The organism is uncultured Microbulbifer sp. (assembly GCF_947498635.1).
Lineage (GTDB): Bacteria > Pseudomonadota > Gammaproteobacteria > Pseudomonadales > Cellvibrionaceae > Microbulbifer > Microbulbifer echini.
Map to the genome: position 1 here is coordinate 1 of NZ_CANMKV010000003.1, position 179,784 is coordinate 179,784.

The window sequence follows — 179,784 nt, forward strand, 5'->3', positions numbered from 1 at the left end:
GTGGAAGCTTACTAGCCTACAGCCAGCTGACCTCTCTCGCTATTGCCAAGTGTGTCGGTTGTTATGGGAATCTAGGCTCTTTAAGAAGCAGTAAATTATTAAAGTAAGTTCTGCATATAAAAATCAATACACTGAAAGTTTGATATATTTTACCCATCCCTAAATAATTACATAAAATCGAACACATTTTATGTATTCGTGCGTCGGCATATTCGCAGGTAAGAACTATCTTAACTGTGACTTCTGATCTTAGCTTTAATGCGAAAAAAAACGCCACTACTGCCATCAAAGTAGCTGCCCAAAATTCCGCAAAAAGCTTTCCAAAACAAAGAAATGTCCCTTTCTCATTAGGACAGTCTCGCAAGTAATAAAAGTTAGGGGTGGTTATATCGCGCATAAATTCCAGTAGGATTTAGTAACGCTGCTCCAGATCGATACAGAATCCGAGTTTCAGGGCACGGTCGAACTGGATGGGGACCACCGAGCTGAATTGGCTGGAGGTGCCTATGTTTTAAGCAGCGATTACGGTATCTCGTTATCCCAAACATCTGAGTACCCATTATTACCACAATGGATGTGCAAGGTTGTGTATATTCTTTCCAGAATATACTCTAGATCTTTATCTTCAATTGTTTCGTCAACTATTTTCCAGTAGAACTTTGCCAAAGCCGCTGCTTCTAATTCGCTACTGACACCAGACTCAATGATATTTAGAATATTTGTGTCTCCAAACTCATTTGCATAATGAACTAAAAGTTCTTTCTCTTTTATGTTTCTAAATTCAATCATAACGTATCCTGTGCATCTCGAATTACAGACATTCTATCTGCGACCCACTCTAATTTTGAACGGAGTTCTGAAACAGTCATTTTTTTTGTGGCGGCAAGAAGGTAGTGGTGCTTCTTTTTATCTGTTGGGTCTACGATGAACTCTAAACCTTCGGGAATATCAGCCTTTTCCAATACCCAATACCCAATATACATGAATTCTTTGTCCCGGATTTCTTTTAGACTTCATCCGGTGGATACCCTTTAAGTGCTGCCAGTGGCCAGAAAATGAGAGCCCGTGCTCTGCTGAAGGGATAATCCAGTTGCCACACCCAGAGAAAACGTAATCGTCTCTTTGGATACCATTTACGACTTCCCGATTAGTGCTGTTTGGGTTGATATGCAGTGTTGGGTGCTCACCCTCGACAATTGGCCTTGCAAACCATTTGCTTAGCCTTTTGATCGAGTCCCTTAAGTCTTCCGTTGTTTTAAACTGCTCCACTCTATTTCCTTATATGACTCTAACAACTTCAAATATTTATATCTGATTAAAGTGCCCAGAGCTGACCATATGCCTGGCTCCATTTGCCCCAAGGCAAGACAAAGTTCATCCTTTCGGAAGGTTATAGGTTTTCAACCAAATGGCAACCAGAGATACTGAGCTGTTACTGATCTATCAAACCTCGCTTCTCAAAATGAGCCCTCAAGTGGCAGATGAAAACAACGCCGCCACCGCCAACAAAGTAGCCACCCAAATCCCACAAAGAATCTTCCAAAATAAAGAGGCATCCCCTTTCTCAGTAGGATCTTCCCTTAGGTAATCCGGGTTGGGATTGGCGAGGTCGCGCATAAACTCTGTAAGCGTGGAATAGCGCTGTTCCAGGTCGATACTGCATCCGCGCTCCAGGGCGCGGTCGAACCAGATGGGGACTACTGGATTAAACTGACTGGCGCTGCGGTAGCGCAGGCGTTCGAAGTCGGCGTGGGAGCGGCAGCTTTCTATTTCCTCGCCGTAGGGCAGTTCGCCGGTAAACATTTCGTAGGCAATAGTGGCGAGGGCATAGATATCGCCGCGAATACCGCTGTTATGCCCGAGGATATAGTGGGGGTCGGAGTAGCTGGCGGTGCCCAGCGCTTCCGGGTGCTCCAGAGGGCGGAAAATCTCGGCACTGCCGGCGACATAGACTGAGCCGAAGTCGATAATTTTCACCCGCCCGTCGCCGTCAATCATGATATTGGCCGGGCGCAAATCCTGGTGAATGGTTTCCTGATCGTGGAAGGCCTGTAGGCCGGTGGCGATCTCCTTGATGATACGAAACGCCTCCGCCGGTTTGGGGAAGGGATTAACGGTGATCCACTGCTCCAGGGTGCTGCCCTGTACATACTCCATCAGGTAATAGAGCGCGGTGCGCGGGCGAGTCTGGCGGTGCAGGCGCACTACCTGGGGGCTGCGAATACGCAGGCCTATCCACTCTTCCTGAATAAAGCGGTCGATATAGTGGATATCGTCCTCGTAATTGACCGAGGGGGTTTTCATCACCAGGATTTCCCCGGTGGCACTGTCGCGCACCAGGTACAGCTGGCTGCGCTGGGAGGAGAACAGCTCCCGCTCCACCTGATAGCCATCCAATACCATGCCCGGTTCCAATTCCGGCGGGAAGGGCAGGCGGGTAAGCTGGCGGCTGTAGTCGTCCAGGGTGGTTTGTGGCAGTGCCTGTACCTTTACCACTAATGCGGAGAGGTTATCGTCACTGCCGTTTTCCTCGGCGAGGCGCACCAGGGTTTCCGCTGTTTCCTGTTCGCTAGTTTGTGTATCGGCCAGCAATTCGCGCAGCAAATCCTGTTGGATAAAGTCGTGCACGCCGTCGCTGGTAATCAGCAATACATCGTTATCGGCCAGGCTGAGCTGGCCGTAATCCACTTGCAGGCCGGTATCCATGCCCAGTGCGCGGGACAGCATCTGCTGGTGGTGTGCCAGGGTAATACTGTGATCACGGGTCAGGCATTTAAGGGTATCGCCGCGCAGGTGGTAGATGCGGCTATCGCCGATATGAAAGTAGTGGGCGGTGCGGGATTTAAAGACCAGGGCAGAGAAGGTGCAGAGGAAGCCCTTTTCCTGTTGGGGGAAGTCGTGGCTCTTGCGGTATAGCTTGCTGTTAATGGAGGCGAGGATTTTCTGTCCGGCGTGGGCCACAGACCAGGTATCCGGCACTTTGTAGTAGTCCCGCACAAATTGTTCGGTGGCGGTGTGGCTGGCCTGGGCACCGGCTTCGGCGGAGCTGACGCCGTCTGCCAGCGCGGCGACTGCGCCCAGGTATTCCTGCAAATGTGGGCTTTCTGGCCAGTGATAGAGTGCGGCGTCTTCGTTCTGCGGTTTGATACCGGCACGGGTGCAGAGGCCGTGGCTCAATTGTGGTGCTTGGGCTTCAAGGTTGGCAGTATCTTCTGCTTGGAGCCCGGAATGGGTTTCGCTCACAGCGCTCTCCTCTCTTCTATCGTCCCCTCTGGCAAACAGCGAAAAAGAGGGCCAGTGGCCCTCTATTACGGGTGTTACTTGGTCAGTGCTATCCGATCACTCCACGCTGATCAACTGCACGGTACCATCTGGCAGCACTTCGGCAATATTGCCTTTGGGCTCTTCCAGGAACAAGCAGGCGAAGAAGATCACCGCTGCGGCGCCACAGATAATCAGGAAGAACTGGCTGTAGCTGACATAAGACAAGGCGGTGAGGAAGGTTACCGCACCGACGTTGCCGTAAGCTCCGGCCATACCGGCGATCTGCCCGGTCATGCGGCGTTTTACCAGGGGCACGATGGCGAACACAGCACCTTCACCGGCCTGCACAAAGAAAGAGCAGCACATGGTGGCAACTACCGCAGCGGGAATCCACCAGCTGCCGTCGATCTGGCTCAGTACAAAGTAACCCACGGCCAGGCCGCCAATCAGGAACATCAGGCTGCGGCGGCGTCCCAGTTTGTCGGAGAAGTAACCACCGGTTGGGCGGGCCACCAGGTTCATAAAGGCGAAGCCAGAGGCGAGCAGGCCGGCCTTCACCGGGCTCAAGCCATCAAAGGTTTCCAGGAAGAACAGGGGCAGCATAGAAACCACGGCCAGCTCTGAGCCGAAGGTAACGAAGTAGGCCAGGTCCAGGATGGCTACCTGCTTGAAGTTGTATTTCTCCAGCTCGGGTACGCCTTCGCGCAGGTGCTCTTTGTTTACATTCCAGATCATACGGGTTTGGAAAGCGAACAGTGCTACCAGCAGTCCCCACATCACGTAGGTGGCATTCTGGCTCAGCAGGGCTACGCCGCTGGGAGACAGTTTGTAAGCCAGCGCTGCCAGTGCCAGGTACATGGGCACATTCATCAGCAGGTAGAAATAGAAATCGCGCTTGCTGGTGACTTCCAGGCCGCCGCTCTTTTTGGGCTTGAAGTAGGTGGAACCCTTAGGCGTGTTGCGGGCAACACGGTAGTAGAGGATGCCGTACAGGCCGGCGATGATGCCGGTGAGGCCCAGGGCATAGCGCCAGCCGTCTTCACCGCCGAACAGCAGGGCGAGGGTGGGCAGGGTCATGGCACCGGCGGCAGAACCGAAATTCCCCCAGCCGCCGTAAATACCTTCCGCCAGGCCTACCTGCTTGGCTGGGAACCATTCACCCACCATGCGGATACCAATCACAAAACCGGCACCGACAAAACCCAGCAGGAAGCGGAACAGGGCCAGGGATTCGTAGCTGTCTGCGGTGGCGAAGCCCAAACAGATTAAAGATGAGGTCATCAGCAGTCCGCTGTACACCAGGCGCGGCCCGAATTTATCCACCAGCATACCGATAATGATACGCGCGGGGATGGTCAGTGCCACATTGAGGATTAACAGGGCTTTTACCTGTTGGCTGCTGAGGTCGAACGCTTCCTTGATAAAGACCATTAGCGGAGCATGGGAGAACCACACCACGAAAGTCAGGAAAAACGCAAACCAAGTAACGTGCAGCGTCTTTATTTTGGGATCGCCCCAATGAAATAAATTGAGGCCGCTGGATTGACTCATGACTATTTTCTCCGGCTTCTCAGAAATTTTTACAGGTGGATAGGGATATGGTCGATAGTATTTGAGCAGCGTCACAGGAAAAGTGCGCAAAGGGGGTAGTCCGTGGCGGAATCCACGCAATAGCAGCGTGAGTTAATCCTTTTGGATTAGCACTGTGTCAGGTGCGGTGCAGCCTCTAGAGCAATGCTTACCCCATGGTGAGTAGAGGCAAGAAATTGTCTTATCAGGCATTGGTTTTTGGGAGTAATTGTCGGGCTAGGGGTTTTTAGGCATCTTGCAGGTAAGCGCCCGGATACGCTTTGGTAACTCGCCTCGGTGGCAATGTTTCTTCTGACCGAGCGGAAACTCAGAGGTCGCATTGTCCGCTTGAAGGGCAAAAAATTTATCTGAATGTTGAACAAGTGGAGATAGCCTGTCGTGCAATATACACAGCAACTTGCCGGGCGCGCACTGATGTTTGCCTCGGCCATGTTTGCCGCTAATTTTTCGGTATGGACGCTGTATGCCGTGCTTGGGGTGGAGATACGCGAGCAGCTGAATCTTTCCGCTACCGAGTACGGCATCTTACTCGCGGCGCCCATCCTGAGCGGGGCACTGTTGCGTTTCCCCGCGGGGCTGTTGGTGGAATACGTTTCGGCGAAAAAACTCATTCTTTTGCAAATGTTATTGCTGCTGCCGGTGTTATTTCTGTTGCCCTATATCGACAGCTATGGAGCCCACCTGCTGGCCGGCCTGTGGCTGGGTGTTTCCGGTGTGGCCTTCGTGTTGGGGATTCGCTATATCAGCCCGTGGTTCGAAAGGAGGCAGCAGGGCACAGCGATGGGCATTTTTGGTGCAGGCAATGCCGGAGCCGCGATTACCCTGGCTTTGGCACCGGCTATCCAGAACTGGTTTGGGCGAGAATGGATTGGGCCGGTATACGGTTTCGGCATAGTACTTATGCTGGTGCTATTCGAATGTTTTGCACCGGAAGAAACCCGCTACATGCGCAGCCGGGGCAAGGTGAATATTCATCACCATCTACGTCCACTGATGCAGATCAAGGTGTGGCGCTATGGACTCTATTACTATTTTGTTTTCGGCAGCTTTCTTGCACTTTTATTGTGGTTGCCCAATTACTACCTGGCGGTCTACGGAGTCAGTACGCCGGCGGCGATGGCACTGACGCTGCTGTTTGTGGCGCTATCCAGTTCGCTGCGCGCCCTGGGTGGTTGGTTTGCGGATCGCTATGGTGCACGCACGGTAAATTGGAGTGTTTTCTGGACTTGCCTGGTATGCCTTTTTTTCCTCAGTTACCCCCCGACCAGTATGACGATTCACGGGGTGGAACGGGATGTGCATTTAAATATCGAGGTGGGTATTGAGCTGTTTACCCTGTTGTTATTGGTGATCGGTATTGCTCAGGGTTTTGGTCGCGCCTCTGTGTACAAAACGCTGCACGATAATTTTCCGGCACATATGGGTAGCGTCGGTGGTACTGTGGCCACGATTGGTGCGTTGGGTGGTTTTACCCTGCCTGTGATGTTTGGAATCGCACAGGATTTGGTTGGTATTCACAGTGCGGCGTTTATGTTGCTCTACGGTGTGCTCGCAATTTGTATGTTGGCTATGTATTTGGCTATCCGGAGGGAAGGTTATCAACAGCGTTTGGCTTTCGCCCGTGAAAATAATTTTTTGCAGGAAGAAAGCACGGATTCTGTGGCCTTACCGGATAGGTAGTGCCCACTACCAAATTGGAATTACCTGTGGGTAAGACATGAGAGTCAGGAAGATTTCTGTCGGAAAAAAATGTGGTTTCAACCACACCTGAAAAATTGTAATTTGTCACTGTTAAATTTGTTGTTGCAAAGGAAAAGCGTAATGACCATTTCCAAATTTTCCAAACTGTTTGGTGCTTTACTGCTGGGGGCCTGCAGCACTGTTGCACTACAGGCTGCTGCGCAGGATGGTGAAAATGCCACACTTGCCGACGCGCTTAAATCCGGTGAGGTCGGATTGAATCTGCGTTATCGCGTGGAGATTGTCGACCAGGAAGATTATGACCAGGACGGCATTAATGGAGACGCAACCGCTTCTACGCTGAGAACCCGCCTTAACTGGCGCAGCGGCAGCTACAACGGTTTTACCAGCTTTCTTGAGATGGATGATGTTACTTCCGTCGGCAACGATAATTACAACTCCACCGTAAATGGTAAAGACAATTACCCGGTAGTTGCCGATCCGGATGGTACCGAAGTTAACCAAGCTTATATCCGTTATAGCGGTGAAAATTCCGTAATTACCGCTGGCCGCCAGCGTATTAACCTGGACGGGCAACGCTTTGTCGGCGGCGTCGGCTGGAGACAGAACGAGCAGACTTACGATGGCGTACGCTACCAGTACGGCAGTGCTGACAGCCTGCAGTTGGACTACAGCTACGTGTACAACGTAAACCGCATTTTTGGTGAAGATAGCGCCGGTGCTGAATTTGAAGGCAATATCCAGCTATTCCATGCCAGCTACCCAGTGGCTGAAAACCACAAAGTCAGCGGTTTCGTTTACAACCTGGATTTAGAAAATTTCGTTGAAAATGCCAGCCGCACCTATGGGGTAGATTACAAAGGGAATTTCGGACCGATAAACGCCAACCTGAGCTACGCACGTCAGGGGGATACCGGTGACAACACGCAAAACTACAGCGCCGATTACTATCTGGCGGAAGTGGGCGCCGATCTGGGTCCGGTCACAGCAAAACTCGGTTACGAGGTACTGGGCTCCGATAACGATGTCGGTTTTAAAACCCCACTGGCCACCCTGCACAAATTCCAGGGTTTTGCCGACCAATTCCTGTCAACACCTGACGACGGTGTCGAAGATCTGTATATCAGCGGTGCAATGAAAATTGCCGGTGGCAAGCTGAATATGGCCTATCACAATTTCGATGCGAATAAAGGTTCTGCAAATTATGGCCACGAGTGGAATGTCAGTTATGGGCACAAGCTCACTGAAGATATTTCTGCACTGGTGAAATACGCTTCCTACCAAGCCGACGACCACAGGCTGGATACCGATAAGTTCTGGCTGATGGTGACCGCCAATTTCTAAATTGGCTTTCATCACCCGATAGACAGACCCCGGCTTAGGCCGGGGTTTTACTCTGCAGCGGTCGGTTAATTTCTATAAAAAATTCTCCGGTTTTAGTCCGCTCTGCCCACAGAATTTCCGCTTTTTGCTAGGTTCCCACAAGGCGATCGGCATCACCAAGAGCACCGAGGGAGTACCACCTTTGACCCAAGCATAAATTAACCAACTTGATACACTGACATCAGTTTAAACACCGAGTCCCGCTACCTAAACAGCGCAGTTTTTCTTAATCGCTGCAGGGTGCCGGGACCGTGGCCGTAACGGCCACCAGGGTCTAACAGGAAACTGCGAGGCCTCCCGACATTGGAAAGGCGTTTAATGTTACAAGATAATTTTGGCCGCAGGTTTTACTACCTGCGCCTGTCCGTGACGGACATCTGCAATTACCGCTGCAACTACTGCCTTCCCGAGGGTATTGGCTGCGGTCGCTCCCTTGAGGGGGAAAATCCACTGTCAGTCGCTGAGGTGGGCACCCTAGTGCGTGCTTTCGCTTCTCTGGGCACAGAAAAGGTGCGCCTGACCGGCGGTGAGCCCTCCTTGCGCAAGGACCTGGTACCAATGCTCGAAGCGGTGCGTGCCAGCGACAAGATTCGTCGCCTGGCCATTACCACCAACGGCTATCGCCTGCCCAGCCAGATCGACGACTGGCACCGCGCTGGACTGGATCAGGTCAATGTCAGTATCGACAGTCTCGACCCAGCCCAATTCCACCATATCACCGGCCACGACCGCCTCGATAAAGCCCTTGCGGGATTGGACCGCGCCCTGGCGCTGGGTATCGATACCAAGGTCAACGCCGTGTTGATGCGCAAGTACAACCTGGCCGAACTGGATAACTTCCTCGCCTGGATTCGTGAGACCCCGGTGACTCTGCGTTTTATCGAATTAATGCGCACTGGCGACAACCGCGATTTTTTTGTCAGCAATCATGTGTCCGGTGACGATATTGAAACTCTGTTGTTGCGCGAGGGTTGGGAGCAAGTGATCCGCACCCGAGATGCCGGCCCGGCGCGGGAGTATTTCCACGCGGATTATGCCGGGCGCATCGGCCTGATCACCCCCTATGGCAAAGATTTTTGTGCGAGCTGCAACCGCCTGCGGATATCCGCCCAGGGCAAGCTGCATTTGTGTCTGTTTGCCGATCAGGGCTTCGATATGCGCGAAATAATTGCCGCCGGCGACAGCGAGGCCCTGACGGCGCATATCCGCGAGTTGATTGTCGATAAGACGGCCGGCCATCAGTTACACGAGGGGTTCACCGGTGCCACCCGCAACCTGGCAATGCTCGGGGGCTAGGGGTATGGCCAAGGTGAATCCCAACGGATCGACCATCGGCGTGGTGCTCGCCGGTGGCCGCTCCAGCCGCATGGGCCGCGATAAGGCCCTGCTGGCACACCCTGAGCGAGGCAGCTTCCTGCAACATGCCGAGGGGCTTTTGCGGGCATTGCCTCTAACCCAAGTGGTGACCAGCGGTACACGTCCCGGCGGTATCGAAGATCTGGTACCGGAACAGGGGCCCTTGGGTGGACTCTATTCGGTGGTCCAAGCGACCGGTGCCGATGCCGCCTTGGTGATCCCGGTGGATATGCCATTACTGGGTCGGGACCTCCTCGCCGAATTATTGGCTGAGGGGCAGAGAAGCGGCCGTCCCTGTTATTTTGACCACTTTTTTTTCCCGCTGTGGTTACCTCTCAACGCTAAGTGCCTGGATTATTTGCGCGGTGCTATCGAGGGCCGCAGGCGCAATTCCGTCGGCGCACTGCTGCGTCACCTGGAAGCCAACTCCATTCCTATAAAAAATGCTGGCGATTGGTCTCGCAACATCAATACGCCGGCGGATTATCTTGGCCTGACGATGCCGGATAAAATATCCGAAAACCGTTTTTTAAGAGAACACTGACTATGTCCGCACACGCCAGTAAAGAATTTGTACCGCTCAATATTGCGGTGCTTACCGTGTCCGATACGCGTAACGAGCAGACCGATACTTCCGGCCAGTATCTGGTGGAAGCCCTGACTTCTGCCGGTCACCAGCTGGCGGATAAACGCATTACCCCAGACGATGTTTACCAGATGCGCGCGGTGGCCTCCGCCTGGATTGCCGACCCCAAAGTACAGGTAGTGTTGGTCACCGGCGGCACTGGCTTTACCGAGCGCGACTCCACCCCCGAGGCCCTGACGCCGCTGTTCGATAAAACCGTCGACGGCTTCGGCGAGCTGTTCCGCCATATTTCTTTAGGGGATATCGGCAGCTCCACGGTGCAGTCCCGCGCATTGGCTGGCCTCGCCAATCGCACCCTGGTGTGCTGCATGCCCGGCTCCACTGGTGCCTGCCGCACGGCCTGGGAGGGTATATTGCTCGAGCAGCTGGATGCCCGCCATAAGCCCTGTAACTTTATCCCCCATGTGCGCTTTACCAGCGCGCCCTGTGAGAGCCGGGGGTAATCCGTGAGCCAGTTAACCCACTTAAACCAGCGCGGCGAAGCCAGCATGGTGGATGTTACCGAGAAGGACATTACCGACCGCAGCGCCCTAGCAGAAAGCGGCATTCGCATGAGTGCGGAGGCTTTTGCACTGCTGAGCCAGGGCGCTCACAAGAAAGGCGACGTCTTATCTGTAGCTCGCATCGCCGGTATCCAGGCTGCGAAGAAAACCTCGGATTTAATTCCCCTGTGCCACCCACTGGCGCTGACCAAGGTCGCAGTGGATTTTGAATTACAGCCAGAAAAACACAGCGTGTATATCACCGCTTTCTGCCGCTTGGCTGGGCGCACCGGCGTAGAGATGGAAGCTTTAACCGCAGCCTCCATGGCGGCGCTAACCATTTACGATATGTGCAAAGCCGTGGACCCGGCGATGGAAATCGGCCCCACTCGATTGTTGCAGAAAAGCGGCGGCAAGCGCGGCGACTGGCGCGGTGATGCGCCTGCAGGCGCTTGAGAATTTAAGAGGTAAAACGAGATGGTAAAGGTTTTATTTTTTGCGCGCCTGCGCCAGCAATTGGGTACGGGCGAAATTTCACTGGCGGATTTTTCTGGCAGCCTCAGTGCTTTGCGTGAAGTCTTGTGTGAGCAACACCCGGATTGGAGCGCACACCTGCAGCGTGACGATATCCGTATGGCTCTGAATCAGGAGTTGGCGGAGTCCGAGGCGGTGGTAAATGCCGGGGATGAAGTTGCATTTTTCCCGCCGGTCACCGGCGGCTAGAGGTGTCGGGATGAAAGCTGTTGATCGTATCGAAGTGCGCGAAACACCGCTCGATGTAGCCGCTGAATATTCGGCCCTGCAGGGCAACAGTGGCGATGGAGCCTGCACCCTGTTTGTAGGCACAGTGCGCGACTTCAATGCCGGCAGCGATGTCTGTGGCCTGGCCCTGGAGCACTATCCGGGTATGACCGAAAAAAGCCTGCAACGCATTACCTGCGATGCCCGCGACCGCTGGTCCCTGGGGCGTGTGACCATCGTTCATCGGGTGGGGCCGATGCAGATCAACGATGAGATTGTGTTTGTGGGGGTTACCAGCCCCCATCGCCAAGCGGCATTTGCCGCCTGCCAGTACATTATGGATCGGCTCAAGACCGAGGCGCCTTTCTGGAAGCGCGAAGCCGTTGCAGATCAAACCGGCAGTGCCGCTGAACGCTGGGTTGAAGCCCGCGAAAGCGATGCTGCGGAGATGGAAAAGTGGTCCGCCGGCTGACTCTGCTGCTATCCGCTTTACTGGTAGTGATTGCGCTGCCGGTAAAGGCCGAGCGCTGTGCCTTGCGAGTGGCGGTAGCAGCCAGCTTCCGCCCTGCGCTGGAGCAGGTGCTGCCGGAATTTGAGCGCAGTCACCACTGTTCGGTACAGCTCAGTAGTGGTAGTTCCGGTGTGCTCTACCAGCAAGTAGTACACCGCGCCCCCTTCGATTTATTCCTCTCCGCCGATCGCGAGCGCCCCGAGCTGCTGGAAAAGCGGGGCGGCGCGCTGGCCGACAGCCGCCACACCTACGCCTTGGGATTACTGGCGCTCTGGCACCCAGATTCCGAAGTGAATATCGAACAGTTATTACAAATCTGGCCGGAGAAAATTGTCCTCGCCGATCCCAAGGTTGCGCCCTTTGGTCGCGCCGCCCAGCAGGCCCTGCAAAGTCTGGGGATGTGGAGTAAGAAACAACTTCAGTTAGCCCGCGCCCACAATGCCGGACAAGCCTATTTAATGCTGGATTCTGGCAATGCCCGGGTGGGCTTTGTCGCAGCCAGCCAGATGCAAGCAGCGGGTCGGGACAACTTTTGGTTGTTGCCGCAGCGCCTGTATAGGCCCATCGAACAGCAGCTGGTGATTCCCACTCAAAGTCGCCGACCTGAAAAAGCGAGGGCTCTCGCCGACTATTTGCGCTCAGCTGAAGTACAGGCGCAATTGCAGCAGTTGGGTTACGGGTTGTTACCGGCACAGTCCGGAGGAGGTGAGTTGTGAATATCGCCGCTGCCGACTGGCAGGCCCTGTGGTTGACCCTGAAACTGGCCGGCTTAACCACTTTACTGCTGTTTATCATCGGCGTACCCCTGGCCTGGAAGTTGAGCCAGTGGCAGAGTCGCTGGCGTCACGGGGTTGAAGTTTTAATCACCCTGCCGCTGGTGCTGCCTCCCACGGTATTGGGCTTCTATCTGCTATTGCTGTTTTCTCCCAATTACGCCCCCGGCCAGTGGCTGTCACAACTGTTTGGCAGCCCTTTGGTTTTCTCTTTTACAGGCTTGGTTTTTGCCTCGGTACTTTATTCCCTACCGTTTATGGTACAACCGCTGCTAGCCGCCTTTAGTGCCAATGGCCAGCGCCTCACCCAGGCCGCTGCCGCGCTGGGTATCCCACCTTGGGCGGCGCTACTGAAAGTACTGTTACCGGCGAGTCGCGCCGCTATTGTGAGCGCCTGTGCACTGACTTTTGCCCACACCCTGGGAGAGTTCGGCGTTGTGCTGATGATCGGTGGCGCCATTCCCGGTGAGACCCAGGTAGTCTCGATTGCGCTGTTCCAGCATGTGGAGGCAATGGAGTACGGTGCCGCGCACCGATTGGCGCTGATGCTGATGGGGATAACGACGGTTATGTTGTTAATGGCTCGATGGCTGGGACATTTACTGTCTCCACGGGGCTCACACAAAGAGGGGGTTAAGCCTGTGATGGGGGTGTTGGGTTAATGGACATTACTTTACCCCTGTTCGGCACTGCTACTACCACTTCTGGCTCTAGCGGACTTCACGTGGAAGGGTTGGTAACTTCGCTTAATACAGCAACCCCCTGGCAATTGAGCTTGCCGGCTACAGGTGTTTTTGGACTTACCGGCCCTTCCGGTAGCGGTAAGAGCACACTGCTGGCGGCCCTGGCCGGCCTGCGCCGTTGCCGTGGCGATATCGCTTTTGCCAATACGGTCTGGCAGCGCGGGCGCCGCGCTCTGGCCACCCACAAAAGGGCTGCCTCTTTAGGCTTTCAGGACAGCCGCTTGTTTGCCGGGCAATCGGTGGCGGACAACCTGGCCCTGGCTCGTAAATACAGTCACAGGCCATTACCCGCTGAGGAGTGTGAGCAGCTGCTGAAGGCTTTTGGTATTGCTCCGCTTCTACACCAACCGGTAGAGCTGCTGTCCGGCGGTGAGGCGCAGCGGGTGGCCCTGCTGCGCCAACTTTTTCACAATGCACCACTACAGCTGTTTGATGAGCCGCTCTCTGCGGTGGATCGCGCTCAGGTTCTGCGGAACTTATTGCCGACCCTGCGGGATTTCTGGGCCCGCTACCCGGCGCTGGTGCTCTGGACCAGCCACGACTTCGATGAGGTTCAACTGTTGGCCCAGCGCTGCCTGTGGATGCAGTCTGCAGATTTATCGGCTCCGCTCCCTCTCTTCGAGGTTGCTAAGTACTTGGATTCTAAGGCTGTGGGCGATAGCTGCCGCAGTCGGATTGAGGCGCGAGTGGAATCTCTGCGTGGTGGCTTGCTCACCTTGGAATTGGGGGGCGTTTCCATCTATGCAGATAGAGTGGCCGGTGATTATCGCAAAGGCGATACCGCTGTTTTTTTATTGGAGGCTGGAGATATCAGCCTCAGCGTAGAAAAACCGGGCCTGTCCAGTATTCTCAATTGCCTGCCGGTCACCCTGACCGGTAAAAAGCACCTTGCCGATGGCCGCACGCGCTTGCAACTCACGCTGACTGAGCAAGTGATTTACGCCGATATCTCCCAGCTCTCCTGTGAGCGTTTGCAACTGCGTGAGGGTTCTACCTACTTTGCCCAGTTTAAGGCAGGTAGCCCCGCCGGTTTATGATGGTTTTTTCGATCCCGCAATAATCCCCCACGCCAAAGTACACGTGTAAAAAAGTTATAGAAGGTGCGTGTGTGCCATAAAAAAGGGGAGGTAAAAACCTCCCCGAAGCAACGGTGTCCTGTGAGTGAAAACGAATTACGGGTTATAGAATTCGCCGTTTTTACGCAAGTAGAACCAATAATTCACCACTAAACAGACCGCATAGAAGATGGCGATACCCGTCAGTGCGTATTCCGGAGTGGTGGCTTTGATCTGCTCACCGAAAACCTTGGGAATATAGAAGGCACCGTAGGCGGCGACCGCAGAAGTCCACCCCAATACCGGACCGGCCTGTTCCTTCGGAAATACCATGGCGATGGTGCGGAAGGTAGAGCCGTTGCCAATACCAGTAGCGGCAAACAGCAGCAGGAAGAGCAGGAAGAAGGGGAGGAAAAACTCTTCCGGGGCGGCCGAGGCGTAAGCGGCCTTCATGTAATACGCCACACCCAGGGCGCTACCCACCATGACGACCGCACAGATCTGGGTAACCAGCGCACCGCCGATACGGTCGGAAATCCAGCCACCGACTGGGCGAATCAGGGCGCCGATAAAGGGGCCCATCCAAGCGTACATCAGGGCACTGGGACCATTGCTGTTGATGGTGTCGTGGGTCATAACGCCATCCACCATCACGTGGCTGTAACCGAAGATGACCTTGATCGCTAGGGGGAAGGCGGCGGCGAAGCCGATAAAGCTGCCGAAGGTCATGGTGTAAATCACACTCATCACCCAGGTATGCTTGTTATTGAAGATGCGATATTGGCGCTGCAGACTGGTTCCGATCTCGCCGGGCAGCAACTTCAGACCAAATACGGTGGCGGTGATGACCAGTACCAGCACGATCTCTTTGGGCACGCCCCAGCCAGAGCCGTTGGCGGCTTCGGGCAATAAAAGCCAGAGACCGACTACGGCCGTAATCAGGCCGATGCCCAGCATTAAGGTCATCTTGATGACGGCGCCCAGGGTACTGCCCACATCCGGAGTAATTTCTTCGGTGCGCAGGTTGTTCATACCGAACCAGCCGATAAAGGCCAGCGGTATTAAAAACAACAGCCACACAAAACCGGCATTTTGAATCCAGGCCTCTGAGCCGGCGGGTACCTTACCAATCAGAGAGCCTGAGCTGCTTACGAGTGTCATGGGATCGCCGCCGACAGCACCGAAAGCACCAACGGTCATAAACAGCGGAACCAGAATCTGCATGGTGGTAACACCGAAATTACCCAGACCCGCATTCAGACCCAGAGCTAAACCCTGCTTCTCCTTGGGAAAAAAGAAGCTGATATTGGACATGGAGGAGGCGAAGTTACCGCCGCCAATACCAGACAACAGTGCCAGCAGCTGGAAGACCCACAGTGGGGTTTCCTTGCTCTGCAGTGCGATACCGGTACCGAGGGCGGGGATCATCAATAATGCGGTGGTAAATACAATGGTGTTGCGACCACCGAACAGCCGGATAAAGAAACTACTGGGGATACGCAGAGTGGCCCCGGTAAGACCGGCGATGGCCATTAAAGTAAATAGGTCGGCTTTGGCAAAGGGAAAGCCGAGATTAAGCATTTGAACGGTAATGATGCCCCAGTAAAGCCACACGGCGAAGCCGCACAGTAAACTGGGAATGGATATCCACAAATTGCGGTTTGCTATTTTCTTGCCCTTGGACTGCCAGAATTTGCTGTCCTCCGGGGCCCACTCGTAAATGTCAGACACGGCGGCCACTCCTTCTCGAAACGATTCGTCCAGCCACTATGGGCCGGTGGATGAGCCTACTCAATTACCAACAGTAAGTAACCCCTTTGTGCTCGTCGAATGGCTACCTCTTTGGGAGTAAGCGCAGCCGCCGGACGCTATGGTAAAGTCACTGTTCAGATTTAAACCAATTTCACCAATGAAGCAGGATATCCAATGACTTCTTCTGCCACGGTAATGATGGTCGATGACCACCCGCTGTTCCGCAAAGGTCTCAAGCAATTATTTGCCATGGAGCCCGGTTTGGAATTGGTGGCCGAGGCCAGTAGCGGCGAGGAAGCCCTGGAACTGGCCAAACAATATGAGCCAGACCTTATCCTGCTGGATTTGAATATGCGCGGTATGGATGGGCTGGATACCCTGCGTGCGATGCGTGCCGCCGATGTGGCCTCGCGTATCGTGATACTCACGGTTTCCGATAACAATGCCGACGTAGTGTCCTGCATTCGCGCCGGTGCCGATGGCTACCTGCTCAAGGATATGGAGCCCGAGGATATTCTCGACCAGGTGATCCAAGCCACCCACGGCAAGCTCGCCATCAGCCAACGCCTTACCGAGATCCTCGCCTCGGCCCTGCGCAAACCGGATAATTCTGGTGCGGATACCCTCTCCACGCTCACCAGTCGTGAATATCAGATCTTGCAATTGATCGCCGATGGCCTCAGTAACAAGTTAATCGCCCGTGAACTGGACATCAGTGATGCCACGGTAAAGGTTCACGTGAAACATTTACTGAAAAAGTTGGGCATGCGTTCCCGCGTGGAAGCTGCCGTGTGGATGGTCAATCAAAAGCGCCCGGAATCGCAAAACCGAGGCCACTGACGCGTTTCGCCCCACTGCAAAGGAATGAAGTAAGAGAAATATCCCTATGCCCACCACCGATTGCTGTAGTCAGCCGGGCCTGATGCCCATAGAGAATGCCCGCGAAAAACTGTTGCAGGCGCTGAGCCCTGTTCATGGTACCGAGACCCTACCGCTGGTCCAGGCGGCCGGTCGAGTACTCGCCGAAGAGGTTTCGTCGAGTGTGAATCTGCCGCCTTGCGATAATTCCGCTATGGATGGCTACGCCCTGCGCTTTGAAGACCTGGCCAGTGGCCTGCCGCTGGAACTGATCGGTAAGTCTTTTGCGGGAGCGCCCTTCGACGGTGTGGTTAATCCGGGTACTTGCGTGCGCATTATGACGGGTGCCGCTCTCCCCGCCGGGGCCGATACCGTGGTGATGCAGGAAAATGTCGCTGCCCAGGACGAATCCATTCGTATTACCTGCGAAGTCCGTCCCGGCGACCATATTCGCCGCTGTGGCGAGGATGTCCCTGAAGGCTCCATCCTATTGAAGGCCGGAGCGCGCATCAGTGTTGCCCATATCGCCCTGCTTGCCGCCGCCGGAGCCGGTACGGTTACCGTGTTGCGCAAACCGGTAATTGCGCTCTTCTCCACCGGCGACGAACTACGCCAGCCGGGTGAAGCTCTGGCAAAAGGGGATATTTACGATAGCAATCGCATTGCTCTATTGGCGGCCCTCGCCCAAATGGATCTGCAAGTGTTGGACCTGGGTATTTTGCCGGACAGTAAACAGGCCATCACCGATGCCTTACGGCGCGCGGCCCAAGAGGCCGATGCCATTATTACCTCTGGTGGCGTCTCCGTCGGTGAGGCGGATTACACGCGGGAAGTGTTGGAAGAGCTGGGCGATATCGGTTTCTGGAAAGTGGCGATGAAGCCCGGCAAACCCTTCGCTTTCGGTTTCCTGCAAGGAACCCCATTCTTCGGTCTGCCGGGTAACCCGGTTTCTGCACTGGTGACGTTTTATCAGCTCGCCGTACCCGCCTTGCACGTCATGCAAGGCGATCAATGGAATGGCGGCCCGCATACATTGCAGGCCAAGCTGTTACAACCACTAAAGAAAAAGCCTGGCCGTACCGATTTCCAACGGGGTGTTTACCACACCGATGACAATGGCGTGCTGGTGGTAGAGCCGGTTGGCACCCAGGGGAGTCACATTCTTACCGGCCTGGCTACGGCTAACTGCTTTATTGTTTTGGCGCAGGAGAGTGGCAGTGTGGAGGCTGGGGAGCAGGTAGTGATTGAGCCGTTGGGGGTGCCGTTGGGGTAGCCGCACTTTTCATGGTAAGGATTAGCTTCGCCCTTTGGGCTCGTTGCTCTGCGGCAGCTTTACTGCCTTCGGGTCGAACCCGAGTTCGAACGAAGCCTGGGAGTGAGCCATATACAAGAAAGCCCGCATAAGCGGGCTTTCTTGTATATGGCCCGCCCGAGAGGATTCGAACCTCTGACCTTCGCCTCCGGAGGGCGACGCTCTATCCAGCTGAGCTACGGGCGGATTTGGCTATCTGTGCCAATGGGAGGCGGATTATACAGAAGGGGAGGGGCGTGCGAAAGGACTTATGGCGGGGTTACGTAAGCTTTGGCAGGGGGCGACGCAGTGCTTATAATGCGCGGCGTAGAAGTTTGCGGCAGTAAATCGATAGTCTACGGGCCATTTCACTTCGGTCCTTTGGGGGAATTGCATGAAGAGTATTTTAGGTATTGTGGCGGTACTGGCCGTCAGTGCGGCTGCGGCAGTGGCCCAGCAGTCTGTGAATGAGGAAATTGCGGAGCGCATCGCTCCGGCGGGTGAAACCTGCATGAAAGGTGAGGAGTGCGCGGCGGCTGTAGCGGCGGCTCCGGAAGCCGCGAGCGGCGGTGCTCGCAGCGGTGAGGATATCTACAACAAGAGCTGTACCACTTGCCACGCGGCAGGTATCGCGAACGCACCCAAGTTTGGTGATGCCGCTGCCTGGGCTCCGCGTATCGCTAAAGGTATGGATACTCTCTATACCAATGCCATCAATGGTATCAATGCCATGCCACCTAAGGGTCTGTGTATGGATTGCAGCGATGACGAAGTGAAGGCTGCCGTGAACTATATGGTAGACAATAGTAAGTAAGCCGTTTATTCGCTATCGAAAAGGCCGCTTATTGAGCGGCCTTTTTTTGTTTCTCTCCTAAGCAAAACTCACCTTCCTCTTATCGGCTTTTTCTTTCGGTCATTTCCAGCTAACACCTGGACCTTCAAATAAGCTTATCGAATGTCGTATAAAGCAAAATGATATAATTTTTCTTAAATGACTATAAGAAAATTCAGTGTCAGATAGGCTGCAACAGTAACTGTAATAAGCCGTAATTAGGCGTTTAATCCCTACTAACGTAATAACTCTGTATTATCCGCGCCTGCCTGTAAGTTAGATGTATACAACAACACAAGGAAATTACGCATGAAGCTGGGGAAATTCTTCTCTTTTGCTGCTCTATCGTTTGTATTGGCCGCTTGTAGCGGCGGAGGTGGGAGTGAGGGCGATAGCGCTAATGGCGAATTACCGGAAACTTCTGGTGGATCGCCGGAAACATCCGGAGGAAGTGGTTCACAGCAATCCCAGATCATTGTTCAAGGTCTAATTGGAGAAAAGGTTGACGGCGTTGCTTCAGTGAAAGTAAAGGTAGGTGACATTGATTACGATGCAATCGTTGATGGAAAAATTTTTTCTGCGAAAATTAAAAATACAATAAATGATGAATTAATCAGTGTAGTTGTCCGCTATCCCGCCACCGAAAAGCGTAAAGAAGTGATCCTCAAGTCTTATGTGGGGGATTTTTCACAGATTGCGGTGCGAGAGGATGAAGGCTCTGTTTCTGTTGATGAACTGCCAACACTTTATGTCAATGCTTTTTCTACTGCTACGGCTGCTTTTCTGGAAAAAGTGAATGAAGGCGAAATTACTACATCTACTGAATTATTAAGTGCGTCACAGGTTTTACCGCAGGAAATATTATTAGAGAGTGCTGTTGGACTTCGTTATATTATTGGCGGTGGTGAGTCATCGTTATTTTCGCATGAAAATACTTATGACTTTATTCAGGATTATCCCGTGGCTGCAAAAGTAGCGCTGGAGTTAAAAAATACATCTTCTTTAGATGTTAAAAAATATGAACAAATTTTTGAGCAATTTGTGAATGATAAAGAGCAGGTTATACCTGTTGAGAATTACTCTGGAGAGGACTTGCTATTTGTTTCGGTAGATCCTGGTTTCGAGCGTATATATGGGTTTGCTATAAATCTAACCGGGGATGAGTCAGGTTCTGGGTATTTTGCTAATAAGAATTATTCTGACCAGTTAAATAATTCTGTGAGTTATACAAAAAATGACAATTTGATAACTTTGGAAATGTCTGGCTCAGATCGAGTAAATTTTTACTTTAGTGAGTGTTTGTTAGAAAGTGGTAATTCTGGAGCCAAGCTGAATAGTGTTCGGTTGAAAAAATATTACGATGCTGCATTTTATTCGGTATATAAAGTTGACTTTGATTATGCTTGTCGAAAGTCAGATGGAGGCGAAGTACCCGCTGATTCTTTTGTGGTGAGTAGTTTCGCTCAAGTGAATAGCAAGAGAACAGGGAGTTTAGAAGAGATATCGTCAGCTGCGTTTTCTATTGCAGGCTTCAGAGATAGATCGGATGATGATAGCCTTTCAAGGGCCCGCTTCTGGGAACCGTCCATTATTGATCCAAATACAAAGGGCACAATTAACCAAAGATTTGATCATCGCTCTGGATATGTAGATGAAGGAGTGCTGTCGTTTAATGATGCTGGGAATTTGGTTATCGAAAGTAGTCGGGGGAGTAAAGTAGAGTATTATACTTTTGGTACCGACGGTGTTGCCATACGGACCCTTGGTATTTTGCGGCGGGCAGATGGCTCGCTGGCTTCGGTTGGAGGCCACTATGCTACGCCGGTTATGCGCAGTACGGAAATTCCTGTCGGTTCAGATATTTTCAATTACGCTGGAGTCTTCGATTTACTCGATCCGGAATTTCTCAATTATTATGAACAATTTGGATTTAGGTACTATGCGGATGGTAGTGGTTATCAAGTGTATAAAGGGACAGACTACATAACTGAGGATGAATGGAGTCGTTTTGGTTGGTCTGATACAAATATTATGCGGGAACATCGATATTTTGTAGACCTTATTACTCATGAAACCTATAGTCGTTGTCCTGAAGGCAATATGACTTGTGTTGAGTGGCGTTATCGAGAAGTTGAGCCACTATTTTTTGATGGTACCTTTTATTATTTTCGTGTTTATCAGGAAGTTGATAGTTGTAAATTGAATGGCACAGGCTCTTGTGTGGAGGCCTCGGGTTATATTGATCGCTGGGAGGCGTCTGCAATACAATAATTTGTTAACGTTTCTAGCTGTTAAAGTCAAATGGCAGGCTTAGAGAAATTTATACAAGTGTATGTAAGACATTGGTGGCAATATGAAATAGAGATTTCTAGCCAACTGATCATCTGAAGTAAAAAGGCCGCTCATTAAGCGGCCTTTTTGTAGAGTTGATTGAGTGGTCTAATTCCCCTAATCAAACATACTCAACAAAGACCCCAGAGTTTCCTCTCCCTTGGCCTGATTCTGCTCCGGCGTCGCCTTACCAAATCCTTCTAACAACACATCCTCTTCCGGCAATTCGTCAATAAAGCGGCTGGGTGTGGTGTCCTGGGTTTCGCCGAACTGTTTGCGCTTGCCCGCCAGGGTCATGGTGAGGGTGCGTTGGGCGCGGGTAATGCCCACGTAGGTGAGGCGGCGCTCTTCTTCGATATTGTCGTCTTCAATACTGTTGCGGTGCGGCAGCAAGTTTTCTTCCATGCCGATCATAAATACGTGGGGGAACTCGAGGCCCTTGGCGGCGTGCAGGGTCATCAGGCTGACCTTATCGGTGGCTTCCTCTTCCTCCTGGCGCTCCAGCATATCTCGCAGGATCAGTTTGGAGATGGCCTGCTCCAGGCGAATGTCCTGCTCCAGCTCATCGTCGGTGCCCTCCATAATCTTGTTGAGGCTTTCCAGCAGCCAGTACACATTTTCCATACGCTTCTCGGCCACCTTTTCACTACTGGCGTTTTGCGAGAGCCAGCCGGCGTAGTCGATATCCTCCAGCATCTCACGCAAGGCGCCATTGGCGGTGGTATCACGACAGTTGCGCTGCACCCCTTCGAGCCACAGGGCAAAGCGATTCAGGCGCTCGTAGCCCTGCTCGTTGATGTGCTCCTTAAAGCCCAGCTCCGAGCAGGCTTTGAACATGGAGACCTCGCGGCCTTTGGCATAGTTGCCCAGAGCCTCCAGGCTGCTGGTGCCGATCTGGCGGCGTGGGGTGTTGATAATACGCAGGAAGGCATTGTCATCGTCAGGGTTTACCAGCAGGCGCAGATAGGCCATCACGTCCTTGATCTCGGCGCGGGCGAAGAAGGAGGTGCCTCCGGACATCTGGTAGGGAACCTGATGCTCTTGCAGCTTCATCTCAAGAAGGCGCGCCTGGTGGTTGCCGCGATAGAGCACGGCAAAATCCATAAACTTGCAGCCGCGGCGGCTCTTTTGCAGGAAGACTTCGTTAGCAACCCGCTCCGCTTCCTCAGTTTCATTGGCCACCTTGAGCACGCGAATCTCCTCACCCAGGCCGCGATCGGACCACAGCGCTTTATCGAAGTCGTGTGGGTTATGGGCGATCAGGTGGTTGGCTACTTTGAGGATGCGGCTGGTGGAACGATAGTTCTGCTCCAGCTTGATCAGGCGCAGGTTGGGGAAGTCGGTGTTGAGCGCACTCATATTCTCCGGGCGCGCACCGCGCCAGGCGTAGATAGACTGGTCGTCGTCGCCCACCACGGTGAGGCCACCGCGTCCACCCACCAACAGTTTTACCAGCAGGTACTGGGAATTGTTGGTGTCCTGGTATTCATCCACCAGTAGGTAACGGATCTTTTTACGCCAGCGTTGCAGCAACTCCGGATCCTTGTCGAACAGCTGTACCGGCAGCAGGATCAGGTCGTCAAAGTCGACCGCATTGTAGGCTTTGAGGGCTACGCAGTAGCGGTCATAGGCGATGGCGATGGCCTGTTCACCAGGGCTCTGCGCCTGTTCCAGGGCGCGGCGCGGGGTGAGCATGTCGTTCTTCCAGTTGGAAATCTGGTTCTGCACCCGGTCGAGCAGGTCGGTATCCAGGTCGCCATCGCGCAGCATCAACTCCTTGATTAGGGCGCGGGCATCCTCGGCATCGAAGATGGAGAAGCCGGGTTTAAAGCCGGCGGCACGGTGCTCTTTGCGCAGGATGTTCAGACCCAGGTTGTGGAAGGTGGATACGGTGAGGCCGTGACTCGCCTTGGAGCGCTTGCCATCGGGGCCCGCCAGCAGTTTGCTCACCCGCTCTTTCATCTCCCGCGCGGCCTTATTGGTGAAAGTGAGGGCCGCGATATTGCGTGCGGCGTAGCCACACTGCTCGATCAGGTAGGCGATCTTGCGGGTGATCACGCTGGTCTTGCCGGAGCCGGCACCGGCCAGCACCAGGCAGGGACCATCGACATACTTCACGGCTTCAGACTGGCGGGGGTTGAGCTGGGTCATAGATGGGGTTGCATCTTTGCGTGACGAGAAAGCGGGGGATTCTATCAGCCTTGACTCAAATCCTCCCAGCATCAGTGCGAACGCCCGGCCACAGATGTACTTTGCCGGTGGAATTGACTATAACTGCGCCTTATTCACTGAATCTTTCGTTCCATGCAGCAACCCATCGCCGGCTATCACCTGGATGAAGAAGACCACTGGGTAGCCGAACTTGCCTGTGACCATTTCCAGCATGTGCGCCACAATCCGCCCTGGACCAGCAGGCCCTGGGTGATTACCGGAAAGGGGCGAGATTCCATGCTGGGCTATCCACTGAACTGCAAGAAGTGCGATGAGGGCGCGCCGCCCGACATAATCCGTAAGGCTGTACAACCATGACAAAAATCTGGGTCGATGCCGATGCCTGCCCGGTAGTCATCAAGGAAATTCTGTTCCGCGCTGCCGAGCGCACCGCCACAGAAATGACCTTGGTGGCAAACCAATCGGTAAAGGTACCACCATCTCGCTATATACGTTCCCTACAGGTTACCGCCGGCTTCGATGTGGCCGATAACGAAATCGTACAACGCTGCAATGCGGGAGATCTGATTATCACCAGTGATATCCCACTGGCGTCGGAAGTGATCGACAAAGGCGCCGAGGCCCTCAATCCACGGGGTGAGCGTTACACTAAAGCCAATATCCGCGCGCGCCTAAATATGCGGGATTTTATGGATACCCTGCGCTCCAGTGGTGTACATACTGGCGGCCCACCGGCACTGAACCAGGCGGACCGCAAAGCCTTTGCCGACCAGTTGGATCGGTGGCTAGCTAAGAGTCGCAAGTAAGTCTAAGGAGAATTGCCGTGGAGAGTTTAAGCCTGAAGCCCATAGAGGAGTGGCAATTCCCAACATTGATGTCCTGGCTACCGGATAGAGAGCAGTGCCAACAGTGGGGCGGCCCTAAGTTCCGTTTCCCTTTGGAGAGGGCGTCTTTCCTTGAGGATTGCCGCTGGCCGGAGCTGCCCAGTTATACGCTTCAGGACAGCAGCGGCGATGCACTGGCTTTCGGCCAGTATTATCAACACTTGGGACGATGCCATCTGAGCCGCTTAATTGTCACTCCGAATCATCGTGGGGCCGGAATAGGGCGAGCCCTGATAATACGGCTTGCACAAACCGGTGCTAGAACTCTGGATGCAACCGAGTGCTCCCTATTTGTCCTGCGTACTAATTTTGCGGCACGCAATCTTTACGAGAAATTGGGCTTTGTAGCGGCTGCATATCCAGGGCAACGTGAATGGCTGGAGCAGTGTGATTTTATGGTCGCACCGTCTAAAGTTTTCCTGCAGAAAGAAAAAACGAAATAGTAATTTTCCAATGCCTGAATTAATACAACCTATCACCGAACGTTTGCAATTGCGTCAGTGGCGTGAGGAAGATAAACCTGCATTTGCCGAACTGAATGCCGATCCCAGGGTGATGGAGTTTTTTCCCGCACTGCTGACGCGACAGGAGAGTGATGCCGGTGTCGATCGCTGCAAGGTCCATATTGAAAAATATGGCTGGGGTTTCTGGGCGTTGGCGCTTAGAGAAACTGGCAAATTTATCGGCTTTGTCGGTATCAAAAACGTGACCGATGACCTGCCCTTCGCCCCGGCGGTAGAGATTGGCTGGCGATTAGCGCACCCTTTTTGGGGTAAGGGATATGCCAGTGAAGCCGCGCGCGCATCCCTGGAAGTAGCATTTAATACCCTGCACCTCACGGAAGTGGTTTCCTTTACGTCTCTGCAAAATATTCGCTCCCAAAGGGTAATGGAACGCTTGGGTATGCGACGGGATTCTCTGGTCTTTGCACATCCACAGGTCCCAGCGGAAAGCCCCCTTTTGCAACATTGTTTGTACCGAATAAGCGCGAATGCGTGGGAAAAGATGTGCGCTACTAAATAATTCCACAGCGGTAATTTGTATTTCGACAAGCCTGGGAACCATTGTATTTTGATGGGTTCGGAGATGGGGGCGGCTTTTCTCTGTCGCTCCTCTTTCCAAGACATCAATTAACAATGTCCTCGTCATAGTCTTATGGCGGGGCGCAAGGAGTTCTCGCTATGGAACGGTGGTTTTCTGCAAGGTCAGGCTTGGTTTCAGCGATCGGTTTGCTCTTAGTAAGTATTGCGATTCATAGTTCTGCTGAACCTATTCAGAAAGTCAGCAAGCGTCCGGATGGCTCATTGCTTCACTGGTCGGTAGAGAGACCATCGCGTAGCGGGCAGCAGGGTATGTTTCTGATCGCTCAGGGCTCGGGTTGTCTTCCGGCTATTAAAAATTCAACAATTCAGCAAGCCAAGGAAATAGCTCCGGGTTATGCCATATTGCTGGTGGAAAAATATGGCGTTAGCCATGCCGATAGCCCTACGGATCAATTTAAAGAATGCTCCCAGGATTACATAGCCAACCACACGGTTGAGCAGCGTGCGTTAGATGTAGTCCAGGTGGTTGATGAGTTACGGGGAGACGATTGGTGGAATGGCAAGCTGGTGCTTTTCGGTGGCTCCGAGGGTGGTGATCTGGTTGCCCGACTGGCGCCCAGATTGAATCCCGATGCCGCGGTGGTCTTTTCCAGTGGTCTGGGGGAATCATTTGCGAAAGTGCTAAAGAGCTTGGTTCCTCCCCATGTGGCTAAAGAGGTGGATGCCAAGCTCAACTTTGCCCGAGCCAACCCCAAAAGCGCAGAAGTTTGGGGCGGAAACTCTATGCGCTGGTGGGCCGATGTTGTCGATCGGGTGCCAGTCAATGATTTACTCAAGAGTCACTCCCCCGTTTTGTTAATCCAGGGCACAGAAGACAAGTCTTCACCGGTCAGTTCTGGTCGTGCGGCGCGTGATGCGTACACTTCAGCGGGGCGCTGTGAACTCACCTATTGGGAATATCCGGGCTACGACCACTATATGACGGATACCGACGGTGTAAATCACCGGAATCAAGTATTTGAGCGTATAGCTGGGTGGTTGGCGATTACTGTCCGCGATGGAGCACCCGGGTGTACTCCAGATACCGCCGAATAATATACTTATTGGAATAATAAGAGAAAAATAGATGGCCCTCACAGATAAAATAGCGGCTCTGGTGCTGGGAATATTTTCTAGTATTACCACTGCGGAGGATTTTTCGGTACTGCCGCAACTGGAAACCTATAAAGTGCCGGAGTCCTGGCGCCAGCCGGTAGCGCCTTTAAAGATTGCAGACAAAACATGGCAAATAGGTACTCAGGGAATTACCTCATTGCTATTAAAAACCAAAGAAGGCGCGATTCTAATAGATGGTGGCATGGAACAGAGTGCTGAACATTTATTGGAGAATATGCGCGGGTTGGGAGTCGCACCCGCCGATTTGAAATTAATTTTGCACAGTCATGCCCACGCAGATCATATAGGCTCTTTAGCTGAGTTAAAGCGCGTTACTGGGGCTCAAATAGTGACAAATGCGGAATCTGCTGTATTGATGGCGCGCGGTGGCGCCAATGATATTCATTTTGCCGATAAAATTTTATATCCGTCCTTAAAGGCGGATCGTATCCTGCTTAATGGCGAGCAAGTTGTTCTCGGGGGTTTGCGCCTCCGCGTACACTTTATCCCAGGCCATACTCCAGGCAGTATGGCCTGGACCTGGGAGGATAGTGTTGAGGGTAAGGTCACTGATATTGCCTATGTGGATAGTCTTACGGCTCCGGGTTACCAGTTGATTGATAATCTTCGCTACCCCAATATCGTAGAAGATTTCCGTGCCAGTTATGCCCGTGTACGCGATTTACCCTGTGACTTACTACTGACCCCTCACGCAACTGCCAGTGGCTGGGAGTTTAAAGACACAGCTGCTCAGAAAACACCAGTGAGCTGTCGTCAATATGCCGAGAATGCGGAAGAAAAATTAAATCAACAGCTGGCGGCTGAAAAATTACGGTTAATTAGCAATTGGTATTAACGGTATTGGCCTGGCTGAATTACCAGCGGGCCAAAAACTGATGTACCTTTGGCACAAGATAAAAATACATTAAAGGTACCAGAATTGCAGTCATTATCAGGGCTTTGAAGCCGACTGCAATTTGTAGTCCCAGTGCCTGTATCGCCAGTAGTAATAGAGTGACAATTGGGTAGACCAGTGCCCATATACACAGGGCGTGCAGTATTGGTTTCTTCATTGTTTTAGATCCTTCATAAAACTGGATATTGTCTGGAAGTATCCTGGCAATATTTGCTTTAAAAATTTCTTCCCGTCTTTACTGATAGCTACACATTTAGCCCGGGCATCACTGGAATCTGCTTCCATGGTAATAAGCCCATCCTCTAGCATACTTTTCAGGGTGCGTGTCATCACCGGCCGGGAAACATCGATACGCTCCGCAATCTCAGAAGCCAGTAAACTATCCCTTTCTGGCTCCCGGTCGATAACGATCATTACCAGGAAACGCAGCTGGGAAGTGCCGTGCTCGGTAAAATAGCTCTCAAGCAACCGAAGTAACAGGCTCGCATCTCGCATCATGGTCAGGGCATTCTGAACGGTGTTGGGGTCCTTTACAGAGAACGTCTTTGCGTACCCCGCGACCATCTGTTGTGTGGGTAACTCTTTAAGAAAAAACATAGGGGAGCTACACCAGTTTCTGTAATTTGTTGACCTCTACAGGCCCTATTAGCCATTCTTTATAGGCTTCGAAGATCGGTGTGATATAGGGCATAGCATAATGCTTGTCGAGATCCTCCTGACTGCGCCACTCCTCGTATAAAAACAGGCGTTCCCCGTCCTCATGCACAGCAAACTGCAGGCATCCTTCTTCCTCCAACGTATGAGCCACTATGGATAGGATGGCCTGCTTGGCTTGCGTAATAAACTCCGCCTTAGGAGAAATCTTGGCAATTATGAATAGATGCTTGTTCATACATAGTGCCCTCACATGAAAGTAATTATCATGATAACCATGTAAATGGTTATGTCAACTGATCGTCACGTCAATAATTTTAATAACTAATACTAATTAAGGCGGGAATTTTTAAGCAAGCTGGGTTTATATAATACTCAAATTATCAGAAGGGAAATAGCAAGGGAAATCAAAAATGCAGTAGAGCCTCACTGTAGGATTAAGGCCAAATATCCATGTACGTGTAATCGGAAGCAAAATGGTCAATAAAGTGAGTTTATAATAATTTTGCGGATAACGACCAAAGCTTTTAATAAATTAGGTGAAAAATATGCCTTTCCAGATGAATCGAACTGCAAGAGATACTCGCAGAATTATAGGAAAAGTTATCTTTGGAGCAGGATCGGAGTTGTAATAGTATTGTTGGGTCTTAGTCTCGGATAATAAGTACAATTGGTAAGGGAGGGCTTAGCTGAAAGAGTCAGCACCTCTCCCGACCAAGAGGAAGGTAATGATGAGCTACTGCCAACTGAGCGAGAACGAACGATACCAGATTTACAGCCTAAGAAAAGCCGGGTGCTCTCAAAAAGCAATAGAAAAATTGTTAGAGTGGCATCCCTCGACGATCAGCCGAGAGCTACTAGGTAATATAGGCTTGCGAGGATATCGCCCAGGGTAAGCACATAAGCTTGCAGAGCTAAGACACCAGCAAGCGTATAAGACAAAGAAAGTGGCTGATGGCGTGTGGCAAAAAATAGACACTTTAATTCGGAAAGAATTGAGCCCTCAACAGACGGCCAACTATTTAAAGAGACATACGGGTGTATCGTTACATCATGAGACGATCTGCCAACTATTTTATTTAGATCAAACAAATGGTGAAAACTTATACAAGCATCTTAGGGCTGCATCAAAGCCCTATCGCAAGTGCTACGGTGAGTATGATCGGCACGAAAAGATCAGAAACAGAGTCAGCATAGATAAGCGGCCAGCGATTGTTGACCGAATGAATCGAATAGGTGACTGGGAAGGTGATACCGTTATAGGCAAGGGGCGAAGCGGAGGATTGCTGACTAAGGTCGAACGTAAGACGTTATTTTCTGTCATTATTGGTTTGACAGGAAAACGATCTGACTTGTTGGCAGAGGCAGCAATAAGCCATTTGGTGAGCTTCAAAGATAAAATCAAGAACATTACCATTCGACAATGGTCTAGTATTCTCTGGTTAAGAAACGATTGCAGAAGGCTTAGAAACCGATATTTATTTTGCCCACCCATATTCATCCTGGAAAAGAGGGGACAACGGAAAACTAATGGCATAATTCTACAGCACTTCTCAAAGGATACTGACTTTAATAAAGTTACAGGCGAGCAGGTTCAATTTTTAATGGATCGCCTAAGTAGTGGACTTAGACCGAGCCGAAGTGGAAGGTCACCGAATGAGTTCTTTATGAGAATGCAAGATAATCTACTTGTGAAATAAGGGAATTGTAGTTGTTAATTGAAGCCACGTTTTACATTTTCAGGTATTATATTAATTATATCCGAGAGACTGATTTTCTCAGTATTTGTCCATGCTACCTATCCATTTCGATTATTAAAACTGTACTAAGTACAGTTAAAGGTAAGTTTGCTAATTAGAATTAAATGAATATCTGTAAATGAAGAAGAGTTTTACTGCAGGTGTGTCTAGAAAAGGCAACTGTGTTAGCGCAGTTGCCTTTGAATGGAAGATGAGGCTGGCAGGTTGTTGCTGATTGGTAGAATTGTTTTTCTTAAACCTCATATAGGACGAATTTGGATGTCACCTAATTCCAACTTCTAGTTATGTATATTGGGAATTAATATAAGAAATAAGCCTTTGCACAGGACTATCGACAGAAATGTTGGGTGGCCATACAGCGTAGGCGGGTAGCGGTGGTAACTGCCACTCGGGTAAAATTTCTTCAACACCGTCAGAAGAATTAAACAGAAACCTTGGAGGTGCAGCCAAGCCGAGTCCACACATTGCCATCCGATAGGATGCTTCGACGTTATCCACTATGGCGACTGGGTTGTAACAGATCTTGAAATGGCCATGATCACGATGAATAAAAGTGCGGCTGCTTGGGCGCATAGTGAGACCGATCCAGGGAGCGTCCTGTAAATCTCGGGGGTGTTCGAAGAGACCATGGCGGCGCACGAAATCGGTACTGGCCACTAATACCCGATCCAACATAAAAATCTTACGTGCCTTTAGACCGCTATCGGGCATATCACCAAGACGGATTGCGAGGTCAATACCCTCACCAATGAGGTCGTTGTGAAGATCACTGCATAAGAGGTGTAGATGTAAATCAGGTTCCCGGGAGGCAAAGGATGAAATCTCGCTTACCAGCCGACTATTTATCAGAATAGCTGGAATGGCAACTCGTAACTTACTACCCCCACGCCTGCTGACATTCCTGTAATCACGAAGATTATCAGAATATAGCTCCAATATTTTTTTCGCAACTCCGAAAATGGCTTTGCCATCTTGAGTCAGCGAAAGCTTACGCGTATTACGGTACAAGAGGGCAACGCCGAGGCTTTCTTCTAGCTTGGAAACATACTGGCTGGCACTGGATATTGACATATCCAGTGCATGCGCAGCAGAGCGGAATGATCCACCCTCAACTACTTTTGCGAATACGATTAAATAGCGTACATCCTTTAACACGTATATAACTCCATTTATATGATTAGTCGATCTAAAATAAGTTGAAATAAGCGAAAAGTATATTTTAATTTTTTGTGGATAATCAATTAGGCGTTTTTGGGATAAAGTCATTAGATCGGTGAGCACTACCACAATATAAGAAAATTTTAAGATAAGCATTACATTGTGCATGTGATCGAAAATGGTGCGTTAGGGCTTTCATTCAATTTGCTTTTCTTAACCGGCTAACATTTCTGTGGTTAGTCAGTCAATAGATTAGAGGCTGGAGGGCATTGTCATGTCTGATAGAAAGTTTGTATTGATTTTAGATGAGAGTTTGCCACCTGGTGTTTTGGCGAATACAGCGGCCGTACTGGCGATGAGCGTTGGCAAGTTGTGCCCGGAAATTGTTGGCAGGGATCTATTTGACAGTACTGGGAATGTACGACGTGGAATCACAACTATGGCTTTGCCGGCACTAAAAGGTAATGGTGAGTTATTGCGAGAACTGAGGATGAAGTTACAAGAATACGAGCCGGGCCTTATTGTGGTGGACCTTATCGGGGCTACTCGTACAACAAAATCCTATGAAGAGTACGCTGAGGTTCTCTCAGAAACACCAGAAGAAGAGCAGCAGTATATGGGCATTGCCTTGTACGGTGATAAAAAAATTGTAAATAAATTTAGCGGAAACTTACCTCTATTAAGGTAGTTAACTTAATAAGTTGCGCTTGGTGATAGATCAATAAACAAGGAGAGTTCTGTGAAAACATTAGATGTAGCTGAAGCCAGTACTGTTGGTAGTGACGTAGCAGATCGCGAGGTGAGGTACTTGATTCCTGAGAGCGTTTACGATTACGACCACCCGGAAGTTATTTACTGGACAAAATATTTCCAGGAAGAGGCGGCAAAACACAACGTATTTGTCAATATTAATGCCACTATAACAAGTAAACGTAGTATTACCGCGGCTGAAAGTATGGCTACCGCATGGTACGACTTCACTCGCTATGTTCCCGTATTTCTCTGCAAGGCGGTCGCTCTCACCACCGATCCGGAGCGCCAACACCACCTTATCCAGATCGCCTACGATGAACTCGGAGGAAGGGATAAGGATTTCATCCATTCCAACCTGTTCCTGGAAGCGATTAAGGATGCGGGAATCGAACTGATCAGTGAATCTGCCGCCTCCATAAAGGAAGTGCTTTCCGGTCTGGACAGAACGCTGGTTGGCATCAAGAGCCAGTTTGGGATTGTCGGCCTGCTTCTCAGCTTCGAGATCATCGCAGAGGAAAACATCGAGACTTTGTTCAACTGCCTCTGCCATGACCAGAAGTGTGAAAGGCCGCTGTCAGACAGCCCCTTCTTCAAGATCCACAGAGCGGACGAGACAGAGCATATCAGGCACTCGGTTGCCAACTATCTGCGTTTTTGCAAAACAGATACTCAGAAGCGCGAATTCAAGGAGTCCTTCGATGCCGGAATCGATTTCTGGCAGCGCTTTTGGGACCAGAATGCCCGCATCATCAATATGGAAACCGATCTGAGAGCGACAGCGTAAGGGGGCAGCGCCGATGACTACGGTCGTGTTTATTGAAACGAATTTCAGTGGCTTGGATGCCATCCTGTACTGCAAATCGAAGGGTTACAAGTCTGTGCTGGTGAGCGACAGCCACGAGCGCTTCAAGAAATGGTTCCCAAAATCCTGCATGTACAAACTGGATCAGGTGGATCAGCTGATTCAAGTTGGGAATTCAAACGACATCTCCGAGGTCAAGCAGGCGCTGCAGGACAACCTGGACCGGGTCGACGCCGTGCTCACGTTTGCGGAAATACGCACGGAGATGACGGCGCGACTCGCGCGAGATCTGGAGCTCAGGGGGCCGGACCCGGAATCGATCCGGATCGCACAGGACAAATACTGCTTCCGCGAGGTGTTGTCTGAAAAGGGCGCAGATGATGTCGGCTGTATCAAGGTGGATACGGCCGAACAGCTGGCTGCTGCAAAGAATGATATCGCCTATCCCTGCTTCATCAAGCCGGTTCAGGGGCACTCCAGTATCGGCGCCGTGGTTTGTCGGGGAGTGGATGACATGGAGGCCCTGGCCGGAAAACTCTCAGGCATCGATGAAGACTGGATTTCCAAGGCCTTTGTAGTCGAGGACTACCTGCAGGGAAAGCTGGTCAGTGTGGAAATCCTTACCCTCGGTGAAGGGGTCCATCAGGTCGTCGGCATCGCAGACCGGGACCTCATCAATGACTGTGTGGAGGTTGGTGCCTCTTTTCCCCTGCAGAACCCGTTGGCGGAACAGATCGAGAAGAAGGCCTGCGCCGCCCTGGATGCCATCGGCTATCACCACGGTCCCAGCCATGTAGAGATGATGATCACCGAGGCAGGCCCACACCTGGTGGAAATCAATACAAGGGTCGGCGGTAGCGGTCACTCCATTATGCAGGACCTGGCGACAGGTCGGTCGATTGTTGGCGACTGTGTGGAACTCTGCCTGGGCAACCTGGATGCCGGAGAACGTCTCTACGAACACCGGAAGGGCGCCGCCTGGAAGTGTCTGGTATCCAGTGAGAGCGGTGTTCTCGAGGCGCTGCCAACGGAGGAGGAGATTGCCGAGTTGCCGGGTGTCGAGCACGTCTGGTTGCACAAGGGGGCCGGTGAAAAAATCGAAGCTGCGAGCTCCAACTATCACTGGATACTCCAGGTAATGTGCTCTGGTAAATATCAGGCGCAAGCCAAGAAAAATGCGGACAACGCGATTGGGCGGGCCGCAGAACTTACCCGTATCCGCAAGGCATAAGGCAGGTATCGCCCTGCCAGCCAGGCGGAGCTTTCTCCCAGGGGTGGGGCGGGTATCGTAGATTCGGACAGCTTCGGTAATTGTCCGCATTGCAATCACGCATTTCGTATTTGAATGAGCCTCAGGGCTTTTTCTGTCCTATTTTGGTACAGATTATTATGAGTACACTGAATGATGCCGCGGATTTCCGCGGAAGGCTGAACCTTGCCCTCGGTGCGGCTGCATTCACCATATCTTCGGCAGGGTCTGTGCTCTTGCACATTGTTCTCGCGCTTGCCATTTATGGTGAAACAGGGTCCGGTCTGGTTACCGCCATATTTGTTTCCCTGCAATGGCTGCCCGTATTTATCGTTATCCTGTACAGGAGCGATTGGGACTTTGGCATGGAGCCGCGCAAGCGCTGGTATCTTCTTGATATCACCAGCGCCCTACTGACACTGTTAATCATCCCGTTCGTCTGGGAGAGCAACTACATAGCAATTGTTCTCCTGCTGTTGCTGCGCGGCCTGTTTGACCATGTAAGCAGAATCACCAAAACAGTTATCGCGCCCTATATATTTCCCAGGGAAAAATTGAGCTATTACGCCTCGTTTATGCAGAGCGGTTACCATGTGGGGATTGCCGTGGCTGCAGTTGCAGGTGTGTTTTTGGTTTCGTCGGTAAGCCTGGAAATCGCCATTCTGTTCGATGCCGTAACCTTTCTAGTCTCTGCGGCCCTGGTCTATCTGATTCGCAATGTCAGCGAAGAGAAGTTCCCGGAATCTGGCAGAAGAAACCCAATTGGGCAGAGGTGTATCGATTATTTCTCTAGCCTTAAGGAAGATCCGAGGCTCTTCTTCTGCTGCATGCTACCGCCGCTGACAGCGGCCTTCTTTCAGGGCACCTACAGTGTGCTGCAGCCAATATACCCGGGCGAGCAGTTTGCGTTGGACTCATCGGCAGTGTCGGCGTCCTATGTAATGGCGAGTGTGGCGATAGTCCTGGGTTCTTCCGCTTTTGCGCTCTTCTGTAAGTATTCGAGAATCTTTGAGCGGGATTTCTCCGCCGTCATCCTGGTCGCTCTAATGGGGTCACTGCTTGCTTGCGGAAGTTATATGGCATCCGTTTACACCGGGTCGGTAGTCGCAAGCGCGATATTTTTCACTGTGATGGTGTTCCTGTTTGAGTTCGTATGGATGCTTGGATATAGCGGTATTGTCACGCTTTCACCGAAGAACCGCGTTGGATCAGTATTTGCGATTACTTTCGCCATAGGCTGTTTCCTGGGCAGTGTCACAGCGCTTGTGACCGGTGGCTTACTGGACCTGTTCAACAATAACTTTGTTTATACCGTCGGTATATTCATGGCCGTATACAGCCTGTTGATCCTGGCGAGTTACGCGCTTTACCGGCGATGGTCCTATTCCGTTGGCAGCGCACAGCTTTCCGGGGCTTCCGCAGGTTAGTGAGTAAGCAGAAAAAAATGGAGTGGAAAATGGGAAACTGGATATCTAGTGAGTTGCATGACCTGACGCCTGAAAATATGAATCTGCTGCTGGAGCAGAAGATTCCGGCTATCAGGGTAAAGGACTTTGTCGACCGGGAAACCTGTGATGTGGTCGCTTCGCGACTGCTGGAGATGCGCTTTGCCAACTATGACCATCTGAAAGACATTCCGGTCCATCAGGTTGGCCTGTGCCACAACCAGTGGGCACATGATGATAAAAATGTTTACTTCGGGAAATGCCAGGAGGCCGGGGAAGTTATCGAGGAGATCTACAAGGGCCTGGATATAGACCCAGTACAGATGGTGATTCAGTCGATCCGGGACAATGCTGGGCGGGAGGCGTCCGTCTTCCATGAGGAAGGCTATGGTGACTACTTTGCCGGCGCCTTTCGCAGCTTCAAGGGGCATGGAAAGCTGCACGCGGACCATGCGCCCAGCCATATCAACGCGCCCTGGGCTGTTACGAAAATTAGCAAGCAGCTTACCTGGAATGTCTATTACTGTGCGGAGTCGAATTCCGGCGAGCTGGTCATCTACGACACCATTCACACAGCGGAAAACGACAAGATGAAAGTCGAGGGGGATTACTACTTCCCCTACGAAGTTCTGGAAAGGGAAGACTGCGTGAGAGTCATCCCGAAGGTGGGTGACCTCATTATTTTCAATACACAAAACTTCCATGAAATTCTCGGCACCCCGGAGGGGAACAGGATTTCGCAGACATCGTTTGTCGGTTTGCGCGAGGATGGCAGCCTCGGACTCTGGTCTTAGGCGAGAGCATGGCAGAAATGGCATTGGCAACACCGTGTCATTCCTTAGGTTAAGTTAAGGACCAATACCTCGGTATAAATCATGAAAAAAATATTCGCATTATTGACGCTTTGTTCGGCAGCGGTGGTATCGATTCCAGCCTTTTCCGCGAGCAGCCTGGTTTACTGTTCCGAAGGCAGCCCTGAATCCTTCAACCCGCAGATCACCCTGTCCGGAACGGCGAGAAACGCCACGGCGCCAACGCTGTACAACCGTTTGCTGGATTTCGAGCCCGGCACGACCAAGCTGGTCCCTTCGCTGGCAAAGCGCTGGGAAATCTCCCCCGATAACCGCAGCTACACCTTTGAGCTGCGCGATGATGTGTCCTTTCACCGTACCGCCTACTTCACGCCAAGCCGTACTATGAATGCGGACGACGTGCTCTTCTCGTTCAACCGACAGCTGGACAAGGAACATCCATACCACCTGGTGGGCGGCGGCACCTATCAGTACTTCCAGGGTATGGGTATGGACAAGTTGATCACCAAGGTCGAGAAGCTGGGAGACTACAGGGTGAGAATCGAGCTGTCACAGCCCGAGGCTCCGTTTTTATCCAATCTTGCGATGCCGTTCATGTCCATTCTTTCCAAGGAGTACGGCGAGCAACTGCAGAGGGATAATCGCAAGGCAGACATCGATGTGCTGCCGGTGGGCACCGGGCCGTTTAAGTTCCGCCGTTACCTGAAAGGCACCAGCATCCGCTACAAGGCAAATGAGGCCTACTGGCAGGGGCGGCCGGCGATAGACAACCTGGTCTTCGCCATCACCCCGGACCCCAGTGTGCGCTATATGAAACTGAAAAAGGGCGAGTGTGACCTGGTTGTCTACCCCTCTCCCAGTGACATTGCGCAGATCAAGTCGCAGTCTGGCATGGTGCTTGCGGAGGAGGACGGTCTCAATATCGGCTACCTGGCCATGAATACGGAAAAGCCTCCCTTCGACAATGTCCAGGTGCGCCGCGCCATTGCCCACGCACTCAACAAGCAGGCGTATATCAATGCCGTCTACCTCGGCAATGCGGAACCGGCGATCAACCCCTATCCGCCGAGTATGTGGTCCTATAACGAGGAGGTTGCACAGTACGAGTACGACCCGGCAAAAGCCAGGAAACTGCTTGAGCAAGCGGGCCACGCCGATGGCTTTAAAGTCACACTCTGGACCTTGCCTGTTAGCCGCCCCTACAACCCCAATGGCCGGAAAATGGGCGAAATGATGCAGCAGGACCTGGCTAGGATCGGTGTCGAGGTCGAGCTTGTCAGTTACGACTGGGGTACCTATCTGGACAAGGTCAAGCGCGGCGAGCACGATATGGTGCAGCTCGGCTGGGCCGGCGACAACGGCGATCCGGACAACTTCCTGTATACCCTGTTCAGCTGCGATTCGGTACAGCGCGGCTCGAATAACTCCCGCTACTGCCGGCCGGCGTTTGAATCCCTGATCAAGCAGGCGCGGCGCGAGAGCGACTTCGCCACTCGCGAGAAGCTGTACCGTGAAGCGCTGAGGGTATTCAGCGAAGACGTGCCGGTGATTCCGATCGCCCACTCGAAGGTCTTTCGCGCGCTGAGTCCGCGGGTTGAGGGCTACGTCATGGATCCCTTCGATGTGGACAACTTCTATCCCCTGTCCGTTTCGAGCAAGCGCTAGCAGTGAACAGGCTTCGGACCATAGGGTTAAGGCGGCCGCTAGAGATGGCCACGACACTACTGGGGGTTACACTGCTGGCGTTCTTCCTGATTCGCGTGGCCCCAGGAGATCCCGTCCTGTTGTTGATCGGAGAGCGCGGATCAGACCCTGAACAATATCGTGAAATGGTCGTGCGCCTCGGTTTGGATAATTCGCTGATCGTACAGTATCTGCAATTCGTCGTCAGTGCGCTGCAGGGCGACCTCGGTGTTTCCGTAGTTTCCCAGCAGAGTGTTATCGGGGAGTTGCTAGCGCGCTGGCCAGCCACCATCGAACTGGGGGTCAGTGCGCTGCTGATCGCCTGCCTATTGGGAGTTCCCGCCGGTGTGATTGCGGCAGTCTATCGCAACAGTGTGGCGGATTTCCTAATTATGTCGGTTTCTATATTCGGCTACTCGATACCGGTGTTCTGGTGGGGCCTTGTACTGATCATGTGTTTTTCGATTGGGCTGGACATCACGCCGGTGGCCGGGCGCATCGACATCCTCTACGACATACCGCCAGTGACGGGCTTCATGCTGATGGACACGCTGGCACCACAGGTAGTGCAAGAATACGGATTTTCCGCCTTCGGCAGCGCGCTGGGGCACCTGGTCCTACCGGCCCTGACCATGGCCACGATACCGCTGGCCGTGTTTGCCAGGACTACGCGTTCGAGCATGCTCGAAGTGTTGTCGGAGGACTATGTTCGAACCGCGCGCGCCAAGGGATTGAGTGAATTTAGGGTCATCTGGCGTCACGCTTTCCGCAATGCGCTGATTCCCATTGTTACAGTGGGCGGTGTGCTGTTTGTCACAACGGTGATCACTGGTGCCATCCTGACGGAAACCATCTTCGCCTGGCCCGGCGTTGGCCGCTATATCGTCAACAGTGTCTACGCACGCGACTACCCGGTAATCCAGGCCAGCATTCTGCTGATTGGCATTTTTGTGGTGCTGGTAAATGGGCTGATTGATTACCTCTACGGAGCGATTAACCCCGCAGTCGGGAGGAGGGACAGTGCAAGCTAGGATTGCAATTGGTTTTCGCCTGATGCCGGGCGGCTGGGGGAACATCGGCTTTCTTGTGCTGGTGTCCCTGCTGCTATTGGGGTTTATCGCCCCGCTGCTGCTGGATCTGTCGCCCTACCGGATCAGTGCCGAGCTGCTGGCGCCGCCGAGCTGGAATCCGCTATCGGTGCCGGTACTGGGCACGGACGACCTGGGGCGGGACATGTTTGCGCGGCTCGTTTACGGCGCGCGCTGTTCTCTCGGCATCGGTTTTGTGGTGGTGGCGGTATCGCTGGTGATAGGTGTCGGGCTCGGGTTGCTGGCGGGCGTCTACGGCGGTTGGCTGGACGCCCTGATTATGCGGCTGGTGGACCTGCTAATGTGCCTGCCCAGTATCCTGCTGGCCATTGTCATTGTCGCGGTGCTCGGTTCCGGGCTCGGCAACGCCATTGTCGCGGTGACCATTATAGGTATTCCGCGGTTTGTGCGCGTGGTTCGCTCGATGACCATCCAGGAAATGCAGAAGACCTATGTGATGGCGGCCTTTGCCAGCGGCAGCTCCCGCCTCCGGGTACTCTGGTCCGAGGTTCTGCCGAACTGTGTGCCGCCGGTGATAGTGCAGGCCGCCCTCGGTTTCAGCGATGCGATTCTGGAAATTGCCGCGCTCGGATTTCTCGGGCTGGGCGCCAAGCCCCCGGTGGCAGAGTGGGGCGCCATGCTCGCGGACGCGCGCCCGTTTATCGAGTCCCACCCCCTGCTGGTTGTGATGCCCGGGGCCTGCATCCTGCTTACGGTACTGAGTTTCAACCTGGTGGGAGATGCGCTGCGCGACCGCCTCGATCCGAAGTTGGCAAGGCTATGATTCTATCGGTCAAAAACCTGAGTATTGAAATCGACGGGAAACCGGCGGTGCGCGGCCTGACATTTTACGTCGCGGCCGGAGAAGTTCTCGGGGTGGTCGGCGAATCCGGCTGTGGAAAAAGCATGGTCAACATGGCCTTGATGGGACTGCTGCCGGACGGCGTGAACGCATCTGCCGAGCAAATGGAGGCTTGCAGCGTCGATCTGCTGCGGGCTGGGCCCCGCGACTGGCGGGCGCTACGCGGCGGCAAAATGGCAATGATATTCCAGAACCCCATGAGCGCTCTGAATCCTTGCCTGACGGTTGAGCGCCAGTTGAAGGAATCGGTGTTGCAAGCGCGCACCGGTATGAGCCGCGCTTCTGCGCGCGCCGAAGCATTGCGCCTGCTGGACCGGGTCGGAATCGCCCATGCCGGCGCGCGCCTGAAGAGCTATCCGCACGAGCTGTCGGGTGGCATGGCGCAGCGGATCATGATCGCCATGGCGGTGGCCTCCGCGCCGCAGCTGATGATAGCGGACGAGCCGACCACCGCACTTGATGTCACGGTCCAGGCGCAGATACTGCAGTTGCTAGAGGAAATCCGTCGGGATACCGGTATGGCCCTGATTCTGGTGTCCCACGATATCGGTGTTATCGAGCAGTGTGCGCACCGGGTACAGGTGATGTATTCCGGGCAGATAGTGGAGAGTGGCGATGTTGGCGAGGTCATCGCCTCACCCTGCCACCCCTACACCCGGGGCCTGGTGGCGGCCCAGCCCGGCCGCAGCGGCCTGCCACCCAAGAGCAGACTGACCACGATTGATGGCAGCGTGATACCGATTACCGAAGAGGTAGAGGGATGCCGCTTCCGGCTCCGTTGCAGCCGTACCGACCATCGCTGCGAGCAGCCACAGCGGATGCGGCGCGCGGCGGCGAATTCGTACAGGGAGAGCCGATGTCATTGGTAAATATGCCCGGCGCCGGGGCCAACGAAGTGGTGCTGCGCGTCGAAAACCTCTGCAAGGTGTTTCGCCTTCCGGGGGCTCACGGCCAGGCTTTTAAAGCGCTCAACCAACTCAATCTCGCCGTGACCCGCGGGCGTACCCTGGCGGTAGTGGGTGAGTCGGGCAGTGGCAAGAGCACCATGGCCCAGCTGGTGATGAAGTTACAGCGGCCGAGTGCCGGCCGGGTCAGCCTGCGCCTGGACAGCGGAATGCGCGATATCGCCGATCTGCCCGCGCGGGAGCTGTACCGCAAGATCCAAATGGTGTTCCAGGACCCCTACGCCTCGCTTAATCCACGCCAGAGAATCTGGCGCATAGTGTCGGCCCCGCTCTGCAACTACGAGCGCCTGAGCCGCGACGAGCGCCAGCAGCACGCGCTGCATTACCTACAACAGGTGGGGCTGGGGGAGGCGCAGTTGCATGCCTTTCCCCATATGCTGAGCGGCGGTCAGCGCCAAAGGGTGAATATTGCTCGCGCACTGGCCACGAAGCCGGAGATTCTGATACTGGATGAGCCGCTGTCTGCGCTGGATGTTTCGGTGCAGGCGCAGATCATCAATCTGCTGCTGGACCTGCAGCGGGACCTGGGTCTTACATACATTTTTATATCCCACGACCTGGCGGTGGTGCGCCACTTTGCGGACCAGGTGCTGGTGATGAAGTCCGGCGATATGGTCGAGTGGGGCGATGTGGACCAGGTGCTCGAAAATCCGGCCCACGTCTACACCCGGCAGCTGTTGCAGAGCGTGCCGGGCAGGTTGATCGATTTGCCGGTGCGAACACAATCGGCAAGTGTGGTGGCCGACGGTTGATCGTTGCGGGATTGCCGGGAAGCGGGCAGTTCCGTTTGAAGGTCGGGTTAGGAATAGATCGGGGGGAAACATGGAAGCTGAGGCACTGTTAAGCGATCGTGAGGCAGAGGATGATCTCGTCCGCCTGCGGGTCACTATCAACGGCCGCAGACACGAGGGAGAGGGAAGCAAGAAACTGACGATCCTTGAGAACATCGAAAAAATGAGGCTGCCAATTCGCAGCTCCTGCCGCAGGGGGCGCTGTGGGTCTTGCCGAGTCAGGGTGCTCTCTGGAGAGCTGCGTGATAACGGCGTTCGCCTCAATGAAGATGTACTGTCCTGTTCGTCTTATCTGGCTGGAGATGGGGACATCCTATTGCCTTACTGAACACTTTTCTAAGGCTCTATTTTGTATGTGATATTTCGAAGGAGGCGTTTCTTTGTGACGCGACACTCCATCATGTCCATATATTGTGAAACAAGAGGCATAAGATAATATGTCAGCGTTGATTGAAAGTATCCTTACAAGGAAGTCTCAGCCGGTCATCGATAATTATATCGCGCTGTTAGATATCGAACGTATAGTCCAGTGTGCGCTCACTGCGCCCGATCACCGCGCATTGAAGCCCTGGCGATTTATTCTCTGCTCCAGGGAGGATTGCGAAAAACTGATAAGGCGAGTGGAATTGGTAGCTCTGGCACAGGAAGCTAGTACCGCCTCTGTTGAGGAGGTCTCTGAGGCATTGCAGCGACTGTTTACCACGGCGCCCCAGGTTATGATCTGTGTGCTGAATGTCGATCAAAGTGGTCGGGTGCCTAAAATCGAACAGGTACTATCCGCCGGCGCTGCTATCCAGAATATGATTATAGCTGCGGAAGCAATGGGTCACAGTGGTTACTGGCGGACCGGCAAGCTGGCCTATAGTCCGCTTTTGATAGCGGCTCTGGGGCTGGAGGAAAATGCATTGATCTGCGGCCTGTTGTGTTTGGGACATTTACACAAGCGGTCGCCGCTGCAGGCCCCACAGCGCCCGGAGCTAGACCGTCATTTTTTTACTTTAGAGTCTCTTATGTGCGGTGAGTGTATCTAAAAAATTATGGGTAGAATGACTAGCCGCCTAAAGGGGTATAGCTTGTGAGCTGGCCATAAATATGCCCTACAGCCAGATAACCACAATAAATTCAGGAATTGGCTATGTCACTTTTTTTTGCAATGTTCAGTTTTTCCCTAGTTATGTCGATTACGCCTGGGCCGGTTAATATGGTCATAGTGTCCTCTGGAGTTAGCCACGGGTTTGGGCGTACTATGCCGTTTGTTTCTGGAGCAACTATTGGATTCACCCTATTATTGGCGGCTATTGGTTTCGGCTTCTATCAGCTCTTGGAAGTTTATCCTTTGTTCCTCAAGTATTTGGCCCTGGTCGGCTCGGCCTATGTTATTTTCATTGGTTGCAAGATCGCACAAGCATCGGGGTCTATCGATATTTCTGAGAGGGCTAGGCCGCGTTTCCATGAGGGCTTTCTGTTACAGTGGCTTAACCCCAAAGCGTGGGTGGCTTGCGTATCTGGTGTCGCACTTTTTTCCAACCCAAATAGCCACGTCAGTCTGGTTACCTTCGTGTCGATTTATTTTCTAGTATGCTACTCATCGTTAGCAGTGTGGGCTCTGGTTGGGGATAGAGTACGGCTATTGCTAGGTACGGAATTGCGAGTACGTATTTTCAATATAGTTATGGGGAGTTTGTTGATTGGTTGTGCCCTATATTTGCTTTACCTACAATTCTTTGGCAGTTAGCAATCACTGCGGATAGAAAACTAATAAAAAATGCGAAGGCCTGGATAACGCATTAGCGCCGAGTATTTAAGTAGTTATAATTCAAAATTTATCTGGTACAAACTGGGGCAGGCCCTTACTAACGGTGAATGGCTTTAGCAATTCACCTTAGAGGGTGGGGATAGCGGCCTGGCGTCTGTCGAGATTGCGGTAGGCCAAAGCCTCGGCTATCTGCGCGGTGCCAATCTTTTCCAATTTGGCTAGGTCCGCGAGGGTGCGTGCCACTTTGAGTACCCGGTGGTAGCTGCGTGCGGAGAGCCCTAGCTTTTCTGCGGATTGCCGTAGAAGAAGTTTTTCCCTGTCGCCTAGTACACAGTATTTCTCAAGTTCGACGCCTTTAAGCAGGCTATTGATTGTGCCCTGTCTTTGCATCTGTTGTTGCCGGGCGCCGCAGACTCTCTCTCTTACGCACTCGGATGATTCGCCGGCAGGCGTGTCCTGCAGTTGCACCGCGCTCATTGCGCCAACTTCCACCTGCATATCGATGCGGTCTAATAATGGTCCGGACAACTTGTTGCGATAGCGGTCTATCTGATCCGGTGTGCAGCGACAGCGTGGTTCTCCCAGATAGCCACAGGGGCAGGGGTTCATAGCGGCCACCAGTTGGAAGCGAGCGGGGAAGGTGACCTGGGCGCGTGCGCGGGAAATGCGCACTTCGCCATTTTCTAAAGGCTCACGCAATATTTCCAGGGCGTGACGTGGAAACTCAGGCATCTCATCCAGGAATAATACGCCGCGGTGGGCCAGCGAGATTTCTCCGGGGCGGGGGGTGCTGCCGCCGCCGACCAAGGCGGTCGGGGAGGCGCTGTGATGCGGGGCGCGGAATGGCCTTTGACGCTGGTGGGGCAAACCGGCACTGGAGTAGACTGCGGCAACTTCTATCGATTCGCTGGTGGTTAGTGCCGGCAAGATGCCGGGCAGGCGGCTCGCCAGCATAGTCTTTCCCGTTCCCGGCGGGCCGTAAAATAACAGGTTGTGGCCACCCGCGGCAGCCACTTCTAGGGCGCGTCTCGCCTTGAGTTGACCGCGCACATCTGCAAGGTCTGCACAGTAAGTGATCGCTTGCTCGGCCTGTTGTTCGGCGCGGGGCAGTTTTTCTCTGCCGTGCAATTCTGCGCATACCTCCAGTAGTGATCTGGCACTACCGACTTCGCTGCCGGCCAGTGCGGCCTCGCTGCCGTTCTCTCTGGGGACAACTAATTTACGCTTTGCAGCAGCGCTGGCGATGGCTGCGGGAAGTGCACCACTGACTTGGCGCAGTGCACCGGTAAGTGCCAGTTCCCCAAGAAACTCATAGCGATCCAGAGGGCCAGTAGGAACCTGTCCAGAGGCCGTTAGTATGCCAATGGCGATAGCGAGATCGTAGCGCCCCCCCTCCTTGGGCAAGTCGGCGGGTGCGAGATTGACGGTGATACGGCGCTGGGGGAATTCAAAGTGGCTGTTGACCAGGGCGCTGCGCACCCTGTCGCGGCTCTCGCGGACGGCGGCCTCTGGCAGGCCGACGATATGAAAGGCAGGTAGCCCATTGGCCAGGTGGGTCTCAACGGTGACCAGTGGGGCACTGACACCGAGTTGCGCGCGTGTATAGGTAACTGAAAGGCTCACATTGTCATCCTTGATGTGGCGGCTTCAGGGCAATTAGTCTTCGGACTTGCGCTCCCTTTGTGCGAGTGCCTGCTCGAGTATTTCCACCTTGTCCTCCAAACGTGCCAGCTTCTCCCTGGTGCGTCTGAGAATCTCCACCTGAGTGTCAAATTCTCGCTGGGAGACCAGGGGTAATTTGTCCAGGGACACCTCTAGTGCACTGCGCAGGTCGTTAGTGACCACCGTGCCCTGTTGTTGCAGCTCTTTTAGCAGCTGTTGCAATTTGTCCGCAGCCACGGGCAACTCCTTACTATAAAAATATTATCTATTGGCATCAGATTGTAACCCACCCCATTTGGTCGCAAAAGATAACTCTTTGTGCACTATTCTGATCTTTGCCTCTGCAGGGATTCCCCACTTCTGTGCATGTGAAGATAAATAGTTCCATCTTGGTGCGTGAGACATTACGGGTGCCTTGTTCGTATTTATTCCGGTTTTCTTACTCCTTAATAACGTATTGATTTTACTAAGTATTGCCGTTTTGGCATCAACCCTGCAGTGAAAGGGGAGGTGTGCCATTAACGATCACTGGGAGTCTGGGAAAGTAGCGGTTCACAAGACGCAAGAGACCCTCTGTCATACCCGACAGTGCAGGACCGATTGCAGGCGGCGCCATAGCTCTTGAAATAAAGCCTATAGAAATTTAGGAGAAATAAGGTGGAAGTTAAAAAGCATAAAATTGCCACTGTTTTCGCTGGCGCTTTACTGGCGTTGGGTACTGCCAATCTATCAATCGCCGAAGAAAATACCTCTGCCAGCAGTGCAGAAAAGACGGATATCAGCTTCAGCGCTAATTTGGGTATGGTTTCCGATTACCGATTTCGGGGAATCTCCCAAAAGGATAGAAACCCCGCTATTCAAGGTGGTATAGATCTGGATTTTGGCAATGGCTTTTACGTTGGTACCTGGGCCTCACAAGTGGATTTTGCTTACGGTAAAGATGAAACCGATTACGAGCAGGATTTTTATGGTGGCTACACGGCAGAAATCAATGACTCCATTAGCTATGACGTGGGATATATCTATTATGCCTATCACGGTAGCAATCAGGATGAGGACTACTGGGAACTCTACGGTAGCCTCAGTATTTCCGACCTGACGCTTGGATTCGCTTATGCCAAGGATTACTGGGCACAAAGTGGACAATTTTATTACCCCTATGCGGATTACAGTTTTTCTCTGCCCGCGGCTATCAGTTTGGATTTACATGTTGGTTTCAATTATTTCGAAGAATATAACGAATTCTTGCACGAAGATGATGCTTATGTTGATTACTCCGCAACCCTACACAGAGACTTTGGTGGTTTAAATCTCAGTGCTGCATTTGTTGGCACGGATGTGAGTAAAGAGGAGTGCTTTGATACCGACTGGTGTGAGCCCACTTTATTAGTCGGTGCTACTTACACTTGGTAATGAATACGCCCGCGATAATTCGCGGGCATTTTTTTGGGGGAGCCATGAAATTAATCACCGCAATTATCAAGCCTTTTAAATTAGATGCTGTACGTGATGCCCTGCGGGAAGTGGGGGTGAGTGGTGTTACCGTCACAGAAGTCAAAGGATTTGGTCGGCAGAAAGGGCATACCGAGCTGTATCGAGGCGCTGAATATGTAGTGGACTTCCTGCCGAAAACCATGCTGCAAATTGCTGTGGAAGATGGGCAAGTGGATACCGTTTTGGAATCACTGGGTGCCAGTGCGCACAGTGGAAAAATTGGCGATGGAAAAATATTTGTCGCGAACCTAGAACAAGTGGTGCGTATACGCACGGGTGAAACCGGCAGTGATGCGCTCTGAATAAATCGTAAACCAATATAATTTTAAAAATATTCTGACCGAACGGAGAGAAAAATGGAAAACCAGATATTTCAATTGCAATATGCAATTGATACCTTTTATTTCCTGATGTGCGGTGCGCTGGTGATGTGGATGGCTGCGGGTTTCGCCATGCTGGAAGCCGGTCTGGTGCGCTCTAAAAACACCACAGAAATCCTTACAAAAAATGTTGCGCTGTTTGCCATCGCGAGCATTATGTATCTCTTCACCGGCTACGCCATTATGTACGATGGCAGCTGGATGTTATCCGGTATCGAGGCATTTAGCCTTGACGGTGTCCTGGCAGATTCCAGCAAAAATGGTTTCGATGGTGATTCCGTATATTCTGGAGCCTCAGACTTTTTCTTCCAAGTGGTGTTTGTGGCCACCGCTATGTCTATTGTATCCGGTGCCGTGGCTGAGCGTATGAAGCTGTGGAGCTTCCTGGCATTTGCCGTTGTGCTCACCGGTTTTATCTATCCGCTGGAAGGCTCTTGGACCTGGGGTGGCAAAGAAGTTTTCGGGCTGTATAACTTGGGTGATCTCGGTTTCTCTGACTTTGCCGGTTCCGGCATTGTGCATATGGCCGGTGCCGCCGCCGCCCTGGCGGGTGTGCTGCTGCTGGGTGCGCGTAAAGGTAAATACGGTAACAATGGCCAGGTTTATGCGATTCCCGGCGCCAACCTGCCACTGGCAACCCTCGGCACGTTTATCCTGTGGATGGGTTGGTTCGGTTTTAACGGCGGTTCAGTCTTGAAGTTGGGCGATGCGGCCAGTGCGCATTCTGTGGCTATGGTGTTTGTGAATACCAATGCCGCTGCAGCCGGTGGTGCTATCGCCGCATTGGTCACCGCGCGTTTACTGTTTGGCAAAGCCGACCTCACTATGTTGTTAAATGGTGCCCTGGCCGGATTGGTGGCAATCACTGCTGAGCCCTCTACGCCCACCGCGCTGCAAGCTACGGTATTTGGAATGTTTGCCGGCGTCCTGGTGGTCTTCTCCATCATCACTCTCGACAAACTCAAAATCGATGACCCGGTTGGTGCCATCTCCGTGCACGGAGTGGTCGGCTTGCTTGGCCTGCTGTTGGTGCCTCTTACCAATGAGGAATCCAGCCTTGTGGGTCAGTTGGTTGGTGCGCTGACAATCTTCCTCTGGGTTTTTGTAAGCTCCCTGGCGGTTTGGTATCTGCTTAAGCTGGTCACCGGTATCCGCGTCAGTGAGGACGAAGAGATGGAGGGTGTTGACTTGGCCGAGTGTGGAATGGAAGCTTACCCGGAATTTATGAGCAAGTAACCGCTCTGCAATGGCGCTGCCCCGCAAGGGGCGGTCGCTCGATTGAGGTTCCCGCAAAGAAGATAAATCAGGGGAAAGATACAAGATGAAATTAATAACGGCCGTAGTGAAGCCCTTCAAACTGGATGATGTGCGCACCGCCCTCTCCGAGGTCGGGGTTCAGGGGATGACGGTGACAGAAGTGAAAGGCTTTGGTCGCCAGAAGGGTCATACCGAGCTCTATCGCGGCGCTGAGTATGTGGTGGATTTCCTGCCTAAGGTCAAACTGGAATTGGCCGTCGATGACGACATGGTAGATGCCGCGGTGGAGGCGATCACCAAGGCGGCACAGACCGGCAAAATCGGCGATGGCAAAATCTTTATTACCGCTCTGGAGGAAGTGATCCGTATTCGCACCGGGGAAACCGGCAGCGAGGCGGTTTAATCTTTACCCGAAAGCATTGGTGCCAATATATTTGATATCCATCGCGTGCTAAGGCCTCTTGAGGGGCCTTAGCTTCCACCAGCCCTTATACTTTTCTTGCCCTTTGTTTCCTACGGGAAATGCCTAATCCCCGGCTGTCGCGGAACTCGCCATAACAAACCGCAATATTCCCTCGATTTCTATCCACAAAAAACTCTACTGGCTTCGGTGCCTGCTGCTGGCAGCCCAGATGGGAAGTGCCTATATATTAATCGCCGCTTTTGATGCGGTAGGAGATTGCCACCCCGGTGGCTTTCAATTTCATTGACGCTGCGGGAAGGGGCGGCACAGAGGTACTCCCTCTGTAACAGGAGTAAGGGTTACAGGGTTTTGCTATGAAAGATGGTTATGAAGATCAGGGTAAGAACGCTCGCAGCAAGGACTCCGAGGAATTTGCCGAAGAGCGCTCTATCACCTCTCGCGAGCGTGCCAGGAGCCAACTGAGCACTGAAGTAGAGGAATTTCTCGCCAGTGGTGGGGCGATTAATGAAGTTGATCCAGAGATCACTGCCGACCCCCCACGCAAGCCACAGCCTAAATACGGCAGCCGCCCTATTTAGTACTGTACAGAACTGTGCCGCCCCTGTTGTCAGGCTGGCGGCAAATTTTTCTTTGGGAACCTATACCTGTCCGTCGATGCGCACACAAAAGGCGCCGGCTGGTTTCAGCTATCCAGTAGTTTGGGTAATAAGCGTTCTAGTACCTCACCGATGTAGGAAAGGAATAGAGTGCCTAGGCTGGATCGGTAATATTGTGGATCTGAGGAACCAACCGCGAGCATACCGAGCTGATTGCCGAGGGGAATGATGGCTGCTGAAGCGACATCCTGCCAGTGGTTCCCAAAAAGATATTCTTTTTCACCAGGGCGTAAAACACCACATATCGGGCGCCCATTGCGCAGTATGGCGCCAATGGCGGTCTCCGCAGTGGAGAGCGTGCTGGTATGTACTTCGCCGAGGCTGCCGGCCGAACTCGGAAAGGGGCCGAACAGGGTCAGGCGAGTGAACTCCACGTTAAAGTGGTCACTAAAGCTTGTGTACAGCGCCGCAGCGGCTTCCCCCACTGTCTGTGCCTCCAGCAACGCCAGGAACAGACGGCGGCTGTTGAGAAACAACTGGTCGTTGTCGCGGGCGTTGTGTAGCAGCTGGTCGAGACGCTGGCGCATCTCGATATTGCGTTCGCGCAGCAGGTTGGTGTGGTGTGTCATCAGAGACACGGTCTTGCCGTTTTCCCGTGGCAGTTTGATGGTTTCGAGCAGGTCCATGCGCTCGATAAAAAAATCCGGATTCTGCATCAGATAGCGGGCCACCTGGCGCGCGAGTAGTTTGTTATCGCGCTGGGTTTCCCTGTGGCTGCCGGCGACAATCTCTTCGCAATTGTGATTGGCGTCTGTGTGTTCCATCTTGTTCTGTTCACATTGGCGCAGGTGCGCGGTGAATCTTTTGTTCCGTCGGTGAGAGACCCGGCGCCATTGAACGCGCTTGGACCTTTCAGAAGGGCAAAACGCTGCCCGCCCGCGAAATGGTTCAAATAATGATTTGCCCGTGGAAAACCGTCATGGCGGGCCCCGTCATAGTAACTGGCTGACCCGGCCCACTCCAGTGGATTGTCAGGGCGCCGCCGGGCAGGTGTATTTCTACCTGATTATCTACCAAGCCGCGCAGATGGGCATAGACCATGGCCGCGCAGGCGCCGGTACCACAGGCGAGGGTTTCTCCCACTCCGCGCTCGAACACCCGCAATTGTGCCTGACTGCGGGAGTCGATTTGCAGGAAGCCCACATTAACCTTCTGTGGAAAGCGTGGATGGGTCTCAATAGAGGATCCGATGCTTGTTACCGGTGCGGTCTGGACATCGTCGACCAAAAGTACAGCGTGGGGGTTGCCCATGGAGACGGCGCCAATGGTGTAAGTCTCGTCATGGACTTCCAGAGGATAGCTTTCGGCGCGGCGGTCGGCGCCAAAAGGGATTTGCTCCGGCTCTAAAACAGGGGCTCCCATATCCACACTGACTTGGTCATTCTCGAGTACGTTGAGCTGCAACATGCCTGCAGCGGTTTCCACGTTGAGGCGTTTTTTACCGGTCAGGCGGCGCTCGCGCACGAAGCGGGCAAAACAGCGCGCGCCGTTGCCGCAGTTCTCTACCTCACCACCATCGGCGTTGAAGATTCGATACCGAAAGTCCGCGTCAGGTTCGCGCGGTGGCTCGACAAGTAATACCTGATCGCAGCCGATACCAATACGGCGGTCGGCGATACGGCGAATTTTATCCGGGGACAATTTGAGCCTTTGGCTGATGCCATCGAGCATTACAAAGTCATTGCCGAGCCCATGCATCTTGCTGAATTTAACGCGCATTCCATTTCTCTATAGATTTTTATGGAGTGGGCCATCCGAGGGTTGTACCCCGCTGTTGGCCCGGTCTGCAACCGAAGCAGATAGGTCAATCTGCGGACGGCAAGGTCCTTGTGTGGAGGTTAAATAGAACAGGCGCCAAGCCTCGCACAAACAATCAGACTTTTTCCGGCACCGGGGTCTCACCCCGAACTAGATCGTCGAAAGTTTCCCGGGTGCGCACCAAGTAGGTGTTCTCCCCATCCACCAGCACCTCCGCTGCGCGCGGGCGGCTATTGTAATTGGAGCTCATGGTGAAGCCGTAGGCGCCAACGGAGAGCATGGCCAGTAATTGTCCCTCGCGCAGGGTCAGAGCGCGATTTTTGCCGAGGAAATCGCCGGTTTCACAAACCGGTCCAACGATATCCCAAAGTGTGTCTTCGCCGTCGTCCGGTGTAACCGGAACTATATCCTGCCAGGCTTGATAAAGGGCCGGGCGCAGATTGTCATTCATGGCGGCATCGACAATGGCGAAGTTATGTCCTTCGGTGCGTTTTAGGTATTCAACACGCGTCAGGAGAACACCGCCATTGGCGGCGATGGAGCGGCCCGGCTCCAGTATTAGGCCGAGCGAACGCTCGCCGATGCGCTCCAGCACCGCTTTCAGGTAGTCCGCCACGACCGGCGGCTCTTCACCCCGGTAGCGCACACCGAGACCACCGCCGAGGTCGAGGTGTTCCAGCTGGATACCCTCGGCGTTCAAGGTATCCACCAAAGCTAACAATCGGTCCAGGGCATCGAGGAAAGGCGCCACTTCAGTGAGCTGGGAGCCGATATGACAATCCACACCAGTGATTCTTAAGTGTGGCGAGTTCGCCGCGTAGGAATAGACTTCCAGGGCGTTATCGATGGCGATACCGAATTTGTTTTCTTTGAGGCCGGTGGAAATATAGGGGTGGGTTTGTGCGTCCACATCGGGATTGACCCGCAGGGAGATCGGGGCAACGGTCTCGCACTCTGCGGCCACACACTCGACACGGCGCATTTCCGCTTCGGATTCGATATTGAAACAGTGCACCCCAACTTCCAGGCCGCGGCGGATCTCCTCCGCCGTTTTACCCACGCCGGAGAATACGATGCGGGCGGGGTCTCCTCCGGCCAGCAGCACCCTCTCCAGTTCGCCAGCGGAGACGATGTCAAAGCCGGCGCCGAGCTGGGCCAGCAGGGACAGGATACCCAGATTGCTGTTGGCCTTGACCGCGTAACAGATCAGGCCCGGATGATCGCCGAGTGCCTCGGCATAGGCCCGATATTGGCGCTCAAAATGGGCGCGGCTGTACACGTAAGTGGGGGTTCCGAAGCGCTCGGCGACTTCTTCCAATGGCACCTGCTCCGCCCATAGGCTGCCTTGGCGATAGCTATATTCGCTCATTTCTCCGGTACTTGCTCCTCTGGGTAGCCCTCTTCCGGGTAGTCTTCTGGTTCTGAATAATCTGGTGGTTCTGAGTAATCCTGTGGCTCGGAATAACCCTCAGGTGCCACGACCTCTCCAACAGGTGCAAGCTCCGGCTCATCGGGTTCCACCGCGGTACTGCTGGTGGGCACTGTAGAAAGCGGGCCCGTGGTGATGCTCGGCGCGGGTTCGGCCGGCGCCTGGGGCAGGTACAGCGGCCCCTTCTGGCCGCAGCCCACCACTAGTGCTGTTGCACTGAGCAGGGCAAAAAAGGGAGGGAGCATTTTTTTCGGCATGGGTGAAATCCTGCACTCGGGCTTTCAGAGCGGTGTTCGGCAAAAGGCTGATAGTATAGCGAGCCAATAGATCGAACACAGTAAACGGTAACAGAAGTAATAAAAGATGAGCCAAACGGAATATGAAGCGGCTATTGAGCAAACCCTGATGGTGATTGAAGATGCCCTGGACGATTGCGACTGGGATATCGACTACGAGCGCAGCGGCGCCGTACTCACTTTGACCCTTGAGGACAATGGCAGTCAGGTGATCCTCTCACGTCAGTTAGCCAATAGCGAACTCTGGGTAGCGGCCAAATCCGGCGGTTACCATCTTTCTTTTACCGCGCCCGGCTGGAAATGCAGCACCACGGGAGAGGACCTGCCCACGCTGCTCGATCGGGTATTGAGTGAGCAGCAGGGTGAGCGGGTCAAGCTGGGACTGCCACAATAACTCTATGTTGTTAGGGCGATCTCACCGGCCGATCTTCTCGGCAGCCCTTGATGTCCTGGTGTAGGTCCGGAGCGTCGAATACCCCATTATCAGTGGAATCGCCGTTAGTGGCTGTGCCTGAGTCCTTTTTCCTCGATACCCGCGATGGCCTGCGTCTGCAGGGGCAGCGCTATTGCGCTGGCAGGGTGCGGGCAGTACTGTGCCTGGTTCACGGTTTAGGCGAACATCAGGGGCGCTACGGAGCGCTCGTACGAGCCCTGCAGGGAGCGGATCTTGGGGTGTACACCTTCGATTTGCGAGGCCACGGCTTGTCGCAGGGGAGGCGCGGGCATATCCCAGGCCTCGAGTATGTGCTGGAGGATATCCAGGGGGTTTTGGCTCTGATCCACAGCGAGTGGCGGGGCCTCCCCCTATTTCTCTATGGGCATAGTATGGGCGGCAATTTTGCTCTGAATTATGTGCTGAGGAAGGGGGGCACGGGTTTGAACGGCCTGATTCTCAATGCGCTGGCCCTGCGCTTCTACCGGCCAATTCCCAAACTGGTCATTACTGCGATTGGCCTGCTCCGCAAATTCTACCCGGCTTTTCCTCTCAATAGTGGCGTAACACCGCAGCAACTCAGCCATCTCGGGGCGGTGGAGGATAACTACCGCCGCGATCCTCTCGTACATGGGGTCATCAGTGCGCAGATGCTGATTTCATGTTATCGCGCGGGCCTCTGGGCTCTTGGCCATGGTGGCGAATTGCGGCTGCCGACCTTGCTCCTGCAGGGGCAGTGCGATTCTCTGGTCTCTATCGAGGCCAACCGCGCGTTCGCCGCCAGTAACCCCACCTTTATTCACTGGCAGCTTCTGTCGCACAGTAAACATGAGGCCCACAACGATGTGGAGCGCGAGCGGGTATTCCACATCATTTGCCAGTGGATCGAGGGATGTTTGCAAGCGCATTAGCCCGGTGATAAGGCGGCCGGCCGGGCTTCTCGGTGCGGTGTCAGTAGATTCAAGCGCGCTGGGCTATCTGCTCCCGCGCCTGGATACAGGCGGCGCGTACCTGGTTTGGTGCGGCGCCACCGATATGATCGCGGGCGGCCACTGAGCCTTCTAGGGTGAGTACTTCAAAGACATCCTCGCCAATTTCAGAGGAGAATTGCTGTAATTGCTCCAGGCTCAGTTCGGACAGGTCTTTGTCCTGCTCAATGGCAAAGGATACCGACTGGCCGACGATCTCGTGGGCATCGCGGAAGGCGATGCCTTTGCGCACCAGGTAATCCGCCAGATCCGTGGCGGTGGAAAAGCCCTTGGCAGCCGCCGACAACATATTGTCCTTTTTCGCCTTGAGCGCCGGCACCATATCGGCAAAGGCGCGCAGGCAATCCAGGGCGGTGTCGGCGGCATCGAACAATGGCTCTTTATCTTCCTGGTTGTCCTTGTTGTAGGCCAGCGGTTGGCTCTTCATCAGTGTGAGCAGGGCGATCAAATGGCCGTTGACGCGGCCGGTTTTACCGCGCACCAGCTCGGGCACGTCGGGGTTCTTTTTTTGCGGCATGATCGAGGAGCCGGTGCAGAAGCGATCCGGCAGGTCGATAAAATCAAACTGGCTTGAAGCCCAGAGCACCAGTTCCTCACTGGCGCGGGACAGGTGGGTGAGCAGCAGGGCGGCGAAGGCACAAAACTCAATAGCGAAATCCCGGTCGCTCACAGAGTCCAGGGAATTTTCCGTGGGCGCGTCAAAACCCAGTAATTCCGCCGTGCGCTCGCGATCGATCGGGTAGCTGGTGCCGGCCAGGGCGGCGGCGCCCAGAGGTGAGCGGTTAACGCGCTTGCGGCAGTCCATCAGGCGCTCGTAATCCCTGGTGAGCATGGCGTTCCAAGCCAACAGGTGGTGACCAAAGGTGACCGGCTGTGCGCTCTGTAAGTGGGTGAAGCCGGGCATGATGGTATCGGCCTCGCGCTCCGCCAGCTGCACCAGGCCCGACTGCAGGCGAGTTAGTTCGGCGCCGATGCGGTCGATGCGAGCGCGCAACCACAGGCGAATATCGGTCGCCACTTGGTCGTTGCGGGAGCGGCCGGTGTGCAGTTTCTTGCCGGTGGCACCGATGCGCTGGGTCAGACGCGCCTCGATATTCATGTGCACATCTTCCAATTGCACCGACCAGGGAAACTCTCCGTTTTGAATCTCTTCTGCGATCTCTTTCAGGCCGTCGGCGATTCTGTGATATTCGTCGGTGCTCAGTACGCCCACTTCCGACAGCATCTGTGCATGGGCGAGGGACCCCTGGATATCCTCTAATGCCATGCGCTGATCGAAGTTAACTGAGGCGGTAAATCGCTCTACGAACGCATCGGTGGCTTCGCTGAATCGGCCACCCCAGAGTTTGGCGGCCGGGTTGCTGGTGGATTCAGTTGGGGCTTTGTCGTTGCTCATGGTTTTCCTGGCTGCAGTGAGGTGAAAGGCCGGGGAGCTTGGTGGTATCTTGCGCTTCACATTTAGGGACAATCAAGAATAACAACTGCATGTCACTACCCAGGCCGCCGGGCATTATATCGCAGAAAATTCGAAAATCTGACTCCAATAGCAAGGAATCTGCGCTTCCAGCGCAGCTGGCCTTCCTTCCCGACCTGTGCAGTGTTACGGCCCTGGCGGCGTTGGTGTTAATGGGGGAGCTATTGGCGCTGGTATTGGTACTCGCTTTGGATGGATTGCGAGAATTTAGCTGGCAGCGTTTGGGGCTGGTGTCCCTGGTGATCCAGTGGGTGATTTTGCCCTGCGCCGCTGTGTTGTGCCGATTGCGTCCCTATTTGGCGCAGCTGCCGCACAAATTTGCCGGTGCCATCAGTTTTATTGTTGTGCTGGTGGTGTTGGGAGTAGTGATGGGCATCCAGCGCTATCTGCGTGCCCTGTTATTGCAGAGCGGTTTCGATTGGTGGGGCCTGGCGAGCGATTGCCTGCTGGGGGCTATCTGCGCCGGGGTTGTATTGCGCTACGCCTATCTGCAACAGCAGCTGTACAACCAACAGCAGGCCGAGTTGGGAGCGCGTATTGAGGCACTGCAGTCGCGTATCCGCCCACATTTTCTATTTAATAGCATGAACAGTCTGGCCAGCCTGATCGCCGTGGACCCGCATCGCGCCGAGCGCCTGGTGGAGGATTTATGTGTGCTGTTTAGGGCCAGTCTCGCCGATTCAAAGCTGGTGCCCCTTCTGCAAGAGGTAAAGCTGGCGCAGCGCTACCTGGAAATCGAGGCGCTGCGCCTGGGGGAGCGTCTCAGGCAGCGTTGGCAGTTGGCGGGTTCACTTGAGGAGATCTATGTACCCAGTATGTTGCTGCAGCCCCTGCTTGAGAATGCTGTGCTGCACGGCGTGGCACAACTGCGAGAAGGGGGGGAAATCACAGTGCGCCTCGCTGTTGAGGGTGGTGCTCTGAGAATTATTATCGATAATCCCCTGCCGCAGGAAAATGTGCGCCCCGGCAGGGAAAGTAATGGTATGGCCGTAGAGAATATCCGCCAGCGCCTCGCTGCCTATTACGGTGATCGCTTCAAATTTACCGCCTGTCGGGAGGCCGACCACTACCGGGTGGTCCTGCAGCTACCCTTATCTCCCCAGGAGCTGACCCAACGGCCAACACAAACGGCTGTGAATTCCAATAGACACACTGAGGTGATGGAGTGACCCAGTTACGAGTTCTGATTGTCGACGATGAACCCCTAGCCCGCGCGCGACTGCAGCGGCAGTTGTCCTCGATCGATTATTGCACTCCGGTGGGTGAGGCCGCGGATAGCGATTCTGCGCTGCTGCAGGTACAGATATTGGATCCGGACCTGGTGTTGCTCGATATAGAAATGCCCGGAGGCAGTGGCCTGGAGCTGGCGCAACGACTCTCCGCCCGCGAGTGTCCGCCGGCAATTATTTTCTGCACCGCCCACGATGAGTTCGCCCTGCCGGCTTTCGCTACGGCGGCGATTGGCTACCTGCTAAAGCCAGTCAGTGTCGAACAGCTGAGCCAGGCCCTGGCCAAAGTGCAGCGTCTCAACAAACCCCAGCAGAAGTTGGTGAATGGTGGCGGGGAGCCCTGTGGTCGCAGTCGTATTAAAGCGGTGAGCCGCATGGGCGTGGAATTACTGGAAGTGGATGCCATCCGCTGCCTGGTTGCCGATAGTAAATATGTGGTGGCCCACCACCTTGCTGGTGAGACGATCCTGGACGAATCCCTAAAAGAGCTGGAAAGTGAATTCGGTGAGCGTTTTGTACGTGTACACCGTAGCGCTCTGGTAGCAGCGGAGCATATTATCGGGCTACGCAGGGATGGTGGTCATTACCGGATAGAGTTGGAGGGTGTGGCAGAAGCGCCGCTGGTAAGCCGGCGCATGCTGCCTTCCGTAAAAGCACTAATTACAGAGATATGCTGAGTATTCAGTTTTTTAACGCAGAAAAACAAACAGTACTGCAGCTACCATCAATAGGGCAAAGCTCACCCTGATCACTCTCGCCTGTTTTGGTTTGTGGAATAGTGGCCGTAGACTGCCACCCAGACATAGCCAGGTAAAATCCACCACGGCAGCGACTACTAAGCAGACCAACCCTGTGGCGACATAGCTGAAACCACTCTCCTCAATAGGTAACAGAAACTGGGAAAAGATCGCTAAAAAAGCGGCATAGGCTTTTGGGTTGAGCAGATTAAAAATAAATCCATCCAGAAGGGATGGTGGTCGGGCAGCTGTCGATTGGCCTCGATCCAATACCGGGGCTGTGGCAATTTTGATGGCGATGTAACCAATATAAAGCGCGCCACATATCTGCACTGCCAAACGGGCCTCGGGCCAGGCAGAATACAGCGCCGCTACCCCGGCAGTGGCACCGACAATCGCTACGCACAGCCCGAGTAGAATACCAACAAGAAAACCGGTGCTCTTTTTCACTCCAAAGGTCGCTCCCGAAGCTGCCAGTGCAAGTGGCGCAGGACCGGGAGAGCCGAGTAACAGACCCGTGGCTGCAATCAGGGAAAACAGTGCTTCAAACATAAATCTCTATCCTATTTCCCACCTGCAACATCAATAAATGAGCCGGTAGTGAATGCCGATTCATGACTCAGTAACCGGGCTACTGCTGCAGCGGCCTCTTCTGGCTGATCGCCTCGGCCGAGGGGAATTGCCGATTTTAATCGCTCCACCCTGTCTGGCTCCCCGCCATCCTTATGCATTTCTGTATAGATAAAATCTGGACGTACCCCATTTACCCGGATTCCCTCGTGGGCAAGCTCCTGGCTTAGGCCAATAGTCAGGGTGTCTACGGCCCCTTTACTCGCTGCGTAGTCAATATATTCGTTGGGTGCCCCCCAGCGGCTGGCGGCAGATGAGATATTGACAATGACTCCGCCACCGCCGCCATGTTTGGTCGACATTCTTTTTATAGCTTCGTGGCAGCAGAGAATCGTACCGGTGACATTTGTGCGAAGAACCTGGTTGATTCGCTCCGCCTCCATTGCCTCAACGCGCATTTGTGGTTTAAGGATTGCGGCATTGTTCACCAGATATTGCAGGGGGCCGAGTTGCCGATCTACTTCATTAAATAAATGCGTGATATCGGTTTCTGAGGAAATATCAGCGCGTACAGCGATCGCCTTATGACCTAAGGCTTTGAGTTCATTCAGCAGACTTTCGGCCGAGTCTTTTCTCTCCCGATAACTGATAGCGATGTGGTATCCCTGCTGAGCAAGTAATCGCGCCGTTGCGACACCGATTCCACGGCTTCCGCCGGTGACTAGAGCAATATTATTTTTAACGGGCACTTTTTAACTCCTGAAGGGGAAAACTATCGGGAACAGAGGGGATATATAGGGTTTTGCTGATGTTATTGAAGAATGGGGGTGTTTTTCGAAAAATGCGGAAGGGCACTGGCAGCACTAGCGCTGCCAGTGCCCTTAAATGAGACTGGACTTAATGGGCTTTAATACAGCTGCGGCCCACCATCCCCGTACTCCGAATCGTTCTGCAAGCTCAACTCGCCGGCAGCGCTATTTAGGTATTCCGCATCGGACTCAGATTTGAGCTTGATCATCAGGCGCAGGTCGTTGGCGGAGTCGGCGTGGGCGAGGGCGTCCTCGTAAGTGATTTCGCCGCGATCGTAGAGTTCGTACAGGGCTTGATCGAAGGTCTGCATGCCCTGTTCGCCGGAGCGTTTCATCAGCTCCTTCATCTGGTGAACCTGCCCTTTGCGCACCAGATCCGACATCAGTGGGGTGTTGATCATTACTTCCAGACAGGCGCGACGGCCATCGCCATCCGGTGTGGGTACCAGCTGCTGGGCGACCATGGCCTTGAGGTTCAGCGACAGGTCCATAAACAGCTGTTGATGGCGGTCGGCTGGGAAGAAGTGAATGATACGGTCGATAGCCTGGTTGGCGTTGTTGGCGTGCAGAGTGCACAGACACAAATGGCCGGTTTCGGCAAAGGCGATGGCGTGTTCCATCGTTTCACGGGAGCGCACCTCACCGATCAGAATCACGTCCGGTGCCTGGCGCAGGGTATTTTTCAGGGCGATCTCGAAGGAGTCGGTATCCAGGCCAACCTCGCGCTGAGTCACAATACAGCCGCGGTGCTGGTGGATAAATTCGATCGGGTCCTCGATAGTAATGATGTGGCCCTTGGTATTTTCGTTGCGGTGCCCAATCATAGATGCCAGCGAGGTGGACTTACCGGTACCGGTAGCACCTACAAAAATAATCAGCCCGCGCTTGGTCATAGCCAGGTCTTTGAGCACATCCGGTAGGCCGAGGCCGTCGATGGTGGGAATTTTAGTTTCGATACGGCGCAATACCATGCCCACCAGGTTGCGCTGGAAAAAAGCGGATACCCGAAAGCGCCCGACATTGCGCACAGCTATGGCGAAGTTCAGTTCTTTTTTTTCAGCGAACTCGCGGCGCTGTTTCTCGTTCATGGTGCCCACCACCAGCTCGCGCGCCTTGTCCGGGCTGAGGGCCGTACTGCTGCAAGGCACAACGCGGCCGTGCAATTTGATCGAAGGCGGTACGCCGGCGGTGATAAACAGATCCGAAGCGCCTTTCTCTACAACCAGCTGTAGAAGTCTTTCAATTTCCATGGTGTTTACCGCGTATTATTTTTGACAGGGGTGGGCCCGCTTGTGAGCCCGCGAGCTGTGACGCTTAAAAATTATCCGGCATCTTGGCTTTTTCCCGCGCGACTTCGCGGCTGATGATACGTCGGGCGACCAGGTCTTCCAGGCACTGGTCCATGGTCTGCATGCCGACGCTGGCGCCGGTCTGGATGGCCGAGTACATCTGCGCGATCTTGTCTTCGCGAATCAGGTTACGGATCGCCGGGGTACCGCGCATAATCTCGTGTGCGGCGATCCGGCCGCCGCCATTTTTCTTCATCAGGGTCTGGGAGACCACCGCCTGCAGGGATTCCGATAGCATGGAGCGCACCATCGCTTTCTCTTGTGCCGGGAATACGTCTACCACCCGGTCGATGGTCTTGGCGGCGGAGGTGGTGTGTAGGGTGCCGAATACCAAGTGACCGGTTTCCGCAGCGGTCAGTGCCAGGCGAATGGTCTCCAGATCGCGCATCTCACCCACCAGGATAATATCCGGGTCTTCACGCAGAGCCGAGCGCAATGCCTCGGCAAAGCCATGGGTATCCCGATGCACCTCACGCTGGTTCACCAGGCATTTTTTTGATTCGTGTACGAATTCGATGGGGTCCTCAATGGTGAGGATATGCTCGTACTTGTTGTCGTTGATGTAGTCCATCATCGCGGCGAGGGTGGTGGACTTACCGGAGCCGGTGGGCCCGGTTACCAGTACCAGGCCGCGCGGGGTATCGGAAATCTGCTTAAAGACCTGACCCATACCCAGGTCTTCCATGGTGAGCACCTTGGAGGGAATGGTCCGGAACACCGCACCGGCGCCGCGGTTGTGGTTGAAGGCATTGACACGAAAACGCGCCACACCGGGTACTTCGAAAGAGAAGTCGGTTTCGAGAAACTCTTCGTAATCCTTGCGCTGTTTGTCGTTCATGATCTCGTAGATCAGGCCGTGCACCTGCTTGTGTTCCATGGAGGGCAGGTTGATGCGGCGCACGTCGCCATCTACCCGGATCATGGGGGGGAGGCCGGCGGAAAGGTGCAAATCCGAGGCGTTTTGTTTGGCGCTGAAGGCGAGGAGTTCAGTGATATCCATACTGCTACCTTATGGTTCTTGTTTGGGCTCAGGTAAAATCGCCGCTCATTTCGGTAAGGGCCTCAGTATATGCGCAAAGAGACAATCGTCGAAAACCTGAATGCAGTAGGTGAGCGGATTGTGACCTGCTGCAACAACTGCGATCGCGATCCCGCAGAAATCACCCTGCTGGCGGTTTCCAAAACTCGTCCCGCTGAGGATTTACGCAGCGCTTATACGGCCGGCCAGCGTCACTTCGGTGAAAACTATCTGCAGGAGGCCCTGGAAAAACAGGACGTGCTGAGCGATCTGGATATTCGCTGGCATTTTATCGGGCCGCTACAGTCGAATAAAAGCCGCGCGGTGGCAGAGCGATTTCAGTGGATACATACGGTGGACCGCCTAAAAATTGCCCAGCGCCTATCATCCCAGCGCCCGGATACCTTGGCTCCCCTCAATATTTGTTTGCAGGTGAATATCGATAATGAGCAGAGCAAGTCTGGCATAGCTCCACAAGAATTGGAGGGGTTGGCGCGTGAAGTTGTACAATTGCCGGGGTTGCGCCTGCGGGGTCTGATGGCGATTCCTGCGGCGCGGCCGAATAGGCAGGCGCAGCGTAAACCTTTTATCGAACTGGCGCGACTGCTGCAGTCCCTGCGCGAGGCATTTCCTGAGGAGCAGTTGGATACTCTCTCTATGGGGATGTCTGCGGATATGGAGGCGGCTATTACCTGCGGTGCCACCATTGTGCGCATTGGCACAGATATTTTTGGCGTGCGCAATTACCCTGAGTGAAACGGTAGATCGTTGACCCGATGTTGATGGGGAAGGGATAAATGAAACGGTCGGGGATTCTCGAGGTGATATTACTGGGATTGACGCTATGCGCGGTGATATCTCTTTCTATAGCGCACAGCTTGATGGTTACCTGGATAGCGCTGGAGTGGTTGGCTTTTCTCTGTGCGCTTTCTTTCGTGCTTCCCAAGGCATCTCTGATTACCAATTTTTTAAGCCGCACGGTTTCCCAGGCGTTGTGGCCGGAGAGCCGCTACTGGCTTTGGGTACTGGCCATAGCTTTCAACCTGATTGCGATTGCAGAGACACTGAGACTCAAGCCGCTTTAGTTTTACAGTCGCCGCGAGAAAATATAAACGGCCCGTGAGGACCGTTTATATTTGTTTGAAGTTAAGTAGCATTTCTTGCTACTGCGCAATTGAGGTCAGTTTTTCTTTCTGTGTTTCGCCGAGCAGGTGTTCGGCGAAAAAGAGTGCGGTCGCTTGGGTGAAGACATCGCTGTTTTCTTTCTTGCGATAACCGTGTCCCTCGTTCAATGCATTCATATACCAAACCCGGTTGCCGTTCTCACGCAAAGCCGCGACGATCTGTTCGGCTTCAGTGACAGGGACACGGGGATCGTTTTGCCCCTGAACCACAAACATGGGTACCTGGATGTCCTCGACATTGTTACTGGGGCTGATGTTCTCTAGAAAGGCGCGCATTTCTGGGTCGCGCTCATCGCCGTATTCCACCCGGCGCAGGTCGCGGCGATAGCTCTTGGTGTTGGTGAGAAAAGTCACAAAATTGGAGATGCCCACAATATCCACGGCCGCCTTAAGGCGGTCGGAATAGTGAACGCTGCTGGCCAGCACCATATAGCCGCCATAGCTGCCTCCGAACACCGCGACACGTTCAGCGTCCAAGTCTGGCTGGGTGGCAATCCAGTCCAGTAAGGCCCCGATATCCTTCACCGAGTCCTCGCGTTTATAACCGTTATCCATGGCCAGATAGCTTTTGCCATAACCGGCCGAGCCGCGCACATTTGGGGCGATCACCGCTGCCCCCAGCTTCTGCAGCCACAGCTGGTATTGGCTGGAAAACGTCGGGCGATATTGACCTTCGGGGCCACCGTGGATGGAAATGATTACTGGAGCGGGCCCCTTGGTATTACGAGGTTTGTAGACAAAGGCGGGGATTTTGCGCGGCTCGTCCTCCACCTTGTCGAAAGTGGGGTAGTGCACTAGTTCCGGCTCGATAAACTGCTCGGTATTCAGGCCTCCCACTTCGCTGAAGGTCCAGCGGTTGAGGTTGTTACTTGATAGTGGGCGCCGACCTAATGCCAACACAAAGGTGTCGGTTGGAGTTCTTGGGGTGTTCAGCGACATTGCCAGCTTGTCACCGCGGGGGTTGAACTGCATTCCACCGATGCCGCCGTTACTACCAATAACCCCAATAGGCAGTGAATCCTCCCTGCGGTAGCGGTCGCTGCGTGGGTCGTAGAGATAAAGGGCCGATACCCCATTTTCGTTAGCCACGAAGGCGCCTCGTCGGCCGTCGTCACTGAGAGTAAAGTTGCTGATATCCCAGGGAATATCGGTAGTGATCACCTTTTCATCACCGCTGGCAAGGTCTTTGCGAATCAGGCGAGTGAACTCATTCCCCTTGTCGCTCACCAAAAATACAGAGCGGTCGTCGTAACTGAAGCCGGCAGGGAAGTTGCGCGAATCTTCTTCACCGTCTCCTGCGAGTAAAGTTACCTCACCGCTATCCAGATCCAGTAGGTGTACCTTGGATCGGGTAGAGGAAACGTATTGCAGGACCAGCAACTGGCTGCCGGACTGGGAGAAGCTAATCGGCCCCCACCAGCTGCCATCTTCCGACTTCAGGATCAGTCGGTCCGTTTTTTTATTGCCGACAAAGGTGGTCAGCCAGATGTCGTTGGCTCTGCCGTCGCGGCGGGTGCTCTGGTAGGCCAGTGCGGAGCCTTGCTTGTTCCAGGTGAGAACGCTGTTGCGGGACTTGCCGTCGCTGAGCCTCTCACTTTTGCCGCTGACACGGTCGAACAAGAAAACCTGTGCGTATTCGTTGCCGCCGGCGTCCATGGTGTAGGCCAGCTGCCGGTGTTGTGGGCGGGTGGCGACCTCATTGATGGGCTCTTCAAAAAAAGTGAGCTGACGGCGAACGCCACCGGCGTGCTCTACTTTGTGCAGTTGCTCGACTTCGCCGAAACGGGTGCTGATGTACATGCCCGTGCCATCCATATCCCAGCCGCGAAAGCTGGCCGAGCGCACATTTTGGTAGCGGTTGAGTTCTTCGACCAAGTTTTGCGGAATAGGAGGAATGTCCTCCAACAGCAGCTGGCCGTTATTTTCGGTACGGGTCTCTACCGCGCTGGCAACAGCCGCAGTCCCTATGAATATTACGCTTAGTAAGTGATGCCACTTCTTCATATTATTCTCCTTGGCTACGGCGCAGGGGCGCGCCTCTCTTGTTATTGGAATATGCCGACCACATATTACCGGTATTCCCGAGAGGGCAGAGTAGCAAGTCAGATCCACATCAGGTGGGCCGAGGTAATACGTGTGAATACAACAGATCCGAATATCGTATTTATTGGTGGGGCCGGCAATATGGCCGGCGCAGTTATCGGGGGGCTACTGGCGTCGGGTTACCCTACCAGTCAGATAGTGGCGACTGGGCGCGATCCGCTCAAGCTCGAGGCCTTTGCCAAGCGCCACGGTGTGGTAGCGCATGACGATAATATCGCTGCTATTAATGAAGCCGATGTGATTGTGTTGTCTGTTAAACCGCAGATGATGCGTGCTTTGTGTATGGATTTGCGTCCACATCTGGCAGAGCGCGCGCCGCTGATTATTACCCTGGCTGCGGGTATTCCCCTGGCTGCCTACCAGCGCTGGTTGGGCGAGTACCTGCCCATCGTTCGCGCCATGCCCAACACACCAGCCCTGGTGCGCGCCGGGGTAACCGGGCTCTATGCGGACGAGGCAGTAACGGCAGAACACCGCACGATCACCGAACGCATAGTGAACGCAGTGGGTATCTCCCTGTGGGTGGAGCAGGAGGAGGGCATAGATCAAGTGATCGCCGTGGCCGGGTCGGCGCCGGCGTATTTCTTCCAGTTTATGGAGGCGATGATCGACGCATCCACAGCCAGTGGCTTTGCCCGCGCCGATGCCGAGCGCCTCGTATTGCAAACTGCCCTGGGCGCCGCCAAACTGGCCATGGCCAGCGATGTGGACGTGGCTCAGTTGAAGCGCAATGTAATGTCCCCAGGAGGGACTACCGAACGCGCAGTAAAGCGCTTTGAGCAGGGCGGACTGCCGCAACTGGTCGCCGATGCCATGCGCGACTGCGCCGAGCGCGCTGCGGAGATGGCCCGCGAACTGGACCGTTAAACAACTCGACAAAAACGATGGTGCAGGCTGCGCCGCGAGCTAATCACTCTTTAGGGTTTTTCAATGACAAGTACCTTTAGCAATATCGGCGTTTTCCTGGTGGCTACCCTGGGCATCCTGTTTCTGTTTGCGGTCTTGATGCGCTTTTTACTGCAGTTGGCCCGGGCCGATTTTTACAATCCGATTTCCCAGGGCATCGTAAAAGTTACTAACCCGTTGCTGCTGCCACTGCGCAAAGCGGTGCCAGGGCTTTTCGGCCTGGATATGGCCTCTGTGGTATTGGCCCTGCTCGTTGGATTGGTGATGATCCTGGCTTGTGGACTACTTGCCGGTTTTGGCCTGTTTAACCCGCTGAGTGCGCTGCTCTGGTCCCTGATTGGCTGCGTCGCCACGGTGATCGCGGTAGTGTTTGTGGGCATGCTGATCTCTATTGTGTTTAGCTGGATCGCCCCACAGAGCAGCCACCCGGCACTGATGTTGCTGCGCCAGTTACTGGAACCTTTTTGCGCGCCGATTCGCCGTTTGATTCCGCCACTGGGGGTGATCGATATCAGTCCGATCTTTGTATTTATCTTGCTTACCGTGGCCGATAAATTAGTGCTCGGGTTTGCCGGTATGGCGAATATGCCGCCCTTCGTCTACAGCCTTTTTTGGCATATTCCCGGTTTTTGAATCCTTTCTCTACAGATTTTCCGCCACGCGTACTGGATCGCATCTGGCGCGGTGTTAGACTTTTATACTAACGGCTGTCGGCCAAACCCAATGTAAAGGGGCTTGGCCGGTAATTGCAGAGTATAAATAACAAGAACACTGTGAAATGGAAGACGCACTTTTACGCCAGCACATTGCCGAGTACGACCGTTGGAAGAAGAACCTGGACCGGCAGTTTGCCCGTTTCAGCCAGTGGTTACAGCAACACTTCCCCAACTCCGCCGGTGCCTGCCAGGTTGTCCAGCAGGCCCGAGCGCTTCTCACCGATGATCAGTTCACACTGGTATTTGTCGGTGAGTTTTCCCGCGGTAAGACAGAACTGATCAACGCTCTTCTGGCGCAGACCTATGGCCAGCGACTGTTACCCTCGAAACCTGGGCGCACTACCATGTGTCCAACGGAGATTTTCAGTGATGGCGGTGAACGCGCCAGCCTGCGTCTGTTGCCTATTGAGACTTTGGCAACCAATACCAGCCTGGAGAGTTTCCGGAGGATTCCGCAAAAGTGGGTCACCCACGAATTCGATGCAAATGACCCCGAGGCCACCCGTGAGGCCCTGCTGAAAGTCGCCGCGACTAAATCGGTATTACCCGAGGAGGCGGCGCGCTACGGTTTTGACCGCCGCCACCTGGATGACAAGGGTAACTTGGTGGAAATCCCCGCTTGGCGTTATGCGCTGATTTGTCTGCCACATCCCCTCTTAGATCAGGGCTTGCGTATTATCGATACACCGGGACTGAACGCTCTCGGTAATGAGCCGGAGCTCACCCTGAGTACCCTACCCGGTGCCCAGGCGGTGGCGTTTTTGCTGGCCGCAGATGCCGGTGTCAGCGGCACCGATATGAATATGTGGGAGACCCACCTGGCTCCCCTGCGCGATCATCGTGGCACCTCAGTTATGGCGCTGCTCAATAAAGTGGATGTTCTCTGGGACGATCCCGATGAGGATGCGCAGCAGCTGCTGCGACGTATGCGTGCACAGGTTGCCAAGCTGCTTTCTCTACCGCTGGAAAGCGTCGCAGGAGTTTCGGCCAAAATGGCCCTGTTGGCGCGCCAGCAACAAGACGCAGAGCTATTGCGCAACAGCCGCTTCACCGATTTTGAAAAGCTGCTGGTCCAGCGTCTGCTGGAGCATCGCCAGAAAGTAGCGGAGCACCGCTCACTGCATCAAGCCCTCACTTTAATGGCGGACACCCGCGATTTGCTCAAGCGCCGTCTCAATAGCGGGCGTGCAGCGTTGGTGCACCTACAGCGCAACAGTGGCAGCACCGAGGAACAACTGACCGAGCTGGGCCAGTTGCAGCAAACCGTGCGCGAGCAGCACAAGCTGTGCCACCAGGAGTTGCTCACGCTGAAATCCAGTCAGCGCATGCTTATGCGGCAGAGCACCTCCTTGTTGGCACCAATTACCATGCAGCAGCTGCAATTGTTGATCGATGAAACCAGTAAGGCATTACATAAGCGCTGGACTCCTATGGGGCTCGCCAAGGCGATCGATGCTTTTATGGAGGGGGTCGACGGCCAGCTCGCCAACCTGGAGCGCGAAGTCGATCAGGCGAATCGACTGCTGGATGCAATTTTTGAGCGCTCCAGCCTGAAGAAGGTGGAGGATGCCGAGCAGTACTTCACCATTCGCAAATACCGCCTCACTTTGCGCGGTTTGCATCGCCAGGCGGCTCAGCTGCGGCGCTCTCCACAACTTCTGCTGGCGAGGCGCAATCGCCTCAGCGAGCGCTTTGTCACCACTCTGGCCAGTGAGGTTGGGCGCCTGTACACCCAGATGAGCGGCGCTGCAGAAAACTGGTTGGAACAAGCGTTGGAACCACTGAAACAGCATACTCAGTATCAAAAACACCTGTTAAACCGCCACCTGATCAAACTCACTGAGCTGAAGCAGAAAACGCAGAGTCAGCATACGGATTTACGCACATTGGAAGATGAAGTGCTGCGCAATGATCGGGCTTTGTCGGGACTGGAAGAGTTGTTGCGCCACAGTGCCTCGGCACCACAGCCTCTGGCTCCCGCGCCGCGCGCGCACAATGTCACCCCGTTGAAGCCGGCCCTAAATACTTGAGGTACCCAGCGGCGGTTGGCAATTGTCAGAAGTTACAGCACTCTCGTACACTTGCTGCTCTGGCAATCGCCAACCGCTAAATAACCCGACAGATATTATTACTTTGTCCACGGAAAATCCCAGCGCCTCCCATGAGGCAACGAGCTCCGCCGAGGCGAGCTCAGTAGGCCTCGTTGCCGCGAAGAGCCACAAGTTTTGCGAAGCACTGCCGTTGGCCTGTGGTCGTGTTTTACAGGACTACACCCTGGTCTATGAGACCTATGGCGAGTTGAATGCCGATAAAAGCAATGCGGTGTTAATTTGCCATGCATTATCCGGCCATCATCACGCCGCCGGCCGGCACAGCCCTGAGGACAAGCACCCGGGGTGGTGGGATCACTACATTGGCCCCGGCAAACCCATTGATACCAATACATTTTTCGTGGTGGCCCTGAATAACCTGGGCGGTTGCCATGGTTCTACCGGGCCAGCCGCCATTAATCCAGCTACCGACAAACCTTGGGGACCGGACTTTCCCGCTCTAAGGGTGCGCGACTGGGTGCACAGCCAGGCGCGCCTGGCGGATGTGTTGGGTATTGAGCAGTGGGCCGCCGTGATTGGCGGTAGTCTGGGAGGCATGCAGGCCATGCGTTGGTCACTGGAGTACCCGGAGCGACTGCGTCACTGTGTGGTTATTGCTTCGGCGCTGAAACTTTCGGCGCAAAATATCGCTTTTAATGAAACGGCGCGCCAGGCGATTATTTCAGATCCGGATTTCTGCGGGGGGCGCTACTTGGAGGAGGGGAAGTTACCACGCGGCGGCCTAGCGGTGGCTCGGATGATCGGCCATATCACCTATCTTTCCGATGATGGTTTGGCGCACAAGTTTGGCCGGGAGTTGCGCTCCGGCAGTTTCCAGCAAGGTACTGGCGAAGAGGTAGAGTTTCAAATCCAGAGCTACTTGCGCTATCAGGGCGATCGTTTTTCCAGTAGTTTCGACCCAAATACCTACATCCTTATGACTCGCGCACTGGATTACTTTGATCTTGCGCGGGAATACGAGGACGATCCGGTGGCGGCTTTCACTCATGCGCGCTGTCGCTTTCTATTGATTTCCTTTACTTCCGATTGGCGCTTTGCCCCCGGACGCTCGCGGGAAATCGCCGATGCGCTGATTCACGCCAACCAATCGGTCAGTTATGCCGAAATTGAGTCCGCTATGGGGCACGACGCCTTCCTGCTGCCGAACAGGCGCTACGAAGGTGTTTTCCGCGCTTACATGCAGAGAGTAGCGGCCGAACAGGCAGCGGGGCTGCACCGATGAGGATAGACCTCAATGCAATCCAGGCGTGGATCGCCCCAGGCAGCCGTGTGTTGGACCTGGGTTGTGGCGATGGCGAACTGTTGGAGCAGCTGGGTAAGAAAAAAGGGGTTACCGGTTACGGCCTGGAAATAGATCCAGAGCAGATTACCCGCTGTGTACAGCGTGGCGTCAATGTGGTGGAGCAAAATCTGGATACGGGACTCACCAATTTTGCCGATGCGAGCTTTGATACGGTGGTGATGACCCAGGCGCTGCAAACATTGAGGCACCCGCACCTTGTGGTACGGGAAATGCTCAGGGTGGGACGCGATTGCATCATTACATTCCCCAACTTTGGGCAGTGGAAGGCCCGCTGGCACTTGACATTTTCCGGGCAAATGCCGGTTTCCGATTTATTACCTTTTGAATGGTATGACACACCCAATATTCACTTTTGTACTTTCCGTGACTTCGAAGTACTGTGCCGGCAGAACGATTGGACTATTTTGCACCGGGAGGTAGTATCCGAGTCGAAATTGGGGGTAACCCTCAAAGACTTTTTGCCAAATTTATTTGGTGAGACCGCGATCTACCATCTAACTCGCTAAACTAATATCTGCGCCAAGTTTTGTTTCAGCACTTTGGGGTAAATCGCAGGTTTGCGTGGTTGCCACTTTGAGGTCAGCCACTGGGAAAGACGCGATTCTCCGGGTGAATCGCGCTCATAACAATTGGAGGTGACCCGTGAGACGTATTTTTGCTGCAGCTGCCACTTTGGCCCTGCTCTTCCTCGCCGCCGGCGCAGTTGCGCAACAGGCCCGCATTATTAAGAATTATGAGGATTTCGGTGATTATCGGGTTGTTTATTCTGTATTCAACAGTGATTTTATCCAGCCGGATATCGCGCAAAAATACCAATTGGTGCGCGCCAAAGACCGGGCTTACGTCAATGTTGCTGTTGTAAAAAAAGTTGGCGGCGCCAAAGGGCTCAGCGCCGAGATGTCGGGTAATGCGACCAATCTGATTCAACAGTCGCGACCGCTAAAATTTACCGAAATCCGCGAGGGTGACGCGGTTTACTACCTGGCACCACTGCGCTTTGAGAATGAAGAGACTCTCACTTTCAATGTGGATGTGACTCTGCCCAATGGCAAGAAAGAGACGGTTACTTTCCGCCGCAAGCTCTAGGGGTTTTGGTTGACTGTCTGGGTGAGTGATTTCCCTCTAGTTAATATGGCTTTCGGCCGTTTTGTAGCAGAGAGCAGTCCCTTTTAAACTGAATCTATTGCGGGCCCAGTGCCCGTTTTTTATTTGATACCGCATGTTAAAAAAAATTGTTCTGGCCAGCGGCAACGCCGGCAAATTGCGCGAGTTTTCTCAGCTTTTTAACAGCTGGGATATCGAGGTCCTGCCCCAATCGGAGTTCGGAGTTACCGATGCCGAGGAGACCGGGCTGAGCTTTATTGAAAATGCCTTGATCAAGGCGCGACACGCGAGTCAGGTCAGTGGCCTCTCTGCGCTGGCGGATGATTCCGGCTTGGCGGTGGATGCCCTTGGGGGCGCACCGGGCATTTACTCGGCGCGATATTCCGGAGATGGTGCCACGGATAAGCGTAACAACATCAAACTGCTTGAGGCCCTCGAAGGCGTCGAAGAAATACGACGCAGCGCCAGTTTTCACTGTGCCCTGGCCTTCGTGCGCAGTTTCGACGACCCCGTGCCCCTGGTGTGCAACGCTCAGTGGCGCGGCCGCATACTCAGTGAACCTGTGGGAGAGCAAGGGTTTGGCTACGACCCCCTGTTTTATGTGGCCTCTGAGGGGATGACCTCTGCTCAGCTGCCGCGCGAAGTAAAAAATCGTCTCAGCCACCGCGCCCAGGCTGTGGCTCAATTTGAGGTGATGTGGCGAGAAAATATGCGGGGTATCGACCTTGCTGGCCAGTAAGCACGGCCTGCAGTTACCGCCGCTCAGTCTCTACGTGCATATCCCATGGTGTGTGCGCAAATGCCCCTATTGTGACTTCAATTCCCACCAGGCGGCCAGGGACCATACGGATACAGAGTATGCGTTACCCCAGGCAGATTACGTGGCGCAGTTGCGCCTCGACTTAATCAGCCAGCTCTCCTGGGTGCAGGGGCGCAAGCTGCAGTCGATTTTCTTTGGTGGTGGCACCCCGAGCCTTTTCTCCCCCGAGGCCATCGGGCAAATTCTGGTTATGGCCGAGGAACTTGTGGGGTTCAGCGAGAGTATTGAGATTACCCTGGAGGCAAACCCAGGAACCTTTGAGCAGGAAAAATTTACTGGTTATCGCGCCGCAGGGGTCAATCGCCTCTCGATCGGTGTGCAGAGTTTCAGCAGCACTCAGCTGCATAACTTGGGCCGTATCCACAGTGGTGAGGAGGCCAGCAGGGCCCTGGACATGGCTCGCCGCGCAGGCTTCGATAATATTAATCTCGACCTTATGCACGGTCTGCCCGGACAGACTGAGGCCGAGGCGTTGGAAGACCTGCATCGCGCCGTTGCCCTGGCCCCAGAGCATATCTCTTGGTACCAGCTCACCATAGAGCCGAATACGGCCTTCTACAGCGCACCACCCTCTACGCCGGGATCGCAGCTTATTGCCAGTATGCAGAGCGGTGGCCGTGACTTTCTCGCCTCGGAAGGGTATTTGCGTTACGAGGTCTCCGCCTACAGCGGCAAGGGCCTGGAATCCCGTCATAATCTCAATTATTGGGGGTTTGGCGATTACCTGGGAATCGGTGCCGGTGCTCACGGCAAGGTCACTCTTCCGGAGGAAGGACAGATACTTCGCAGTCGCCGTACACGTACACCCAGAGACTATTTGGCAATAACACCCGATACCAGAGCGCTGTTGCACCGCGCACTATCCGAACCCCATAGCGATCCGATTGAGGCCGAGGATTTGTCCTTGGAGTTCCTGATGAATGCACTGCGCCTAATGGAAGGGGTGCCTCTGGATACTTTTGAGCGCTATACCGGCCTGCCTATAGAGGTTTTACAGCGCCATTGGTCTGGCCTGATGGCGATGGATCTCGTACAGCCACTGGAGCAGTGCATCGCTGCCACCGCTTTTGGCTTCGACTATCTTGATGAGATTCTTCAGCGCTTCCTAGAGCAAGCGTGATGTTGGCTTGGGCTTGAAAACTGAATTAACGCCCCAATCTACGGGCTAACCGGCGTAGTCCAGCTGTATCCCACAGCCGGCATCGCGAGATGCTACGCCTGCGGAGGCCCCGCATCGAGTAACTAAAGAACAGGAAAGCAATATGAGCGAGCACGCAATCATCAACGTAACCGACGCTGAGTTCGAAGCTGAGGTTCTCAAAGCTGAAGGTCCGGTGTTGGTGGACTTCTGGGCTCAATGGTGCGGCCCGTGCAAAATGATCGCTCCGGTCCTGGAAGACCTGGCAGGTCACTATGGCGAAAAGCTAAAGATCGTTAAGGTTGACGTGGATGCCAATAAGGAAACACCGGCCAAGTACAATGTTCGCGGTATACCTACCCTATTGCTGTTTAAAGGTGGCAATGTGGAAGGTACCAAGGTTGGGGCACTGTCTCGCGCTCAATTAACTGAGTTCATTGACAGCCAGCTTTAATCTCGGCCAATTCATCCTGCAGAGGGCAAATTTCTTTGCAGGATGAGAAACAGCCGTTATACTGGCTGTAATTCTGTAATAGTTCAGTCAGCTGTGGGATCGGTAACGACCAGCTGAAGAAAACGCCCCCCCATAGGTCCTTGACCATTCCCGGCGTATTTATTCCTCGAGTTGAGCTTAATTGAGATAGCTTTTCCTGTAGAGTAGGAGAGCTAAAGCCCAATGAGTATTACGCTTTTGATAGGCATGGAGTCCTGGTGTACCGGGCAAAATTGACGAGCAAATCTCTGATTTTCAAACCCCTCCCCAAATTATTCCGGCGTGTCCGCGCCAATGACAACAGAAACCTTAATAAGCAATTGGTATGAATCTCTCCGAATTAAAAACTAAACCCATTGAAGAGTTGATTGAAATAGCCAAAGGCATGGGCCTGGAAAATCTGGCTCGGTCACGCAAACAGGATATTATTTTCAATATTCTCAAACGCCACGCGAAAAGCGGTGAAGATATCTATGGCGACGGCGTATTGGAAATCCTTCAGGATGGTTTCGGGTTTTTGCGTTCCGCTGATTCCTCTTATCTCGCAGGGCCGGACGATATTTATGTCTCCCCTAGTCAGATTCGCCGATTTAATTTGCGTACGGGCGATTCAATTTCCGGGAAAATTCGCCCACCCAAAGAGGGTGAGAGATATTTCGCTTTATTAAAAGTTAACGAGATTAATTTTGATAAACCGGAAAATGCCCGAAATAAGATTCTTTTCGAAAACCTTACCCCGCTTTTCCCTAATGATCGTCTGACTTTGGAATGTGGCAATGGCTCTTCTGAAGACCTGATCGGCCGCATTATCGATTTAGTGGCCCCCATCGGAAAGGGTCAGCGGGGCTTGATCGTGGCGCCGCCCAAGGCCGGTAAAACTATTATGTTGCAGAATATGGCCCAGGCCATTACACGCAATAATCCAGAGTGCCACCTCATTGTTTTGCTGATTGATGAGCGTCCGGAAGAAGTGACCGAGATGCAGCGTTCGGTGCGTGGAGAGGTGGTTGCTTCTACCTTCGATGAGCCGCCCGCACGCCACGTTCAGGTCGCTGAAATGGTTATCGAAAAGGCTAAACGCCTGGTAGAACACAAAAAAGACGTGGTAATTCTACTCGATTCCATCACTCGTCTGGCGCGCGCTTATAACACCACGGTACCGAGTTCTGGCAAGGTCCTAACGGGTGGTGTGGATGCCCATGCCCTCGAGCGCCCCAAACGCTTTTTCGGTGCTGCGCGTAACATTGAAGAGGGCGGAAGTCTGTCTATTATTGCTACTGCACTGATCGATACCGGCTCGAAGATGGACGAAGTGATTTTCGAAGAATTCAAAGGCACCGGCAATATGGAGCTGCAGTTGGATCGCAAGATTGCTGAAAAACGTGTATACCCGGCAATTAACGTGCGCCGTTCTGGGACGCGTCGCGAAGAGCTGTTGATGCCTGAGGGTGAACTCCAGCGTGTATGGATCCTGCGCAAATTGCTACACGATATGGAAGATGTAGCATCAACGGAGTTCCTAGTGGACAAGTTGAAGGATTTCAAGAGTAATGACGAATTCTTCCTATCCATGAAACGGAAATAATTTTTATATATAAAAGGCGCCTATACCGGCGCCTTTTATATTCTGGATCGCACAAAGTGATTATTTGCGCGAATTAATGTTGAAAAGGCGAGCTATAAGGCATATAAAGTTCCACATCGTGGCGCTGGGTATGAAATTTATAGCGAGGCGCCCGACCGAATTGGCCCAGGATTTACTCCGTAAAAGGGTCAATCTCAAATGGATAATCTGGTGGAGCTGGTTATTCATTTGTGACTGCACGACAGCCCACACATCTAGTGAGAACCTTTTGTGAATATCTATATTGGAAATCTGGCCTACGCGGTAACCTCTGACGACCTGCACGAAGCTTTCGGCGCATTCGGAGAGATCTCTCGGGCTACTGTAATTACTGACCGTGAGACTGGCCGCTCTAAGGGCTTCGGTTTCGTAGAAATGCCCAACGACGACGAAGCACGTAAAGCCATCGAAGAGATGAACGACCAGCCTATGTCTGGCCGTAACATCCGCGTTAACGAAGCTAAGCCTCGCGAAGATCGTCCGCGTCGCCCCCGCTTCTAAGCTTAGGCAAGCTTAAGATTTTTTCGGCCCGCAGCTTAAACGCTTGCGGGCCGCTTCTAGCCCCTCTGTTAAGCACCCTTCATCCGGGCGCCATTCCCCATTTTGTAATTTCTGTTTTACACTGCGTTCTGGTTTCTTCTTCACGACCGGCAATGCATGAAATATAAAGACCTACGCGACTTTATCCAGTTGTTGGAAAAGCGTGGCCTGCTAAAACGAATTCAATATCCTGTAGACCCCAAACTGGAAATGACAGAAATCTCTGATCGCGTATTGCGCTCAGGGGGACCTGCTTTGCTGTTTGAAAATCCCGTAGGATTCGATACTCCAGTATTGGCTAACCTATTTGGCACTACTGAGAGAGTGGCATTGGGAATGGGGCGCGAGTGTATTGGTGAGCTGCGCGAGGTTGGCCAACTGCTCGCTTTTCTCAAAGAGCCACAGCCACCCGAGAATCTGCGCGATGCCTGGGAGAAATTACCTGTCTTTAAGCAAGTGCTTAATATGGGACCAAAGGTGGTTAAGAGCGCCGCCTGCCAACAGGTTGTGTTGGATAAATCTCAGGTGGACCTCCATGCATTGCCCATTCAGACCTGTTGGCCTGGGGATGCCGCGCCACTGGTGACTTGGCCGCTGGTGATTACCCGGGGACCCGAGAAGCAGCGTCAGAATCTGGGTATTTACCGAATGCAGTTAATTGGTAAAAACCGTCTGATTATGCGCTGGCTCAGCCACAGAGGGGGCGCGTTGGATTACCGTGACTGGTGCAAGAAAAACCCTGGAAAGCCCTACCCGGTGGCGGTGGCCTTGGGTGCGGACCCAGCCACGATACTTGGAGCGGTTACTCCGGTACCGGACACCCTGTCCGAATACGCCTTTGCCGGCTTGCTGCGCGGCGCTAAAACGGAAGTAGCAGGCGCGTTGCTTAGTGATTTACAGGTGCCGGCCAGCGCTGAGTATGTATTGGAAGGGTTTATCTATCCCGATGATATGGCCGATGAAGGTCCCTATGGAGATCATACCGGTTACTACAATGAGGTCGATCGCTTTCCAGTATTTACTGTGGAGAAAATAACCCACCGTAAAGATCCTATTTATCACAGCACTTATACCGGAAGGCCACCAGATGAACCTGCGATTTTAGGTGAGGCACTCAATGAGGTCTTCGTACCAATTTTGCAGAAGCAATTTCCTGAAATAGTCGATTTCTACCTGCCACCAGAGGGGTGTTCTTACCGTCTTGCGGTAGTGACCATGAAGAAACAGTATGCGGGTCACGCCAAACGGGTGATGATGGGGGTTTGGTCTTTCCTGCGACAGTTTATGTATACCAAATTTGTGATTGTCACCGATGACGACGTTAACGCGCGGGATTGGAATGATGTAATTTGGGCTATGACCACTCGTATGGACCCGGCACGGGATACGGTAATGGTGGAAAATACCCCGATTGATTATCTGGATTTTGCCTCGCCGGTATCTGGCTTGGGCTCCAAGATGGGTTTCGATGCCACGAACAAGTGGCAGGGAGAAACCAACAGGGAGTGGGGCAATCCTATTGAGAAAGACCCACAGGTGGTCCAGAAGGTGGATGAAATCTGGTCCAAGCTAGGTCTTTAAGCATAATCCAGACATCTGATTTTTTATTCATTTGTAGAGCGTCTATAGAGGCGCTCTAATTAATGGTTTCATAGTAATTATTCTAAATTTTCCCAAGCTTACATCTATATGGATGTAGCTGAGGACGTTGAATCCCGGTATCGGTTTATTTGCCGCCTTTGATGAATTGTGGGGGGTATTTAAATGAGAATACTTTATGCAGTCGGCTTAATGGCTGTTGGTATTTTCGAAAATTGGACAATGCCACCAAGTGAGCAGAAGAAAAGCACAGAGATTGCCAATATAGAAGATTTTATGACGGCGGTTATGTGAGAGGCTGTCATTCCTGTTATAGCCTTATCAAGAATAAAAGGGGTAAACTTCTCTTTCAGTAAGTATATGGATTGGCTGGCGAAGAGCTTGGTAAGCCACTCTTCAGCGACTGCAGATTACTATAGCTACACCATTTACTCGGCAAATCGTCATCCCTAAATTAGTCTGGAGCAACACCTCCGTTCTCTCCTTAATGAGGAAGGTAGTCTGTACAATAATGAGGCTCATTATTTGAAGGCTATGCCGGAGTGCGTCGTCAGTACAGAAATTTGCCTGCAGGTTTAGCGGGCTTATTAGTGTAGTCAGCAACTGGCCAATCCCTTGTAAACTATAGCAAGGAAACGCTTTTTTGTAGCTTTGAAAGGGAGTGCGCAAGTTGGAAGCTTAACGAGATGGATCTAGGTTCCCTAGTAGTGCCCTATAAGATGGAGCAATGCATACCACTTTTAGGTCTTTGCACTGATAGTGAATCAAGCAGAATAAATTATTTGATGGGAAGATACATCAACCCACCTTTCGAGTACAAAGAAAGCCACAGTGCCCCGATGGTGGTATTCGCATCAGTATTGACGACCTTAGTGATTTTTCACTGGCAATTACCAAGATCCGTTTCAGATTCGCAAGGCTCCTTTTGGCAAGATTCCGATGGATTTGTGGGATATCTGGGGTCGGATACTAGGAGTATTTACGGCAATGTATTTTGACCCTAATCGTAAGGGTGGCTTTATTATCCTGATGAACCGTGATGTGGATGGTAACTCTGCCGATGCAATGAGGCGTATTGCTAGTCGCTTAATATAAATGTAAAAATGAGTGATGAGAGAGTCCAGTACAGAGAATGTCTGGGAGCTTTTAAAAGTCTTCTAAAGATTTCTGAATTTTGATTTCTATAATTTGGTAACTTATTACTAAAATAATATATTCTTGACTGGTAGGTTGTGGGGGATAAGGAGAATCCATTATGATTAGAAAAATACAATCTGTTACTAAATGTTTTTTAGTTGCTATATGTTTTTTGTCGCTGACAATCAATGCAGAGAAGGTTGATTTGAAAAGTTCGGATGTATTCGAACGAATGAAATTGCTTCAAGGAGATTGGAAGAAGGAGGGAGATACAGCCGGAAATTTCCATATTAAATTTTCTCAGACCGCCGCAGATTCTGTTTTGGTGGAGAATTGGTTGTATAAAAGGAAATCGCATTCGCTCACTATCTACCACATAGATAATAGCAATTTATTGGCAACCCACTATTGTCCTCAGGGAAACCAGCCACGTTTGCAGCTCACCTCAAGTGTTGAAAGCAGGCCGATTGAGTTTTCCTTTAAGGATGCTGGGGTTTAGAGGCAAACCATCAGCACAGCTTGGCTTTTGAATGGTTAGAGAATGGCAAGGTCATCCGCACAGAGAGCTATATGGAAAATGGAGAGCTAAGGCCCTCAAGTATACGGCTAGTGCGCAAATAAACTGCCAAATCTCCATTTTCTGTATATAAATCTATTCTACTCTTAATCAAAGCTGACAATGATTATCCTGTCAGCTTTTTTGTATGCCTAACTCAACGAGATACAGCTTAGGTAGTATGATGCAATGTCTTCTATACTTCGTTGCTATATTGCAGGTTAATTATGCAAGCAGCTACAGGATTTACCATTTGGTGACATTTCTATCTGGCCCTAAACGGCTGATATGCATTCTGCATCATGATGGCCTTGGGGATTAGGCCAAATAACTACAATATGAGGGAGGGGTGAAACATGGAGTTGATTCTTTTTGTAATCATTATGGTAGCGGTTTTGGTTCTGCCATTAAAGATGGCTGCTGCCATGATGGGAGCGAGAAATACCGGGGTTTTTCATTGTCTTTTTGCACTTTTACTGGCGCTGATTGTACAGAGAATTGTGGGTGGTATGCTACCGGGTGTAAGTGACAGTGCCGGGATTCTTTTGACTATTCCATTGGCAGCAATTGCTTATATGTTGGTTTTAGGTACAGGATTTTTGAAGGCGATCATTATCGCAATACTACAGGGAATTATTACTTTTTTGGCCATGCTACTTTTTGCCGGTATGTTTGCAAATATCTAATCTTCCCGATCGATGATGTTCTGATTTACCCGGATCAGGTACTGCTCAGTGATTTCTGTTCGAAAGCTCTTTCGGTATCTGGTCCAAGTCAAACGTCGCTCCTATTGAGGTCTTTCTGTAAACTTTTCCCCTCTGTTTCTCAGGCGCAGGTCTAACCATAAGAGCAGGGCGTCATTTCTACAGACCTAAAGAAAACTCTTTGCGCAGAGAATTTGGTAGCAGTTTTTGGAAATATTATTTGGCCAGAATGCCTGTTTGGGCGGGGCCTGATTAATATCTAGCCTGCTAATCGGAAACCTGCTGGGTTTCCTCCTTGAGGAACTCGCTTAGGGCCTTGAAATAATCGCTGAAGGTTTCGAACTGTGGCAAGTGCCCGACACCATCGAATTCTATTAGCTGCGCACCTGGAATTACGGAGGCGGTTTTTTTGCCTAATAGATCGTAACGTCCCAATGTCTTTCTGATGGGTTCAGCAGCGCGGGTACGGCCAATCGCGGTGCGATCCCGAGTGCCGATAATCAGGAGGGTGGGTACTTGGAGATCTGCGAACTCATACAAAACCGGTTGAGTAAACACCATTTCTGAGGTGAGGGCATCAATCTTGGCTATATGCTGGGAGTCTGGTCCCAGTGTCCAGCCGGCTTGGATATCTAGTAGGGAGTTGTAGGATTCCCGCCATTTTCCATCGAAATAGGCACTCAACATATAGTTCTTAATACCCTCCGGTGTTTGTGCCTGCTCTCTGAGTATGGCTTGCTCCAAAGGCTCATAGGGGACGAAGCGCTTCCAATCCTCCAGACCGATAGGGTTGATCAAAGCCAGCTTCTCCACCATTTCTGGGTACATAAGAGAGAAGCGCGTCGCCAGCATACCTCCCATGGAATGGCCAACCACAGATACTCGATTCACTTTAAGTGTGTTGAGCAGAGCCTCGGTATCTGCAGCCATACCGTGCAGGTTGTACGGCATTAATGGTTTGTCCGATTTGCCGAAGCCGATTTGGTCCGGGGCAATGACCCGGTAACCTTGTTCCGTGAGCGCGGCGATGCTGTCTGCCCAGTAGGCAGCGGAAAAATTTTTGCCATGCAGTAGTAATACCGTACCTCTGGCAGGTGCAGCTGTGCTTGAGGGGACATCCATATAGGCCATGGAAGCAGGTTGTCCTAATTTGGACAGCTCTAACGTTTTAACCGGATAGGGATAGTTGTAGCCACTCAGTAACATATCCTGTGGTTGGGTGGAGGGAACAGAAGCGAGCGTAAAATTCGATAGGAGAATCAAAAATAGTAAGGTGAGAGCGGAAAGGCATTGTTGCGGTAGTCTCATGAGCAAGCTTCAAAAAAGATGCGGAAGCCCACTATGGGCCAAAGAGTGTTACGGGGAAAGGGCCCAGATAATCTGGGCCACTAGGGTGGTCGTTAGGCGTGGATACCGAGTAGGGGTTTGTCTTGACTGGGCATGGGCACCGGCGGCAGGTCTGGAACTGCCTGCAACAATCCCTCCTCAAAAAGGCGGGCGGCCTTATCTTTTTCCCCGAGGGCCTGAAGTAAGCGCGCCAGTTCTGCGGAGGTGGCCGGGTCATGGCGCAGCAGCAGGCTTTTCTCAAAATATTGCTGTGCTTTGCCCCACAGCTCGTTGCGCATGCTTAAACGCCCGAGACAGGTGAGCAGATCGGCACTTTCACCGTACTCTTTGAGCCAGCCCTCCGCGGCAGAGAGCTGTGTTGTGGCATTGGCACCGGTGAGACAGCCATACAGCTTGGCCAGCTTAGGGGTCCACTCCCGATTTAGTAACCAGCGCAGGTGTTTTTCTGCTTCGGTATCATCGCCAATCCGATGTAGCAGGTTTGCAAAGAGACTGCGTAGCTCTACATTGCGCTGCCAGCGCCCATTTAGGCTGTGCCAGATGTCGTGTAGCCTCTCCTTGTCATTGCGATTCGCGGCCTCGCCAAGCTGATGCTCGTAAACCTCCCGCTCTAATTTTTGCAGGTCTTCTTCAGGCATATTGGCATGCTTTTCCAGCTCTGGAAGTAGCTCCTGCAAGCTACTCCAATCGCCCAAGGAGTAGTAGGCTTGTCGGAGAAGTTGCAGTAGGGCCGGGTGTTTGGGCTCCAGTTGCTTAGCCCGTTTGAGGCTGGCAATACACTGCTCGTAATGCTTGTCTTGCAGCTGCATGCGCGCCTGACTCAGTGCCACCGCCAAGCGTGTGTCTTCGCCGCAGGCCTCGGCCTTCGCCAACAGTTCATTGGCTTCCTCGCGGAACCCCAGTTCATGGGCACTGCGCGCGGCCGCTAGATAATTGATTAACGGCGCCTCGGAGCGTGGGGCGCTTTTTAAGAGCTGGCGCCTTGCACGAGACCAGTTGCCCTCCATAAACTCCACCAGGCCGCTGGTGAGGCGTCGTCGGGCCACCCGCTGGCGGCCGAAGCGCAGGCGGTCGACACTGCCGCGCACCGCACGAAACAGGCTGCGGGTTAACCAAGCGAGAAACAGTAGAGCGATTAGTAGGGCTACGAGTGCGACGATGGCAAACCAGAGATTCATCTCATAGCCCTTGTTCAACTCGCCACCGAAGCCAATCACCAGATATCCCGGATAGTTCTGGTTAATCTGTGGTAGCAGAGCGCCAAGTAAAAGTAGGGCTACGGTAGCAAAAAGGACTTTTCTCACGGGTTGCCTCCCCCGGGTGTGTCGGCACCATGCCCTGAGGTTTTGTGCAGAAGCTCAATGTAATTGTACAAGGCCACCTGTGAGGCATTCAGGTCCGGCATCTGGGCTTGAATGGGTTTTTCGCTGAGTTCGGCCAGTTGCTGGGCCAGGGCGTTGCGCTGGGTGTTGGCGGTGCCATAAGTTAGCAGAAGTTCGCGGGCGCTGTTCAGTGCGTCTTTGTACACGGTGGAATCACCGCGCAATAGGGCCAACTGTGCCTGCTCCATATTAAGGCGCAAGGTCTGGCGAAAACGTGTCTCACTCTGCGGGGAGAGCATGACGGGATTGATATCGCCGTCAATGGGCCGGACAGAGTCGCGCAGGAAGGTGGTAAAGCGCCTCCAACTACGCTGCCACGGCGTCTGCCCTTCTTGTGCAGGTTCCTCTTGCGTCTTCTGCGCCTGGGAATGGGCAATATCAAACTCTGGTTGGATCCGCGCGCGTATCAGTTGCTCCTCCAGAGCACGCAGACGCAGATAAAGCCCCTCACGGTCGATATTTTCCACCAATTTAAGCGCGGTGATATCGCGGGCCAGTTGTTGGCGTACCCCGTAGAGATCCGGCAGGTTCACCTGGCGCAGAATAGTGTCGACCTTTTCCACTAGCCCCAGGGCAGCGCTGCTGTTGTCCTCCAGCATCAGGCGTTGATTGGCCATGCGCAAGAGGTAATCGGCCTCTGCCAGTTGCCAGTCTTCCCGGCTCACATTCCCCAGTTCGCTGAGGCGGTTGCCCTGAGCTGTCATGCTGCGCTGCATTCCGGCGAGCTGTTGTTGCAGTTGCGCAATGGTACGGGCTTGCAGCTGTATCTGATTGCGCAGGGTGGTATCGGCCTGCTGAAGTTGGTCGAGTTGCTGATTCAGCAGGGAAGTGGTCGTTTCTACTGAGGGGTGCGGTGGCTGCGCCTCAGATGGCGCCGAGTCGGAGGAGGGCTCGGCGTTCGATACCGGTTCAGCGGGAGTGGTATCTACTGGGGGTTGAGCGGTCGTATTAGGTGCGGACGATTCCCCTTGACGATCCGTTTCCCGAGGGGACGCTGTTTGTTTAAACGCGGGGAAGTCGAACTGGGCGATGCGATTGCGCAGCTGCGGCCAACTGTGCCAGGCGAATGCGATCAGGGCAATAAGTAGCAGAATAAAGACCAGCCACCACCAACGACCGCCGCTTTTTCCACTGAGAGTGGCATCTTGAGGTGGCTTATCTTTCTTTTTGCCCTGTGTCGCCTTGGCAAAATTGCTCTTGCTCTCCTGCTTAGCCAGCGTATCTGCGGTGAGGTCACCCGCTGGTGTGGAGGCATTGTCCTTGGATTTTTCGTTGGTCATGGGCTTGGGGCGCAGCTGTAAATTGTCGTCGAATTATAGCGAGTGGCGCAGACCTTAATAGCGGAGCTGGCGCCGTTTTGAGACTTTTAACCCTACAGGGCGGGTAATTCGATAGCAATTCAAACTAGCGCCTGGGAGAGTGCCTCCAGCATAGCGCTGTCGCCGGCATTCAGTGCGGTGTGGATCTCGGTAAAACCCAGTGCGCGCGCTTGCTTGGCGACTCGCGCGCTGGGGCCGACTAGGGGGGGGTGTAGCAGCCGTTCACATCCGGACTGTTCAATACATCGGTGCAAGTTCGCCAGGGTTTCGCCGCTGTGGACCGTGATGGCATCCGGGGTAAAAGCGTAGTCTTGCAATTGATCTGCGGCACCCGTCGGCAGAGATCTCTGGTAGAGCTCGCAGTACTTTACCTGCGCACCGCGTTCGAGCAGTGTGTCGCCGATCAACGTGCGCCCTCCGGCGCCGCGAAAAATCAGAACATGCTGCCCCGCGACTTGCCGCAGTGAAGGCAGGGCGAGCAGGTCTTCGGAGTTCATAGACTCGCCGCTGCGTTCACAGGGAATGCCCCGCGCCAGCAGAGCCTTAGCTGTGGCTGCGCCAATGGCGTAGTAACGCGGTCCCAGGGGCAACTGTGGCCAATAGGCCTCCAGCCAGTCCACGCCGTAGCGTACCGCATTCTGTGAGACAAAAATCGCAATATCTGTCTGGTCGAAGTCGAGGATGCGATTTTTAATCGCCTGCAGTGCCGATACCTCTACAAGGGGGTTGATCGCCAGCATGGGTATACAGTCGACTTCGGCGCCGGCTGTGCGCAACAGTGCGCTCCAGGTGTCGGCGTGCATCGTTGGGCGCGTAGTTAGTATGCGTTTGCCTCGCAAATACTCAGCCATGTTGAAGTGTTCTCAGATGGCGGCTAGAACTTCGTCGGCGCCCTGTGCTAGCAATTGCTCTGCGAGCTGAGTTCCCAGCGCTTCGCCATCTTCTGCCGCGCCGCGGATTTCCGCGCGAATCATGGTGGAGCCATCGGGGCTGCCCACCAAGCCGCGCAACCACAGGGCGTTATCCTCCAATTCGGCGTAGCAACCGATGGGGACCTGACAGCTGCCGTTAAGGCGCTTTACCAGGGCGCGTTCGGCAGATAAACGAGCGGCGGTTTTGCTGCAGTGCAAAGGGCGCAGCAGAGCCTCCAGTTCGCGGTCATTGCGGGCCTCGATACCGACAGCGCCCTGGCCACCAGCGGGCAGTAAGACGGTGGAGGGTAGGAAGCTCCGAATGCGCTCGCGCATTTCGAGACGCAACAGGCCGGCGGCGGCGAGAATAATGGCGTCGTATTCCCCTGCATCGAGCTTGGCCAGGCGAGTATTGACATTACCGCGGAGGAATTTGATCTGTAGATCGGGGCGGTGTGCAAGCAGTTGGCACTGGCGGCGCAGACTCGAAGTACCTACCACGGCGCCCTGGGGTAGCTCCGCAATGCCGGCGAAGTTATTGCTGACAAAAGCGTCGCGTGGGTCCTCACGCTCACAGATAACCGGCAGGTAGAGTCCCTCGGGAAATTCCATGGGCACATCCTTCATGGAGTGCACGGCGATATCCGCGCGCCCTTCCAACATGGCCACTTCCAGCTCTTTCACAAAGAGCCCCTTGCCGCCGATTTTGGCCAGGGGAATATCCAGTACCCGGTCGCCTCGGCTGGTCATCGGCAGCAGCTGCACATCCAGCGTTGGGTGCTCCTGCTTCAGGCGGTCCTTGACGAAATTGGCCTGCCATAGGGCCAGGGCGCTCTCGCGTGTGGCGATGCGGATGCGGTTAATGGGCATAGGGTTCGATCACTCGCTTGTATGGGGAGGCAATTCTAACAGAGGGCTGTTGCCTGTGGCTCTGCCCGGCGCTCGGCTCAGTAAACTGTTACGATCCGCCGCGCGCGCGCAACCAGTCTTCGAGAATGATGCGCGCGGCGATTGAGTCCACGGGGTCCTGCGCGAAGTTGCCGCGATGGCCGCGCTCTGCCGCCTCTTCCTTGGCCGCGCGCGTACTGAGGCGCTCATCAATCATTTCCACCGGCAGCCCGCTGCGCCCGTGCAGGCGTTGGCCAAATTTGCGTGCGCGAGCACCGAATTCACTCTCGCTGCCGTCCATATTCAGTGGCAGTCCCACCAGCAAATAGTGGGGCCGCCACTCGTCGATAAGTTGCTGTACCTTATCCCAATCCGGCTTGCCGTCCTTTGCCGGCAGGGGTGCAAGCTCTCTGGCGCTGGCTGTTAGGCTCTGGCCAAATGCGAGACCGATGGAGCGGGTGCCAAAGTCGAAGGCGAGGGCTGTAATGGGTTTACTCATGGGGGAAAGATCCGGTTTCACGGGGAATAAGACTTGCGAGGGATGATAACCGGGGCGAGTTAAGCGTGCCCAGCCTGGGAGCCGAGGCCGGAGAGATCAATACCGTGGCGGGCGGCAGCATTTTGCCAGCGTTTGTCCACCGGAGTGGCAAATAGAATTTCAGGCTCTGCCGGCAGTGTCAGCCAGGCGTTCTCCGCCAGTTCCTGTTCCAGTTGCCCGGCTCCCCAACCGGCATAGCCCAGGGCCAGCAATACATCGTCCGGGCCGTGTCCGGAGGCAAGGGACTCGAGAATATCCCTGGAGGCGGTGAGGCTGATTTCTCGATTGATTTCGGTGGTTGAGTCAAACTGCACGCCGGCACCATGAAGTACAAAGCCCTGCTCCGTGGAGATGGGTCCGCCCAAGAGAACAGTCTCATCGCCACGTTGGCTGGAGTCCTGCAGCGAGAGCTGTTCGAAAATTTCCTTCCAGTGCACCTTACTGGGGGCATTGATCACTATGCCCATGGCGCCCTCCTCGCTGTGCTCGACGATTAGGGCGATGCTGTGCTTGAAGCGCGGATCCTCCATGCCGGGCATGGCCAGTAGGAACTGGCCGCGCAGGCTGCCGTGGGTCAAATCACTGTCGATGTTCGGTGTAGGCATAGTTTGATTCTAGGTCGCCTGAATGAAACGCAAGTTTAGCCACGCTCGGGCGGCTCACCTGCAGAGGTTGAAAGCCCGGTCAATTCGAAATTCCAGGTGCGGATAATTTCCAGGCGGTCGGCCTCTTTGCGGATTTCTGCCGGGAAGGGTGCGAAGGGGGCTGCCTGCCGCACAATCTGCTGGGCAGCGTCGTCCAGGATACGCTCACCTGAGGAGTGTGTGATCTTTACCTCCTCTACTGCGCCATTGGGCAGCAGGCGCACTTTCATACGCAGGCTACCGGTGATTTTTTGTTGGAGGACTTCCGCTGGGAAGTTGCCATTACCCACGTCCTCTATTTTCTGGCGCCATTCGTGCAAGTAGGCGGCATCTGCGGAGGCCTTGGTGGCCACCGAAGTGAGTCGAAGCACGCGTGGGCGCTGAGCGATGGTCTGACTGATCTTATCTTTGCGAGCCATCAGGCTGGCATATTCCTGCTTGATTAAAGCCAGGTCATTGGGCGCGTCGCCGCGCTTCTTTTCGGAAAACGTATCTTCGGCGGGTAGTTCCGGCGCCTGGCGGGGGCTGTCGCCAATGGTGGTGATTAGTTGGCGGCGCTGGTCTGTCGGGTGCGCGGCCTGCTGTTGCGGCAATGGGGTCACGTCGTGAATTTGCGTGTCGGCAAATTCGGCGCGACGTTTACTGGAGAGCTCCCGTGGGCTGTCCGCGGTGCCACTGGCCTGCTGGTTGTGCTGGGCCAGATAATCGGCATCCTCTGGTGCTTGTGCAGACTGATGCTGAGAGAGAGTCACCTCCAGGGTGGGTGGCGCTTGCCTGCCTTCGGAGTCGGGGAAGGATACGTAAAGTAACAGAACATGGAGGGCGCCAGCGAGAAACAGGGAGAACACAAAACGCTCGCGTTGGGCTGCATCAAATGGCGTTGTGTTAGCGATGGAATTCATTATGTATTTTCGGTTACTACTTTTTTGCACCGAGCACGACGTTCGGCATTTCTACCAGAGCCATTTATTGGTAAACAGCCCTGGGATTCACTCAAATTGAAGTGCGCAGTTTAGCGCTTTTGCGCCAAGCGATGTGTGATGGCGCTCATTAGTCGCGCACCGATATAGGTATCGTAAGCCGCGTCAATCTCGCGCACGCAGGTTGGGCTTGTGACATTGATCTCGGTGAGATAATCCCCGATGACATCCAAGCCAACAAACAGCAATCCTTTTTCTTTCAGGGTGGGAGCGACCTGTTCCACGATCCATCGATCGCGATCATTGAGAGGGCGCGCTTCGCCGCGTCCACCTGCGGCCAGGTTGCCGCGTGTTTCGCCAGCTTCAGGTATTCTCGCCAGGCAGTAAGGTACCGCTACACCGTCGACGACCAGAATGCGTTTATCGCCATTTTTAATTTCGGGGATGTAGCGCTGCGCCATAATTTGCTGGCGCCCATGCTCTGTGAGCATTTCCAGGATTGCGCCCAAATTGGCGCCATCGGGTTTGCAGTGGAAAATACCGGCACCCCCCATACCATCTAATGGTTTGAAGATGACATCCTGGTGGGTTTTATGGAATGTGCGCAGGCGCTGCATATCCCGACTGACCAATACCGGGGGACAACATTGCGGAAAGCTAGTGGCGAATATTTTTTCGTTACAGTCGCGCAGCGATTGCGGCTTGTTAACCACTAGCGCACCTTCGCGCTCTGCCGCTTCGAGAATGTAGGTGGAGTAAATGTACTCATTATCGAAGGGTGGGTCGATGCGCATCAGGATAGCATCGAGATCGCCCAGAGGCATCTCTCTGGGTTCCTCTAGGGAAAACCAGCGTTCAGCATCATCAAAAACCTGCAGCGCTCTACCTCTACCAATAGCGCGGCCATTGTCCAGGTACAGGTCGCTCTGCTCAAAATAAAACAACTGAAAACCGCTGTCTTGTGCGGCCTGTAACAGTGCGAGTGTCGTATCTTTCTTAAAATTGATTTGGGCGATGGGGTCCATCACCACACCGAGGGAATAATTCATCTGGGCTTCCGTAGTTGAAGGGATATTTAATCCCGCGCCGCGGTGGTTGTGGCTAGCTGTCTTTTTGGCACTGCCAACTTGTTGGGTGGATAAGGTAAGAGTAGCTTCGCCGAGGTGCAACTTTTTAACAAGCTCCGCTGAGTTTGGGTGTAAAGTGGCGATAATTTGAACCGCAAGGTCGCCAGCGCTTAGCTGCAGGTAGATTCACCAGGGGTTCTGTGATAAAAGTTCCACCCAGTGTGTGATCTTGGCTAAGTGAGACACCCAGGCCCCATAAGTGGCTCAAAAAAAGGGTGCAGATAAAATTTTTCGCGTGCCCGAAAATAAGTAAACAGGGGATTCAAAAAAGACTATGGAGCTTAACTGGGAAAGTCTGACTGTGATGGTGATTGACGACAGTAAGACAATTCGCCGCACCGCCGAGACATTGCTGCAAAAAGCAGGTTGCACGGTTGTCACCGCAACAGATGGCTTTGATGCGCTGGCGAAAATCGCGGACTCCCGTCCCGATGTTATTTTTGTCGATATCATGATGCCGCGCTTGGATGGCTATCAGACCTGTGCACTGATTAAGAACAACAGCGAATTTCGCTCCACTCCGGTTGTTATGTTGTCGAGCAAAGATGGTTTGTTCGATAAGGCAAAAGGCCGCGTCGTTGGTTGCGATCAATATTTAACAAAGCCATTCAGTAAAAGCGAGCTTCTCGGGGCTATTTCTGCCCACGCAAAGCCGCACCATGCAGCCTGAGTGGCCACTAACAAAAAAACAAAGTGCTCTTTAAGGGCCTGCATCCCCACTGTTTAGTGGGATTGATAATTTAACAGACGTACAGTTCTCCCCACCTGCCTGGGGCGTGAGGTTCTGTAGTCGGGCAGTGCATTGGCAGTAAGTGCAGACTTGGCACGCGCTATCAACGATAAATACAACAAGCCGCCAAGCACTGTCATTTATAGAGCAGTTGCCAAAATTAGAAGAAGTCATGGGGGAAATGATGGCAAGAGTACTAATAGTTGATGACTCTCCTACCGAAACACATAAGCTGACCACAATTCTTGAGAAAAATGGCCACGCGGTAATTACCGCGCCCAATGGTGAAAATGGTGTGGATGTGGCGCGTACTCAGCGTCCGGATCTTATCCTGATGGACATTGTGATGCCTGGACTGAATGGTTTTCAGGCCACGCGCCAGTTGAGCAAAGATGGCAGTACTGCCGGGATTCCAATCATTATCGTGACTACTAAGGATCAGGACACCGACCGAGTGTGGGGCATGCGGCAGGGGGCCAAGGCCTACCTCACTAAGCCCGTTGATGAGGGCAAATTGTTGAAGGCAATCGAGGAGGTGTTGGCCTGACGGCCAGCTGCTGAGCGTGCAGTCACAAACACCTTATCTAGCACTTGTCGATATCGCGCGGCGCGCTAAAGCGCAGGCCACTGGATTGCCCGGGCGTCGCGAAATCAAACCTTATTGGACCGGAATCGGTTTTTCTCTACTCGATCACAATTTCGTCGCTTCTATGGACGATGTTGTGGAACTGCTCGAAGTGCCGCAGCACACTTTTATCCCCGGCGTTCAGCCCTGGGTGAAAGGCGTTGCCAATGTGCGCGGCCGCCTGTTACCCCTCATTGACCTTGCCGCTTTTTATGGTGGCCACCTTACTGGCCCGCGCCAACAGCGCCGGGTTCTGGTATTGGAGCGGGACAAAACCTACGTGGGGTTGATTGTCGACAGGTTGCACGGAATGCAGCATCTGGCATTTGAATATGCCCGTGAAGCGCCAACAGATTTAATTGAGCCGTTTGCCCCTATGGTGCACGGCCAGTTTATTTTGCAGAAGGACCGATGGCTGGTGTTCGACATGCGGGCTCTACTCAAAGACCCTCATTTTATGGACGCCGCCACTCACTAAAGGTCCAACTGGACTTTTCGTCATCTCACAATTTGTTGAGATGTTGGGGGGACCTATAGGCGGTGCAGGGATGTCCGCACTGGCTGAGGGCCATTGTTATTAAAGCGTTAAATATTTAGTGGTTTTAAACCGGCCTCATGCTTGGGCCCGCTAGGAGTAAACTATGAAAACAGGCTCCCAGAGTTCCTTTTCCGCGTTTCGCAGTAACCCTGCCGCGCTGGGTTTGGGTCTGCTGGTACTCGCCGTACTGGCGGGACTGATTGTCAGTATCTATTTGGTACAGACCCGCAGTGACCGCGATAAAGAGTACCTACAACAAGTGGCGGAGCTGCGCGCACTTTCCTATCAGTTGGTTTCCTACGCACCGGCGGCGACCTCCGGTGATGATGAGGCCTTTGCCGAATTAGAGAAAGTTTCAGGGCAAATGGCGAACGCCTGGAACCAACTGCAGGGGATGGATAAGGGAAGCCGTAGAGCGCTCGATGCCGAGCTCGCTACTTACGGTACCGTTTGGCGCAAGCTGCGTGAGCAGGTCGATACGATTCTCGGCAACCAAGATACCATCGTATTCCTTAACGATATCGCCTCTACGCTGAGCGACTCCCTCCCGGAACTCCAGGCGGAGCACAACAATATTGTGGAAATCCTCCTGGCGAACAACGCCCCGGCGAACCAGGTAGAGCAGGCACAGCTGCAGGTCTGGCGTGCGGAGCGAATCGGCCGAAATATCGATAAGATGCTTCAGGGCGGTGATGATGCCGAAGCTGCCGCCGACCAGTTCAATACCGATGCCAGCCTTTTCGGTAAAGTAGTGGACGGCATGAAGAGCGGCGACGTGGTGATGGGTATTTCCCGTATCACCGATGAGGAAGCGCGTCGCTCACTCGATGAAATTACCGAACTGTTCGGATTCGTAAGTACCTCTGTACGGGATATCTTCGAAGCGACCCCGGCACTGTTTGCCTCGCGCCAGGCCTCCGACGGTATTATCGCCTCGTCGCCGCAGTTGCTAGAGGCCCTGAGTACCCTGAACGACCGCATCGTTAACCTGGCCGATGAGCGTCAGCCAAACAACATGACGATTTCCATTTTGGCTGCGGCATTTGTGCTGTTGATTTTTGCCATGATGGGGATGGCCTTCTCCGGTACTCGTCGCAGCCTGATGGAGGAAGCGGATACCAACGAGCGTAACCAGCAGGCCATTATGCAGCTGCTGGATGAGCTGGCGGATCTCGCCGATGGTGACTTGACGACCTCGGCAACAGTTACCGAAGCCTTCACCGGTGCGATTGCGGACTCCATCAACTTCACTATCGACCAGCTGCGTGTACTGGTATCGCGAATCAATGGCACAGCGCAGGAAGTATCCGGCCTGTCCCAGGAAACCCAGCAGACCGCCCTGCATCTGGCGGAGGCCTCGGAGCACCAGGCCCAGGAAATTGCCGGGGCTTCGGCCGCGGTGAATGAGATGGCGGTCACCATTGACCAGGTATCTGCCAACGCCTCCGAATCCGCCCAGGTAGCCGAGCGCTCGGTACAGATCGCCAGCAACGGCTCCAAGGTGGTACAGAACACCATCAAGGGCATGGACAATATCCGCGAGCAGATTCAAGACACCTCCAAGCGAATCAAGCGACTGGGTGAGTCTTCCCAGGAGATTGGCGATATCGTGAGCTTGATTAACGACATTGCTGACCAGACCAACATCCTCGCGCTGAATGCCGCAATTCAGGCGAGCATGGCCGGTGATGCCGGCCGCGGCTTCGCCGTGGTTGCGGATGAGGTACAGCGCCTGGCGGAACGTTCCGCCGCTGCAACCAAGCAGATTGAAGGACTGGTAAAAGCGATTCAGTCCGACACTAACGAAGCGGTAATCTCCATGGAGCAGACCACCACTGAGGTGGTGCGCGGTGCTCGACTGGCACAGGACGCCGGTGTTGCCCTGGAGGAGATCGAGAATGTATCCAGCAACCTGGCATCCTTGATTCAAAACATCTCCAATGCCGCACGCCAGCAAGCCTCCTCTGCAGGTCACATTTCCAACACGATGAACGTGATTCAGGAAATTACCTCGCAGACCTCTGCCGGTACCCAGGCGACAGCTCAATCTATTGGTAACCTGGCGCAAACCGCCAGCGCCCTGCGTGAGTCTGTTGCCGGCTTCAAGTTACCGCAGGAGGAGGGCGTGGATACCAACAGTGACATATACGATGTGGAGTTGCCGGAGATGGATGCGGAAACGTTCACGATCGAAGGTGAAGAGACCGATTCCTTGGAGTCCCGCGAAGACCGGGCTCTGGCCTAACCCACAAAAATAATGTCCGGCACCATTGATGGTTGCCGGGCGGAGAGGGCGCACGGAAACACTTTCCGCAAAGTCGCGAACCTAGGTTCGCACCGGGGTAGAGCGCCTGCATAGAGAATGAAATATTGGGGACTTGGCGTGAGTCACGACAATCCGAACTTCATGGCCCTGGATTGGCTGATAGGCGAAATTAACGAGACCCTGGCGCAGGCGCGCCAGTTTCTCGAGACTTTCGCTACGAATCCGGAAGCGGGGACAACGCTGCTGCAAAACAGCCTGTCACTGGTGCACCAAGTACACGGCAGCCTGCATATGGCGCAGCTCGACGGCGCAGCAATGCTGGCTGAAGAAATGGAGCAATTGCTCCAGTCACTTGCCGGCGGCTCGGTTGAAAATACCGATGAAACGCGCGAATTCCTGATGCGGGCTTTGTTGGAGCTGCCTCTCTACCTGGAGAAAGTGTCGTTCCAGCGCCGGGATAACGCGGTGCTGTTATTACCCCTTCTCAACGATTTGCGCGCTGTACGTCGCGAGCGCCTGGTCACCGAAGGCGCACTCTTTTCCCCAGACCTCTCCACGCTGGGCCGTATAATCGGCAAGCGCCAGCCATTGACGGCGGACAATACACGTCTGCAGGAACTGGTCGGCAAGTTGCGCAAGATGTATCACGTCGCGGCAGCGGGGCTTATCCGCGATGTAAATAGCGGCGAGAGCCTCTCCTACCTAGTGAAAATCGTCGAAAAGCTGCAGTTGCTCTATAGCGGCAGCGTTCGTCAATCCCTGTGGGTAGTACTACTGGGTGTTTTGGAGGCGCTCGGCGAGCACCGTATTAATGTGCAGCCGGCATTGCGTCACCTGTTGCGCAGAATCGATGTGGAATTCCGCCTGTTGCAGGGTCGCGGTGCCAGTCTGTTGGGTGCCGAGCTGGATACTGGTTTCCTGTGCAACCTGCTGTTTTATGTCTACCTGGCTGGCCCGAACGGCACGCGCTGTGGGGATCTCTATCAGCGCTTCGCCCTGGATAAGGCGGTTCCCGGTACACCCAGACCTGACACCGAAGATGTGCTGGCGATGGGTCCTGAGGCCCTGGGAACCGCAATCACTGCCCTGCGTGAGGAATTGCAACTGGTGCGTGAAGCACTGGAGCCCAGTGGCGCTTCCACGGAGCGGCCGCCCTTGAGTGAAACTGCAGCCGTGGCCAAGCGCGTTGCAGATACCCTCGGCGTACTCGGACTCGAGGCGCCGCGAACTCGCGCTCGCGGTATCTATGAATACCTGCGCGACGCCTCCCGTGGTACCGACGTTGAGGAGTACCTGATGCGTGCCGCCGGTGAGCTGGTGCAACTCGACTCAGCCCTGGCGGCCACTGTCGATCGCAACAAGCGCGGCGATGACGAACAGCCGATGATGGGTGATGCCACAGACTCGGTCCTGCGCGAGGCGCGCCTGGGTCTGGAGGCGGTGAAAGAAGCGGTCATGGAGTATGTGGCCAGCCACTGGGATATCAGTTATCTGAGTCGAGTGCCCCAGCGCTTACAGGAAGTTTGCGGCGGCCTGGATATGGTCGGTTATCAGCGCGCAAGTAAAATCATTGCCGCCTGTAACCAATATATCGGCGCCTCTCTTATTGAGCGCACAGAGCAGCCAGAGTGGCACATGCTCGATACCCTGGCCGACGCCATTACAAGTGTCGAATACTACTTGGAGCGTCGGGTCGAGGGACTGGACGATACCGAAATGCTTCTGGCTCTGGCCGAGGATAGTGTCGCCAATCTGGGTATCACCTTCAATGAAGTGGAACCCGAAACTCCACTTGAAGAAGAAACGAAAGTCACCACCGCAACCGCTTCGGTCGAAGATGATAGCGAAGCTTTCGAACTGATTGATCCGGAGTTTATAAAGTCTGCGGACACCTTGCCGGAAACCCAGGAAGAGCAAGTTCCACCAATAGCCAAGGCTCTAGAGACCGAGGCGCTGAGCGATACTTTGTCAGTGGCTGAGCCGCTTCCCCGCGATCATACGGGTAGTGACACGGCCCTGGATACGCGCGGTGAAGAGTTGCGATCGACTGAGGTTTTGGCTGGGGAAAGTGACCCCGCTGCAGTAACCGACAGTGGAGAAGAGCCCGGTGAAGAGGAGCACAGCTGGTTCCTCCCAGAGGAAGAGACCACTGAAGCCGAAACTCCCCCCGAGACCCCATCTGCAAGCGCAACGGAACATGCCCCGGATGTACCAGTGGTTGAGAGCAGCGATACCCTGCCCAGTATTGAGGTACCGAGTGATGAGGGGGTTGGCTCCGCCACAGAAACTGCCGAAACCGAGCAGGAGCTTGTCGAGGACAGCGAGAGTCTGATCGATGATGAGATCATCGAGATTTTCCTCGAAGAGGCCAGTGAGGTACTCACCCATATCGGCAATTACTTCCCAGAGTGGGCGGCAAACTTTGATAACACCGACGCTTTGGTGGAGTTCCGCCGCGGCTTCCATACCCTAAAGGGCTCCGGCCGAATGGTGGAAGCCCTGGATATCGGCGAGCTGGCCTGGGCTGTGGAAAATATGCTGAACCGGGTGATCGACGACAGCATTAAGCCCCAGCGTGCCCACGTGAACCTGATCGATGGGGTTTATCAGAAGCTGCCCTCAATGATCGAGGCGTTTCGTCTTCGTCAGGGTGATCCGGACAAGTCGCTTACCCTGCAGCTACAGGCCTGGGCGGAGCAGCTCAGTCAGGGGCATATCCCCGCTGAACTGGAGGCCCAGGATACGAATGCGATACCCGAGCCAGATTTTGCCGAAGAAGATAGCAGCGATGATCGGGTACAGCTGTGGGAAATATTTGCTCAGGAAGCTGAAACCCATTTGGGGGTTGTCGATGACTTCCTTGCGGATATGCGCGCCGAAGCCCCGGTTTACGGTGTGCCTAGCGACCCTCTGCACCGGGCACTGCACACCCTGAAGGGTTCCGCGCATATGGCAGAGGTCAAGGTGGTTGCCGAGATGATGGCACCTCTGGAACGCTTTGCCAAAGAGCTGCGCATATACCAGGTGCCAATTGATGCGGATATCTTCGAACTGATCGGCGATAGCGCCAGCTATGTGCGCCAAGTATTGGCACAGATTCGCGCGGCAGAGCCACTTGTGGTGGAGCGAGCCGAACAATTCCTCGCTCGTGTTACAGAGCTGCAGGAGCGTTCCGTTGGGCACTTGATCCGTGAGCGCGAGGCGAATGAGCCCAGGGCGGTGGATCCTCAGCTCCTCGCCGTACTGATGGCGGATGGTATGCGTGTCCTACTGGATGCGGACCAGATGCTGAACCGGTGGCGGGTAAACCCGTCCGATAAATCCCAGGTCAGTGAAGTTGCTGAAGAGCTCCAGGTGCTGCAGGAAGCCGCCAGTCGTGCGCAGTTACCGACTCTGGCGGAGCTGGCGCAACTATTACTGGATGTTTACCGCAAAGTATTGACGGGCCAGCTTGAGGAGGAGCCCGCTTTATGGGCTTCCCTGGAGCAGGGGCACAATGAGCTGTTGGATCTGGTGGATGCCGTTGCCGCCGCTCAGGATTTGCCGGAGGTAAGTGAAGCCGTAGAGGAAGCATTGCGCTACCTGGCCGAGGGCGAAGCGAGCGAAGAGGCGTCCGAGGAAGACTACGACCTGAGCGAACTGGGCATAGAGGCACAGGCACTCGATCCAGTAGATGCCGATGGAGACCCGGATTCCAGCGGTGAGCTTCCAGCTCCAGTACAAGACGCTGCCCGCGATTTGGCGGAAATATTTGAGCCTGTCCCTGAAACCCTAGCCGAAGCTGAACGGGAACTCGCGTTGCCCATCAAGGGCGAAAGTGCCGATATTCCTGTGGCAGAGGCAGAGGCAGAGGCAGAGGCAGAGGCAGAGGTATCCGCGCAAAATGTACTCGAGCCCGTCCTGGATGACTTATACGACGCATTGTTTGAATCGGCAGAGCCGGTTGTTGAAGATACCGCTGAACATATTGTGCAAGCACCGCTCAGCACAGAATCCATCGCGACGGATGTGGAGTGCACCTCCTTAGAGACTCGCGAAGCTGTAACGTCTGAGCAGGATTCACAGGATGTTGCTGCTCAGCAGCAGCTTCTGCTGGCGGACATCGATCCCGATGTGGTCGATGTCTTTATGGAGGAAGCTGGCGACCTTATCGACGAGCTGGAGGAGTTGATCCAGGGTTGGGAGGAAGCACCGGAAAATATTCAGCAAGCCGAGGCGCTCAAGCGGGTGCTGCACACCTTTAAAGGCGGTGCACGTATGGCCGGCTTAATGGGGCTCGGGGAAGTCGCACACCGTTTTGAAACTGCGATTGAAGGCATGCGCGATATTGTTAGACCTTCAGCGCAGTTTTTTGTCGATGCACATTTGACCCACGATCGAATTGCCGATGGCGTGGAAACCGTGCAGGCATGGATGGCTGGGGAACAGCTGGAAGCTTTCCTCCAGTTAGTCAACACAGACTGGGCGGATAGCCATGTAGTTATTAATCGCACGGCTGAAGTCGGTGGTAATGAGTTGCCGCAAGTCGAATCCACAAGTGCTGCTGCACTGCCTGCGGCCCCCTCTGACGAAGTCCAGCATGCAGTTAACGAGCAGGGTGCGTTGCCTTCCGTTGAGGCCGAAAGCTCCGTGACGGAGCTGCCGACAGAACCCACTGATTCCCTGCCAGAAACGACAAATTTGCCGGAAGCCGGCAATATCCTGCCATTTATCCGCAAGCCAGAAGGGGCGAAAAGTGAAATGGCCGCGCCCCCCAGAAACCAGCCGCAGGAAATGGTTCGCGTCGCCGCGGAGCTGCTGGAAGAACTGGTGAACCTCGCTGGTGAGACCGCTATCTCCCGCGGTCGTCTCGAAGAGCAGATGAGTGAGTTTGGTCTGGCTCTCGATGAGATGGATTCGACGCTATTGCGTCTCAATGAGCAGTTGCGCCGCCTGGATCGGGAAACCGAGGCTCAGATTCTGTTCCGTCAGGAGCAGTTGGCAGAGCAGGACGGGGACTTTGATCCACTGGAAATGGACCGCTACTCCTCCATTCAGCAGCTGTCCCGTTCCCTGCTGGAGTCCACGTCTGACTTGATGGAGCTGCGCTCCACACTGGATAACAAGGCGCGCGATACCGAAACACTGCTGCTGCAGCAATCTCGCGTAAACACCGAGCTGCAGGAAGGCCTGATGCGCAGTCGCATGGTGCCCTTCTCGCGCTTGGTACCCAGATTGCGTCGCATCGTACGCCAGGTAAGTGCGGAGCTGGGCAAGCAGGTGGAGTTGGTGTTCTCCAACGTGGAGGGCGAACTGGACAGATCCATGCTCGAACGCATGGTGGCGCCACTGGAGCATATGCTGCGCAATGCGGTGGACCACGGTATTGAAATGCCCGACGAGCGTCTCACGGCCGGCAAGGCCGAGCGTGGGCGTATCGACGTGGCCCTGGCGCGTGAGGGCAGCGAGGTGGTGCTGACTATCCGCGATGACGGCGCGGGTGTGAATTTAATCCGTGTGCGTGAAAAGGCGGTAGAAAACGGCCTGATGCGTCCCGATGCGGAGCTATCCAACAGCGAAATTTTGCAGTTTATCCTGCAGGCGGGATTCACCACTGCTGAGAAAGTGACCCAGATCTCCGGTCGCGGTGTGGGTATGGATGTGGTCTCCGCCGAACTCAAGCAGATCGGCGGTAGTGTTCATATCAATTCCGAGGCGGGCGCTGGAACTGAGTTTGTAGTACGCCTGCCGTTCACGGTATCGGTTAACCGCGCCCTGATGGTGAAGATTGGTGATGACCTGTTTGCGCTGCCGCTTAACACGATCGAAGGTATTGTGCGCCTCAGTCCTTTTGAGCTCGAGCATTACTACCGTTCCAGTGAGGCGCGTTTCGAATACGCCGGTGAGTTCTATGAGGTGAACTATTTTGGCACTTTGTTGAAATCCGGTGCCCAGCCGAAACTCAGTGTCGACGATATGCAGCTGCCGGTGCTGTTGGTGCGCTCCGAGGGACACGCCATGGCACTGCAGGTGGATGCTATACGCGGCAGTCGTGAAATCGTGGTGAAGAGCCTGGGGCCACAGTTTGCCGGAGTGCAGGGTGTATCGGGCGCTACAGTGACGGGTGATGGCAGCGTAGTAGTCATTCTGGATGCCCACGCCTTACTGCGCCGCCAGGCAACCCAGTTGGCGCGTCCGGATATCGCGCAGCTACAGTTGCAAACAGAGCCGCAGCCGGAGCCCGAAGAGCGGCAGCAAACCGTTATGGTAGTGGACGATTCGGTAACGGTGCGCAAGGTGACTACGCGCTTCCTGGAGCGTGAGGGATACCTGGTGAGCACAGCGAAGGATGGTCAGGATGCGGTGATTCAGCTGCAGGATAAAGTTCCGGATCTGATCCTGCTGGATATTGAGATGCCGCGTATGGACGGTTTCGAGGTGGCGCGTCATATCCGTTCCAGTAGCCGTTTACGGGATATCCCCATTGTGATGATTACTTCGAGAACTGGGAGCAAGCACCGCGAGCACGCTATGTCTCTGGGGGTTAATCACTACCTGGGCAAGCCCTATCAGGAAGATGTTTTGCTCGAAGCAATTCGCGAATACGCCGGAGCCACTGCAGTTGGCGGCTGAAGTAGGTGCCTGAAGTGGGCCGGTGTATCGGATGAAAGATTACAGACAAGAGATAGGCGATGAGTGAAGTTGAAGCACTGTCGATAGATGTTCCACAGGAGGTGAGTAGCTTGCTATTACCTCTGCAACAGGGGCAGATGCTGGTGCCGGTAGAGACCCTTTCCGAGGTGATCGCCATGCAGGTACCTATATCGGTACATGATGCCCCCGAATGGTACCTCGGAGACCTCGTCTGGCGTGAGCAGCGGCTGCCGCTTTTGTCTTTTGATGTGATGCGTGGTGAAGCGCTGGACGGCATCTCTGAGGACGGTCGTATTGCTGTACTCAGTACCGGTAATCCCGATGGTGACCTGCCCTATTTTGCCCTTGTGCTGCAGGGCACACCGCGCCTAGTGCGGGTGACACCTGAGGAGTTGGCCCTGCGCGAGCATAACCTAAACCCAGGGGAGTTGATGCATGTGGCACTCTCTGGTGAGGCGGCGGTTATCCCCGATCTGCAGGGGTTGGAGAGGACTTGTCTCAGGTATCGGGAGCCCGGTTAGCACATCTCTGGGTTATTGCGCGTAAAAGATGGATAAACGAAAAGGGGCCAGAGGCCCCTTTTCTTATTTGTAGCTTCGCCCTCTTCGAAGGGTTATTGCACGGCTTAAAACAGCTCTTCCGGCGGGGGCTCGCTCCGCTGTTCCCGGCCGGGCATATCCCTATCCTCGTCCGTATAACGGGAGCGATAGGGGTTGTAGACCTCACGGCCGGGCACCCGGTTAGTGCGGAAAATCTCAAACATGCCCCCGTAGGAGGTGCGCAAGCCGTTCTTAGGGTTAATGCGCACGGTCACTATACCGTCGGGCTGGGGCAGGTGGCGCTCCGGCAACCCCTCCAGGGCTTCGGTCATAAATTCAACCCAGATTGGCAGTGCTGCAGAGCCGCCGTACTCATTTTTGCCCAGCTCCCCATAAGAGTCGAAGCCTACCCAGGCACTGGTGGCTAAGTAGGGGCTGTAGCCAGAGAACCAGGCATCGCGGGGTCCGTTGGTGGTTCCGGTTTTACCGGCAATATCACCGCGTTTCATGGCGCGAGCGCGGCGGCCGGTGCCTTTCTTAATGACGTCTTTCAGGATGGAATCCATGATGTAAGCCGTCTCTGGGGACATGGCACGTGGTGCAAGGGGGCGCGCCTGGGACTTGGACGGGTCCAGGGGACCGACAGGAAGCTCTTGCAGGTCGGCGGGTTCACTGCCCTGGTCCGGCCCCCCCTCCTCCTGTTGCAGGGCTGACAGGTCCACCGGTTCTTCATGCCCCCCCTCGGGTTCACTGCCGGGCTCCGGGCAATCGTTACAGACTGTGAGGGGCAGGGCCTGGTAGAGGATCTCACCGTTCACGTCTAAAACCCGGTCCACCAAGTAGGGTTCTACCCGGTAACCACCATTGGCGAAGGCGGCATATCCACGCACCATATCCAGCGGTGTGAGGGCGGAGCTGCCCAGAGCAATGGTCAGGTTGCGGGCTAGCTTGCTGCGGTCAAAGCCGAAACCCTCGACAAAACCCAGGGCGTAGTCGAGCCCAAGGGCCTGTAGCAAGCGAATGGAGACCATGTTGCGAGACTTGTATAAGGCCATGCGCAAGCGGGTTGGGCCGAGGAAAGTACCGCCATCATTCTCCGGGCGCCACACATCCTGCAGGTTGGTTTCCTCGAAGATAATCGGCGCATCGTTGATCATACTCGCGGCGGTATAGCCGCGCTCAATGGCCGAGGCATAGATAAACGGCTTGAAGCTAGAACCCGGCTGGCGGGCGGCCTGAGTCACCCGGTTAAAGTGACTTTGGCGGAAGTCGTAACCGCCGACCAGAGCGCGAATGGCCCCATCTTTGGGGTCGATGGAAACCAGGGCGCCCTGGGCGGAGGGTACCTGGGCCAGTTCCCACTCTTCGGTGACTTGGGGTTCCTGAGGGGTGGCAACCTGTTCTTTCGGTTCTGCAAATGGATCGGGCTGGGAGGCGTCCTCTACTGGATTGGTTTCCGGGGCAGAATCCGGACTGCCAACAACTTCGGTATGGGAGATTTCGATACGGCGCAGGCGCACCACATCGCCGGGCGCAAACATTTTGTCCGCGGACTGCAAGCGCGGGCCCCGGGCGCTCTCAGAAACATATGGGCGAATAGAATCCAGACCGTTCTCCCAAGGGATTTCCACAACCTGACGGTTGCGAAGTTGTACCTGTAAAAGCTTTGGCTCCACGGCGGTAACGACACCGGGCTCCAAGCCGCCAAGCACGGGAATTTCATGGAGAAGGTCGACTAATTGGTCGCTGTCGTGCAGTAACTCTGGCGGTAGGCGCTGTTCCGGGCCGCGGTAACCGTGGCGGGCATCGTAGGTCTCGAGACCGTTTTGGAGCGCCTTGCGCGCCTCATCCTGGAGGCGGCTGTTAACCGTGGTGATCACCTGATAGCCGTCGGTATAGGCACTGTCGCCAAATAGCTCTACAGCTTCTTTACGAGCCATTTCCGCAATGTAGGGGGCGTCTAGGTCCAGGTCGCGGCTGTGGTAGCTGGCGGTTACCGGGGCGGTCATAGAGTGCTTGTATTCATCCTGGTCGATATAACCTAGATCCAGCATGCGCTTCAGGATCCAGTTACGGCGCACAAGCGCTCGGGTGGGGTTGGCGATAGGATTGAACGTGGAGGGTGCCTTTGGCAGGCCGGCCATCATGGCCCACTGTGCCAAGCTGAGATCCTTGATGTCTCGACCGTAGTAGACATGAGCGGCGGCCTGGAAACCATAGGCGCGGTTACCGAGGAAAATTTTGTTGATATAGAGCTGCAAAATCTCGTCTTTACTGAGCTCGCGTTCAATCTGCAGCGATAAGAGAATCTCGTTGAATTTGCGAATGAAGCGCTGCTCACGACTCAGGAAAAAGTTGCGTGCAACCTGCATGGTTAGTGTGCTGCCACCCGACTGGATCGAACCGGTTTGCACCAATTGCGAGGCCGCCCGCATCAGGCCCCGGATCGATACCCCGTTGTGGGAGTAGAAGCTCGCGTCTTCAGCCGCGAGAATCGCCTTGATAAACGGCTCTGGGGTCTGCTCGATAGTAATGGGGTTGCGCCGCTTCTCACCGAACTCACCGATCAGTTTCATATCCTGTGAGTAAACCCGCAGTGGCGTCTGCAGGCGAATATCGCGCAGGCTCTCGACGGAGGGCAGTCCCGGCTTCAGGAAGAGATAGATGCTGGCGAAAACCATGGCTGCGCCGGCTGCTCCGGCGAGACTGAGCCAGAGCAGTGCTAATAGACGATTTCGAGCTTTTACGGTCATGAAACTGCTTCTGTGTACTTCATCTGAGTGATTCGGTGAATAATTATACGAATATTGTGCGCTATTACCTATGCAAATGCCGGTTGAAGCGGTAATTTAAAGTGCTATAACATCAAACTTTCATAACCCACGGAAAAGATAAGAAAAATGGGGATTTTCCCTTTTTTGGATAAAGGCCCGAAGGCCATGTTGGGACTCGATATTAGCTCGACCGCAGTCAAGTTGCTGGAGCTAAGTCGCAATGGCGATAAATATCGAGTCGAAAGTTACGCCGTGGAACCCCTGCCGCCGAACGCAGTGGTGGACAAAAACATCAATGATGTCGGCGCCACAGCGGAGGCGATCCGCAAGGTGGTGCGCCGCTCCAAAACCCGTCTGCGCCGGGCCGCTGTGGCCGTATCAGGCTCGGCAGTAATCACCAAGACCTTGGACATGCCCGCAGATCTTTCCGAAGAGGATCTGGAAGCGCGTATAGCACTGGAGGCCGATCAATACATTCCCTATCCCCTTGAGGAAGTCAGTCTTGACTTTGAAGTGCAGGGGCCGTCCGACAAAGGGGAGGACCAGGTCGAAGTACTGCTTGCGGCCTGCCGCAGCGAGAACATCGAACAGCGGGTTTCCGCCCTAACAGAGGCCGAGCTGGAGACGGGAGTGGTCGATGTGGAAGCCTATGCCATTGAGCGCACTTACACCCTGCTTGAGGATCAGTTTCCCCCTCAAGAGCAGTTGGTGGTTGCGGTAGTGGATATCGGTGCGACTATGAGCGCCCTGTCGGTGCTCGTCGATGGTAAGACGGTTTATACCCGTGAGCAGCTCTTCGGTGGACGCCAGCTGACAGACGAGATTCAGCGGCGCTATGGTCTCTCAGCCGAGGAGGCTACCCTGGCCAAGCATCAGGGTGGCAGCGGATTACCCGACGACTACTATGCCGAGGTTTTGGAACCATTTCGGGATGCGGTTATTCAGCAAGTGACCCGTGCGCTGCAATTCTTTTATTCATCGACCTCGTATAGCGATGTGGATTACATATTGCTCAGCGGTGGTGTTGCCGCGATGGAAGGCTTGTCTGACTTGGTTGGAGAAAAACTAGGTAAACCCACTGTGGTCGCCAATCCATTCTTTGAAATGGGCTCGTCCTCACGAGTGAATCAGAAGGCGCTGACTAAAGAGGCTCCTGGTCTGATGATTGCGGCAGGGCTCGCCATGCGGGAGAAGGAGTACTGATATGGCCAAGATTAACCTACTCCCGTGGCGCCAGGAATATCGTGCGCAGAAACAAAAAGAGTTCCAGCAAGTACTGGCTCTGGTGGTTATTGCTGCGGCCGTTGCAGTATTTTTGTGGATCAAGACTGTAGATGGGCAAGTCGCCCTTCAAGATGAACGCAATCAAATGCTACAAGTCAAAATTAATGCTTTGAATAAGCAAGTGCGGGAAATTCAGGACCTGAAGAAGCGCCGTCAGGAATTGATCGACCGCATGCGTGTAATTCAGGAGCTTCAGGGTAACCGCCCCCTGGCAGTGCGTTATTTTGATGAGTTGGTTCAGGCTACCCCGGAGGGGCTCTGGTTGACCACTCTTGAGCGCAAGGGTAACAACCTAAGCGTATCCGGGATTGCAGAGTCAAATAATCGCGTTTCATCTTTTATGCGTAATCTGGATCAGTCTGATTGGTATGAGTCACCCAACCTTAATGATGTTACCGCAAGCCCGGCTTTTGGTGAGCAGGCCAGTGCATTTCAGCTCTCAGTGAATATGAGCGGGCGTAAAAGTAATAATGAAGACCAAGGCGTGGCCAACTAAAGGGAAATAAGCATGGCATTGGCAGATACGCTTAAGCAGATTCAAGAACTTGATATTAATGATATTGATTTTAGTCGTGTAGGGGTTTGGCCTTTACTGGGGCGTGTTACTCTCCTTGCCATCATAGTCTCAGTAATCATTTTGATAGGTTATTACCTCTGGGTTGGCGATTTATATGGTCGGTTAGAAATTGCTGCGAAAAAGGAGCAAGAATTATTTTCTCAGTTTGAAAAGAAGCAGTTTGAGGCTGCAAACTTGGACACCTATCGTGTCCAATTGATGGAAATGGAGGAAACTTTTGGTGCTTTATTAAAGCAGCTGCCAAAAGATACAGAGGTTCCTGGACTGCTTGAAGATATTGATGAGTATGGTCGCGGTAGTGGCTTAACGATTGAAAAGGTTGCCCTGGAGAGTGAGTTAGTTGGGGAGTTTTATGTGGAACTCCCAATCCGTATCCAAGTACAAGGCGGATATCATGAATTTGGATCTTTTATCAGTGGTATTGCTGGTATGCCGCGTATTGTAACCTTACATGATTTTAATATATCAACCAGTCGTGATAGCGCTGGTCTCTTGGGAATGGTTATTAATGCCAAAACTTATCGCTATAAGGATCAGGAGGATCAAGAGTGATTAGGTTTTTCTCCCTTTGTACCATCATGATAACTATGGCGGGCTGCAGCCTAAAGAATGATCATTCTGATTTGTATGAAAGGATGGCAGAAATTGAAAGCAGACCTAAAGGGCAGATTGAGCCTATTCCAACTTTTACTCCATATAGCCCTTATGTTTATAGCGCAACAGCGCTGCGAAGCCCCTTTACACGCCCTGTGTTGGCATCCGATCAGCGTTTAGTTGGTCGTAAATTAGATATAGCGCCAGATATGAGCCGGCAGCGAGAGCTGCTTGAAAGGTATAATTTTGATGCCCTTTCGATGGTTGGCACCTTGTCTCGTGAAGGGCAGCTTTGGGCTTTGATTGATGATGGTGCCGGAGGTATTCATAGAATAACTGTTGGTAATTATGTGGGAAAAAATCATGGGCGTGTAGTTAGTGCTACAGCTGCCCAACTAGACGTATTAGAAATTGTGCCTGATGGTACTGGCAGTTGGATTGAGAGGCCACGCGCATTAGCGTTGGAAGAGAAGGACAACGGGTAATGATTCATAAAAAGCTTGCCAGAAATTTGGCTACGATTCGGTTAGTAGTGCTTGCGGTACTAATGGTGCCGGCGATTTTACAAGCACAGGTAAACCAGTTAAATGATATACAGTTTTCTGAACTGCCTGGCAGTCGAGTGCAATTGCGTTTGTCTTTTAGCGATGCCGCTCCAGAGCCCACAGGCTACACGATTGAACAACCGGCACGAATTGTGATTGACTTTCCTGGAGTTGAAAGCGCCTTGCCCCAAAAGAAGTATTCTTTAGGAATAGGTGGGGCCAGGAGTGCAGTAGTTGTATCTAATGATGATCGCACTCGCCTAATTGTGAATTTGGACCAATTACCGGTGTACTCTACTGAGCGCAAGGGTAATCAATTAGTCATGGAGATTGGAGCAAACTCTGCTTCTGTTGCCACTGTAGGGAACTCAGGGAGCCAGGACTCCCAAAGTGCTGGCTTGGGTTTCGGTGGAAATAATGATTTTCATGCGACAGATTCGATAGCGGTAAAGAATGTTGATTTTCGTCGTGGCGAAGATGGGGAAGGCAAGGTAATTGTCAGTCTGTCTGATCCAGGAGTTAATATTGATGTTGAACGGGCTAAAGGAAAAATTTATTTAACGTTTCTGGGCGCCGATCTTCCAGAATCATTACGTCAACGTCTTGATGTGACGGATTTTGCAACACCAGTAAATTCAATAACTGTAGATTATGATGGTCGCAATACAGTTATTGCTGTTGATCCAACGAATATAGATTATGACTATCTAGCTTATCAGACAGATAATGAATATGTACTTAGCGTAAAGCCCCTGACAGAAGCTGAAATTCGTGAGAAAGAAAAAGAATTCCAGTTTGTCGGGAAAAAGCTATCCTTAAATTTTCAGGATATTGAGGTTCGCTCTGTCCTTCAGGTAATTGCGGATTTTACAGGCTTAAATCTTGTAGCTAGTGACACAGTGCAAGGGCGCATTACCTTACGCCTTGATGGCGTTCCCTGGGATCAGGCCTTGGCATTAATACTAAAGGCCAAAGGGTTAGATAAGCGGCAGGAAGGCAGCGTTATTATGGTGGCTCCTGCAGCAGAAATCGCTGAAAGGGAGCGGCAAGAGCTGGAGACTCGGAAGCAGTTACAAGAATTAGCCCCCCTGCGTACTGAATATATACATGTCCGATATGCTGATGCCGGCGAAATTTTCACATTGTTCTCCGGTAAGGATAGTGGGAGTTCTGGTCAGGGTGGCTTTACAGGAGGTAATAGCCGGGATGCAAATAAAGGCAGTATATTATCCCCGCGCGGCAGCGCAATTGTAGATGAGCGTACAAATACAATCATCCTCACTGATACAGAGGATAAAATAGCCCAGTTTCGTGAATTGATTGAGGTTATTGATGTTCCAATTCGGCAGGTCATGATAGAAGCTCGTATAGTGACGGCGAATAGTGACTTTTCTAAAGAGCTAGGTGTGCAATGGAACTACACAGGAACTCATGACGTTAATGATGATACGATAGCTATTGGCTCTGGCGGACAAAATAGTTCCACGGTTATTGGGAGCGGATCAGGGGGAAGTGTCTCTTCACCTATTAGTTTTCATGAACCTTTGATGGTAGATTTGGGTGTTGGTTCACCGGCTGGAAGTCTAGCTTATGCGATTTTGAAAGAGAGTTTTTATTTAGGCTTGGAATTATCTGCCTTGGAGGATGTGGGAATGGCTGAGATTGTCTCTCAGCCCAAAGTTGTCACAGGAGATAAGCAAGAGGCAAGTATACAGTCTGGTGTGGAAATTCCATATCTCGAGGCTACATCCTCCGGTGCGGCAGCAGTAACATTCCGTGAGGCAGTATTGGAACTTAATGTGCTTCCTCAAATCACACCCGATAATAATATTATCATGACTTTAAATATTGAACAGAACACGGTTGGCCAACTGTTTAGTGTGTCAAGCTTTGCTGCGGTGCCTTCAATTAATGTAAATACCTTAGAGACGAAAGTTCTTGTTCGTGATGGTGAGACTATAGTATTGGGTGGGGTTTTTGAAAGCGTGGCAATTGAAACTGAATCCAAAGTCCCTTTACTGGGAGATATTCCATATCTTGGTAGATTGTTCAAAAAAACCATTCGCGAAGATAACAAGCGGGAGCTTTTAATGTTCATTACCCCGCGAATAATGGATGATGAGAATTTTTACGCCAAGTGATTAACCGCTCTATCTTTCTTGTCGGCCCCATGGGGGCCGGCAAATCCACGATCGGCAAGTTGCTGGCGGCGCAGTTGCAGCTACCTTTTGCCGATACCGATAAGGTGCTGGAAGAGCGCACAGGGGCGGATATTCCCTGGATTTTTGATGTGGAAGGAGAGGTGGGATTTCGCCGCCGGGAGAGTGAAGTACTTGAAGATCTCTGCCGGGGTGATTGCCAAGTAATAGGCACCGGTGGTGGTATTGTTCTGTTGGAGGAGAACAGGAGGCTGCTGCAGAAATTTGGCCATGTAGTCTATCTGCAGGCCAGTGTGGAGCAGTTGCTAGAGCGCACTTCCAAGAACAGTAACCGCCCGCTTTTACGCGTGCCAAATCCACGCCTGCGTATTGAAGAAATTTTGCAGGAGCGGGACCCTCTCTATCGTGAAGTGGCGGATGTGATCTGCGATACCGACCACCTCACCCCCAAACAGGCATCGACTCTAGTCGCAGAACGCCTACAGGCAAGTCTCTCCCAGTAACCTCTAAATACACTGTGCTAAAGTGCGTCTCATTGACTCAAATCGTTGCATAGAGACGTTAGTGGGAAGAGGAGCACCATGCATTCATTCAATGTAGAGCTGGGGGAGCGCAGTTACCCCATTGTTATCGGGTCCAAGCTACTCGGCGATTCACAATACTTGCTGCCCTATATTCGTGGACGCCAGGTGTGTGTGGTTACCAATGAGACTGTGGCCCCCCTGTATCTGGCCCAGCTCCTCGATGGACTTTCCGACTTCGATAAGGTTGATGTTGTTGAGCTACCTGACGGGGAGGCTTTTAAAACCCTGGAAACGCTCAATCGTATTTTTGACACCTTACTGGAGCAGCGCCACAACCGATCCACTACCCTGATTGCTCTGGGTGGAGGAGTTGTGGGAGATATGTGCGGCTTTGCCGCCGCCTGTTACCAGCGGGGCGTCGACTTTATCCAAGTGCCCACCACCCTTCTCGCTCAAGTGGATTCCTCTGTGGGGGGAAAGACTGGCGTGAATCACCCCTTGGGCAAAAATATGATCGGGGCTTTTTACCAGCCCCGATTGGTGCTTGCGGATATGGATACCCTGGGCACTCTGCCAGAGCGAGAGTTCTCTGCCGGCATTGCCGAGGTAATCAAATACGGCTTGATCTGCGATGCGCCATTTTTCCACTGGATAGAATCCAATATCGATGCACTACTGATACGAGACCCGCGGGCCCTGGCTTATGCGGTTGATCGCTGCTGCCGGGATAAGGCCGAGGTCGTCGCCAGTGACGAGCGTGAGGGAGGCCGGCGTGCCATATTGAACTTTGGTCATACTTTTGGGCACGCCATTGAGGCGGTGCAAGGCTACGGACGCTGGCTACACGGTGAGGCGGTTGCAGCAGGTATGGTAATGGCGCTGGAGTTGTCGCGACTGCAAGGGGGTGTGGACAGCGAGCTGCTCGAGCGTGTGTGTAATCTGTTGCAAAGGGCCCAGCTGCCTCAGCGGTCACCTGAGGACATGCGTGTCGATGATTTTTTGCGGGTGATGCAGGTCGACAAAAAAGTCATCGATGGCAAATTGCGTCTCATTTTGCTGAGGGCGTTGGGCGATGCAAAAGTTGTCGACGACACACCAATGGAAAAAGTTATGGAAGCGCTAAGGAACTGTGGTGCCAGGTGACAGAGGCTTCGCAAATCCAGGTCATTAGAGTCGATGGTTACGTATAACCCCTCATATAGGAAATACGTCTGTCTTAATTTTGTTTGGCAGATAAAAAAACTGCAAAATATTGAAAATGTAGTGATGAGAAAGTAATATTGCGCGCCCCCCGGAGATAATGGCGGGGCCAGATGACCGCCAAAAGAACAATAAAAAAGCCCCAGATGAGGGCTTTTTTTATCTCGGGATCTTTTACCTAGGGACCGCAGGAGAGCGTAGCGCGAGCGTTAAGCCATTTTTGCCCATAGCAGGCCGCTAACTGGCAATGCCTGTGGTCCCCCAATCGATAGTGACGAGGAATTCTATGGGTAGCAGTCTGTATCAGTTGGATGAGTTTAAGGACAATTGCGGTTTTGGTCTGATCGCTCATTTACACGGTGTGGCGAGCCATAAGTTGGTACAGACGGCCATCGAGTCCCTCACCTGTATGACCCACCGAGGCGGTATTGCTGCAGATGGCAAGACTGGCGATGGTTGTGGTTTACTGCTGCAGAAGCCCGATTCCTTCCTGCGCGAGGAGGCTCGCCAGCTTTTTGGGGCGGAGCTTTCTGAGACCTATGCGGTGGGCTCCGTGATGCTGCCGCTGGACGAAGGAGAAGCGCAAGGCGCCCGTCAGATTCTCGAGCGTGAGCTGCAGGGGCAGGGGATGCGCATCGTTGGTTGGCGTACGGTTCCCACCAACCCAGAATGCCTCGGTCCCATCGCCAGGGACTGTCAGCCGCGTTTCGAGCAGCTCCTTATCAATGACGCCGAAAATGCTCAGGGTGAGGCCCGCTTTAATGCGCGCTTGTATGTGGCTAGGCGCAAAGCCGAATTGCAGCTCAGTGGTGATGTCTATATCGCCAGCCTTTCCACCAGTGTGCTCTCTTACAAGGGATTGATGATCCCGGCGGACCTGCCCAAGTTCTTCCCCGAACTGGCCGACCCCCGCCTGGAGACCGCAATTTGTGTTTTCCACCAGCGATTTTCCACCAATACTATGCCCCGCTGGCCCCTGGCACAGCCATTCCGCCTATTGGCACACAATGGCGAAATCAACACCATCACCGGCAACCGCAATTGGTCCGTGGCGCGCACCAACAAGTTTGTCACCGAGCTGATTCCCGAGTTGAATGAGCTGGTGCCGTTGGTGAACCGCGAGGGCTCCGATTCCTCCAGCCTGGATAATATGCTGGAAATGTTGGTGGCGGGCGGAATGGAACTGCACCGCGCGGTGCGTATGCTAGTCCCACCAGCCTGGCAGAATGTCGAGGGTATGGACGCGGATCTGCGTGCTTTTTACGAATATATCTCCATGCATATGGAGCCCTGGGATGGTCCCGCCGGCCTGGTGATGACGGATGGTCGTCACGCCGTATGTACCCTCGACCGCAATGGTTTACGTCCATCCCGCTGGGTGATTACCAAGGACGATATCATCACTGTCGCCTCGGAAGTCGGCGTATACGACTATGCGCCGGAAGATGTGGTCGCCAAGGGGCGACTGGGACCTGGGCAGATGCTCTCTGTGGATACTGTGGAAGGTAAGCTTTACCACACCACCGATATTGACAATATGCTCAAGCGCACCCAGCCCTATAAACGCTGGTTGAAAGACAAGGCGCGCCGTATTCGCTCCACCTTGGTAACGGCCCCTGTCGATAACAACTTTTCTCACCAGCAGTTCAAGGTTTACCAGAAACTGTTCAGCTCTTCCCTGGAAGAGCGCGATAAAGTCGTGCGCCCCATGGCGGAAGCCGGCCAGGAAGCGGTGGGTTCCATGGGGGATGACACGCCGATGGCGGTGTTGTCCCGTTACAACCGTTCTCTCTACGACTACTTCCGCCAGCAGTTTGCCCAGGTGACCAACCCGCCTATTGACCCCCTGCGGGAGACGGTGGTGATGTCCCTAGAAACTTGTTTGGGGCGTGAGAAGTCTGTCTTCGAGGAAACCCCGGAGCACGCCGATCGGGTGATTTTGTCCTCCCCGGTGTTGTCCCATATGAAATACACCGCACTGCTGTCGCTGGATCGCCCGGGCTTCGATGCGGAGATTTTCGACCTGAATTTCGACCCGGTTGAATTGGGTTTACAAGGCGCCATTGAGCGGTTGTGCGCCAAAGTCGAGGCCTCGGTGCGCGCCGGCACCGTGATCGTGGTGCTCTCTGATCGGGATATCCGCCAGGGGCACCTACCGATAGATGCGCTGCTCGCCACCGGAGCTGTGCACCACCACCTTGTGCATGCCGGCCTACGCTGTGACTCCAACGTGGTTGTGGATACGGCCAGTGCGCGGGATGCTCACCAGCTGGCCTGCCTGGTCGGTGTGGGCGCTACCGCAGTGCACCCCTACTTCTCCTACAGCATCATCAATCACCTGATCGATACTGGTGAACTTCTGCTGGATGCGGCAGAGGCGCAAAAGAATTATCGCAACGGCATTATCAAAGGCCTGCTGAAAATTCTGTCAAAAATGGGAATTTCCACGGTGGCTTCCTACCGCGGTGCACTGCTCTTTGAATTGGTTGGCCTCTCCAAAGAAGTGGTTAACCTGTGCTTCCCCGGTGCTCCCACTCGTATCGAGGGCGCGGGCTTTACTGAATTACAGGCGGATATGGCCTCGCGCGCCGATATTGCCTGGAAGGCGCGCAAGCCGGTGTCCCCTGGAGGCTTGCACAAGTATGTGCACGGTACCGAATACCATACCTTTAACCCGGATGTGGTGACGGCCTTGCGCCGTGCCGCCAGCACCGGGGATTATTCCGCCTGGCGTGATTATGCACAGCTGGTCAATCAGCGTCCGGTAGCGACTCTGCGGGATATGCTCGATTTCAAGGAAAACCTCGAACCGGTCGCTCTCGAGGACGTTGAGCCGGTCGAGCAGATTGTGCGCCGCTTTGATTCTGCCGCCATGTCCCTGGGGGCCCTCTCTCCAGAGGCACATGAATCCCTGGCTCAGGCGATGAACCGTCTGGGCGGCCGCTCCAACAGTGGAGAGGGTGGCGAGGACCCGGCGCGTTTTGGTACCGACAAGGTTTCAAAGATCAAGCAGATCGCCTCGGGGCGTTTTGGTGTCACGCCCCATTATCTGGTGAATGCCGAAGTCCTGCAGATCAAGGTGGCTCAGGGCGCCAAGCCCGGTGAGGGCGGGCAGTTGCCCGGCGGCAAGGTAAATGACCTGATCGCGCGGCTGCGCTACTCGGTGCCTGGTGTCACTCTGATTTCACCGCCACCGCACCACGATATCTATTCCATTGAGGATTTGGCCCAGCTGATCTTCGATCTGAAACAGGTCAACCCCGATGCCCTGGTCTCGGTCAAACTGGTGTCCCGCCCCGGTGTCGGCACCATTGCTGCCGGCGTGGCTAAGGCCTATGCCGATCTGATCACCATCTCCGGCTACGACGGCGGCACCGCCGCCAGCCCTATTACTTCCATTCGTTACGCCGGTTCCCCCTGGGAATTGGGTCTGGCGGAGACGCATCAGACCCTGCGCGCCAATGACTTGCGCGGCAAAGTGCGGGTGCAGACCGATGGTGGCCTCAAGACGGGGCTGGATGTGGTGAAAGCGGCGATTCTCGGTGCGGAGAGCTTTGGCTTTGGTACCGCGCCCATGGTAGCGATCGGCTGTAAATACCTACGTATCTGTCACCTGAATAATTGCGCCACAGGCATTGCCACTCAGCGCAAAAATTTGCGCGACGAGCACTATATCGGTACCGCCGAGATGGCGATGAACTTCTTCCGTTTTGTCGCCGAGGAAACCCGCGAGTGGATGGCGCGCCTCGGGGTGCGCACTATGGAAGAGCTGGTCGGTCGCGTTGATTTGTTGCGCGTCCTGGAAGGTGAAACCGATAAGCAGAAGAGATTGGATCTGTCGCCGCTGTTGCACACTGACGCATTGCTCGACAGCAAACCGCAGACGTGCCAGCAGGCCAAGAACGCACCCTGGGATAAGGGGGAGTTGGCCGAGCGTATGGTGGAAGAGATTCTGCCCGCCATAGAAAACCTAAGTGGTGGCGACTTCAGTTATGACGTGACCAACTGCGATCGTTCCCTGGGTGCGCGCCTGTCAGGTGAAATCGCCAAACGCCACGGTAACCAGGGCATGGTCGAGGCCCCGATCAAGCTCCATCTCAAAGGGGTCGCCGGGCAGTCCTTTGGCGTATGGAATGCCGGTGGCCTGGAGATGTACCTCGAGGGGGATGCCAACGATTATGTCGGTAAGGGCATGGCCGGTGGCAAGCTGGTTATTCGCCCGCCACAAGGCAGCGAGTTTGCCTCCCAGGACACCAGTATCGTCGGCAACACCTGCCTGTATGGTGCCACCGGCGGCAAGCTGTTCGCTGCGGGCCGCGCCGGTGAGCGCTTTGCCGTGCGCAACTCCGGCGCCTTCGCCGTGGTCGAGGGGGCCGGCGATCACTGTTGTGAATATATGACCGGCGGTATGGTCGCGGTACTGGGGCGCACAGGCTTCAACTTTGGTGCCGGCATGACCGGCGGTTTTGCCTATGTACTGGATTTGGAGCGCGATTTCTTTGACCGTTGCAATCACGAGCTCATCGAGTTGCGCCGTATCAGCAGCGAGATTTTAGAGCCGCACCAGAGCCACCTGCGCGAGGTGATCGAGGCCTACGCCACGGAGACCGGCAGTGCCTGGGGCGCGGAGCTACTGGATAATTTCGATGATTACCTGAGCCGTTTCTGGCTGGTTAAACCCAAGGCGGCAAGCCTTGCGGATCTTCTTTCTGACGTGCGCAAGCGCGGCGAATAAGGCTGGGGTGGAGAAACAGTATGAAAGACAGACTGAACAACGATTTCCAGTTTATCGATGTGTCCCGTATCGATCCGCCGAAGAAAGACATCATCACGCGCACCAACGAGTTTGTGGAGATCTACCAACCTTTCAGCGAAAACCAGGTAGCGAGCCAAGCGCACCGTTGCTTGGACTGTGGCAATCCCTATTGTGAGTGGAAATGCCCGGTGCACAATTATATTCCCAACTGGCTCAAGTTGATCAGCGAGGGGAACGTGATTGAGGCGGCGGAACTCTGCCATGAAACCAATACGCTGCCGGAAGTCTGCGGGCGCGTGTGTCCCCAGGACCGCCTGTGCGAGGGCGCCTGCACTCTCAATGATGGCTTTGGCGCAGTGACTATAGGCAATGCGGAAAAGTACATTACCGATACGGCTTTTGCCCTGGGCTGGCGCCCGGATCTCAGCCATGTGGAAAAAACCGGTAAAAAGGTCGCTATTGTGGGCGCCGGTCCCGCAGGGTTGGGTTGTGCCGATATTTTGGTGCGCAATGGCGTACAGCCGGTGGTTTTCGACAAGCACCCAGAGATCGGCGGCCTGATCACCTTCGGTATCCCCGAGTTCAAGCTGGAAAAATCGGTGATGGAAAAGCGCCGCGAGGTGTTTGTCGAGATGGGAGTGGAGTTCTGTCTCAATACTGAGGTGGGCAAGGACATCAGTTTTGAGCAGCTGCTCAACGACTACGATGCCGTATTCCTGGGAATGGGCACTTACAACTATATGAAAGGCGGCTTTCCTGGCGAGGACCTGCCCGGCGTCCACGACGCCCTGCCGTTCCTGGTGGCCAACGTCAATCGCAATATGGGTTGGGAAAAGGACCCCGCTGAATTTGTATCGGTGGAGGGGAAGCGCGTAGTGGTACTCGGTGGTGGTGATACCGCCATGGACTGTAATCGCAGCTCTGTCCGCCTGGGGGCGAAAAGCGTGACCTGCGCCTATCGTCGCGACGAGGAAAATATGCCCGGCTCCCGCCGCGAGGTGGTCAACGCCAAAGAAGAGGGCGTGCAATTTCTGTTTAACCGTCAGCCGGTGGAGATTGTCGGCGATGGCAAGGTTTCTGGGGTTAAGGTGGTCACTACACAGCTGGGCGAGCCCGACGAGAACGGCCGCCGCCGCCCGCAAGTGGTACCGGAATCCGAAGAGGTGATCCCGGCGGATATTGTGTTGGTTGCATTCGGTTTTCGTCCAAGCCCGGCGGAGTGGTTTGCCGAGCACAAAATTGAGGTGGCGGACTGGGGCGGCGTGGTTGCCCCGGAAGAGCAGAAATACAAATTCCAGACCTCCAACGAGAAGGTCTTTGCCGGTGGCGATATGGTGCGCGGATCCGACTTGGTGGTGACGGCCATCTGGGAGGGGCGGCAGGCCGGCGAGGGTATTTTGGATTATTTGGATATCTGATCGGCTAAATCATGAATGGGAGGCTTTAAGCCTCCCGTTTTTTTCTTCGTGCGAGTTTGAGTTCGTATCAATGATATTTTTGTCGCTCTGTTTATAGTGGCCCCGCCCCCTGTACAATAGCCGTTTTTTTAGCCCGCTCGGTGTACCCATGTCTGATACCAAACCGTCCGAATTGAAAAACGACCGCTTTCTTCGCGCCCTTTTGCGTCAGCCCGTGGATCGAACGCCTGTGTGGATGATGCGCCAAGCGGGTCGCTATTTACCCGAGTACCGCGCCAGTCGCGCGGAGGCGGGCAGTTTTATGGACTTGTGCCGCAATACTGAACTGGCGTGCGAGGTCACTTTGCAGCCGCTAGAACGCTACCCGCTGGATGCGGCGATCCTGTTCTCGGATATCCTCACAATTCCAGATGCCATGGGATTGGGGCTCTATTTTGCGGAGGGCGAGGGGCCCAAATTCCACAAGCCGCTGCGCAGTGCCGCCGATATTGAGGCCCTGGAAGTGGTCAACAGCGAGCGCGACCTCGACTACGTTATGAACGCCGTTTCCACTATTCGCCGGGAACTGAATGGGCGTGTGCCGTTGATTGGCTTTTCCGGCAGCCCCTGGACTCTGGCTACTTATATGATCGAGGGTGGCTCGAGCAAGGACTTTGCCCGTTGTAAGGAGATGCTCTACAACCGCCCGGAATTGATGCACCAGCTGCTAACGGTGCTGGCCGACTCGGTGACCGATTACCTGAATGCGCAGATTCGCGCCGGCGCTCAAGCGGTACAGATCTTTGATACCTGGGGTGGCGCTTTGAGCCACAGCGCCTATCGCGAGTTCTCCCTGCAGTATATGCAGCGTATTCTCGGCGGTCTGATCAAGGAGGCCGATGGCCGTCGGGTACCCGCGATCCTGTTCACGAAAGGTGGTGGCCAATGGCTGGAAGCTATGGCGGATACCGGTGCCGATGCCCTGGGGCTCGACTGGACCACCGATATCGGCAGCGCCCGCGCACGAGTAGGGGACCGCGTCGCCCTGCAGGGTAACCTGGATCCCTCTGTGCTCTACGCCAGCCCGAAGCGTATTCGCGAGGAAGTAGAGGCGATTTTGAAGTCCTTTGGCCAGGGTAACGGCCACATATTCAACCTCGGTCACGGTATCACCCCGAAAGTCGATCCAGCCCACGCTGGCGCCATGATCGAGGCTGTTGTGGAGCTTTCCGCAAAATATCACGCTTAATTGTGGTGTTTAGTGTCTAAGTCTGTGAATACAGTCGCAGTTTGTCAGGGTGCTCGCCAATATCTGTCCGTGATATAAAGGTGCGCCTGTCTGAGGGGCCCCGGTCGCTGTGCCGGGGCCCGCACTCAGGACGGTCTTCAGGCAATCATCACACTGGTCGGCATCTCTCCAAGTGGCAATCGAACAAGTAAAAATCTCCGTCGGTGATCTACAGCGCGGCATGTTTGTATCCCGGCTCGACAGGCCCTGGACGCGCACCCCATTCGCGTTACAGGGTTTTTATGTTCGCGATTTGGAAGAGATTCGCCAGCTGCAGAAGTATTGCCGTTACGTTTACGTGGATGTACATAAAACGGTGGGCAGCGCCGGTGCCACATTGCGCCGCCTGATTGGCAGTGGCGCGAGCGCCAAGGGGCAGGGACGCACTGTCTCCCGTGTCACCATTCCCTGTCGTCCTGTCGCGGTTACTCATAAGGCCTACCCACCCCCGCAGCCGGCTCAGCGCGAGGCGGGCAATGCGCGCAAGCTACACGGGCAGATACTGCGTGGGATGGGCGAGGTGATGGGGCTGGTAGCGAGTAACCGCCCCCTGCCAGTACAGCCAATGAATCGGGTAGTGGAGGATTTGGTCGAGAGCGTGTTGCGCAGTCCCGATGCTTTTGCCTGGCTGGCTCGGGTGCGCGATAGAGATGAGCACACCTACAGCCACTCGGTGCGCGCCAGTATTTGGGCCGTGTTGTTTGGTCGACATATTGGCCTGGCGCGGCACGAGTTAGTGCAATTGGGGGTGGCCACACTCCTCAAGGACGTGGGGAAACTGGCAATCCCGGCCGAGGTACTGCAAGTGAAGCAGCGCGATCCGCGCGCTGAACTGGAGTACCGCAAGTTTGTACAGCACAGTGTGCAGATGTTGTCCGCAGATGCGCAGGTCGACCCCCAGGTGATCAATATTGTGCGTGGTCACCGCGAGCGCCACGACGGTGGTGGCTATCCCGATGGCTTGCGCGGCGACAAAATTCCTGTGCTGGCACGCATGTGCGGGATAGTGACCTTTTACGATGAGGCGACTAATCCCCGTGGAGCCAGCCAGCCCATTGCTCCCTCCAGGGCAGTTGCGGATCTCTATGACCTTCGCGGCATCGCCTACCAGGAGCAGCTGGTGGTCGAATTTATTCAGGCCATAGGGCTTTACCCCACGGGCACCCAGGTAGAACTTTCCAGTGGAGAGGTGGGGGTTGTGGTGGAACAGACTTATGACCGCCGCCTGCGCCCCAAGGTGATGATCGTGCTCGATGCGCACAAGCGCCAGTTGAGTAAACCGCGCCTATTTGACTTGGCCGCGGCCGAAGATCGCGCTGAAAAGCTGATCCAGAGCGGTAAGATGCGCCCCGAGGAAAAAGTCAGCATTGTGCGGGATATAGAGCCGGGAGCCTATCCCGAGGTCAATACCACAGCCGTGCGGGACAATTATCTATTCAAGAGTGGTGGGCAGCTGTCCCGTTTCTTCTCGCGCCTAGCCAGGTAGGCGGCTTACTGTCTTGAAACAGGGAGCGCCTGGACGAGTGGAAGCGGCGCATTTAGGCCGCTTCCCCAAGAGACTAGCCTTTATCGGCAATTTTATTGCCAAAGTGCTCCCCCATTTGCACAGGGGATTCCGCTTCCAGGCTATCCAGCCAGCGCACTTGGTCAGCACCGAACAGCATGATCACCGTGGAACCTAGTTTAAAGCGCCCCATTTCTTCGCCTTTACGCAAATAGACCGACGCTTTTTCTTGGTAGTCCGTGGTGCGCACTGTGCGAGTGTGCGGGGTCACCTGACCAGCCCATACGGTTTCTATTCCGGCGACGATCATGGCACCGACCAAAATCATGGCCATGGGACCGGCGGCCGTATCGAACACGCATACCAGGCGTTCGTTACGGGCAAAGAGGCGCGGCACATTTTCTGCAGTGACGGTGTTGACCGAAAACAGCTGGCCCGGTACATAGGTCATGCTGCGCAGGGTACCGTCGATCGGCATATGCACCCGGTGATAATCCTTGGGTGACAGGTAAACCGTGGCGAAATGGCCGTCGTTAAACTGCGCCGCTAACTCGGGGTTGCCACCGACCAGCTCCAACAGGCTGTAATCGTGACCTTTGGCCTGGAACACGCGTCCGTTGTGGATTCCGCCCAGCTGGCTGATTGCGCCATCGGCAGGGCAGGCGAGGCTCTGTTCTCCGCTGACAACCGGTCGTACACCTTCCTTAAGCTCGCGGGTAAAAAAATCGTTGAAGGTGCGGTAGGCAGTATAGTCGGTTTCTTTGGCCTCCTGCATATCGACGCCATACTTATCGACAAACCAGCGGGTGAAAGGGTCTTTGATCGACTTGATCGGCGTATTCGCCAGCCAACCGGCTGCGCGGGATAGCGCATGCTGTGGGGTCAGGTATTGCAGTGTGGTAAAGAGTTTCGGGTTCATACAAGTACAACGTTTCTGCTAATGCTTACTGTTCAACGGGCGTACCGGGCAGATTGCCCCATTCGCTCCAGGAGCCGGGATAGGGGCGGATATCAAAGCCCAGGGATTTGCCCACCAGCCAGGTAAAACCGGAACGGTGGTGGCTCTGGCAGTGGGTGACGATTTTGTGCTCACCATCAATGCCCAGTTTGGCCAGAATCTCCCGCGCATCGGTGCGGATACGCAGGTCGCGTTGTGGGTCCATCAGCTGGGTCCACTCGCAGTTAATGGCACCGGGAATATGGCCACCCTTCATCGCCAATACTCGTTCACCACAATATTCCTGGGGGGAACGGGCATCCCAGATGAGGAAATCGGGGTTGCCCAATTGCTCCTGAATCTGCTGGGCATTCATGGCGGCATTGGTATCGATGGAGATTTCAATCTCACTTGGAGTGGCCCGTGACTCTTCAGTGGTCACTGGCAGGCCGGCACCGCGCCAGGCGTGCATACCGCCGTTCAGGTAGCTGTAGTTGCGGTGGCCAATACTCTCTAAGGTCCACAGGAAACGCCCGGCCCAGCCACCGCCCTCATCATCGCAGGCCACCACATGGGTTTCCGCATGCAAACCAATAGCGCGAAAGACACGAGTGAGCTGTTCCAGATCTGGCAGTTTACCCGGTGCCGGTGAGGTACCCGCCATCAGTGCCTGAAAAGGCAGGTGCAGAGCGCCGGGAATATGGCCATTGAGGTAGTTTTGGCTGGAGCTGAGGTCGATAACCAGTAGTTCCTCGTGCTCCAGCTCGGCGGCGAGTTCTTCCGCCTCGATAATCAGGTTCAAAATTTGTTCTCCGATTCCAGGCTGTTGCGCAGGTGCAGAAAGCTGTTCATGCGGCGCTCACTGATGTCGCCATTGGCCAGTGCCTCGTGAATGGCACAGCCGGGCTCGCCCTGGTGGCGGCAGTCGCGAAAGCGGCAGTGGCCGATAAAAGGGCGAAACTCCACGAATCCCTCCAAAAGCGCGGCCTCCTCCATGTGCCAAAGGCCAAACTCACGGATGCCGGGGGAGTCTATCAGATCACCGCCACTGGGCAGGTGAAACAGTTCCGCCGCGGTGGTGGTGTGGGTGCCTTTGAGCGTCGCCTCGGATAGGGCGCCTGTACGCGCCCCGGCGCTGGGCAGCAGGGCGTTTACCAGAGATGACTTGCCCACGCCGGACTGCCCCACAAAAACGCTACTGCCTTTTGCTAGGGTTTGGAGCAGATGCGGCAGGCCCTCACCGGTTTTGGTGGAGAGGCGCAGCACCGGGTAGCCGAGATCGGGATAGGGCGTGAGTAGCGCCTCGAGCGCTTCGCGGTTGCCGTCGTCGATCAGGTCGATTTTGTTCAGTAGCAGGATCGGCGCTATGCCGGTGGTTTCAGCGGCGACCAGATAGCGGTCGATAGCATTGGCGAAGGGCTCCGGGTAGGGTGCAATAACGATGACGATACGATCGATATTGGCCGCGACAGTTTTCAGGTCTCCGTAGCGGTCCGGGCGCTGTAGTTCCGAGCTGCGCGGCAAACGCGCTCCCACAACCCCGTAGCCACCATCGCTGTCACTGGTGGCCGGGTGCCAGGCGACACGGTCACCTGTCACCAGGGTGTCTATATTGGCGCGCAGGTGGCAGCGCTGGCGCAAGGAGGCATCACTCTCACTCTCTACCAGAATTTGGGTGCCGTAATTGGCAATGACCAAACCGGTCTGCTCCTGACCCAGCTGGCCATCGTCGAGAACCTGCTCTGCGGACTCTTCGCGTTTGCGTGCTCGCGCCTCGCGCTCCTGCTGGATTTTGGTCACTCGCCACTGCTGGCGGCGGTTCAATTTGCGTTTACTCATGCACAGACACCTGGAGATTAGCGGCGGATTATAGCCATTGCCGGGTAGTTGCGGTAACTTGCGCGGAAAGTTTGAGGAGACCCGCTGTGGATCAGAACAACCTGATCTGGATTGATCTGGAAATGACCGGCCTCGATCCAGAAAAAGAGCGCATTATCGAGATTGCGACAGTCGTGACCGATTCCCGGCTCAATATCCTCGCTGAGGGCCCGGCCTTGGTGGTGCATCAGAGTAATGAGTTGCTCGATGCCATGGATGACTGGAACACCGAACAGCACGGTGGTTCGGGTCTGGTCGCAAAAGTGAAGGAATCGGTCATCTCTGAGCGGGAGGCGGAGCGGGAGACTCTGGAGTTTTTGCGCCATTGGGTACCCGAAGGGGCCTCGCCGATGTGCGGTAACTCTATCGGTCAGGACCGCCGTTTCCTAGTCAAATATATGCCGTACCTGGAAGCCTACTTTCACTATCGCAATCTGGATGTGAGCTCGGTAAAGGAATTGGCCAGGCGCTGGCGACCGGATGTATTGGATGGAGTGAAAAAGCACAGTAGCCATCTGGCCCTCGACGATATTCGCGATTCCATCGAAGAACTGCGCCACTATCGTGAGACCTTTTTTCGCCTCAGTTGAGGGCCCGATTCCTCCTCTGCTGGTGAGGGGCTACTGGGTTGCACGCTTGATTTTACGCTTGCGTTTGCGTCCACTGCGCAGTCTCGCCAGGGCCCAGTCGATGTGCTCCTGCACCAGAGGTGTTGCCGTTTGCCGTGCCTGCTCCAGGGTTTCGAAAACCTTGGCGCCGGCCTCGCCGTTGCCGAGGCCTACTGCCAGATTGCGCTGCCAGCGCTCGTAGCCGATGCGGCGAATGGGCGAGCCCTCAGTCTTGCGCAGAAACTCTTCCTCGCTCCAATGAAACAGCGCTAGCAGATCGCCGCTATCGAGGCCATGGCGCGGGTGGAAATCCTGCTCAGCGGTAGGTTTGGCAAATTTATTCCAGGGACAGATTGTCTGACAGTCGTCGCAGCCGAATACGCGGTTTCCGATGGGCTCGCGGAACTCCTCTGGAATGGGCCCCTTGTTTTCGATGGTCAGGTAGGAAATACAGCGGCCCGCATCCAGGGTGCGCGGGCCGATAAAGGCATCGGTCGGGCAGACTTTGAGGCAGGCCACACAGTCGCCACACTCGTCGGCAAAATCACCCTTGTCCACCGGTAGAGCCAGGTTGGTGTATATCTCACCGAGAAAAAAGAAGGAGCCGGCCTTGGAATTGATCAGCAGGCAGTTTTTGCCCACCCAGCCCAGGCCGGCCTTGCGCGCCAGGGCACGCTCCATTACCGGAGCGCTGTCGGTGAAGGCGCGCCCCTTGGATTCGATACCGCGCTCTGCACAGAAAGCGTCAATTTTCTTGGCCAGGGCGGCTAGGCGCTTACGGATTAACTTGTGGTAATCGCGCCCATTGGCGTAGCGTGAGACATAGGCTTTGCTGGAATCTTTAAGTATTTTGATCGGCTGGGTGTCCGGTGGCAGGTAGTCGAGGCGTACGCTGATGGCGCGCAGGGTGCCTTCTTCCAGCAGCTCCGGCCGCCAGCGCTTTGCCCCGTGAGCCCCCATCCACTCCATGTCTGCGTGGTAGCCTTTATCGATCCAGGCGCGCAGGCGCTCGCCGTCCTCCTCCAGCTGGCAGTCGGTGATCCCGACCTGCTGAAAACCCAGTTCTCGCCCCCAGAGTTTGATCAGGTCAGCTAATTCGGCGAGCAGTGATTCGGTCATAGATAAAGCGGCTCGATATCCCATGCAAGCACATTGACTGGCCGGGGCGGTATACTTTGCCGTCAGCAAGTGATGGCGATGCAATCGTCCATTTTGCCACAGATGACATCTTCACCATATTGCGGGAGCCGCATGGATACGCCACAACCTTTGTACAGTGCCGAATCGGTACGGGAACTCGACCGACAAACCATCGCAGCACTGGGAATTCCCTCTATTCAGTTGATGAAGCGCGCCGCCCGTGCGGCCTTTGCGCACCTGCACAGGCGCTGGGGCGATATCGGTCGCATCCAGGTTTTTTGTGGTGGTGGCAATAATGGCGGCGACGGCTATGTAATCGCGGCCCTGGCTGCGCAGAAGAAAATCCCCGTCACGGTTTTTGCCTGTGTCGACCCAGTGCAGTTGAAGGGCGATGCGCGTGAGGCCCATGCGTACGCGTGCCGGGAAGGGGTACAGGTGCTGAACTCTCTCACCGAGCTGGACAGTGCGGATGGGGACACCCTGATCGTGGATGCGCTGCTGGGAACGGGATTTAGCGGTGAGCTGCGCCCGGATGTAGGTCATGCTATTGAACGAATTCGGAAAAGCCCCGGTCCCGTTTTCTCTGTGGATATTCCCTCGGGCTTGAATGCCGATAGTGGCTGTGCCGAGCTGGCGGTTCAGGCGGACATGACGGTGACTTTTATCGGGCGCAAGCTGGGGCTCTATTGTGGGCGCGGCCCGGCCCTTTGCGGTGAGGTGATTTTTGCAGATTTGGGTGCGCCGGTATCAGTTCAGCAGGCACTGCAGCCTCTGGCGCAGCGTTATTCGGCTACCAGTATTAAGCGCCTGTCAGCCCGTCCTGTGGACAGTTTCAAAAATCTATTCGGGCATATCCTGGTCGTGGGCGGCGATAACGGCTTTGGTGGCGCGGTGTTAATGGCTGCGCAATCTTCCGCGCGCTGTGGCGCCGGCTTGATATCTCTGGCAACCCGTCCTGAGCACCTCACCGCTGCTCTGACCCGCTGCCCGGAAGTAATGGCACACTCGGTGATTTCCGGTCAGGAGCTGGAACCGCTGCTCGAGGGACCGGATGTCATTGCGGTGGGCCCAGGCCTGGGGCGTTCCCCTTGGAGCGAGCAGTTGTTGGCTCGGGCCGGTCGCGCGCAGGTGCCGCTGGTGGTGGATGCCGATGCGCTGAATATCCTCGCCGGTGGGCGGGTGCTCGCAGGAGTAAAGCGTGATGACTGGGTACTGACCCCACATGTGGGCGAGGCAGCGCGCCTGCTTGGTTGCGACACTAAGGAAGTGCTGTCCGATCCCCGCGCCGCGGCGATGGCAGTTCAGCAGAAATTCAGTGGGGTGGTGATACTTAAAGGCGCGGGTACCCTGGTTGCCCACGATGGCGGTGTCGACCTGATTAACAGCGGCAATCCGGGTATGGCGTCCGGGGGTATGGGCGACCTGCTTACCGGGATAGTTGCGGCGCTGATCGGTCAGCACTTGCCACTGGTGGAAGCCGCGCGCCTAGCGGTTTGGCTGCACGGCGAAGCGGGGAATCGCGCCGCGGAAGAGGGGCTGCGCGGTTTGTTGGCTACTGATTTATTGCCCTGGATTCGACGATTGGTGGACTGATGGCGAGTGAACTGAAACTGTATTTAAGGGACGAAGAAGCGACGGTGGCCAGCGGTGAAGCGCTGGGTCGCGCCTGCCTGGCCAGTGGCCTACAACGGGGCCTAACCCTCTACTTGAATGGCCAGCTGGGTGCCGGCAAGACTACGTTTTGTCGGGGTGTGTTAAGGGCTTTTGGGCACCAGGGTGCGGTGAAGAGTCCCACTTACACACTGGTGGAACCCTACGAGCTCGGTACGCAACGGGTTTATCATTTTGACCTCTACCGCCTAGGCGATGCCGAGGAATTGGAATTTATGGGGGTGCGGGATTATTTTGCCGCGCACAGCCTGAGCCTGGTGGAGTGGCCCGAGCGAGGCGTCGGCGTATTGCCAGAGCCAGATCTGCAGTTGGATTTGGGCGTCCCGGATAGCGGTCGCCAGCTTTTGCTGGAAGCGCACTCCAAACAGGGCAGTGCGGTGATCCACACGCTGGTAAAGATGTTGCAAAAGTAGCGGATAGACCTGAATTCAGGGAAGCGGGATAAAAAAGTGAAAGGGTTGGGAAGTGATGAGTAGGATGTGGTGCTCGCTGGTGGCCTGGGGGTTCGGGCTGGCAATCATACTGCCCCTGAAGGCGGCGGAAGTGGAGGGGGTGCGCCTGTGGCGTGCACCAGACCACACGCGCTTGGTTTTTGACTTGAGTGGTCCGGCGGAGCACAAACTGTTTACCCTGAGCAGCCCGCACCGGGTTGTGGTGGATATTGCCGATACCAAGTTGCAAGCACAGCTGAGCGAACTGGACCTTAAGGATACGCCTATTGCCCAGGTGCGCCACGCCCGCCACAACAAGAAAGACCTGCGAGTGGTGCTCGACCTCAAACAGCAAATCAATCCGCGCAGTTTCGCCTTGCGCCGCCACGAGCTGCTGCCGGACCGCCTTGTGCTCGACCTCTATGACAAGACTGAGAGCAAGGAGAAAACCCTACAGGAGGTGAGCACCGAGCGGGATATCGTGATCGCTGTAAATGCTGGTCACGGCGGGGAAGACCCGGGGGCCCTGGGCCCCGGGGGACTGCGGGAGAAGGATGTCGTACTGGCGATTGCGCGCAAACTGCAAAGGGCGCTTGAGCGCGAGCGGGGCTTCAGCGCGAAGCTCGTGAGAACTGGCGATTACTTCATTCCCCTACGGCAGAGGGTAAAGAAAGGGCGCAAAATGCGTGCGGATCTGTATGTTTCGGTTCACGCCGATGCCTTTACGCGCAAGGAAGCTCGCGGGGCCGGTGTCTATGCGGTTTCCTCCCGCGGCGCCACCAGTGAAACTGCGCGCTTTTTGGCTCAGCGGGAAAACGAGTCTGACCTGATCGGCGGTGTCGGAGATCTGAGCTTGGATGACAAGGACGACACCCTCGCCGGGGTACTTCTGGATCTATCGATGACCGCCACGATGAATGCCAGCCTGGATATTGGTGCCAGTGTATTAAGCTCGCTGGGGAGTTTTACCCACCTGCATAAAAAGAAAGTGGAGCAGGCTAACTTCTCGGAGCTGCGCAACCCGGATGTGCCCTCAATTCTGGTGGAGACTGGCTTTATCACCAACCCCTACGAATCCCGACGGTTGAGCGACCCCAAATTTCAGCAACGTATGGCAGAAAAACTCAGCGAAGGTATAGTGGCCTACTTCAGCAGCCGCCCCCCTGCGGGTACCTGGCTGGCGGCCAATCAGCACACCAAGTCGCGGCGCCATGTGATCGCCCGTGGTGAGACCCTGTCCGGGATCGCCGCGCGGTATAATATCTCCGTGGCAGCCTTGATGAGCGCCAACGGGATTAAAAACTCTGTCATTCGAGTGGGTCAGACCCTAAGCATCCCCTCGGGATAACCCTCAAGTTTTACTGCCTTCCAGGCCGGTCATATCAGCGTTAACAGGCCAGAATCATGCACGAACGTATCCAGCAATTATCGCCCCGTCTCGCCAACCAGATTGCCGCCGGTGAGGTGGTCGAACGGCCTGCCTCGGTTGTCAAGGAGTTGCTGGAAAACAGTCTCGATGCTGGTGCTACGCGCCTGGAAGTGGATATCGACAACGGCGGTATCAAGCGCATGAAGGTGCACGATAACGGCAAGGGAATCGAGCGCGAAGATCTACCAATGGCCCTGGCACGCCATGCCACCTCCAAAATACACGCGCTGGAAGATCTGGAGGCGGTGGCCACTCTAGGATTTCGCGGCGAGGCGTTGGCCAGTATTTCCTCGGTGGCGCGCCTGTCTCTTACAAGTAGCCGCGATGAGAGTGGCAAGGGCTGGCAGGTGAGTGCCGAGGGCCGCGATATGCAGGCGCAGTTGGCCCCGGCCGCCCATCCCCGCGGCACCACCGTGGATGTGCGCGACCTCTTCTTTAACACGCCCGCAAGGCGCAAATTCCTGCGCACCGAAAAGACCGAATTTAACCGTATCGACGACACCATTAAACGTCTGGCACTGTCTAGATTCGATGTCTCCATCAGCCTGCGCCACAATGGCAAGGGGGTGCACAACCTGCGTGCGGGCAGCGGTCGTGTAGAGATGGAGCGCCGCGTGGCCCAGGTATGCGGTCCGGCGTTTATGCAAAATGCCCTGCATATTGATGTGGAGCGCAGCGGATTGCGTCTGTGGGGCTGGGTGGCTGAGCCGGCATTCTCGCGCTCCCAGGCCGACTTACAGTTTTTCTATGTCAATGGCCGTGCCATTCGCGACAAGGTCGTGAGCCACGCGGTGCGTCGCGCCTATGCCGATGTGTTGTATCACGGCCGCCATCCGGCGTTTGTTCTTTACCTGGAGCTGGACCCGGCGTCTGTGGATGTGAATGTGCACCCCACCAAGCACGAGGTGCGCTTCCGCGATGGCCGTCTGGTGCACGACTTCTTGTTTGGCAGTTTGCACCGTGCTCTGGCGGACGTGCGCCCAGGGCAGCGGGAAGAGGGCACCTCGGAGGTAGATACAGGAGAGGCTGAGACGGGAGAGCGGGCAAGTGGTATTCAGACGGGTGAGTTTGCCGGCCAACACAAAATGCCGCTCAGCAACCGCCCCTCCCCGGCGAACCTTCAGCAGCAGATGAATACTTACGGCGCTCTTCACCAGCCCTACCGTGAACCGGCGGGGATTGCCGAGCCCACCGGATCGCTGGTTGAGGCCTATGTTGCGGCTCCAGTTGCCCCTTCAATGCCCGCAGCCAGCGGGGAAGACATACCGCCGCTGGGTTTCGCTATGGCCCAACTACACGGTATTTATATCCTCGCGCAAAATGCGCTGGGCATGATTGTAGTGGACATGCACGCGGCCCATGAGCGCATTGTTTATGAACAGATGAAGGTGGCTCATGCCGCCGGTGGTATTCAGGCTCAGCCCCTTTTAGTGCCGGTAAGCCTGGCCGTGAGTCAGCGCGAAGCGGACTGTTTTGAAGAGCGCAGCGAGGTGTTTACTGCGCTCGGCTTTGTGCTGCAGCGCGCGGGGCCGGAAACCCTACTGGTGCGCCAGGTGCCCACTATGTTGCACGGCGCTCAGGTGGAGCAGCTGGTGCGCGATGTGCTGTCGGACCTGCTCGGACAGGGTGATAGTGAGCGTATCGGTGAGCGTATCAACGAAGTGCTCGGCACCATGGCCTGTCACGGTTCAGTCCGAGCCAACCGCCGCCTGACGGTGCCGGAAATGAATGCGCTGCTGCGGGATATGGAGCGCACCGAACGCAGCGGCCAGTGCAATCATGGCCGCCCGACCTGGACCCAGGTTAAACTGGCGGATATGGATAAGTGGTTTATGCGCGGCCAGTAACCGCGCCGTGGAAGTAGGTGGTGATTTGAGCGAGAGCACGCCGGGCGGCAAACCCCGCGCAATTTTTCTGATGGGCCCCACGGCATCGGGTAAAACAGATTTGGCCATGGCGCTGGCGGATCGTCTGCCGGTGGAGTTGATCAGCGTAGATTCGGCTCTGGTCTACCGCGGCCTCGATCTGGGATCGGCCAAACCGAGTGCGCAGGAGTTGGCCCGTTATCCTCACCGGCTGATCGATATTTGCGACCCCAGTGAGTTTTATTCCGCCGGTCGTTTTCGCAAAGAGGCCCTGGCGGCTATGGACGAAATCAGCGCAAACGGTAAGATCCCTTTACTGGTTGGCGGAACTATGTTGTATTTCCGCTCTCTCCTGGAGGGAATGGCAAAATTGCCAGCGGCCGATGCACAGCTACGCGCCGATATCGAGGCGCGTGCCGAGCGCGAGGGCTGGCCCGCCCTGCACGCGGAGCTGTCACAGGTGGATCCGGAGTTGGCGGCGGAGCTGCATCCCAATCACTCGGTGCGTATCGAGCGGGGGCTGGAGGTCTACCGGCTGACTGGTGTGCCTCTGTCGCAGTTGCGGCGCGAGCAGGCTGGGGGCGGGGTACAGGAACGCTATCAGCTAAATCAGTTTGCGATAATGCCCCAGGATAGATCACTGCTGCACCAGCGTATTGAGCTGCGTTTCCAGCGTATGCTCGAGGCCGGGTTTGTACAGGAGGTACGCGGTTTGTACGAACGTGGAGACCTGCATGAAGACCTGCCGGCGATCCGCGCGGTGGGCTATCGTCAAGTCTGGCAGTACCTGGATGGGCGCTGTCACTATGATGAGATGGTTGCCGCGGGCATTGCCGCGACACGACAGCTGGCCAAGCGGCAGCTGACGTGGTTGCGGCGCTGGCCGGAGCTGGAAATTTTGCACACTCAGGACAGTGCGGGCGGGGTGCGGGAGAATGACGAAATATTGGCGGAAGCCTTGAAATTTCTCGCTTGAGCATCCATAACGTGGTTGGGCTAAAAAACGACAAGCTCAGTCAGTCAGTTTACATAGGGTCGGCCTTTCCCGGCTCGCTACTACACTACTTATACGCGTATTCGACCTCAGTCGTTCTTTGATCCGCGCACTTCGCGGATACGATTGCGGCCTGCATACCGCATTCAGCTTTTTGACAAGGAGAAAAAAGATGTCAAAAGGGCATAGCTTACAAGACCCTTACCTCAATGTACTGCGCAAAGAGCGTATCCCTGTTTCTATTTATTTGGTAAACGGCATCAAGCTCCAAGGGCAAATTGAATCTTTCGACCAATTTGTGGTGTTACTCAAAAATACCGTCAGTCAAATGGTTTATAAGCACGCTATTTCCACTGTTGTTCCTTCTCGCGCTGTGCGTGTTCCGCTGCTGAATCCGGCCGCGCAACCGGGTGGCGAAGGCAATGGCGAAGGTGGTGAGCGCGAATCTTTCAGCTGATTGAGTCGCGCTACCGAGACTCGCGCCCCAATTCCGGGGCGCTAGCAGCCGAGTGAACCCGATCCGGGTTTTCGGCTGCCACTTCAATCTGGGAGCCGGGTGGGCGCCCGTTTCCTCATATAGAGATTTCCCATTGTTTTTCGATCGACCGGAATCCGGTGAACTGGCGGTGCTGGTACACCTAGAACTCTCCGCTATTGACAGCCCCGACGACCCTCGCGAATTCGAGGAACTGGCCCTCTCTGCTGGAGCAGACCCGGTCAGTTTTATCTTTGGACAGCGCGCTAGTCCGGACCCGAAAACTTTTGTTGGGCGGGGTAAACTGGAAGAGATTCGCCAGGTAGTCACGGAGCAGGGCGCGGAGCTTGTGATATTCGATCACATCCTTTCCCCCAGCCAGGAGCGCAATATAGAGCGCGAATTGGAGTGCCGGGTGCTCGATCGCACCGGCCTGATCCTGGATATTTTTGCCCAGCGCGCGCGCACCCATGAGGGCAAGTTGCAGGTGGAACTGGCGCAGTTGCGCCATATGGCCACCAGACTCGTGCGTGGCTGGACCCACTTGGAGCGCCAGAAAGGTGGTATCGGTCTGCGCGGACCGGGTGAAACCCAGCTGGAAACCGACCGCCGCCTTTTGCGCGCGCGTATCGATTCTATCGAGAAGCGCCTGGAAAAAGTCCGTCGTCAGCGGGAGCAGGGCCGGCGCGCACGTTCCCGCGCGCAAGTGGCCACGGTTTCCCTGGTGGGCTACACCAATGCGGGCAAGTCGACTCTGTTTAATCGGCTCACCGATGCCGATGTTTATGTGCGCGATCAATTATTCGCAACACTGGATCCGACCATGCGCAGGGTTGAATTACCCAATGTCGGCGCCATGATTCTTGCAGACACGGTGGGTTTTGTTTCACACCTACCGCATAAATTGGTGGAGGCCTTTCGCGCAACTCTTGAAGAGGCGGCCCAGGCTACCCTGCTATTGCACGTCGTGGATGCCGCCGCGGAGAACCGTCTGCACCTGATGGAAGAAGTGCAGACTGTACTCGAGGAGATCGGTGCGTCGGACCTGCCGCAACTGCTGGTGTACAACAAAATTGATCTGCTCGCCGATTGCGAGCCCCGTATCGATCGCGATGAGGAGGGTGTACCGCGTGCGGTATGGCTATCCGCTGTGACCGGTGTGGGCTGTGATCTGTTGGTGGAGGCGATCGCCGAGCGCCTGGGCGAGCAGATGGTATCTGGACGATTGGTGGTGAAGCCGCAACAGTCGCGCCTGCGCGCCCAGCTCTACCAGATTAATGCTGTGCAGAGCGAGCACTACCAGGATAATGGAGACTGTGCATTGCAGTTGCTGTTACCGCGCGGTGATTTCCAGCGTTTGCTCGCCCCATTTTTAAGCGATGATGAGGCGCCTGAATGGCAGCCGGAAGAGGAAACCAGCGGAGATATCGAGTGGTGGGAATCCTAGTCTAATCCGCTTGTGGACACGATTTCATACAGCCCGAGGGGCTGTGATTGCGACAAACTTGCCTCCAGCAGAAGTCTGGCGGCAATATTTACCGGCGGGGAGTGCTAGAATCCGCCGGAGTTAAAGCTTAAATGATCAGAGTTGGAGTAATGTAAATGGCCTGGAATGAACCGGGTGGTAATAACGGCAAAGACCCTTGGGGCGGTGGCGGTGGCAACCGCAATAACGATGGTCCGCCGGACCTCGACGAGCTGTTCCGCAAAATTCAGCAGAAACTTGGTGGGTTGTTTGGCGGTAGCCCCAGCACGGGGACCGGCAACTTTCCCTGGATGCTGGTGATTGTTGTTGCGGTATTAATATATGCGGGGCTGGGAATTTACCAGGTCAACGCGAACGAACAGGCGGTGGTGCTGCGCCTGGGCAAATACCACTCTACGGAGTCCGCCGGTCTACACTGGAACCCACCGCTGATCGACAGTGTCACCAAGGTCAACATGACCGAGGTGCGTACCGAGCGCACCACCGGGCAGATGCTGACCGAAGACGCGAACATTGTTGAAGTGGTATTGACCGTGCAGTGGCAGGTGGGTGATGCAGAATCCTATGTGCTGCGTGTTCGCGATCCAGTGAAGAGTCTGCAGGAAGCTACCGATAGTGCCCTGCGCCACGTAGTCGGTTCCCTGACCCTCAACGGTGTTATTTCCCAGAATCGTACCCAGGTATCCACCGATACCCAGAAACGCCTGCAGGAGTATCTGGACCTTTATCAGACCGGTATCCTCGTCGACGTGGTCAACTTGACCGACGCCAAGGCGCCCCGTGAAGTTCAGGATGCCTTTGATGATGTGACCAAGGCCCGCGAGGACGAGGTCCGCCTGCAAAATGAAGCCCAGGCCTACGCCAACCAGGTAATTCCGGTGGCTCGCGGTCAGGCTCAGCGCATTATCGAAGAGGCTGAAGGCTACAAGGCCCAGGTTGTCGAGAGTGCTCGCGGTGAGGCGGTGCGTTTCGAAAAGCTGCTGGCCGAATATGAGCGTGCGCCCGAAGTGACCCGAGAGCGTCTCTATCTGGATGCGATGCAGCAAGTCATGACCAGCACTTCCAAAGTCATGGTGGATGTCGAGGGTGGCAATAACATGATGTACCTGCCGCTCGACAAGTTGACGCAAGAGGGCACCACCCAATCAGGCCAGCGTAAAGACACCTCCCCGGTCGTGATTGAGGAGGTCTACCAGCGGATCGTCGAGCGCCTGCGCCAGGATGCTGCCAGCAACCGCCGCAGCCAGACTGTTCGCTAGGAGGTGATAGAATGAACAACAAAACTCTGGGAATTATTGTCGTACTACTGCTAGGTATCCTGCTGGTTACCTCCAGTGCCTTTGTCGTCAAGGAGACGGAAAAAGGCGTACTGCTGCGCTTTGGTGAGCTGGTGCGCACCTATACCGAGCCCGGACTCCACTTCAAGATCCCCTTCGCCGAGAGGCTGCGCAAGTTTGATGCGCGTATCCAGACAGTGGATTCTAGTCCGGTGCGTATGCTCAACAGCGAAAACAAGTTCATGATGGTGGATTCGTACGCTAAGTACCGTATCTCCGACGTGAGCAAGTTTTATATTGCTACCCGTGGCGATGAGCGCAATGCGGTACGTCTGTTGTCCGAACAGATTAACGATCGCCTGCGTAACCAGTTTGGTGTGCGCGATCTACACGAAGTGGTCAGTGGTGAGCGCGATGAGCTGATGGCAGAAATCACCAAGAACCTGAACCAGATTGCGCAGAAGAATCTGGGTGTGGAAGTGATCGACGTGCGCGTGAAGCGTATCGACCTGCCGCCGGAAGTTTCTGAATCGGTGTTCCAGCGTATGCGCGCCGGTCGTGAGCTGGAAGCGCGAGATCACCGCGCCAAAGGTCAGGAGGCCAGTGAGCGTATCAAGGCCAACGCCGATCGTCAGAGAGTAGTGATTGAGTCTGAAGCCTACCGCCAGTCTGAAGAATTGCGCGGTGCTGGTGATGCAACGGCCGCGGCTATTTATGCCTCAGCCTACAATAAGAACCCCGAGTTCTATCGTTTTACCCGCAGCTTGCAGGCCTATAAAGAGTCTTTCCAGAGCAAATCCGATATGTTGCTGGTGGACCCGGATAGTGAATTTTTCCGCTATCTGAAGGATCCCAAAGGGCAATAAACCAGCCAGCAGGGCAAATGGCAGCGGATTATCGGTAGTCTCCCGCTGTTTGCCCGAGGTCGAGGCTGTCCTTGCGACAGCCCTACCTTCCTGCCGGCAGTTGGTGCTAAAATCACGCAAACCGGGCCTCGCCCGGTTTTTTTGTGGAAGCTGATGCACCCCGTTAACTCTGAAAAGTTCGTTTCACCATGACTCAAGCCGATCGTTGGATGCTGCCGGATGGCATCGCGGAGATTTTGCCCGCGGGTGCCATCCAGGTCGAAACTTTGCGCCGCCGACTGCTGGACCTCTACCATTGCTGGGGGTACGAGTTAGTGATACCGCCTATGTTGGAATTCACCGAGTCCCTACTGGTTGGTATGGGGCATGATCTCGATTTGAGTACTTTTAAAGTCACCGATCAGATTTCTGGGCGCACTTTGGGCATTCGCGCCGATATTACTCCGCAAACTGCGCGTATTGATGCGCATAGTTTCCCGCGCGCAGGAGCCAATCGCCTGTGCTATGCAGGCCAAGTTCTCCACACCCGACCGCGGACCGCCATGGGCTCACGCGCGCCGATACAGATAGGCGCGGAACTGTTTGGTGTGGACAGCCTCAGTGGGGATATCGAAGTTATGTCCCTGATGCTGGAGAGCCTCCAGGCTGCCGGGATAGAGAACATTTATCTGGATCTCGGCCACGTGGCTATCTACCGCAGCCTCGCAGAGACGGCCGGCCTGAGCGAAACCGAGCGGGAAGCGCTCTCCGCCCTGTTGCAGAGCAAGGCAAGTGCCGATGTGCACAGTTGGGTGGAGCAAAATATTAATGACCCCCAGGTGGCATCCTGGTTGCTGGCTTTGCCCGGCCTCGCCGGTGGACTCGACTGCCTGGAACGAGCGCGAGTGTTGCTGTCAGAAGCACCGCAACCGCTACTGAGTGCGCTGTCGGATTTGCAGCGGGTAGCCGAGGCCCTGGGGCAGCGCTATCCGGCCGTGAAGTTCTTTTTTGATTTGAGTGAAGTGCGTGGTTACGACTACGAAACCGGACTGGTTTTTGCCGCTTACACTCCAGGCCACGGCCAAGCGCTTGCCAATGGTGGCCGCTACAACGGTATTGGTGCGGTATTTGGTCGGGACCGCCCAGCAACGGGCTTTAGTAGTGATCTGGTGGCACTCAATACCCTCGGGAGCGGTATGGCAGCCACTGCTGGAGCCATACTCGCTCCAGAGGTGAGTGGCCCGCAAGGGGCCGAGCTTTGGCGCAAAGTTGACGAGCTGCGCAAGCGGGGAGAGGTGGTGATCGCCACGCTTTCCGATAGCGCGGAAAGCGATCTCCACTCGCGCTGTGATCGCGAGCTGGTGTTGGAAGGCGATTCCTGGGTGGTCAAGCCCCGGGACTGAACAGAGGCGGGTGCAGCGGATGTGCCGATTATGCGCCTATATTGATGCGGTGAACTCCGCAAGATCCTTTGATGTAGGGGCCTCCGGGCTTCTCGCAGAACGAAACCTGAGTTAGAGATTGATACAGATGGGCAAGAACGTAGTAGTACTGGGTACCCAGTGGGGCGATGAAGGCAAGGGCAAGATTGTCGACTTGCTGACCGAACAGGTCTCTCTGGTGGTGCGCTTCCAGGGCGGACACAATGCCGGCCACACCCTGGTGATCGATGGTGAGAAAACCGTACTGCACCTGATTCCCTCCGGTATCCTGCGCCCCAGCGTAACCTGTTTGATTGGCAATGGCGTGGTACTGTCTCCGGAAGCATTGCTCAAGGAAATGGCGGAACTGGAAGAGCGCGGCGTACCTGTGCGCGAGCGTTTGCGTCTTTCCCCAGCTTGTCCGTTGATTCTGCCGGTGCACGTAGCACTGGACCAAGCCCGTGAGAGGGCGCGCGGCGCCAAGGCGATCGGCACCACTGGCCGCGGCATTGGCCCCGCCTATGAAGATAAAGTTGCCCGCCGCGGCTTGCGTCTGGGCGATCTGTGCAACTGGGAGAACTTCTGTAGTCAGCTCAAGGAACTGATTGACTACCACAACTTTGCCCTGACCCAATACTACAAAGTCGATCCAGTCAGCTACGAGGACACCCTGGAGCAAGCTCAAATTTGGCGTGAGCAGCTGCTGCCAATGATGACCGATGTGGCCGATCATTTGCACAAGACCCGCGAGCAGGGCGAGCATATTCTGTTCGAGGGCGCCCAGGGTTCCCTACTGGATATCGATCACGGTACCTATCCGTTTGTCACGTCCTCTAACACCACCGCTGGTGGCACTGCCACGGGCTCCGGTTTTGGCCCTCTGTATCTGGACTATGTGCTGGGTATTACCAAGGCCTATACCACTCGCGTTGGTAGTGGTCCTTTTCCCACTGAGCTCGACTGCGAAGTAGGCCGTCACCTGGGCGAGAAAGGGCACGAATTCGGTGCCACCACCGGTCGCCAGCGCCGTACTGGCTGGTTCGATGCAGTCGCTGTGCGCCACGCGATTCGTATCAACAGTATCTCGGGTTTGTGCCTGACCAAGCTGGATGTGCTCGATGGCCTCGAGGAAGTGAAGATCTGTGTGGGCTACCGCAATAGTGCGGGAGAAGAAATGCCGGTGCCATTCGATGCCGCTGGTTGGGAAAATGTCGAGCCCGTATACGAGACCATGCCGGGTTGGAGCGACAACACTTTTGGTGTGCGTCGCGAGGCGGACCTACCTGCTAATGCCAAGGCCTATATCGCCCGTATTGAGGAGTTGGTGAGCGCGCCGGTAGATATCGTTTCTACTGGTCCCGATCGCAATGAGACTATTGTCCGCGCCTCCTCGGCATTGTGTGAAATGGGAATTCACAACGCGAGTGAATAAGTGGTAATGGAGCGGTTGTGAATAGCCGGTCTGATCCTGGCCTTGCTATTTTTAGTGAGGCCTCTGATCATTAGACTTGATACAAATTATCGGTCGAGTGGCTTTTGAGGCCGTTCAGAACCAGAATTTAATCGGGCCAATTTATGACCGCATCCGTTTCCGTTGCCAACCGCTATAGCTTTGCTGAAGAGATCGCCAATAGCATAACCCACGGTATCGGAGCTGTACTGGCTATTGCCGGCCTCGGTGTTCTTATTGGTTTTGCCGTGCTGCGTGGGGATGCCTGGCATATCGTCAGCTCCAGTGTCTATGCCTCCACGCTGATTCTCTGTTTCCTCGCCTCGACCCTGTATCACGCGGTCAGCCACATCGGTGCCAAAGAAATTCTGCGGACCCTCGATCACACCTCGATATTCCTCCTGATTGCCGGGACTTACACGCCCTTTACCCTGGTTACCCTGCGCGGGCCCTGGGGTTGGTGGCTGTTTGGGATTATCTGGGGGTTGGCGCTACTCGGATTGGTTATCCAATTCACCCCCCTGAAAAAGATTCGCGCGCTTTCAATAACGCTCAGTGCCTTGATGGGCTGGGTGGTTATCGCTGCGATTAAGCCGCTTGCGAATAGTCTTGAAACCGGTGGTCTTTGGCTGCTGGTCCTGGGCGGACTCTGTTACACCGGGGGTATCGCTTTCTACTTATGGCGCAGTCTGCGCTTCCATCATGCGATCTGGCACTTGTTTGTGCTGGCCGGCGGCATACTGCACTTCTTTGCCGTGCTCTTTTACGTGATTCCCTGATTTTGTGGCCTTGATCACAAGATCAACTTAGCGTCAGAACTTCCCTTCGGCTCCGATGTCCTCATTAATGACTGATCGGGTGGGTGTCCCCCTTGGAAAATCCGCCTTTCAGAAGAGAGTGGCTCGTCCTAACCTTGTGCGAGCGAAATGTCGTGTCAAAGGTACTCCCATGCCCAGATTGCACAGGTTCCCCACGCTATTGTATTTCCTCACCCTCTGCCTAACCCTGTTTACACTGGGGGCTCAGGCTGCCGATAAGCCGGACCCGGCGTTCGAAAAGTGGGTGCAGGAGTTCCGCAAAACCGCCATTAAGAATGGAATTTCGCCGAAGGTCTACGACCAAGCATTCCAGGGGGTTACCTCCCCGGACCAATGGGTGTTGGATCGGGCCAGTTATCAGCCGGAATTCAAGGCGCCAGTCTGGCAGTATTTTGATAACCGGGTGCAAAAACGCGCCATCCTGCGGGGCCAGCAGGAAAAGGAAAAGATGGGATCCTGGCTGGATAAGATCGAGAAGCGCTTTGGTGTGGACCCGAATATCCTGTTGGCGATCTGGTCGGTAGAGTCGAGCTTCGGTGGCATTCTCGGTAATGAGAAAGTGATGCGCAGCGTAGTTCGCTCCCTGGCGACTCTGGCCTACGCAGATCCGCAGCGCAAGAAATTTGGACGACAGCAGCTGCTTGCGGCCCTGAAAATACTGCAGGCCGGTGACGTTGAAGGGCAGCACCTGCTAGGCTCCTGGGCCGGTGCCATGGGACACACTCAGTTTATCCCCACTAGCTACCAAGCCTACGCTGTGGATATTGATGGCGATGGCAAGCGTGATATTTGGAACTCTGTGCCCGATGCCCTGGCCACCGCGGCTAATCTTTTGTCCAGCAATGGATGGCAGAAGGGCAAGCCCTGGGGCTATGAAGTCTCCATCCCCGCGCGCAAAATGCCCGGAGGCAAATTGACCGTTGCGGAGTGGGAAAAGCTTGGGGTCAAACGGGCCAACGGCGAGCCGTACCCGAACAAAAAAGCCATAGCCGAGCTTAAGTTGCCAGATGGGCGTAACGGTCCGGCCTTCCTGGTGTTTAAGAACTTCTTTGTTCTCAAGCGTTACAACAACTCGGATCGCTACGCTACCGCAATAGGCCTTCTTGCCGATCGGATTGCTGGGGGCCCGCCTCTGGTAAAGGACTGGAATCGCCCCTTTACTCCCCTCGAGAGCGGTCAGGTCGAGCAGCTGCAAAAACTACTGAAGCAAAAGGGTTTTTACAGCGGCGAAATCGATGGCAAGGCCGGACCGGGTACCCGCAAGGCCATCCGGGCATTCGAAAAGCGCGCGGGTGTAGAGGTTCAGGGCTTCCCCAGCAAGGAAGTGCTGGAGTTACTCCAGCAGCAGTAGAGGCCCTTAAAAGTTTTCATCTGGGAGCAGACTATCCTGTAATAACTCGAGGTTATCCACCACCTCCTGCGATTCTTGGAAATAGGCGATGTGATACATCGCCTCACCCTCTTGTACTAAGGGGATGTTCTGCTTGCCAATAATGATACCCTCGCCGTTACTGCGCACCTGGTCGAGTTCATTGCCGTAGGGGTCGGCTATGGTAGCGAGTAGGTCGCCCTTATAGACCTGATCGCCCAACGCTTTTAGGTGGGTAGCAATACCACTGTCCCCGGCGCGCAGCCAGCCACTTCTGCGGGCGATAAACGGTTCTATCGGGTTGCGCCTACGCCTCGCGGGCAGCATACCCAGATGCCGCAGAACGTTGGTGACCCCTTTCAGACCTGCGCGTATACACAGTTCGTCGAAGCGCAGGGCCTCGCCAGCCTCATATAGCAAGACACGCACCCCCCGATCCGCAGCCGCCTGTCGCAGGGAGCCATCGCGGATCGAGGCGTTGAGCAGGACCGGCACGCCGAAAGCTTTGGCCATTTCGCGGGTAGTGTCATCGTCGAGGTTGGCGCGCACTTGCGGCAGGTTACTGCGATGTGCGGCTCCCGTGTGTAGGTCGATACCATAGTCGCATTTGGCCACTATCTCCCGCAGGAATACATGGGCCATACGCGCTGCCATGGAGCCCTTGGCGGAACCGGGAAAACTGCGGTTTAGGTCGCGGCGGTCGGGCAGGTAACGGGTGTGCTGGAGCACGCCGTAGACATTGACCATGGGTACGGCGATGAGAGTGCCGCGCAAAGACTTAAGGCTTCGGCTTTGGATCAGGCGGCTGATCACCTCAATGCCGTTTAACTCATCTCCGTGCACGGCCGCGCATACAAATATTGTGGGGCCCTCGCGTTTACCGCGCTGCACATAGACGGGAATAGCCATTTCCGTGTTGGTGTAGAGGCTCACCACTGGCAGGTCGATGTGCCGGGATTCTCCCTTGGCCACCGTGATACCGCCGATTTCAAAGTCCAGGCCTTCTTGCATGATTGTTCTACGCAATTACTCGATTCATAGAAAGGGGTGGTCGCAGGCCCTGATGGGCCGCGATTTGGGCTTCCGCGAGGAGGTCAGAGCATGGCCAGAGGCACATCGGATGTGCTGTGGGAGAAAATTCCCGAGCCATTCAGCCAGATATGCAGGGCCGGATTCCAATATCCTGAGGGGGTGTACCAGAGACCGGTCTCGATATCGGCAATCAAATTAATGCCTCGCCAGGGGCCCGGAGTTTGTCCGAACCCCCTGCCGGCACTGTCTTCGGCATCACTTCCCTGCGACCACTGCACAGTGCCCTGCGCATCAAAGATGGCCAGTGGCTTACCCGTAGGGTCTGCGTGGTAATGTTCAAAGCGGCCGGAACTCCAGTGGCACAAAATGGACCCGCTCAGTGGGTGGGTGATCCAGTGACCGATACCCCGTGATTTACCATCGACGTGATGGGCCTCTGCCCAGATACCCAGGCCGCTCCAGCTGGTGGTGACCCGGCGCTGGCGTGTTGATTTGCGGTGAGTACAAGTTTTGCTCAGGCGGCGCCCGAAAGGATCATAGCGGAAATAAGTCTTGAAATCGCTACATTCTGCCGTGCTCATCAGTCCCCAGCCATCATATTGATATTGGTAATCTCTGCGGCCCGGAATTTGTTGCTCACTGATTACGTTGCCGCGCTTATCTCTTTCGATTTGCGCCTGGGTAAACCCACTGGAGCGTGCGGGGGCAGTGAGTTGTAATGGGGGGTGCTTGTCGAACTGCCAGGCGAGAGCGAGGCCGCTCTCTAGAGCGCTGGGGCGCCCAAACTGGTGTTTGTAAGTGCTGCGTACATTGCCCTGTACATGAATGGCGCTTTTTTCATTGAACTCGGTGCGCAGTACCGGCTCGCCATTGGCATCTATGCCATACAGTGCCCCGCAGGGCGTGAGAGTATAGGCTAGATCAAGGTTGTCGGAACTCGCGCTTTTTAGCCAGCCGCGCGAGTCGTACTGGTATCTCAGACTGAAATCGCGCACGTCGCTGCTGTCGTGGTTCTCAGCGATAATCCGGCTGCGCCGGTCGTATTTAAAGCGCACTGAGGAGTGTAAATTGTTAGCCTGTATCAGGCGTTCGTGTGCATCGTAGTGAAACTCACTAATCTGGCCGTTGTTATTGCGTATGCTGGCAATACAGCCACTGCCGTTGTACTGAAAATACCAGCGGCAGTCGTTATCGTTATATTCGCTGAGGCGGCCATCAATATGGTAATTCCAGCTGAGGAGCTGATTGTCAGGCGTCTGCTGGCTTACCAGCTGGCCTAACCCATCGTATTGCCAGCGGTAATCCCCGCTGGATGTTTGCAGGTGGGTTAGCTGACCCTGGGTATCGGTGTGCAGGGCCCATTGGTTGCCATCGGCAAAATGAATCTGGCAAATACGCCCACTATTATCGTACTCCCATTGCAGGCTCTGGCTATTGCTGGCATGGATGGCGTGGGGCTGTCCGCGCTCAGTGTAATCTATCCCGTATTGGTAGGTGCCGATATGAGATTCGCGCAGCTCGCCCGTGGGACCGTAACGCCATACGCGCCAGGATTCCCCATTTACAATCAGCGCAGTCAGACGCTGCCAATGGTCGTACTCAAAATTCCACTGTTGCTCTCCTCTGCGCACGGTTTGTAGCTGGCCCTGGCCGTCCCAGCTGAAGTTCACGCTTCCCCCCTCGGGATCGGTGATCTGCGTGAGTAGGCCGCGCTCACTGTAGTGGAATTTCCACTCTTGTTGTTCCGGATCAATAATTGCCAGCGGCCGCCCCCTACCATTGAAATGATAGCGCCAGGTTTGCTGTGTATTGAGCAGAACAGCTAGAGGATAGCCGTCTTCTCCATAGAGGTAGCGGTTACTATTCTTCCCCCGGGTGGTGCGCCGCAGGCGTCCGAACTCATCGTAGCGCAGGTAAGTGCGTTGCCCATCCTCGCTAATGTGCTGACACATATTGCCATAGAAATCGTACAGCCAACTTTGTTTACACGGACCCTTTCGCTCGCCGGTAAGCTGTCCAAATTGGTTAAAGTGCAGCTGCTGAGGGTCGCGGTCGGTAGTTTCCACCTGGCAATTTCCCAGGGTGTTTTGCCAACTTAACAGGGTTTCTGAATCGCCTTGTATAAGCCTGTGGCAGTGCCCCTGGCGGTCGTATTCAAACTGGAAATCGCCGTTTGCTCCGCTGTGTGCCCGCACAAGGGATAAGTCGTGATAGCTATAGCGCTCCAGGCCGCGGTTACTGTTAGCCTCTATAAGTAATCCCCCCTGGAACTCATAAGCGCACAGTTGGCGTTGGTCGTCGGGAGCGTGGTTGTTAACCAATTTTCCAATACGGCCACCTCGGGTTTCAAAATCCAGTACCCGTCCCCAGGAGCTGACAATTTTTTTGGGTAGTCCCTCGCTGAAATCGATTGTTAGCGCATTGCCGAATTGATCGCGGATCTCGGTGAGTGGCAGGGCGCTGTTGACACCGTCGGCGCGAAAAATTTTATGCGGTTCGTTGAGAGCGGATAGCCGGTAACTGTGCAGACTCTGCCGAAATAGGAGCAGTCGCTCGAAGCGGTTGTAGCAGCCGTGCCCTATGGCGGGTAATTGGAACTGCACCCGGCGGCCTTCAGCGGTGTGTAGTTCTACCTTGTTATCCTGCACCATGAGCTGTTCGCTCAGCGAATGGCGCCAGCCCGCACCTATTCCGCAGTCCTCGCTAATTGTTGAGCGATAGAAGCGTTTCCACTCAAACGGTAATGGGCCGGGAATGGTGAGATCTACTTGTTCAAAGCTCAGTTCACCAGTCGCTGTGGTCACTCGATCTTTAATCCGGTGACAGCGTGTAAGAGGTGGAATATAGGAGCCCTGCGGATTGACACCCGCGGTATTAACAAAGAGGACTGGGCCTTCGCCGATGCCTGGCAAGAGTTGAACCTCAGGCGCACAGGCAAGGGTAAAGGCATTGACATCGATGGCCGGTGGCTCGGGCCATAAGGCCTGGGCGCTCTCGCTTGGGACCTGGGCTTCGGGTAGCTCTCGAATTGCCTCCAGCCAACGGCAGGCCGCCGCTGGACTTCCTTGAGGGAAGGAGGTGGTAGGAGGGCTGAGAACTTTGAGCAGGTTGGGGACCAGCTGGGTGAGACGTTCCGGTGTCATTCTTCAGCTTCCGGCAAACGGGTTTAGCGTTGCGCTTTTCGGATAGTTACATCGGGTGAATGGGGTCTTTGCGTTGCGCTTTGCTCTTGAGTGAGTATTTGCGCTGCGTGCTGAGAGGAGTACTCGAGAATACCCGCACTGATATTGTCTCGCCCTCCCATTCTGTTGGCATCGTCGATAAAACGGTAGACGCACTCCAATGCGGGGCGATGGGTGGCAAGTACACGCTCGATTGCGTGATCATCCAAGTATTCGGTGAGGCCATCACTGCAGAGTAACAAGAGGGCGTTTTCTGTTAATTTCCAACTGTTAATTTCTGCTTCTACGGTATTGGAGACACCTAATGCGCGTGTTATATGGTTTCGCACACTGGAGTGCTGAGCCTGCTCCTCGGTAATTTGACCGCTGTCTATCATTTCCTGAACAACGCTGTGATCTCGCGTAAGGCGCTGTAAGCCGAAGTTATTCCATAGATAAGCACGTGAATCGCCAATATGCGCCACGATCAGGAAGTCGTGCCACATAACTGCGGCAACAATCGTTGTCCCCATTTTAGAAAATTGGGGATTGGTATTTTTGGTGTTCAGGAGAGCGTTATTGGCACTGTTGATAGCGTCGATCAGGGTCGCGCGTAAAATCAGTTGTTGCTGTTCTGGGGTGCAAGAGAGAAAGGTGTGTTTTAAAAGGGCGTCGAGGTGAGTTTGAACGGTTTCTGCCGCTATTTTACTGGCTGTAGCACCACCGGTGTACCCTCCCATACCATCCGCAATTACGATATAGGCGAAGGGTTTTTCAGCACTGGCATGCCAGCGGATACTATCCTCGTTTTCCTCGCGCACTTGACCGATGTCAGTGCGTCCGTTGACCGCCAGACTTATCTGATCCATGTCTGGTGCAACTCCCCTTTATTTAAATAGCAACAAAATGCAGCGTAACATTATTACAACCACTAACCAGCGTTCATGTTAACTTGGCAGTAGACTAAGTTTGAAATTTTTTTCCTTGGTTTGCGATAATAAAACCTTTATCCATCACTAGAAAGGCATCGCGCCTTATAAAAAAGGATTTGCAGGCAAAATGCCTCGTTTGCCCAGGCTCAATCTAATAGATATCCCCCAACATATTGTGCAGGTTGGTCACAATAATTTGCCCTGTTTCTTTGATGAGGAAGATTATCAATATTATTTGATTAGTTTGCGAAACGCCGCTGATCAATATCGTGTGGATGTACATGCTTACGTCTTGCTGCCCAATATGATCCAGATTATCGCCACTCCGAGGGTTCCAGATGGCATACCTTCGATGATGCAATCATTGGGTAGGCGTTACGTACAGTTTGTTAATCACCGTTACAAGCGCTCTGGTACGATTTGGCGCGGGCGTTACAAGTCGAGCTTGATTGACTCCGATGCCTATTTGTTGACCTGCTATCGCTATGTGGAGCTGCGCCCGTTGTATTTGGGGCTTGCCGACTCTCTAGGGAATTATCGCTGGTCAAGTTTTAATCATCATGTAAATGATCAGCATGACAACTTAATCAAAGACCACCGTTTATATGTAGATCTGGGTGAGAATGCCGAGCAGCGTGCCCAGGCCTATCGAAAGCTTTTCCGCTACAGCTTTGATAGCCGTTTACTCGATTATATTGCCGAGACCATCAAACTGGGTCATGTGCTGGGGGGCGATGCCTTCAAGGATAAAATTGAGCAAATTGCCAATCAGAGGGTCCGCCCACTTAAGAGAGGGCGCCCAAGAAAATCAAATAAAATCGAAAAACAATTGGTGGAAACCAATTAGATAAATAAGCATGATAAATACATGAGATGTCGCTGTGCTGCGTATCTCTTTTACCTGTGGATAATTGACTGTGAGTAAAGCGACGATAACCGCGGGATTTCAGATCCACGGTGACAAGGATAATGTGGGAGAAATAATGGATCTTGGCAGCGATAACCTGAAAGTCGCGATTCTGGGTGATTTCAGTGGGCGCTCCAGCCGCCGTCAGTGCGAACCGGAGACCATTGCCCAGCGCAGGGTGTACTTACTGAATCGCGATACCTTCGAAGGGGTGTTTAGCGATTTGGGGGTGAGTCTGCAATTGCCAGTGATGGATGAGCCTCTACGGCTGCCTTATTTCGATGATTTACACCCGGACTACCTTTACAGCCGCCTCCCCCTTTTCAATCATTTTATTGAACTGGGACAGCGCCTGTGCGACCCCACACAATTCCAGCAGGCCGCGGAAGAACTTCGTCAATGGAAACCCGAGCTGCGTGAAGCCCCGAGTGAGACTGTAGGCTATTCAGCTGAGCAGTCCGTACTCGATGAAATCCTCGCAGCGGGTCGTGCCCGCCAAGCCAGGGATAGCGGCAGCGCGTTTCAGGTGGATAAGTTGATCAGAGACATTGTCGCGCCCTACGTGCAAAAGAGCACAGACCCGCGTCAGGATGAGTATTTAAATGCGCTGGCTGAGGCCACTTCAGAGACCATGCGCAAAGTGATGCATCACAGTGACTTTCGCCAACTCGAGGCGAGTTGGCTCAGCCTGCATTTTCTGATGAGGCGCCTTGATGAGCACCCAAACCTAGAGTTACACCTGATAGACGTCAGCAAAGAAGAGCTGCTTGCTGACTTCGCCAGTGCTGAGAGCGACCTGGAAAAATCGCAGGTATTCAAGTTGCTGGTGGAGCGTGAGACCGCCGCGGGCAATCGCCCTTACAACCTCGTACTGGGTGATTTTTACATCACCGACGAGGAGCGCGATCTGCACCTGCTGATCGACCTCTCCACAATCTCAGAGGCGGCTGGTAGCGCGCTGCTTCTGGGCGGCGATACTAAGCTGGCCGGTTGCCCTAACCTAGCGGGCTCAGTCGATCCGGATGACTGGTGCTACCCCTTGAGTGAACGCTTTGCAGAAAGCTGGCAGGCAGTGCGGGATTATTCCGCAAGTGAATACGTGGCCCTGGCCGCCCCCCGGTTTATGCTGCGTCTGCCGTTTGGGCGTGAGACCTCAACCACAGAGCATTTCAACTTTGAAGAGCTGACCCCAGAACAGGGACATCAATATTATCAGTGGGGCAATAGCGCCTACCTGCTCACCCTGGCAATCTGTCAGGGCTTTTCCTCCACTGGCAAACTCCAGGTGCCCGCTTCAGCAACCTATGAAAGTCTGCCACTGCACCTGCGCAAGCTGCCCCAGGGGCAGTGGATCACCCCCTGCGCGGAAGCACTGCTTACCGACCGTGCAGCTGCAGAATTTACTCAGGCAGGGTTGAGCACTATGCGCTCTGTTCAGGGGCGGGACCAGATAGTCTTGCCGAGCCTGAGGTCTCTCGCTGGCAGTGCCTTAAAAGGCCCTTGGGGCTAAAAGTGTTCCCCGGCTGCGGAAACTCCTGAGCCGGATTTGAATTTATTATGTGACCGGCAAATTTGCCCCGATCAATTCGCCTACTTCTGTGTGGCTCTAGTCCAGGAGGGGGTGCGAAGTACATCAACTGTGTGAGTCAGGAAGACATGGATCTAATTCTCTCAGTATTGGCCGACCCCGCGGGAGCCAATATGCTCAAGCACACCAAGCTGTTTACGAAAGAGGGGGGCAGTCTGGGCCGCTCTGCGGATAACAACTGGGTGTTGCCCGATCCCGAACGTGTCGTCTCATCTCAGCACGCACAAATTTCTTTTAGCGGAAATCAGTTTTTCCTGACTGATACCAGTACCAACGGTACCTATCACAACGATGGAGACAACCCGCTGGGAAAAGGGAATAAAATCCCTTTAAACGAGGGCGATATCATCAATGTTGGGGATTACCGCCTCAAGGTGACGTTGCGCCAGCCACAGGCCGAGAGCGATTTACCCAAAGGGCTGGACAGTGCCGATTTTCTCGATACCTCAGACCGCACCACGTTCAACGCCAGCGCTATGGCCAAGATGCAGAGTCAGGCCGAGGCCAAGCAGTTAGATAACTGGCTTGAGCCGGGCGGCAGTAGTGATATATCCCAGTCCGGTGAGTGGGGGTATATCGCTTCGGGCAGCCCAAATGCTCCCTCCCAAGAAGGTTTACTGGGGGCTGAATCGGGCCCGCTCGATCCCCTTTCCGCTTTTGAACAACCTCAGTCTTTGGGCCTGACAGACACTCCCGGCTTTGCTTCCTTTGGCTCTGAGCCTCAAGGGCAGGGTGCTTCCGGGCAGTGGTCGGATGATGAGTGGTGGAAAGATGGCAGTGACCAGGATCATGTGCCGGCAGATCGTCATGCGGTGCATATCGCTCCGCAAGCCCGGGCGCAACCGGTAGAGGTACCACCGGCTGCACCGCCACAGCCCCCCCAGCCGCAACCTTTCCAGGCGCCTCCGATACAACCGCAAGCGGCACCAGTGCCGCCGCGGCCGCAAGTTGCCGCCTCCCAACAGCCACAATACGCTCCTCCCCAGGCGCCAGTGACACCACCGCCGCCTACGGCACAAGCCCAGCCACAGGCACCACAGAACCAAGTACCACTGGGTCCGCAGGATAATCCTTTTGCGGATTCTTTCGCCGAGATTCAGGGGCAGCAAGTGGCAGGTGCGCCGGGATTCGATACCGCACAGGCACCCGTCGCGAGCCCAGCTGGTTTTGCCGCTCAGGGGCAGCGTTTTTCTTCGTTACAGCAGGCGGGTAACCCACAGAGTCCGGCTTCTGAAGTGCCGGTCCAGCCAGCGCCACCTCCCGAGGCACCAGCTACTCCGAGATCCAGCGTGTTGGCGTCGACGCTGGGTCTGTCTATGAATCCAGCCCAGCAACAACTGGCGGATCAGCAGGCCGCGGAAATTGTTCGCGAAACGGTTGCGCGTCTGATTGACCTCCTGCGCGCGCGCAGCAGCATCAAAAATGAGTTGCGGGTACAGCGCACCATGATTCAAACAGAGGCGAATAACCCGCTGAAGTTTAGTGCTACAGAGCGGGATGCGCTGGAGGCGATGTTTGCGGGTAACGGTGCTTTTTTACAGCCCAAAGAGGCGGTGCAGGATAGTTTCGATGATCTATCCGATCATCAGGTCGCGGTATTGGCGGGAATGCGAGCGGGTTACAGCGCGATGTTGCAGTATTTCAGTCCGGGCAATATCGAGCGGCGCCTGGGCAACACTTCCGGTGTATTCGGCAATAAGAATGCGAAGAAGTGGGAAGGTTTCAGCGCTATGTATCGGGATTTAGTGGGTGACCCGGATGCCTGCTACCGCAAGCTGTTTGGCGATGAGTTTGCGGCGACTTATGAAAACCAACTGTCTGAATTGAAGAATGCCAGACAGCTAAATAATTAATTGATCGAAAAGAGGGAATGACTCGTGTCGATGGGAAAACTATTACAACTCACCCTGTTGGGAATATTAGTGGTTAGTTTAGCAGCTTGTCAGACCACCAGGCGCACCCTGAACCTGGACACCACAGTGGAGCTGTCGGTCGAGATTCGCGAAGACGTCAACCCCGATGACGACGGCCGCGCTTCACCGGTGGTGGTACGGGTGTTTATGCTTGCAGATGACCGCCAGTTTGCGCGAGAGGATTTTCTCAACTTGTATGAAAATGCGGAATCCCGCCTCGGTAAGGATCTGCTGGATACCGTTATCCTGAAAGAGTTTGCCCCCGGCGAGCAACGTGTAGAAGAGCTACCGTTGAGTCCGGATGTGAAGTACATCGGTCTACTGGCGGAATTTGTCCAGTACCAACAAGCCGATGCTTTGATGGTGCTCCCTATTACTGACCACAAGAAAAATACTTACCAAGTGGCCCTAGCGGATACTCGTATCGGCACACCAGATAATATTGCCAAGCGGAGACGCGGGATTGTCTCGCCCCTGTCGCGCAACGATGCAGGCAAGGGAAGCGATGATACGATAACGATTTCCAGCGAGGACTATGAGCTGATGAAAAAACGCCTTCAGGAAGCCGAACAGTCCAAGTAGGGCACTGCCCATTTTGTCGCTCAGCCCCGTTTTAATTAAGCCCTATTCCGTTCGGTTAGGGCTTTACAAGGAAGACTTATGTCGGCTAACAACAAGGTGATTTGGAGTGAGGGCATGTTCTTGCGCCCTCAGCACTTCCAGCAACAGGATCGCTATCTCGAGCAACTGGTCGAAGCGCGCACGGCTTCACTGGGCCCCTACACCTGGGGGGTTCTCGAATTGGCGATCGATAGCGAACCGCTCTCGATGGGCAAGATTTCACTATCCCGCGTGCGGGCAATATTCCCCGATGGTACGCCCATCCTGGCACCGGAGAATGAGATTCTGCCGGATGTTTTGGATGTGCCGGTAAATGCCCGCGACGAGATTGTTTATTTGTGTGTGCCGATGAAGCGTCCAGGTAGCCAGGAGTCTATTCGCGATCAGGAAGACTTCCCCCAGGCGCGCTTCCAGACCGCAAACTTTGATGCGCGCAATAGTGCCGCGGCTTCGGGTGAGTCCGCGCGTATTCAAGTGGGCAAGCTGCGTGTGTGCCTGAAATTGGAGAGCGATGATCTCAGCGGTTACGCGGCTATTGGTATTGCCAGGATACGCGAGCGCCAACCGGAAAAGCCGGTCGAGCTGGACACAGACTATATCCCGCCACTACTGAATACCGAAACCTCCCCGGTAATTAAAGCTTATATCGAAGAAGTTAAAGGCCTTTTGGATCACCGCGGCTCGGCCTTGGGGCACCGCCTGAGTGACAGTGGCCGCAGTGGCTCTGCCGAAATTGCCGATTATCTGTTGCTGCAGGTACTGAACCGCTTTGAGCCGCTGCTCAAACAGATTACTGGGCAACCGCGCCTGCACCCGCACAGTCTGTTTGTGGAGCTCTTGCAATTGGCCGGTGAGCTATCGACCTTTACCTCGTCGACCAAGCGCCCGCCGGAAATTCCAAATTATGCTCACGAAAACCTACAGCTGAGTTTTGCCGGTTTATTCTCGGCCCTGCGCCAGTCCCTCTCCACGGTTCTAGAGCAAACTGCAATCGCCATGGAGTTGGTACAGAGAAAATTTGGTATCTATGTAGCGCCAATTTCCGATCCTTCACTACTCAAGACCGCGAGTTTTGTTATGGCGGCCAAAGCGGATATGCCCGGCGATCTGCTACGCAGCCGTTTCCCTACCCAGACCAAGGTGGCACCGGTAGAAGCTATTCGCGAGTTGATTTCCGCCCAGTTGCCGGGGTTGTCACTGCGCCCACTACCGGTGGCACCCAGACAAATTCCCTACCACGCGGGCTTCACCTATTTCGAACTGGAGCGCAGCGGTGAGCTGTGGCAGGCGATGCAGAGGTCTGGTGGCTTTGCGGTGCATCTCGGAGCGGAATTTCCGGGTCTGACCATGGAGCTTTGGGCCATAAGGAATAACTGACATGAGCAATGACGGCTTCTCCCCTCCACAGGCACCGAATGCCGGTGACAGAACTGTAATGATCCCGACCCCTGGCGCCGCAGCTCCGGCGCAGCCGGGCCCGGCTGCCCAGCCGCAGTTTTTTGCCAATCCCGGCAGCTCGGCAGACATGCAGATCCGCAACAGCTTGAACCCGCTGGTTTCCGCTGCCTCCAAGTTACTGGGGGTGGTTATCAAGCTGCGCACAACCATGAATCACACCAATGTGCCGGACCTACACAAGCGCCTTACCAAGGAAATCCAGGCCTTTGAGCGGGAGTCCAAACAGCTGGGTCTCGCACCGGAGACTGTACTTACCGCCCGCTATCTGCTGTGTACCGTGGTCGATGAGGTGGTATTGACTACGCCCTGGGGAACAGCGAGTGGTTGGAGCCAGCACTCTCTGCTCAGTCTGTTCCACAAGGAGACATTTGGTGGGGAAAAATGCTTCGCTATTTTACAGCGCATGTTGGAAACCCCGGCTTCCCACCTCGAATTATTGGAGCTTTTCTACCTCTGCCTGAGCTTGGGTTTCCAGGGAAAATATCGTCTGGTACAGCGGGGTCACGAACAGATAGAGCAGATTCGCGATGAGCTGTATCGCACCATAGAGCAGCATAAAACGGCGATGGACCGGGATCTGTCGCCGCACTGGCAGGGTTGTGTAGAGCGTAAATCGCGCCTGATTCACTACGTGCCGTTGTGGGTCATTATGAGTGTCGCTGTGGGATTGTTGATGGCTACATACAGCGGTTATCGCTGGTGGCTTTACGAAACGACCACGCCTGTTGCTGATCGTGTGGTGGAACTATCCGGCAGTGACAGCGAAACCCCGCAAGGGGATGGGTGACACTCGGACTGAATTGATCCGGTGCCGCTTGAGCCCGGGAGATGGAGCTATTCATGAAACGCTTGCGCGATTTTTTTACCAACAAGTGGGTGCTCGGCATTATCGGCCTTGCGGCACTGTCCGCCCTCATTTGGTTTGGGGCGAACTATATTAAGTTTGGCAGTGACAACGCCACGCTTTCCCATACCGTTCGCATAACCATCATCGTATTTATTTTTGCCATCTGGCTGGTGTGGAACCTGAGCCAGTGGCTTGTGGAGCGGCGCCAAAACCAGGCGCTAATCAAGGGTATTGAGGAGTCCCAGGCGGATACTCAGGACCCGGATGAAGAGCACTCCCGCGAAGAGCTCGATGCCCTGTCGGGGCGTTTCCGCGAGGCTATGGGTGTTCTACGCAATGCCCGCTTCAAGTCGGAGAAGGGCAAAGTTTCCCTATACCAGCTGCCCTGGTACGTCATTATCGGCCCGCCCGGATGCGGAAAAACCACGGCCCTGGTGAATTCCGGGCTCGAGTTTCCCCTGGCACAGAGTCACGGCAAAGAGGCTCTGGGTGGCGTTGGTGGTACGCGAAACTGCGACTGGTGGTTTACCAATGAAGCTGTGCTGATTGATACCGCCGGCCGCTACACCACACAGGATAGTCACCGGGTGTACGACAATAGCGCCTGGCAAGCATTTTTGGGACTACTCAAACGTTACCGTCGCCGCCGTCCAATAAATGGCGCACTGGTGGCGATTAGCTTACAGGACCTGATGGTGCAGACCGATGAGCAGCGCCAGCATCAAGCCAAGACTATTCGCCAGCGCGTGAACGAACTCCAGCAGCAGTTGGGCATCCGCTTTCCTATCTATCTCACCTTTACCAAGTGTGACTTGGTGGCGGGATTCAGTGAGTTTTTCGACAACCTGTCCCAAGCCGAACGCGAACAGGTTTGGGGGGTAAGCTTTCCTCGCGAAGCCAATGCAACGGTCGGTGCGCCATTGGATAATTTCCGGGCCGAGTTTAACCAGTTGATTGAGCGGTTGAATCAGCGGGTACTGTGGCGGGTACACCAGGAGCGCAACGTGGAGAAACGTGCCCTGTTGCAGGGATTCCCCGCTCGCATGGAGAGTCTATCGGAAATCCTATCAGACTTTATCAAGCAGACCTTTGAGCCGAATCGCTATGAAACGGTGCCCATGGTCCGTGGGATTTACTTTACCAGTGGCACACAGGAGGGTAGCCCGGTAGACCGTATGATGGCAGCGGTAACTGCGGATTTTGGCCTGGAGCGCAGTGTCGGGCCCAAGTTTCAGGGCGTGGGTAAGAGTTTCTTCCTACACCGGTTGCTTAAGGATGTGGTATTCCCAGAGGCGGAGTTGGTTGGGGTTAACCGTAAGGTGGAGAGCGCTAACCAGTGGCTGCGCAGGGGTGTATACGCAACATTGGCGGTGGCATTTGTGGGTTCGATTTTCCTCTGGAGCGGCAGCCTTGCGTCAAACAAGCTGTCTATGGGCGAAGTCAATGACAGCCTCGCGGCTTATCAGCAGGCGGAGGGGGAACTCAAAGGCAAGAGACCCACGCCTGCCAGTGCGCTGAAGATGCTGGAGCCTCTGCGTCATGCCACTTCGGTGTACGATCGTGAGGAGCACCCATGGATTTCCAATCTGGGCCTGTATGACAACCGTATCGACCAGGCGGTGGATGCGCTCTATCGTCACAAGCTCGAAACCGTTTTTCTGCCGGCGCTAATGCGGGATATAGAAAGTAATCTGAACCGCTTGGGGAGTGATGATCCTGCGCTGGTGAGCACACTCAAAACTTATCTGATGTTCTTCAATCCGGATAAGTTGGATATTGCCAGTATCGATGCATATTACAGTGCCCGCTGGGAACGCCAGTTGCCGGGAGAGGCTAAAGAGCAGGACAAGCTACGCTTTCACCTCGGTCAATTACTGGCCCGCCCCATTCCCGCCGATGTCCAGCAAAACGAGCGAGTCGTCGCCCGTGCCCGACAGCAGTTACGCCGTATTCCAGTGCCGCAAAGGCTCTTTGCACAACTGCAGAATAGCGATTTGGGCCAAACCTCTGTGGATTTATATCAGGAAATTGGTGGAGACACTCAGCAGGTGTTTGGTTTGAACGCCACTGATCCGCGTTTCAGCATTCCTTTCCTGTACACCAAGGCGGGCTACAAGGAGATGGATTTTGGCGCAGACTCCCAGCTGATGACCAATATGGCCGAAGAGCGCTGGATTTATGGCGGTGATCTCAGTGGCGAGGACTTCACCGAAGCCGATCGGGAGAAACTCGGAGAGGATGTAAAACGCATTTATTTGGGCGAGTACCTGCAGCGCTGGCAATCTTTTCTCGGTGGTTTCAGTATCCAGAGATTTAAAAGTACTTCTCAGGCGCTGGAGGTGCTCTCGACACTGTCCGATCCGATTTACTCACCGCTGTTAGCGGTTACTGAAATTACCTCAGACAATACTCGCTTGACGCCTCGGCCAGAACTGCCAGTGGATGCCAGGGGTGTGCCATTGCCGGTATCCAGTACAACACGCCGGTTGGGCGGTGCGGCACTAGAGGGTGCGACAGGGGCGCTGAAGGATCACTACAAGCCCAACATTGTCGATGTGCGCTTTGAGGAGATACAGCGTATTACCCAGAGTGAAAAAGGCCGGCCGGCGCGAGTTCAGGAGTATCTCCTGACCATCAACAAAATTCAGGAGTACCTCACTGAGATCGATAGCGCTCCAGACTCCAATGAGGCTGCCTTCGCCAGGGCCAAGATACGTTTTGCTGGGGGCGGGGATGCAATTAAGCAACTCAGGGTAAAAGCGGCCAATGCGCCGGCACCTTTCGATCAGTGGCTCACCGGTATCGCCGATAGCGCCTGGGCATTGGTAATGTCTAAGGCCAAGGGCCACCTCAATCGAGTGTGGCGTGAGCAGGTATACCTCAGCTACGCCAATAGTCTGGCTAATCGATACCCACTGCGCAGTGATCGAGATCAGGAAGTACCAGTTATTGAGTTTAACCAGTACTTCATGCCAGGTGGTATTGAGCAGAAATTTGTAAGTGAGTACTTGAAGCCTTTTATCGATACAAGAAATTGGCGGGTTAAGTATGTTGAAGGCCAGGAAATGAGCCTCTCCAGAGAAACTCTCTCTCAATTACGTAGGGCGGAAAAAATCCGTAAGACCTTCTTTAAAGCCGGGAAAAACGCTTCTTATTCGTTCCGTATAGAACCTACCAAGCTGGATTCTGGTGTTCGTCTTTTTGAGCTGGAGTTGGGTGATCAGCGGATCCCTTATTCTCATGGCCCCAAGACCAGTAAAAAGCTCACTTGGCGCGGTGGAGAGAGTAATCGGGCGAGAATTATTTTTGAGGATCTTAACGAGACCGTGCACCGCAAGCACTTTGAAGGTGACTGGGCATGGTATCGATTGCTCGCAAGTTCAGAACTAGAAGTAGGGCGAAGCAATGCTGAGCGTCTGGTGACTTTCTCGGAAGAAGGGCGCAAGGCACAATTCAGGTTGGTGGCTTCGAATGTAAACAACCCGTTTGATCGAAGCCTGCTGCGTGGCTATCGCTGCCCGGAAACTCTGTAGTTAGGGAGAGAGTGACTTGCACAACAGCATAGGTATTTTCGGAAAACTTCCGGGGCATGGAGACTTTATTCAGCGCCAGTTGCCCGCAAGTTTTGTCGGTATTTGGGATGGGTGGTTGCAGCGTGCGGTGCATGGCTCACGTGAAATTATGGGAGACAGCTGGCTAGATTATTATTTGACCAGCCCAGTCTGGCGCTTTGCACACAGTAAAGGCGTTATTGATGAAAATGCTTGGGTAGGAGTTCTTGTTCCCAGTGTGGATAGTGTTGGTCGCTATTTCCCTTTGACAATAGCTTCACCCTTATCAACGACTGTGGACATTGTTTCTTTTATGGCTGAGGCAGAGGACTGGTATCGGGAACTCACCGAGTTAGCGATCAGCGCTCTGCAAAATATGTTGCATGCCGACCAGTTATTCGAGGCGTTTAACAGTGTACCGGTAGGGCTAGGCAAGCAGGTAAATACTCTGTTACAGACTGAGTTTTATATCGCCAGTGGTGATAGCTCAGGTGCCACAAGCCGCTATGCTGGATTGTTGGGGCAGGTTTGCCGGAAACAATTTGCCAGTTACAGCATGTGGTCTTGTGAAGGTTCGCAACACCTTGCCCCAACCAGTGTGCTCTGTCCATCGCTGCCTGGCCCGGAGTTCTATTGCTCCATGCTTGGTGCAAGTCAAGAAAGACAGTAAAAAATAGCGAAAGGATGTCAAGTGTGAACCAAATAGTGGCTTTGGACAAAAATAAACATCGCAGACATAACATATTGACCGGTGATCTGTCTCGCAGTGAAACACACCATGTCTGTCAGGTGTATGTGTCTGAATTCTCTGTTTTGGCCGGGGAATGCCCAATCATATTTTTGAAGTCGAAAGATGGCGATGCTCTGGAGAGTTGCGCACTGCTGGGTATCACACCGGGGAAAAATTTATTTTGGCAGGAGGGTAAGTGGCAGGGTGCTTATATTCCGGCAACCTTGAGAGCCTATCCCTTTTATTTACACTACAAAGATTCTATAGGTATAAATCCCATAATCTGTATTGACGCTTCTTCAATCTCTCTGAATGATTTTTCTGGTGTAGGGCAACGGCTTTTCAATGACAGTGGTGACGCAACCCCAACCTTGCTAGAAGCCAGTAATCTGTTACGAGGTATCCACCAGCAGAAAATACAAAGCCGAGAGTTTATTCGTTGTCTAACAGAGATGGACCTGTTTCGAGAGCAGGTGGTGACTGTGGACCTACCGGCAAATACTAAGCACAACTTAACGGGTGTTTTCTGCGTTACCAAAGAACGGATAAGTGAACTGAGCAACAGCGATTTTTTGCGTTTGCGTGAGAAAGGGTATCTAACCGCTATATATGCCCATATGTTTTCTCTGCATCAGTCTGGAAACTTAAGCCAGCTATTCAAAAAATATCAAGCGAGAGTGCTTCACTAGCCGGTAAAATAGAATCAATTGGAAGGATCTCTTAAGGCGAAAATAGCACCCGCTGGCTGAGCGCACTAAATACGTTTAGCGTCGCCTACCTATCAATCGCTGCAGGAAGCAAGGTTTAGGGTATGTCGTACATTGTGGTATTTACTGGGGAGATCAGAGCGCATTTTGAGCGACGCAGGGCTATCGCAGCGTTGGGTAGCGAGTTTGGGTTTAGCTTTACCCAAATAAAAGCACTTATGGCCAGTAGCCATTCCCAGCTCAAGAAAACCGATGATAGAGCAGAGGCGTGTCGGTTTATACAAATGCTATGGATGGGAGGTTGGCACTCCCGTCTCTATTTGGATTCTGAACTGATACATTGTACCCGGGAGTCAGTTGAAAGTGGTGGCGCCGAATTTCCAGTCGTTCTGGACAAGCTCCACAGTAGAGATTCCCGGCTGTCTTTGTGCGCACCTCGTAGCTGGGCACTCTGTGATTATTTGAACTCCAATGCTGAAATTCAGGCTGGTAATACCGATTTGAACCGCTATTTAATTGTACTGGCACAAGAGCGTTCGGAGCTGCCGCCGAGTCTTACTTTGACCGATTATGCGCATGCTCAGATGCAACAATGTTTGTCCAAAGTGACTAGCGGGCGAGTTGTGAATGGACCTGAAGCGCTGCGGCGCGAATGGCAAGCAGGTTTGTTGTATGAAATGCGAGCCGATGTTGGTGATGAATCCGTTCAATATATGGTCGCTTTTTTTCAAGGAGAAGAAAGATTCTATACACTGTTTCTCTGGACGGCTTTGCAAAGCTATGCAGAAGCAAAAATCGAATTTATTCAAATAGTGGGATCTTGTCGTATCGTGCTCAGTGAAGAAGATACCGCAGAAAATAAGGGTTCAGCTGTAATTGCCGTGTAATAGGTGTTTAGGAGGTCATAAAAATAAAAATTTTAGGCAAATAAAATCGTTTGATTTTGTGATTTATGCCCATTTTTTGCGGTATTGCGGTTTCATCGGGTCATTTGCCTTGATTAGATCTTTACAACGTGTACTCTTCTCGGGATTCTTAATGAAGGAATTGATTCGGTAGAAGGGACTTTTATTCATGGCATTCCCAAATACAATAAATATCGAAGAACTCACGGCTCCAGTCTCTTCAGAGAGCCCCGTCGGTGAAGATATTCGAGAGGATCGATCACCGACCTCTGACTACTACTCCATCAAAGATGCGCGTAACAGTGCTAGGGCTGCAGAACGCTCGGCCATGTTTGATGATGCAGATTCTGACCTGTTGGCGCCCTGGCGCGATGTGGCAAAAGCAGCAGAAAAGATTCTGACCAAAAAGAGTAAAGATCTGGAAGTAGCGAGCTGGTATACCGAGGCTCTCATCCGACTTCACGGCTTTCGTGGTCTGAGAGATGGCTTCCAGCTGGTTGAGCAACTGGTCAGTGAATTCTGGGAGGGCTTGTACCCGCTACCTGATGAAGATGGCATTGAGACCAAAGTGGCGCCGCTGACAGGTCTTAATGGAGACGGCGGTGACGGTACACTGATGATGCCGATTCGTAGCGCACCGATCACCCCGGAAGGGGATTACGGGGATTTTTCTTTCTTTCAACATCAGCAGGCCAGGGACGCTGACCGCATCGCGGATGAAGATGCACAGGCCGCCCGTATTGAGACTCTAGGCTATAGCCTGGAGGATGTTAATCAATGTGTTAACAGCGCTACCAATGAATGGGCAAAGGACCTGATTGAAACATTAGAATCCACAATTAGCAGTTATAAAAATATCAATGATGCACTGCGCTCAAGTTGTGGTCACGATGCCCCTCCTTCGACAAATATTTCCACATTACTTGATGAAGTATTGCGGACAACGAGGTTTATTTATAAGAGTCAACTGGACTCTTTAGCCGAGAGTGAAGCTCCCGCTTCAAGTGAGGCTGAACCCACAGACAGTGCTACTGAAGAAGCCGTTCCCAATGTGGCAGCGACAATCGTCGCTAATGCTATTGCAGCACCTACGGGGCCGGTTAGCTCACGGGAAGATGCTCTTAAATTACTTGAGCAGGCCGCGAAATATTTCCGTACTTACGAACCCCATACTCCTCTGGCCCCTGGCTTGGAGAGGCTAATCGCTTGGGGACGTATGACCGTATCTGAACTAATGACAGAGTTGTTGCCGGATGAACAGTCCCGCGCTCTCTATTCTCAGCTTACGGGGGTACGCCTCGATGGTACGGATACTCAGCGTTACGTTGCACCTCCAGTAACGAGTAACCCCCCATCATCAGCTCCGGCTGCGTCTGAGCCACCTTCAGCCACAACTGAATCCGCACTCGCAGCAGATAGTGAGTGGGGCCAACCACACGAAGAAGCCAGCACAGGCTGGTAATTTATTAAGAATAGCAGTCCCTAAATCTAGGAAGGAGACCTGAGATGTCTGAGAGTATCCACAATAAACTAAAGCGCGTGCGCAAGCCGCGTGTGCATATTACTTATGATGTTGAGACCAATGGAGCGGAAGTTAAAAAGGAACTTCCTTTTGTCGCTGGTGTTATGGGCGACTACTCAGGTGATAACACTGAGAACCGCAAAGCATTGAAGGATCGCAAGTTTGTACAAATTGATCGCGATAATTTCAATGATGTAATGACCAAAGTAAATCCAAAGCTGAATCTGCAGGTAGAAAATACGCTGTCTGGTGATGGTAGCAAGATTGGTGTTGATCTTGACTTCAAACACATGGATGACTTCTCTCCCGAAAAAATCGTCGATCAGGTTGAACCGCTCAAACAGCTATTGGAAGCGCGCAGTAAATTGCGTGACCTGCTTAGTAAGGCTGACCGCTCTGAAGAGCTGGAAAAGGTTTTGGAAGATATCCTGAAGAGTACGGAAAATGTCGGCGCTATTTCTGAGCAGCTGGGATTGAACAAGGATAAAGGAGAGGACTCAGAATGAGCACAGAAGTAGAAAATGTTGCGGAAAGTGAAACTGAGGAACAATCGGTTAATCTTCTCGAGCAGGCGATTGCAGCTACCAAGCAAACTGAGCCGCAGGAAGCGCAAGATCTTATTGCCAACCTTACGGATCAGGTTTTAAAAGGCACGGTATCCTGGGATCGCAATCTGACCCAAACAATCAAGAAAGCAGTTAGTGCTATTGATCAGGCGATGTCCAGGCAGATGGCCGCAATTTTGCATGATGAAAAATTCCAGAAACTAGAAGGCTCCTGGCGCGGTCTCAATCACCTGGTAATGAATTCCGAAACCGGAGCAACCATGAAGATTCGCATGCTCAATTTGAGCAAGCGTGAATTGTTCCGTGATCTGGATAAGGCGGTTGAGTTCGACCAAAGTCAAACCTTCAAAAAGATTTATGAAGAAGAATTTGGTATTGCAGGTGGCGAGCCCTACGGTTGCATGATTGGTGATTTTGAATTCACCAGCCATCCTGAAGATATCGAACTTCTGAGTAAAATGTCTAATGTTGCGGCAGCAGGATTCTGTCCATTTGTTGCCGCAGCCGGTTCGGGCATGTTTGGTTTTGACGATTTTACTGAGCTGTCAAAGCCCCGCGATCTTGGCGGTATTTTTGAATCTGCAGAATATATTAAGTGGCGCAGCTTCCGCGATAGCGAAGACTCACGATTTGTGACTCTGGTTATGCCTCGCACCCTGGCTCGGACTCCCTATGGTGCCAATACCAAACCGATCGAAGCTTTTGACTTCGAAGAGTTTGAAGTCGATGAGTCTGGCGTATCCCGTCCAGCTGAGCACGATCAATACTGTTGGATGAATGCCTCCTATGTGATGGGAACAACCATGACCAAGGCGTTCTCCGAGAACTCCTGGTGTACCGCAATTCGCGGGGCTGAAGGAGGTGGTAAAGTGGAAGGCCTACCTTCCCATGTGTTCAAAAGTGATGATGGAGACATGGACCAGAAGTGCCCAACCGAGATTGGTATTACCGATCGACGTGAAGCCGAATTGAGCTCCCAGGGATTCCTGCCTCTGTGCCATTATAAAAATACAGATTACTCAGTGTTCTTTGGCTCTCAGAGTGCGCAGAAGCCAAAAACATATGATGATCCCGATGCAACGGCAAACGCGGCTATTTCTGCGCGCCTGCCTTACTTGATGGCTACTTCCCGTATTGCTCATTACCTAAAGGTCATGGCGCGGGATAAAGTTGGCTCCTTTATGGAGGCGGGCGATTGTGAGCGCTGGCTGAATAAATGGATTACTCAATACACCAACTCTAACCCGGATGCGAGCCCAGAAATGAAAGCGAAATATCCGCTTTCCGAAGCTCGTGTAGAAGTTAAGGAAATTCCTGGTCAACCTGGTTGCTATAGTGCTGTTGCCTATCTGAAGCCTTGGCTGCAAATGGAAGAGCTGACTACTTCCATGCGCATGGTAGCCAATATCCCATCTGCCGGATAAAGCCTAAGGCCCGCCCCTCAGTGGCGGGCTATCTTTTATTGGGACAGGCCTGACCTTGGGCCTAAAATCAATCGAACTTCTCCGAAAATAATGGTTATTGGAGTTTTCCGGTGCCCTGTGCAACGCAAAATAAATTCACGGAAGATTATTTGGATATATTGCCGGAAAAAATAGCGGGTGGAGATCAAAGTGAGCTACTGCAATTTTTACGAGAACCGGATGAATTATTCTCTTTTGAGTACTGGCTGACAGAAATATGTCCATGCCCGAAAAAAGAGAGTTTTTCCGTTCGACAATATCTGAACCGAATTATTGCTGAGCTAGATGAACTGATCTGTGATCAGGTGAATCGAATACTTCACCATCCTCGATTCCAGCGCCTTGAAGCGAGCTGGCGCGGTCTTGCCCTACTGGTGTTTGATACTCCGCATTCAGAAAATATCAAGATAAAGCTGCTCGATGTTAGCTGGAAAGATCTAAGTAAGGATATCCAGCGTGCACCGGATTTTGACCAGTCAGGTCTTTTTCACTTGGTGTATAACGAAGAGTTTGGTACGCCTGGTGGTGAACCTTTTGGTCTTTTAATGGGGGATTACTATGTTTCTCATAGACCGCTGTCCGAACACCCGTACGATGATATTTTTACATTACAGGGCATAGCACATACGGCAGCTGCTGCATTTGCTCCTTTTGTATGTGCAGCAACTCCGCAGTTATTTGGTGTCGATCATTTCGATGATTTGGCGAAACCTATACGGTTTTCTGAAGTTTTTCGCCAAAAAGAATATATCCGCTGGAATAGTTTACGGGATTTAGAGGATAGTCGCTTTTTGGCAATCACCTTGCCGCAGGTATTAATGCGTGAACCTTACAATCAGGATTTCTCCCAATATCGAGGTCTGAGATTCAAAGAGCAAGTCAGTGGTTCTCACAACCGGCGCTACTTATGGGGTAATGCGTGTTTTGCAATGGGTGCCGTACTTTTACGTGAATTTAGTGAGGTCGGTTGGTTTTCCCATATCCGCGGTGTCGCTCGGGATCATCTAGGTGGCGGACTGGTAACTCAGTTACCGATCATACCCTATAAGCCTGATAGCCGACCAGGTATGGTACGTATGTCTACCTCAATTCTAGTGACAGACTTTGTAGAGCGTGACTTATCGGAACTGGGATTTGCTTGTCTGAGTCACTGTTACGATACCCCTTACAGTGCTTTTAACAGTCTGCCTTCGTTACAAAGGGCCAAGCAATACACATCTAAAGCGGCCACAGCAAACGCCCGTATCAGTTCGATGTTACAGCAGATTCTTTGCGCATCACGTTTTGCGCACTACATCAAAGTGATGATCAGGGATAAGGTTGGAGCCTATATGAATGCTGCCGATTGTGAACGTCAGCTTCAACACTGGCTGGATCGTTACACTACCGGAAGGGATGATTTATCCTGGGAAATGCTAGCTCGTTACCCATTGCGTGAGGCGCGAGTACGAGTATCCGATGAGCCGGGAAAAGTGGGTAGCTACCAAAGTGTAATTCATTTGAAGAGCCATTATACGGTGGATCATCTTGTATCAGAGCTTAAGCTCACTACGGCGTTGGCAACGATTGGAGTAGGCGGGGCATAAACTTATGGCAAAAGAGAAGCGCTTGCTGGCTCCCGTTTTGGACAGGTTATTGGAGTCATCCAGCAAAATGAATCTGAACCAATCACATCAGGTTCTACGTCAATTGCGTGAGGGAGTGCGGCGCGATCTTGAATATTTGTTTAATACGCGTTATCGCTGTATTTCTCCACCAGATACTTTGCTACATCTGGAGGAATCCAATATCAATTATGGTCTACCTGATTTGTCTACCGTTAACCTGTCTTCGCTAGTCAGTAGAAAACAATTTTGCCGGGACATAGAAACGACAATTTTACACTTTGAGCCGAGAATACGCTCTGTAAAGGTGACAACCCAGGACAAGCTAGATGTGGAGGACCCCAGTATACGCTTTCGTGTGGAGGCAGTACTTCATATTAATCCGGCTTCTGAAGTGATTGTATTTGATTCAGCTTTAAATCCGGTGACCCAAATGGTAGATGTATCCGAGATTATGTGATGAGCGAAAAATTAATAGATCTCTATGAACGTGAACTGGCATTTGTTCAACAAACCTCTGCGGAATTCGCCCGAATGCATCCTGCGGCGGCATCTCGCTTGCAGCTGGATGCCGATACGGTAGATGATCCGCTGGTAGGGAGGCTTTTGTCGGGTTTTGCTTATATGAATGCCCGGGTACAGCAAAAGCTCAGTGATGATTTCCCGGAATTGACGGATGCAATGTTGGAAACCCTATATCCACATTATCTACGTCCTATTCCCTCTTGTGCTATTGTGCAATTCGAACCTGACTCAGACTTGGATGCCATCACGCCAGTTGAAGCTAGAACTTTATTGGAAAGTGATAGTTTTCAGGGACAAACCTGTCGATTTACCACCTGCTACCCAGTAGAAATTAACCCCTTTCAGCCGGTCAGTGCCAGCTTGATGCCACGCCCATTCATTGCACCTGGTTGCAATGAAGTACAGGGTGCAAATGCGGTTCTCAAATTGTCTCTCAAGACTTTGAGTGCAGATCTTAGTTTTTCAGAGATGAATCCGGAAAAAATCCGCTTTTTCCTGCGAGGCCAGGCGACCCATGTTTATAGCCTTTACGATCTGCTATTGACGAAATGCGTAAAGTTGGTGATAGCCAATGGAGAAAGCGACCCGAAACCCACCTTTTTATCGCCGGAAGATATCCTGCAAGTGGGCATGAATGAAGATGAAGGTTTACTCCCCTATCCAGATACAGCATTTATTGGTTATAGATTACTTACAGAGTATTTTGCGTTTCCGGAAAAGTTTCTTTTTCTAGATATTGCGAATTTGAAAAAAGCTGTAAATGACACTTTTTCTGATAGCTTAAACATATATTTTTATCTCAGCGAGACCCATGAAGAGCTGGAAAAGCAATTAACACCGAATATGTTTGCTCTTGGCTGTACACCAGCCATCAACTTATTTACACAGAGTGCCGATCCTATTCCTCTGACCCACACACAATATGATTATCATATAGTTGCGGATGCCCGTCGCAACGATGGCTTGGAGATATATTCAATCGATGAAGTTGCAGCTACAGACGGTGATGGCGAAACGACCAGGTACCGTCCATTCTATGGCATTAAACATAGTCAACACCATGCTGAACAATCGGCTTTCTGGTTCAGTCGCCGTCGTGAGGTAATCGAAGGTGAACATCGCAATGAACAGGCTTCCGAAGTTGATATAAGCCTTGTGGATCTCGATTTTAATCCGCATCGAATTAGTGATCAAACGCTAGATATTAAACTGACATGCTGTAACAGAAATCTACCCAAAAAGCTTCCCAGTGGTAATGCCCAGCCTTACCTTGAGGTAGTTGATGGCGATGTGCCAGCCAATCGGATTAGTTGTGTTGTGGCACCAACAGCGACTTTAAGACCACCGAGGAGGGAGAGAGGATACTGGAGGCTGATTTCACACCTAAATTTGAACCACCTCTCTTTGTCTGGAAGCCAGGGTTGCGACGCACTCAAAGAAATTTTTAGGCTGTATGACTTTAGGGATTCGGCCAGTACTCGAAACTTAATAGAATCTTTACTAAGCCTGAATACCAAGGCTATCACAGCACCAATTCAAATAGATCACAGTGTTGTGCTCTGCAGAGGTACTGAAGTAGAAATTGAACTCGATTCAATGATGTTAACAGGAACCAGCCCGTTGTTATTTGCCAGTATTATTGAGCGATTTCTTGGGCTCTATTGCTCAATTAATTCCTTTACCAAATTGATTGCTACCATGAGTGGCAGAGATGGAGAACTTAAAAGATGGCCACCTCGCGCCGGCGAAAAAGCTTTACTGTAATAGAGCGACTGCGCAGAGAGCCCTATCACTTTGGTTTTTATCAGTCTGTTCGAATACTCGAGCGGGCTGTATCCATGGCTGATGGGGAGTTTTGCGAAGAACCTATCGCCAGTGCTGCCCCTCCTGCAAAAGAGATGGTTCGCTTTACTGCCCAGTCCGGTTTATCTTTTGTAGGCTCGGACGTTTTGGCCTTGGAAAAAAAGCCAAGCTCTAGTGCTGAAATACAAGATGGAGAAATTAGCCAGTGGCATATGGAGGTTGGGTTTACTGGTTTGATTGGAAGTCAGGGAGTGATGCCTTATTACCTCACTGAATTAGTACAAAAAGAGCTTAAAGAGAATAATACCGCTTTACGGGATTTCTTAGATATATTCAATCACCGGCATACCTCCCTGCTTTATAAGGCTTGGCATAAATACCAGTTGCCAGTTAACTATGAGCGGCAACGGTTACGCAATGAAAGAAATCCGGACATTTTTACCCAAGCGATTGCTTCTTTAGCGGGGTTGGGTACGAGTGAAATGCGTTATCGAATGCCGATTCCCGATGAGGCCCTTCTGGGGATGGCTGGATATCTTGGGCAGGGACGCTGTTCGGCGGCAGCCCTGACCAGTATGATTCACCACTTTTTCGACTTAAAAGTTTCCGTTGAACAGTTTCAGGGGCAATGGGATGAATTACCAAAAGACATTCTTTGCCGACTCCCCTGTGATGAAGCTCCCAGTGGGGTGAATAATTGCCTCGGCACAAATACAATCCTAGGGACACATTGTTTCCAGGCCCAGAATAAATTTCGTATAGTCATTGAACCAATGGCCTATGAACAATTCATGACCATTGCGCCTGGTTCAAAGAAATTAGAATCCTTAAAGGCTTTTATCAAACTTAGTGCTGGTATAGAAATGGACTTTGAGTTATCTGTTTCTCTTCCTGCACAGCAGGTTTCGCCCGTACAGTTAAATCGAAAATCAAAGCATGAGCCTCTTCTGGGCTGGAATACCCATATGGCCAGTGAACAAGAATCTGCAGGTCTTATCCAGATTACCTTGAGCGCTGAGAATATGTCACCAGATGAAGCACTACCAGCAGCATAAATATTATTTAACAATAGTTTCGAAAAGGACCTTTTCATTGTGATTAATATCGACTTGAAGCGGCTAGTGGACACTATGACTCCACATATGCGTGACTCTCTTGAGGGTGCTGCAGGCCTTTGCCTGGCACAGAATCAATATAATGTTGAGCTTGAGCATTGGCTATTAAAATTATTGGACCAGTCAGATACAGATCTTTATCACTTATTGGAAAAGCACGACTGCAATCCAGCGAATTTTGCCAAACAGCTTGCGACTTCTATCGCTGGATTTCGCTCAGGCAGTAGCCGTCCACCGGCATTGTCACCAACCATTGTGGAGTCATCCAAGAATGCTTGGATGCTTGCATCTATAGATTATGGGCATCGTGCTATTAGCTCGGGGCATTTTCTGGCTGCTCTGTTATTGGAAGAAACCTCCCGTCGGCAGATTTTTGAGTCGTGCCCAGAACTTAAAAATATTGCGCCTGAGTCGATTCGTGAGACTGCTCGAGCCATGTTTGGGCAGAGTGCAGAGTCGAACCATATCGGGGCCGCAGTAGCAACAAGTGAGGGGGCAGCCGCAGTAGCTGCTGCAGCCAGTAAGGCGCCTGCGCTGGACAAGTATACGATTAATCTCACCGAGAGAGCCAAGAAGGGTGAGATAGATCCTGTGCTCGGTCGGGATGAGGAAATTCGTCAATGCATCGATATTCTTACTCGCCGTCGCCAGAACAACCCTATTTTGACTGGAGAAGCGGGTGTCGGTAAAACAGCGGTGGTGGAAGGGTTTGCTCTACGAATTGCTAGCGGTGATGTTCCAGGGCCTCTTCGTGGCGTTGCTGTGCGCACCCTGGATTTGGGGTTATTGCAGGCAGGGGCCAGTGTAAAAGGCGAGTTTGAAAACCGTCTGAAATCAGTAATTCAAGAGGTTAAAGCTTCACCAACGCCCATCATTTTATTTATTGATGAGGCGCACACCATGATTGGCGCTGGCGGCAAGGAAGGGCAGGGTGATGCAGCAAACCTGCTCAAACCCGCTCTAGCCCGAGGCGAATTACGCACCTTGGCAGCGACAACCTGGGCGGAATATAAGAAGTACTTTGAGCGAGACCCTGCGTTGACTCGGCGCTTCCAAGTGGTAAAAGTGGAAGAACCCTCTGAAGAAAATGCTATTGATATGATGCGTGGCATAGCGACCACTCTAGAAGAGCATCATAGGGTGCGAATTCTCGATGAGGCGGTTATCGCTTCGGTTAAATTGTCACATCGTTATATTCCAGGCCGTCAGCTGCCAGATAAGTCTGTTAGCCTGCTCGATACGGCCTGTGCACGGGTTGCACTAAGTCAATCCGCAACTCCTGGTGCAATTGAAGATGCTCGAATCAATATTGATCGGACCAATACCACGCTGGGAAAATTAGAGCGTGAAAATGCAGCGATGGGCGAACACGAAGAGCAGCTGGCTGAATTGCGAGCATTTAAGCAAGTTGAGGAAGAGCGCTTGGACGCTTTGGAGCAGCAGCTCATTAAAGAAAATGAACTGATTGATAAAGTTCAAGAAGTTCGTGCTCAAATCGATACTGAGTTTTTGAGCGCAAAAAGTGAGCAGGGAGAGATTGATTCAGCATTGCTGTCTGATTATCGGCAGCAACTACAAAGCCTTTCAGTGGAACTTGAGGCAATTCAAGGTGATACGCCACTGATGCAGCCCGCAGTAGATGAACAAGCTATCGCTGCCGTCGTCGCTAATTGGACAGGTATACCTGTAGGGAAAATGGTTAGCGATGAAATTGTTGCAGTTAAGACATTAGCACAACGCTTAAACAAGCGTGTTATTGGACAGCCTCACGCAATAGAGGCTGTAGCGCAAGCGATACGGACTTCAAGGGCCGGTCTTACCGACCCCAGAAAGCCTGTCGGTGTTTTTATGTTCTGCGGAACCAGTGGTGTAGGTAAAACTGAGACGGCTTTAGCTTTGGCTGATGAGTTATTCGGTGGGGAACAAAATATCACCACGATTAACATGGCTGAATTTAAGGAGGAACATAAAGTTTCTATGCTACTCGGCTCCCCTCCAGGCTATGTTGGTTATGGTGAGGGAGGGGTTCTCACTGAGGCTGCACGTCGTAAGCCTTACTCTGTAATCCTATTGGATGAAATGGAAAAGGCGCATCCGGGTGTACAAGATATCTTTTATAACCTGTTTGATAAGGGCACCATTAAAGATGGTGAAGGGCGCGATATCGACTTTAAGAATACCGTGATCATTATGACTTCCAATGCGGGTGAGGATGCCATCAGGGCTATTTTCAACCAAGTGGAAGAAAAACCTGAACCCGAAGTATTATTGGATAATATTCGTCCACACCTGTTGCAGAAATTCAAACCGGCATTCCTTGGTAGGGCTAATGTTATGGCCTACTACCCACTGGATGATGAAAACCTGGTAGAAATATGCAAAATTAATATGCGCAAAATTGAGAAGCGTGTGCGTGAACATTATGGTGCCTCTTTCTTATACGATGATGATGTTCTTATCAATATAGTGGCTCGCTGTCACGAGGCGGATACTGGGGCCCGCAATATTGAGGTTATTTTGAATAAAACGTTATTGCCCGAACTAGCCAGTGAGTGCCTGGATAAGATGGCGAAAGGGGAAGAGGTTAAAGTGATTAGAGTTTCTTCGACAGAAGAGGGTGACTTCGCTTACAGCGTAGAATAATGTAATAAGGCAGTCCAGCAGTAAAACCAACTGTGGTTGTATTGCTGGGCTGCTAATAAATGTTGTTTAAATTTAAATTAATCCGCTAAACTAGTTCTCTCCCTTTCGTAATTTGATTGAGCAGAGAACACAGTAATTTTAACCGCCAATCAATACCGTAGGGCACCCGATTATAATTTTCCCTCCATGACCAGTCGTATCCCCCATACGGGCAGCAGGTTTTTTTTGCAGCATTACGGTAGTGCTGCCCATAGCTACAGTATCTGGAGGCCCCACACAAGTGCAGGTACTGCCGACAGTGGCAGAAGGCATACCGCCGATAATGACGGTTGGTGCTCCGGGGCTTAGAATTGGTCCGCCAACATGAGGCACCGTGCCTGTCACCATTGGACAGACATGCATATCGGTAATACGTGAAGCTGGCTTGCCCATTATTTACTCCTCCATTCTCCCGTTGCCCCCACGAGCCAAATCCATCCCCTGCTTCATATAGCGATCAAACTGCTTGCTGGGATCAACAGGATCGGATAACACCGCAGCTAAAGTGACACTGCCGGCAACCGCATGTGCATACAAGTGCTCGGGAGGTTCGACGACAGGTTCACCTTCTGCGGCAAGACTTCCGTGGCACCAACTCGCTGCCGTTGCGGCCCAGCTCGCAGGCGTTTTGTGCTTGGTTTTATCGCCCAGTATTTTACATTTTAGGCGTGTTTCCTCATTAGGCTTTTTAGCCCAACTTTCGGCCGCTATTAGCGCGCTAACATTATCTTCATCTGTTTCTGGGCTTTGTATATCTCGAGCTGCTAGACAGGCCCACCATACGGCTTCCCGTTTGGGTAGGCCGTGGGCAAGTAGTTTAATCGCATCAGGGTAGAGGCCTGCTTCAACCAATTGATTGATGCTAACCTCCGGTGCTGTGTCTAGTACTAAGTGCTCTTCAGCTTCTTCGCTGACTTCAAAATTCTTAAGAAGATCAGCAGCAGTTAGTGCTTGAACTTTAATCAGATCGGTCATCTATTTCTGAGCCCCATCAATTGATCATGGTAACGCCACCTTTTAGGGTGAGCATACCGCCGCCTTTAACTTCAGCAGTTGCATCCCCTTTACAGGAAAGCATTGTTCCTTTGATGGTTATTCCTGCTGGAGTTAGCTTGATACTGCTGCCTCCAACCTTCAATTCGATAGAGGCTTTCGAGGAAATCTTAATAGCGCCCATGGCGTCGGTTGTCTGGGTGCCTTTACTAATTTTTAGTGTGTGATTTCCCGATCCAATGGTGACAACTTGATTGCCTTTATTGACATTGAGCTTTTGATCACCCTTGGCAATAGTGACAACCTCACTACCATCAGTAACCGTAATACTCCGATCCTGTTTGATCTCTAGGGTTTGTTTATTTTCAATCTTACCGGACTGGTCATTATGGATAACAAAGTTGTGATCTTTACCAGCCTCCATATAAATTTCTTCGTTTCCACCTTTGTCATCGAACCTGAGTTCGTTGAACGTGCTGCCTTCGAATTCAGTCTTCCAGCCACTTTGTGTAGCCGTGTAATTGGGGCCGGGATTATCTCCATTATAAACGGCTCCGGTAATCAATGGCCGATCGGGATCTCCATTGATGTAAGTAACGACCACTTCCTGATTGACCCTGGGGACGAAATTGGCTCCCCAATTTTTACCGGCAAATGATTGCATAACCCGCACCCAGCAGCTATTTTGCTGAGAATTCCATGGAAATTTTACTTTGAGCTGAGTGTAAGGGTCCTGAGAGCTATCTGAGGCCGTTGCCTTTACCTCTATAACTCGCGCTACTTGAGGAGAGTGAATCTTTTTTGCACACACGTTGGGTTGTGGACGTGGCATGACAGCCGAAGGTATACAGCTAAATGTATTGTGAAAATGCGTTTCAACACCATTGCCATCCGCAGCAGAAAGATGCACAGAGCTAATAAGATATTTGCCCTTCTCTGAGGACAGGGTGTGATCAAAATTAAAACGTCCACCAGCGGTAAAGGATGGGCAGTCACTGCGACCATGGCTCACATCAAAAAGCGCTTCTTGTGCTTCCATGGCACGTTCCGCTAGAGCCTTATGGTAACTGTCGGTAAATTTATGCTTGTGTTCACCATCAGCTTGGAAATGGTTTAGGCCATAGAGACCACGCATATAGTTAGTAACATCGTTAAGCTGGCTCGTAGTTTTTACTTGCTGCTTATTATCTTTGCTCGCGGTGTACTCGCTATAGTCTTTTAGCTCAAAGCCCCCACCGTGGTAATTAAAGTTGCGCCTCCAACTACTGATCGTATTCTTGGTGGGGTGGCTGCCTCCACCATCGTACTCAATATTTGTACTATCACAATCGTAAAAGTCTTGTGGGTCGTCACAGAGGACAAGCTCATGTTGACCAGCAGAGTGCTTAAAATAGTAGGCGATACCTTCTTCTGACATGAGACGATTAATAAATTCAAAATCGTTTTCATCGAACTGAACGCAGTACTCGCGAGTAATATATTCAGCATTAAGCTTTAAGGTAAGCTTAATAACCCGGCTATATTCACCTAGTACTTCTTCTAGAATTTGCTTGGCAGATTTGTTTTCAAAGACCCTATTGCTGCCGCCCAGGCTGGTGAACCATAAACCTGGTTGTAAAATCGCACTATAGCTTCGCACGCCCTCTGCATTGACGTCATGCAGGGAAAATTGCGTTACGTAACCATTAATGTGACGTGGTACCTCTGAGTGATGAATTGATAAAGTAACCGGCTTACCTACAATATCCTTTTGTTCGATAGCGTGATCATCTGAGAGAAGTTGAACTTCATAGCGAAAAAGCTTCGATATATGCTCTTCGCCTTGCAAGGTCGTAGCAATTAGCGCATCTGTGCCAACCGGGCTATCGACCGTAATCATTCGTTTATCTTGATTTAGTGTAGCCATGGGCAGCCCCAACTATCCCTACGGTGCCTGAAAGAAATGAGAAACTAGCAGATTTACAGATCTTTAGCTGAGAACTCATAAAGCACTTAGCTAAAGACCTGGGGCGGTAGCTCACAGATACTCTGCAAGCCACCTTTAACCCGAAGGAGGTTAGGCCTATTACAGCGGAGTGGCTGTAGTGAGGTCGTATCCAACACGCATGTTTTTCGGGTTCTTGTTGCTCTTGTCCGCGTGGTTGAGGTCGGCCTCAATTTTGGCAAAGCTCAGGGAAATAGATTCCTGCGGAGCGCCACCAGCGGAAGCGCCAATGCTGTAAGAAGAGATCAGCACGTTTTCCAGATTGTATACTGCGTACTTCTCTACAGAGTTAGCACCGGTTTGTACAACGTGGATCTCAACAGGTACGCCTTCGTCACCAGTGACGGAAGCCTTGAACAGACCGCCGGATGCCGCGTCAATACGCTTGGTGAAAGTAACTTCGCTCAGGCTTGGACGGGTAGCTTCACGGTTGGAGGTGGCACCGGCTTCCATGGTGATGCCACGACCAACACCAAAGTTGAAGCTGTCTACTTCGATCCAGTCTTCATAGCCCTTGGCAGTAACGTTGCCTTTAGTGGATAGTTTGTTGAAGTTCATGTAAATAGCCATGGGAAATCCCTCTTTGTTGGCTTGAGATGTTGGTGGTTAATTCCTTACTCCCGCTTTAGTGCGGTAGCTCAGACGGTGTCGCAGTGACAACTGAGGTGATTTAAACAGAGAGAAATGCAAAAAAAAACTGAATTTTCACCTTATTAAATCGACTCTGGCACCAATTAATCGAAGGTAAAGTCTGTTTGTTGCAAGTATGCCGTCTACAAATATTCGACTCTGGCACTAATTAATTTTCGATAGACATTACGATTTATTACACTTCAAGAACACCATTATTTCATCTGAAAACCTAGAATGACTAACGATTCCACTTTAATCAAAACTATTTGATTATGCATCTGGTGCCAGGGAATCTCTTCTGTAAGTTCGTGTAATTGCCTGTGTTAAGTGTAAGTTCCCCTATTGGTCCTGTAATTGCCGTGTTGTTTGTTCCATAGGTCCTGTACTCAAATTTGTTCGTCTATTGCTTCATTGTTGGCTATTGGGCTGTTCGATATACTTTGCCCCTTATTTAACTTACCAGCCTGTCTGTAGCATTAATTTGTTATGGTCTTTACAAGTGTCGTATAGCTTTGCCATGGAGGCGGAATTGAACGATAAGACACGTATTGTTCGGCCGAGCGGCAATCCGCCCGGCCCAGATCAATCTAAGCAAGGACTGACAGATGATGGTGATGTAACTGTCGTCGTCCACCAAGATTCGACCGGAAAAAACGACCACCCGCGTGTTCGTGGAGCTCAAGCGATTCTGCCATCTGCTGCAGCTGGCTTTGATGCCGACGCTACGGTGTTTAATCCGGCACCCCGCAAGAAGGCCAGACAAAATAAGATCCGCGGTCAGCTTTCTGGCGGAATCCCTGCAAATCCCTTGGATACCCCGGATTCCTTTGAACCGCTACCTTCTGGTGCTGTGACCAAAACCGTGATCAAGGGCCGATTTGAGCTGGATAAGCTTCTCGGGGTTGGCGGGATGGGAGCGGTCTACAAAGCCCTTGACCGCCGCAAACTGGAGGCCAATGACAGCGAGCCCTACGTGGCAATTAAGCTGTTGAATGACGATTTCCAGAAACATCCGGATGCCTTTATCTCCCTGCAACGGGAAGCGCGAAAATCTCAAACACTCGCCCATCCCAATATTGTAACGGTCTACGATTTCGACCGCGATGGCGATAGGGTCTTCATGACCATGGAGTTCCTTGAAGGTGCTCCGCTTGACAAGCTTTTGCGCGAACACGCCGATGTGGGTCTTGAACCCGAAAGAGCTCGATCAGTTTTTTCGGATATTTGCCAGGCCCTGATTTACGCGCACTCTCATAAAATCGTCCACTCAGACTTCAAGCCCGGCAATATTTTTGTAACCAGTAAAAAGGGGACAAAGGTCTTCGACTTTGGTATTGCCCGAGCAGTGTCAGAGGGTGGGATTGCGAATAAAACAGGTGAGACAACCCTCTTTGATGCTGGCAGCTTGGGGGCCCTGACTCCAGCTTATGCCAGCTATGAAATGCTTAAGGGGGGCGAGCCAGCGCCTTCAGACGATGTCTACGCACTGGGTTGTGTGGCCTATGAGCTGTTTTGTGGCCGCCATCCTTATGACAAGGTTCCGGCCGATAAGGCTCTAGAGAAAAAATTAAAACCCAAACGCATCAAGGCCTTAAACCGTCGCGAGTGGAGAGCGCTTGAAGCTGCCCTGGAGCTCAAACGAGAAGAGCGTACCGATACCGTCGAAAAATTCGTCCAGGCATTTTTTGTCAGCAATACCTGGAAGTGGGTTTTGGGTGGTGCTTTCGCGATGATGTTGGTAGCTGGAGGCGTGGGCTATGGCCACCTAGAACAGCAGAACACCGCGGAGCAGGAGAGGGTAAAAGTAGAGTTGGAGCAAAAACTGCAGCATGAGCTGCTACAGCGGAGAATTAGCGATAAGAAGGAAGCAATTAGCCGTTTATTAGCCCTAAGTATCCTCACGCCGGCCTGGGAGAAAGACCTCCGACTTGAGTTAAAGGAGTACTCGGAACTTAATCCCAGCGATGAGACGTTTCTCGATACCTCCCGCCGTGAGATTTCTGAACTCTTTTTAGCGGCCGCTACAGGCCAGTTAAATTTGGGTAACTTGGATCAAGCTGACTCAATGCTCGAAAGTGCTGCCAGCTGGTATGGCGTATCCAATCAAGCGGCTGCGATTAAATCCCAGTTAGATACTGATCGGGAAAACTTACGCGCTCGCCTGGAAGCCGAACGCCTGGAAGCTGAGCGCGAAGCAGAGCGTATTCGTTTGGCAGAAGAGAGAGCAGAGCGCCGCCGTCTGGCCTCCATTAAGAATAAGCAAGTTGATACCGTGTTGGCCAATATGGAAGCCGCCCTTACCTGTGGCTTTGATATGAATATCGCCACAGTGGGGGCCCAGCTTTCACAGCTGGCAAAGCTGGATAGCGTTAAAGCCAGGAAGATTCGTCCGGTTGTAGGTGAGGAGCTGAATACATGTGCCACCAAGCTGGGAGCAGAAGACCCGGTAAGGACTGAAGCGTTGGTCGATGAATTCAGGGCACTTCTCCCCGGTTACCAGCCTCTCAAAGAGTTCAAACTCGATTTTTGTGGCCACCTAGCGCCAGGTAGTGGCGGAAGGGGGGATCGATACAGCTGCCGGGATCGTCTTGTCGATGGTACCAAGGGGCCGGCTCTCGTGGTTATCAGAGGGGTGAGTGGCAGGCCTCTGGCAGTGGGTAAGTATGAAGTGAGCAAGCGCGATTTCGAATATTTTTGTAGTGCCACCAAACAATGTGGACATCTTGATATTGCTGCTGGAGAGTTACCTGCTAACGGTTTAACACTCAAAGATGCAGAAGAATACCTCAGCTGGTTATCTGATGAGACTGGTTACACTTATCGCCTTCCTTCAGAACAGGAGTGGTTTGCTGCTGCCAGTGCGAATGGCCAGGAAGAGGTGGCCGATAGAAATTGCCATTTAAAGTATGGTGGTATCGAGAAAGGTGCCGAGCTAGTGCCTGCACATGATGGTTCCGTAAACCGGTTTGGGTTGGTCAATGCTGTGGGTAATGTCCAGGAGTGGGCGCTAGGGACTGAAGGAGAGCTGCTCGCACTCGGTGGTAACCGCCAGGATCCCATGAGCCGTTGTCTCGCAACCACCAAACGACTTCATAATGGGCTCGCAGATCCATTGACAGGTTTTCGCATTGTAAGAGATGTGAACTAATAATTGATAAGCCGGCTCTTGCCAATAATAAGATTTGGGCTGGCACAATAAATAAAATTTATGTGGGGGAGTTATGCTTGGGCTTAGAAAAAGTAAGTTAGCGCTGTTTGTGGGCGCAGGCTTCCTGCTTACAAACTTTCCGGTTTATGCCCAGGAGGAGGATGGATCTAGTTTTCGTAGCCGTGTTAGGCAGGCATTCGATCAGGATACGCCGACGGTCAATGAGGCAGACGTTACTAAAGACTTTTTACAGCGTACCTACGAAGCGGAAGACCCCAATCTTAATACTGAAATTCCCGAGATTTCCCAGCGCAATCAAGGACCGCGGATTACGGTAAAACAATTTAAATTCCATAGACTAGAAGAGTATCCGGAATTTGGTATTGAGCGCCAGGTTATCGAAGGGATGGCCGAAGAGCTCCGTATAAAGTTTATGCAAGAGGATAAAATTGTTGCCAGTGGTTATACCGTAGATAACCTTGAAGAACTTGCGGTATTGCTGGGTAATATGAAAGCTCAGTTTAATCCCGGTGGTCTCGGCCCTGCAGAGCTAAAGAAGCTCGTCAGCGTCATTGAGAAGCAAAATAAAGAGCGTGGCTTAAGCTACGCCGATTTAGAAGAAATCGCGGCAGAACTGACAAACTTTTATCGCCGCCAAGGCCTTTTTCTGGCTCAAGTGCAAATACCGGCTCAAGATGTGGAAGGTGGTGTGGTAACTCTTACTGTCCAAGAAGGGTTGTTAGGGCAAGTTGTAGCCGAAGATAATAATAAATATGCCTTAGATCAGCTTGCAAAACCCTTTGAGGATCAACAGGGAAAGCTGGTTAATCACGATAACATTGAGGAAGGGCTTTATCTTCTAAATGACCTTCCCGGTTTGAATGTTACCGGATATTTTAGTGCTGGTGAAAACCCCGGCGAAACCAAACTGAACTTGAAGGTACGTGACGCCAGCACTTGGAAAACGTCCTTCCGGGCTGATAACCACGGATCTGCCTATACCGGTGATCAGAGATTCTATACGACGGTAGACTGGCTAAACCCATTGGGAGTCGGTGATGCCCTGACTATTGGTTACTTGAAATCAACCAACGTTACAGATTTTGATTCTGATTTTGGTTCTGATCTTGGTCAGTTAAGATATAGCCTTCCGCTATTTGGTCCGCGCACTAGGCTCCAGTTTTCTGCCGATTACAACGACTTTATTTTGCGTGATGTAGAGGATCCAGATAATCCTCTTAATGTACTCGATATTCACGGGGACAATACCAGCTACGCAATGACAATTGATCATAAATTCCGTCGCTCCAGGGATTTCAATTTCACGGGCTCATTTGGTCTTACCGAGAAGAAATCAAATTTACGAGCAATTACCAAGTTTGATGAGCCTGGTGATCATGTCTATGGTGGAGAGTTCGGTTTTTATATGGACCACTTATCCAGTGGTTCTATTTCCATGCTCAATATATTAAGTACCAGTGTGCAATACGGCGAGCATCAGAGAGATTTGGAGGAAGTGTTGCAGGCGGCACGTGGAGATCACTTTACCAAGGTTTCCTTAAATAGCAGTTCACTGCTATTTCTACCGATGCCCTTCACTAATGACCAATCCCGATTAATTTTTAAAAGCCGTGCACAACACAGCGATAACCCCTTGCCAGCTTTTGAGCAAATGTCATTGGGTGGCGCCAACGGTGTGCGAGCATTCGATGTTCGGGATTTCTCCGCTGATAGCGCAGGACTTTTATCTGCCGAATGGTATCCAAGTTTTCCCGAAGTGGTGAATCCAATCCTATTTGGCCGGCGCTTGAACGATATGGTGCAAGTCGCCCTCTTTGCCGATGTGGGCTACGGCATTGTAAATAACTACAAAGATGGAAAAGAAGATGACTGGGCGAGGCTCGCCGGTGGTGGCCTTCTATTAAAGTTCAGTTGGAATGAATCTTTCTCCAGCAAAGTCTCCGTGGGTTGGCCTATTGAGAAAGCTTCCTCGATTGAGGGCACTGGGGAAAATATAGATCAGCCCATGGTCTACGCCGATTTTTCCATATTTTATAATTAATTATTCAGAATTCATCGATAGCTGAAGCTGACCTGACCGCTCTATGCAAGGTACCGGTATGAAAGCCAAAAAAAATACTCTTGAACTGAAAAAACTGACTTCTGCAATCAAGGTATCCCGCTTAGCGTATGCTGGCATGTTTGCCGGGCTCTTAAGCCCCCTGGCACATGCGGGCCCGGAAGGCGGTGTGGTAACCGGTGGTAGTGGCACAATCGATATAAATGGTACCACCACCACAATCGATCAAAATACCGATCTGCTCTCTATCGACTGGGATTCGTTTAACTTAAGTGCTGAAGAGCTGGTTAAGTTCCTTCAACCAAATACTTCCTCGGTCGTACTAAACCGAATATTGGATCAGAGCGCCAGTACGATTCATGGATCTATTGAGGCCAATGGCCACGTAATTCTTGTTAATCCACGCGGAGTACTCTTTACCGAAAGTGCCACTATCAATGTCGGTGCCATTACCGCTTCCGGACTCGATATGAGCCCGGAGGACTTTATGAATGGCGATTTTACCTTTAAGGGGGAAGAGGGCTCTGCAGGCTTTGTGGTCAATAGGGGTGTTATTAATGCGGCCAGCGCCGTATTAGTCGGCAAACAGGTCACTAACGCCTCATCGGGCCTGATCAGTGCCGAATTGGTCAGCTTGGCCGCTGCCGATGAAGCGATTCTCACCTTTGATGCGGATGGCATGATCGGCTTACAAGTCACCAAAGAGGTGATGGAAAACGACCTGGGCGTTGATAGCGCCGTTTTAAATGAGGGCAATATCGATGGTGCCCAGGTTCTCCTGGAGGCCAGTGTTTCCGGTGATTTATTTACTGCGGCAGTAAATAACGAAGGCACGATCAAAGCCCAGGGAATCGATACCAGTGGAGGGAAAATCCGTTTATTTGGTTCCGGTTCCAGTGTCATCAATAGTGGCGAATTGCAAGCCGCAGGCACCACCGGTGGACAGGTGGTACTCGAAGGGGATAGCGCAGAACATAGCGGTAAAATTGATGTTCGTGGTACCGCTGGACGAGGTGGCCAGGCTATGGTCCTCGGCGAAGAAGTTCTGGTTAGTGGTGCTATTGATGCGCGCGGTACGGTCGCCGGTGGTGAGATCCTAATCGGTGGGGATTATCAAGGAAAGAATTCCAAGATTCGCAATGCCAAAAAAACCACGCTTACTGAAGATGCCCATATTGATGTCAGTGGTATAGGAGAAGGCGATGGCGGTGAGGTTATTGTTTGGGCAGATCACACCACCGAGTTTGCTGGTACTATTTTAGCTGAATCTGGTGAGCAAGGTGGTGATGGTGGCTTTGTAGAGACTTCAGGTAAGGTTTATTTGAATCTTGGCGAAGATAGTATGTATGTCTCTACTTTGAGCTATGGCCAGGGGGTTACAGGGGAGTGGTTATTAGATCCTAATTGGCTTGATATTGTTGATAATGATAGTTGTACTACTAACTGCATGCATGTTGGCACTCTGGTAACTGCATTAAGTTCTACAAACATTACTCTTCAAACTGGCGGAATTGATGGTTCCAATGGAACGGGAAGTATCTCAGGAGATATTTCTGATTGGGATAGTAGTTTTTCTGGTAACTCTAATGATTTTTCTAAAGGCATACGAATAAAAGCAGATTTAGAATGGAGTAGCGCTACCACGCTTACATTGGACTCGCATAAGGGAGTAATGATACACAAAGATGCAAGTGTAAATGCCAATGGTTTAGGTAGTCTCGTTATTGAGGCAAAAGGAGATGTGACCAATAAAGGAATTATTACTGGCCTAGCTAAATTTTCGGTTAAAACAGATGGTAATTTCACCAATTATGCGGATTCAAATAATAGTTTCTCTGGCTCGATTAGAGCTGATTCAGTAAAGGTTGATGCTGGTGGTAATATTGAAAACCAAACCTCTGGTTCACAAACGGCCTCTATAATCTCAAAGAAAATAGACTTATCAGCCGGCGGGTCATTTGTTAATGATGGGAATATAAAACTTGAATATGATGATGGATCTACTGGGGTAATAAGTTTCGATAGCTTTAGTTTGAAAGTTGGTCAGGCGGGTAGTGGTTCTGATAACACATTAGGTGATATACAGTATGCAGGCACCGCTCCATTAGATGAGGTCACTTTTACAATTTCTGGTTCTGCTGGCACAGATAAATTTACTTTGCCTGCAACAAATTACGATATTGCACTTAAGGGCAGTGAATCTTTCTCATTAGGAACTAATGGCCTAGGAGATAAACTCAGTTTTACATTTAATGAGGTTGAGGTTGTCGATGTTGGTAGTAACAGTAGCCTTACTGGCCAAACTGCTATAGCAGATAGTTTTACGGTAGAAGCAAATTCGAATGTTGTAGTTGATGGCATCACTTTTACTGGCATTGATCGTATTACCGATGAAGGCTCTGCTACTGACCCAGAAGATTCTTTAACGAGCGAAAATAATACTGATAGTTGGACCCTTACAGCTATCGATAATCAAGTTATTCACAACGGCATTACCATTACCGGTATTGAAAACCTCAGCGGTGGTAAATCGACGCTCAATGGCTACGTGAATAACGGTGGCGATGATGCTGCGGATGCCTATAAGCTGGATAGCAGCGGCAATATCACTGTCGACCGTATGATCTTTGCCGGGCTCGACCGAGTTATCGCCGCCGGCAATACCGACCGGGTGGAAGCGACCGAGGTGGCTAGCAGCCGAGCTGATCTGCTGGGCGACAAGTCCTTTGAGCTGCATGACGAAAGCAGCGGCTTTACCTTTATCACCTTCACCGGCATCGAACAGGTAGTGGGCACTGGAACCATCACCGGCACCAGCGGCAGCGACAGTTTTACCGTAGCGGATGAGAGTGGCACCACCAAGGTTCGGAGCCAAAACATCGACTTTTACGGCGTCAGCAAGGTCGATGGTGGCGATGACAGCGACACCTTGGTCGGCCTGACCGATACTAA

Annotated in this window: 157 protein-coding genes, 1 tRNA gene, 1 pseudogene and 1 riboswitch; of the genes and pseudogenes, 114 read left to right on the forward strand and 45 right to left on the reverse strand. The window is 53.4% G+C overall.

From position 1 onward, the window contains the following. Nucleotides 1-522: 522 nt before the first annotated feature. From Q1A69_RS02045 to Q1A69_RS02060, 4 genes are all read right to left on the reverse strand, one after another. On the reverse strand, nucleotides 523-789 hold the full coding sequence (locus Q1A69_RS02045) for a hypothetical protein (protein ID WP_299580363.1): 267 nt from the start codon (nucleotides 787-789) through the stop codon (nucleotides 523-525). Continuing rightward, a complete protein-coding gene (locus Q1A69_RS02050; protein ID WP_299580366.1) occupies nucleotides 786-962 on the reverse strand; it encodes a hypothetical protein in 177 nt (58 codons plus the stop codon). The genes Q1A69_RS02045 and Q1A69_RS02050 overlap by 4 nt, the downstream gene beginning before the upstream one ends. 508 nt (nucleotides 963-1,470) lie before the next feature. Next, a complete protein-coding gene (locus tag Q1A69_RS02055) occupies nucleotides 1,471-3,243 on the reverse strand; it encodes a bifunctional protein-serine/threonine kinase/phosphatase (protein ID WP_299580369.1) in 1,773 nt (590 codons plus the stop codon). Nucleotides 3,244-3,339: 96 nt separating this feature from the next. Continuing rightward, nucleotides 3,340-4,815 (reverse strand): NarK family nitrate/nitrite MFS transporter, encoded by a 1,476-nt coding sequence (locus tag Q1A69_RS02060; RefSeq protein ID WP_299580372.1) that lies wholly within the window; start codon nucleotides 4,813-4,815, stop codon nucleotides 3,340-3,342. 417 nt (nucleotides 4,816-5,232) lie between these two features. Here Q1A69_RS02060 and Q1A69_RS02065 point away from each other — a divergent pair, with 417 nt between their 5' ends. The 11 genes from Q1A69_RS02065 (at nucleotide 5,233) to Q1A69_RS02115 (ending at nucleotide 14,227) form a co-directional block, all read left to right on the forward strand. Then, a complete protein-coding gene (locus Q1A69_RS02065; protein ID WP_299580375.1) occupies nucleotides 5,233-6,534 on the forward strand; it encodes an MFS transporter in 1,302 nt (433 codons plus the stop codon). Between the two features lie 141 nt (nucleotides 6,535-6,675). Continuing rightward, complete coding sequence (locus tag Q1A69_RS02070; protein ID WP_299580378.1) at nucleotides 6,676-7,899, forward strand: porin; 1,224 nt, start codon at nucleotides 6,676-6,678, stop codon at nucleotides 7,897-7,899. A gap of 218 nt (nucleotides 7,900-8,117) precedes the next feature. Beyond that, nucleotides 8,118-8,268, forward strand: a riboswitch (molybdenum cofactor riboswitch). After that, complete coding sequence (gene moaA, locus Q1A69_RS02075) at nucleotides 8,257-9,234, forward strand: GTP 3',8-cyclase MoaA (protein ID WP_299580381.1); 978 nt, start codon at nucleotides 8,257-8,259, stop codon at nucleotides 9,232-9,234. (Overlaps the previous riboswitch by 12 nt.) Nucleotides 9,235-9,238: 4 nt before the next feature. Further along, a complete protein-coding gene (locus Q1A69_RS02080) occupies nucleotides 9,239-9,838 on the forward strand; it encodes a molybdenum cofactor guanylyltransferase (protein WP_299580384.1) in 600 nt (199 codons plus the stop codon). 2 nt (nucleotides 9,839-9,840) lie between these two features. Next, nucleotides 9,841-10,383, forward strand: coding sequence for a molybdenum cofactor biosynthesis protein B (gene moaB / locus Q1A69_RS02085; RefSeq protein ID WP_299580387.1), 543 nt, complete (start codon nucleotides 9,841-9,843; stop codon nucleotides 10,381-10,383). A gap of 3 nt (nucleotides 10,384-10,386) precedes the next feature. After that, nucleotides 10,387-10,878 (forward strand): cyclic pyranopterin monophosphate synthase MoaC, encoded by a 492-nt coding sequence (gene moaC, locus Q1A69_RS02090; RefSeq protein ID WP_299580390.1) that lies wholly within the window; start codon nucleotides 10,387-10,389, stop codon nucleotides 10,876-10,878. Between the two features lie 21 nt (nucleotides 10,879-10,899). Next, entirely contained in the window at nucleotides 10,900-11,145 is a 246-nt protein-coding gene (moaD, locus tag Q1A69_RS02095; protein WP_299580393.1) for a molybdopterin converting factor subunit 1, read from the forward strand. Between the two features lie 10 nt (nucleotides 11,146-11,155). Further along, entirely contained in the window at nucleotides 11,156-11,635 is a 480-nt protein-coding gene (moaE, locus tag Q1A69_RS02100) for a molybdopterin synthase catalytic subunit MoaE (RefSeq protein WP_299580396.1), read from the forward strand. Next, nucleotides 11,620-12,390 (forward strand): molybdate ABC transporter substrate-binding protein, encoded by a 771-nt coding sequence (gene modA / locus Q1A69_RS02105; RefSeq protein WP_299580399.1) that lies wholly within the window; start codon nucleotides 11,620-11,622, stop codon nucleotides 12,388-12,390. Before moaE ends, modA begins: the two co-directional genes overlap by 16 nt. Beyond that, entirely contained in the window at nucleotides 12,387-13,109 is a 723-nt protein-coding gene (gene modB, locus Q1A69_RS02110; protein WP_299580402.1) for a molybdate ABC transporter permease subunit, read from the forward strand. The genes modA and modB overlap by 4 nt, the downstream gene beginning before the upstream one ends. Beyond that, nucleotides 13,109-14,227, forward strand: a complete 1,119-nt coding sequence (locus Q1A69_RS02115; RefSeq protein WP_299580405.1) for an ATP-binding cassette domain-containing protein — start codon at nucleotides 13,109-13,111, stop codon at nucleotides 14,225-14,227. Before modB ends, Q1A69_RS02115 begins: the two co-directional genes overlap by 1 nt. Before the next feature lie 135 nt (nucleotides 14,228-14,362). Here Q1A69_RS02115 and Q1A69_RS02120 read toward each other — a convergent pair whose 3' ends face one another. Continuing rightward, nucleotides 14,363-15,976, reverse strand: a complete 1,614-nt coding sequence (locus tag Q1A69_RS02120; RefSeq protein ID WP_299580408.1) for an MFS transporter — start codon at nucleotides 15,974-15,976, stop codon at nucleotides 14,363-14,365. Nucleotides 15,977-16,171: 195 nt separating this feature from the next. Between Q1A69_RS02120 and narL the strand changes: the two genes are divergently transcribed. Both narL and glp read left to right on the forward strand, forming a co-directional pair. After that, complete coding sequence (gene narL / locus Q1A69_RS02125; RefSeq protein ID WP_299580411.1) at nucleotides 16,172-16,837, forward strand: two-component system response regulator NarL; 666 nt, start codon at nucleotides 16,172-16,174, stop codon at nucleotides 16,835-16,837. Between the two features lie 46 nt (nucleotides 16,838-16,883). Next, a complete protein-coding gene (gene glp / locus Q1A69_RS02130; RefSeq protein ID WP_299580414.1) occupies nucleotides 16,884-18,128 on the forward strand; it encodes a gephyrin-like molybdotransferase Glp in 1,245 nt (414 codons plus the stop codon). 148 nt (nucleotides 18,129-18,276) lie between these two features. Here the strand turns inward: glp and Q1A69_RS02135 are convergent. After that, a tRNA-Arg gene (locus Q1A69_RS02135) sits at nucleotides 18,277-18,353 on the reverse strand. A gap of 187 nt (nucleotides 18,354-18,540) precedes the next feature. Between Q1A69_RS02135 and Q1A69_RS02140 the strand changes: the two genes are divergently transcribed. Both Q1A69_RS02140 and Q1A69_RS02145 read left to right on the forward strand, forming a co-directional pair. Further along, the gene (locus Q1A69_RS02140; RefSeq protein ID WP_299580416.1) at nucleotides 18,541-18,960 is read left to right on the forward strand and encodes a cytochrome c5 family protein; all 420 of its coding nucleotides are present in this window, start codon (nucleotides 18,541-18,543) and stop codon (nucleotides 18,958-18,960) included. 327 nt (nucleotides 18,961-19,287) lie between these two features. Then, nucleotides 19,288-21,249 (forward strand): hypothetical protein, encoded by a 1,962-nt coding sequence (locus Q1A69_RS02145; RefSeq protein WP_299580419.1) that lies wholly within the window; start codon nucleotides 19,288-19,290, stop codon nucleotides 21,247-21,249. Nucleotides 21,250-21,426: 177 nt separating this feature from the next. Here Q1A69_RS02145 and rep read toward each other — a convergent pair whose 3' ends face one another. Continuing rightward, complete coding sequence (rep, locus tag Q1A69_RS02150) at nucleotides 21,427-23,460, reverse strand: DNA helicase Rep (RefSeq protein WP_299580422.1); 2,034 nt, start codon at nucleotides 23,458-23,460, stop codon at nucleotides 21,427-21,429. A gap of 153 nt (nucleotides 23,461-23,613) precedes the next feature. On the opposite strand from rep, the gene Q1A69_RS02155 reads away from it, so the two are divergent. The 6 genes from Q1A69_RS02155 to bla all read left to right on the forward strand — a co-directional run bounded on the left by Q1A69_RS02155 (nucleotide 23,614) and on the right by bla (nucleotide 27,419). Then, nucleotides 23,614-23,838 (forward strand): DUF3565 domain-containing protein, encoded by a 225-nt coding sequence (locus tag Q1A69_RS02155; protein ID WP_299580425.1) that lies wholly within the window; start codon nucleotides 23,614-23,616, stop codon nucleotides 23,836-23,838. Then, nucleotides 23,835-24,287, forward strand: coding sequence for a YaiI/YqxD family protein (locus Q1A69_RS02160; RefSeq protein ID WP_299580428.1), 453 nt, complete (start codon nucleotides 23,835-23,837; stop codon nucleotides 24,285-24,287). Before Q1A69_RS02155 ends, Q1A69_RS02160 begins: the two co-directional genes overlap by 4 nt. A 17-nt stretch (nucleotides 24,288-24,304) precedes the next feature. Further along, nucleotides 24,305-24,808, forward strand: a complete 504-nt coding sequence (locus tag Q1A69_RS02165; protein WP_299580431.1) for a GNAT family N-acetyltransferase — start codon at nucleotides 24,305-24,307, stop codon at nucleotides 24,806-24,808. Between the two features lie 10 nt (nucleotides 24,809-24,818). Beyond that, a complete protein-coding gene (locus Q1A69_RS02170) occupies nucleotides 24,819-25,388 on the forward strand; it encodes a GNAT family N-acetyltransferase (protein WP_299580434.1) in 570 nt (189 codons plus the stop codon). Nucleotides 25,389-25,717: 329 nt separating this feature from the next. Then, nucleotides 25,718-26,503 carry a hypothetical protein gene (locus tag Q1A69_RS02175; RefSeq protein ID WP_299580437.1) on the forward strand — a complete coding sequence of 262 codons (786 nt, stop codon included), beginning with the start codon at nucleotides 25,718-25,720 and terminating at the stop codon, nucleotides 26,501-26,503. A 31-nt stretch (nucleotides 26,504-26,534) separates the two neighbouring features. After that, complete coding sequence (gene bla, locus Q1A69_RS02180) at nucleotides 26,535-27,419, forward strand: subclass B3 metallo-beta-lactamase (protein WP_299580440.1); 885 nt, start codon at nucleotides 26,535-26,537, stop codon at nucleotides 27,417-27,419. A 19-nt stretch (nucleotides 27,420-27,438) separates the two neighbouring features. On the opposite strand, the gene Q1A69_RS02185 is transcribed toward bla, so the two are convergent. Genes Q1A69_RS02185 through Q1A69_RS02195 form a run of 3 tightly spaced genes read right to left on the reverse strand, consistent with a single transcriptional unit; the run spans nucleotide 27,439 to nucleotide 28,371 of the window. Continuing rightward, nucleotides 27,439-27,636: a hypothetical protein gene (locus tag Q1A69_RS02185; RefSeq protein ID WP_299580443.1), complete on the reverse strand. Its 198-nt coding sequence runs from the start codon at nucleotides 27,634-27,636 to the stop codon at nucleotides 27,439-27,441. Further along, on the reverse strand, nucleotides 27,633-28,076 hold the full coding sequence (locus Q1A69_RS02190) for a MarR family transcriptional regulator (RefSeq protein WP_299580446.1): 444 nt from the start codon (nucleotides 28,074-28,076) through the stop codon (nucleotides 27,633-27,635). The genes Q1A69_RS02185 and Q1A69_RS02190 overlap by 4 nt, the downstream gene beginning before the upstream one ends. Before the next feature lie 7 nt (nucleotides 28,077-28,083). Beyond that, on the reverse strand, nucleotides 28,084-28,371 hold the full coding sequence (locus Q1A69_RS02195; RefSeq protein WP_299580449.1) for a putative quinol monooxygenase: 288 nt from the start codon (nucleotides 28,369-28,371) through the stop codon (nucleotides 28,084-28,086). 493 nt (nucleotides 28,372-28,864) lie between these two features. On the opposite strand from Q1A69_RS02195, the gene Q1A69_RS02200 reads away from it, so the two are divergent. Then, nucleotides 28,865-29,029, forward strand: coding sequence for a helix-turn-helix domain-containing protein (locus Q1A69_RS02200; protein WP_299580452.1), 165 nt, complete (start codon nucleotides 28,865-28,867; stop codon nucleotides 29,027-29,029). A 15-nt stretch (nucleotides 29,030-29,044) separates the two neighbouring features. After that, nucleotides 29,045-29,833 (forward strand): annotated as a pseudogene (locus tag Q1A69_RS02205) (IS30 family transposase); the annotation flags it as partial. 342 nt (nucleotides 29,834-30,175) lie between these two features. Here Q1A69_RS02205 and Q1A69_RS02210 read toward each other — a convergent pair. Then, the gene (locus tag Q1A69_RS02210) at nucleotides 30,176-31,048 is read right to left on the reverse strand and encodes a LysR family transcriptional regulator (RefSeq protein WP_299580455.1); all 873 of its coding nucleotides are present in this window, start codon (nucleotides 31,046-31,048) and stop codon (nucleotides 30,176-30,178) included. A gap of 277 nt (nucleotides 31,049-31,325) precedes the next feature. On the opposite strand from Q1A69_RS02210, the gene Q1A69_RS02215 reads away from it, so the two are divergent. The 5 genes from Q1A69_RS02215 to Q1A69_RS02235 all read left to right on the forward strand — a co-directional run bounded on the left by Q1A69_RS02215 (nucleotide 31,326) and on the right by Q1A69_RS02235 (nucleotide 36,094). Next, on the forward strand, nucleotides 31,326-31,739 hold the full coding sequence (locus tag Q1A69_RS02215) for a DUF2000 domain-containing protein (RefSeq protein ID WP_299580458.1): 414 nt from the start codon (nucleotides 31,326-31,328) through the stop codon (nucleotides 31,737-31,739). Between the two features lie 51 nt (nucleotides 31,740-31,790). Next, nucleotides 31,791-32,588 carry an iron-containing redox enzyme family protein gene (locus Q1A69_RS02220; protein WP_299580461.1) on the forward strand — a complete coding sequence of 266 codons (798 nt, stop codon included), beginning with the start codon at nucleotides 31,791-31,793 and terminating at the stop codon, nucleotides 32,586-32,588. Between the two features lie 13 nt (nucleotides 32,589-32,601). Continuing rightward, on the forward strand, nucleotides 32,602-33,837 hold the full coding sequence (locus Q1A69_RS02225) for an ATP-grasp domain-containing protein (RefSeq protein ID WP_299580464.1): 1,236 nt from the start codon (nucleotides 32,602-32,604) through the stop codon (nucleotides 33,835-33,837). Nucleotides 33,838-33,995: 158 nt separating this feature from the next. After that, nucleotides 33,996-35,282 carry an MFS transporter gene (locus tag Q1A69_RS02230; RefSeq protein ID WP_299580468.1) on the forward strand — a complete coding sequence of 429 codons (1,287 nt, stop codon included), beginning with the start codon at nucleotides 33,996-33,998 and terminating at the stop codon, nucleotides 35,280-35,282. Between the two features lie 29 nt (nucleotides 35,283-35,311). Next, nucleotides 35,312-36,094 (forward strand): hypothetical protein, encoded by a 783-nt coding sequence (locus tag Q1A69_RS02235; protein WP_299580471.1) that lies wholly within the window; start codon nucleotides 35,312-35,314, stop codon nucleotides 36,092-36,094. 99 nt (nucleotides 36,095-36,193) lie between these two features. Here the strand turns inward: Q1A69_RS02235 and Q1A69_RS02240 are convergent, their stop codons facing one another. Continuing rightward, nucleotides 36,194-36,466 carry a hypothetical protein gene (locus Q1A69_RS02240; RefSeq protein WP_299580825.1) on the reverse strand — a complete coding sequence of 91 codons (273 nt, stop codon included), beginning with the start codon at nucleotides 36,464-36,466 and terminating at the stop codon, nucleotides 36,194-36,196. On the opposite strand from Q1A69_RS02240, the gene Q1A69_RS02245 reads away from it, so the two are divergent. The 8 genes from Q1A69_RS02245 (at nucleotide 36,350) to Q1A69_RS02280 (ending at nucleotide 43,236) form a co-directional block, all read left to right on the forward strand. Next, nucleotides 36,350-37,777, forward strand: coding sequence for an ABC transporter substrate-binding protein (locus Q1A69_RS02245; protein WP_299580807.1), 1,428 nt, complete (start codon nucleotides 36,350-36,352; stop codon nucleotides 37,775-37,777). The genes Q1A69_RS02240 and Q1A69_RS02245 overlap by 117 nt on opposite strands. A 20-nt stretch (nucleotides 37,778-37,797) precedes the next feature. Further along, the gene (locus tag Q1A69_RS02250) at nucleotides 37,798-38,826 is read left to right on the forward strand and encodes an ABC transporter permease (RefSeq protein WP_299580810.1); all 1,029 of its coding nucleotides are present in this window, start codon (nucleotides 37,798-37,800) and stop codon (nucleotides 38,824-38,826) included. Then, nucleotides 38,816-39,667 (forward strand): ABC transporter permease, encoded by an 852-nt coding sequence (locus Q1A69_RS02255; RefSeq protein WP_299580474.1) that lies wholly within the window; start codon nucleotides 38,816-38,818, stop codon nucleotides 39,665-39,667. The genes Q1A69_RS02250 and Q1A69_RS02255 overlap by 11 nt, the downstream gene beginning before the upstream one ends. Continuing rightward, nucleotides 39,664-40,614, forward strand: coding sequence for an ABC transporter ATP-binding protein (locus Q1A69_RS02260; protein WP_299580477.1), 951 nt, complete (start codon nucleotides 39,664-39,666; stop codon nucleotides 40,612-40,614). Before Q1A69_RS02255 ends, Q1A69_RS02260 begins: the two co-directional genes overlap by 4 nt. Then, nucleotides 40,602-41,462, forward strand: coding sequence for an ATP-binding cassette domain-containing protein (locus tag Q1A69_RS02265; protein WP_299580480.1), 861 nt, complete (start codon nucleotides 40,602-40,604; stop codon nucleotides 41,460-41,462). Before Q1A69_RS02260 ends, Q1A69_RS02265 begins: the two co-directional genes overlap by 13 nt. A gap of 70 nt (nucleotides 41,463-41,532) precedes the next feature. Then, nucleotides 41,533-41,829 carry a 2Fe-2S iron-sulfur cluster binding domain-containing protein gene (locus tag Q1A69_RS02270; RefSeq protein ID WP_299580483.1) on the forward strand — a complete coding sequence of 99 codons (297 nt, stop codon included), beginning with the start codon at nucleotides 41,533-41,535 and terminating at the stop codon, nucleotides 41,827-41,829. 109 nt (nucleotides 41,830-41,938) lie between these two features. After that, nucleotides 41,939-42,532 (forward strand): nitroreductase family protein, encoded by a 594-nt coding sequence (locus Q1A69_RS02275; RefSeq protein ID WP_299580486.1) that lies wholly within the window; start codon nucleotides 41,939-41,941, stop codon nucleotides 42,530-42,532. A gap of 104 nt (nucleotides 42,533-42,636) precedes the next feature. Beyond that, nucleotides 42,637-43,236 carry a LysE family translocator gene (locus Q1A69_RS02280; RefSeq protein ID WP_299580489.1) on the forward strand — a complete coding sequence of 200 codons (600 nt, stop codon included), beginning with the start codon at nucleotides 42,637-42,639 and terminating at the stop codon, nucleotides 43,234-43,236. Between the two features lie 147 nt (nucleotides 43,237-43,383). On the opposite strand, the gene Q1A69_RS02285 is transcribed toward Q1A69_RS02280, so the two are convergent. After that, on the reverse strand, nucleotides 43,384-44,880 hold the full coding sequence (locus Q1A69_RS02285) for a YifB family Mg chelatase-like AAA ATPase (RefSeq protein ID WP_299580492.1): 1,497 nt from the start codon (nucleotides 44,878-44,880) through the stop codon (nucleotides 43,384-43,386). A gap of 33 nt (nucleotides 44,881-44,913) precedes the next feature. Continuing rightward, nucleotides 44,914-45,156 carry an accessory factor UbiK family protein gene (locus Q1A69_RS02290; protein WP_299580495.1) on the reverse strand — a complete coding sequence of 81 codons (243 nt, stop codon included), beginning with the start codon at nucleotides 45,154-45,156 and terminating at the stop codon, nucleotides 44,914-44,916. 420 nt (nucleotides 45,157-45,576) lie between these two features. Between Q1A69_RS02290 and Q1A69_RS02295 the strand changes: the two genes are divergently transcribed. The 5 genes from Q1A69_RS02295 to Q1A69_RS02315 all read left to right on the forward strand — a co-directional run bounded on the left by Q1A69_RS02295 (nucleotide 45,577) and on the right by Q1A69_RS02315 (nucleotide 49,052). Further along, a complete protein-coding gene (locus Q1A69_RS02295; protein ID WP_299580498.1) occupies nucleotides 45,577-46,332 on the forward strand; it encodes a TorF family putative porin in 756 nt (251 codons plus the stop codon). A 44-nt stretch (nucleotides 46,333-46,376) separates the two neighbouring features. Beyond that, complete coding sequence (locus tag Q1A69_RS02300; RefSeq protein WP_299580501.1) at nucleotides 46,377-46,715, forward strand: P-II family nitrogen regulator; 339 nt, start codon at nucleotides 46,377-46,379, stop codon at nucleotides 46,713-46,715. 54 nt (nucleotides 46,716-46,769) lie between these two features. After that, entirely contained in the window at nucleotides 46,770-48,029 is a 1,260-nt protein-coding gene (locus tag Q1A69_RS02305; protein WP_299580505.1) for an ammonium transporter, read from the forward strand. 85 nt (nucleotides 48,030-48,114) lie between these two features. After that, nucleotides 48,115-48,453 (forward strand): P-II family nitrogen regulator, encoded by a 339-nt coding sequence (locus Q1A69_RS02310; protein ID WP_299580508.1) that lies wholly within the window; start codon nucleotides 48,115-48,117, stop codon nucleotides 48,451-48,453. A gap of 374 nt (nucleotides 48,454-48,827) precedes the next feature. Next, nucleotides 48,828-49,052 carry a hypothetical protein gene (locus Q1A69_RS02315; RefSeq protein ID WP_299580511.1) on the forward strand — a complete coding sequence of 75 codons (225 nt, stop codon included), beginning with the start codon at nucleotides 48,828-48,830 and terminating at the stop codon, nucleotides 49,050-49,052. Between the two features lie 104 nt (nucleotides 49,053-49,156). Here Q1A69_RS02315 and Q1A69_RS02320 read toward each other — a convergent pair whose 3' ends face one another. The 4 genes from Q1A69_RS02320 to Q1A69_RS02335 all read right to left on the reverse strand — a co-directional run bounded on the left by Q1A69_RS02320 (nucleotide 49,157) and on the right by Q1A69_RS02335 (nucleotide 52,574). Continuing rightward, entirely contained in the window at nucleotides 49,157-49,894 is a 738-nt protein-coding gene (locus Q1A69_RS02320) for a DUF484 family protein (protein ID WP_299580514.1), read from the reverse strand. Nucleotides 49,895-50,018: 124 nt separating this feature from the next. Beyond that, the gene (dapF, locus tag Q1A69_RS02325; RefSeq protein ID WP_299580517.1) at nucleotides 50,019-50,849 is read right to left on the reverse strand and encodes a diaminopimelate epimerase; all 831 of its coding nucleotides are present in this window, start codon (nucleotides 50,847-50,849) and stop codon (nucleotides 50,019-50,021) included. A gap of 154 nt (nucleotides 50,850-51,003) precedes the next feature. Then, a complete protein-coding gene (gene lysA, locus Q1A69_RS02330; protein WP_299580520.1) occupies nucleotides 51,004-52,257 on the reverse strand; it encodes a diaminopimelate decarboxylase in 1,254 nt (417 codons plus the stop codon). Beyond that, nucleotides 52,254-52,574 carry a lipoprotein gene (locus tag Q1A69_RS02335; protein ID WP_299580523.1) on the reverse strand — a complete coding sequence of 107 codons (321 nt, stop codon included), beginning with the start codon at nucleotides 52,572-52,574 and terminating at the stop codon, nucleotides 52,254-52,256. Before Q1A69_RS02335 ends, lysA begins: the two co-directional genes overlap by 4 nt. A 106-nt stretch (nucleotides 52,575-52,680) precedes the next feature. On the opposite strand from Q1A69_RS02335, the gene cyaY reads away from it, so the two are divergent. Continuing rightward, complete coding sequence (gene cyaY / locus Q1A69_RS02340) at nucleotides 52,681-53,007, forward strand: iron donor protein CyaY (protein ID WP_299580526.1); 327 nt, start codon at nucleotides 52,681-52,683, stop codon at nucleotides 53,005-53,007. Between the two features lie 50 nt (nucleotides 53,008-53,057). Next, nucleotides 53,058-53,957 (forward strand): alpha/beta hydrolase, encoded by a 900-nt coding sequence (locus Q1A69_RS02345; RefSeq protein ID WP_299580529.1) that lies wholly within the window; start codon nucleotides 53,058-53,060, stop codon nucleotides 53,955-53,957. A gap of 49 nt (nucleotides 53,958-54,006) precedes the next feature. Here Q1A69_RS02345 and argH read toward each other — a convergent pair whose 3' ends face one another. Next, nucleotides 54,007-55,431, reverse strand: coding sequence for an argininosuccinate lyase (argH, locus tag Q1A69_RS02350; RefSeq protein WP_299580532.1), 1,425 nt, complete (start codon nucleotides 55,429-55,431; stop codon nucleotides 54,007-54,009). Between the two features lie 89 nt (nucleotides 55,432-55,520). On the opposite strand from argH, the gene Q1A69_RS02355 reads away from it, so the two are divergent. Together Q1A69_RS02355 and Q1A69_RS02360 are read left to right on the forward strand one after the other, a co-directional pair. Beyond that, a complete protein-coding gene (locus Q1A69_RS02355; RefSeq protein WP_299580535.1) occupies nucleotides 55,521-56,678 on the forward strand; it encodes a histidine kinase in 1,158 nt (385 codons plus the stop codon). Continuing rightward, complete coding sequence (locus Q1A69_RS02360) at nucleotides 56,675-57,415, forward strand: LytTR family DNA-binding domain-containing protein (RefSeq protein WP_299580538.1); 741 nt, start codon at nucleotides 56,675-56,677, stop codon at nucleotides 57,413-57,415. The genes Q1A69_RS02355 and Q1A69_RS02360 overlap by 4 nt, the downstream gene beginning before the upstream one ends. 12 nt (nucleotides 57,416-57,427) lie before the next feature. On the opposite strand, the gene Q1A69_RS02365 is transcribed toward Q1A69_RS02360, so the two are convergent. The 4 genes from Q1A69_RS02365 to Q1A69_RS02380 all read right to left on the reverse strand — a co-directional run bounded on the left by Q1A69_RS02365 (nucleotide 57,428) and on the right by Q1A69_RS02380 (nucleotide 61,203). Then, complete coding sequence (locus tag Q1A69_RS02365) at nucleotides 57,428-58,027, reverse strand: LysE family translocator (RefSeq protein WP_299580541.1); 600 nt, start codon at nucleotides 58,025-58,027, stop codon at nucleotides 57,428-57,430. A gap of 11 nt (nucleotides 58,028-58,038) precedes the next feature. Beyond that, nucleotides 58,039-58,794: an SDR family oxidoreductase gene (locus tag Q1A69_RS02370; RefSeq protein WP_299580544.1), complete on the reverse strand. Its 756-nt coding sequence runs from the start codon at nucleotides 58,792-58,794 to the stop codon at nucleotides 58,039-58,041. A gap of 158 nt (nucleotides 58,795-58,952) precedes the next feature. Beyond that, entirely contained in the window at nucleotides 58,953-60,104 is a 1,152-nt protein-coding gene (locus Q1A69_RS02375; protein ID WP_299580547.1) for a PilT/PilU family type 4a pilus ATPase, read from the reverse strand. Nucleotides 60,105-60,168: 64 nt separating this feature from the next. Next, nucleotides 60,169-61,203, reverse strand: a complete 1,035-nt coding sequence (locus Q1A69_RS02380) for a type IV pilus twitching motility protein PilT (RefSeq protein WP_299580550.1) — start codon at nucleotides 61,201-61,203, stop codon at nucleotides 60,169-60,171. 69 nt (nucleotides 61,204-61,272) lie between these two features. Between Q1A69_RS02380 and Q1A69_RS02385 the strand changes: the two genes are divergently transcribed. After that, nucleotides 61,273-61,977, forward strand: a complete 705-nt coding sequence (locus tag Q1A69_RS02385; protein WP_299580553.1) for a YggS family pyridoxal phosphate-dependent enzyme — start codon at nucleotides 61,273-61,275, stop codon at nucleotides 61,975-61,977. A 41-nt stretch (nucleotides 61,978-62,018) separates the two neighbouring features. Beyond that, a complete protein-coding gene (locus tag Q1A69_RS02390; RefSeq protein ID WP_299580556.1) occupies nucleotides 62,019-62,306 on the forward strand; it encodes a hypothetical protein in 288 nt (95 codons plus the stop codon). A gap of 78 nt (nucleotides 62,307-62,384) precedes the next feature. On the opposite strand, the gene Q1A69_RS02395 is transcribed toward Q1A69_RS02390, so the two are convergent. Then, nucleotides 62,385-64,409: an alpha/beta fold hydrolase gene (locus Q1A69_RS02395; RefSeq protein WP_299580559.1), complete on the reverse strand. Its 2,025-nt coding sequence runs from the start codon at nucleotides 64,407-64,409 to the stop codon at nucleotides 62,385-62,387. A gap of 132 nt (nucleotides 64,410-64,541) precedes the next feature. On the opposite strand from Q1A69_RS02395, the gene proC reads away from it, so the two are divergent. The 15 genes from proC to Q1A69_RS02470 all read left to right on the forward strand — a co-directional run bounded on the left by proC (nucleotide 64,542) and on the right by Q1A69_RS02470 (nucleotide 79,241). Next, nucleotides 64,542-65,375: a pyrroline-5-carboxylate reductase gene (gene proC, locus Q1A69_RS02400; RefSeq protein ID WP_299580562.1), complete on the forward strand. Its 834-nt coding sequence runs from the start codon at nucleotides 64,542-64,544 to the stop codon at nucleotides 65,373-65,375. Nucleotides 65,376-65,438: 63 nt separating this feature from the next. Then, nucleotides 65,439-66,047 carry a YggT family protein gene (locus Q1A69_RS02405; RefSeq protein WP_299580565.1) on the forward strand — a complete coding sequence of 203 codons (609 nt, stop codon included), beginning with the start codon at nucleotides 65,439-65,441 and terminating at the stop codon, nucleotides 66,045-66,047. Between the two features lie 145 nt (nucleotides 66,048-66,192). Beyond that, nucleotides 66,193-68,160 (forward strand): dynamin family protein, encoded by a 1,968-nt coding sequence (locus Q1A69_RS02410; protein ID WP_299580568.1) that lies wholly within the window; start codon nucleotides 66,193-66,195, stop codon nucleotides 68,158-68,160. Between the two features lie 103 nt (nucleotides 68,161-68,263). Further along, nucleotides 68,264-69,463, forward strand: coding sequence for a homoserine O-acetyltransferase (locus Q1A69_RS02415; protein ID WP_299580813.1), 1,200 nt, complete (start codon nucleotides 68,264-68,266; stop codon nucleotides 69,461-69,463). After that, a complete protein-coding gene (gene metW / locus Q1A69_RS02420; RefSeq protein WP_299580571.1) occupies nucleotides 69,460-70,050 on the forward strand; it encodes a methionine biosynthesis protein MetW in 591 nt (196 codons plus the stop codon). Before Q1A69_RS02415 ends, metW begins: the two co-directional genes overlap by 4 nt. A gap of 136 nt (nucleotides 70,051-70,186) precedes the next feature. Next, complete coding sequence (locus Q1A69_RS02425; protein WP_299580574.1) at nucleotides 70,187-70,630, forward strand: DUF4426 domain-containing protein; 444 nt, start codon at nucleotides 70,187-70,189, stop codon at nucleotides 70,628-70,630. Nucleotides 70,631-70,763: 133 nt separating this feature from the next. Continuing rightward, complete coding sequence (rdgB, locus tag Q1A69_RS02430; protein WP_299580578.1) at nucleotides 70,764-71,387, forward strand: RdgB/HAM1 family non-canonical purine NTP pyrophosphatase; 624 nt, start codon at nucleotides 70,764-70,766, stop codon at nucleotides 71,385-71,387. Further along, the gene (gene hemW, locus Q1A69_RS02435; protein WP_299580581.1) at nucleotides 71,374-72,588 is read left to right on the forward strand and encodes a radical SAM family heme chaperone HemW; all 1,215 of its coding nucleotides are present in this window, start codon (nucleotides 71,374-71,376) and stop codon (nucleotides 72,586-72,588) included. Before rdgB ends, hemW begins: the two co-directional genes overlap by 14 nt. A 142-nt stretch (nucleotides 72,589-72,730) precedes the next feature. Then, nucleotides 72,731-73,060 carry a thioredoxin TrxA gene (gene trxA, locus Q1A69_RS02440; RefSeq protein ID WP_152450637.1) on the forward strand — a complete coding sequence of 110 codons (330 nt, stop codon included), beginning with the start codon at nucleotides 72,731-72,733 and terminating at the stop codon, nucleotides 73,058-73,060. 364 nt (nucleotides 73,061-73,424) lie between these two features. Then, on the forward strand, nucleotides 73,425-74,684 hold the full coding sequence (gene rho / locus Q1A69_RS02445; protein ID WP_299580584.1) for a transcription termination factor Rho: 1,260 nt from the start codon (nucleotides 73,425-73,427) through the stop codon (nucleotides 74,682-74,684). A 270-nt stretch (nucleotides 74,685-74,954) separates the two neighbouring features. Beyond that, complete coding sequence (locus Q1A69_RS02450; protein WP_108731407.1) at nucleotides 74,955-75,224, forward strand: RNA-binding protein; 270 nt, start codon at nucleotides 74,955-74,957, stop codon at nucleotides 75,222-75,224. 156 nt (nucleotides 75,225-75,380) lie between these two features. Further along, entirely contained in the window at nucleotides 75,381-76,844 is a 1,464-nt protein-coding gene (gene ubiD, locus Q1A69_RS02455) for a 4-hydroxy-3-polyprenylbenzoate decarboxylase (RefSeq protein WP_299580587.1), read from the forward strand. A gap of 183 nt (nucleotides 76,845-77,027) precedes the next feature. After that, on the forward strand, nucleotides 77,028-77,156 hold the full coding sequence (locus Q1A69_RS02460; RefSeq protein ID WP_299580590.1) for a hypothetical protein: 129 nt from the start codon (nucleotides 77,028-77,030) through the stop codon (nucleotides 77,154-77,156). Nucleotides 77,157-78,117: 961 nt separating this feature from the next. After that, a complete protein-coding gene (locus Q1A69_RS02465) occupies nucleotides 78,118-78,498 on the forward strand; it encodes a hypothetical protein (RefSeq protein WP_299580592.1) in 381 nt (126 codons plus the stop codon). A 413-nt stretch (nucleotides 78,499-78,911) separates the two neighbouring features. Beyond that, nucleotides 78,912-79,241: a hypothetical protein gene (locus Q1A69_RS02470; RefSeq protein ID WP_299580595.1), complete on the forward strand. Its 330-nt coding sequence runs from the start codon at nucleotides 78,912-78,914 to the stop codon at nucleotides 79,239-79,241. A 285-nt stretch (nucleotides 79,242-79,526) separates the two neighbouring features. Here Q1A69_RS02470 and Q1A69_RS02475 read toward each other — a convergent pair whose 3' ends face one another. From Q1A69_RS02475 to gshB, 9 genes are all read right to left on the reverse strand, one after another. Further along, nucleotides 79,527-80,567: an alpha/beta hydrolase gene (locus Q1A69_RS02475; RefSeq protein ID WP_299580598.1), complete on the reverse strand. Its 1,041-nt coding sequence runs from the start codon at nucleotides 80,565-80,567 to the stop codon at nucleotides 79,527-79,529. A gap of 92 nt (nucleotides 80,568-80,659) precedes the next feature. Next, nucleotides 80,660-81,910 (reverse strand): heme biosynthesis HemY N-terminal domain-containing protein, encoded by a 1,251-nt coding sequence (locus Q1A69_RS02480; RefSeq protein ID WP_299580601.1) that lies wholly within the window; start codon nucleotides 81,908-81,910, stop codon nucleotides 80,660-80,662. Next, a complete protein-coding gene (locus tag Q1A69_RS02485; protein ID WP_299580604.1) occupies nucleotides 81,907-83,268 on the reverse strand; it encodes a uroporphyrinogen-III C-methyltransferase in 1,362 nt (453 codons plus the stop codon). Before Q1A69_RS02485 ends, Q1A69_RS02480 begins: the two co-directional genes overlap by 4 nt. 119 nt (nucleotides 83,269-83,387) lie before the next feature. Next, the gene (locus Q1A69_RS02490; protein WP_299580607.1) at nucleotides 83,388-84,158 is read right to left on the reverse strand and encodes a uroporphyrinogen-III synthase; all 771 of its coding nucleotides are present in this window, start codon (nucleotides 84,156-84,158) and stop codon (nucleotides 83,388-83,390) included. A gap of 12 nt (nucleotides 84,159-84,170) precedes the next feature. Further along, on the reverse strand, nucleotides 84,171-85,088 hold the full coding sequence (gene hemC / locus Q1A69_RS02495; protein ID WP_299580610.1) for a hydroxymethylbilane synthase: 918 nt from the start codon (nucleotides 85,086-85,088) through the stop codon (nucleotides 84,171-84,173). 88 nt (nucleotides 85,089-85,176) lie between these two features. Then, nucleotides 85,177-85,605, reverse strand: a complete 429-nt coding sequence (gene ruvX, locus Q1A69_RS02500; protein ID WP_299580613.1) for a Holliday junction resolvase RuvX — start codon at nucleotides 85,603-85,605, stop codon at nucleotides 85,177-85,179. 59 nt (nucleotides 85,606-85,664) lie between these two features. Then, a complete protein-coding gene (locus Q1A69_RS02505) occupies nucleotides 85,665-86,249 on the reverse strand; it encodes a YqgE/AlgH family protein (RefSeq protein ID WP_299580616.1) in 585 nt (194 codons plus the stop codon). 35 nt (nucleotides 86,250-86,284) lie between these two features. After that, nucleotides 86,285-87,190 carry an energy transducer TonB gene (locus tag Q1A69_RS02510; RefSeq protein ID WP_299580619.1) on the reverse strand — a complete coding sequence of 302 codons (906 nt, stop codon included), beginning with the start codon at nucleotides 87,188-87,190 and terminating at the stop codon, nucleotides 86,285-86,287. A 110-nt stretch (nucleotides 87,191-87,300) separates the two neighbouring features. Further along, complete coding sequence (gene gshB / locus Q1A69_RS02515; RefSeq protein ID WP_299580622.1) at nucleotides 87,301-88,257, reverse strand: glutathione synthase; 957 nt, start codon at nucleotides 88,255-88,257, stop codon at nucleotides 87,301-87,303. A 352-nt stretch (nucleotides 88,258-88,609) separates the two neighbouring features. Between gshB and pilG the strand changes: the two genes are divergently transcribed. The 6 genes from pilG (at nucleotide 88,610) to Q1A69_RS02545 (ending at nucleotide 99,648) form a co-directional block, all read left to right on the forward strand. Next, a complete protein-coding gene (gene pilG / locus Q1A69_RS02520) occupies nucleotides 88,610-89,005 on the forward strand; it encodes a twitching motility response regulator PilG (protein WP_020413651.1) in 396 nt (131 codons plus the stop codon). 244 nt (nucleotides 89,006-89,249) lie between these two features. Next, complete coding sequence (gene pilH / locus Q1A69_RS02525; protein WP_299580625.1) at nucleotides 89,250-89,612, forward strand: twitching motility response regulator PilH; 363 nt, start codon at nucleotides 89,250-89,252, stop codon at nucleotides 89,610-89,612. A 16-nt stretch (nucleotides 89,613-89,628) separates the two neighbouring features. Next, the gene (locus tag Q1A69_RS02530; protein WP_299580628.1) at nucleotides 89,629-90,168 is read left to right on the forward strand and encodes a chemotaxis protein CheW; all 540 of its coding nucleotides are present in this window, start codon (nucleotides 89,629-89,631) and stop codon (nucleotides 90,166-90,168) included. Between the two features lie 163 nt (nucleotides 90,169-90,331). Beyond that, nucleotides 90,332-92,473 (forward strand): methyl-accepting chemotaxis protein, encoded by a 2,142-nt coding sequence (locus Q1A69_RS02535; protein ID WP_299580631.1) that lies wholly within the window; start codon nucleotides 90,332-90,334, stop codon nucleotides 92,471-92,473. 138 nt (nucleotides 92,474-92,611) lie between these two features. Next, entirely contained in the window at nucleotides 92,612-99,106 is a 6,495-nt protein-coding gene (locus Q1A69_RS02540) for an Hpt domain-containing protein (RefSeq protein ID WP_299580634.1), read from the forward strand. 59 nt (nucleotides 99,107-99,165) lie between these two features. Then, nucleotides 99,166-99,648 carry a chemotaxis protein CheW gene (locus Q1A69_RS02545; RefSeq protein ID WP_299580637.1) on the forward strand — a complete coding sequence of 161 codons (483 nt, stop codon included), beginning with the start codon at nucleotides 99,166-99,168 and terminating at the stop codon, nucleotides 99,646-99,648. Between the two features lie 104 nt (nucleotides 99,649-99,752). On the opposite strand, the gene Q1A69_RS02550 is transcribed toward Q1A69_RS02545, so the two are convergent. Beyond that, entirely contained in the window at nucleotides 99,753-102,419 is a 2,667-nt protein-coding gene (locus Q1A69_RS02550; protein WP_299580640.1) for a penicillin-binding protein 1A, read from the reverse strand. A gap of 147 nt (nucleotides 102,420-102,566) precedes the next feature. Between Q1A69_RS02550 and Q1A69_RS02555 the strand changes: the two genes are divergently transcribed. From Q1A69_RS02555 to Q1A69_RS02605, 11 genes are all read left to right on the forward strand, one after another. After that, a complete protein-coding gene (locus Q1A69_RS02555; RefSeq protein ID WP_299580643.1) occupies nucleotides 102,567-103,643 on the forward strand; it encodes a pilus assembly protein PilM in 1,077 nt (358 codons plus the stop codon). Between the two features lies 1 nt (nucleotide 103,644). Then, the gene (locus Q1A69_RS02560) at nucleotides 103,645-104,220 is read left to right on the forward strand and encodes a PilN domain-containing protein (protein WP_299580646.1); all 576 of its coding nucleotides are present in this window, start codon (nucleotides 103,645-103,647) and stop codon (nucleotides 104,218-104,220) included. Nucleotides 104,221-104,232: 12 nt separating this feature from the next. Next, complete coding sequence (locus Q1A69_RS02565) at nucleotides 104,233-104,853, forward strand: type 4a pilus biogenesis protein PilO (RefSeq protein WP_299580649.1); 621 nt, start codon at nucleotides 104,233-104,235, stop codon at nucleotides 104,851-104,853. Continuing rightward, nucleotides 104,850-105,380 (forward strand): pilus assembly protein PilP, encoded by a 531-nt coding sequence (locus tag Q1A69_RS02570; protein WP_299580652.1) that lies wholly within the window; start codon nucleotides 104,850-104,852, stop codon nucleotides 105,378-105,380. The genes Q1A69_RS02565 and Q1A69_RS02570 overlap by 4 nt, the downstream gene beginning before the upstream one ends. Beyond that, a complete protein-coding gene (locus Q1A69_RS02575; RefSeq protein WP_299580655.1) occupies nucleotides 105,380-107,581 on the forward strand; it encodes a type IV pilus secretin PilQ in 2,202 nt (733 codons plus the stop codon). The genes Q1A69_RS02570 and Q1A69_RS02575 overlap by 1 nt, the downstream gene beginning before the upstream one ends. Next, nucleotides 107,581-108,102 carry a shikimate kinase AroK gene (gene aroK / locus Q1A69_RS02580; RefSeq protein ID WP_299580816.1) on the forward strand — a complete coding sequence of 174 codons (522 nt, stop codon included), beginning with the start codon at nucleotides 107,581-107,583 and terminating at the stop codon, nucleotides 108,100-108,102. The genes Q1A69_RS02575 and aroK overlap by 1 nt, the downstream gene beginning before the upstream one ends. 78 nt (nucleotides 108,103-108,180) lie before the next feature. Further along, entirely contained in the window at nucleotides 108,181-109,266 is a 1,086-nt protein-coding gene (gene aroB, locus Q1A69_RS02585; RefSeq protein WP_299580658.1) for a 3-dehydroquinate synthase, read from the forward strand. A gap of 343 nt (nucleotides 109,267-109,609) precedes the next feature. Beyond that, nucleotides 109,610-114,058 carry a glutamate synthase large subunit gene (gltB, locus tag Q1A69_RS02590; protein ID WP_299580661.1) on the forward strand — a complete coding sequence of 1,483 codons (4,449 nt, stop codon included), beginning with the start codon at nucleotides 109,610-109,612 and terminating at the stop codon, nucleotides 114,056-114,058. 20 nt (nucleotides 114,059-114,078) lie between these two features. After that, nucleotides 114,079-115,497: an FAD-dependent oxidoreductase gene (locus tag Q1A69_RS02595; RefSeq protein ID WP_299580665.1), complete on the forward strand. Its 1,419-nt coding sequence runs from the start codon at nucleotides 114,079-114,081 to the stop codon at nucleotides 115,495-115,497. Nucleotides 115,498-115,645: 148 nt separating this feature from the next. Continuing rightward, a complete protein-coding gene (gene hemE, locus Q1A69_RS02600) occupies nucleotides 115,646-116,725 on the forward strand; it encodes a uroporphyrinogen decarboxylase (protein ID WP_299580668.1) in 1,080 nt (359 codons plus the stop codon). 172 nt (nucleotides 116,726-116,897) lie between these two features. Beyond that, a complete protein-coding gene (locus Q1A69_RS02605) occupies nucleotides 116,898-118,250 on the forward strand; it encodes an HD-GYP domain-containing protein (protein ID WP_299580671.1) in 1,353 nt (450 codons plus the stop codon). Between the two features lie 73 nt (nucleotides 118,251-118,323). On the opposite strand, the gene asd is transcribed toward Q1A69_RS02605, so the two are convergent. From asd to rsgA, 3 genes are read right to left on the reverse strand one after another with little or no spacing between them, the layout of a single operon-like run. Beyond that, entirely contained in the window at nucleotides 118,324-119,187 is an 864-nt protein-coding gene (gene asd, locus Q1A69_RS02610) for an archaetidylserine decarboxylase (RefSeq protein WP_299580674.1), read from the reverse strand. 25 nt (nucleotides 119,188-119,212) lie between these two features. Beyond that, complete coding sequence (locus tag Q1A69_RS02615) at nucleotides 119,213-120,007, reverse strand: rhodanese-like domain-containing protein (protein WP_299580676.1); 795 nt, start codon at nucleotides 120,005-120,007, stop codon at nucleotides 119,213-119,215. Beyond that, complete coding sequence (gene rsgA, locus Q1A69_RS02620; RefSeq protein WP_299580678.1) at nucleotides 120,004-121,044, reverse strand: small ribosomal subunit biogenesis GTPase RsgA; 1,041 nt, start codon at nucleotides 121,042-121,044, stop codon at nucleotides 120,004-120,006. Before rsgA ends, Q1A69_RS02615 begins: the two co-directional genes overlap by 4 nt. An 86-nt stretch (nucleotides 121,045-121,130) precedes the next feature. Here rsgA and orn point away from each other — a divergent pair, with 86 nt between their 5' ends. Further along, complete coding sequence (orn, locus tag Q1A69_RS02625; protein ID WP_299580681.1) at nucleotides 121,131-121,673, forward strand: oligoribonuclease; 543 nt, start codon at nucleotides 121,131-121,133, stop codon at nucleotides 121,671-121,673. A gap of 30 nt (nucleotides 121,674-121,703) precedes the next feature. On the opposite strand, the gene queG is transcribed toward orn, so the two are convergent. Next, nucleotides 121,704-122,810 (reverse strand): tRNA epoxyqueuosine(34) reductase QueG, encoded by a 1,107-nt coding sequence (gene queG / locus Q1A69_RS02630; protein ID WP_299580684.1) that lies wholly within the window; start codon nucleotides 122,808-122,810, stop codon nucleotides 121,704-121,706. Between the two features lie 132 nt (nucleotides 122,811-122,942). On the opposite strand from queG, the gene Q1A69_RS02635 reads away from it, so the two are divergent. From Q1A69_RS02635 to Q1A69_RS02695, 13 genes are all read left to right on the forward strand, one after another. After that, nucleotides 122,943-124,424 (forward strand): NAD(P)H-hydrate dehydratase, encoded by a 1,482-nt coding sequence (locus Q1A69_RS02635; protein ID WP_299580687.1) that lies wholly within the window; start codon nucleotides 122,943-122,945, stop codon nucleotides 124,422-124,424. After that, complete coding sequence (tsaE, locus tag Q1A69_RS02640; protein ID WP_299580690.1) at nucleotides 124,424-124,915, forward strand: tRNA (adenosine(37)-N6)-threonylcarbamoyltransferase complex ATPase subunit type 1 TsaE; 492 nt, start codon at nucleotides 124,424-124,426, stop codon at nucleotides 124,913-124,915. Before Q1A69_RS02635 ends, tsaE begins: the two co-directional genes overlap by 1 nt. 55 nt (nucleotides 124,916-124,970) lie before the next feature. Further along, nucleotides 124,971-126,281, forward strand: a complete 1,311-nt coding sequence (locus tag Q1A69_RS02645) for an N-acetylmuramoyl-L-alanine amidase (RefSeq protein WP_299580693.1) — start codon at nucleotides 124,971-124,973, stop codon at nucleotides 126,279-126,281. Nucleotides 126,282-126,337: 56 nt separating this feature from the next. Next, on the forward strand, nucleotides 126,338-128,209 hold the full coding sequence (gene mutL / locus Q1A69_RS02650; RefSeq protein WP_299580696.1) for a DNA mismatch repair endonuclease MutL: 1,872 nt from the start codon (nucleotides 126,338-126,340) through the stop codon (nucleotides 128,207-128,209). A 70-nt stretch (nucleotides 128,210-128,279) separates the two neighbouring features. After that, nucleotides 128,280-129,203 carry a tRNA (adenosine(37)-N6)-dimethylallyltransferase MiaA gene (gene miaA, locus Q1A69_RS02655; protein WP_299580819.1) on the forward strand — a complete coding sequence of 308 codons (924 nt, stop codon included), beginning with the start codon at nucleotides 128,280-128,282 and terminating at the stop codon, nucleotides 129,201-129,203. A gap of 190 nt (nucleotides 129,204-129,393) precedes the next feature. Next, nucleotides 129,394-129,678, forward strand: coding sequence for an RNA chaperone Hfq (gene hfq / locus Q1A69_RS02660; protein ID WP_299580699.1), 285 nt, complete (start codon nucleotides 129,394-129,396; stop codon nucleotides 129,676-129,678). 133 nt (nucleotides 129,679-129,811) lie between these two features. Then, on the forward strand, nucleotides 129,812-131,143 hold the full coding sequence (gene hflX / locus Q1A69_RS02665; protein WP_299580702.1) for a ribosome rescue GTPase HflX: 1,332 nt from the start codon (nucleotides 129,812-129,814) through the stop codon (nucleotides 131,141-131,143). 155 nt (nucleotides 131,144-131,298) lie between these two features. Next, entirely contained in the window at nucleotides 131,299-132,441 is a 1,143-nt protein-coding gene (gene hflK, locus Q1A69_RS02670) for an FtsH protease activity modulator HflK (protein ID WP_299580706.1), read from the forward strand. 11 nt (nucleotides 132,442-132,452) lie between these two features. Next, nucleotides 132,453-133,325 (forward strand): protease modulator HflC, encoded by an 873-nt coding sequence (hflC, locus tag Q1A69_RS02675; protein ID WP_299580709.1) that lies wholly within the window; start codon nucleotides 132,453-132,455, stop codon nucleotides 133,323-133,325. 188 nt (nucleotides 133,326-133,513) lie between these two features. After that, nucleotides 133,514-134,707: an ATP phosphoribosyltransferase regulatory subunit gene (locus Q1A69_RS02680; protein WP_299580712.1), complete on the forward strand. Its 1,194-nt coding sequence runs from the start codon at nucleotides 133,514-133,516 to the stop codon at nucleotides 134,705-134,707. Between the two features lie 127 nt (nucleotides 134,708-134,834). After that, entirely contained in the window at nucleotides 134,835-136,157 is a 1,323-nt protein-coding gene (locus Q1A69_RS02685) for an adenylosuccinate synthase (protein ID WP_299580715.1), read from the forward strand. A 143-nt stretch (nucleotides 136,158-136,300) separates the two neighbouring features. Beyond that, entirely contained in the window at nucleotides 136,301-136,954 is a 654-nt protein-coding gene (locus Q1A69_RS02690; protein ID WP_299580718.1) for a hemolysin III family protein, read from the forward strand. 169 nt (nucleotides 136,955-137,123) lie between these two features. After that, on the forward strand, nucleotides 137,124-138,344 hold the full coding sequence (locus tag Q1A69_RS02695) for a lytic murein transglycosylase (protein WP_299580721.1): 1,221 nt from the start codon (nucleotides 137,124-137,126) through the stop codon (nucleotides 138,342-138,344). A gap of 6 nt (nucleotides 138,345-138,350) precedes the next feature. On the opposite strand, the gene Q1A69_RS02700 is transcribed toward Q1A69_RS02695, so the two are convergent. The 3 genes from Q1A69_RS02700 to Q1A69_RS02710 all read right to left on the reverse strand — a co-directional run bounded on the left by Q1A69_RS02700 (nucleotide 138,351) and on the right by Q1A69_RS02710 (nucleotide 143,424). Next, nucleotides 138,351-139,373, reverse strand: coding sequence for a succinylglutamate desuccinylase/aspartoacylase family protein (locus tag Q1A69_RS02700; RefSeq protein WP_299580724.1), 1,023 nt, complete (start codon nucleotides 139,371-139,373; stop codon nucleotides 138,351-138,353). A gap of 83 nt (nucleotides 139,374-139,456) precedes the next feature. Next, complete coding sequence (locus Q1A69_RS02705; protein WP_299580727.1) at nucleotides 139,457-142,537, reverse strand: DUF6531 domain-containing protein; 3,081 nt, start codon at nucleotides 142,535-142,537, stop codon at nucleotides 139,457-139,459. 23 nt (nucleotides 142,538-142,560) lie between these two features. Continuing rightward, nucleotides 142,561-143,424: a Stp1/IreP family PP2C-type Ser/Thr phosphatase gene (locus Q1A69_RS02710; protein ID WP_299580730.1), complete on the reverse strand. Its 864-nt coding sequence runs from the start codon at nucleotides 143,422-143,424 to the stop codon at nucleotides 142,561-142,563. A gap of 190 nt (nucleotides 143,425-143,614) precedes the next feature. Here Q1A69_RS02710 and Q1A69_RS02715 point away from each other — a divergent pair, with 190 nt between their 5' ends. The 18 genes from Q1A69_RS02715 to tssH all read left to right on the forward strand — a co-directional run bounded on the left by Q1A69_RS02715 (nucleotide 143,615) and on the right by tssH (nucleotide 167,955). Then, nucleotides 143,615-144,334: a transposase gene (locus Q1A69_RS02715; protein ID WP_299580733.1), complete on the forward strand. Its 720-nt coding sequence runs from the start codon at nucleotides 143,615-143,617 to the stop codon at nucleotides 144,332-144,334. A gap of 70 nt (nucleotides 144,335-144,404) precedes the next feature. Then, nucleotides 144,405-145,904, forward strand: coding sequence for a type VI secretion system contractile sheath large subunit (locus Q1A69_RS02720; protein ID WP_299580736.1), 1,500 nt, complete (start codon nucleotides 144,405-144,407; stop codon nucleotides 145,902-145,904). Nucleotides 145,905-146,035: 131 nt separating this feature from the next. Next, nucleotides 146,036-147,835 (forward strand): type VI secretion system-associated FHA domain protein TagH, encoded by a 1,800-nt coding sequence (gene tagH / locus Q1A69_RS02725; protein ID WP_299580739.1) that lies wholly within the window; start codon nucleotides 146,036-146,038, stop codon nucleotides 147,833-147,835. A 30-nt stretch (nucleotides 147,836-147,865) separates the two neighbouring features. Continuing rightward, complete coding sequence (gene tssJ, locus Q1A69_RS02730) at nucleotides 147,866-148,477, forward strand: type VI secretion system lipoprotein TssJ (RefSeq protein WP_299580742.1); 612 nt, start codon at nucleotides 147,866-147,868, stop codon at nucleotides 148,475-148,477. 78 nt (nucleotides 148,478-148,555) lie between these two features. Further along, the gene (gene tssK, locus Q1A69_RS02735; RefSeq protein WP_299580745.1) at nucleotides 148,556-149,893 is read left to right on the forward strand and encodes a type VI secretion system baseplate subunit TssK; all 1,338 of its coding nucleotides are present in this window, start codon (nucleotides 148,556-148,558) and stop codon (nucleotides 149,891-149,893) included. A gap of 1 nt (nucleotide 149,894) precedes the next feature. Continuing rightward, the gene (gene icmH / locus Q1A69_RS02740; protein ID WP_299580748.1) at nucleotides 149,895-150,761 is read left to right on the forward strand and encodes a type IVB secretion system protein IcmH/DotU; all 867 of its coding nucleotides are present in this window, start codon (nucleotides 149,895-149,897) and stop codon (nucleotides 150,759-150,761) included. Nucleotides 150,762-150,814: 53 nt separating this feature from the next. Continuing rightward, on the forward strand, nucleotides 150,815-154,354 hold the full coding sequence (gene tssM / locus Q1A69_RS02745; protein ID WP_299580751.1) for a type VI secretion system membrane subunit TssM: 3,540 nt from the start codon (nucleotides 150,815-150,817) through the stop codon (nucleotides 154,352-154,354). A 16-nt stretch (nucleotides 154,355-154,370) separates the two neighbouring features. Beyond that, nucleotides 154,371-155,042, forward strand: a complete 672-nt coding sequence (gene tagF, locus Q1A69_RS02750) for a type VI secretion system-associated protein TagF (protein ID WP_299580755.1) — start codon at nucleotides 154,371-154,373, stop codon at nucleotides 155,040-155,042. Nucleotides 155,043-155,065: 23 nt separating this feature from the next. Then, entirely contained in the window at nucleotides 155,066-155,791 is a 726-nt protein-coding gene (locus Q1A69_RS02755; RefSeq protein WP_299580758.1) for a SapC family protein, read from the forward strand. 122 nt (nucleotides 155,792-155,913) lie between these two features. Beyond that, a complete protein-coding gene (locus tag Q1A69_RS02760) occupies nucleotides 155,914-156,696 on the forward strand; it encodes a hypothetical protein (RefSeq protein WP_299580761.1) in 783 nt (260 codons plus the stop codon). Between the two features lie 187 nt (nucleotides 156,697-156,883). After that, entirely contained in the window at nucleotides 156,884-158,176 is a 1,293-nt protein-coding gene (gene tssA / locus Q1A69_RS02765; RefSeq protein WP_299580764.1) for a type VI secretion system protein TssA, read from the forward strand. A 44-nt stretch (nucleotides 158,177-158,220) separates the two neighbouring features. Next, the gene (tssB, locus tag Q1A69_RS02770; protein ID WP_299580767.1) at nucleotides 158,221-158,742 is read left to right on the forward strand and encodes a type VI secretion system contractile sheath small subunit; all 522 of its coding nucleotides are present in this window, start codon (nucleotides 158,221-158,223) and stop codon (nucleotides 158,740-158,742) included. After that, nucleotides 158,739-160,226, forward strand: coding sequence for a type VI secretion system contractile sheath large subunit (gene tssC / locus Q1A69_RS02775; RefSeq protein WP_299580771.1), 1,488 nt, complete (start codon nucleotides 158,739-158,741; stop codon nucleotides 160,224-160,226). Before tssB ends, tssC (Q1A69_RS02775) begins: the two co-directional genes overlap by 4 nt. Before the next feature lie 110 nt (nucleotides 160,227-160,336). Continuing rightward, a complete protein-coding gene (tssC, locus tag Q1A69_RS02780; protein WP_299580774.1) occupies nucleotides 160,337-161,851 on the forward strand; it encodes a type VI secretion system contractile sheath large subunit in 1,515 nt (504 codons plus the stop codon). Nucleotides 161,852-161,855: 4 nt separating this feature from the next. Further along, the gene (gene tssE, locus Q1A69_RS02785; protein ID WP_299580777.1) at nucleotides 161,856-162,329 is read left to right on the forward strand and encodes a type VI secretion system baseplate subunit TssE; all 474 of its coding nucleotides are present in this window, start codon (nucleotides 161,856-161,858) and stop codon (nucleotides 162,327-162,329) included. Further along, on the forward strand, nucleotides 162,329-164,158 hold the full coding sequence (tssF, locus tag Q1A69_RS02790; protein ID WP_299580780.1) for a type VI secretion system baseplate subunit TssF: 1,830 nt from the start codon (nucleotides 162,329-162,331) through the stop codon (nucleotides 164,156-164,158). Before tssE ends, tssF begins: the two co-directional genes overlap by 1 nt. Further along, complete coding sequence (gene tssG / locus Q1A69_RS02795) at nucleotides 164,122-165,252, forward strand: type VI secretion system baseplate subunit TssG (protein ID WP_299580783.1); 1,131 nt, start codon at nucleotides 164,122-164,124, stop codon at nucleotides 165,250-165,252. The genes tssF and tssG overlap by 37 nt, the downstream gene beginning before the upstream one ends. An 87-nt stretch (nucleotides 165,253-165,339) precedes the next feature. Beyond that, nucleotides 165,340-167,955 (forward strand): type VI secretion system ATPase TssH, encoded by a 2,616-nt coding sequence (tssH, locus tag Q1A69_RS02800; protein ID WP_299580822.1) that lies wholly within the window; start codon nucleotides 165,340-165,342, stop codon nucleotides 167,953-167,955. 138 nt (nucleotides 167,956-168,093) lie between these two features. Here tssH and Q1A69_RS02805 read toward each other — a convergent pair whose 3' ends face one another. The 4 genes from Q1A69_RS02805 to Q1A69_RS02820 all read right to left on the reverse strand — a co-directional run bounded on the left by Q1A69_RS02805 (nucleotide 168,094) and on the right by Q1A69_RS02820 (nucleotide 171,541). Then, entirely contained in the window at nucleotides 168,094-168,387 is a 294-nt protein-coding gene (locus Q1A69_RS02805; protein WP_299580786.1) for a PAAR domain-containing protein, read from the reverse strand. A 3-nt stretch (nucleotides 168,388-168,390) separates the two neighbouring features. Then, the gene (locus Q1A69_RS02810) at nucleotides 168,391-168,969 is read right to left on the reverse strand and encodes a hypothetical protein (protein ID WP_299580789.1); all 579 of its coding nucleotides are present in this window, start codon (nucleotides 168,967-168,969) and stop codon (nucleotides 168,391-168,393) included. Between the two features lie 16 nt (nucleotides 168,970-168,985). Then, nucleotides 168,986-170,893: a type VI secretion system tip protein TssI/VgrG gene (gene tssI, locus Q1A69_RS02815; RefSeq protein WP_299580791.1), complete on the reverse strand. Its 1,908-nt coding sequence runs from the start codon at nucleotides 170,891-170,893 to the stop codon at nucleotides 168,986-168,988. A gap of 159 nt (nucleotides 170,894-171,052) precedes the next feature. Then, nucleotides 171,053-171,541 carry a type VI secretion system tube protein Hcp gene (locus Q1A69_RS02820; RefSeq protein ID WP_299580794.1) on the reverse strand — a complete coding sequence of 163 codons (489 nt, stop codon included), beginning with the start codon at nucleotides 171,539-171,541 and terminating at the stop codon, nucleotides 171,053-171,055. Between the two features lie 562 nt (nucleotides 171,542-172,103). On the opposite strand from Q1A69_RS02820, the gene Q1A69_RS02825 reads away from it, so the two are divergent. The 3 genes from Q1A69_RS02825 to Q1A69_RS02835 all read left to right on the forward strand — a co-directional run. Continuing rightward, nucleotides 172,104-174,752 carry a bifunctional serine/threonine-protein kinase/formylglycine-generating enzyme family protein gene (locus tag Q1A69_RS02825; protein WP_299580798.1) on the forward strand — a complete coding sequence of 883 codons (2,649 nt, stop codon included), beginning with the start codon at nucleotides 172,104-172,106 and terminating at the stop codon, nucleotides 174,750-174,752. Nucleotides 174,753-174,825: 73 nt separating this feature from the next. Further along, entirely contained in the window at nucleotides 174,826-176,814 is a 1,989-nt protein-coding gene (locus Q1A69_RS02830) for a ShlB/FhaC/HecB family hemolysin secretion/activation protein (protein WP_299580801.1), read from the forward strand. 58 nt (nucleotides 176,815-176,872) lie between these two features. Continuing rightward, on the forward strand, nucleotides 176,873-179,784 hold a 2,912-nt coding region (locus Q1A69_RS02835), incomplete at its 3' end, for a filamentous hemagglutinin N-terminal domain-containing protein (RefSeq protein ID WP_299580804.1).

Bases quoted from the DNA above. Each gene is read 5' to 3' on its own strand.
- Q1A69_RS02045 (WP_299580363.1), bottom strand. From the start codon at position 789: ATGATTGAATTTAGAAACATAAAAGAGAAAGAACTTTTAGTTCATTAT.
- Q1A69_RS02060 (WP_299580372.1), bottom strand. From the start codon at position 4,815: ATGAGTCAATCCAGCGGCCTCAATTTATTTCATTGGGGCGATCCCAAA.
- Q1A69_RS02070 (WP_299580378.1), top strand. From the start codon at position 6,676: ATGACCATTTCCAAATTTTCCAAACTGTTTGGTGCTTTACTGCTGGGG.
- moaA (WP_299580381.1), top strand. From the start codon at position 8,257: ATGTTACAAGATAATTTTGGCCGCAGGTTTTACTACCTGCGCCTGTCC.
- Q1A69_RS02080 (WP_299580384.1), top strand. From the start codon at position 9,239: ATGGCCAAGGTGAATCCCAACGGATCGACCATCGGCGTGGTGCTCGCC.
- moaB (WP_299580387.1), top strand. From the start codon at position 9,841: ATGTCCGCACACGCCAGTAAAGAATTTGTACCGCTCAATATTGCGGTG.
- moaD (WP_299580393.1), top strand. From the start codon at position 10,900: ATGGTAAAGGTTTTATTTTTTGCGCGCCTGCGCCAGCAATTGGGTACG.
- moaE (WP_299580396.1), top strand. From the start codon at position 11,156: ATGAAAGCTGTTGATCGTATCGAAGTGCGCGAAACACCGCTCGATGTA.
- Q1A69_RS02115 (WP_299580405.1), top strand. From the start codon at position 13,109: ATGGACATTACTTTACCCCTGTTCGGCACTGCTACTACCACTTCTGGC.
- narL (WP_299580411.1), top strand. From the start codon at position 16,172: ATGACTTCTTCTGCCACGGTAATGATGGTCGATGACCACCCGCTGTTC.
- glp (WP_299580414.1), top strand. From the start codon at position 16,884: ATGCCCACCACCGATTGCTGTAGTCAGCCGGGCCTGATGCCCATAGAG.
- Q1A69_RS02140 (WP_299580416.1), top strand. From the start codon at position 18,541: ATGAAGAGTATTTTAGGTATTGTGGCGGTACTGGCCGTCAGTGCGGCT.
- Q1A69_RS02145 (WP_299580419.1), top strand. From the start codon at position 19,288: ATGAAGCTGGGGAAATTCTTCTCTTTTGCTGCTCTATCGTTTGTATTG.
- rep (WP_299580422.1), bottom strand. From the start codon at position 23,460: ATGACCCAGCTCAACCCCCGCCAGTCTGAAGCCGTGAAGTATGTCGAT.
- Q1A69_RS02155 (WP_299580425.1), top strand. From the start codon at position 23,614: ATGCAGCAACCCATCGCCGGCTATCACCTGGATGAAGAAGACCACTGG.
- Q1A69_RS02160 (WP_299580428.1), top strand. From the start codon at position 23,835: ATGACAAAAATCTGGGTCGATGCCGATGCCTGCCCGGTAGTCATCAAG.
- Q1A69_RS02170 (WP_299580434.1), top strand. From the start codon at position 24,819: ATGCCTGAATTAATACAACCTATCACCGAACGTTTGCAATTGCGTCAG.
- Q1A69_RS02175 (WP_299580437.1), top strand. From the start codon at position 25,718: ATGTTTCTGATCGCTCAGGGCTCGGGTTGTCTTCCGGCTATTAAAAAT.
- bla (WP_299580440.1), top strand. From the start codon at position 26,535: ATGGCCCTCACAGATAAAATAGCGGCTCTGGTGCTGGGAATATTTTCT.
- Q1A69_RS02185 (WP_299580443.1), bottom strand. From the start codon at position 27,636: ATGAAGAAACCAATACTGCACGCCCTGTGTATATGGGCACTGGTCTAC.
- Q1A69_RS02190 (WP_299580446.1), bottom strand. From the start codon at position 28,076: ATGTTTTTTCTTAAAGAGTTACCCACACAACAGATGGTCGCGGGGTAC.
- Q1A69_RS02195 (WP_299580449.1), bottom strand. From the start codon at position 28,371: ATGAACAAGCATCTATTCATAATTGCCAAGATTTCTCCTAAGGCGGAG.
- Q1A69_RS02200 (WP_299580452.1), top strand. From the start codon at position 28,865: ATGAGCTACTGCCAACTGAGCGAGAACGAACGATACCAGATTTACAGC.
- Q1A69_RS02215 (WP_299580458.1), top strand. From the start codon at position 31,326: ATGTCTGATAGAAAGTTTGTATTGATTTTAGATGAGAGTTTGCCACCT.
- Q1A69_RS02225 (WP_299580464.1), top strand. From the start codon at position 32,602: ATGACTACGGTCGTGTTTATTGAAACGAATTTCAGTGGCTTGGATGCC.
- Q1A69_RS02230 (WP_299580468.1), top strand. From the start codon at position 33,996: ATGAGTACACTGAATGATGCCGCGGATTTCCGCGGAAGGCTGAACCTT.
- Q1A69_RS02235 (WP_299580471.1), top strand. From the start codon at position 35,312: ATGGGAAACTGGATATCTAGTGAGTTGCATGACCTGACGCCTGAAAAT.
- Q1A69_RS02260 (WP_299580477.1), top strand. From the start codon at position 39,664: ATGATTCTATCGGTCAAAAACCTGAGTATTGAAATCGACGGGAAACCG.
- Q1A69_RS02265 (WP_299580480.1), top strand. From the start codon at position 40,602: ATGTCATTGGTAAATATGCCCGGCGCCGGGGCCAACGAAGTGGTGCTG.
- Q1A69_RS02270 (WP_299580483.1), top strand. From the start codon at position 41,533: ATGGAAGCTGAGGCACTGTTAAGCGATCGTGAGGCAGAGGATGATCTC.
- Q1A69_RS02275 (WP_299580486.1), top strand. From the start codon at position 41,939: ATGTCAGCGTTGATTGAAAGTATCCTTACAAGGAAGTCTCAGCCGGTC.
- Q1A69_RS02280 (WP_299580489.1), top strand. From the start codon at position 42,637: ATGTCACTTTTTTTTGCAATGTTCAGTTTTTCCCTAGTTATGTCGATT.
- Q1A69_RS02300 (WP_299580501.1), top strand. From the start codon at position 46,377: ATGAAATTAATCACCGCAATTATCAAGCCTTTTAAATTAGATGCTGTA.
- Q1A69_RS02305 (WP_299580505.1), top strand. From the start codon at position 46,770: ATGGAAAACCAGATATTTCAATTGCAATATGCAATTGATACCTTTTAT.
- Q1A69_RS02310 (WP_299580508.1), top strand. From the start codon at position 48,115: ATGAAATTAATAACGGCCGTAGTGAAGCCCTTCAAACTGGATGATGTG.
- Q1A69_RS02315 (WP_299580511.1), top strand. From the start codon at position 48,828: ATGAAAGATGGTTATGAAGATCAGGGTAAGAACGCTCGCAGCAAGGAC.
- Q1A69_RS02320 (WP_299580514.1), bottom strand. From the start codon at position 49,894: ATGGAACACACAGACGCCAATCACAATTGCGAAGAGATTGTCGCCGGC.
- dapF (WP_299580517.1), bottom strand. From the start codon at position 50,849: ATGCGCGTTAAATTCAGCAAGATGCATGGGCTCGGCAATGACTTTGTA.
- lysA (WP_299580520.1), bottom strand. From the start codon at position 52,257: ATGAGCGAATATAGCTATCGCCAAGGCAGCCTATGGGCGGAGCAGGTG.
- Q1A69_RS02335 (WP_299580523.1), bottom strand. From the start codon at position 52,574: ATGCCGAAAAAAATGCTCCCTCCCTTTTTTGCCCTGCTCAGTGCAACA.
- cyaY (WP_299580526.1), top strand. From the start codon at position 52,681: ATGAGCCAAACGGAATATGAAGCGGCTATTGAGCAAACCCTGATGGTG.
- Q1A69_RS02345 (WP_299580529.1), top strand. From the start codon at position 53,058: ATGTCCTGGTGTAGGTCCGGAGCGTCGAATACCCCATTATCAGTGGAA.
- argH (WP_299580532.1), bottom strand. From the start codon at position 55,431: ATGAGCAACGACAAAGCCCCAACTGAATCCACCAGCAACCCGGCCGCC.
- Q1A69_RS02355 (WP_299580535.1), top strand. From the start codon at position 55,521: ATGTCACTACCCAGGCCGCCGGGCATTATATCGCAGAAAATTCGAAAA.
- Q1A69_RS02365 (WP_299580541.1), bottom strand. From the start codon at position 58,027: ATGTTTGAAGCACTGTTTTCCCTGATTGCAGCCACGGGTCTGTTACTC.
- Q1A69_RS02375 (WP_299580547.1), bottom strand. From the start codon at position 60,104: ATGGAAATTGAAAGACTTCTACAGCTGGTTGTAGAGAAAGGCGCTTCG.
- Q1A69_RS02380 (WP_299580550.1), bottom strand. From the start codon at position 61,203: ATGGATATCACTGAACTCCTCGCCTTCAGCGCCAAACAAAACGCCTCG.
- Q1A69_RS02385 (WP_299580553.1), top strand. From the start codon at position 61,273: ATGCGCAAAGAGACAATCGTCGAAAACCTGAATGCAGTAGGTGAGCGG.
- Q1A69_RS02390 (WP_299580556.1), top strand. From the start codon at position 62,019: ATGAAACGGTCGGGGATTCTCGAGGTGATATTACTGGGATTGACGCTA.
- Q1A69_RS02395 (WP_299580559.1), bottom strand. From the start codon at position 64,409: ATGAAGAAGTGGCATCACTTACTAAGCGTAATATTCATAGGGACTGCG.
- Q1A69_RS02405 (WP_299580565.1), top strand. From the start codon at position 65,439: ATGACAAGTACCTTTAGCAATATCGGCGTTTTCCTGGTGGCTACCCTG.
- Q1A69_RS02410 (WP_299580568.1), top strand. From the start codon at position 66,193: ATGGAAGACGCACTTTTACGCCAGCACATTGCCGAGTACGACCGTTGG.
- metW (WP_299580571.1), top strand. From the start codon at position 69,460: ATGAGGATAGACCTCAATGCAATCCAGGCGTGGATCGCCCCAGGCAGC.
- rdgB (WP_299580578.1), top strand. From the start codon at position 70,764: ATGTTAAAAAAAATTGTTCTGGCCAGCGGCAACGCCGGCAAATTGCGC.
- trxA (WP_152450637.1), top strand. From the start codon at position 72,731: ATGAGCGAGCACGCAATCATCAACGTAACCGACGCTGAGTTCGAAGCT.
- rho (WP_299580584.1), top strand. From the start codon at position 73,425: ATGAATCTCTCCGAATTAAAAACTAAACCCATTGAAGAGTTGATTGAA.
- ubiD (WP_299580587.1), top strand. From the start codon at position 75,381: ATGAAATATAAAGACCTACGCGACTTTATCCAGTTGTTGGAAAAGCGT.
- Q1A69_RS02460 (WP_299580590.1), top strand. From the start codon at position 77,028: ATGAGAATACTTTATGCAGTCGGCTTAATGGCTGTTGGTATTTTCGAA.
- Q1A69_RS02465 (WP_299580592.1), top strand. From the start codon at position 78,118: ATGATTAGAAAAATACAATCTGTTACTAAATGTTTTTTAGTTGCTATA.
- Q1A69_RS02470 (WP_299580595.1), top strand. From the start codon at position 78,912: ATGGAGTTGATTCTTTTTGTAATCATTATGGTAGCGGTTTTGGTTCTG.
- Q1A69_RS02475 (WP_299580598.1), bottom strand. From the start codon at position 80,567: ATGAGACTACCGCAACAATGCCTTTCCGCTCTCACCTTACTATTTTTG.
- Q1A69_RS02485 (WP_299580604.1), bottom strand. From the start codon at position 83,268: ATGACCAACGAAAAATCCAAGGACAATGCCTCCACACCAGCGGGTGAC.
- Q1A69_RS02490 (WP_299580607.1), bottom strand. From the start codon at position 84,158: ATGGCTGAGTATTTGCGAGGCAAACGCATACTAACTACGCGCCCAACG.
- hemC (WP_299580610.1), bottom strand. From the start codon at position 85,088: ATGCCCATTAACCGCATCCGCATCGCCACACGCGAGAGCGCCCTGGCC.
- ruvX (WP_299580613.1), bottom strand. From the start codon at position 85,605: ATGAGTAAACCCATTACAGCCCTCGCCTTCGACTTTGGCACCCGCTCC.
- Q1A69_RS02505 (WP_299580616.1), bottom strand. From the start codon at position 86,249: ATGCCTACACCGAACATCGACAGTGATTTGACCCACGGCAGCCTGCGC.
- Q1A69_RS02510 (WP_299580619.1), bottom strand. From the start codon at position 87,190: ATGAATTCCATCGCTAACACAACGCCATTTGATGCAGCCCAACGCGAG.
- gshB (WP_299580622.1), bottom strand. From the start codon at position 88,257: ATGAATTATTCCCTCGGTGTGGTGATGGACCCCATCGCCCAAATCAAT.
- pilG (WP_020413651.1), top strand. From the start codon at position 88,610: ATGGAGCTTAACTGGGAAAGTCTGACTGTGATGGTGATTGACGACAGT.
- pilH (WP_299580625.1), top strand. From the start codon at position 89,250: ATGGCAAGAGTACTAATAGTTGATGACTCTCCTACCGAAACACATAAG.
- Q1A69_RS02535 (WP_299580631.1), top strand. From the start codon at position 90,332: ATGAAAACAGGCTCCCAGAGTTCCTTTTCCGCGTTTCGCAGTAACCCT.
- Q1A69_RS02545 (WP_299580637.1), top strand. From the start codon at position 99,166: ATGAGTGAAGTTGAAGCACTGTCGATAGATGTTCCACAGGAGGTGAGT.
- Q1A69_RS02550 (WP_299580640.1), bottom strand. From the start codon at position 102,419: ATGACCGTAAAAGCTCGAAATCGTCTATTAGCACTGCTCTGGCTCAGT.
- Q1A69_RS02555 (WP_299580643.1), top strand. From the start codon at position 102,567: ATGGGGATTTTCCCTTTTTTGGATAAAGGCCCGAAGGCCATGTTGGGA.
- Q1A69_RS02560 (WP_299580646.1), top strand. From the start codon at position 103,645: ATGGCCAAGATTAACCTACTCCCGTGGCGCCAGGAATATCGTGCGCAG.
- Q1A69_RS02565 (WP_299580649.1), top strand. From the start codon at position 104,233: ATGGCATTGGCAGATACGCTTAAGCAGATTCAAGAACTTGATATTAAT.
- Q1A69_RS02575 (WP_299580655.1), top strand. From the start codon at position 105,380: ATGATTCATAAAAAGCTTGCCAGAAATTTGGCTACGATTCGGTTAGTA.
- aroB (WP_299580658.1), top strand. From the start codon at position 108,181: ATGCATTCATTCAATGTAGAGCTGGGGGAGCGCAGTTACCCCATTGTT.
- gltB (WP_299580661.1), top strand. From the start codon at position 109,610: ATGGGTAGCAGTCTGTATCAGTTGGATGAGTTTAAGGACAATTGCGGT.
- Q1A69_RS02595 (WP_299580665.1), top strand. From the start codon at position 114,079: ATGAAAGACAGACTGAACAACGATTTCCAGTTTATCGATGTGTCCCGT.
- hemE (WP_299580668.1), top strand. From the start codon at position 115,646: ATGTCTGATACCAAACCGTCCGAATTGAAAAACGACCGCTTTCTTCGC.
- asd (WP_299580674.1), bottom strand. From the start codon at position 119,187: ATGAACCCGAAACTCTTTACCACACTGCAATACCTGACCCCACAGCAT.
- rsgA (WP_299580678.1), bottom strand. From the start codon at position 121,044: ATGAGTAAACGCAAATTGAACCGCCGCCAGCAGTGGCGAGTGACCAAA.
- queG (WP_299580684.1), bottom strand. From the start codon at position 122,810: ATGACCGAATCACTGCTCGCCGAATTAGCTGACCTGATCAAACTCTGG.
- Q1A69_RS02635 (WP_299580687.1), top strand. From the start codon at position 122,943: ATGGATACGCCACAACCTTTGTACAGTGCCGAATCGGTACGGGAACTC.
- tsaE (WP_299580690.1), top strand. From the start codon at position 124,424: ATGGCGAGTGAACTGAAACTGTATTTAAGGGACGAAGAAGCGACGGTG.
- Q1A69_RS02645 (WP_299580693.1), top strand. From the start codon at position 124,971: ATGAGTAGGATGTGGTGCTCGCTGGTGGCCTGGGGGTTCGGGCTGGCA.
- mutL (WP_299580696.1), top strand. From the start codon at position 126,338: ATGCACGAACGTATCCAGCAATTATCGCCCCGTCTCGCCAACCAGATT.
- miaA (WP_299580819.1), top strand. From the start codon at position 128,280: ATGGGCCCCACGGCATCGGGTAAAACAGATTTGGCCATGGCGCTGGCG.
- hfq (WP_299580699.1), top strand. From the start codon at position 129,394: ATGTCAAAAGGGCATAGCTTACAAGACCCTTACCTCAATGTACTGCGC.
- hflK (WP_299580706.1), top strand. From the start codon at position 131,299: ATGGCCTGGAATGAACCGGGTGGTAATAACGGCAAAGACCCTTGGGGC.
- hflC (WP_299580709.1), top strand. From the start codon at position 132,453: ATGAACAACAAAACTCTGGGAATTATTGTCGTACTACTGCTAGGTATC.
- Q1A69_RS02680 (WP_299580712.1), top strand. From the start codon at position 133,514: ATGACTCAAGCCGATCGTTGGATGCTGCCGGATGGCATCGCGGAGATT.
- Q1A69_RS02685 (WP_299580715.1), top strand. From the start codon at position 134,835: ATGGGCAAGAACGTAGTAGTACTGGGTACCCAGTGGGGCGATGAAGGC.
- Q1A69_RS02690 (WP_299580718.1), top strand. From the start codon at position 136,301: ATGACCGCATCCGTTTCCGTTGCCAACCGCTATAGCTTTGCTGAAGAG.
- Q1A69_RS02695 (WP_299580721.1), top strand. From the start codon at position 137,124: ATGCCCAGATTGCACAGGTTCCCCACGCTATTGTATTTCCTCACCCTC.
- Q1A69_RS02700 (WP_299580724.1), bottom strand. From the start codon at position 139,373: ATGCAAGAAGGCCTGGACTTTGAAATCGGCGGTATCACGGTGGCCAAG.
- Q1A69_RS02705 (WP_299580727.1), bottom strand. From the start codon at position 142,537: ATGACACCGGAACGTCTCACCCAGCTGGTCCCCAACCTGCTCAAAGTT.
- Q1A69_RS02710 (WP_299580730.1), bottom strand. From the start codon at position 143,424: ATGGATCAGATAAGTCTGGCGGTCAACGGACGCACTGACATCGGTCAA.
- Q1A69_RS02715 (WP_299580733.1), top strand. From the start codon at position 143,615: ATGCCTCGTTTGCCCAGGCTCAATCTAATAGATATCCCCCAACATATT.
- tssJ (WP_299580742.1), top strand. From the start codon at position 147,866: ATGGGAAAACTATTACAACTCACCCTGTTGGGAATATTAGTGGTTAGT.
- tssK (WP_299580745.1), top strand. From the start codon at position 148,556: ATGTCGGCTAACAACAAGGTGATTTGGAGTGAGGGCATGTTCTTGCGC.
- icmH (WP_299580748.1), top strand. From the start codon at position 149,895: ATGAGCAATGACGGCTTCTCCCCTCCACAGGCACCGAATGCCGGTGAC.
- tssM (WP_299580751.1), top strand. From the start codon at position 150,815: ATGAAACGCTTGCGCGATTTTTTTACCAACAAGTGGGTGCTCGGCATT.
- Q1A69_RS02760 (WP_299580761.1), top strand. From the start codon at position 155,914: ATGTCGTACATTGTGGTATTTACTGGGGAGATCAGAGCGCATTTTGAG.
- tssA (WP_299580764.1), top strand. From the start codon at position 156,884: ATGGCATTCCCAAATACAATAAATATCGAAGAACTCACGGCTCCAGTC.
- tssB (WP_299580767.1), top strand. From the start codon at position 158,221: ATGTCTGAGAGTATCCACAATAAACTAAAGCGCGTGCGCAAGCCGCGT.
- tssC (WP_299580771.1), top strand. From the start codon at position 158,739: ATGAGCACAGAAGTAGAAAATGTTGCGGAAAGTGAAACTGAGGAACAA.
- tssE (WP_299580777.1), top strand. From the start codon at position 161,856: ATGGCAAAAGAGAAGCGCTTGCTGGCTCCCGTTTTGGACAGGTTATTG.
- tssF (WP_299580780.1), top strand. From the start codon at position 162,329: ATGAGCGAAAAATTAATAGATCTCTATGAACGTGAACTGGCATTTGTT.
- tssG (WP_299580783.1), top strand. From the start codon at position 164,122: ATGGCCACCTCGCGCCGGCGAAAAAGCTTTACTGTAATAGAGCGACTG.
- tssH (WP_299580822.1), top strand. From the start codon at position 165,340: ATGCGTGACTCTCTTGAGGGTGCTGCAGGCCTTTGCCTGGCACAGAAT.
- Q1A69_RS02805 (WP_299580786.1), bottom strand. From the start codon at position 168,387: ATGGGCAAGCCAGCTTCACGTATTACCGATATGCATGTCTGTCCAATG.
- Q1A69_RS02810 (WP_299580789.1), bottom strand. From the start codon at position 168,969: ATGACCGATCTGATTAAAGTTCAAGCACTAACTGCTGCTGATCTTCTT.
- tssI (WP_299580791.1), bottom strand. From the start codon at position 170,893: ATGGCTACACTAAATCAAGATAAACGAATGATTACGGTCGATAGCCCG.
- Q1A69_RS02820 (WP_299580794.1), bottom strand. From the start codon at position 171,541: ATGGCTATTTACATGAACTTCAACAAACTATCCACTAAAGGCAACGTT.
- Q1A69_RS02830 (WP_299580801.1), top strand. From the start codon at position 174,826: ATGCTTGGGCTTAGAAAAAGTAAGTTAGCGCTGTTTGTGGGCGCAGGC.